Below are 185,446 nucleotides of genomic sequence, written 5' to 3'. Positions count from 1 at the left end.
TAATCCAATAACGTCATTTTTATTAAGGTGTTTTACGGATCTAAATATCAAAACCGTTTTGGCAAGGATGTTTGACCATGTTAACAACGCGTCCCCAAGCAAGTTGATAACGTACAGCAACAAACATTCTAATAATAAGCGCAAAATATCTTGCATCCTTGCCGCTTTATCGCTCTACCGTTAGTAGTCAAGAAGACAGCTAACATAACAGTTCAGGCGTTATTGGGTCCCCAGACTCTATAATCCAATAACGTCATTTTTATTCCAGCCTCTGGCTGACAAGCTCAAAACAATAATAATCACGAGCTTGATAACACTCTGGAGCATCAATGGGTACAGGTTGATAGCATTGGAGTGTTGGATACCCTAGTGGCATAAATATAACCACAGACAATGCAAACAAAAGCCCCAACGCAAAGGATGCAATGGGGCTTTTTCATTTCTATTAACTCAAAAACAGCTTAAGCTTAACTGAATAAGCCACCGCTTATTCATCGACGGAATTTACACCTTTAACACATTTACTGCTCTGCGATATGAAGGCTTCAAAATCAGTGCTATTGAGTGGGCGACTAAACAAATAACCTTGACCCATAAAACATCCTAATTCAACTAATGCGTGGCTTTGCGCTTCAGTTTCAACACCTTCGGCAATTAGCACTAACCCCATCGACTTACCCAACGAAATAATCGTCTTCACAATTTCATAATCATGTTTATTGTTGAGCATATCTTTCACAAACGACATATCAATTTTCATTACATCAACATTAAACTTTTTCAAATAGGCCAAGCTGGAATAACCAGTACCAAAATCGTCAATAGCAATCTTAATCCCTAATGATATTAACTCACTCAACTTGTTTTGCATGTCCGCTGCATCAATCATCAATGCAGTTTCGGTAATTTCCAATTCAAGTAAATGTGCCGGTAAATTATGCTCCAATAGTGCTTTCTTGATCATATCGGCTAAGTCGGGATCAGCAAACTGTGCCGCGGCCACATTTACCGAAATAGGAATCGTATAGCCCATTTCTAACCAACGTTTAGCTTCAGCACAGGCCTTATTAAGCACTTGTTTACCTAGCATAATAATTAAACCGGACTCTTCCGCTAATGGAATAAACTCTGCGGGAGAGATAAGCTCACCCTCATCATTGGCCAGTCTAACGAGAGCCTCAGCACCAATAATAATGTTTGTCTGTAAATCAATTTTAGGTTGATAATGCACAAAAAGTTCATCATTAATTAATGCTTTTCTTAAACGAGTCTCTAAATGATGGCGCTCCATAAGCGAACTTTCTAAATCATGCGAGAAAAAGCAGAAGCGATTTCGGCCTTCCTGTTTGGCACGGTACATTGCCACGTCCGCATGCCTCATTAACTCCTCGGCATCTAAAGCATCATTTGGGAACACACTAACACCAATACTTATCGACACATTAAACTTCTGATTATCAAGAATAAAAGGTTCATGCATCGCTTCAACTAATGTAGATGCTAATTGCGAAGAGGCCTCAACAGAGCGAGTCTCGCTCATTAAAATCACAAATTCGTCACCACCTAATCTCGCTAATGTATACGATGCAGGTATTAACGAGCGTATTCGTCTTGCCATCATACAAATGAGCTCATCACCATATTGGTGGCCTAAGGAATCATTAAGGTATTTAAAATGATCAATATCGATTAATAGTGCAGCTGCTTTGGTGCCATAAGATCTTGCTGTAGAACACGCCACGCTCAGTCTGTCCTGGAGTAATATCCTGTTTGGTAAATCAGTTAACTGATCATGGTTGGCTAAATGGCTCATTTTCATCGCCATCGCCATCGCTTCACTCACATCATGAAACACCATAATGGCGCCAATCATTTCACCATTCTCATTACGGATTGGCGCGGCTGAATCCTCCACATAAAAAACATGCCCTCCACGTGACGTAAGTAGGCTGTTTAGCGCCATTGCCACAATGCGCTGCTCGCGAAGAGCTAAATATAACGGGTTCAATAATGGCTGCTGAGTATCAGAATCTTTCAAATGCATCACATTTTCAATTTTTTGATGTAATGCCTCTTTTAACCGCCAACCCGTCATGCGCTCCGCAATTGGGTTCATAAAAGTAATAAGCCCTCTTGTGTCGGTCGCAATAACAGCATCACCAATAGAATTGAGTGTTACTCGAAGACGCTCCTTTTCAGAGTACAGCGCTTGCTTAGCATGCTTTACTTCAGAGACGTCAACAACAGTAACCAAGTAGCCATCGACTCCAGCACTTGATTTCATTTTGGACTGAAAGACTTCATAAAAGCTCATACCGTCACGGTTAGGGACTGTGACAATGTACTTTAATGCATCTGAGGTAATATGACGGTGATGATTTAAAATTGCATTACTGAGCGCTTCAGGAAAAATAGTCGAAATATGCTTGTTTTTAACATCACCGACCAAGCTATCAAACCACAAACCAGTGTTGTCATTACTAAATAAATTCTGACCTAAATCATCCCAATAGGTAATAAGCATTGGGACTTGATTAACTAATTGTTGTAGCTCTTCTTTAGCTTTAATAATTAATTGGTTTTGCTGCCTAAATTTAAGTTGTGTATGGACTCGTAAACAACAAATAGAAGCGTTAAAAGGTTTAGTAATAAAATCGACCCCACCACTTTCTAGCGCCAATCTTTCAAATTCAGGCTCAGTGTGGCCGGTAATAAAAATAATTGGAATATCGCTAAATAATGGATTAGCTTTGAGTGCACGACACACTTCCCATCCATCCATGTCAGGCATCTCAATATCGAGTAAAATGACATCAGGCTTAATTTTATCCACTAACGCGAGTGCATTAGTGCCAGACTCTGAAAAAAAGATATTACCAAGAGGCGACAAAATATCTTCCAGCATAAATATATTTTGAATATTATCGTCAATAATCAAAATTTTATAAACAGTATTGGATAAACCCGATAACAACATAGAAAAATAACTCCCTTATTTTCAGCTAGATAACATCCATTTAATCTTAAGGTTATCTGTAACCAACATACATTTATAATAGCTTAATTTTTTTACGTCTATCAATAATAGGCAGCAACGTAACCCACTACCTTAATTTAATGAAAACAACACCTACATAATAAGTACATTATGTTAACTTAGTCGATACCAAATGTGCTTGATCATAAAAGATATGAATACGCGAAAACGACATAAACACAAAAATGGTACACAGTTTCGTTAAGTAATATATTTGCACAGCATGTATCCAACGTGCATCTTAATATCTGCCTACATACTAGCGCGACCATATTCAGATAGACAATTGAGTTATCGTTATTGAGAGGCTGTTGAAACACTCATAGGCAATACAGGTAGACTAATTAGATGAGTTTGAAATGAACATGAGTAATACTGAACGACGTATCACGCTATTTTGTGCAGAACATCAGCTTGAATATCATCAGGCTGTTAATCGTTTTAGCGGCAATAAAGCCACCTATTTTAAGTCTGTTCAGCTGTTTATTAATGACTTAACCTTGTATATCCAACAAACAATGGCTTCACCGAACATTCCGGCAGACTTTGCACCTATGCTGCATACACTAAAAAGTTCTGCTGCTACTTTAGGTTTCACCGAATTAGCCTGCTACGCACGAAACCATGAAATTAAACTAGCACACTACTCTCCTACTGAATTTAGCCAGTTTCATAAGATATTATTGGCAAAATTAACCACGAATAAAGATCTAGCGATAATGCTAGCCTCCTTGCTAGAAATGGAATTACAAGCATCAAATAGCCAAGAGAACATACCGATATTAGCAGTGAACAGCGAATTTATTATGATATATGACACGCTAATGGAAGAAGTTAATCACTATAATATGAATGCCATTAATACATTTGCCAAAATAGCCAATACACTTAACCTCATTGCACCACAACATATTGAATTATTAACACAATCAATTAACCAATTAAAGTTTCAACAAGCAGAAAATATATTAGCTGAGATATATCCCCGCATATTGAATATTCAACAGTGACACAGACTCATCAGGAAAATCATAATGCATTGAAATTAATAAACAAATAAAATATAATCTTGCTTTCCCTATTGCTCACTATAAATAAATTAATGTCATCACTCATACCTTAGTACTAACGCTATTGATTGATATTATTAAAAAATCTTTTGTTTGCAAAAATTTAACATCAAAAAAAAATACATTCGCTACACTTAACCTTATTCACTCCTTATTGAAGTATCTTTATGATCAAAGTGTTGAACATGTTTATCTTAACTTTCATATTAATCGGCATTGTCAGTTGTGACCTTGGCACAAGCAAATCACTTACCGCTTCCGCCCTAAAAGACCCCATTAAAATTGCGGTATCTGGCACACCTCTTTCTGCACCTTTTTTTATTGCACAACAACAAGGTTACTTTAGAGCGAATGGGCTTAATGTTGAGCTAGTGAGATTCGACAGCGGAGTGAAATGCTTTGACGCCCTTAAGAATAAACAAGTTGACCTCGCCACGGCCTCAGAAACTGTGGTCATGTTTAATAGCTTTAAACAAACAAACTTTTCTGTATTAGCCAGTTTTGTCGAATCAGATAATGATCTAAAATTACTGAGTTTAACACCGCAAAAATATCAACAACTGGATAATTTAGCCCACGCACGCATAGGGATAGTAAAAAGCAGTGCCAGTGAGTTTTTTTTCGATAGTTTATTGATTATGTATAACAAAACTCAGCAGCCAATCGAGCGAGTATATTTACCTGCGGAGCAGCTTATTCCGGCGTTATTAAATAATGAGGTTGATATTATTTCAGCTTGGGAGCCCTTAAGTTATTTGTTAACACAACAAGTCCCCTCAAATACCAACGTCATCAGCAGTCGCGGCCTATACCACTTATCGTTCAACTTAATCGAGCTTAAAGAGACAAGGCTATCAACTACAGAAAAGTTAGCGCTACTCAAATCAATTAACGACGCAACCGATTATATTCATACACACCCAGATCTTGCTCAGACGAAAATTAGCCGTGTATTAGATATCGATCAATCCCAACTTAGTTATTCCTGGAATGACTATACTTTTCGGTTATCACTCAGTAATGCACTCTTTTCTAACATCCAAACTCAAAGCCAATGGGCAATTGATAATAAATTAGTCTCTGAAGAGAATAGTGTTGATTTTAGGCAGATTCTTGACCGAAAATTGTTTGAAAAGTTCACCAGTTTAGAGGCGGGATGGTAATTTATGATGTTATCTAAACGTCTAAAACTGACCGCAACACTCTGTTCACTGCTTACATTGATTGTCGGCTTGTCATTGATACAAGTTCACTATTATCAACAACAAATATACCGCCAACTCAATTACTCAATGAAGTTACAAATCAACATTGATAGTTTGCGTAGTCAACTGTGGCTTTACCAAGAGTATACAGATGACCAAGGGTTATCAGAGTTAAATATACGCCAAGCTGAACTGGCCAAAAACCTCTCAGAAGACATTCAATGGGGTACGCAACAAAAACTCATTATTGGAAACCTGAATAGACTGAATACCAATATTAGAGCACTTATTAATACTCAAAATAGCTTTCATAGTAAACAAGTCGATGTGTCATCCACCCTCACAGCAGAACGGTTATTTAAAGCAAAATACAGCATGGTTATTGAAGAGATGACTGAAGAAATGTTTAATCTTCATCAATTATCGATTAAACAAGCGAGCCAAAAACAACAAACGTTATTATTCCTTGTCGGAATGGTGCTATTGATATTAGCGATTCTGGTCACCGTATGGTCATTTATGACACTCATTCGATTTAAGAAAGGGTTAGCCTCACTCAACCAAGGGATGGAAGCACTTGCGGCTGGAGACCTAAAGAGTCAAATTAATTTCAGTGATACCGATGAGTTATCTGCACTCGCCCATAACTTCAATAGAATGAAGCTTTCACTTGCTCAAATCACCATTAAAAAGGATGAATTAAAGCAAGAAGTAGACAGCCAAACCCGTAAATTAATTGAACAACAAGACCAACTCATTTTCTTAGCTGAACATGATGAACTAACCGGTATTTATAACCGTCGCGCATTCATAAAACAAATTGATACTGCTATAGCAAGGGATTTACGCGGAGAAAATCAAGCGGCACTATTATTTATTGACCTTAATAAATTTAAAAATATTAACGACACCCTGGGCCATAGTATTGGTGATGAAGTGATCATGACCATTGCAAAACGTTTGGTTAATAGTCTACGCGCTACCGATATAGTGGGCAGACTCGGCGGCGATGAATTTATCGTTTGGCTTGATATGCTTCCTGAACCAATTGATATTGAACATAAAATAAACCAGCTATTAGCCAGTATTAAGCAACCGATTATTATTGGGAAGCATACCTTAGAAGTTGGCGCCAGTATCGGAATTAGTGTACTGCCAGAACATGGTTTAAATAGCCGAGAACTCATCACTGCAGCCGATACAGCGATGTACCAGGCTAAAGCAGACCATAGCATTGAGTATTGTTTCTATGCAGGCAGCTATGGAGCCTCTACTTTGGCTACCTCATAGGTTTGAGTGTTCCAGTCAAAATAATATTCAACGCCTTGCCATTCATAAACGGTACCGTTCGCGCGCTGAATCACTTTGGCATTTTCAGGTAAACGACTTAACCCAGAAGCATATTGAACTTGAGTAGTCGTTCGCTGCGGCGCAGATATCACTGCAGGTTCAACGACTTGGTAGCTTTGGCGAGGTGCAATATTAACCGTTCGATAAGGGTAATAATTATCGTTGTTGCGACGATATTCGTCTATACCCCAGCGATTGTCATATCGACTGCCATAGCCATTATATCGACTAAGCCCAATCGTCGGCCCCCAAACACTATTCCAACCAAATCCCCAGCGCCATGGGTCACGATAATGCGAAGAATGACGTCGACCTTGATGTTGATAACCTACCGAATGTGACACTCTATCGCCTAGAGCAATATCCAATGGCACTTTCGCCTGCACAGACAGAGTCAAGCTGCATAGTAAACAAACTCCACTCCCAAAAGACCATAGCAACACAGGGAATCTATTAATCGGCATACATCACCTCCAGCACATTATCGACACCCACCAGTTTACGCTAAGTCGAGTTAAAGTCGATATCCGTTATGGCTCTGAAATGATAGGTCTACTCAATTATTATTCACACCTATAACCATCATTCACTCCAATAGCATAATCAAACGACTTAGAGAATTTCATTCACTCGATAAACTCTCAATTGATGCCTCCTCAATTGATGTGATTATATTATTGGTATTAACGCTTATAGCCTTTCAAAATGATTAGTTAATAATCAATAACAGTTAATGGTGTGGCACAATAGCCTTAGATAGCTGACTACCTGATGAACTGATTAAATGACATTCAGATATTTACTCTCAAACGAAAAGAACTAATATCCAATCTAACCAGTATTGAACCCCGCAGAGCAATACCAATTTATATGGATTGGTATTAACCCTATATTAGAAAAATGCTATAGTGCGCGCCATATTGGTTTGGATTTCATTTACAGGCGGTAAACATGAGTTTTAAAGATTTACGCAGCTTTATCGATCATTTGGAAAAAAATGGCGAGTTAAAGCGCATTAGCTACCCTGTTGACCCTCATTTAGAAATGACAGAGATCGCCGATCGTGTTTTACGATCTGGAGGCCCCGCACTGTTATTTGAGAATCCGACCAACCATACCATGCCAGTACTGGTTAACTTATTTGGCACGCCTAAACGTGTTGCTATGGCATTGGGTAAAGACGACCCTTTGGCTTTGCGTGAAGTCGGTGAATTATTAGCATTCTTAAAAGAACCTGAGCCACCAAGTGGCTTTAAAGATGCCATCGCCAAAATACCTATGTATAAACAGGCATTAAATATGCCGCCTAAAACAGTGCGTAATCCGCCTTGTCAGCAAGTGGTTAAAACCGGTGATGAAGTTGACCTAACATCGTTGCCAATCCAACATTGCTGGCCTGGAGATGTCGCCCCATTAGTGACTTGGGGACTCACCATCACCAAAGGACCGCGTCAAAAAAGACAAAACCTAGGTATTTATCGTCAACAGTTATTAAGTAAAAACAAGCTGATTATGCGCTGGCTTGATCACCGTGGCGGAGCCTTAGATTTTAAAGACTTTAAACAGCTTCATCCGGGAGAGCGTTATCCTGTCGTAGTGGCATTAGGTAGCGATCCGGTGACCATTTTAGGGGCTGTCACTCCTGTGCCAGACTCCATGAGTGAATATGCTTTTGCAGGTTTACTGCGCGGCGAAAGAACTGAAGTCTGTAAAGCCATTAGCTGCGATCTTGAGGTGCCAGCCACCAGCGAGATTATTCTTGAAGGTTATATTGACCCAGATGAGACAGCAGTAGAAGGTCCATATGGAGATCACACTGGCTACTATAACGAAACTGACTCATTCCCAGTATTTACCGTAACTCACATTACTCATCGTAAAGACGCCATTTATCATAGTACCTATACCGGTCGTCCACCTGATGAGCCGGCCATGTTAGGCGTGGCGTTGAACGAAGTATTTGTCCCCATTTTACGTAAGCAGTATCCAGAAATTATTGATTTTTATCTGCCGCCTGAAGGTTGTTCATATCGTATGGCTGTGATTTCAATCCGTAAGCAATATCCTGGTCATGCTAAGCGTGTCATGATGGGGGCCTGGTCATTCTTGCGCCAGTTTATGTATACCAAATTTATCGTTGTTGTTGATGACGATGTCAATTGCCGTGATTGGCAAGATGTTATTTGGGCCATTACTACACGAATGGATCCTATTCGCGATACCATGATGGTAGATAATACTCCAATAGATTATCTTGATTTTGCCTCACCCGTTGCTGGTTTAGGATCTAAGATGGGTTTAGATGCCACTAACAAATGGCCTGGTGAAACCACGCGAGAATGGGGAACCCCTATCGTGATGGATGAAAAGACAAAACAGAGAATTGACCAAATTTGGGATGATCTCGGCATACAAGATATGCCAACATTGTAACTACAGCGATCCGATCCGGGCGTAAATAGCTATAATTAACTCGTTGATAAAAAATTATAAAAGGGTTTAAAGGACGTTAGATGAAAACCATTCGTTGTCAGATAGAAAAAGTCACCCCGTTTAATGACGCTGTATACCAAGTGTTCCTTAAACCCGAAGCAGCCTTTGACTTTAAGGCTGGCCAATACCTAACTGTGGTCATGGGTGAAAAAGACAAACGTCCTTTTTCTATTGCTTCCGCGCCTAATGCAGCGTTAATTGAGTTGCACATTGGTGCCGCGGTTAGCGAAAGTTATCCAATGCAAGTTGTTGAACGCTTACAAACAGCGACACATATTGATATTGAAGCACCTGCTGGCGAAGCTTTTTTACGAAGTGAGAGCCATCGACCACGCATCTTAATTGCGGGCGGCACGGGTTTCTCATACATCAAAAGTATCGTTGAAGCACAGATTGCTAACGGCGAAACCATTAATACTAAACTGTATTGGGGTTGTCGTAACGAAGAAGCTATGTACTATCAAGACATCGCTCGTCAATGGCATGCCGATCATTCTTGGTTAGAGTTTATTCCAGTAGTAGAACTTGCTGACGGTAATTGGGAAGGTAAAAAAGCTAATCTACTCGAGCAGATTAAGCAGGATTTTGTCAGTTTGAATGGCTACGATATCTACATTGCTGGCCGTTTTGATATGGTTGGCACTGCACGAGAATTGTTCCGTGAGCTTGGCATTGAAGAAGCCCATTTGTATGGTGATGCTTTTGCATTTATCAAATAGGCTTTCCCAATAAAACCATTAAAACCGGCTATCTTGCCGGTTTTTTTATCGGTAAATCGACTGATTGCCTTTGTATTCCATGGCTCATTTATTTAAAATTAGCGCACATTTATTAATAAGGTACTCCAATGAAACTCAGTCAACTCACTCAGCCTATCTATGACCATTTATATCGCGATATTTTTGAGTTTCGCAGTACTTTTGATTTACCGGTTAACGACAGTGCTAGCCTAGACGACAAAGCTGATACCTTACACACCTCATTAATTATTGAAGAAATGACCGAGCTTGCAGAAGCAGACTCTCGCATGGAACAAGCTGATGCGATTGTTGACTCTGTCTATGTGTTAATGGGTCGTTTAGTGCACATAGGTGCGTCTCAGGTAAGCGATCGTCTAGAGATCAGCTATCTTATCGATTTATTGCTTAACGTGGCTAAAAACCGTGAAATAGACTTTATCCAATGCTGGGATGAAGTGCACTCAAGCAACATGAGCAAAGTATGCCGTAACCAGCAAGAATTGGATGAAACCATCGCCTTTTACGCCAAGCAAGGTGTTGAGATAGTCGGTAGCACTAAAGGTGAGTTTATTATTGCTAAGTGCGCTAAAGATGTCGATATGGCGGGTAAAGTGGTTCGCCAAGGCAAAGTATTAAAATCAGTTTATTATCGCCCTGCAGACTTAACTAAGTTAGTACGAGACTAGGTTAGTGCAAGATTAAGTTAGTACGAGACTAAGTTAGTGCGAGACTAATCAGCCAATCAACTACAGGGCTTTCACTTGCGAGTACTGATTTACCCATAAAAAAATGCGCTTTTATCAGCGCATTTTTTATGACGTTTCCGGTTACACAGCCACCGAGATTTTAGCATTATTAAGCGCCTGAATGAATCGCTGCGGCTCATCCACACTCAAATGCACCGTTTTCATCGGTTCGGGTAACTGACCCATACCACCATGATAAATGACCGGACGGTTGAAGGTAATAGTGACATTACTCTGCCCACGGCCAATCATAATGGTTTCTGGCTCATCTTTATTTAATTCAGTTGATTGTTGATCAGCGGCACTAGCAATATCGGCAATGTTCACTACCATAAATCCCCACAATGAATTATTGATCACTAAGTTATCCCTGATTAAATACAAAGAGTAATAACGTGATAATCGATGGTTAGCCACGATAGACATTAAGGTATAGGCAATAATGCTCGAGACAATAATCGCCACCCACTCACTCCACGATGCCAGTAATACGTAACTCAGACTCGACGCACCAACACAACCAATTAGCATTAACCACACATGCCAGCGTGTCGCGCTAACAAGATTGATATTGGCAATTACTGGTGGATGATGACGTGAGAACCATGGGATAGAATAAAACCAGTTAGTGGCTTCACTGGCGAGAATAAGCGCAATAGTTAAGCTTTTATCATCGCCATCCCGATACGTTTCTACCGCCCCAACTCTAGGATCGCCCTTAAGCTTTCGTACCTTAATCAAGCCACGAACAACACTCACCACCAAATACAACTCAATGACCAACAGCACCGCAATAATCGGATAGCGTAACCATGCAATAAACTCAAAATAATGCGCGACTTCAGCAGGAAAACTTAACCGAGCAACCAAGCTGCTCAAACTGAAAATAACAATCAATTTCCACAGTTTCTGGCCACCCATTTTAATAATGCAATACCAGTAGCTCAGTGGCAGTAACACAAAATACAATCCGCAAATAAGATATAACGACCACTTGTCAGCGTCACTTGTTAACGACTCTGGTGTCCACTGAACGCCTATCACAAAGCTCAACACCATTAAGACTAAAAAGACTAACCGATACTTAACCGTGGCTCTCATTGAATACTTATCCCTGTATATGTTACTGACCCACGCCATATCATTATTCTTAATATAAACGTGAAGATACAAGTTGTTAACATATCAGCAAACATTAGTTTCACCGCTATTGATTGGCACAAAAATTGTTACTAAAAATTGCCGTGAACGGGTATCAAGATAAGTTGCGCTTGAACAGCCAAGTTAAACCATGAATCGCGGTGGTAGGAAAAGCCATCGAATGATCGGCCTCGGGGATGACTAGCAGCTTGAGTGCTAAGTCACCAGATTGCGCCGATGGATGGGATTGGAGTCGTTTAAATAAAGCCTGCGCATCTGCAACCATCTGATGACCATTATCGGTATAAGGTGGTTTTTCTAATTCGCCAATGCCAATAAACACCTTGGCAGATATTGCTGATGTTTGACTAAAACGCTGAGCAAACTGCTGCAATAATTGTTTATTGTCAAACCACAGAGATGGACTGCCCAATACGTAATAATTAAATAACTTTGGCTGTTCTAATAAAATATAAGCACCCATTAACCCGCCTAGCGAATTACCCACAAAGGTGTTTTGTTGGCTGTCGACCCGATAGTTTTTTTCAACGAAAGGCATAACAACCTGGCTGATAAAAGCAACGTGTCGCTTGGCCTCGCCAGTGGGTAGTTTCCAACTCGCATCGTGACTTGGGGTATAGTCGCGGATCCGACTCGCCGAACCTTTGCTTGGCCTCTGATAGCCTATAGCGACTAAAATAGCTTGCTGCATCATGTTACTGTTCATTGGAAATCGCGTCGCACCAGACACCACTTGCAAGCTATACATGGAGTCAGTCATGTATATCACTGGATATTGATGTGAACTATTTTGCTGGTATTTTTTGGGGAGCTTTATCATCACTTGATAGTCACGATCGCCATCTTTAAGCACAAATTGGCGGGTACGAGGAATATTGACTACTGCAGCTGTGGAATGCACATCGACAGCGTTGCTTGTTAAGCCTGGCAGTACAGCATCATTGTTAGCTGACGCACTGGCTAGAGATAGCCCACAACACATTATCGCGCCGATTAACCCATAAATTGTTTTCATGCATCCCTGCCCTATGGTAATAAACCACAAACGTTAAATCATATAATCCAACGCAAGTGCGATAAACAATACCATTCCGGCCCAGTTATTATTTAAAAAGGCTTTAAAACATGGTGCACGTTCACGACCAAAAATTAATCGTTGCTGATACACGGCAAAACCAATAAAGCTGATAATACCTAAGCCGTAAATAATCCCACGGTCGGCCACCAGCCCAGCCATCACAAAACACCCTAGTGCAGCAAGTTGAAACAAACCGATAATCTGTCGATCAAAGCGACCGAATAAAATAGCCGTTGATTTAATGCCTACTTTTAAGTCATCGTCACGATCGACGATGGCATACATGGTGTCGTACGCTACCGTCCAACACCAATTGGCCATAAATAACCACCACGCTTCAACTGGCACTTCACCAAGTTGAGCGGCATAGGCCATCGGAATTGACCAACTCCACACAATGCCCAAAAACATTTGTGGCATGTTGGTCACCCGTTTCATAAACGGGTACATCACCGTTAAAATAATCCCCACCACAGATAACTGCACTACCAGTGGATTAAGCCATAATACTAAGCAAAACGCAGCCAAACCTAAGAGGGTAAATAGAGTCAGTGCCTCTTTAACAGACACTTCCCCCGACACCAACGGTCGCATACTCGTACGCTCAACATGAGCATCTAGTTTACGATCGGCAAAGTCATTAATAATGCAGCCATTGGCGCGCATAATCACCACGCCAACAATAAAGATTAACAACACCTTAATGTCTGGCAGCCCTTGAGCCGCTAACACCAGTGCCATTAAACACGGCCATAGCAGAAGCAAGGTACCAATAGGCCTATCTATCCGCATTAATCGTGCATAAGCACGAAGCTTATCTTGCAATGTCATTGGCGTCATCTCTCCATGATTTAGCAAGCGAAACACGTTAACAACGCTCTAGTTTTGCTAACGACACCAACAGCCATTTACTGCCAAAATCGACAAACTCAACCTGCACACGTCCTTTTTCACCAGAACCTTCAAAGCTAGTCACGACCCCTTCACCAAACTTAAAGTGCTTCACTTTAGAACCCACTTTATGACCGGTGTCGTTAAAACCATGAGGTTTTTTAGTGGCAACCGTAGCCTTAGCAGGAAAACGCTGACTAACTGACGGCTTAACCTGAGCACGTATACGGATTTGCTCAACAAACTTTTCGGGAATTTCGTTAATAAACCGTGATGGGCTAGCATAATCTTCACGGCCATAAATACGACGAGACTCAGCATAACTGATGTACAGTTTTTGCATAGCACGGGTCATACCGACATAACACAAACGGCGCTCTTCATCTAAACGATCGCCTTCATCCAGTGCCATCTTGCTCGGGAATAATCCTTCTTCAACGCCCGCCATAAACACCATTGGGAACTCAAGCCCTTTGGCTGAATGCAATGTCATCAACTGCACGGCATCGGTAAAGGCATCAGCCTGACCTTCGCCAGCTTCTAATGCTGCATGAGACAAAAAGGCATTAAGTTCGCCCATGTCTTCAAGCTCTTCAGGCATTTCAAAACTGCGCGCAGCAGTAACCAACTCGTTTAAGTTTTCAATTCGAGCTTGGGCTTTCTCGCCTTTTTCGGCCTCGTACATGGTACGCAAGCCTGAACGGTCAATCACATCATCAGCCATCCGGTACAGCAACATATCTGCCGTATCCGTTCGCATCGCAATAATCAGTTCCATAAAGCCATTGATGGCATTAGCCGCACGCCCGGCAAGGACTTTCTCTTCGATTAAACTCACGCAAGCTTGCCACAGCGTCAGTTCATGCTGTCTAGCGGTTGAGCGGATGATATCCAAAGTACGATCGCCGATACCACGAGCTGGCGTATTCACCACACGCTCGAATGCCGCATCATCATTTTGGTTATTAATCAGACGCATATAGCCCATAGCATCTTTAATTTCTTGTCGCTCGAAGAAGCGCAGACCACCGTAAATACGATACGCTAACCCTTTGTGTAAAAAGGCTTCTTCTAATACTCGCGATTGCGCATTTGAACGATATAAAATGGCGCACTCGCTCAAACTGCCGCCCTTTTCATGCCAGTCGCTAATGCGTCCAACAATAAATTTGGCTTCATCCATTTCATTAAAGGCGCAATAGACCGAAATGGGCTCGCCATCTTTATCTTCGGTCCATAACTCTTTGCCCAAACGATCTGGGTTATTGGCAATCACAGCGTTAGAGGCATTCAAAATATTCGCTGTTGAACGATAATTTTGTTCTAAACGAATGGTTGTTGCACCTGAGAAGTCTTTTAAGAAACGATGTAAGTTTTCAATTTGCGCACCACGCCAACCGTAAATAGATTGATCGTCATCACCGACAATCATCACATTGGCTGTGTTACCGGCTAACACACGGATCCACGCATATTGAATCGCGTTGGTATCTTGAAACTCATCGACTAAAATATGACGGAAGCGTTCTTGGTAATGTGCCAGTAAATGCGGTTTATTGAGCCATAATTCATGAGCTCGTAGTAAGATTTCGGCAAAGTCGACCAAACCTGCGCGATCGCAAGACTCTTGGTAAACCTTATAAATATTCAGTAAATTTTGTTCAATCGGAAAACCGCCCGCATCGATATGCTTAGGACGTAATCCTTGGTCTTTTTTGCCGTTAATATAGCCTTGGGCCTGACGAGGAGGATATTGCTTCTCGTCTAAATTAAGGCTTTTAAGAATGCGTTTCAGTAAACGTAACTGATCGTCAGAATCGATAATCTGGAAACTTTGCGGTAAATTGGCATCTTGATAATGGGTTCGCAATAACCGATGCGCTAAACCATGGAAGGTACCGATCCACATCCGCCCCATGTTAGTGCCCACGACCTTTTCCACCCGTTCACGCATTTCTGCCGCGGCTTTGTTGGTAAAGGTGACTGCCAAAATAGAATATGGACTTTGTTGTTCAACTTGCATTAACCACGCAATACGATGGGTTAATACACGGGTTTTACCACTGCCGGCACCCGCTAACACCAACATATTTGAAAGTGGCGCGCCGACTGCCTCACGCTGTTTATCGTTTAGGCCGTCTAATAATGATGATACGTCCATTTTTCCTCCCAGAAATCTGCGAGGCATTATATCTTAAATAGCGAGATAATGGCGTGCAATACTTCAGCTATTTTATGCCCACTATCACCTTAGGTAGCAGAGTGAACCTTTAGACGACATTAATATCAAAGTCACTAAAATCACTCACTTGTGATGTTCTAACCGCGAAAATCACACCTAAATTGACAAAGCTGTAAGCGAAAATTACTATATAAAATAAACAATTAATTAATGTTAGCGTTAAGTAATTGGCCTAATAGGCTATTAAACACTCACATTCACGACTAAAGAAACTAGATTAAGTTTGCTTTTTATGGCGAGTAAATCTGGTGACATGTCGGTTTATGATCGATATGTTCAATGCCATTAATACTAAAAAGTCCATTAAAATGGATTTATTGTCCACAGCTTCAGCTGTATAGGTTGCCATATTGAATATCAAAGATTTAGAGCTATTCATTGCTGTAGCAAAGTTAGGCAGTTTTTCAAAAGCGGCAAAATCTTTTGATACTCGCAGAGCATTAGTCAGCCGCCGGATTGGAGAAATAGAAAAACAGCTCGGGGCACCGTTATTTACTCGCACAACAAGAGTCATGGCCTTAACCTCTGCAGGTCGACAATATCTTGCTCAAATCGAACCTTTAGTGAATCAATTAAATCATGCCGGATATGTGTTTAAACATCGTCATGATGAAGTACAAGGTAATTTACGCATTGGTTTATTGCCTTTCGTCGACAAGTTGATGGATGAATATATCGCTCACTTCATTCATGCGTATCCGCAAGTCCAATTAGAGGTGTTAATTGTGTCTGGTGGCAGTAAAGAGCTCAATCGTTTAGGGCTCGACTTGATTATTGATGTCGGTCAAGTAAACGGTGCCAACATTGCTGTACATAAATTGACGACTTTTGAGCGTAAAATTTATGCTAGCCCAAGTTATTTAGAAAAATCATCACTGATCGAAAATACCGATGACTTACAATACCATTCATTACTAGGCTTTAGAGATGCACATGGGCAACTAGAGCAGACTTGGCATTTTCAGCATGCAAATGTACCAACTCATTATAAAGTTATCTGCAGCGACTTTAACTCGTTATATCACTTATGTTTAGCCGGGGCGGGTATCGCTTTATTACCTCATGTTATTGCTCACGAGGCGGTAAATCAGGGACGATTAATCAATGTTCTGCCGCAACACAGCATTGGCTTTGCCGACATCAGCTTGGCCTATTCGACCAAAAGTCCTCAATCGCCTGTGGCAAAAGCCTTTTGCGAACATTTACTTCGAGAGATGGTTCCCAGTTAAAGCGGTAAAAGCGGTAAAAGCGGTAAAAGCATAATTAAAACAGACTGCAGCGGTATAGGTATAATTTAAATAGACTGCGGCGGTAAAAACAATAAAAAAGGTTAGCGAAATCGCTAACCTTTTTTATGTAATGTTCGTCACGCGGTGGCGTGACATAGCAGTAATAACGATTATTTTTTATCGTCTTTTAAGCCAATACTTTGCATCCAGTATTCAAAATTAACTAGATTACCCGGTAACACAATACGGCTATCAGGTTTGCTTAAACCATCTAGCTGCTTCATATACTGTTCACCAAGTTGCATACGCAATGCACTTTGTCCGCCTTCAGATGAAATAACCACCGCTAATCGTTCTATCGACTCAGCAGTTGCTTTAGCTAAAGTGAGAATTTCTTGCGCTTTACCTTCGGCCTCATTAATGCGGCGTTGCATCTCACCTTCAGAACGGTTAATGGTTTCTGCCATCACACCTTCTGAACGATTAATCTTACTTTGCTTGTCACCTTCACTTTTAGCTAATAATGCCCGACGTTCCCGCTCGGCATTCACCTGCATTTCCATGGCGTTTTTAACTGTTTCTGGTGGGGTGATATTTTTAATCTCGTAACGATGCACTCGAATGCCCCACATAGAGCCAGCTTCATCGAGAACTTCAACCACTTTGGCTGATATCACATCACGCTCTTCAAAAGTACGATCTAAATCTAAGGTACCAATCACAGAACGCGTAGTTGTTTGAGCAAGTTGAATGGCGGCATAGCGGTAGTCGGTAATACCATAACTGGCTTTAACGGGATCTGTAACCGAAATATAAATCACTCCATCCACTTCAACATTAACTTCATCACTGGAGAAACATTCTTGTGGCGGTACATCAATCGTTTCTTCCTTTAAGTCGTGGATATAAGCCACTTTATCAACGAAAGGGATCAGTGCATGGAAGCCTGCATCTAAGGTATTGTGATATTTACCTAAACGTTCAACAATATAAGCCGACTTGGTCGGTACAAGACAGATAGACTGGAATAGTTTTAGCACAAAAATAGCAAAAATTACGCCCCAGATAGCCATCACAATAAAATCAGTATCAATTCCGTTAATCAACATTAGCGGGCTCCTTTTGCTGATGAGTTTGATACGGCATGAGTTACTTGCTCCATACCTTCAAAAAAGCCTTCTAGCTTGGCCATTTCAGCAGGCACAACAGAGACTTGAGCTTCAGATAAAATCTTGCCCACTTGACCAATAAACTGCTCTTTAAGCAACATATTCATGGCGTCATTGCCGCCATTTACCGTTAAGGCTTTGCAGATCATTTCCATGCCTTCTGCCTTTGCAGTGGCAATAATAGAAATTTCTTGCCCTGTACCTAAAGCCTCATTAATGCGCTTTTGTTTTTGACCTTCGGACAAATTAATCGCCTCTTGACGTTCACCTTGCGACATATTGATCATTGCTGCTTTTTCAGCATTGGCCAAAGTGATCTCGGCACGCTTGCGACGCTCTGCTTCCATTTGTTTTTCAAGGGTGTGAATAACTTTCATTGAAGGGGAGATATTTTTAATCTCGTAACGTAATACTTTTATCCCCCAAGGATCTGAAGCCTTATCAATTTCGCGCACAATGGATTCATTCAAGCTGTCACGTTCAGAAAACGTTTGCGACAAGGTCAGCTTACCTATTTCTGAACGCATGGTTGTTTGCGCTAAGTTAACCGCTGCACGGCGATAGTTTTCAATACCATAGCTGGCCAGCTTGCCGTCCATCACTTTAAGGTAGACTAAACCGTCAACTTCCAACTGGGTGTTGTCTTTTGAAATACAACTCTGCGGCGGCACATCTAATACTTCTTCACGAGTGTCGTGGCGATAAGCAACCCGATCGACAAAAGGAACAAGAAAATGAAACCCTGGCTCGAGCACGGTACGAAACTTACCCAAACGCTCAATAACATGCACTTCACGCATTGGCACAATTAACATTAGTTTGAACAAAATGAACATTACAAATAAAAAAACGATTGTTAACACAAACATATCTACTCCCTTTTAATCTGACTTTCCTAGATAACACTTAACGGCAATCACAACACGACGATTTCGAAACAATACTTAATTTACGAAACAATATTCATGACACTAAATTTACGAAACAATAATGACAAAACAATATTCATATCACAATAATCTGAATTTTTTACAGTTAAGTACTCAATAACCTCAACTCCCGTAACAACTCGCGGTAACAACTCGCAGTAATAACTCGCGGCAACAAAAGGTTATCAACTAAATCGCTATACAGAATCGATGATAGGTTCAACAACAAAAGCAATATTATCCCGACAAATGATCCTGACTTTGGTACCTTTTTTTATCACGGTACCATCACCTAAAGCAGTCCAATCAGTACCCAAACAGCTAATTCGACCGGTCTTTTGACCAGGGCCGATGGCTTGCTTAACGATAGCGACTTGATTATAAAGATCCGCCTCTTCATCGGTATTATCGACATGTGAATCGCCGCCCACTAAACGCTGGGTCACATGACGAAAACTCAGTAATAACACCATTGAAGCCATAAACCATAATGTCAGACTTTGTACCAAGCCATCGATAATGCCAACAGCTTGTGCTGCTGCGACGATAACGCAAGCCGCACCTAATAAAATAACGATACCACCCGGAATGATAATCTCCGAGATCATCAATAACAGCCCAAGCACTAGCCAGACTGCGATCGGATTTGCAAGCTCCATATTCTCCCCCATAAATGAGAATGTCCGTAAATTCACTATAACAGCTTTATTTATTAATGCGACATATTATGTCAAAGCGTTGTTGCGAACAGTAAACGGGACAAACGATTCATCAACTTACCATTACCACACGAATACGTATCGCTAGTAATGAGTAACTGTAATAATAAGTCCCCCTATACAAATCAGTATTACTGCAAAGTGACATTTTATTTGTCACCATGGTGGTATTCGTTTTAAGTAAGATAACAGCGCCAATCAAACACCTTTATGCGTTACATCGCATTGACAGTGCTAATACCTGTCATAAGATTATATTGATGATGAAAACAATGAAATCTGTACATTCTGGTCGGTTTTAATTGTGCTCTTTCAAAATATTGAATATATTGCGCCCCATTGTGCACGATTGGGAATAATAGGTCACAAATTTAACCTCGATCGCTATAAAACTTACCTTTAAACTGTCAAAATTGACGTCTCTGATCATTTTACTAACCGGAAGAAAAATGAAAAAAATCTACCTTTTAGCCACATTAGTACTCTCACAAAATGTTTTTGCTGACGATTTAGTTCAATGGTGGGATGTTAGCGCTACTGTCTTGCATGGCGAAAACTATGACTTAGCGCCATCAGAAAGACAAACAACCATTACCCTAGAAACAGCCGGTGCTTGGAAGTATGGCGATTGGTTTGCATTCCAAGATTTTATTAATTTTAATGGTAATAATAACGGTGTTGATAGTTCGACTTATGGCGAAATATCTCCGCGCTTCAGTGCTAGCAAAATATTGGGTCAGCCAGTGAGCTTTGGTGCGATAAAAGATGTCTCTTTAGCATTAACTTACGAAGAAGGTGAAGGCCCAGTTCACAGCATGCTTTATGGTATTGGTGTAGACCTTGACGTGCCATTTTTTAGCTATTTACAACTGAACACTTACCGCCGAGATGCAATAAGCAGTGGTAATATTAGTGATGGTTGGCAGTTTACGCCGGTATTTAGAATCGATATGCCAGTGGGCAATGCCAACATTATTATAGATGGCTTCATTGATTGGGTATTTTCTGCCGACAACAACGGCTACGACGAAAACCTGCACATCAACCCACAAATAAAGTATGACTTAGGTAAAACACTGTTCGGTGATCACAAGCAAAACAAACTGTTGGTAGGTTTTGAATATGATTACTGGCAAAGCAAATACGGTGTTGCGGGTATCGACCAAAATACCTACTCAATTATTGCGCAATATCATTTCTAATTGATGCCGCTATTGATATAAATTAGATAACAAAAAAGGTGCCTAGGCACCTTTTTTAATGATTACATTTCAACACTCATTGATTTGAGACAATTTGTTTTGCGTAATCCGTTTTAACGTCATCAGCCTTAACACAATCTGTTTTTACACAATATCTTGTTATAACGTGATGGTTAAAACGTTAGCTTAAGCTAATAATTTTTTCGCTGCTGCTACAACAATAGACACGGCACTTACTTCAGTCTTCTTCATTGTCGCTTCGTCAGGGATCTCTTGCTGTGTGCGGTTTACAATAACACCGGCAACACATGCTGCACGCCAACCTTGAGTTGCACACATTGTAAATAGCGTAGCTGATTCCATTTCATAGTTCAGCACACCCATTGACTGCCACTCTTTCATAGAGCCAACATAACGCTGCGTAATGCGACCAGAAACAGTATCGTAACGCTCTTGACCTGGATAGAAAGTATCAGAAGAAGCAGTAATACCAATGTGCGGCTCTAGACCAGCGTCACGACATGCTGCAACCATAGCAGTTGTACATTCAAAGTCTGCTGCTGCTGGGAACTCAAGCGGTGCAAAGTGTAAGCTTGCGCCATCTAAACGCACAGAAGCTTGAGTCACAATCACATCACCCACGTTTACGTGCGGCTGAATTGCTCCAGTTGTACCTACGCGTAAGAAAGTTCTCACACCTAATTGTGCTAATTCTTCAACCGCAATAGAAGTTGATGGGCCACCGATACCGGTTGAACACACAACCACGGCTTTGCCATCGATATAAGCTAAGTAGCTTGTGTATTCACGATGGCTCGCTAAGAACGTTGCGTTGTCCATTAACTCAGCAATACGCTTAACACGTTCTGGATCACCAGGAACGATTGCTAAGGTAGCGCCATCTAACATTTTTTTAGTTAATCCTAAGTGAAATACATCGGACATTGTGAAAACCCCTTTCAGTTTTGAATATTAAATTCTTATAACCCAGACTTTAACCTAGTCTTTAGGGGGATAAGGTTAACTTGATCACATATAAATTCATAATAGTTAATATTCATTCGTTAAATTATTACTAATATATGTCCAAATCCCACCAAATACACCCGTTTCAGCATAGTTGAAGGTCGATAGAAACAACAAATATCTTATCTCGCTTAACAATCATTAACGTGATTTACATCAAGTTAACCTCGCTAAAATGGTTTTAGGCTGAAGGTAAGCATAACCACTGAGCATAAAGTTAATCAATATTAGATTCAACACATCTCATTTCCAAATTGTGTTGCTGCTAAAGCAAGCATCATTGTTATTGGCATAACATCTGATGAATGCAAATTGAAATGAACCCGAAATCCGCTGACTCAGCTTAAAGGAGTAACTTATGTTTCCAGAGTACCGAGACTTAATATCTAAACTTAAAGTCACAGATAAGCACTTTATCAAAAAGTTTAATGACCACAATCAACTCGATGAGCAAATTACCGCACTAGAAAAGCACAGTAGTAGTGATGCAACAGCTGAATTAAAACTAATGAAAAGCACGAGATTGCACCTTAAAGAACAAATATTAGATATTTTAAAAAATCATCAACAAGAGGTTTAGGCGCACATAAAAATAAAGGACGCTAGTGCGTCCTTTAGGATGTCGTCAAACTACACCATCAATTAAAGATAATAATCTTTAAGTGGTGGGAAGCCGTTAAAACATACTGCTGAATAGGTCGTAGTGTAAGCACCAGCGGTTAACCAGTACATACGGTCACCAATGGCTAAATCAACCGGTAAACCATAGCTATAGTGCTCATACATAATATCGGCACTGTCACAGGTTGGGCCGGCAATAACGCACTTATCTAACTCGCCTTTACGCTCAGTATAGATTGGGAATTTAATCGCTTCGTCCATGGTTTCAATTAAACCAGAGAACTTACCCACATCTGTAAATACCCAGCGCTCTAATGCAGTGTTTGATTTACGCGAAATCAATACCACTTCAGATACCAATACACCAGCATTTGAAAGCAATGAACGGCCAGGCTCTAGAATAATCTCGGGTAATTCGTCACCAAAATCTTCTTCTAGGAAATGCTTAATCTGCTGAGCATAAACACCTAGTTCATTCGTTTTATCCATATAGTTGGCAGGAAAACCACCCCCTAAATTGATCATCTTTAACACAATGCCATGTTCTTCTTTTAAACGGTCGTAAATGCTTTTCACTTTACCGATAGCAGAATCCCACGCACCGATATCACGTTGTTGTGAACCAACGTGGAAAGAAATGCCATGCGGTTGTAAGCCTAACTCTTTTGCCAATACTAATAAGTCGTACGCCATTTCATTTTGGCAACCAAACTTACGTGATAAAGGCCAGTCGGCTGTGTGTGTACCTTCAGTTAAAATACGCAAGTACACTTTTGAACCAGGAGCTTCTTCCGCAATCATGCGTAAATCGGCTTCAGAATCTGAAGCAAACATACGTACGCCTTGTTCAAAGAATGATCGTACATCAACGCGTTTCTTAATGGTGTTACCGTAGCTAATACGATCAGCAGAAACACCTATCGACGTGACCATTTCAAGTTCATAAATGGACGCGATATCAAAGTTTGAACCTTTGTCTCGTAACAAGGTTAAAATTTCTTTGGCCGGATTTGCCTTAACCGCATAATAGATATTAGCGAAAGGAAAATTATTAACCATATCATCATATTGTTTCGCAACGATTTGGGTGTCAATAACTACAAATGGCGTTGGCTTATCTTTAGCAAATGCCTCTATGCGGTCAAACGTGTCCTTGTCATAATAATCTGCAACATCAATCGATTGAAATTGGCTCATTAGGCCAGTGCCTCCTGTAAGTAGGGCGATAAAAGTGTCATTACGAATCTGTAAAAACATGCGCAGTAAACGATATTTTTAATCAATACGCAACGAATTTTTATGCAAAAAGTATACTTTTTTATTCTTCGAGAAATATCAATAACACGCAACGCCTTACTAGCTTAATACACTGCGTTATTGATTAGTTTCTGCGTCTAGAAAGTATAGACATTTGTCAGAAAAATGCTCATAAAGTCGTTGAAAATATTTTCGCCGTGATGGCATTTAACACTCATCACAGACTTACACCTTAGAGTAAAAAGTTGTTATCATCCAATTTGATAACAACTTAACGTGCTTCAATAAGGAACATAGAATGAACGAACCCAGTTTAGATCAAGAGCTCCAACAACTGCAAAATGTCTATAGCGTCATCACTGAGTTTGTTGTTGCGTACAGCTTCCAAATTGCGGGTGCGATTATTATTTTCTTATTGGGGCTTTGGGTGGCAAACAAAGCCGCCAACGTTGTCGCCGCTCAACTGAAAAAACATAATATTGATATCACCCTCAGTAACTTTGCTTCCAACTTAGTTAAAATCATTATTATTGTGATGGTTGCTGTTATCTGTTTAGGCAAACTAGGGATTAGCGTAACGCCAATGGTGGCTGCTATTGGTGCCGCTTCACTCGGAGCAGGCTTGGCATTACAAGGAATGTTATCTAATTATGCTGCCGGCATTACCATTATTGTCACCCGCCCTTTTGTGGTTGGCAATACCATTGAAATTAAAGGTGTCAGCGGTGTGGTTGAAATCATTAAACTAGGCCAAACCATATTAACCAACGAAGAAGGCGAACAAATCAGTATTCCCAACAAGCACATTGTCGGTGAAATTCTACATAATTCATTCGCTTATAAATTGGTTGAAAACAAAATTAACATTGATTACCAAGCTGATGCGGATCATGTTATCCAATTAATTAATGGCGTGCTTGCCGCTGCTCCGGCAATTTATCAAGACAAGAAACCATTAGTCGGCATCAATGGATTTAATACTGTGGGGATAGAAGTTGGTGTACGTTATTGGGTACCGACAACACGCTATTTCGAAGAGAAGTACCACACTAACCTAGCCATAATCAAAGCACTCAATCAAGCCAAAATTAAGATACCTTGCCCGGTAAAGGAAATACATTTACAGCACTAGTTTTAATAGCACTAGTATTCACAGTTCTGTATTCGCAAGGCTGAAGGTTCTCTTCACCGCATAAAGTCTCACTATTGAAAGGGCTGCATATAAGGCTGAGTGGAAGCAGTTGCACTTTTTAGTCCATTCAATCTAACTGGCCCTAACAAACTGAATTGGGGCCAACAGACTATTGCCACCAATGGAGATTCCCGCGAGACTATATTGAATAAAGCAATTCATCACGCAGTAGTGGGCTGATCCACAAAGAATGCAATGAGAATAGCAGTACAGACGCTACAATAAATAATCATAACAATCAACTACTTACTACAGGCGAGCAAACTCGATCACTATATATTTACTCTCAAAAACCACTGTGAATAGAATGAATAATATAATATATGCAGTAAACCCCGTCTTCCTTACTAAGTACATTTAATGAAACTCACTTCACTAAGCGCAATAAATTAAGCTGATTTGACTAAACTCATTTAAGCAGGCTCATTGAAATAAATGCGACCAAATCATTCTCCCCCCCAAACAACCAATAGCAAACGAACCAACTGGTTCACTTTGCATGTTAAGCTCTGGTCTTTATCACAATTTATTTTCTGCTGAAGCACTATATTCCATTATGAAAAAACTAAGTCGAAATGAAAGACTGGCTGTTATTCTCAAGTTACTCAGTATGCATAAAAAACTGTCTAACCAAAAAATATCCACATTACTGGCAGTAACCGCTAAAACGGTTCGTTGTGATCTCGTGCAGCTGGAAAAAGACGGTCTAGTAAAACGAATTCATGGCGGAGTCTGTCAGTCTGAAGGCGCGAATATCAAAAAGTATAGCTTGGACGCTATGTTGGCAGAATTACTCGACCGCAGCATACTGAATGACAGCAATGAACTCGACTCAAACCAAGGTAGATTAATCAAAATGAAACATAATGTATTTGTACTTGGCTCATTCAATGTCGATATTGTGGCAAAATTAGCACGCTTTCCCCAACCGGGTGAAACCTTGCATTCAAGTAGCAGTAGTATTGGCGCTGGCGGCAAAGGGGCAAACCAAGCTTATGCTGCGGCTAAAAATGGTGCCCATATTACCTTTATGACTAAAATTGGTACTGATCAATTTAGTCAATTTGCGCGCCAACACCTCAACAGTACCGGCATAGACAACACGATTATCCTCGAGTCATCAACTAGCCCGACAGGTACCGCGATGATTTACGTTAGTGAACAAGCTGGCGAGAATATGATTGCGGTCAACGAAGGCGCAAACATGACGCTGACCGATGATGAAATACACTCAGCCAAACACCATATTGTTAGTGCACAATTATTTTTAACCCAGCTTGAAACCAATTTTGATGCTATCAAGCTCGCGATGAGCATTGCCAAAGACAATGGCGCAAAAGTGATCCTCAATCCGGCGCCGTATCATCAGAGAACTCTCGAGTTATTACCTTTGGTTGATATGATCACCCCTAATGAAACAGAAGCTTCGTTAATGACAGGAATCGAAGTAACCAATCTAGACAGTGCTAAGCAGGCCGCGATTGCAATACATGCCTTAGGCGTAACATCGGTAGTCATCACTCTCGGATCTGATGGGGTATTACTTTATGAAAATGATCACTTCACCCTGCTAGATGCACTAAAAAGCGCGGTTGTTGATACCACTGGTGCAGGCGATGCTTTTAATGGCGCTTTAGTCGCTGAGCTTGCTAGAGGCAGTACACTGCATCAGGCCGCTAAATATGCCAACGCTTATGCGTCACTCGCTGTTGAGCGCCTCGGCGCAGCAAATATGCCAGACGGCTCACTTGTCGCAGCAAGACTTAATGCTTAATAGCGAGTGCAGAGTTCTAATGTAAAGCGCTAATGTAAAACACTAGAGTCGAACTCCCATGAAAAAAGCGCAGTGATTACTGCGCTAGTGTTAGGTAAGCGGTATTAGTCCGCCAGATGCCGACAGTGCTATTTCAATCTTGCGGCATAATTGATAATACTGTCGCGATATAGCTCCAATAGTTCGGCATCTTTGACCGCGACTGCAACCTGTTGCGGCGCCTGATTCATCCATTTATCATGCGGGTAAACACGGTCATCAATCTTCTGAATGGTCATTCCTTCGGCAACACCATCGACAACCACTCTTATTGGCCCTTCTCTAAGTGTGAACAACTCTGGATTAATCACATAGGCAATGGCAGAGGGGTCATGCACATGGCAAGCTTCTAAGCCCACTTTTTCACTATAAAACCTCAAATAGAACCGGCTAACATCCCAAATAAATTGGCCAACGTCGCCTGCATTGTCACGTAATTGGTCAAGATAATCACGAGTAAAAAAGCTTTGTTCAGTCACGTCTAAGCCAATCACAACCACAGGCCATGAGGCCGTCAACACTATATCAGCAGCATGAGGGTCATCGTGTACATTAGCTTCGGCAAAAGGGGTCACATTGCCACGATGACCGTTCTCACCAAAAGCGCCACCCATAATGACCACCTTGTTAACTAAGTCGACAATGCTTGGGTCAGCCTGAAGCGCTAGCGCAAGGTTAGTTAACGGACCGATGGCCACTAAAGTAATCTCACCAGGCTCCGCCTTTACAGCGTCAATGATGTATTGATACGCAGGCCGCGGATCAGCTTGACCTTCTACTTCGGCTGGGACATTCACATCACCAAAGCCACCTTCTCCGTGAACAACGACCGTTGGGCCAACTGGAGGACGTACGATAGGTTTACTCGCGCCAGTGACAATATCGGCTTGCAACTGAAATTTTTGTTTAAGATAAAGCGCGTTACGGGTCGCATTCTCAATGGTTACATTGCCATAAATAGTAGTAATGGCCTTAAGTTCGATATCGGGATGTGCTTCGGCAAAGAGAATAGCAAATACATCATCAATACCGGGATCTGTGTCTAATATTATTTTAGTTTTCATGGGGATCACTGTCCTACTTTATTAAGTGAATCGATACACTATAAGGTTTTACTGAATATCCTGCGATGAGACTCACAGGCCCTTCAATGCATACCAACAAGATATTCGAAGATGATTAACGACTGCGACAAACGAACGGTTACAGGGTCCTGAGGCTCATTAAATCCCTTGGCACTATACAAAAATAGTGCCGACAGAAGTGTGATTGTTCGTCAAACTTTAATCTGTAAGTGAACATAATGGTTCACTTACACGTGTGCAACTGGCTATAACAAGTTTGATATGAAATAGGCCGAATATTATATTTTGCCTTACATATCCCACCTTTTAACCCGAGTTGAGGTTAATTTACAACACCTCGAAAAAGTAAAGTTTACTTGACAAGCATTAATAGATTGCGATAACTTAAAGTCAAGCTTAGTTGACATAATGACAACTAAACACGACCAAGGGAATGTTGATAATGTCGCCACTAACACACAATCAAGACTGGAAAAATACCAACAAACATAATACAGCTCGTTTAGCAAAATGGACTTTAGCGTGGGTGATAAGTATGGCCGTCGCCAACTTTGGTCCACAATTTATTTGGCAACAAGATGTCATCACCATAATGGCCATTGGCATTAATTTCATGATGGGTATCGGGATGATTTTAGCCAATAGACGCCAACTACTTGGCTTAGATGAATTGCAGCAAAAAATTCAATTAAATGCGATGGGCCTCAGTCTGGGGGTGGGGCTAATTGTTGGCTTGAGCTACTCAAATTTAGACACAACAAACTTAATAGCTGGTCACGCGGAAATTTCTCACTTGGTGATCATTATGGGACTCACCTATTTAGTCGGTATTATTTTAGGCCATAGGAAGTACCAATGAAAAATCGCCTAAAAGTACTCAGGGCAGAGCAAGACCTGACCCAAGCACAACTAGCAGACTTACTTAATGTTTCCAGGCAGACGATCAATGCGATCGAAACTGGTAAGTTTGATCCTAGTTTGCCATTAGCCTTTAAAGCGGCACGTTTATTCAAGCTACCTATTGAAAGTATCTTTGAAGACGAAGTGTAGCTAATAGTATTTATAATCAATGTTATAAATACTATGTTATAAAAACAATGCTATAAAAAATGTTAAACGCTATGGCGGTCGATTCAGCTCAAGCATTGGCTAAATTTACAGTCTTAACGCTAACAGCCCTATGGATTGATAAGAGATTAATATCCTTTACGCCAAAGCTGGTTTAGTTTTCGGTTTGAGAAGACCAATACCAAAGGCGGCCATTGCCACTGCTATGATAGCATTAAGGTAGTTGAAAAAAGCATAGGGCGCGTAGTCAAGTACGTCTACCCCTAGAGTGGCGGTATAAAAGGCACCAGCTGTGGTCCACGGAATAAGGCCTGTAGTCATAGTGGCACCTTCTTCAACTGAGCGCGAAAGAATGGCGGCCTCTAAATTTTGTTGCTCATATTTGGGCTTAAACAGTTGGCAACTGAGAATAATCGAAATATAAGCCTCTCCCATAGCAATGTTACCTAAAAAACCGGACATAATCGTCGTCGCAATAAGGGTGGCGGTGCGCTGCACTCTTTTTATGATGCCGGCTAATAGTGCGGTGAGAAATCCCGCGCCGTGTAAAATGCCGCCTAGCGCGATAGCCATTAACGCCAGCAGCAAGGTCCAGCTCATACTGCTAATGCCGCCGCGACCAAGCAAAGCATCTAAACTGGCGATACCCGTTGATTCGGGCGTATTTTCCCACAGTGCATTAAGCACGGAGATAGCACTTTCTTGCTGATAAAAAATCGCGATTAGCACGGCGAGTATTATGCTGCATGACATCGTCACTTCTGCGGGCACTTTTCTAATGCTCAGTACCGCGAGTAAAATCAGTGGTAATAACGTAATCAGCGGCGTAAGGCTGTAATTGTTGGCAAGTGCGGTTTGAATTGAGGTAACTTCTGCCAAGTCTAGATTTTGCTCACCATAGTTAAATCCGATCGCTAAAAATATTAAAAAAGTGAGGATAAAAGTCGGCGTAGTAGTGAACAGCATGGCATAAATGTGTCGATAAAGATCGGTGCCAGCACTCATAGCAGCAAGGTTTGTGGTATCTGAAATCGGCGACATTTTATCACCGAAGGTTGCACCGCAGACAATCATACCGGCAACCAAAGGTAGGGGGATATTCATGGCAGAGCCGATACCAATAAAAACCACACCTAAAGTGCCGACGGTACCCCAAGATGTTCCAGTTGCTAGCGACATCAAGGCGCACAGTAATAAACCAACGGCCAAAAACAAACTCGGACTCAACCAGCTAAGGCCATAATAAATAAGTGTGGCGATGGTGCCACTGTGCATAAAACTAGCAATCACCATGCCGATCAATATAAATATATAGATGGCAGGCATGGCTCTGGTGAGGGCGTTAGTCATCAACTCACGTATCTGTATATAGCCGTAACCAAGACTAAAAGCGTTGAGTCCTACCCACAACAGGCACAGAAACATTAGTGTATGCAGGCTGATCCCTAGACCAAAAAGTCCACCCGCTATGGTGATGATAATCACGCTAAAACAGATAAGAGACTGCAAAAAACTAGGGCTACGGGGTAAGTTAGGAGTGATTACAGACATTGGCACACATTATGGTAACAATTGGGATGAAGCTGAGTATATCAGCACAAGTAATTGGGTAAACTACAAACAAGCAGGATATTAAAAATAAACATTTTATCTATTATAAACAGCATGTTAAATGCCAAGTAAAAGCCAACTCAAAAGATATATCATCACAGAGTGCTGCACATGATTATTTATACATTCATTTACAAGCTCATTTACAGGCACAATGGGTTACATCCTCGATATCCTCTTCGTCCTCCCTATACTCAAAAAGCTGTTGCGCTTGTCGGGTTGAAGATTTTGGTTGCGAAATAAATTTAGCCTATTGCCTTAAAAAAACGTCTAGTTTTGTATAAATAACGTATCTAGTATGACCACATACGTTTTTAATCAATATTCACATGGTAAAAATTATCCATTAGTTATCGATTCACAACCTATTGTTGCGGAGTCTATTGTTGCTGTATCTAATGCAGATACGTATTCTTTTTTACCATGTGAAAGAGGCATTATCATGAATCACAACCCTTCTCAGCCACTTCGCGTTACCTGGGCACTTAAAACAAGCTTTATTGCTGATGCTTTGGCCATGCCAGTGCATTGGTATTATCAACCGATGGAAATCGAGCGTGCCTTTACTGGTGGTATTCAGCGCTTTGAGGCCGCACCTGAGTTTCACCCTTCATCTATTATGTCCTTGCACTCCAAACATAAAGGGGGGCGACAGTCCAATGATCGGTCGTCTAAGGGGCATTCAGCTAACGATCAGTCGCCGCAAGTGGTAGGCGATATTATTTTAAAAGATAAGGCGCAGTTTTGGGACAAACCGAATGTACATTATCATCAAGGCATGCTGGCGGGTGAAAACACCCTCAACGCCCATTGCGCTCGAGTAGTGATGCGCACCCTGGCGAGTTCGCCACACCCCTATGACCGACAAGCATTTGTTAATGCCTACATTGACTTTATGACAATAACTCCCGCCGCTCATCCCGATACTTATGCAGAGTCCTACCATAGAGGATTTTTTGCTAACTTGGCGCAGGGACGCAAGCTTGAAAACTGTGGCATGATAACTCACGACACTGCATCTATTGGTGCATTGGTGACCATAGCACCTTTGGTTTTTTCAGAACGACTTAAGGGCATCAGCGAAGCCGAAATAAAGATTACCTGCCGAGCGCATCTGGCCTTAACCCATCCTGATGAATCTTTAATGCAGGTATGTGATAGCTACGTGCAACTGTTGTGCGCTCTGATGGATGGGCCGGATGAAGCAGGCGTTAAGGCTCTTTTACTTGAAGCAAGCATAGGCCTAACCAGTACTAATTTAGCCGGTCTGTTAAAACGTAATGTGCCCGACAATCAGGTCGTCGGCCAAATATTTTCAAGGGCATGTTATATTTCAGATTCTTGGCCTGTCGTCTTGTACCTGGCCTGTAAATACCAACATGATCCTTGGCAAGCACTGCGAGTGAATACTAACTTAGGCGGTGACAACGTACATCGAGGAATAGTGCTGGGAACCTTACTGGGATTGCAAAGCGATGCTGTGGCCACCAGCTGGTTTGAACAACTGGCAGACCACAAATTGATTGCTCAAGAAATTGAGGCACTTATCAGCGTGGCAAGCGCTCCCAAACCGTAAGTTCAGACAAAGTATGCTGAAACTTGTGCTGAGTTTCGCGGATCACAAACGGGACTTTGCGCGGCTCACCAACCAACTTAAAATGGCTTGATAGTTGATCTTTCAAGCCATCTAACGTGCTGTAGTTTTCACCATCTTTTTTGAAACCCCCTATCCACTCTTCCTTAGGTGTATGTTCTTCCAACCACGTGTAAGGCGATGCAATAATAAGCAAGCCGCCATCATTGATGCGCTGTGCCATATCCGCCAGAAAACGACTCGGCTGGTAAAGCCTATCAATCAAATTAGCTGCTAAAACTAAATCATAAGCCGTGAATTGGGGTTTGAGGTTACAGGCGTCGCCTTGATGAAATGCGACACGGTTTGCATAAGTGTCCAACCCTAATTCTTGCAGGGTACGAGTATGATAGCTCACTAATTCGCCTTCTTCGGCACGGGCGTAACGCACTGCGCCTTGCTGCGCCATTTTAGCTGCTAGGCGAGTAAAGTTTGCTGAAAAATCAATACCGTCTACTTCATCGAACTGGCGGGCCAACTCAAAACTTGCTCGGCCACAGGCACAACCTAAGTCAAGTGCTTTACCGGTGGGTTTACCCTTCATTGCCTCAAGTGCAATATCAGCTAAAGCTTTAGGAAAATTCTCTACGCCATACCAGGTGTCACCAAAGTGAAACTCTGCATATTCTGACAATAATTGGTCACTTTCGTAGTAAGCCTTAGGAGACGTTGCATCAACTTCAGAGGCAATATAACGAAATCCGGCGTGCTGCGTAAAGTGACGCCTAAATGCATAACGTGCACTAAGACGCGCTTCGTTTCCACTTGAAATCCATGAACCACCTTTGATCAAGTTGTGTTTACCATCAAAAGTTGGCGTGGTGAAATCGTCATACAGTGGATGTACTTTAAAGTTATCGAAGGGGTAAATAGGCGTTTCAGTCCATTGCCATACGTTGCCCACCACATCAAACCAATTGCCATGTTGATAGCGTGTTACCGGGCAGCATGATGCAAAATGGTCGAGATGCAAGTTTGCATTGGCCGCGCTGTTACCCAGCTCTTCTACGCCCGCTTGTGCACACAATCGATACCATTCATCTTCAGTTGGCATGCGAATTTTCTGTCCAGTTTCTTCAGTCTTCCATTCACAAAACGCTTTCGCTTCATGATAGTTAACTTCGGCAGGCCAGTCCCAAGCCATATCAATTTCTTCCGTCATTAAGCGCAAGCGCCAGCCATTGTGCCAACGCCAAAATGCTGGGTGTTTTGCCTCAGTAAATTGCCGCCAAGCCAGACCTTCATCACTCCAAAAACGATTATGCTCATAACCACCGTCCTCAACAAACTCGAGGAACTCCTGATTGCTGACTAAATATTGGCTGGCTTTAAACTCAGCTACCTCAGCCTGATGTTGGCCATATTCATTGTCCCAGCCATAAAATGCACTATCAAATGATTGTCCAAGATTAACTGAGCCAGCGGCGACGCTTATTAGTTTATTTTTTGGCGCCTGGCCAGCATCTTTACAAGCTGGCCATTGAGGTAATGGCTGGACTTTAGCCAACTCATGTTGGCGAATGAGTACCGACGATGTCTCAAGGTGAATACGCTCGTGCTCAATACCCATGACGATGGGCCACCAGGTATTTTCCCAATCAATGGGTAGGGCAAGGTCCAAGGTATCAATTAATGTTAATACTGTGGCGCGCACTTTTGCACGGTAGTCTTTTACCGCAGCAACACTGGGCCAGTCATAACTGTCTTCAGACAAATCATCCCAGCTCATTTCATCAACGCCCACAGCAAAAATAGATTCCATATGAGGATTAATCCGATCGGATATCAGTTTTGCCAATAGTAGCTTGTTGATGAAAAAAGTGGCCGTATGCCCAAGATAAAAAATAAGCGGGTGGCGCAAAGGTATAGGTTTTTGATAGAAACCAGTATCGTCGCGCAAACAATCAAACAGTTGCGTATAGGTATCAAAGGTGTTGGTGAAGTAAAGCGCTATTTCTTGGCGCTTATCATCCACGGTGCCACTGTCCAGTGTAGGGGTTCGGCGCAATGATCCAGAGTCAACAAATGTTGCGGATCGTTTAGCCATTCCTTGAGCGTTTTGTATAGGTAATGTCATCGTGAAACACGTTCCTTTAATTCTTATTCTATATTCATACGATTAACTACTGGATAAAGGGTCAATTTTTTTACTTTATATTGATATTACCCGTAAAAAAAAGTTTTGCCGGTGGTTAAACGTCTCTGCCCTGCAGTTTTTTAATTGCTTCGACTAAGTAATCTCGTGAACAGCCGAAGTTCAAGCGAAAACAGTCTTTATCACCAAAGTCTCTGCCCGCTGATGGGCCGACACCTTTGGCTTCACACCAGGCTTGCGTATCGGGGACTTGTAAACCGCTGGCATCAACCCACAGTAAAAAAGTCGCCGCGGGTGAGATAGCTTTTAAACCGTCGATTTTGTTGATTTCAGTCACTAGATAATCACGATTTTCAGTTAAATACGCCACTTGTTGTTGATGCCACTCATCGCAATGCCTGAAGGCTGCATTAGTGGCGGTAAGACCTATGACTGTTACCGATGGTAACCTGCCGCGGGCTGCATGGTTGAATGCTACTCTTAATTTTTCGTTTGGAATAATAGCGAAAGACGTACCTAATCCCGCGATATTGAAGGTTTTACTGGCGGCCATTAATGTCACTGAATGCTCAGCCAATTCTGGGTGCGCACTGGCGGGTAAATGTGGCACGTCATCTAAAATTAAATCACAGTGTATTTCATCCGAGCACAGCATGACGCCATGTTTTCTGCATATTGCTGCAATTGTGTCGAGTTCTGCTTGGTTTAAGACGGTTCCAAGCGGATTCATTGGATTACACATAATAAATAAGCTGGCTTTAGGATCCGCAGCAGCCTCTTCCAAGGCATCAAAATCGAGTGTCCAGCGACCCTCCACTTCTATCGAGCCGATACAAGTTCGCTTGAGATTATTAATTGCCGGTGCAGCCAATATAGGAGGATAATTTGGTGTTTGTACGATAACCGTATCACCTGCTTGGCAATAAGCTTGAATAGCCACATTAAATGCAGGCACCACACCCGGAGTCCACACTAGCCAACTAGGATCAATCTTCCAGTTATATTGACGTTGACACCACGCCACAACGGCCTCACTGGCATCGGTATCGTGAGCAGGTAAGGTATAACCGAACAGGCCATCATCAATGCGCTGATGTAAGGCAGACAAAATAGGCTCAGCACAGCGAAACTCAGTATCAGCAATCCACATAGGCAATATATCTGTACCTTTGTATTTTTCCCATTTATGGGCTTTTGACGATGTGCGGTCAGGTTTATCACTGAAGTTCATTGCGGATCCTTTGATTATTCATTTGCTAGTCTACAGAAAACAGCCGACTTAGCCTGTTATAAAAAAACCTACCGATGTTATAGGTAGGTTTTAGGGTCTGTTTATGATTTTCGGGTCAACTTATAAACAGCTTCATTAAGCCAAGGCACGTGTTTATTCATAAACCTCGGATTGTCAGCCAGTACATCAACACACTCCAATAATTCAACATCAAAATATGGCGTTAAATAGCTTTTAACCCAATCTGGACTAACTGCAAATGGCGGCCCTTTTAGAGTATCTTGTAGGTAATCTAGGGTAATTAATAAGCCACTTACATTCGCCGGTATAAGCGCAGCGAGTGCTTTAACATACTGTTGGCGCATTTCTTCTGGCCACGCAATCAGGGCAGCACGATCGTAAAAACCACTAATCGACGCTGTTGCACTTTTGGGTAGAGTAAAAATATCCCCTTGATATAAGGTGACTTGATCGGCAGAAAAGACTACATGTTCGTCGGTAGGATTAACTTGATAAGTAAGATCATTGTCGGTAAAAAATTGTTCAACTGCGAGGGTATTGAGTTCACATCCCAGCACAGTATGGCGCTGCTCGGCCAAATAAAACATATCCAATGATTTACCACATAGAGGAACGAATACCTCAGTGTTTTCATTCAAACCAATATGCGACCAATATTTTACTAAAAAAGGGTTCACTTGGTTTTGGTGAAAACCAATTTGTTGTAACTGCCATTTTTCATGCCAAAAGCTGGGTTCCATGATGCTATTCTTCAGTCAAGTTGCTAATGAGATGCTGGCTACTTTAAAGACTAAAAAAAAAGGATGCAACCTCCCTTAATGATTTGGCATTCAACTGCCTAAGCTTTACCGTCTAGTGTCATTTGTACTTGCCTTAACCAACGACAGTTTTCACATTGGCACTTTCTGCGCGACATGTGGTGTGGGCTTAAATTTGAGTCAATGTAATCGACCGCTATTAATAATTGTTGCTTTAATTGGTCAACCGACTTCATCTCAAGCGCAACCATTTCATCGTTATGATTAATCCATAAACACTCCTCCCCCTGATGACAGGTTATGCATTGCTCATCACTTTGATTAAAAAACACTGCATGGGGACAATGGGTGACTTCCATTGATTGTAAAATTCGCTGCCGAGGAAAATTAAATAGCTGAATTAAATCAGCTTTATTTATATTATGCATATAACCTCTCACAAAAACGTTGATTAACTAGTACAGCCATAGTACCGAGTGTTGATTGATTTTGATTTGATATAGGTCAAGGTTTACTTATCATAATTTTTTAGATAGGAAGCGGCCGTTTACAATTAAAAATCCTTGCTCACAGAAAATACTGTGCGGTATTGAGTCAAAGAAACGCCATGTTTAAATAGACTGCGTGGATGTTTGGATACAATCTGTTGTTTTCAATAAGAAGCACTTGCCGCAGTAAGGTTAATCAAGGTTTAATGGACTTAAAAAGGAGGCTTACCTTTGCAAACACCGCAACTGCAACACTTTTATATCAATGAAGAGCAGTCCATCTATCTGCTCAGCGCCAATGATGCACGCAAGCATAAGGCCTGGATCCGCTTGTGTAAGCAACAGCTGAGTAAATTGGGATATCAGCAAATTGAATTTATTGGTAAGGGAGCCTATGGCTTTGTATTTGCGGGTATCAATGAGTTTAGCCAATCACATGTGTTTAAATTCTCAAGGGTAAACTTACCCCAAAGCGTCCAAGATAGGCTTGAAGAAGAAGCCTATATGCTTAGCCAAGTAAAACACCCCAATATACCTGGGGCGATAAAATTCGAGCGGGTCGGTAAGCAAGGCATTTTAGTAATGGAACGGGCTCAAGGAGAAGATCTCGACAAAATTTGCCAGCGATTAGGGGCTTTACCGCCGGTAATTATCGTCAGTATTGCGAGACAATTAGCCAATATTTTATATTATCTGCGTAAGGGTAAGCCTTTAGTGCATGGCGATATTAAGCCATCTAACTTGGTTTATGATATTGAAACCGACAAATTGTCCTTAATCGATTGGGGATCTGCGGTATTTGCTCAGCGAGATGAACACGGCCGCGCGGTCGATGACAATGTCATGTCCTTACTATCAAGCGACCAACAGCACACTAACGCGCGCATGGGCGATGTGTATTTTATTGGTGACGAACAACTGAGCGGTGCGTTATCTACGCCTCGATTCGACGAGCAAGGCGCTGCTGCAACCTTATATGCGCTCGCATCAGGACAAATTAGCCGTTTCGGCACAAAAATCATTCCAGCCACCAGCATAGGATTACCTATCGAACTGGCAAAAACACTCGATGCAATGCTCAGTGATGATGTTGAACGGCGCAATCTTGCGGGTGACTACTTTCTCAAAAGCCTGCGCCACAGCCATCGAATGCATTTGCCGATATTATCGACACCTCCGCTAGCACCCGACATTCCGGTGTGGGCTCAACCGCGATCTAAAGCCGTCGAAACCGTAAGTTACAGCTCGCGTAAATCGTTTTTGAAAGAGCACAATACTCTAGATCCCATTGCCAAAATGGATGATGTGCAATTAGAAAAATACTATCGCAATTTTATGGTGGGTATGGCCGATACCGAAAAAGGCTTTATTGCCGCAGTAGGCCGTTTAGCACAGTATCCAATCGTCGGCGGTTTGGTGATCCATTGGCAAGAGTCTGGGGTGTTTATCGACTCCAATTTAGCTATTTACGATCCCGACAGTAAAGCGCCGTTAGTGTTAGCAGTAAATAATATGGTCACCATGGCGCGAGGAATTAAGCGTATTGGGGTGTTCAAGGCTTGCTTCTTTAATGCCAAAGACACCTTACACCTTGAGCGAAAAAGTACCGAGCACCAATATAAAATAACCGGTGAACTGCAAATGCCGTTTGAGGTCGGTGATGTGCCCACCTTAGAAGATAAATCTCGGTTGCACTCATACTTTGAAGACGGTAAAGATCCGGAAGAAAACTTGGAACTGCCAGCAGAAATCATGACCGAACTGGGGTGGTTAAATCAAATCCACCATACTGGCTGTATTATTTTTGAAGCACTACCAAACCATTTAAAAATCCACAGTTACTTACGTTTATTAAATCCACGAAAACAGGCGGCATTTCGAGCCTGTTTGGATAGAATTATGACTCACGCAAATAAAATTCAAGGTCATGGTATTTCAGGTTTTATGAAACTGCCCTATAAAAACACTCGCCAATTTAGCCATATCGATCGTAAAGCAGATGATTTCTACCCTAGAAACCCTAAAGTCATCGTTGCAGAAGCCACTTTACCGCAAACAAAATAGCCATACTCCAAACACTATCATCATGCTGTTGCGGTGATACAAAGCAATACGCGACCCCAATAGAGGTCGCGTATTATCCGCTATACATCACTCAACACTCTCACTCAACACTCTCACCAAACACTCTCACCAAACACTATCAGCCAACACTTAAATTGGCGAGCCAGGAGGCAGGTCCACCGGCTTGGTGATTAATCGATAAGTAGGATCGGTCATGCCTTTAGTGATACCTTGAAACAGCCAATCGTAATGCGCCGATTGATAATCGCTGCCACGGTTACTGCGGCGTTTAAGTTGCTTAATAATATAGTCAACTCTTGCGGCTAACTGTGCTTTGACTTCGGGCGCTGTTTTAGGGCTATGGTACGTTGCTAACAAACTATCAATCACCACTGTATTGACGCGCATTTGCATCGCTAGGCCCTGTCCACTCGGTAAGTCTTGATACAAACTGGCACCCGCAAGCTTATCGATTAATTGAACCACCGACAGTTGCTGACTGTCTTCCATATAGGCCTGACTGACACGGTTTAAACGTTCAGGGGTTAATAATTGCGCCACAATATGACGGCTCAACACTTCTGCCATCGCCACAGGATCAGTTATCACGCCTAAGTTTGATCCAAAGCTTTCACGAGTTTTTCGATAATTACCGGCTTTTGGCACTAACGCTTGCAACACATTACTTGGTACTAACAAGCTCTCTGTTTGCAAACTCGCCAATAATGCATCGAGCGCAGCAAGTTGCATTATTGGCCGAATATAATTCCAACGTACGCCAGAACCTACTTGCTGATAACTGTAATCCGTCCCGCCAATCCACTTTGCGGCGGCTTCTATTTGATAACGCGTGAGCAAATATATGGGCACAAATACATCGGCTAATTCGCCATGAGGTTCACCGGCTAATAAAGCATCTGAGTTAAAGTCATCCATCGCTTTACGACGCACTGTTTCTAAACGTACTAACTCTGCTACCGCATCGTTACCACGATCCCATAAACTGGCGTATGCATTACTGGCGCTGGCACTACGAGAGTCTGCTTCCCCAATATATCGAAAGCCTTTAGTTAGGGTAGACGTTAACAAAGACTCGGTCTGCGTAAGGCCTCCATAACCATAAGCGATGGTGTATTTGTCCCACTCACCAATTCCTTCGGTGTAAGGTGTGGCAATATCAATTTTATCGCCTTGAATACTCACGTACGGATGCGGATAATCCATTACTGAAGCATTATCGTTTGTTGATGCGGCAAAGTTATGGTCAAGCCCTAGGGTATGGCCCACTTCATGCGCTGCTAACTGGCGAATACGGGCAAGCGACAATGCCATGGCGGCATCAGCAGCGGCTTTACGATCAGGCCAACCAGCCGTTAGCCCTCGAGCAATAAGATGATCTTGACGTACTCTTAAGCTGCCAAGCGTGACATTACCTTTAATGATTTCACCGCTACGAGGGTCGGTTACTGCTGCGCCATATGACCAACCTCTTGTGGCGCGATGCACCCATTGAATCATGTTATAGCGTACGTCTTGAGGGTCTGCACCTTCTGGCAACAATTCAACTTTAAAGCCGTCAATGAAACCGGCATCAGTAAATGCACTTTCCCACCAACGTGCACCTTCCAATAACGCACTGCGAATAGGCTCAGGTACACCTGGGTCGAGGTAATAAATAATAGGTTTAACCACTTTACTGGGAGCATCACCCGGAGTAACTTTTTCTAATCTGTGGCGCAGTAAATGGCGTTGAGTCAGTGGTTGATCAACTGCGGTAGAATAATCGGCATATTCATCAGATAAATAACCGCTCATGGGATGATAACGACGAGGTTGATAACCCACATCAGGGAGTTGCACAAAGGAATAGCGCACTTGAACAGACAACAATTTACCGTCTGGAGTCACTTGCTCAACTTGCTTGCCTGCTTTGCTGGCTTTAAAGGTTAAATTAACATCAATATCAGCATTACGTTCAAACGATTTAATCTTTTGCGGCAATATCACTGAGCGGCTGCTGTCTAAGCTGTACAAACCTTGCTTAGTTGCCGTTAATACATCCGACACCCCATGCAAATCATTAATCACTAGGTCATTAATCGCGACTAATGCCGTTTTACCTTCTACTAATTTACCGCGCCATAAAATCGATTCAGCAAAAGCTTGTGTGACCGCTTGACGCTCAGCAACGTTATCACTGGAGGCGCGAAAATAGGTATTAAGCTGCTTGAGCACAACATAAGGACCATGCTGTTCAAATTGTACCATTCGGGTTTGGCCTAGCTGGCCACGGTCTAAACCGATATCATTTGAACCAACACCATGAGGTAAACTGGTCAGCAATAGAAAGGGTTGATTGAGCTTATTCGCTTGTAAATAAAGCTGTGCGGATTTGGCATCATAAAATAGATTGATAAAGCCTTTTGCCACTTCAGCATTATTAATTATTTTTTGGGCTGAGTCGCTGGCAGCCATTGCTGCGTTAGAAAGTAATGTTGCTGGTGTGATTGCCAGCAACAGCGCCAATGAAATACTTCGGCGGACCATAATTAATCTCCCTGTCGTTTATATCCTATCTTCAAAAATACTAATCGTCTTTATGATTATGTTTATATGTAATCCAATGAGATAAGGTTTCAAATAATTCAGTAAGCACAATCGGCTTAGTGATATGCGCATTCATGCCTGCTGCTAAACTTTTTTCTTTATCACCCGACATTGCGTGCGCAGTCATGGCAATAATGGGCATTTGTTGTTTGCTATAACGTTTGCGTAATTCGGCGGTGGCAGTTAATCCATCCATTACCGGCATTTGAATATCCATTAACACTGCATCAAATGGTTTAGAATCAATCACATCTAATGCCACTTGGCCATTGTCGGCTATCACAACTTCATAACCAGCACTTTTGAGTAATTCAGATGCCACTTGTTGGTTAATAAAGTTATCCTCAACCAACAATACTAAGCCAGAGGCTTTAGCGGGTTCTGCTTCAATAATAACCGGCATTGCATTTAGCTTGGGTTCTTTGGCAAAGGCATTAATAATTTCATCAAATAACGCCGAGGCCTTAAACGGTTTTTGTAACACTGCATAAACAGAATTTTTTTGCAGCTCATGGTCTAACGGTTCAGCAGCATAAGCGGTCATTAAGATAATAATAGGACGCTTTGCTAAGCTACCATCTGCGACCATTTCATCTATCGCCTTAATAACATCACAGCCGTTCATTTCAGGCATCATCCAATCCAACAACAATAAATCGACTGGTTTTTTACGCAATATATCCAGTGCTTTTTGACCACTGTCAGCCGTGTTTACACCAAAGCTAAAGTCGGTCATCAATGTCGAATAAATTTGTAATGCACTTGGGTTGTCGTCAACCACCAGCGTTGTCAGGTTATTTAACTGTTCTGGCACCACCAGCGGCTCGATCACTTGTTCTTCGGCAATTTCAAAGCTAATGGTAAAACTAAAAGTACTGCCGGCGCCCAGTTCGGACTCAACTTGCATGGTACCACCCATCATCGACACTAAATGTTTACTGATAGATAACCCTAAGCCTGTGCCACCATATTTACGTGTGGTTGAACCATCGGCTTGTGAGAATGCATCAAACAGCATTGCTTGTTGATCTTTACTAATCCCAATACCGCTATCGCGTACCCAGAACTTCATGGTAATACGGTCGTCACGCTCACCCACATCTTCACAACCCAGCTCAACTTCACCGGTTTGGGTAAATTTGACCGCATTAGACAATAAATTAACGATGACCTGACCTAAACGCAGTGGATCGCCATACAAAATAAGCCCTGCGGTAACAGGCGCATATAGCAGTAATTCAACGCCTTTTTCTTGCGCTTTAAGCGCATTAATATCAATAACATGATCAAGCACTTTATCCAGCGGAAACGCGACTCTTTCTAATTCTAATTTGCCTGCTTCAATTTTAGAAAAATCTAAAATGTCATTAATAATTCGCAGTAACGATTGGGCAGAAAAACCGGCTTTATTAAGATAATCTTGTTGCTGCACGGTCAAGCTAGTGCGTTGTGCTAACTGCAACATCCCAATAATCGCGTTCATAGGTGTCCGAATTTCGTGACTCATGTTGGCCAAAAATTCGCTCTTGTACATGTTGGCTAACTCGGCGTCTTGTTTTGCTTCAAGCAAGGCGACTTCGTTACTCTTCTGGCGGGTAATGTCTTTATGAGTACCTAGCATCCGCTTACTACAACCATCCTCGGAAAACTCAACCGCTCGACCACGGGATAACACCCAGTAATACTGGTCATTTTTACCGCGCATTCTAAATTCGATTTCATAAGTGCCAACCGGATCGCGCACATATTGAGAGCGGTACTCTTGGACCCGTTCTCGATCGTCAGGATGATACAACTCATCGATTGATTCGAGTAACGGTGGAAACTCATTAGCTTGATAACCCAACATAGAATAAAAAGCCGGATTACAAATAATCTGTTCAGAATCAATGTACCAATCCCACAGGCCATCTTCTACCGCATCCATAGCAAGATGATAACGTTGCTCAGACATACGTAACTGTTCAGCAGCTTCATATTCACGGGTAATATCGCGCCAAACAGAAATCAAACCTAATAGATCGCCACGGCGATTGTAAAACGGTAATTTAAAGGTATCGAGTAATACCGGTTTACCTTCAATATTCACTCGTTCTTGGTAACGCAAGGAATGTTGCTGGGTCAGCACTTTGTTGTCTTCTTCACCAATGCGCAAGCCTTGCTCTGGGCTCACCACTTCTGATGACGTTAAGCCTATAATCTCATTTTCGGTATAACCCAGCATTCTTTCAGCTGACTTATTACAGCCTAAGTATTTGCCTTCTTTGTCTTTAAACACGATCGCTTCAGGGATCGAATCGATCAATGATCGTAACAGTGCAAACTCGCGCTCACGGCGCTCAGTTGTTTCACGTAAACGCTGAGTGCGCCTAGCAACTAAGTTATCAAGACGTTTATTTTGTTCGGCGAGATGATGAGTATACTGACGGTTTTCTTCAAAAATACGACTCACTAGCGCAAACCACGGTTCCCAACCACGGGTAATTTTCTCTGGCGGACGGATAGGCGTTTGTGAACATGCTTCTAGATGGGTTAATAAGCGTGAAGCAGGGCTAACGAATGCTCGGCGAGTTTGCCAATGCACTATGGTAACCAGCAGCGACAAAGCCAATACCACTAACAGAAAACTCAGTTGCAGCTTGTCCCAAGAATCTTTAAATAAATCATCTTCATCTTGCAAATACAGTAATCGCCATGGCGCGTTATGCAGTGCCACACTATGAATATAATAACCGTTTCGCAATATGCCTTCGTGGGCATCAAATAGCTCAGATTCCGATAATGAATGTAACTCTGCCGGAATTCGCTGGCTTATGTGATAAACCTTATTCATTTCACTGGAGTCAAAATCACTGTGAGATAAAATATTATTTTGCTGATCAAGCAGAATCACCGTGCCTGGCATTTTAAAATAGGTGCGAATTTGTTTATCTAACGATGATAACGTCATGTCGAGGTTAATCGAACCAATAAACTCATCTTCAAGGTACACGGGTAACCCAAGCGTAGTAATTAAGCCCTGATTCGTCGAGTCGATGTATGCCTCACTCCAAAACACACTCCGTTGTGGGTTCATTGAAGGTGTCGCTAATTGAAATTGTTTCTTATTGAGCAGCTCATCCCTAAAGCGTAAGTCATTATTTTCCCATGGATAAAATGACATCATCCGACGCTTAGAAATATAATAAATCGACGAAGCTTTAGGCGCTGCTTCTTTCGCGACTGGGAAGGATAACGACAGTTCAAACAGCATTTCAAGCTCTTGATAAAAGCTCTCGCTACGGTCATTTAATGAACCCGCACCCGTAATGCGTCCCATATTGGTAAACGGCACGCCGCTGTTGGCATAATTAGGTTCTAAGGTGAAATACTGGCCATCTTCGTTAAATTTTTCATACTCTGGTAAGCGCTCTTTACGAACAAACTCCCCCAAACGTAAATGGTCCACCGCCACATCACGCAAACTTTTCACCGCACGAATGCTCGACTCAAGCAATAAGTCGATTTGCATAACATGACGAGCAACTTGTTCTTCTCGTTGTTGAATTTGCTGCTCTTTTTGACGTTCAAACATAATGCCAGCGGTCAGCAAAGCCATCACAATTACCCCGATATAGGTGTAGAACACCGCTCGGTTATAATTACGTTGAATAGGAGATTTTAGTTGTAAATCTGGCTCAGTCGGTTTCATTAACCACCCTTGATACAGCGTAAAAAAAAGACCCGCTGTCGAACGAATAACACCAAAAACGGCAATTATAACAGTAATGATTATGATATCAGGAAGATAAGCTCAAGCACATGTATTAATGGCTCCAGAGATACTTGTCCAACCTGCAAGTAATACAGACTACAAATATTAAGGCATATTGTAGGCGATTGAAAATACATAAGGTTATCTTGTGTAACCTTATGTATATAGACAGGATATAACCATGATTAATAAAGTGATTTCCTTAGCAAGTTAAGCCGTTACAAATGCTCCTCTGCAAACTCCGCTAAACGAGACCGTACGACACCATTAAGATAAATATTGGCGCTGCCTTCAAAGTCTTTAAAACGTTCGACTATGTAAGTTAATCCTGATGTAACCGGTGTTAAATACGTCGAGTCAATTTGGGCTAAATTACCACTACAAATCAGTTTAGTGCCTTCGCCCATACGAGTGATCATGGTTTTAATTTGTGACGCGGTTAGGTTTTGACATTCATCTAAAATAACCACCGAGTTTTGAATAGAGCGGCCACGCATAAAGTTAATCGACTTAAACTGAATATTGGCTTTTTCCATTATGTAATTAACACTACCTGCTGGGTTTACATCATTTTTATGTAACACTTCTAGCGTATCGGTTATCGCAGCCAACCAAGGGGTCATTTTCTCTTCTTCGCTACCCGGAAGAAAACCTATCGACTCAGCAATTTCGGGGGTATTACGGGTGACGATAATTTTGTCATATAACTTACGTTCGACGACCAATTCTAATGCCGCCGCCATTGCCAATAGCGTCTTACCGCAACCCGCTGGCCCCGTCAGAATAATCAGTTCAATATCAGGATCTAGCAAAGCATCTAGCGCCATACCTTGGTAAATATTTTTAGGATTAATTCCCCATGCTTCATGATGTAATAAGCGATCACGGCCGCGATCGATCATCTGTAAATGTTTATCGGTTTTACTGATTACTCGACCACAAAAATCCGAGCTTTCATCGATTAAATACTGGTTAAGATAAAAGTTTTCATTACCAAGATGTTCCAATGGTACTTGGTGAACCGTATGCAACCCTCTACGTTCGGTGGAGACTTTATCGACATTTTGCCAAAAATCCCCAGAGAATTGATAAAAGCCTTTGGCGAGAAAGCGCACATCATCAATCAACTGATCGCTGCGGTAATCTTCTACGCGCTCAATACCTGCACCTTTGGCTTTTAAGCGCATGTTAATGTCTTTAGTGACTAACACGACAGTGCGGGGAAAATGGATTTTTTGTAAATGCAGGGCGGTGTTGATAATGCGGTTATCGTTATTGTCTCCAGGCAGCGAGCCGATAATAAACTCGACTTGATGATCTGGGAAAATCGATAAATGACCAGAAACTTGAGAATGTTCTTCGCGAGTAGGCAATGCAACGCCTTTTAAAATTTGCTCTGGGGTCGTGGGACCACCAAGAATATCTTCTAATGCACGTATAGCCACTCGTGCATCACGACTCACATCTCGTTTACGGTCCTTTATACTGTCGAGCTCTTCTAACACTGTCATGGGAATAACTACGTCATGTTCCTTAAACGAATATATCGCTAAAGGTTCATGCAGTAACACGTTGGTATCCAGTACAAACAACTTTTTGTCGTTTCGTTGCATGGTGCCTCCAGAGTGCTCTCAATGAATAGATATCAGTATCACTTAACTTAACTAAACATATAACATTAAAGGGATAATTAAAGTCTCTATTGAAAACAGGTCATTGCCATTAGCAATGCTGCCTTAATAAAATATGTCACTTGTCGGGTAAAAACTCAATGTCATCATCATCGCCTTTGCTTCACACTATGACGTCAATGTGACGCTAACATGTCAAGATGGTGTAAAAATGAACATCTAAACGATAAATCAATGCTAAAATTTCAATCTGGATGGGTTTGGTTTAACATACGCCCCCTTTTTTGTTTCACGCAATAAATGAGAGTAAAAGATGCCGTTTGCCTTAGGTCAACGCTGGATAAGTGATACCGAGTCAGAACTCGGATTAGGAACAGTCGTTCAAGTTGAAGGCCGCATGGTTACGCTGCTATTCCCTGCCACTGGAGAAAACCGGATGTTTTCTCGCAGTGAAGCTCCCTTAACCCGAGTTATTTTTAACCCAGGTGACACTGTCGAAAGCGGTGAAGGTTGGAGTATCACCATTGAAGAGCTTGAAGAAAAAAACCAATTGGTGATTTATCATGGTATTCATAGCGAGACTCAAGAAAAAGTCAGTCTTCGAGAGACCATGCTAAGCCATAATATTCGCTTTAATAAACCACAAGATCGTTTATTCGCCGGACAAATTGACCGCCTAGAACGTTTTGGGGTGCGTTATCAATGTCAGTTATTGCGCCACAAATTAGCCAGCTCAGATTTACTCGGTCAACAAGGCCCACGCGTAGGCTTAATTGCACATCAGCAGTGGATTGCTCATGAAGTGGGTAGCCGTTACGCTCCACGCGTATTACTGGCCGATGAAGTCGGTTTAGGTAAAACCATTGAAGCTGGCTTAATTATTCATCAGCAATTACTCACTGCTCGTGCTGAACGTATTTTAGTCATAGTGCCGGACACACTTCGTCACCAGTGGTTAGTTGAAATGCTGCGCCGCTTTAATTTACGCTTTTCAGTATTTGATGAAGATCGATGCGTAGAAGCTTATGCCGATAATGACAATCCGTTTTATACCGAGCAGTTAATTATTTGTTCACTTGATTTACTGCGCAAGAAAAAGCGTCTTGAACAAGCTGTAGACGCTGATTGGGACTTAATGGTTGTGGATGAAGCTCACCATTTAGAATGGTCAGAAGATGCCCCTAGTCGCGCTTATAAAATCGTCGAAGCATTAAGTGAAGTGGTCCCTGGTGTATTACTCCTTACCGCGACCCCTGATCAACTCGGTCATCAAAGCCACTTTGCTCGTTTACGTTTGCTAGATCCAGATCGTTTTTATGATTACGATGCTTTCTTAGCTGAAGAAGCAAGCTACAAAGATGTGGCAGAAGCAGCTGAAGCATTAAGTCAGGATAAAAAATTACCCGACAGTGCCATTAACAGCTTAACTGAGTTGCTTAGCGAGAAAGACATCGAGCCAAGCATTCGTTTGATCCAGTCAAAAGATGTTGATGCAGAATCACAGCAAGCAGCACGTCAAGAATTGCTCCAAGAATTGCTCGACCGCCATGGCACTGGCCGCGTACTTTATCGTAACAGTCGCGCATCAGTAAAAGGCTTTCCAAAGCGTATATTTAATGCTTATCCATATGAGATGCCTGCGCAGTACGTGACCGCTGAACGCGTTAACGCCATGATGGGCAGTGCCAAGCAGCCACTGGCTAAAGCAGCACAAGCATTAAGCCCTGAGAAGCTTTACCAGGCCTTTGAAAATGACAGTGCCAGCTGGTGGAAGTTTGATCCACGGGTAGACTGGTTAATTGAGTTCCTAAAATCGCATCGCAGTAAAAAAGTACTGATTATTGCTAGCCAGGCTGAAACTGCATTAAGCCTTGAAGAAGCGCTGCGAACCCGCGAAGGTATTCAAGCTACGGTATTCCATGAAGATATGTCGATTATCGAACGCGATAAAGCCGGCGCTTACTTTGCTCAAGAAGACGGCGGCGCCCAAGCATTAATTTGTTCTGAAATAGGCTCCGAAGGGCGTAACTTCCAGTTTGCTAGCCATTTGATTTTGTTTGATTTGCCGCTCAATCCTGATTTGTTAGAGCAACGTATTGGCCGCTTAGATCGTATTGGGCAACAAAACGATATCCAAATTCATTTGCCTTACTTGCGCGATACCGCTCAAGAAAGATTGATGCGTTGGTATCATCAAGGATTAAATGCATTCGAACTCACCTGCCCGAGCGGTCATGTGTTGTTTAACGAATTTGCCGATGAACTGATTAACGTACTTTGCGACGATGATGAAGATCAGATGACTCAATTACTGAATCACACCCAGCATCGTTATAAAGAGCTTAAACAGGCAATGGAGCAAGGCCGCGATAAACTGCTAGAGATAAACTCTCACGGTGGCGAGCGTGCCAATGCATTAATTAAGCGTTTATCAGACAGCGATAACGATACTCATCTCATCGGTTCGGTCATTCGTTTATGGGATATTATTGGTGTCGATCAAGAAGATCGCGGTGAAAACTCAATCATTTTACGCCCTAGTGAGCACATGATGTTCCCTACTTATCCTGGGCTGAATGAAGACGGTATTACGGTGACGTTTGATCGTGAAACCGCTTTGTCTCGTGATGACATTGCATTTATCACCCAAGAGCATCCTTTAGTACAAACCGGCTTAGATTTAATCACTGGCTCAGAAACGGGCACCACCAGTGTGGCAATTCTAAAGAATAAAGCGCTTCCCGCGGGGACGCTATTTTTAGAATTAATTTACATGGCTGATGCCTCTGCCCCAAAATCGACTCAGTTATACCGTTATTTACCACCGACACCTATCCGGGTGTTATTGGATAAAAATGGTCTTAATATGGCAGATAAAGTGGACTACGCCAGTTTTGACAAACAGCTAAGTGCGGTAAACCGTCACATCGCTAGCAAGCTTGTTAATGCCTCACAGCCTATTTTACATCCGTTATTGGCCAAAGGTGAAGAGTATGCAAAAGAGTCGCTTAAGCAGCTAGTAGTGAATGCTCGCGCTAAAATGACTCAACAACTCACAGGCGAGCTGGAAAGACTTGAAGCCCTAAAAGCCGTAAATCCGAACATTCGTGAAGACGAGCTAGAATATATTCGTAATCAAATGACCGAGATAACGGGCTACATGGATAACAGTCAATTACAGCTTGATGCAATACGTATGGTACTTGTCAGCCACGTATAACGGCTAACTAGCATTAAATAATGTTGTATTAATCATGTCGTGTAACCAATGCCCTGTATATCAGGGCATTGTTTTTATTCGCGGTTATACATTAAGCTAACCGCATTATGGTGTTATTCGCTCGAGGTTATGGTGCAACTAGGACAATTTAGTCGGTTATTAATCGTAACGATAAGCATATTACTGGCAGCGCCTGGCGCAAAGGCACAGCAACCTTACGGCTACTTACCTACCGATGAAATCAAATTTATCACTATTGACGGTAAACAAACTGAAGTGCTTGTAAGGTCTTGGCAGAGTAAAAAACACTTTGGTTCAGCGATGATTATTGCTGCGTCGGACACCGATGCTGATGCTGCCGGCTTAGCCAGCTACTTACGAACCAATATTAATGCCCGCGGTTGGGCAAGTATTAGTTTAACGCCAGCAAAAGGGCTATATCGGCCTAACTATGCAACAAAACCAGAAGAAATCACTAAAGCAGGCACCGAACAACTGCAATTAACCAGCAATAAAAGTATCCCAAAGTATGAGTCGTCTCAATTGCTTGAATTACGTAACTTTCAGCAAAGTAATCTCAATGAAGCCCTGAACCAATTAACCTCAACCACCAGTTTATTTCCTGGCGGCAAGATTCTAATTGTTATTGATGACACGGCCGGCATGGTCACGAATCTGCTTTATGACAAAAAAATTCCCACCCCTGATGTGCTAGTCATCGTCAACGCTTATCGCGAATTTGAGTATTTAATTGATCCGCAAAGTCAGCGTAAATCAATCGCCGAACAATTAGTCAGCATGTCGATCCCGATCCTTGATATTCAATCCGCCGATGCACATCCGAATTCAATTGAACAAGCACCTACCCGCCTCAACTACAATCAAGTGAAACCTGCTAAGTATTATCGCCAATACCAAATGAGCTTGGACTTAAGCAGCCCGAGTGGCTGGGAAGAAGCCCTCGATCAAATAGAAGGCTTTTCCAGAACCGTTATCGGAAGATAGTAAATTCAGCGTAGCCATGACTAAAAATAGAGCATTAGCGAAAACAGATTATTACCACCAAGATTGACGAGAACGATAGGCTTTATCAGGATTTTTAGTTTGTCTAATCGCAGCAATCACGCGGTTTTTACCCAGCAACAACCTTATTTGGCTTAGTGATTCTCGGGCTAATAGGCTGCGCACTGAAGCGGTCCAACTTTGATTGATGCTGCGTTTAATCGCAGCATTAGCATCCGGGGAAGTGCGGATGATTTTTTGGGCTAATAACGTGGCACACTCATAAGCGTTATCACTTATTTGAGTCACCAAGCCTAGCTCAAGCGCTTGCTCGGCAGTTAAAATATCCGCGGTATAGGTCAACATCAACGCTTTGTCTTTGGGCATAATTTGCCTTAATGCCACCAAACCAGCCATATCTGGCACAAGCCCCCACTTTGCTTCCATTATCGACAACTTACAGTTTGGCGTCGCAATACGAATATCTGCCCCTAGCGCAATTTGAGTCCCACCGCCGTAGCAACAACCTTCTAGAACCGCAATAACAGGAACAGGCAAACGCTGCCATCCCAACGACACACGTTGGGCTAAATTTGCATTACCAGGCAACCACTTGAATAAAAGCTTTAATGCACTTGTAGGTGAACTCGCGACACTCTTCACATCTAAGCCTGAACAAAAGTTACCTTCAGCACCCGATAAAATAACCGCATTAACTCGTTTATCGCCACGGAGTTGCTTAATTACGTTATCAATCGCAGTAAACATTTCAACATTAAGCGCATTAATTTTACTGGGTCTATTTAAGCAAACATGGGCAATGCCATTATCTACCGTCAACTTAATCAACTCTCTTTCCATGAAACACCCTGTTACTGGTCAGTCCAGTTTTTAGACTAACATATCTGGACTATCTGGCGAATAGTAATAACATGACAAATAATCGGCACTGGTCAAAATATTGCCACACGTTATTTTGAACAAAATTTCATTGAGTGTTAGCCTGATATATTATCAATATAAGCATAACCATCTAATCTTCATGTTTTTACATAACATGTAACACCTGATTGATATGACATTGATGACTTTGTGGCAACGGCCACATAAATGTTACAAAATTAATTAAATGTTAAAACTAAGTTATCAATATTGTAAGCAAATAAGTATAATGATCTAACGAACAAAAAATCGCTGTAAATAGTCTTATAATAATAACTATCCGCCTCGCACCACTCGCAGTTGCATTAACGAGTTTTTATCCCCTAAAGGCGAAATAAGGAAGACCAGCAACAATGACCATTCCAATATTAATATGCGACGATTCTGCGCTCGCCAGAAAACAAATGGCAAGAACTCTCCCCAAAGATTGGGACGTTGAAATTAGCTACGCCACCAATGGCGCTGAAGGCCTTGAAGTTATTCGCGCAGGTAAAGGTGAGATTGTGTTTCTCGATCTCAACATGCCAGTCATGGATGGTTACGAAGTACTTCAAGCGGTACAACAACAAGATTTACCGGCACTGATTATTGTGGTGTCAGGTGATATTCAAATTAAGGCTCATGAACGAGTCAAAGCATTAGGTGCCCTCGACTTTATTCAAAAACCCGTTAGTGCAGAGGCTATTAGCCATATTCTGCAAGAGTACGGTATTTTGACTCTTACCCAGGGTAATAAAGCTGAAGAAACGCCAATGATGAAAGTTGACATGCGTGATGCATGTCAAGAAATAGCCAACGTCGCCATGGGCAGAGCCGCTGACTTGCTCGCTAAGCTTCTGGATGTATTTGTACTTCTGCCTATTCCTAACGTTAATGTGCTTGAAGTCAGCGAATTAACGATGGCCTTAAAAGCCACCGAACGAAACTCAACAGTCTCTGGGCTTTGCCAAGGATTTATTGGTGCAGGTATCGCAGGTGAAGCGTTATTACTGTTCCATGATTCTAGTTTTGAAGATATGGCCAAGTTAATGGGATTAGAAAATCCAAATGATATTGGTACTGAAATAGAAGTAATGATGGACACTGGTAATGTGCTCATTGGCGCTTTTTTAAATGGTATTTCTGAACAACTCGACATGAAATTCAGTCAGACCCATCCAGTAGTGCTTGGCAGACACTGCAGTGTCAACGAGCTCATTCACGACAACTCTGACAAATGGCAGCGCACTCTCGCGATGGAAATTAACTATCGAATAGAAGATTACAATATTGAATGTGATCTTCTGCTGCTATTTACTGAAGACTCAATTCCTACGCTGAACTACAAACTTGGCTATTTACTCGACTAATGTTGGATACTTTTTATGTCAAATGATCAAAGTGCGATGAACGAACTCCACTGGCTAATCGATATGGTGCAAACCATTGAGGTTGGTTTAGTTGTGCTCGATCGCGACTATAACATCCAACTTTGGAACGGTTTTATGGAAAACCACAGCGGTGTCTCACCCAATTCCATTAAAGGTAGTAATCTATTTGAAAAGTTTCCCGACTTACCCGCCACGTGGCTAAAACATAAAATGGAGTCGGTTTTTTTACTTAAAAATCGCACCTTTATTAGTTGGGAACAGCGTCCATACGTATTTCAGTTTAAAAACTATCGCCCGGTGACTGGCCGAGCCGATTTTATGTACCAAAATATTACCTTACTGCCATTAGCTTCGTTAACAGGGCAAATCACTCATATCAGCATTATTATCTATGATGTGACCGATATTGCGGTTAATAAACTGCAACTTAAAGCCGCTAATGAGCAACTTGAACAACTCAGTCAAACCGATGGTTTAACCCTTTTGCATAACCGTCGCCATTGGCAAAGTTGCATGGAAAAAGAATTCGATCGTTATTCACGCTATGGCGATGCGGCATCATTGGTGATGATTGATATTGATAATTTCAAGCGCATTAACGATGAATATGGTCACCCTGCCGGTGATAAAGTGATCCAACATATTGCCTATTTGTTAAAGCAAGCATTGCGTGACACTGACTGTGCAGGCCGATATGGCGGAGAAGAGTTTGGAGTGGTGCTATCTAAGACAACCGCAGAAGAAGCTCTCAACTTTACCGAACGATTAAGAAAGCGTATTGAAGCATCAGAAGTCGCATTCGAAAACCGCCTCATTAGAGTCACGGTGAGTCTGGGCATTAACGATTTAGATTCTGAAATAGATAATAGCTCAACCTGGTTATCGGGTGCAGATAAAGCCTTATATGTCGCTAAGCAAGAAGGCCGTAACAAAAGCATCATCCATAAATAAGCGCCTAGCAAACTTTTTGGTTATCCATAAAAAAACGCCCATCTTTGATGAGCGTTTTTTTATGGAATTAGACCATCGATTTATTAGTGAAATGTACCATCTTCATCTTCATAGTCTTCTTCATCGTCTTCGTCTTCTTCATCGCCTTCAACTTCATCACCGACAAAAAAAGTACCCCAACCGTCGTAGTCTACTTTTTGCTTGCCCGCAACGAGAATCAACTGTTCACATGCTTTATCCAGCAAAGGCACTTCTAGCTTATGCTTGGCAATAGCGTCAAAACAGAAAATAATCGAGCCATCTTCAAGTTCCATTTCTTCGGCATCATTCACTTCAAAACCAAGCTTAAATGCATCAACAGCGGCTTTTTCTAAACGATCAAAATTAGTCGCCGAAAAATGATGTTCAATTGTATATTCCGCATCAGGCTCTGAACCATCAGCAAGTAAGGCATCAACAATTTCAAGATTCTCAGCAAATTGCTCTTTTAACTGACGCTCAACAGACATGGATTACTCCGTAAATAGGACTCGTAAAAATGTTAATCAATTATACCCAAACTGACACAAGTTGCGAGCTTATGACGGATGTTTGACGACCAATAACATGGTTAAGCTTTGGCTTGCTGCATTAATGCTTCTGCTTCTTTGTTTAATTCAACTAAACGCGCCGACATAACTTGATGCACCTTAGCGTTTAACGCTTTAACATCATTCTTATCTAAGCCCGCCGTTGCTATCGGCTCCTGCATTTCTACAATCACCACACCGTTGTTCCAACGATTAAGGTTAATATGATTCTGACAAGAAGCTAATACTGGCACTATTGGCGCTTGAGCAGCGACTGCAGTATGGAATGCACCCACTTTAAAAGGTAATAATCCACGACCGCGTGAACGAGTCCCTTCAGGGAATATCCACACTGATAATAGTTTATTTTTCATTTTATCTACCGTTTTAGCCATAGTATCGAATGCACTATGACGATTGTTACGATCGATAAGGATATTGCCTGATAGCCAATAAATTTGCCCAAATAAGGGTACCCACACCAAGCTCTTTTTACCTAAGCTGACAGTCCCTTTAGGCACAACTGACGTATGAGTAAATAAATCAAAATTATTTTGATGATTGGCTAAATAAATACACGGTTGCGATGTTGCACTGACTGGATGAGCACGTCTAATGACCTTAATGCCTAATACCGGTGCAACCGAACCAAAAAAACGGGCAACCAAATGTACATTGTCGCGATGCATTGGCCGCACAAGGCAAATAACAACTGAAAATATAAAGGCTAAAAATAACAGCACAACGAGAATGATTGAACGAGCGATAAGCAGCACAGCATACTCCTGCAATAAAATTGGCGTCAGTATAACGATGCTAGTCTAGGGACTCAACGTTTTGTTTACATATGTACGCTGAAATACTCTGCCCCTGTGATCTGGGGCAGAGTAACTTAGCTTATATGACAGAAGCTTATATGGCAGCTAGATGGCAGATAATTATTTAGCAGGTTGATGCACTGATGTTGGTGAACGTAGTTTAAGTAACATTCTAAACAACAATGCACTTAATGCTAATGTCGCAACAATAGCGGCACCACTGGGTAAGTCATAGCGAGCAGACAACAGTAGCCCAGCAATATAACCCACTATGCCTACGCCATAAGCCCACACTAACTTGGTTTTACCTTGATACTTATTTAATGCCAAAGCCGGTAAAATAAGCGTGCTAAACACTAAATACACGCCTACTAACTCCACCGACAAAGTAATCACTAATGCAAATAAAAAGTAAAAACCTGCACCATCTAATATCCGTGGTTTAGCGATGATCACCCCAAGAATACCTGCAGAGACCACTGCAGGTAATGCTAACTGAGACCAACTCACCCACAATATTTGACCCGACATTAACTGTTTTAATAATTCAGCTCCATGAGGGTCATTGGCTAACAATAACATTGCCGCCACCGCACTGAGCACATAAAAACAACCAATAAAAGCCTCGAGTTCACCGACTAAGTGTTTTGCCATCCAAGCGATAACTCCAGCACCGGCTAATGCAAACAACGCTGGCATCCAAACATGAGCAAACGGTAACGCTTCTACTCGATGATCTATGTGCGATACGATTGCCCCCAATGCAGCGACCTGAGCGATAGCCAAATCAATGAAGATAATGCCACGCTTAAGCACTTGTTGACCTAACAACACATGAGTAGATAACACTAATAGCCCTGCCACTAACGCAGGCAACAAAATAGACAGTAGCTCGACATCAAACATAGTGTTATTTCACTCCATTTAATAACGTCAGCAAACTATCATATAGACTGATTAAGTCTTTGCTTTGATCGTTACCACCTACCGACATCGGTAACACCAATACCGGCAGATTTGCGCGTTCACCTAACCATTTAGCTCCACGTTCATCTTGATATGAAGCGACGATTACCGCCATTACATCGCCTTTTTCAGCACGAGTAAGTAATGAGGCTAAATGGCTGCTGGTGGGTGCTAAGCCGGGTTTAGGCTCAAGATCTGCCACTTGCTCTATTCCAGTCCAATTAAATAAATAACGGAAGCTCGAATGATAAGCGATGACCTTTTTACCGGCTAAGTTTTTAGCTTGCTCTTGCCACTGCGGTATTTTAGCCTGCCAACGTTGACTAAAGTCGCTCAATGACTGGGCATACTGACTGGCATTTTCTGGATCAACTTCAGTAAGCTTAGCGCTCAAAGCCTGCGCAACGGTCAACATCCGCAAGGGATCTAAATGCAAATGAGGATTTCCCTTTGCATGCACATCACCCATTGAACGATCTACTTGAGTTAACTTATCCAAGGTATCAATTTGGTCTGCCGCAAAAAACAAGCCTTTATCTGTTGAGTTAACCTGAGGATTAGCAGACTTCATTTGTAACATTGGCAACCAACCAATTTCTAAATCGGCCCCAGCACACACAACTAAATCAGCTTGGCGCATTTTAGCAATCAAGCTTGGTCTTGCTTGTACTTGATGTGGATCTTGCATCGCTGTGGTGGCCGAATACACCCTCGCATCGGGCGCTAAAGTTTGCGCTAATGCGGCATATTCAGGTTCACATGCAAACACGTTCAGTTCCGCTTTAGCTGTCGCGGTAAACAGCAGCGACATTGAAGCCACTGCTAAAAGCAATTTAGAATTGATGTGCACCGTGAGCTCCTAATGACATGACATATTGTAAAGTAAGGATATTATCATCTTCGAAACCATCGAAATTAGTTCCAGTCTGATGAGTGTATTGCAAACGCACGGTCGAAAAATGACTGCTATGCCAAGCAAGACTGACTTCAGACTCTTTTAATTTCTGTGGGTCGAGGTGATCTTCATGGATTTCATTAGTATCAATTTGACCGTAACGAATCCCAGCAGACCAACTTGGTGAAAATTGATACACACTACTCACGTACCAACCTTGATGATAGTCATCAGTACTAACGTCCTCATGATCTGCCTCAAGAATATGTCCAGGCTCCATACCAAAAATGTCAGTGACTCTAAAATATTCGCCACTCACGGTTAAGTTTTGATATTTGTAATTACCATTAGGTGCCCACTTATAAACAAAGTCAGCTATGTAGGTATTTTCGCCAGTATAAGATGCACTATGGCTGTGTTCAGTGTGTCCTTCCTCATCAACCACTTCATCTTCATGCTCCTCTTCGGCATAAGCTTGGCCATTCTGATTACGCAAATAGCTCAATCCTAGTTGCCAAGAACTCTCGATACCAATGTCACCACCGATTTTGGTTAATGCGGTATACACGCCAACATCATCAAAATCACGCTCTCCATGCTCATCTGCAGCGCGTAAACTTTCACCTTTAAACGCTTCAACGCCCATGGTCCAGTAGAGATCTGTTGGGGCCACATAATTTAAACGAATACCATCATCAAAATAATGACCACCTAAAAATGCACGATAGGCCGCTGGACGTTCTGAAAATGCATCGGTATGTAAATGTTGATTATTTAAATAACCAATATCCGATAAAAATCGACCCGCACGAACCGATAAACCGTAAGGCATCGCTAACGTTTGGATAAAGGCTTCTTCTAAATTAAGCTCTGTTTCACCGTCATGAGACTCAACAACTGCGGTCACTTTACCGTAAAACATTTCATCAATATTGGCACTTAATGCCAACTCAGTTTCGCCTAAACCAAAACCTTCAGCACGCTCAGCTAATGGCCGGTCGCCCGTTTGGTAATAACCATCGAGCACCGCACTAATACTAGGATTAGTTAAACTAGAATCTTCTGCCATTGCAGAATACGAACTCACAGCACAAGCCAGTGCCAATAACGAAACACGTGTGTTTAACGCAGACATAATATCTCCAAAATACAACAAGTAGCCGCCTATCTGGGTTTAGAGTAAACCGACAGATAACGGAAAATAAATCATTACAATGTTGGACTAACGAGATACAGGTGGGGCACGACTTTGATAGTAGGCTTGGAATACGCTAAGTAAAAAAGGCAGCGTATAGTGTTGGCGTTCGAACGTTTGCTTAGAAACAGCAAAAACTAAATTGGAAGAGTGAAGCGTTTTATTAAGCTGATGCTGATGGAAACACAAGGTACAATGATTTTGTACGCCGTCATCAAGATGTTTAACTGAGTGTGCAGACGCAGCAACAGACAACACAATCAAAATGGCACTGAGCCAGATTGCGATAGTTTGTCTTATTTTGATGCGGGAACTCACCAGCACAACTCCATCAGGTTAATAAAAGTGAGCGTTAGTGTAAAAGACCGTAGCTGAAAAGCAACCCTTAGATTGTGACAATTCATGACAACCCATTCACAACGACGCTCATTAGCAACTAATATTAACCACTACCAATAACAACTACCAATAACAACTAATAGGTGACTAAGTCGTTATTTTTAAGATAGCCTTAAGCTATGACCCATACCATAACGAATGTGTAAAACATCATCATTACAGGACAAACACCATGGCACAATTTATTAAAGAAAACATTGGCATCATTTTAGTCATGATCATTGTTGGGGTTGTCGTGTTAGGCGGGATTTACTATGTTGAAGCATCACTAGAAAGCCAAGTTATTGAAGTTAATTAACAAGCTTATTTCGCACTAGTCTCTGCACTAGGATCATTTTCAGGTGCTTCAATCAGCTGTAAATGGTCCATAATATGCGACAAACCAACCATAATAACGGCCAAAATAATCAATGGGGTAGTAATAACGGTTACACCCTCAACAAAATAACCTACTGCAGCAGCAACAACCCCACCATAGAAACCTACTATTTTAACAACTGACAAATATTTATTATGCCCAAGCCATGCTGCACAATGAGGGCATTGAACTTCTACGGACAAACCTTTCCCGCGACTGTCTTTCACCTTCGCAATTGAAAAAGATTTATAGCAATGAGCACATTGCAGCGACATGATAATTTCCTCAGTTCAATAATGGCGGCAGTGTAACAAATTAACCAACCAATTACTGTACTTGGCTCCTATAGGATTTTTCCACTATCATAGCCGCAACTCAGAGCCAAAGGACCACTTTCCATGCTACGGATTTTACTTACGTTATTATTATTCACCTCGGCAGTGTTTATGACGCCATCTCTTCGTGCAGAACAAGATGCAGTGGTACCGATTGTTGCCACTAGCCAGCTAACCGATACCCAGACTCAAATAAGTCGCTTACAACAAACGATCGAGCAAGATACCAAGTTACTATTTAAAGCAAAAGGTGAACTACGTGCATTTACTGAATATCGCATTAAAAACAAATCGTCTGAATTACGCGACATAATTGGTCAACTCATTGCAACACCCGACGCTGACCAGCAATATCTAGTCACTTTAGTGCAAAGCCAAATGGCCTTTTTAGAGAATGTCAGCACATACTTAAACGACCACATTATGACCATGCGTCTTGGATTAAGCCAAGATGATGACAATAAGAGCATCTTAGCCATTTCACAACGCGAATTTGAACGCGACCATTATCTCAAGGCACAATTAACCACTCTGCAGTGGGCAGAAAAACTGAATATAGATGTGAGTATCCAAAAGCAAAAATTGACAGAATTCATGCTCAATCGAGCCGATCAGTTCGATAGTTTAGTGCATTACACTCAAGATGAATTACAAAAAGCCGTTGCAGAAGCCGCAGATGCTGGAGCTGATATTACCAGCGAACAAAAAGCTGACGTGGTGGCACTAAAAGAACGCTTGGAGCAAAGTAGCGCTAGCTTAGCGGTTTCAGCGGGCATACTCGAAACATTGGGCCAGAACGTGGCACCATTTAAACAAACATTGTTTAGTGTGTCTGGTGATATCACCCAAGATGTGCTGAACTTTAGCGTTGCATCTAACCTGCTAAAGGGTTGGGGTAAAGTCATTAAAGATCAGACGATTAATAATGGGCCCAGTTTAACCTTTAAAATTGTAGTGTTTCTATTCATATTATTTGCCGCAAGTTTAGTCGCCAAAATTGTCACTCAAATTATCTCTAAAACGGTACGAGCATCAAAATTACAATTTAGCCAATTACTGCAAGACTTCTTTATATCTTTGTCCAGTAAACTAGTGTTTGCCCTAGGATTATTGATAGCCTTATCACAGCTCGGATTTGAGCTTGGGCCGTTACTCGCAGGTTTTGGTATTGCGGGAGTCATTATTGGTTTTGCACTGCAAGATACCCTGTCTAACTTCGCCTCTGGCATGATGATCTTAATCTACCGCCCATTTGATGTCGGCGACTTAATCAATGCCGCTAATGTTACCGGTCGCGTCAGCCACATGAGCCTAGTATCAACAACAATCAAAACGCTAGATAACCAACGTCTTATTGTTCCAAACAATAAAATCTGGGGCGATACCATTAACAACATCACCGCAGAGCATCAGCGCCGAGTAGACATGACCTTTGGCATTAGCTACAGCGACAATGTTGAACATGCAGAAACCATATTAAAAAGTATTGTAGAACAACATCCTAAGGTGCAAGCGCATCCAGAACCGATAGTCAAACTCCACACATTGGGCGAATCGTCAGTCGACTTTATTGTAAGGCCTTGGGTTAAACCCGATGATTACTGGGAAGTATACTGGGACATTACTCGCGCAGTGAAAATACGCTTTGATGCGGAAGGCATTAGTATTCCGTTCCCGCAACGCGATGTACACATATATCAAAAGTAAGCTTTGCAGTTAGCAATAAAAAGGCTCAAGTCATCGACTTGAGCCTTTTTATTAATAGATAAAGTTAGCTAACCAAAGGGCTTATAAATAAGTGATGCTGCCCTGTAAATGCGGTCGGCGGCCTTTAACATCACGCATTTCAAAACGTTTACCATTTTCAATACTTTCAAACGCAAACGTCACTTCAGACGGCATAAATACTGGCAGTTTAAATTCAACATCAACTTGAAATGGTCGATCGCCAACAAACGTCATTAACTGAGACAACACCCGCGCTTTAGACCACATTCCATGCGCTAACACTCGCTCAAAACCAAAGCGTTTTGACAACAATGGATGTAAATGGATCAAGTTATAATCGCCAGAAGCTTTAGCATAGCGACGGCCTAAATCATCGGTTAAGCGCCATTGTTGAACGTTTTCCCATACCATACCTGATGCTTTAGGTGGACGAGCACGACGACCTGCAGACTCTATACGATATAAGTAAGTTGATAGCGCTTGCCAAACTAACTCTTCACCGACAAACACTTTAGACACCAAATCAAACTCAAGCCCAGCATCGGTCGTGCGACTTGTGGCTAACTCACACTGTACGATTAAGGTTTCATCTGCTCGCACTGGGCGTAATACACTAATACTATTTTTTAAATGGAGCATGCCAAGTAACGGAAATGTCACCGCTTTATGCGTAAAAATCATCGCATGTAAACGAAACGCCCAAACATACAAATACGTTGGCGGTAACGTCATACCGTCATATTCAAAACTGCACACAGCAGCATATTGGCTAATTTTATCTTGCGACAACACCACATTCGACGCTTGTACATAAATATTCGGAAGCGGTTGTTGGTTCCATCCCGGTTTACGTCCAAACAGGATTTTGCGATACAAAGACAAAAGCGAAGGCATCGCTTTTAATTCGATAGCGTAGTCGTGACTCAAAATGTTGTACCCTAGGTAGGCAGCAAAAAGCATGTGCTGCAAAACGGTTAATAGATGATTATACCTTAGACTCCTGCCGTTGCTAAACCGCTAATTACTTTTTGCGTTTAAAACAGTATGTCGCGACAACATATATTGATGCCATCAACTCACAAACTCTCGACACAATGGTTGTGACTACTCGCTTACTACAACTAATTTACCTTTACCTTTTTCAATCCAAAATGAGATAATTATCCGACTTAACTGACCTAACGCAGCCGATACAGTGCAAGACAAAAACTTTGATAAACTCAGCCAAAAATTTGCCCAAAATATTTACGGTACCACTAAAGGTGAAATCCGTGCTGCAGTATTATGGCGCGACTTAGTTCCGGCTTTAGCCAGCCTTGGCAAACCAAGATTACGTATTTTAGATGCCGGTGGCGGTTTTGGTTATTTGAGTCAAAAACTGGCAGCTTTAGGCCATGATGTCGTGCTATGTGATATTTCTGAGCAAATGCTTGCCCTAGCACAGCAACAGATTGAAGCGGCAAATACTGCATTATCGATACAGTTAATCCACAGCCCAATACAAGCATTAACCGTTGAAGAGTATGGTCAATTTGATGTCATTCTCTGCCATGCGGTAGCAGAATGGTTAATTGATGCCCGCAGCACCTTGCAAGGTTTACTGGCATTATTAAAGCCTAATGGTTTATTTTCTCTGATGTTTTTTAATAAAGAAGCTTTACGGTTTCATAGCTTAATATCAGGTAATTTTGACTATGTTAACCGTGATTTCAACGTCAAAAAGAAGGTCGGATTAACCCCGACCCACCCGCTGTATATTGAAGATGTCCGCACTTGGTTTAGCCAATGGCAACTGTCGATGGTGAGTCAATCGGGCGTAAGAGTTATCAATGACTACTTGAAACATAATCTGCCACCTGGCTTTGATAAACATCAACTGATTGAGATGGAGTTGGCTTATTCTCAACAAGAACCTTATTTGTCGCTTGGGCGCTACATTCACTTTGTAGGCCAATCGACTTAACAATAAACTCAGGCTTTAGTATCTTATTTTCAACAACTTATTTTCAATAACTTACTTTCAATAACTTACCTTTCGAATAACTGGCACCACATCGACATTAACACTGTAAAAAGCTACAGCGAGTAATTGTTGCTCCTTGCTGTTTTAGTAGGTCAGGAATAGCTTGCTGTCCGACAATATGGCCAGCGCCCACCACAATAAATAATTGTTTGTGGGTTTTACTTTGTAACAACTGGATGATTTTTTGCGCCATCGTGTGATTACGTTGCCACAACAGCTTTTCGAGTAATTCGTCAGCATCGCCCGCTTGCGATTCCATAATTTTTGCTAGAGCATTACTATCGCCTTGGCGCCAAGCGTAGATTAAATCAAGCATTTCAGCATCGCTAGCGTTAATCGAATCATCCAGCATTTGCAGCTGAGTCGCAGTTGAAAATGATGAAATTAATTCGAATTGAAACTGAATGCTTTCCAGCTCAACCAAAGCTTTACCACTGCGATTTGCCATAAAATAAGCGTCGACACCCTGTTCTGCGCTGTAACCTAATTGCCCAAAACGCCCCATGCTAATTTGCGCTGACTGCAACCAAGGTGCATACGGAGCCAGTGCTTGGCATAAGGTTTGATGACTTTGACAATACTCTTGCCGAGTCGCATTAACGTCTGCGGCAATATCTGCCGACAAACCACCATATTGTTGCAATAACGCCCCAGTATCGCCTTGGCTAATATCAGCTTCAACGACCAACGCATCCGATTGTTTAAATGCTGATTCTATATGTTGTGCTAATGGGTAAAAGTCTTGCCGACCAATATGAATGGAGCCCAATAAATACGCTTGCTGTTGCTGATACTCTATTTTATAGAATACCGGTGAATCCAACGCAGCTGCCGATGTCGATGTAAAACACAGCAGTAATGCAACTAAACCGTAGCAATTTCGTTGTAAGCGACCATAAATCAAATTGATATTGAAAATAAGCCGACTTTCTCTTGTTGCCTGCATACCAGCTCCTTATAATTAACGTTATTCTTTGCACATGCACTATGAGGCAATTATGCCGTACACCAATGTTTTTCTACAAATAAAAGAAAACCTGCAAGTCGCCTATAGACAAGCCATTGATTCAGATGCTCGCCTCGATGAGTTACGTAAAGAAGGCCACGGTAAGTTTGTGGCGATTTTTACGGAAGATCAAGGTTTTACAACTAGTAGTAATCGTTTCTTACCTTATGTACAAGAAATGGTTGCAGAATTTGATGCGATGCAGAACAGCACTCATGTTGCACCAGAGACACTTGAAGCCTTTGTCAAAAAGCTTGCGGCCTTACTACAAACACTACAAGTATTTAAACTCGCCAAGTAATCGCTATGATCGTAGGGTCTGTTGATCTTTCAAAGTGGTTTTTGCAGCGAATTGTTAGTCATTTATATAAGGCAGAGGCTTTGTAGTGTAGTTATGCTACACAAAGAGCCGACAACGCAGTAGAAATGACTAACAAACGCTGCCAGAAGGATTCGGCTAAAAACGTTTTACACTTTGTTGAGTGCATCTTCTCGAAGAGATAGTTGCTTAGATTGCGAGGCACCAATCGCCTCGATTAACACATTTTTATCTCGAACAAAATTTAACTAACAAAGATTAACAGGCCCTAATACTTTCTTATTAGGAGCTTTCCATCATATGACATAATCTTGTCATATTTTCGCAATAGACTTGTCTCTCATTGGTAACAATACCGAACGCGATGCCATTAGGTAATTAATTGAATGAGACCTACAGATGACGGCTTTACAGCTCGTAAGTGAACTTGACAACATCATCGAACAGCAATCTATCGATGCTGTATTTCAGCCGATTTTCAATGTTTCAACAAATCAATTGCACGGTTATGAAGCGCTCAGTCGTGGCCCTAAAAGTAGCCCGTTACACACCCCTTTCGCCTTATTTACTACCGCCGAAAAACAAAACTTATTAAGCGAACTTGAAACCTTATGTCGCAGTATTTCAATTAATGCATTTCACTCGCGCCAGCTTAATGGCAAGCTATTTATTAATATTTCACCAAAAGCATTACTCGATCCCAATCATCCAAAAGGCATGACATTACAGCTTATTAAACAATTGGGGATCAACCCGGCGGATGTGGTTATTGAATTGTCCGAACAATATCCTGCCGACGATATCGACTTGCTAAAATCCTGCTTAAACCATTATCGAAATCAAGGTTTTTTAACCGCTATTGATGATTTAGGCGCCGGTTATTCTGGGTTACGCTTGTGGTCTGAATTAGCACCAGACTATGTCAAAATTGACCGCCATTTTATTCATCAAATAGACACCACCGCAGTAAAACAAGAGTTTGTCCGCTCTATTGTCGATTTATGCCAAAACTTAACCTGTAAAGTGATCGCAGAAGGCATTGAAACCAATGAAGAGCTCACCACCCTAAAACAGTTAGGGGTAACCTATTGCCAAGGCTACTTTCTCGGACGACCAGCGCTCCATCCAAACCAGCAATTTAGCAGTGAACTGAGCACTCCCATGGCTCAACCCAATTCCCGTTATTGTGAAACGGCTGAAAGTTTATGCACTAACGCCATAAAAGCATCTCCCAGCACACAACTAAAAAAAATCAGTCAAACTTTTTCTGAACAACCAGCATTACAAGCCATTGTGGTAACCGAAAATAACAAGCCATTAGGTATCGTCAATCGCAGCACATTACTCGAGCTATTCAGCACACCTTATGGCCGTGCATTACACGAAAACCGGCCTGCGAAAATGGCAATGGACACCAAGGTATTACACATTGATGCCAACGAACCGCTTACCCATGTCAGCAAATTACTCACCTCTGACTCAGTCAACACGGTAGCGCAACAGTTCATTATTTTGCGTAATCAGCAGTTGATTGGCATTGGCCATACTAAAGATTTATTACAACGTATTACTGAACATAGAATAAAAATGGCGCGACACGCAAACCCTCTCACCAATTTGCCGGGGAACGTGCCAATACAAGAAGAGCTAAAACGCTTAAGGCTACAAAAAAAATCTTACTATCTTGCCTATTTAGATTTAAGTCACTTTAAGCCCTACAACGATATTTATGGTTTTTGGCGTGGGGATGAAGTCATTCAGTTAGTCGCAAACTTGTTGCTGCCTTATCAAAATGAACATTGTTTTGTTGGCCATATTGGTGGAGACGATTTTGTTATGATAAGCATGCAAGACGACACGCTAGCCAACTGCCAAACAATTATTGAACGGTTTGAGCAACAGAAAATGAGTTTTTATAATAGCGATCACTGGCAAGCACAATCAATGCAAGCCCAAGACAGACAGGGGCTGCAATTCCAATACCCTTTGGTTTCATTATCCATTGGGGTTTTACCACCATTGGTGACCCAACAAGCAACAGAGTATCAAATATCAACGTTAAGCGCCCAAGCCAAAAAGCAGGCAAAAATCGCTTCAAATGGATTTTACCTGCATGAAAAACAATCAACAAGGCTTAGCTTATAATTTGGGAGCTACCGTTTTTTGTAACCAATCATCAAATAAGTTGGTTTCATATTGAAACGGTCTGTTATTGAAATTACGCGTATTGTTCATAAAACTCATGTCGATAATTTTTTCATCTCCAGCAATAATGACTTTGTCACCTTCATTTACACTGTAGCTAAACGTCGCTCTGGGTGGATATAAATCTTTTACAATACGTAAATCACCTGGCGTAGCCCCAAATGTTGGTCGCATGTCTCCAGCTAAATCAAAGTTAGTCACTTGCATTTGCAAAGTCTGCCCTGGCTTAAGGATTTTTTCAGCCTGTTTATTGATGTTTTTGGTTAAGGTTTCAAATAAACGGTTTTCAAAGCGCGACTGAAGTTCATTTGAGGTTTTAATATCACGAAAATCTTTTGGATTTTGCCACTCAATTTTAACCAGCCCCACTTCGGTAACAGGGTTCGCTTCTGGCGCATCTTCGGCCATGGCAACTTGGCATACCAATACCGGAGCAAGTAGTAAATATTTTACGTTCATAATAGACCTCCAAAGGGGTTAAGACGCTTACAACACAACCGCTTCATACTGTAAGTTAAACAATCAATCCAGCACGTCATGTTTAACGTTTGTCTAAACTGTTGTGGTCATATTGCAATGCGGATAATCGTCATTAAATTGAATGTTAGCCATCTAGCCAGCATCATATGTAATAACTATAGACCTGTTAAGCTGAACCAACGCTTAACAGTTTCATCCCACTAAAAAGGAAATCGTGCGCTCAATAAAGGATAGGTTTGACGCATCACTTTTGGCTTGGTGCTGAATTTTTTACCCACTGGTGTATTCTGGCCTGATGGCATAAACGGCAACTCATCCCCATTACGGTCTTCGTAAATTTTACCTGCAATTAAATCGTAGTCTTCCACAAACGGGTAAGCATAATCATCCACTAACGGCCATTGTGCTAACTCACCCAAGCAGTCAGGATTAGCAATAACCTTGTCATACCATTGCTGACCTAACGACAGTAAAAAACATCTAAACTCAGCAAAGGCATAGTCAGAATCGCAACCGGTAATGATGTATGCAGCGCCCCAAACTGACCATAAATAACTACGGCGTAATTGCTGGCCTAACATTTTATCAAATGTCTTTAGCGCTTCATCATCCAAGAGTTGCAATTGTTCGCGTAAACGCAATTCAAGATCAGCAGAAGACTGCTCTGGTTGATCTCGTGTTACCAGCGCCCAAAAATGTGTTTCTGTCATCAAAATGTATCCATCGCTCTATTTTGTGAGATATTCTACCTCAAATTTTCCAGCTAGATGATCAATATGAACCAAAACACAGCCCCCCGAATGCCAATTAGAGTCATGCTTCTTATCTCACTGTATGTTGTACTCACTATTATTGCTATTTGGCGCGCAACAACATATCAAGCATATGATTTATTAACACTGGGAGTGATACCGGTATTCATTGGTTTAATCAGACGTGCTGCATGGACAAAAGTACTGTTGATTAGCTACGTAGGCTTACAAACTCTCGGACTTACAGCTATCACCACAACAGCAATCATTGCCTATCAAATCACCCCTGATGACGTAAAACTTGTGTTTCAAGGTTATGACATACCACTGATCCCACTGTGGTTGTTACTGTTGAGCGTGGTGGTATTTCAATGGTGGGTTGGATTGTCTAACGTGACGAGAGACTATCTCGTTAAAAAGTAAGCATAAGACACTATTACTCTGGTTTGACTGCCATCCTTAGGGCATTTTTAGTGTACAATTCGCTCATACGCGCAACATTAAAACAACAAAATAATAATAAATATATCTGTGGAACGTGAATTATGACTAGTTTATCCCCAAGTGAATTATCCATCCTATTACTTGAGCCGTCAGAGACTCAACGTAAAATTATCATTACGCGTCTTCAGCAAGAAGGGGTGAGCAGCATTCAAACTGCCGCAACGATTGCGGAAGCCAAAACGATTATTCAACGCCATAAACCCGACTTAATCGCCAGTGCACTGCATTTTGTCGATGGTGAAGCCACAGAGCTACTGCAATACATCAAAAGCACTCCAGCGTTAAATGATATTCAATTTATGCTGGTGTCCAGTGAGTGTCGCCGTGAACAGCTCGAAATCTTTAGGCAATCAGGTGTTGTCGCCATTTTGCCTAAGCCATTTAATGCTGAGCACTTAGCGACGGCACTTAATTCGACCATTGATTTACTCAGCCACGACGAGTTGGATTTAAGCCACTTTGACGTGCATAACATCAGGGTATTAGTGGTTGATGATAGCCGAATGGCGCGTAATGTGATTAAACGCACTATTGGTAACTTAGGGATGCAACTGATTACTGAAGCTGTTGACGGTGAGCAGGCTATCAACCTAATGAAAGAAAACATGTATGACTTAGTGATAACAGACTACAACATGCCTTCGGTGGATGGTCTTGCATTAACGCAATATATCCGTAATCACAGTCAACAATCACATATCCCCATTCTAATGGTATCGTCAGAGGCCAATGACACCCACCTAAGTAATGTATTTAGTGCTGGAGTTAACGCCTTATGTGATAAGCCTTTCGAACCACAGTTAGTAAAGAAAATTCTTTACCAACTGCTAGAAGAATAACCACAGAGCCAAAAAAGACATTATTTGTACTGATTTTGCTCTAAAACCATTACAGATACTGAATTTATGGGATAAAGTGCTTTTAAACCAGCATGGCTTGTGGCATGTTATTCATGTTTTAAAAAACACTTCTATGGAAAGCAGAGAATATCAATATGAACAAAAGTGAATTAATTGCAAAAATCGCTGAGAATGCGGAACTAACTAAAGCTGAAGCTGGCCGCGCACTAAAATCTTTCGAAGAAGCGGTAACTGAAGCCATGAAAAATGGTGATAAAATTTCTATTGTTGGTTTTGGTTCTTTTGAAACCACTCAACGTGCTGCTCGTACAGGCCGTAACCCACAAACTGGCAAAGAAATTCAAATCGCTGCAGCTACTGTGCCTAAGTTTAAAGCTGGTAAAACACTAAAAGATAGCGTTAATTAATTATTACGCTCAGTCTTTTTTTGATAGAAACCTCCTCTGTGGAGGTTTTTTATTGGTTATTTTTCAGCTTTGCTTATTCTGTTATCCAGATGCCTGAGTTACATGAACAATATAGATCACTTCAGAATCCCTTCTTTCGCACAGCAAAACGCTAAACGCTAATCGACTCAATATAAGCAAATACCTAAGCCCAAAGTATCATTGCACAATAAAAGTGCATTAGTGCATCATTTAGCGGCAACAAAGATGCAACAAAATGATCCAGTATTATATAACCCACTAATTTAAATAATAAAAAAATATTGGCATGCGATTCGCTAATTGATCTTCAGACAAACCAACATTGAGCTCATTTAATGACACATAAATGCCTCAGTGATAATAAAACTTTAAGGGATGAAGATGAAAAAATCACTATATCAAGCTATTGCATTATCAACAGGCTTATTACTAAGCGGCTCTGCCCTTGCTGAAGTCACTGGCAATATTGGCGCAACATCGAACTACTTATGGCGTGGCACCACGCAAACCAATAATGAAGCGGCCGTTCAAGGCGGCATTGACTATGCTCATGACTCTGGATTTTATGCTGGTACTTGGGTATCGAATGTCGATTTCGGTGATGAAACCAGCTACGAATTAGATCTTTATGGTGGTTATGGCGGTAACTTTACTGAAGACCTAACTTACGACATCAGTTATCTTTATTATGCTTACCCAGATGCTGGTGGAAGTATTGATTTTGGTGAAGTAGCCTTAGTACTTGGATGGAAATGGTTAGATGTGGGTTATTCTCAAGTGATCAACGCTGATTCTGATGTGTCAGGTGCAAGTGACGAAACAGATTGGAACTATATCCAAGCCAATGCCAGTTTCCCGTTAACAGAAAAGCTCAGCATTGCGTTCCACTACGGTTACTCACAAGGCGATGTCGTTGAAGATTTATTCGGCGACACCTATGCAGACTACAACGTCACATTAAGCGCTGAAACAGACCTAGGAACTGTCTCATTTATGGCCTCTGACACGGACTTACCGGACAATGATGCTAAAGTCGTTTTAGGCTACTCATATGGCTTTAGCCTATAACGAGTCAACCTATCGCATATGCGCTTTGCTGTATTTTTCATATCGACGCCACCTAGTTAAAGGTGGCGTTTTTTTATCTGTATTGAAAGCGGAGCATTATCTACGATCAGCACATCAGCACATCAGCACATCAGCACATCAGCACATCAGCACATCAGCACATCCAGAATAGTTGATCACAAGCATACTCTTCGCACAAGCTAATTTGTTTTACTAGCAAGAAAAACATTTACTGCTAAGCTCAAAGAGAAAGGTAAAAATAGCTGTCCAACTGAGGAAAAATATTTTACTTCCCTATTTAGGTTTTTTTAGTTAGAAAATGCTCATTGAATTAATACCACGCTTTTATTCAACATGAGGGTTTTGTTATGGCTAATCTTAGTGAAAGAGTGCCTGATGACACAGAAATGGACGCGATGACAACGCCTAGAAACGTTAAATCCGCAGAAACATTACAACATAAACGCCAAGTAAAACGCAGGTTAGAAGATTTCCTCGAACAAGCTCAATTACGTAAAGCGATTGGTGACGACGACTTTTTCTAAAAAATAGGGATAAACGCTAATGTCGTTTATCCCTGTCTATTTTAAGCGAGCGAACTTAAACACTATTAAGCGCTAATTAATCGCCTATTCACTCTTAGTTTGTACGCGCCTAGTGTGCTTACCGGCTTGTGTTTGTGTGAGTAGCAGCTCAGCTTTGGCCCCTAAGTACACATATATCCCTAACCCAACCAATAGCCCAACGACCGCCAACATCATCAGAATGGCTGGTTCAATATATTGCTTTTCTCCCAGCGACGCTTTAAACATGGTCAGCAAAGCTTCAATTGAAATCGCGATCAAAATGGTCGAAATAAACCGCGTAATCGTTCTTCGGGTCGAACTGTGGCGGAAGATATCTTTATGCATAAGCACTTCTTCTTCCAAAATGGTTTTACCCAAATCAAAAATAGCTAATGCCAATGTAAGAAAAATGATAATACCAAAGGGCTGTAGCGGATCATGGGTCGCAGATATTTGGCTAAATAAGGTATAAATATCGCGGATCACGGTCCACATAAGTACACTCACCAACACAAACAGACACAGTACAATTGCAGCATAAATGCTTTTAAAAAACGGTGACATTTTACGCCGAGCACTGTCGCCCATCATAAACTCGATCAATCGTGTTAGGTTGACATCAATAACCACAATAACCACTTGCCCAGAGGCCGATTTAATCATTTGTGATGCCGACAAACACAGCCCACCACCGGAGTTAGATAAATAAGGTCGAGTGATATGAACGGTGTCGATGGCAGTCAATTGAGTAAAATAAGGTCGCTGACTTCGGTCAGCATGATGACCGCAAGCCATTAGCTTAACTTGCTGATTAATGACACTGATATTAGGGCAAATCTGCATCCCTTGCTGATCAAGTAAATAAATGAGTTCCACAAAGGGATAACTAATCGCCATATCTTCAAAAATTTTAGCTGAAATAGGCTGTTCGAATAGATTAATGTCTCCCACACCGATCAAAATCGATTCTAATAATTCGTGTACCAAGTGTTCATATTCATGGTAACGCTCAATCACACTTAAATAGCTCATCGCTGCCATAGGTTTTCCTTTTAATCAAGACTACTTTAGCTAAAGCAGTTTTAATGCCAAATAAATAATCTATAATTTTTATAGACTTAAATAATATGACTAAAAGGGGTTGCGATATAAACTGATTTGTCGCACCAAAACAGTGCTACATTTGAGGTATTTTTTCATTGCCGTTTTGCGATCAACATCTGCTAATATAAGTGCTAATACTGCTTACAACATTCTCAAGATTAGGAAAAGACAATGTCTGACTCTTTATTGCGTTATCAACAAGATATTCGTCGTTTTTCTGATGAATTAATTCGCATCCAAGCACCGATTAAAATTTTGGATTCGATAAAATGGCCAAGACAAGTTGAAGATGACTTTTTAGCCAAACAAAGCAAAGAATTACCCAACGTCAGTAATGATTTCTATCAATCGATTCCTTTATCATTTAACGCAGATCAGACCCAGACCGACCTTCAAGGGTTAAAAAATGCCGTTGAGCGAGGTTTAGGCAAACGCGATAAGCTAGGTAAAATTTTACTGGCTAACATTGACCAATATCGAATAGTAATAGACATGCTGCATAACCGCGGCAAGCCAATGTTTGGTAAACTCAGCCAAGAGCTATACGGCAGTGCGAGCGACAAATTACATGGCGATCGTCATACGGTACGCCAACTGGGCGATCGCTTAAGCCATATATTTTCGCTGCCAGCAGCGCGTCACATGAGTAGCCGTCATCCTAAAATTGTGACCGCCCCTGAAGCGGTAACTATTCTTAGCGAACGCTTAGTGAAGTATTTTCATAACGATGAAATTCACGTTAAATTGAGCGATGGTATTGTCTCTGATGCGGCAGTAGGTGGCGATACCGTTAAGCTCAATACCCGCGCCATGTTCAGCGAATCGGATCTCAATGTATATGAAGTGCACGAAGGCTGGGTGCATGTGGGCACCACACTTAATGGTCGGGCGCAACCACATGCAACTTGGCTCAGTGTTGGTTCACCACGAGTGACAGCGTCGCAGGAAGGCTTAGCAGTGTTGATGGAAATGCTGACATTAAGCTCAAATCCAGGCCGTGCTCGTCGAATTAGCGATCGAGTATCTGCTGTCGACATGGCAGAACAAGGTGCCGACTTTATTGAAGTCTATCGATACTTTAGAAACCTCAACCTGAGTTCAAAAGACAGTTATCGTGTTACTCAACGGGTGTTTCGTGGTGGCATGGTTGGTGGTGGCAGCTTTTTCACTAAAGATATATCCTACGTACGCGGTTATGTTGAAAACATTAACTTTATTCGTAGCGCCATCAGCACAGGTTTACCAGAACTAATCCCAATGCTGTTTTTGGGTAAATTAGCCATCGAAGACATTCCTGTTCTGTATCAAGCTTACCAAGAAGGCATTATTGCCCACCCTAAATATTTACCTCCGATGTTTGAAGACATTAGCGGTCTGTATGCTTGGTTTGGTTTTGCGTCTGGTATCGGCAATATCGACTTAAAAGGGGTGCAACGTCATTTTGCACGCCAATTCAAAAATGTTGTCCCGACTTCTGCTGTCGACTTATTTGAAGATTCAGAATTTGATAACAACTTCGAATAAAGAGTAAACAAAGGAAACTCGCTAAGTGTGGCATAGGTCACACTTAGCTGGCTTTACAAGTGCAATCATCAAATAAGCTAATGCATTGTTACACGACAAGTTTGCTATAGTGTAATGACCACGATGGTTGAGACTTACTATGAAACACATTCTATTTTCAGCGTTATTTTCAACGTTATTCTCCAGCTTGATATTAATAAGTGGCTGCACCCCAGCCACCCCTTCACAAGCATTAGGTACCTTAGAGCGCGATCGAGTCATTCTTCGTTCAACCGCCGCAGAAATCATTACTGCACAACCCATTAAAAAAGGCATGCAAGTCAACGCCGGTGATTTATTAGTCCAATTTGATACCCAAAAACAAGCCGCGCGCTTAGCGGTAATGCAAGCCGAAGTGGTCAAAGCCCAAGCCTACTTACTAAAACTCACCAATGGCGAGCGCCCTGAAGATATCGCCAGTGCCAATTCGGCATTAAAAAGTGCTAACGCCGCCAAAATAGAAGCACAAAAGTCTTATCAACGCAGCGCGAGTTTATTATTAAAAAATCTAGTCAGTGAAGCAGAACGCGATCGTGCTTTAGCGCTTCGCGATCAAGCCAATGCAGAATATGACGCCGCCAACGATCGGCTAACTATATTAATCAAAGGTGTTCGCCAAGAAGATATTTTTCAAGCACAAGCGGCACTCGATGCTGCCAATGCCAACCTACGTTACGAGCAGCAGGTTTACAGCGACTTAAGCATTCGTGCAACTCGCAGCGGTAAGCTAGATAACTTACCTTACAATGTAGGCGAACGCGTCCAACTGAGTGCAATCGTTGCAGTTATTCAAGCTGATGCAGCGCCCTACGCCAGAGTGTATATACCTGAACCCTATGCTGCCAAACTTCACATTGGCCAAACGTTGTCGGTCAGTGTAGATGGTATCGACGGCACATTTAACGGCACACTGCGTTGGATAAGTACTGAACCAGCATTTACCCCCTACTACGCGCTGAATCAATCAGATCGGTCACGATTAGCTTTTCTAGCTGAAGTCAATTTAGACAGTTCGGCCAGCGAGCTACCTACGGGCATACCAGCCCAAGTTATATTGCCGACACAAAAATGACACCATCCGTAGACCCACAATGGGTAATTCAAGCTCATGGCCTCACCAAAAAATTTGGCGACTTTGCTGCGGTCGAGCAATTAGATTTATTGGTGCCGAAAGGCAACATTTATGGGTTTTTAGGCCCAAATGGCTGTGGTAAATCAACCACCATTAGAATGTTAACCGGTTTACTCACTCCCACCGAAGGCACCATCAATGTCATGGGGTTAGCCATCCCGGAGCAGGCTGAAGCATTACGCCATAACATTGGTTATATGACCCAAAAGTTTTCTCTCTACGATGACTTAACGGTTACAGAGAACCTGCAATTTATTGGCCGAATCTATGGTATCGACAGTAGCACCTGCAAAAAACGCATTGATCAACTGCAAAGCACTTACAAGCTAAGCCAGTATCAACATCAACTGGCTGGCACCCTCAGCGGTGGACAAAGACAACGATTGGCCCTTGCATGCGCCTGTTTAAATCAACCTAAGTTACTGTTTTTAGATGAACCCACCTCAGCCGTTGATCCACAAAACAGGCGTGACTTTTGGGAGCAACTGTTCGATTTATCTGAACAAGGCACCAGTATTTTAGTGACTACCCATTATATGGATGAGGCCGAACGCTGCCATAAAATTGCCATTATGGAAAAAGGCAGGATCAGAGCAGATGACACGCCAAAAGCATTAATGGATAACATCAATGCCCATGTGGTTGAAATCAACACCACTGATTTAAGGCCCTTAAAACAAGCATTAATCAGTCACGTTGAAGTGACCTCTGCGGCGCAGTTAGGCCATAGATTACGGGTCTTGGTCAGCAAACAAGTGGCAGATCCTATCTCTTGGCTACTGCATCAGTGCCAACAGCATAATCGCCCCGTTAACCTGCAAGATATTCACTTGGTTAGCGCTAATCTTGAAGACGTGTTTGTCAGTCATACTGGACAGCGTGTTCCAGCCTCCCATGAAGCAACATAAGGGCTAACAACATGCTGAACAGTATTCGCCATAGCTACATGCGCATTCACGCCATTACCGCTAAAGAAGTTAAGCAGCTTATGCGCGATCGAATTACCTTTGCTATGGTGATAATGATCCCGCTGATCCAGCTGTTGTTATTCGGCTATGCCATCAATACTGATGTACGGGCAATACCAGTCGCTATTGTTGATCAAAGTGACTCAGCAGCAGGGCGCTGGATAGTCGAGGCGGTAAAAGTCACCCAGGTAGTGGAAGTCACATCCTATCTCACCACAGCCGAGCAAGCTCAGGCTGCTATTCGCCGTGGCGACATTAAAGCGGCATTAATTTTACCGCCTACGTTGAACGAAAAAATCGCTCGCAATGAACCGATTGGCCAATGGATAGTCGATGGTTCAGACACCATGATTGCTGGCGCGATAAAGCAACTGCGAAACCTATCGCTCAACGATATTGTACCGGAGCAAACCAGCAGCCAATCTCGGTTTGAAGTTAGCTTGTTTTATAATCCGGAGCAGCGATCAGCGGTAAATATTGTTCCAGGTTTAATCGCCGTCATTCTGACCATGACCATGGTACTGTTTACTTCATCAGCCATCGTTCGTGAGCGTGAACGCGGTAATCTTGAATTATTAATCACCACTCCGATTAAACCAATAGAACTAATGATTGGAAAAATATTGCCCTACATTGTCATCGGCTTAGTGCAAATGACCATTATTTTGGGCTTGGGCAATATTATTTTTGCAGTGCCCATCAATGGCGCTATCAGTCATTTATTATTAGGCACTTTACTGTTTATTACCGCGAGTCTGACATTAGGGTTAATCATTTCCACTATTGCAAAAACCCAGCTACAAGCCATGCAAATGACCATTTTTGTATTATTACCGACCATATTACTCTCTGGATTTATCACCCCATTAGAAGCCATGCCGACGGCAGCCAAATGGATTGCCGAAGCACTACCAGGGACCCATTTTATGCGGGTGATCCGAGCGATTGTGTTAAAAGGGGCGACGTTGGGTGAGTTAATTAGCGATGTGTTATGGCTAGTGGGTTTTACAGTCATTGGATTATGGATTGCAGCAATGCGATTCAGTAAACGATTAGATTAGCGCCTATTGCATGACTCCAATAGGCGCTAGAAAAATGGGTCTAGTTATAAGCTACGGTCGATGACATATGCCTCGCCGTTACACTCTAAATAAACAGCACAAGACGGGTAATTAACTTTGCCACATTGCTTCAACACAATGGCATTACCGCCTCGTTGAGTCACTTGTAATTTGAGTGACTTAGTCATTGAAGACAAACTTGGAAGATCATCTAACTTTTCAGGATCCGATGAATTTTCACAATATGACGTGGTCACATCGCCAAGAAACTGTGCTTTGAACCTAGACATTTCTGCTGAGGTGTAGGTATCAACTCCAGCTATTGTGGCATTGCCTAGCGCAATTGTACCCGCATTGGTTCGCAGTGACAGGTTAGAGCAACCCGACACAAATACCATACTCAAGATGGCGGCAACAGAGGCAGTAAAAAAAACGTGCTTCATAAAAAATCCTTTTAAAAAAGCATGTTTGTCAATGTACTGATAAACATGCTTAGCTATTATTATTGTTGAATTATATTGCTCGGTGCCATTATCCGGCGATTGCTGAATGATTTAGCCAAGCGATTCAGCCAAACAAATTATCCGAACAAATTATCCGAACAATGCACCTGCACTATTTACCCACACTATTTTACCCACACGATTTACTCACACTATGCTTTGGCTTTTAGTGCGCGTTGCTTGATAAAGTATTCACGGGTTAAGCCAAATACCACAGGGCTTAATAGCACTAACGCAATTAAGTTTGGAATCGCCATCATCGCATTCAACGTGTCGGCTAATAACCAAATAAACTCTAATGAGCTTACAGCACCCAAAGGCACAACCAAGGTCCAGATTAGACGAAATGGTTTTACGGCTTTATCGCCTAATAAGTATTGAATACATTTTTCACTGTAAAAACTCCAACCCAAAATAGTGGTAAAGGCAAACACAGCCAATGCGATGGCCACAATATAATTACCCATGGGCAAAGCATGTGAAAATGCAAGAGAGGTTAATGCAGCGCCGTTTTCGCCAGATGTCCACGCACCAGAAACCACAATCGCCAAGCCCGTTATTGAACATACAATGAGCGTGTCAATGAACGTCCCTAACATGGCCACTAAACCTTGTTTCACTGGGTTATTCGTTTGCGCCGCCGCATGGGCAATTGGCGCACTCCCTAACCCCGCTTCATTTGAAAATACACCACGTGCCACACCAAAACGAATCGCAGCCCATACCGCTGCACCCGCAAAACCACCTTGAGCTGCTACTGGGTTAAAGGCACTTTCAATAATCAACATAAAAGCAGCAGGTACTTCGTCTGCATATACAATCAATACCGCTAAACCTGCGGTAATATAAAATACCGTCATCAATGGCACTAACTTACCCGCCACTTCAGCAATACGTTTAATACCGCCCATGAGTACCGCACCCACTAGCACCATTAACACCACACCAGTAACCCAATTAGGTACACCAAAGTTACTGCTCATTGCATCAGCGACTGAGTTAGCTTGTACAGTATTACCAATACCAAAACCGGCAATAGATCCAAACAGAGCAAATGCAGTGCCTAACCAGGCCCATTTACTGCCTAAACCATTTTTGATGTAATACATCGGGCCGCCAACATGGTTACCGTTAGCATCTGTCTCACGATATTTTACCGCCAGCACAGCTTCCGAAAACTTAGTCGCCATACCCACGAGCGCCGTACACCACATCCAAAATAATGCCCCGGGTCCGCCAATAAAAATCGCCGTAGCCACACCAGCGATGTTACCCGTACCAATGGTGGCCGATAATGAAGTCATGAGAGCATTAAACGGACTGACATCACCTTTTTCACTTTCATCAGTAACCTGACGACCCGACCATAATAATTTAAAACCTCGATTCAGCTTTAAAATAGGCATAAATTTTAAGCCTATCGACAGAAACAGCCCTACTCCTAAAATCAAAATCAGCATGGGAACGCCCCATACTATACTGTTAATCATACTGACAAATTGCGTGACTGCTTCCATGTAAAAAACCTCATAATGAGTAATGACTTATGTCGAATATTATAATTATTAGATGTTTGGTTATTTTTATTATGGTTACGGTGGCCCAACTCCACTGCAACGATTGCATTTTTTAGATTACCCCGATTAAGTTAACCATGGCAAGCCACTGCATGAGCTAATGAATCATCTTCAAGATGATTCATTAGCTCATGCACATACAAATTATTTTTCGAGTACCACTTTCAATGACTCTAGACCTTGCTGTAAATCAGCACCTATCATGGTTTCAAAATCGATAAACAAAAACATTAAGTTAGTTGGATAAGCAAAATGGCCACTAAAACCCCAATCAACTTTAGTTTGATTAGCATTAACGGCTGTAGTGCTCATATAGGCAGGCTCGGTCGCTTCAAAGGGTGAAATAAACCGTAATTCAAAATCGATACGTTTACCTTCATCTATGGCAATAATTTCTTGCTCGCCAACACCTACATCTGGGTTTTCACTTGCCCAAGCAGACACAAAGCCTACTGTCGCATCGGTACCGCGGTAGGCTTTCACCATCTCGAGATCCATTTGCGCCCACTTACTAAAATTATCTTGGTTTTTTAGATGTTTAACGTAATCAAAAACCTCGGAGATCGGTTTATCTATGGTGATAGTACGAGTGACTGAATAGTCTTTTTGAACAAATAGGGCGACAACAAAAGGGATCGCTATAATAGTCGCGACAGCAACGAGAATTTTTCTAAGCATTATTATTATCCTCTAGTATACATAGCGTTATATGTCAGACTTTTTGGCTTAAGGGCCAACACGCAATCTCCTCAGTATACCGACTAACAGCAGGCTAACAATAAAAATTAACATTGGGTTAACAATGGCTTCTCATTAAACATCGTGTTGACGTCACACCAGCGGCTATTGCATGAAATGCGATCGCATGAGCAGAGGTCTGTCATAAATGACCAGAAAGGGTCTGCTTTATATCCACTGATCATTTAACGCAGTTCGATCGCTATCTATCTCACCCGTATTGACGACACCTCGAGGTTCGATAATCATGATCTTGCATTCTTTTTTCGCCATGGGTTTATGCTCAACCCCCTTAGGAATAACAAACATTTCCCCTGCCTGAAGCGTAATGTCCTGATCGCGAAAAGCGATCTGCAACGTTCCTTCCATTACAATAAACACTTCGTCAGTATCGGCATGTTCATGCCAAACAAACTCACCCTCGACTTTAACCAATTTAAATTGATAGTCATTCATTTCTGCAATTACACGAGGAGACCAATGCTGGTCGAACAAAGAGAACTTGTCATTGAAATTGATCACTTTCGTTGGCATAGAAACGCCCCTAATGAATGGTAATTATGATTATGGTTATAGTTATGGCTATAGTTATGGTTTGAGTTCTGGTTCTGGTGAATAAGTTTCAACGGGGTCTATGTTGAATTGTTGCACCAATTTAGTCATACATGACTGACAAACACATTGGCCATTAGGTAAATCAACCAAAGTAGATGCGGCTTTGTACTGCTCAATAATCAATGGCATGTCTAACGTTTGCTTAGCACACCAGCATGCATCAATGGCTAATCCTTGCTCCATCGCACAACCGTTAGCTTGCTGGCAAAGTGGGCACGATTGTGCTGCTGAAGTAAATAATGTCATTGCCCAGCCTATATGGTGATGATGATGACTGAATATACTGACATTTATCATCATGCTCAATAAGCGCTCTGCGTATTACATTTCTGAAAATGAATTAACAACCAATAAAAATACCCATTAAGCGTTAACTTAATGGGTATAACTGACAAAGATTAATGGTTTAGACTAAGCAAATATAATTACTTTATATTATTTTTAAGCGGGAAAACCGGATACGAAGCAGTGCCCAAAACAGGCTTGCCGGCAACGGATTGGCCATAATATCCTTGGTGCTTATGATAGATGGCTTGAGTCTTACTCACATCACCGTTAAAACGAGGATCTTGTGGCCGATCAAACGAATTAAGGTAAGCCGCTACATCCCAAGCTTGCTGAACCGTTAATTGCACGCTTTTGCCTAACGGCATATTTTCATAAATAAAGTCAGCAGCTGTATTTACCCTATGCATGCCTGCACCCCAATTATAGCTTTGAGCTCCCCATAATGGTGGTAATGCAGTAACACCAGCAATCACTTGTCCTTGGCCATCTTCACTATGACAAACTTGGCAATGTGCTTGATAAACTAGCTGACCACGTTCAGGAGAATAAGCCAGTTCAGGTTGAGGTGTTTTCGGATAGCCGCGCCCAGGAAGCTGGCTTAACACTGCAGTATCCAAATGTTTAGCAATAGCTGCTGGCATTGGGAAATCATCCCGTTTACCGCCTTTAACCAACTCCACATCAGACAACTCAGGCACTGGGCCTGCAACCTTGTATTGATCCATTAATCCGCTCATGCCCAACCAGTAAGAATAGGCCGATATTGCCACAAGTTCAGGAGAGTTTGCCGCCGGAGCTTTACCGTTCATTGAATAGGTAAAACAACCTTGTATACGCTCTTGAAAAGAGTTTACTTTATCGTTTTTCTTACGATAAGCAGGGTAAGCAAAGTATGCCGCCCATAAAGGCGACGAATTAGCTTGTCGTCCTGAATTCATATGGCAGTTAACACAATTGAGCTCATTGCCAACGTACTTGTCTCGTAGCTGTTGGGTGTTAACAAACAATTGATAACCTAACCGAACCTTGTCACCAAAATCCCCCTCGGGAATAGCAGTTAATGGTGCGGGTTGAAGATAAACAGCATCAACTTTTTTCTCCAGCGCAGGTAATGCAGCTTGGCGATCGGGTAGTGTCGTCGAAGACTCTGACGATTTTACCGCAGTAGGCTTAGCCGGAACTTCGGTCAATAATTCATCGGCCTGTAAAGGCAAGCTAAACAGAGCGCCAATGGTCAATAGCGATAATAATTTCATGGCCATGTCCTTATTTTATATTGGCAAAAAACTGAGATAACCCATCGATTTCGGCAGCCGTTAATTTCAGCGCAATATTGCCCATCATGTTATCAGCATCGCCTGTACGAGAGCCCTCTTGCCAGGCTAATAATTGGGTTTTAAGGTAACTGGCTTGCTGCCCCGCTAAACGAGGAAACTGCCCGCCACCCACGGCAGATGGACCATGGCAACTAACACATGCTGGAATGGTACGTGACCAGTCACCTTGAAAGGCTAATTTTTCGAACGGATCGCTAATACCAACCTTGTCACCGCGAAATTGGAGCGGAATGTCAGCAACAGGTTGCTGACTAAAATATTGCGCTACCACAGCAATATTGTCACCTTGCACCGTTGCAGCCATTGCTAACATGGTTGGATTTTGACGTTTACCTGCATGAAATAACGCAAGTTGATTGCTGATGTAATCGGCAGATAAGCCTGCTAAACGAGGGCCAATAATGTCGATACCTTGACCTTGTGCACCGTGGCAAGAAGTACATAGCTGAGCCGCAGCAGGAACCGGCAGTTGTGGGGAAGTTGTTTCTGCAGCTTCTGCGGTCATAACAGTTAGCATCGTTATGCCAGCCAATGCAGCGAGCTTGTAAAAGGATGTTTTCATCATCACACCTCTTTAGTCATTCGTTATTGGTTATTGGTTATTGTCTTACCACCATAGGCTAAATATATTCAAAAAAGAATACGGCAAACGTCGAATATTTAAACAAAAACCCCGTTAATGGAACCATTAACGGGGTTTTAATTGAGTGAATTTTACACTGTACTACTTTGGACGCACGCCTAATGTATGGCAAATGGCATACGTTAATTCTGCACGATTAAGGGTATAAAAATGGAAATCTTTAACACCTTCACGGGACAATACTTTCACCATATCAATAGCAACGTTGGCACCCACTAATTGACGTGTTGCAGGGTCGTCATCTAAACCTTCAAATTGACGATGTAACCAATGTGGAATGGCGACATTGGTCATGCCAGCAAAACGCTTAGTTTGTTTAAAGTTAGTCACAGGTAATATCCCTGGAATAATCTCAACATCTATACCAGCTGTAACGCAACGGTCGCGAAAACGTAAGTAGGATTCAACATCAAAGAAAAATTGAGTAATGGCGCGGTTAGCACCTGCATCAATCTTTTTCTTTAAGTTAATTAAATCGGCCTGCGCATTACGCGCATCAGGATGCACTTCAGGATACGCTGCTACCGAAATATCAAAGTCGGCCACTGAGCGCAGTAAACGCACTAAGTCATTGGCAAAGCGAGTTGGTTTTGGGCTACCGTCAGGTAAATCACCGCGCAATGCCACAATGTCTCTAATACCAGAATTCCAATAATGCTTTGCCAGCTCAACCAATTCTTCATCACTAGCATCAACCAAGGTTAAATGCGGCGCAGCGAGTAGATTGGTTTCTTTCTGGATACGTTCAATCACGCTATGAGTACGATCACGTACACCTGAATTGGCACCGTATGTTACTGATACAAATTTAGGGTTCAATGGTTCTAAACGACGAATAGAATTCCACAAAATATCTTCCATTGCTGGCGTTGATGGCGGAAAAAACTCAAAAGACACATTAATATCATTCAGCTCAGACAAGCTCTGATTTAACGACTGGGCATGTTGTGCATGATGAAAAGCCATAATGTATTCCTTTAACTTCTGTAACACTTAGGAGTCTATACCAATCAGCTTAAATGATTAACTTAACCTAAATCATTTGGCCGTTTGGACGTCTATATGTCCATATACTAGTTTAACTGCATACTAAGTCAAGCTAAAAAACCATCAATAAGCAATTTGTAATAATCACATTAACGCTAGGCCTAAATCATAGACAATATAAAACGGCTGAAAACAGCCGTTTGTTCATCTATCTGCAGGCTTTTTGTTCATCAGCCTGCAAACAGTGTCATTTGATAATGTTCAAATTATTTTTTAAAAAGTGCGCTAACACTTAGGTTCTAACAAAGTTAATAGCATTAGTGACTATATCTGGTGTTAATGTGCGGTAGACATGATGACTCTCTCACAATTATCGAGTGCATAACGTTTGGTTTTATTAGCAGTTGCTTTTATTTGCGAACTGGATCGACTTTTGTAAAACCTAACTGCCTAAATTTAGTTTATTGTGCTAAATTTAGAACTCACCGTTCTAATTTTAATCTTTTGTGAGGCAACCATGGCGCATCGTTGGCAAATTGCAATTTCTGCTGGTTTATTAGCAGCTGTTTGGGCTGGTCTTGCTGATGTATTTCATCTCGTGACATGGGTCGGCTTTCTGGGCTGCAGTACCTTTTTCGCTCAAACGGAAACTGGCGCTAAAGGCATGATGATGGCGATGATGACCAATCTTTCCGGTGTATTCTGGGGCTGGTTAATTATTGCAGGCAGCGGTGTTCTAGGTTCGCCAATGATCAGCTATGCATTAACAGGCATTGTCACCGCATTTATGTGCTTACAAGCCAGTAATAAAAACTTCGCCTTTATTCCCGGCACCTTTATCGGTTGTTGCATCACTTTTGCCTTAAATGCTGATCTAGCCGCTATCATTCCACCACTTATTATCGGCGCCGTACTCGGTTACAGCATGAGCCTACTCACAGGCCTATTAATAACGTTAACCGATAAAACAGCTGAATCATTAAAAGATGACGCAGTAGAAGAAGCCTAAGCACAGGCGACTTAGATTGTGTCGCCTTAAGAGTATTCGTTACCTGAGAATAAATAAAGATAACTAAAGACTGGGCCAATCTTTAAAGACTCGCAAAAATAGTATCCATAAACATCACTTCAAATTGGTCGAACTCTCGATCGGATATTCATATAATAAAAAGTTTAAGCCCTTCTATTATTGAGCTTTTTCAGCACTTAGAATAAGGACGCAGCTTTATGCTACCTATTCATTTTTATTATCTATTGTTCGTTTATGTCGAGGAGATGATTAAGCTTACATGGAACAGTCTCATTAGATTACTGATACCAAATGGTAATATTTAACGTCGCTGGCATAAATGACCCACCGCTTTGAGTTTGTTTAATTTCGGTGATTTCTATAGATGTTTGTGTGGATAACCATAAATTAATTTCGTCTTGTAAACCACAATCAGCTTGTTCTATCGGTTTCATCCAAAAGCTTAGTTTAGGTTTTAACACTTTAGTAAATACTTTGATTTTCATAATTATTTTGAACTCCATTTCAAGATGTGAACACTTGTCATCTAACATTTTAGTATTTATGCGTTGAGCGGTTTGCGGCAAATAAAGAAAAGAGCTGAATTTCAGCTCTCAAACATTCCCGAGATGACATAAAAAAAGACCATTAATAATGGTCTTTTTTAACAAAACTACTCTTGCAACAAGTCTTTGCAAATATGCACCAAATCCGACTGCACAGCCGCAGCAGTCACCTCACGCCCAGCCCCTGGACCGCGAATAATCAATGGATTACCTTGATAAAACGCACTGCGAATAACAAACACATTATCCCCTGGGGTTAAATTCGCATAAGGATGATTATTATCAACCCACTGCAAACCCACTTCAGCCTGTAACTTACCTTCGACTTTATCCAGCGAAGCCACATAACGTAGCACCTTGTTCTGTTCAGCTGCAGCGACATACTGCTGCAACAAATCATCGTCTAACTCACTGATGCGCGCTAAAAAATCTTCTAGTGACAACTCTGCTAAAGCTTGAGGCACTAATGAGTTAAGACTAATATCGTCTAGCTCTACCGCTAAACCTATCTCGCGAGCCAAGATTAACAACTTACGTTGCATATCGCGGCCAGATAAGTCATCGCGTGGATCCGGTTCAGTAATACCTAAACTGCGAGCATGCAGTACTAATTCTGAGAACGGCTTACTGCCATCATAATTTTCGAACAACCAACATAACGTGCCCGAGAAAATACCACCCACGGCTTCAATAGTGTCACCACTATTACGTAAGTCATTTAACGCATGTTGAATAGGTAAACCTGCGCCACAGCTGGCGTTATAGCGCCAAAATAAGCGGCGATTACTCAGCTGCTGCTTTAATTCACGATAAAATGGCAATGGCCCTGAGCCGGCTAATTTATTGGCACTTACCACATGAATACCACGGGCAAATAGCTCGGGATATTGTAAGGTTAAGGCGGCACTCGCACTGATATCTAAGGCGACAATTTCATCGCATGATAACTGCGCTAATTGATCAAACAGTTGATCATAATCCCATTCAATACCTTGCTGTTGATAATCTTGTTGCCATTGTTCAAGGTTAATTCCGTCGTTAGAAATTAACGCTTTTTTCGAACCAACTAAACCAACTAACTCAACAGAGGCTTCGAGTTCATGATCTAATGCTGGACTGGCGCGTTTAAACAAATCAATCCACGCCTCACCAATGTTACCCACTCCCAGCAATAACACTCCAATACGCATTCTTGGTCCAGCACAACGACGATGTACTTTTTGGGTCAATAAACTCACTTGAGCTTGCGGGACTAAAGTGACCAAACTTAATGCATCTTGATAAATCGGTTTGGCATCACGACTGAGTAGTCGGGCAAAACTGCGTCTAAAGTGATGAGCATCGGCACTGACTAATGCCACTAGGCCTAAGTCAGTTTGGGCACTCAATTCTTCAATCAAAAATTCACTGCTGTATTGAGTGAGCAAAGCTTGCACTTGTTTTTGGCTTTCAAGCGTTAACGCCAACTCAAACTTATGTTGTGCTAGCGACCAATAAGCTAACGGTGTGATACCTGCTTTTTCTAAAATAGCCAACAATGGTTCAATATCTGCGTTCATTTTAAAACTAAACAACACCACTTCATTTAAGTTAGTGACCACAGGCGCACTCGCTGATGAACTCAGTGGCGCGATTAAAGTAAAGTCAGTGTGTGAAGCATAGCTTGAGCGTACCGCTAAACTCACTTCAGTATTAAACAGTGGCTGTAAGGTACGAGAATGCAGTACAGGAGAGCCCAGGCGCGCTAGGCGATCGGCTTCTGCGAGTGACATACTCTTGAGTAATTTAGCATCATTAATTTTATTCGGGTCGGCGTTAAATACCCCTTCAACGTCGGTCCAAATGGTCACACGTTCAATGTCAGCTAAGCTGGCAATTAAGGTGGCACTAAAATCAGAACCATTGCGACCCAGCAATAAGGTATCGCCGTGGCGGTTAGCGCATATAAAGCCGGTGATCACTAAACGCTCTTGCGGGTGCAAGGCTAATAAGGCTTGTACCTTGTCACGAGACTCAGCCACTAAAATATTGGGTACGGCACCTTCATCGGCTACCAAAATAGAGCACGCATCGACATGAGTCGCAGCTACGCCCATTTCTCTTAACAAAGCGGCCATTAAGCGCGCCGACCAACGTTCACCAAAACTCACCACTTGGTTTAATTGGTAATCGTTACGTTGCTCTAAAGATAATAAGCTGACTAACTGAGATTTGTCGGTAGACAAACGTTCGCGTAAATCACGCGCTTGCTCGTTTGATAATAATTGTTCAATTAACGTCTGCTGGTAACTGATCAGAATTTGCAGCTCTTCTTGCCACAACTGACCGCTGTCACGCAGGCTCAATAATTTGTATAAGAAGTTAGTCGTTTTTCCGGCGGCGGATACCACAACTAAATCATCACTCTGACCATGCGTAAGTAGAATATGTGCAACACGGCGATAGCAATCTGCATCCGCTAAACTTGAACCACCAAACTTATGTAAATGACTTCGCGTCATTACTGACTCCTTAAACAACTACGACTTTTGTTGCGACTGCTAGACTTCTATTTTGAAACCAATAGTGTTGCAAGTGCATGTTTTGCTATTTTACCCAATTTGGTCGAAACCACAGCTAACTTAAACTCGAATTAAGCTGATTTTATCGCGGCAACAGCTGCTAGGCCTGCTTGAATATCGGCCAAGAGGTCATCTGCATCTTCAATACCGACAGATAGTCTCAATAAAGTCTCTTTAATACCAGCCTCTTGCCTTGCTTGTGGGTCCATTGCTCGATGGGTCATAGTGGCCGGAACGGCGACTAAACTTTCCACCCCGCCTAAACTTTCGGCAACACTAAACAACGACAGCGCCTTTAAAAATGCCACTACTTCCGCTTCGCCGCCGATTAACTCAAAACTTAACATAGCACCAAAGCCTTGTTGTTGTTTTGCCGCAATTTCGTGACCTGGATGGTCTTTTAAACCCGGATAATACACCTTGGCCACCACATCACTGGCGCTGAGTAACTCAACAATCTTTTGTGCATTACGTTGATGCTCACGAATTCGTACCGCTAAAGTACGTAAGCCTCGCAAGGTTAAATAACTGTCAAATGCTGAACCCGTAAGCCCAAGAGTATTTGACCACCAATGTAACAACTCACCCACTTGAGGATCTTTAGCCACTACAGCCCCACCGACCACATCGCTATGACCATTGATGTATTTGGTGGTTGAGTGAATCACAATGTCTGCACCTAATAATAATGGCTGCTGTAATATTGGTGATAAAAAGGTGTTATCGACTGTCACTAGCGCGCCAACGTCATGGCAAGCGATACTAATGGCATTAATGTCTACCACCCGCAATAAAGGATTCGATGGCGTTTCTAACCACACCATTTTCGGTTTTTGAGCTATCGCTTTGCTCAGCGCTTGCGCATCAGTTTGATCAACAACCAATAACTTAAATTGGCCTTTTTTGGCCAAATTAGTAAATAAGCGGTAACTGCCACCATAACAATCGTGCGGCACAACCAATAAATCCTCTGGGCCAAGTAAGCTAGTCACCAATGTAATCGCCGCCATGCCGGTACATGTCACCACGCCGGTAGCACCTTGCTCGAGTTTGGCGAGTGCGTCACCTAAAATACATCGAGTAGGATTACCCGAACGACTGTAATCAAACTCGCGCGGATTATTGTGGCCATCGAATGAATAATTGGTCGATAAATAAATCGGTGGCACGATAGCACCATGTTGTGTGTCTGTTTCAATACCTTGGCGAACGGCCAATGTGGCGTTTTGATGCTTAGTCATGGTAACTCCTAAAATTTCACAAACACACAAAGAGATGTCTAGACGTCCAAATTTACCTAAGAGATCCCCATCCGTCAACTTAAATAGACGTTTAGACGTCTAAACATCAAGAAATCTATTTGCAATCGGGATTAAATAGTAGCAATAATTTGACTAGAGATTGTAACGGTTTAAAATCTGCAGCGTATTTATCGTTAAGGGTAAGTTAATGACTGAGTGGAATGGCGAATATATCAGCCCATATGCCGAGCACGGCAAAAAAAATGAACAAGTAAAAAAAATTACGGTTTCTATCCCTTTAAAAGTATTAAAAGTACTGACGGATGAGCGGACGCGTCGCCAGATAAATAATCTGCGCCATGCAACTAACAGTGAACTGCTATGCGAAGCATTTTTGCATGCGTACACAGGTCAACCATTACCTTATGACGGTGATCTATCAAAAGATCAGCCTGATAGCATTCCAAGTGAAGCGAAAAAGTTAATGGATGATATGGGTATCGAGTGGGAAGAGCTCGAATAATTCACTGATTAGTCAATACCTCACAGACTTTGAAACGACCCTAATAAGAAGTCGTCATGTTTTTAAAGAGAACTTATGATGTCATTTATCGATCCAACGACCTTGATACTGGCATCGATTATCGTGTTTTTTGGCGCGCTAACCCAAAGCTTAATTGGCTTTGGGTTAGCCGTTGTTGCAAGCCCGCTGCTGTATATTGTTAATCCTCAATTAGTTCCTGTTCCTATTATTGTTATGGGCTTTGCCATTTCTGCAATGACCTTATTTAGAGAACGCGGTCATCTACAATTTAATGGTTTGCAATATGCCTTACTCGGGCGGATCCCTGGGGGGTTTTTAGGCGCTGGATTATTGCTGTTTGCCCCACAAGCCATACTAGGCTTAGTGATTGCAGGCATTGTGTTTATTGCTGTTATTCTTAGCATCTTTCGCTTTACCGCCCCTATTAATCGCCTCAGTTTATTTATCGCTGGGGTATTTTCAGGCATATTTGGCAATATCGCTGCTATCGGTGGTCCACCAATGGCCATTTTGCTTGCAGGCCAAGACCCAGGTCAGTTTAGAGCGGCATTATCTGCCTTTTTCGTGTTTAGCTCATTAATTGCCTTAGCTATTCTAACCATCGTCGGCTTAGTTGAAGTGAAGCATTTATGGCTATCACTGCTATTATTGCCTTCAGTCGTTGCTGGTTATCTTGTCTCAGGTAGATTAATTGGCCGCGTTGATAAAGATAAAACCCGCATAGTCACCTTAGTGTTATGTAGTATTAGTGCCACTGTGTTAGTGATTATGTCGACCAACACGTTAATGAGCTAATCAGCTAATCAGCTATTCTGTACCTGTAAACAAAACCAGCCATCAATGGGCTTGTTCGCTAATAATGATTAAAATCTTCCCCTTCTATTTATCAAGCAGTCTATTTCTCACCTAAAAACGCCATCAATAAGTATCAAAAAAACCACTTTTATCTCCTCTAGCAAAATCCTCATCTTGGCGCAATAGATCCACATCACACTAGTTCATTAGATTTCTTTCAATTAACTTTTTTTCAATTAGATTTTTCTCATGGATATGATCTACTTCAAATTAACACTACTCACTTTTAGGTAACATTGTTTACAGCAAATAAATAATTAAATGCTGTTAATGCACAACCCTAATAAGCCCGACAGAGGACAAAATGATGAACACTTACATTAAAGTTGGTATCGCAGTTGCTATGGCATTATCACTTGGCACCCAAGTGATGGCCGCAGATGGTGGTAATCCTAAAAAAGGTAAGCACCTGTACAAAAAAGAATGTAAAGCCTGCCACAGCGCTAACAGTGAAGGTCCTGAATTAACCCCAATGACCAAAACCATGAGCCAATGGGATCGTTTCTTTACTCGTGATAAGCACAAAGCTAAACCTGCCGTTTTTGAAGCCTTATCAGAAAAAGACATAAAAGATATTCAACAGTTTTTATATGACCACGCCGCCGATTCAGACCAACCAGCTACTTGCGGCTAAATCATCAATGCTGAGTATCTTTTCGTTCTAAACGAAACATCAGCCAATAAACCAAACGAAAAAACTGTGAGGCTTAGCCTCAGGGATCCTGACACAAAAAATTTGCCAAATTGACCTTGTTATTTGGCAAATAAAGGGGAGAAAGACCATGAGAACTCTCATCTCAATATTAGTGGCTAACGCGCTCTTTATGAGCGGCGCAAGCCTAGCAGCAGATACCGATGCACAAAAGATTGCCGATCTTAAACAACAACTGGCTACTATTAATGAAGATCTTGATTACTTAAATTCACGAGTTGACAAAACCGAGCGTCACACAGCCTTAGACAGAATAGCCATTACGGGTGATTTTAGAACCAAAGCACATTCATTACATTATCAAAACGTCACTTGGAACCCAGCCATGAACGTTAACTTTTCTGACTTTGGCGCTAAAGCCATGTCAGGAGTATTTGGCGATCCAAACAGTGCTACCTCACCGTTAGGCCAAATGATGATGGCAAACCCTGATTTAGCCAGCGCGTTTCAAAGCGGTATGCTGCAAGGCGTTATGCCAATGCTGTTGGGCCAAAAAACCCAACAGGACATTGATAACGATATATTTTACACCACGCGCTTACGCCTAAACATTGACGCTAAAGTGTGGGATAACGTCAGCTTTGCAGGACGTTTAACCATGTTTAAGAGCTGGGGAGACTCTGCTGGAGTTAAAGTATTCGACTCATGGAACTCATTCACCATGGACGGCACCAGTAGCGGTAGCACCAGTGGTGATGAGTTAAAAGTAGAGCGCGCCTATTTTAATTGGAAAGACATTAATGGTAGTGGCACTTACCTTTCTATTGGACGTCGCCCTTCAACGTACGGTCCACCAAATCATTATCGTGAAAATGAACTCAGAGGCGGCACGCCATCAGGTCACTTAGTCAATTTCAACTTCGATGGTCTTACCTTAGGTTACAACTTGGGTGATATCACCGGTATTGAAGGTCAAACAGTGCGTTTTTGCTATGGCCAAGGCTTTGAATCACAGTACGGCAATGGCGAATTGTTTGGTGACATCATCACTAAAGATACCCACCTCGGCGGGTTTAATATCGACGTGATTAATGACGGTAACCATTTCTTACAGTTCACTTTATTCGGTGCTAAAGATGTCAATGATGGCTTTACGGGCACCATGGCATTCCCTACTCAACTGGCGGGTATCTTTGCCCCAACCATGTATCAAGACATGCAAAAATTCGACAACTTTAACTTCGTCACCCGCGTACAACCAAGCGGTGTCATTGGTGATATGTACTTAGGTGGCCTAGGTTATGCCTATGAAACCGATGACGACCTGAAAATGTTTGCCTCATTAGGATGGACTCGTGCTGAACCCAACGGCAATGCTGGTTTGTTCGGTGGCATGTTAAGCGATGCAGTATTTGAAGCAGAGTTGAACAGCACTGGTACTGAAATCATTATGGTGCCAAAAGAAACCGTTGATAGCGACACCAAAGATGGTTACGGCATTTATGTGGGCATGCAAATTCCTGCACCATACGGCAAATTCGGTTTGGAATATAACTACGGTTCTAAATACTGGAGTCCCTTCACCCAAGCACAAGACGACCCAATCGGCAGTAAGTTAGCCACTCGTGGCCACGTTGCCGAAGCTTATTATATCTTTGATATTAATCCAAAAATGTTTATCAAGTTAGCCGGTTTGTATTACGACTATGAATATACCGGAAGTGGCTCACCAGTAGGTGCACCGATGAAGGTTGACGATGTGATTGCCGGTAGCGCGTACTCAATGTTGCCCGTTGTTGACACCGCCTATGACGTCAATGCCTCACTGACCGTTAACTTCTAACGCTAACTTAACCTTCTAACTTGGCCCCCCTGAGCACAAGCTCAGGGGTAAGGACAAATATCATGAAACTATTATCAGCACTGGCTGTATTACTGTTATTAAGCAGTAGCGCACAGGCTGCCTTTAACCATAAAGAGGCGCTGAAAGGGCCTTTTGCTAATGGCCCTGAAGTGACGACACAATGCTTAACCTGCCATAAAGAACATGCTGAAGAGTTTATGAAATCTTCACATTGGACTTGGGAGTTAGAGCAAAAACTACCTGACCGCACAGTGATGCGTGGTAAAAAAAACAGTATTAACAACTTTTGTGTATCGATATCGGGTAACGAACCGCGTTGTACCAGTTGTCATGCAGGTTATGGTTGGAAAGATTCTACATTCGACTTTAAAGACATGACCAAAGTCGATTGCTTAGTCTGTCACGACACCACGGGAACTTACATTAAAGATCCTGCGGGCGCAGGCGAGGCCTTAGCAAGAGTCAATTTAGCCAATGTTGCCCAAAATGTAGGTGCACCCGTGCGTGACAATTGCGGCAGTTGCCACTTTTACGGTGGCGGTGGTGATGCGGTTAAACACGGCGATTTAGACTCATCAATGTCTTATCCAGATAAAGCGACCGATGTCCACATGGATACCGATGGCAATGACTTCCAGTGTCAAACTTGTCACGTTACTGAAAATCATCAAATTACCGGTAACTCGATGGGCGTATCACCTGGTGGGGAAAACAAAATTGGTTGTGTAAATTGCCATGATGCTGCGCCTCATAAAAATGCAAAGCTTAATACCCACTCGGAAACGGTAGCATGTCAAACTTGTCATATACCATCATTTGCTAAAAATGAACCCACCAAAATGCGTTGGGATTGGTCACAGGCAGGTCAAGATCTTCCTGAAACAACAGACCAATACGGCAAGCACACCTTTATGAAAAAGAAAGGCAGCTTTATTTGGCAAAAAGACGTTAAACCACAATATGCCTGGTTTAATGGCCGCGCCGATGCGTATATGGCTGGCGATAAAATGGACCCCACTAAAACGGTTAAATTAGCTTATCCATTAGGTGATATTCGCGACCCTAAAGCTAAAATCTACCCATTTAAAGTGCACACGGGTAAGCAAATCTATGATGCTAAACTTAATATTCTGATAACCCCTAAAACGTACGGTGAAGGTGGCTACTGGGATAAGTTTGATTGGGACTTAGCAGCCAAATTAGGCATGGAAGCTAACCCAACCATGATAGAGAAAGGACTCAAATACAGTGGCCAGCATGGTTTTGTTGAAACTGAGATGTGGTGGCGCATCAACCACATGGTGTCACCAAAAGACAAGGCACTACAGTGTAATGACTGCCACAACAAAGGCGAGCGTTTGGATTGGAAAGCCCTTGGTTATGATGGCGACCCAATGAAAAATCGTAAAGGTATTAAACATACTAAAGCTGACTAATACTCAGATAAGCTCACTGCAACAGCAATAAGCTGATACAAAAAAACCGCTATCGATTTTATGATGGCGGTTTTTTTATTCGCTAAATAACCAACTAAAAATCCAAACCTTGGCACTGAAAATCTTGTTCAATAGCACTGATTGGATCGGTAAAGCGCAACCGTTTAGCCAATAATTGCAATGGTTTATCAAAGTTGTCCGGCCCTTTAGGTTGTAGCACTGGATAAAAGCGGTCATGTAAAATCGGCATGCCTAAACTTTGCATGTGTACACGTAATTGATGAGTTTTACCGGTAATCGGACTTAACTCAAACAAGCCAAAACCATCTTTTACCGCCACTAAACTGATTTCAGAATGACTATTCGCCTCGCCTTCAACCACCTGCATGGTAAAGCTTGGATTTGCCGCCACAATACGATTTTTAACCGTCCAATGAATAGGAAGCGTACAAGTATTATCGGCTAATTCACTCACCAACCTAGGTGTTAATTTAGCGATGGCCTGATAATCTTTAGTGATCTTGTCATCTAAGAATAGCTGATGATATGCATGGCGTGTTTGCGGATTGAGCGTCATTAACATCACCCCAGCCGTGTCTTTATCGAGCCTATGTGCTGGGGCGACCGTATCAATTTGAGTCGCGATACGTAATCGATGCACTAAACATTCATTGACGTAATTTCCGCCTGGGGTAACAGGTAAAAAATGCGGTTTATAAACCACAATGGTATCAAGATCTTGATACAACACCAGCTCAGCAAAAGGCACTTTCGTTTCGGCCAGCACTTCGCGGTAATAATACACTTTGGCAGTGGCTTGATAGACACTGTCTGCGGTAATTAACTCACCATTTTGCCAATGAACTTTGCCATCTTTGATCCGTTGCTGCCACACACTGGCATCGATTTGCTTAAAATGATCGACCAAAAACTCAACTACTGTGTGGTATTGCTTACCTGCTAATTCATTAGCACGCGGCAACACAATATACGAAGGTTGAGCGGCAATGGCAGCGCTTGGTGTTTGGGAAGAGGATTGAGGATGATCCGCAGTGTAGTTTGATGAATTAGGCATAAACAACTTGGCTATATAAAGATGAAGGTAAGGTTCAAACGAGAAGGTATCTTATCAGGCTAGGTTTAAAATGTATCTTGATTACTTGATACCGATAACACAATATTGCGCTTATACATCCACGTGAGATTTTAGTAATTGCAGCACAAAATCCATGGTTTTATGGCAATTAGGTTGTTCAACTAAAATCAGCTTATCACGGTTATACATAGGTAAAACCTCTAACCAACGCTGACTCACCCAAGCGGCATCTTCTAAATGTGTTTGTGAATACAATTCCAGTAAATCTGGATTCACTTGATAAAATTGTTCAAGTGCGGCGCTGATAATTTCAAACTCACCCGCAATGGGCTCATGGCACCAATTAGCGCAAGGGAGCGCACGAGCAATCCAACAACCATCTCGTTTTTGCGCCGCAGATAAAATTTTAAGACGCTGTGTTCCCTCAACAACGATGCTTAAAGAATCATCATCTAACTGGTTGAAATCAATAATATTGCATTGGGTTGCTGCAATATAACAAGGCAGTTCGCTATTCACTTTCAATGGCGCAAATGCTAAACCATAGTGACCTTTTAATACATCGGCAACCATGGCTAAATCACTCGGTGCCACAACTCGAATTTCAAGTCGTCCACCGGGTAATAGCACTGCATCTTGAATCAGTAATGCTACTTCTTTTGTTTGCATAACAGCCTCCTACACCATAGGTGAAGTTACTGAACCAAAGTCAAATCAATGAAACAAGTGTAGCAGTGGTTAATTATTCAACAACTTAAGCAGCATAATATAATGCTTACTACCGACATAACCACCCGTTTTCGCTACGCCCTACTCCAATAGACCTTAATCAATACGACTATCTTTCAAAAAAAGTACAAAAAACATTCAATTTATTGGATCTTATAAACGCTCAATACGATCCATAATAGTGCCGGAAGCGACAATCTCAGCAAACTCGTCAGCTAATACCTGGCTTTGTTGCACGCTTTGCTGCCAATAAGCAATTCGACTTTCAGTATCTAAATTTTTAAAGTCTTCACGGTCAGGAATTTTACTAAACGGTAAGCTTGCAATAAATTGCTTACTCGGTGCTAAAATTAATCCATTGTGATAATTCGCTTTCGCTTTACGCCACAACAAGGATTTATCAAACCAACCAGGGCTCATGTACGGATAAAAGTGCGGATACAAACTTAACCCTGTCGCTGCTGGTAATGGCATATCAAAATGATAATCGGTTATGCCTCCATCGTAATAATGGCCTTTTGGCGAGCCTTGCAGATCTTTTACCGGATCGAGCAATAGCGGGATAGATCCTGTCGCTAGTAATCCATGACGGATATTGTCTTGAGTTAACTCGACATGTTTGGTGGGCAAATCTTTCAAACGTCTAAAAGGTGATGCGGCGTCTTTATGACTTAAAATAACCCGCTCGAAGTGCCAGCCTAAGCTTTTTCGATTGATGACATTACTTACCGCTGCCATCGATAATCCCATCATTAAGCCAAATTTGGCATGAATGCGGTTTAAATGACGGGCACGGCAGGCCACCATATGATGACGAATTAACGGATTAGCAATAATATCAGCGCCTTGCTGTTCACCTAAAATGCCATCAACAATTTGCAATACTTGGGCACTGACTTGTTCACGCGTTGGCTTTTTTTCGTAATTCTGATGAATATAAAAATGTTCTAAACGTTCATAAGCCGCTAATGGATCTTGTTGCGCCATACAAGCTAAACGCCACGCACCCGACGATGCGCCCATAGTATAAAGAGGATCTTGGCGCCCCTGAAAAAACTCACTAAATAAATATTTATCTAAGCCTGCTATCGCCAGCCACTTAGGCCCGCCTGATGCAGCAAAGAGCTGAGTAAACAATGATTGATCTAAGCCATTCGCTTCTAGTTGTTCGTAAGCCGTTGGTCCAGCAAGTAAACGTAATGCAGGCAATGTACAATCCTTCTTATATTTGTAATGCTGTTATCTTTGTAAAACTGTATGCTTTAGCGCTAACACGCTAGCATATTTTTATGGTTCTTATCTTACGGAATTTTTATGATTGTTGATACTTTAGCAAATCGCCACCTATACACTCAACTTAGCCCGAGATTAGCCAAAGCATTAGCTCATCTCGCGGACACCGACTTTAGTCAGCTTGAAGTGGGCAACTATCCGCTTGAAGGCAAAGACATTTTCGTTATCGTCAATGACTATGAAACTAAGCCTAAAGAGATCGAACCCTTTGAAGTTCATCAACAGTATATTGATGTGCAGTATGTGGTTAGCGGTGAAGAAGAATTTGGCTATTTACCGTTAGCCAATCAAACGCCTTCTAAGCCTTATTTTGACAAGCATGACTATGCTGAATACGACTATGAATCTAACAAAGATGATGCGGCGTTTATTCCGCTAAAAGCCGGCATGTTTGCATTGTTTTTTCCTGGTGACATCCATATGCCGGGCACCAGCCCTACACCACAAAAAGTCCGCAAAGTGGTGATAAAGGTACGGGTATAACCTTAAAACATGACCAACGCTCAGTCCTACTACTGAGTTATGAGTAAGACATCGCTATTTGATAGAAGTCTGCTAAAGTTAATTCGAGCACAAGAAGCTCCTCGACAGAGCACTTGAGATAGTCTCAATAGAATACTGAAAAGATACTTCAATAGCGTTGTTATACCTAAGCTAAAGACAAATATGCACTTACCCTGTGTAAAATAGAAAAAGCCCCGAGACTCTCCGCTCGGGGCCTTTTTTTGTCAATTAAACACGCATATCATCATGGATAACACTCATGTGGTAAGTTGAACCGTTGAAGTGGTATTTTTTAATGCGATGAAGATCAATTCTTGTTAAAATCAGGGCAACTTTATAGGAGAGTCTTTCAATGGCAATGTATGTAGTGGGTCACAAGATCCCTGATTCAGATTCAATTTGTGGTGCTATAGCATTAGCATATTTAAAAAACCAAATCGATGAACCGGCAATTGCAGCCCGTTTAGGCGAGCTATCACCAGAAACCGCATTTATTTTAGAAAAATTTGGTTTTGAAGCACCAGAATATAAAACCAGTTACGCTGGTGAAGAAGTCTATATTGTTGACCATTCAGAAATTACTCAAGCGCCAGATGATATCGCTCAAGCGACTATCGTCGGTATTGTCGACCACCACAAATTAGGCGACTTAACCACTTCTACTCCGCTAGAATGTTGGATCCGTCCAGTAGGTTGCAGCAACACCGTCATTAAAATGATGTTCGATTTCTACCAGGTAGACATTCCAGCAAACATCGCTGGTATCATGATGTGCGCCATCTTAAGTGACACAGTTATTTTCAAATCTCCAACCTGTACCACTGCCGATATCCGTTGCGTTGAAGCGTTAGCTAAAATCGCCGGTGTAGAAGACTTTAAAGAACTCGGCATGGACATGTTTAAAGTAAAATCAGCAGTAGAAGGTACGCCAGCGCGTGACCTTGTTATGCGTGACTTTAAAGACTTCAACATGAACGGTAACCTAGTGGGTATTGGCCAATTAGAAGTTATCGATTTGTCTGTATTTGACGACATCAAAGCTGACCTAGAAGCAGATATTGCTAAATTGAAAATTGAAGGCAATCGTCACAGCGTATTATTGCTGCTAACCGATATCATGAAAGAAGGTTCAGAAATGTTAGTTGTTTCTGATTCAGCAGACTTAACTGAGCGCGCTTACGGTAAACCTACCGTTGATGGTCGCGTGTGGTTAGACGGCGTATTAAGCCGTAAAAAACAAGTTGTACCTGCACTGCAAGATGCCTTTGCAAAGTAACTCGTTGTAAACATCTCAAATAAAGAAAAAGCTGAATCAATTGATTCAGCTTTTTTTATGTCTAAATACATCTTATTGGCATGATTAACACACCAAACTCATACTGGTATATCACAACCCCATAGCTCAATGGAGGGCTGCTCAGTGGTAGGCTCACCCACCCAATAACTCATAGAATGGCATTGTTGCCCAGCCTGAGTCGATGACACACATAGCTGATAATCGCCTGCTTCTGGCGTGCGGCCCAACTTTAGCATTGGCAAAATAGGTAAATGCGGTTTGTAGTGCCAACTGCCATCTTTTAACACCGCATCGGCAGGGATTTCCATTCCTGCGCCACTGCCTTTTACCCTTGCTTGTTCTAAAATAAAACCTTCATTAGTTAATCGATAATCTTCGGCCCAACGAATTTTCTCAATTGTGTGAGTCCAAGACAATGTCATCTGTTCAGCAGGCACTTGAGCCCAAATCGTGCCTGCTAAACCCAAACATAGCCCTAGCATTATTCGCCCTGCGCTAAACGTTTTAGCTTACGTGCACGCCATACGTGGTGCAAAATAAACGCCAGTGCCAAACCAAAACCTAACTCATCACTCAGCGGTGTCGCCATAATCAAACAGCCACCAGCAATAAAGCCTAAAACACGTTCCCACCAATATAGGTTTTGTAATAAGTAGCCGGTAAATATCACGCCCCAAATACCAATAGCCACCGTCGCTTTAAGGACCACATAAACCGTTTCTAGCACACCACCACTTTGGAGCATTAACGCAGGGTCGTACACCGCCATAAACGGAATAATAAACCCAGCAATGGCAATGCGAATGGCCCATAAACTGATTTTTAAGCCTTTCTCTTTAGCGATTGGCGCCGCGGCGAAACACGCTAGGGCAACTGGCGGTGTAAGGTCTGCCATAATGCCAAAATAAAACACAAACATGTGCGACACAATTAACGGCACACCTAAATCCAGTAACGCTGGCGCGGCAATTGAGCTGGTAATAATGTAGTTAGGAATGGTCGGGATCCCCATACCTAATACCAAACACGTCACCATCGTCAGCACTAAAGACAAAAATAAGTTATCTTGGCCGACAGCCAGAATATAGCCGGCAAACGTTGAAGCAATACCGGTTAGTGACACAACACCAATAATCACGCCCACTAGCGCACAAGCAATACCTACAGGTACAGCATGGCGTGCACCTTCAACTAATGCATGCAAACATAATGTGAGAGTTTCTTTACCACCTTTAACAAACCAACAAACCACCACCAGCATGGCAATAACGCCAAACATAACCCCAATACCTAACTGGAAAAAGCCTGCGCATATCACCCCTAATGCTATCCAAAAAGCAAACCGCATAGCAGCTGATGATAGATTGAGAATTATGGCCGAACCTAAAATCACAATCGCAGTCAGTGCTAAGCCAACCATGCCGGAAAACAGCGGTGTACGACCGGAAAACAACAAACCAATCAAAATAAATAGTGGAATTAATAAGTACCAACGCAACTTAATTGCTGCCCACGGATCTGGACATTGGTCTTTAGGTAAACCAGATAAATTGGCGCGTTTAGCTTCTAAATGCACCATCCAGAACACCGAACAAAAATACAATACCGCGGGGATCATTGCCGCTTTAGCTATTTCAATAAATTGCACATTAATGGTTTCAGCCATAATAAAGGCTACGGCGCCCATAATCGGCGGCATAATTTGGCTGCCCATACTGGATGTGGCTTCTACACCCCCCGCAAAAGCAGACCGATAACCAAAACGCTTCATTAGCGGAATAGTAAATTGGCCAGTGGTGACCACATTGGCAACCCCCGAACCGGTAATGGTGCCCATGAGTGCTGAAGACACCACCGACACTTTTGCAGGCCCACCCACTTTATGGCCAAATAAGCCCATAGCAAAGTCGGTAAATAAGCGGATCATTCCAGCTTGCTCTAAAAAGGCCCCAAACAGAATAAACAAGAAAATATAGGTCGCTGATACATAAGTTGGCGTGCCATATAAGCCTTCGGTACCAAAGGCCAACTGGTTAACTATTTGGTCGAAACCATAACCTCGATGCATCAACTCACCGGGTAAATACTCGCCAAATAAACCATAGGCCAGAAACATACCGCAAATAATCGGCAGGGCTATTCCCATCACTCGTCTGGCGGCTTCAAACACTAAAGCCACTAACACTACACCAATAATCATGTCATTTTGGGTTAAATCACCAGAACGTTGAATTAAGTCTGCTTCAAACACCCATTGATAAACCGCGGTTGCCATACCCGCTAAACCGAGTATCCATGCCAAAGGTTGCCATGGCTGACTCTTGCCTATACCTGGGTAGCTAATAAACACCACTAATAATAAAAAACCCACGTGTACGGCGCGCAATACTTGTGTCGAAACTGGATGAAATGCCGCGGTGGTAATTTGGAAAATAGAAAAAATTAATGCTACTGCAAACAAGGCTTTCGGCCAGTTGCGAGTATCGGCACTTAAGCCCTGCTCTGGTTCGGTAATTTGGGTTGGATCGCTCATGGTATGCCTCGACACTTACTACAACTAAATAACCTCAGCTCAGAAAAATGAGTGGACTAAAAATGACGTTGACTCAATTAGTCACTCTTGATCTAAAACAGAAGTTAGCAAATATGGTTGAAAGACAGAAATAAACAAGCGCTTGCTGGGTTTACCAAACAAGCGCTGTTAACTTAAGACTATTACTTATAGCGCATTCACTTCTTTGTAATAGCGTTCTGCACCTGGGTGTAGTGGAATAGGCAGATCTTTTGCCGCTGTGGCTAAACTGATCGCCTTAGCAGCTGAGTGAGCAGTACCTAAACGGTCTAGGTTTTCAAACATCAGCTTAGTCATTTGATAAGCAATCTCATCAGACACCTTACTGTGACTTACCAATAAGTTTTGTATCGCAACCGTACTCACATCTTCTGTTTGGCCTTCGTAAGTATTGGCCGTAATCACCCCAACTTGATAAGCAGGATTATTAATTTTAGCGACAACATCCGCAGGGATAGCCACAAAGTTGATATCCATTGTTGCGGCTAAATCACGAATCGCTGCCATACCTAAACCAGACGATTGTAAAGTCGCATCCAATTGGCGGTTTTTAATCAGCTCAACAGATTCGGCATAAGGCAAAAACTCCACTTTACCCATGTCGTCGTAACTGAGTCCTGCAGCAGCAAAAATAGCGCGAGCGTTTAGCTCAGTACCTGATTTTGGCGCCCCGACAGAAATACGTTTGCCTTTTAAATCTGCAAGACTATTAATACCGGCATCTTTATTGGCGACAATTTGGATGTAGTTAGAATAAGTTGCCGCAATAACGCGTAATTTTTTAAGCGGTGCTTTAAAACCGGCTTCCTGATCACCTTCCCACGCTGCCGATACCGAATCACCTAGTGCAAGCGCTAATTCACCACGCCCAGCTTGTAATAAATTGAGGTTTTCAACCGACGCTTTAGTCGCTTGTACTGAGGTTTTAGAGCCCTCAATGCCATTGCTGTAAAGTTGAGATAAAGCCACACCGATAGGATAGTAAACACCACTAGTTCCGCCGGTGAGAATATTGATAAATGTCGGCGCGGCCATAACAGCCGTACTAATAGATAGCGCTGCAGCTGCGCCAATCATGCAAAAACGTTTGGTTAATTTCATCCTGCAATATCCTTATTTTTTATATTGTTATGAGTATTATTATGTAGTTACACTACCACTGACATCCTGTGCAATCTATATAGACTAAAGGCTAATAACATCATTATAAATCGCCTTTATTCCGCGATTTCAGTTACTTCGATACGACACCAATAGCAACATTAACATTTTTCATCACCAACTTGCTTTAGGGCTGTCTGGGCAGCGAGCAATAAATACTCTGCCATCCACGAGTATAGTTAATTGAAATAAAAAGGTGCCAACAATGTCGGCACCTTTTTAGTCTATGGTGTAAGCCCTAATGAAATGAAAGGCTGGAATGTTATTAAGCCTTACATATTCATACAGTTAGCATAATATGTCACTGTGGCAGGCCAGTCAGAAAACACCCCTATTACCCCGACATCTTTTGCCAGTACATCTAACAGCTCAAAAGTATCACCTTCGTTATCAATCACGTCAGCAATACTCTGATAATACCAACCACCGCCGCCTTGACTCAGTGGCCCCGAACGCTCTAATGACCAAGCAATAATCTTCAAGCCAGCGGCACTTGCTGCTTTGGCATATTCAGATGGCACTATCGCGTTATTGTCTCCTACGGTAACCAGCATCCATAAAGGTGGTGCAATAATCTTGACTCCGTCTGCCGCTAAGGTGTCCATACTCGGTGACCATGTGGCACTGTTTTGCGGATCAAATCCAGCTTGCTCGTCACGGCCATCAAGGTATACCGCTTGATCGGCAAATTCAGGTGCGTTGGCTATCCAATATTTTACATCGTCTAAATTAAACGATTGTGGAAACACTTGCGATGCATCAACGCCTGCTGCGGCATATTCATCTAGCATTTTTTGGGCGTAATCTTGTTGGGTAAATCCATCATACGGCATGCTGACACTGGCCGACTTAAGCTCGGGAGTCATCTTTACTCCAGCAGCTTTAAACAAGGCAATACTTTCAGCATGAGTCATTAAGGTGCCATTACCGGCATATAAGTCGGTGCGCCAATTTGGCGTGCCATCCATAAACTCTTCTACTGTGGTGGCATTAGGGTTAAAGCCGTCCATTTTGCCTTGCAAGGTTGTAAACTCTGCAAGACTGATATCGCTGGTACAACAGGTAGCCGTTGCACTCACGCCATTGACAGCATCGGCTGGTGAAAATGGCACTGAACATTTATTGGCTAGGGCCGGGATAGCAAGAATATTAGTGGTAGTGGCTAAATCACACTGCGAGTGACGGCAAACTAACTCTTTATCTGCGGTAAATGTCACGTCACATTCCACAATACCTGCGCCAGAATCGATAGCTGCTTGATAAGCTTCTTTGGTATGCTCAGGAAATTGCATTGATGCGCCGCGATGACCAATAGAAAAGTCAGTACGGTAAAATGAATTTGAAGCACATTGCGCTAATTGATCTTTTAACTCACTGTCTTGCATTTGACCGACTAAAAATAGCGGCCTAGGACCTACTTGAGCGCTAACACTTTTATCCACTTCTGCAGTGGTGTCATTATTATCGTTACTGTTACACCCCGAAATCCATAACGTACTGGTTAAAACTGAAATGATACCCAGTGTTACACTTTTTTTCCTTGTCATCTTATTGCTCCATGTTGTAATGCGGTAATGTCAGTTGTAATAGTTTGCTGAAAAATTCATCATCAGGAACAGCTTACGCATTGAATATGACTGAATTATCGAATTAATATGACAACCTTAGTTTCTACTGTTTTACCGACCGATTGAATAATATAAAACATGACCCTAACTGCGGTAACGGTAAATAGACAAGCAAATAAACGATAGTGAGTAAACAGCTAACAATGAGGTCCACAATGGCAAACACAACACTTTATTATGTTCACGATCCAATGTGCAGTTGGTGTTGGGGATATCGCCCCACATGGGACGCCCTGCAAGCTCAACTACTACAGCAGTTTGGTCAGCAATTGAGTCTACACTATCTAGTAGGTGGTTTAGCGCCCGACTCCGACCAACCCATGCCGCAACCCATGCAGCAAATGTTACAACAAACCTGGCATAAGATTAACCAACAATTAGGTACAGAATTTAATCACGACTTTTGGCAGCATTGCCAACCAAGGCGTTCAACGTATCCAGCATGCAGAGCTAGCATCATTGCTCGCCAATATGGGCTAGAGCAACAAATGATCAACGCCATTCAACAGGCTTATTACCTTAATGCGCGTAATCCATCTGATGTTGATACTTTGGTATCGATTGCGACTCAATTAGGGATCCCCGCAGACTTGTTCACAGAGCAATTAAGCGCTGATGAAACAGAAGATAAATTACTCAGCGAAATCAATTTTGCTCGCCAACTTCCCATTCAAGGATTTCCCTCATTAGTGCTGATGGTCGATAACAACGCCTATCCTATTCGGCTTGATTATCATCAATGGCAAACAAGCTTGGCAGACATACAGACTATCTTGTTAACAACCCAACCGAGTTAATTAGCCCATAAGGACATTAGGACCGCATGACTTAATGACTCTACGCACCGTCACGAAGTAAACGTCAGTTAAGATATAAAGTTTGCACGACGTTGATTAGCCTTTGGCCTTAATGCCCAATATCCTATACTCTGCACGTCGAAAACGACAACGCCCCACACAGGCTCGTTAAACATAACATGAGGCAGTGAATGACAGATCGTAAACGAGGTTTTTTCGGTTGGACATGGTTTGTCATGTGGCGATTTTTGCTATTACTGGCGCTATTGTTACTGCTGCTTAGATTTGTGCCACCACCGACGACGTCATTTATACTGCAAAGCGATTATCCCGTTAGTCAGCACTGGGTAAGCATTGATGAACTGCCAGCGCACATGCCTTTAGCCGTAGTGGCCGCAGAAGATCAACTGTTTCCAGAGCACTTCGGGGTCGATATCAACTCCATCACTAAAGCCCTTAACCAGTACGACGGTGGAGAAGGCCTGCGTGGTGCCAGTACCATCACCCAACAAACCGCAAAAAATCTATTACTTTGGCCGGGTAGAAGCTTTGTTCGCAAAGGGATAGAAGCCATATTGGCCGTGAGCCTTGAAGCGTTTTGGGGCAAAAAGCGTATCTTAGAGGTGTACTTAAACGTAGCCGAATTTGGTAAAGGTATTTATGGCGTAGAAGCGGCTAGCCAGCACTATTTTAATAAATCGGCCCGCTATTTATCCAACAACGAAGCGGCGCGCCTAGCAGTGTTGTTGCCGAGTCCGCGTAACCGAAACCCTAACAATTTAACCCCATACCTGCGCCAAAGAGTCGCTTGGGGTGAAAAACAAATGCGCCAACTTGGCTCTGGCTATTTAAAGCCTATTCTTACCAATTAACCGTCATCAGTTGCCCGTTGTTATTGCTCTTTGTTAAGAGCAATAACAACTCGAACTGCCCTTTATATTTAAAAGATCAAAATATTGATCATTGATAAGCCATTAGCCTTTAATATCATTCAAAAAATACTATTCTCTTCCAATCGTCATCATGTGGCGAAAACATGATGCCTACTAGCAAGCCAGATGAAAGCCGGAATTAACAGGATTTGAACTATTTTTACTGTTAGAATGCGAGCTCATTTTTATCGGCTTTTACGATCAAGGCAGGCTATGACCGTTCTTCTAATGACTCCACCGATGACCCAGCTGAATACACCGTATCCAGCAACAGCGTATTTAACCGGTTTTTTACGCTCACGAGGCTATGAGGCGGTTCAGCGAGATCCTGCGATTGAGCTTTTCCTTGAGATGATGACAGCGCCTGCGCTGGAGATTATTCGTCAGCACGTAGAAGAAAACTTCGAACACTTTGAAGACGACGAACTGCCAGATGTCATCTTTAATTTTTTGGCTGAATTTGAGCGTTATCACCTCACCGTAGAACCTGCCATTCGCTTTTTACAAGGCAAAGATCCCAGCCTTGCTATGCGCATTAACACCCGCCGTTTTTTACCCGAAGGCCCAGCGTTTGATGCAATTGCTGAGATGGAAGCGGTATCTGGCGACGTGTTGCAAGCCGCCTTTGGTAATTTAGGCGTACAAGATAAAGCCAAGTATTTGGCCACTCTGTTTATTAATGATCTGTCGAACGTTATTACTCAGGGCGTTGATCCCTACTTTGAAGTCAGCCGTTATGGCGAGAAATTAGCTGCGGCTAACCCAAGTTTTGACAACCTCTATGACACCCTCATGGGTGAACCGAGTTTCAGCTCTGAAATTTTGGAGCAGCTGGTCGAGATGTATCTGGAAGACACGCAACCAAGTGTTGTCGCATTAACCGTGCCGTTTCCCGGCAATATGCTGGGCGCGTTACGTATTGCGCAAACCTGTAAAGCCATTAATCCAGACATTCCTATCGTCATCGGCGGCGGGTTTGTTAATACCGAGCTGCGCGCACTAAAAGATCCTCGTGTATTTGAGTTTATTGACTTTATCTGTCTGGACGACGGCGAACGCCCGCTTATCACTCTGCTGGAATACTTTGAAGGTAAGCGTGAGATAGACGATTTAGTGCGAACTTATTTTCTCGCAGAAGATGAAAATGGCCAGCCCTATGTCCATTTCAATGAAAACACACAGCTGCACGATATTCCACAAAGCGAAGTTGGCGCCCCAATTTACGATGGCCTGCCACTAGGTGACTACCTGTCTTTATGTGAAATGCTTAATCCAATGCACCGTATATGGAGTGATGGACGTTGGAACAAACTGACCATAGCCCATGGTTGTTACTGGCGTAAATGCAGCTTCTGCGACGTGAGTTTGGACTATATTGACCGCTACGATACCGCTGGCGCCGATGTGCTGGTTGACCGAATCGTAGAGCTTGTCGAAGAAACCGGACAAACTGGTTTCCATTTTGTCGATGAAGCCTTACCACCAAAAACCTTATTTGCGTTTGCAAAACGTCTCATTGAACGCGGCGTAGTGATCAGTTGGTGGGGCAATATCCGTTTTGAGCGGACTTTTAGCCCAGATCGTTGTCAATTACTGGCAGATTCAGGTTGTATCGCCGTCAGCGGCGGCCTTGAAGTAGCGTCAGATCGTCTACTTAAACTGATGAAAAAAGGCGTGAGCGTTGAGCGCGTAGCCCATGTAACCAAAGCATTCAGTGATGCCGGTATTATGGTTCACGCTTACTTAATGTATGGTTTCCCAACACAAACCGAGCAAGAAACCATAGACTCGCTAGAAATGGTGCGTCAGATGATGGAACTAGGTTGTTTCCAGTCAGCCTATTGGCACCGTTTTGTCGCCACCATCCACAGCCCGATAGGCATGAACCCAGAGCAATTTGGTATCACCCTTGCTGAACGCCCAGAGATCTTATTTGCTGAAAACGATGTCGATTTCACCGACCCGACCGGAACGGATCATGACATGCTGGGCGAAGGACTGCGTAAAGCAATCTACAACTACATGCACGGTATCGGCTTCGACCAACCAATGAGTTTCTGGTTCAACGAACCCGTTTCCCGCACTTCAATGAAGAAAGACCTGATATCAAAAGCGATTAATAACTTTATTCTGAGTCATGAAGAGTAGGTAATGAAGAGTAGATTCGGGCTATTTTATTAGAATAAGTAAACGCGAGCTAAATAATTGGCAGTCTAATTCTGCTATACAGACGCACCATAACCCTACTTAATATAAGAAAGAGAAAGAGTAAGTGGGTCCAAGGTTAGAATATTGAAAGTTGATTTATCACTGTTCTGCATAGAGAATAGCACCCAAATACATTGATATATAAAGCATAGGAATGGCAATAAGATGATGACAAAATGGGCAATACGCTTTTTACAAATGGCCGAGCTCGTAGCATCTTGGAGTAAAGACCCTTCCACCCGAGTTGGCGCGGTGATCACTGAAAACAATCGTATCGTCTCGCTAGGTTTTAATGGTTATCCTCACGGAATATCAGATAGCGCTGAAACCGATAACCGTGAAATGAAACTGCTTAAAACGCTCCATGCAGAAGAAAACGCCATTCTGCATGCCAAACGAGATCTCAGTAGCTGTGAGATTTGGGTAACCCACTTTCCTTGCCCAAACTGCGCCGCCAAGATTATCCAAACAGGATTGCGCGCTGTGCATAGCCCACAACCCAACGAAGATTTCCTGTCACGCTGGGGAGATAAGATTAAAGTCAGCGAAGAGATGTTTGAGCAAGCTGGCGTTCAAGTCGATTGGATGCAAGTAGATTAACCCTACTTTTTCACCGTCGTTCGGGCAATGCGGTTGAGCCGGAATCCAGTTGTTTACTCTTTGCATTTATGGCCTGCGTGGCACTTCATCATAGTAAAGGGTGAACAGTCTAGCTTCACTTTACTAGCTGGCTTTAAAAGGCTAGGTAAAAATTTAACAATGGAAAATTTACCAATGGATGCCATGATTAATTCGTGTCGTTTACAAGCTTTCTAAGAATATTTGCCAAGTAAAAAATAACAACCACAGAAGGCCAAGCATAAAAGCGACATCTTCTTTAATCGATGAGCCAAACTCTGAGCTATTATCACCAAAAAAGTAACCTACTGGTTTGGAATATATTACTGCCGCTAAGCATAAACCTGGCAAAAGATAATACAGCACCCAATCTTCTAAATACGTGCTTGTTTCATCGACACCCATTACAACGTAACTGTGCCCATACATCAGTAAATAGACTACGTATACAAGTACAAGAATAACGGCAAAATACTTACCCCATTTCCATTTTTTTAAGTTATCCGAAAGCGATAAATCGAATTCATGATTTGAATAAATGCCAAAAAAGATCAATGGCAGCATCAGTAAACAAATGCCTAGAAAAGTACTCAAAATACAGCTCGCTCCAGAAATTTAACAATGGGAATTTAATAATGGGTGGCATGGTTAACGCCCAAAGTTTACCCTGCCCCCACTAAATTCACCTTTAAATTCACTTTTATAAGCGATTAAAAGAAGTAGTGGATGATCAAAAAAACAACTATTTATTGTCCTACTTTAATGACTTCTTGTACAAAAAATTATTCTTTCTTTGTTAGATAATTAACATAGTTAATTTCACTTGTATGATTTGACTCGAAAGCATAGCCTTCATAGGTAATTGATAAGTTATTTGATAAATACAAAAGGTTATTATAAATTTCTACGTTTACAGTCATTTCCCATAGAGGCTCTTGAAAAACTTCGACAACAATAAATTTATCATTTGTATCACGATTCGATTCGGGATAGCTGTAGGGATTAATTGTTTGTGAAATAGATTCTACAGGGGTTCCTGCACAATCAGAGGTATCATATTTATGTTGAATTATTTCTAAATTGACACTAGTTATGACTAATTCATTTGTATAATATGCCAAATTTTTCCTTTCGCCACAATTTGATAACCATGAACCAGTTAGATCGAATGTTTCATCAATAGGCACAGAAACAATGGGAGGAGCTATACTTTCGTCTTCCACTTCAGAAGTGCCGCCACAACCGTACAATGTTACGAAGGCAATGCAAATGATGAACCTAATGAGAAAATAGTTAGTGAAGTTTATTTTAATATTAGAATACACAGAAAATTCCTTTTATATATGTGAAGTAGATAGCACCCGCCTAACACTCAATGTGTAGACGTGGCTTTTAGCATTGTTTGCTAAAACTATAACCAACAAAACCATGCCACCCATAATTTGCATAAGTAACATATCTTGTTTTCATTGCTTTGGCGAGAGTTCAGCTCAATGCACTCAACTCATCAACTTCAATCAATATGTCTAAATCATTAGCGTTATATGAGTGGTTTATTCGTCATCAGCAGAATTCAGCACACCTGAAAAACTTGATGTTAATCAAGTTCAAGGTGAATTGTAATTTGGGGTGGAAGTTAAGACTTAAGCGCACAGCCAGCGCTGGCAATTTGCAGCACCTTGTCGTCGTTTTCGGTCTAAATGCTCACAATATTCAGTTAATGCGGGTAATGCACCAACAGCTAACGCACTAATGGATTGTGGGTGGCAGAAATTTATCGGTGGGCGGCATGGTTAATGGGTTAACACTTGGGATATGGACGACGTTTCGCGCAGACTATCCTTATTATACTTCTCTGGCACAAAACGATAATGGCCAGTTATTTTATAATCAAAAATCATATCATCAACTTCAGGGCCACGGCCAATATTATGGACAATCATAGGGTTACCTGATATTGGATTAATTTGATCTATGACTATCCCAATATGAGGTAAGTTACCTGGGAGCATCCATGTAACAATGTCTCCAACAGAGTAGTCTGTTTTATTATCACTAACGTTTAAATTTACACCATGTCTTTTAAAGAAGGTTTGTAAGTTAGGAACTCGGCGGTGATCTATGTTTTTGTCTGTTGAATTTAATCCCCATATCTTTTTCGAAGGATAAAGTGAAAAATTAGATTTCATATCTTCATGAACGAGTTTTTGTAGATCAGTACCTAATTTACGATAAACTCTAATTATAACGTCCGTGCAGACTCCTTTGTCTTTCGGTACATCTCCATTAGGGTATGGAATTGAAAAATAAGAACCGTCATAAGTCACATGATGAGTCGTTCTTTCAATTAAGCTTGAAACGATATCTTTATTAAATTCGGCGGCATTAACGGCTGAGCTTAAAAAGAAAAGAAGAAATGCAAATTTACTCATAACAATCCTTAGAATATACGCCTAATTGAGCGGAGAGAGATTGTTGGTTAAAATGTTTAACGCCAGCCAAAACCGTGTTTTTTCGACGCTTTGTTAAATTCTGTTTCACTACAACACCTATTTAGATGAATCTTTTACTATTTCAAGCCAATGTTCAAAAGAATCAGCAGGCCAATTGTTATCAATTTTTAGCCGGTCTATTGGCGAGGCTTCATATCTGTCGCCTCATGAACCCAAATTCGACATTTGTCCTCAAACTTCTTAAGGTAAGCTTCTTGAACACTATGTTGCTTCAAATGAAAATCCTATTCCTAACGCATTGCTAATGGGCTGCCGTAGCGCAGCGTAGGCAGTCCCGTGGAGGCCACGCTTTTTGTGGCCGGAACGAAATTGAGCAACTTGTTATGTGTAAATTTTTAACTGAACTTTACCGTTTATAACTTCTAAGTTACCAAACTCACCAACAACCTTAAAGCCTTGATTTGTTATAATTAACGAATCTATATTGCCATAATCAATTGAACCATTTATATCTATGCTTGGGTTAACGCTACTTTGTTCAGAAAGCCCTGAATATGAAGTAAAATCCGTAAATTGAATTTCACATTTACGGTAGCAAGTATATTCATCAGGTTTTGGATTTAGATAATGAGGTGAATCAGGCCAAATGCTAGCCTCAATTTTGAATGTGATTTCAGTTGCATTTGAACTCCAACCGAGAACAAACGAGTCATTGAAATCTATACCTTTGAAAATATCCATATACTCGACGATATCCGTTTACACATAACGTTTTAGTATTTATGTGTTGCGCTGTTTGCAAAGCATAAATCGCTTGTTGAACTTGGCCGATGCCACATCCATATTAATCGGTAACTATTAACATAACATGCTATCGGAATTTTCTTTTTTGCGGTAGTGATTTTTTGTACAATATTTCTGCTAATCGATTGTTCTAATTACACCTTTTAAGATGTATTTTTTAGTCATTCAGCCGATTTTTACCATTCATCACAGAATCTCATTATGATGCTTGGTTTAACATTTTCAGGGTTCCATGAATTGAGGTCGTTGAAGAAAATGACGTGAGTCCAGACATGGATGTCTGGCTAGCTTTCGCGGTACAGGATGTACCATCGGAAGCGATAGCATTTTCGAATAAGGCTGAAGCAGACACAAATGCAGGTCAAAGTTAAACTTGACCCCATGGCGACCTTTTCGCTGTTTGAAAATGTTGCGGGGCGGCTGGGTGATCCAAGAGGGAACAGCCGTTGGTTTCCTCTTGGTCTGGTGTGGGCGAAGCGCCACGACCTTAGTGGCCGCAGGCCATAAATACAAAAAATAGAGCTGGATCCCCGATAAAAGCACTCGAGGATGACGGCTTAGCGCTAAATTCCAGATCAACAACATTACCGGAACAACTGTGGGTTTGGCCTTTGCAAGGTGTCACTTTAGACCTGTAATTTTTATATGAAAACTTAACAATGGTATGGTTAACTTGAGCTTAACAATACCAACCACGTATTAAATTAACCCAAGGGAACCACATGAATATACTGCAACGTTATAACCTACTGTCCACCAGCATATTAATGTGTTGTTTCTTTTTTAGTGCGGGAGTATTTAGTTCGGGTGTGAATAGCTCGGAAGTGAATAGTGTCGATATGAACCGCGCAAGCAGCATGGCCAACATTGATACCAGCAAGCTTGGCGACATAAAAGCGATTAAATTTAATAACCAGCAAGTGATTACCGCAGGTTTACCCACAGAGCCGCAATTTGCACAACTTGCTCAAGCGGGTATCAAAACCGTGATTAATCTTATTCCTAATGACAATCCGCATGCATTACAAAATGAGCAGCAGATCGTCACGCAACTGGGCATGAACTATCACAATATTAGTGTGGACTGGCAAAACCCTACCCAAGAGAATCTACAGCAATTTTTTAGCCTGATGGAGCAAAATGGCGACGCACCCGTGCTAGTACATTGCGCGGCTAATTATCGTGCATCAGCCTTTTATTATTTATACCAAACCCGCCAAAAAAAAGCACCGACGATGGCCGAAGCACTCACCCCTTGGGGCGACTTACAACAAAGCTTTGCTGAATATCCTCAGTGGAAAAAACTGATTGAAGACGTACAAGCTCAATAAACAGATTAGTATATATATCGATAATATTGTGATGGTACGATAAAGTAATTTAAGGCTCGTCATGTACCTACAGTTTGTTTTAAGGAAAAAACAACTATGTTGAAATCGATTATCGCCTTTGTTTGTGTTTTATTTTTTACTTATTTTTGCTACTCATATTTTAATCAACAAGCTACTGAACCTATTATTCTGCCTGATATCGCACCGACAATGAATTCTGAACTGCAAACTTCATCAGATAATCACATACCGAATACAGATAAAGAGATAATCGCAGAAGTAACCAATAATATTGAATTCACAAAAAAATTAGTCGATGAGGATAATGAAGATTTCTTCAACCAATTTACCCATTTGAATAAAAGTCATTTTCAGAGTTCTGAACAGTTAACATCAGGCTTCATAAATAAAGATGGAGCTGTATCTCAAATTGCTTTAGAAGAAACATTCCGCGTGAATGACTTTGAAAACTTTATTGAACGTATTAATTCAATTGAAAAGTCTGAAGATGCAGCAATGCGGGAAAGCCTTTTATCCGAGAGTTTGTATAAATTAGAGGGAATTCACGTTTATTCGGAAAGTTACTCTTGCGCTGGAAAAATTTGTTTAGTGTCTTTTAACTTTGATGGTAATGACGAAAGTGCCAGTGAATTGTCTAAATTTATTGATAACTATTCCTTTACCAATATCATTGAAGGTGAAAATGGTTCTAAACAATTTAGAGCAGTTTACATTGAATCAGATGATCCATCTACACTCAGCCTAAGTTACTAATAGTCATAGATTAAGCCACCAGCAGTTCCTCTAGAACTTCACCCGACGACACCATTGGGCATGTCGGAGGCTATAAGTACAAAACATAAAAGAATAGAGCTGGATTGCGGCTCAAAAGCATTACCGGAATAACGGTGGTTTTGGCCCGTGCAGGGTGGAACCTTGCTATCTTAATTCAAACGGAGTTTGAAAAGTCAGGTGTAAGCGAAGCGCCACGACCTTAGTGGCCGTAGGCCATATCTAAAAAATAAAGAAAATCACCTACTGTTGAGTCTGAAAACCTTTCAAATCCATCTTATACAAGGGTGCTGGGATCATCTCTGAGGTGATAAAAACACTGTTACCATCTTGGCTGAAACCCACGGCTTCAGCTTGTTTTATCGCTGGCAGAGAAATCACTTGTGGTGGCGTAGAAAACAGCGTCAACCAATCACCTGGCTCAGTTTGAGTAAAATAGAACGCGTGAGTGTAGGTTAATACCACCGCCGATAAACCATCAGCTGATATATCCATGGCTGTGGGTTTCCCGGCAAAACCAATCCAGGTATAGATACTGGCGTAATCGAGCATGGCTGTTGGTAATGGCGCGATTTCGCCTAGCCTTTTGGCTTGTTTGTTAACAATTTGAACCGATGAATTGCTTGAAGCGCTTTGCCCTAAAACCGGAGCGATTAAAGGCAGCTCGAATAATATTGGCAGTTTATCGCGTTTGCTCAATAACAGTATTTTTTGCTTGGCGACATCAACGGCCACAGATTCACAATCGTGTGCACCATCTGGGTAGGTAAATGTAATGCTCCAAACGGGTTTAGCCGCCAGTGTTTTTTGTCCATTAAGCTGGCTTAAATCTGGCTCTTTGATCAGATGTAACTGATATTGCGATCGTTTAGCTTGGTTATCACCCACATCGGCGATCAATAAATACGACTCACCTTGATAAACGAACGAGGCGATGTCTTCCCAATCGGTATTCCTAACACCTGTAATGTTGACTGTGGCCAACTGATGGCCTTGGGTATCGATGGCAAAAATTCTTGCTGTGTCGCCACTGTCGTTATGTACCCACAATATATTGTCGTTGAGCCGCGATACTGCCAAACCACTGGCTTCGTCAATGGTCGGGGCGGTAATGCTACCCGCTTGGGTCATGCCTATCGGCATAGCACATGCACTGGTTGATAAAGCTAAGATTAAATACAAAAACACAGAAATACGATTAAACATAATGATGAGTTACTCGAGCAGCCGCAGGCAAAAGTTGGTGTATTCTAACAACAATATCCGAGATGGTTACTAAAAAGATAAAAAACGAATAACTCATATTCATCGAAATTTTAAAGATTACTGATTTGTTATAACCATGCTCGTTCAAATGCATTTGTCATATCAAATGGTTGATTAATACCTTTCACTAACTGCAGTTTACTTCGGTATCTCGCAAGTAATGAATCAAACTTTTTTTGCGCTCTCAATTCTGAAACAGAAAATATTAACAATTTTATTTTGTCTATTTCTTGACCGACAAAAGTATTTTGTTTTTTCTTATTTTCATATTCTAAGTCTAAAAGCACTTGGAGTAACTCAGTGTATTCATCTCCAACACAAAGTCTCATCGCTTTAAGATGCAAATAACCTAAAGCCTCCCCAGCTGAAATGGGTAACTGCTTCAGAATGTCTATACTGTTCTCAGATAATTGATTCATTTTTGACATACTTAAACATTTATCATGTTTGATTTCAAAGGCAGTAAATTTATCACCCAATAAATTCATACCAAAATCTAAGTACTCATCCGCTAAAACTTGTGAAGATGAGGTAGTTAAGATAAATAATAAAAACGATAATATCTTCATTTTACTTTGCAACCATAGTGGACTGATTTCCAAAACAATCTCTCCTTTGATGAGATTTCAGATCTTAACATTTGCATACCTGAAATTGTTTCAATTTGATTAAACACCGCCACCTTTATTATCGAATGAAATACATTCTCTATTGTCTAGCGCAAGCTCATAGTTGTCTTGATTTTTATAGCGATAATAATGTCACGACGGTTATTATCTAATTCCCCACGATACTCATATTTTTGATACTCGCTGACTTATCTGCACCTGAGATTTTGTCTCTTCGATTTAGCTTCATTTATAGAAAATTGTAAAAGCAAAAATATTGAAATAAATCCATAGGTGAGTAGTTTTAGTTTTTTACATGACCCATATGAATTGAGGACATCGAGAAAATTCCGTGAGTTTGGCATGTATGCTGCGCTAGCTTTCATTAGGCCAAGGGCGGCCCGTCGGAACCATGAGGTACTGTTGTATTAGACGACAATGGCAGGAGCTGACTACAGATACGCTTTAAAGCGGGATAGTTCCCCATCGAAAATATGCGCTTTTCAGCATTTTTAGTCTGGGGTGCAGAGGATTTTAAAAGGGATAAAAACGCTTTGCCCCTTTGATCTGGTGTAGCCTCAACGCCACGACTCACGTCAGCCGTTGAGGCCGCAGAGCACTCGGCCACTAATCTATTCACTGAGAATTTCATCGTCAATCTAGGTTTAAGATACCAGCTCAATAGCTTGTTTTGCGGTTGTATATAGTGTTTTTATCATCAAGCCTAAAACCCAGCGAATAAACTTCACACTCATTTCTTTAACCGTTTGTATTCTATTTCCAGCAAAAACTAGCATGTGACCTAATAAACCTCTTAACTCCTCAGCTATTTCATCAGTTGACTTAACAACGATACCATGCAGGCAGCGAGCTAATATGTCATAAAACTGCAAACCATGACTTAAAGAGGCTTGGGCGACAATTAATGCATACTGACCTGTTTTTTTCAAAAGAGTGATTAAAGCATCGGTAATGATTTGCTGCCAGCGTTGAGAGAATGATGCATTATGACGTTGATCATATTTTAGTACCGTATGCTTATGGTTAAGCGTTTTAAGAGCTCTATTCATCGCGCTATAGCTCTTATATGATGCAACGGTATTGACATAACCAGGTGTGGCTTTTTCCATAGAATGCGCACCAATCGAGAAAAAAGATCCACTGTTCATTGCTGTTTGGTACTCACCGACAGTATGACTAAAGGGCCATACCGGAACTGCTGGTACAGGGTCCGCACCATGCGTAACACGATAATGCTCGATATTAGTAGATGCTTGGTGAACAAATCTCTCAGTAACAACCCTTGGCGCACCAAAGGTATATAACTTGGTGTCAATCCCTTTCTCACTTGCCCAAAGCGCTGTTAATTGCGCAATAGCCCCACCCAAACTATGACCCACAACATGTAAACAATGAGGTTTATGCAGTGCTACATAATCATTAAATTCAGACTGCATACTGCTAAAAGCTTTTTCAAATCCTGAGTGTACTTCAAGACTTTTAGGCCCAACTGTTATAGCAATATTGCCATTAGTTAACCAGTCAGCAAATGACGTAAAAACAGTGCCACGAACACTAATAATATGATGCTGTTTAAATTGTGGCGAGATCCCTTGTGCCGTTAATGCAAAGCCAGTACTGCGATTCAATAGTTGGTTAACTAAGCCACCACTAACGCCTTGGATCTGACTATTAGTTATTTTAAAATTTTTAATAAAATCAAGATGAAAGTCACTCTGAAAACTTTTATTTTTCCTAGTATCATATACTCTTGAGGCTATACTAGCTGCTGTGCTAGGTGAAATTGTGTTACTCATAATTCGACTTCCTTGCCGGTAAAACGATCCGTTAGTTTATTAAAATCACCATCTTCAACAATATATTCCTTGTCACCATCATAAACTAATACGGGAGTATAATCCTCACCCCAGCGGCAGATGCTTGAAGCCATATGATCAAGATGTTCGTTATTGGTATTGTTAAATTGAAAACTCACACGCTTATCGGTCAATTCACAATTCATAAAAGATAGCTTTTTAGAAAACTCTGGCACTTCCTCAATACCAATATGGTTAGCAGACCATATTGCTAGCAGCTCATTATCGTAAACTACAGTAATCTGTTGTGACACTCTGTCTTCAGAGAAAAGTCTATTAGGAATAGATGAACGAATGCTTTTTTGAGGAAAATGGAAATAACCCTTACTATCGGTAATAGCCACATCAAGATGATCTTTTTCATCAATATACATTAATGAACGCGTCACCTCTAAATTAGCCACTGGATTACCATTTTTGGTAATAACACCATTAACTTCTGAGCTTAAAAAGACTTCCTTTTTTTTAAACCAACCAAACATATCAACTCCATGACTTAGAATAGGGTAAGCAAGCGCTAAAAAAACCAGTAATATGACACGACGGGGCCACTGTAAACGATTGTTCATTCGCTATCCCTGCTAAATAGTAATTTCGATTTTACTTAAAAATACTCACTGTTTATTTTACCCATTCGATTGCAAATTACTATTATCCAATAGAATGGGTTTTATCAATTAGTGACTCTTTTGGGCTGGGCGAGATTACGAACGTTTTACGAACAGACTCAGTATATTTTTCAAACTACATTTGCTCATAACTTTTTCTCTTTATGAATGATTGGAAGTGATTCTATATTTAAATCATTCATTGTGAGTAAAAAGCGCACACTCATGCTGTTGACCTGCTCTTTTGGATGTATATAAGCGCATTACCGGTATAAATTTCATAATATGCTTAAACAAAAAAGGCCACTTTCTTTGTTCCGAAGAAAGTGGCCGTGCACATTTTTAGCGATTGAAATGATGAGTAAAAACCGCTAAAAACAAGTACTCTTTTAAACGTGACTCTTGAACGTGACGATTACATATGGCTATTAAACGTATTAATACTCATAGCTAAACTGCAAGGTGAACTCTGTGCCAGGGTCTTTGGCGTACACTTGCAGATCTTGCTGTTCGTATTCAGTAGTTTCACCTAAGATATTTTTCGCTTTTACTTTTACCGTAAAACTATCTGTCGGGAAGAAACTATACGTAAAATCAAGGCTATGGAATGGCTTTTCAAATACATCGTCTAAACCTCCACGGCCACCATAAGCAATACGTTCACCAAACACGTTATACACTAATGTGGCACTGTGATAACTGTCTGACGAGTCGTAACTTAACTGTAAGTTAGCCACCCATTGTGAATGTCCGGTCATGCGGCGGGTTTTATTAGTTGGGTCAATTTCGCCGTTAGCAGCGATATCGATTTCTGAGTCGCCAAGGGTTAAGTTACCCGCAACAAAGAAGTCTTCCCAAATGCTGCCATCGCGACCCAAAAATTCAAGCTCTTGTAAGAACTCGGTTTCAAGGCCGTACACATAGCCCGACTGCGCGTTATAAAACTTGAGCTGACGCCCAGCTTCTGAAATACGTTGAATAGGTTCAATCGGTGCGTCTACATCTTTATAGAATGCGCCCATGCTGAAATTATTGCCTGAATCAGAATAGTATTCCCAACGTAAATCTAAGTTAAGAATGTCTGAACTCTTTAACTCTGGGTTACCGAAGAAGTCAAAACCAGTAACCGGGTCTTGGAATCGAACCGGTGATACCTCACGTAGATCTGGTCGTACAATGGTTTTACTCGCGCCAAAACGCCATTGAGTAGTATCGGTTTGTTTCCAGGTTAATGACAACGATGGGAACCAACCGTCTTCTGCTATCACGTAGTCAGATAACTGATAACGACCACCTTCATCTGATATTTCACCATTTGGGTCGATAGGCAAAGTGACGCGACGAAAATCTTCATAACGAATACCAGCATAGACGCGCCAAACATCGTCAAAGTCGATGTCCATGCTCACAAATGCAGCGTCGTTTTTCTCGGCGGCAATATAGTCTTCGGTGTCAGTTGATGCGTCTTTTAGCTCTAGCCCTAAGGTATTGTCGGTAATGTTTTTATCAGAGAAAATCTCATCAAAATCACCCGCTAAAATAGCGCCATTGGCATCAGTTGGGCTTAAATCGACATCAAAACCTAAGCGAGTTGCATAGCTTTCGCGAGTACGCTCAAAGTATTCATAGCCGGTAGTCAGTTTAACCACTGCACCGTCTAGATTAATGGGGTACATAAAGTCCCAACCATAGTTTTGGCTGTCATCTTCTAGGCGACTATAAACATACTTGGGTGCATCTTGAGTATTGAGGTTACGTGATAATAATTGATTGCTCTCATCTAAAATCACGTTGTAGGTATACGACACTTCATTCGGGGCATAACGCTCAGAACGTGCATCGGAGAACTTCCAATTAAATTCAGAGTCATTCAAATATTCAATAAAATGATGACCTTTAATTTGGTTACTGATAAGCGAACGTTCTTCGTAATCAATGGCGTAAACTTGCAGTGCATTTGGTTCGCCCAAGGTATCGATGGTTTCTTCAATCCCCATAGACACGTCATCGGAAGTGTCTTGCAGATAAGTGGTGAAGGTTTCTATTTTATGGTTGTAGCCAATCTCCAAGCCTAAGTTAAGCATGCCAGACACTTGGACTATAGAGTCGGTACCGACGATGTCTTTCTGGTTTTCAACTTGTACTTGGCTGCTATCACCATCAAGCTCAACTTCACGTTTAGTGTAGTTTTCAGCTTGTTTCTTGTAAGACACGGCTGACAATGCACCAAAGATAATGTCGTCGGTAATGTCCCAACGATCACCAATGGCGATATCGCCGCGCATTGCAGGGTCTGTACTTTGGCTGCGCACCGTCATATCGCGGTACATGTCTAGCGCTAATTCGCGGTTAACTTGTTGTGCTGCCGGGTAATTTATAGCGCCATTAGAATTACTCACGATATCAATTGGGCTAATTCCACCATATTGATTAATGGTGTTATTAATGTTGCTTGGCATGCTGCGAGTGCCATCGTCTTGGCCGGTCCAATCATCGCCACCCCCGTTGTAGGTGTAGCTGTCGTTTGAGTCATTGGTGTTATAACGGCCGCCAACGCTTGCTTTAAAGAAGAAATCGGCCGGAATTGATTTAGTGCGAATATCAACATGCCCACCACCAAATGCGGCAGGTGAATTGGCAGAGGCAGACTTTTGCACCGATAACGATTCAATGATCGATGCAGGGAACATATCTAAAGGCACTACGTTACGGGTTGGATCCGGTGACGGCACTGTCGCGCCATTCAGTGAGGTGCTTGAATAACGCTCACCTAAGCCACGAACATAAATGAATTTGCCATCTTTTAAGGTTAAACCTGTCACACGACGAAGCGCTGCGGCGGCATCACCGTCACCGGTTCTTGAAATTTGTTCTGAGCCCATAATATCGGCTACAGCAATTTGTTCACGGCGTTCTTCAGTTGCTTCTGATGCAGAGCTACGTAGACGCCCAGTAACTGAAATCACTTCTATCGGTTCAATTGGAATCACTTCACCAGGATCACGAACAGGCGCTGGTTCTTGCGAGTATACGGGGGTAGCTGTTAATAGTGTCGCCGCAGAAATCACAGAGATAATGGCAAGGCTTAACTTATTAACGGTAAAACTCGGCTTGGTTTTCATACTTAACTATCCTGTATGCGGTTCAGAGATAACCGCCCTTGCGGGCGGCTATTAATAGGTCACAGATTAATGTTATCGAGGTGATTACTGTGGAAAGTAAGCCCAACCTTGACGCCAGTCATTCTGGCCATCGAATGCACCAATAAAGTTGGTTGATTCGAAGAAGCTATCATCTGTGCTTAAGTCTTTACCTTTGCCAAGTAGCGTTGTATCTGTAGCTGCTGGCATACCGTCAGTGATAGTCACTGCAGCTGTTGAGTTACCTTCTTGGCCCATGAACCAGGTTTCAACATTCACAGCGTCTGCTGTTGCGGCATTATCAGAGCTGTACTTAAATGGCTCGTTACAGTCGATAATTGAATGAGACATAGTCAAAGTGCTGTTGTTTACGTTGTCGACTAAACCAGCGTAAGAGCCATCTAACTCTAAACATTCGCCAGACTCAGTTTCAGCAGTAGTGCCTTTACGACCTTGTACTAGCACGTTGTATAACTCACCGGCTGTAGCTACACGTAACAAGATACCTTCACCTTTATCGCCACTTGCGTTAGCAATATCTGTACCCGGTAAAATAGTGAAGTTAGCTAATTTTGGCGCCGACACTGGGGTATCAGTAGCACCTTTATGGCTATCACCTTCGATACCACGGTTAGCATTACCGTCTTCGTGAGTGATATACACAAACTGCGCTTTACCCGTCCAACCGTTAGTCCAATCTAAGCTGTCATCGAAGTTGGCTGTTAAGTACACATATTTCAAGTTAACTGCACCACCCCAAAACTCAACACCGTCGTCGCCGTTAGCGTGAATTTGAATATGGTCTACTTGAGTTCCGCTGCCCACTGCCGCAAATGAGATACCGTTCATTTCTTGAGTATCATTCACTTTAAAGCCAGCATACTTAATCACTACGTAGCTGATTTGACCGCTGTTATCAGCATTGTTGTTACCACCGTACGGGAAGTCACCGACTTCAAACGACGCTGAACAAGCATTATGATCAGGACATGTGTTGGTTAAACCATTACCTAGAATAACCAAACCACCCCATTGACCACGTTCGCCACTTGCACCCGCAATAACATCTTCTTCAGAGGTCATTTCAATTGGGTGAGTTGCACTACCTTGAGCCATAATTTTTGAGCCACGACTCACCGCGATAAAACTGTTAGATGTCGCGAATAGCTTAGTACCCGCTTGAATGGCTAATGTTGCAGGTGTTGTGTTATCACCACCTACTACTACTGCACCGCCATCAATTTTGTACATTACGTTTTGGCCAGCGAGAAGCGTCGTGTTGCTTAAGACATTGCCTTCAAGGGTACAAATTAACGTGATTGATGCATCTTTATATAACCCTGTTGCCGCTGCTGAAGCTGTTGTGCCTACAGGACAAGAAGTTAATACTGGCAATTCAGTTGGCGTTGGCGTCACATCGTCATGAATAGCTGTAGTCCAGCCTTTAGTCCAGTCGTTAGTGCCATCAAATGCACCAATATAGTTGGCATTAACCAAACGCGCATCAAGGTTAGCCAAATCAGCCTTACCAGCCGTTAATGCAACAGATGATGAATTAGGCATGTAATCAGTTAAATCAGAAGCGGCAACTAAGTTACCGTCTTGACCGTTGTACCAAGCTTCTACATCTAGCGCTAAAGCACGGCCTTCTGCAGCATCTGCCTTGGCACTTTTAAACGGTTCAACACAGTCAATTAAGCTGTTTTGCATCGTCAATTCAGCGGTGTTGGCGTTGTTAACGGTATTGTCGTCGTTAACCTCTAAACATTCGCCAGAATCAACGTCACCTTTAACAAGAATGTTATAAGTATTCACGCCAGTGCCTTTACGGAATAAAATACCTTCCGCATCGTCACCACCACTGTTGGTGCCATTAGCAACCTGAATAGTAAAGTTGGCTAACACTGGTTTTGACATAGGTACAGCACTTGCGTCACTGTTACTGTCAGCTTCAATACCACGGTTAGAAGCATTGTCCGCTTGACGAATATAAACGTGCTGCGCGCTACCTTGCCAACCGTTTGTCCAATCTAACGAGTCATCAAAGTTTTCTGTCAGTACGATATTTGTTACTGAAACATTACCGCCCCAGAATTCAAAACCATCATCGTTATTCATGTGAACTTGTACGTGGTCAATTTCAGTACCCGCACCCACACCGGCAAAACTAATACCGTTCATTTCTTGGGTGTCATTGATTTTGAAACCACCAAACTCAACGCGTACATACTTGATTGAACCTGAATTGTCTTCGGTATCATTACCACCGTAGCTGTGGTTACCCACTTCAAAAGACGCTGAACAATTGGTTAAATCTGGGCAGGTGTTTACTGGCGCATTACCCAATAACACTAAACCACCCCACTGACCCGCTTTACCTTCTTGGCCTAAAGCCGTTTCAACAGACGTAAATACGATTGGCGCTGTTGCCGTACCGTCAGCCATGATTTTTGAACCGCGGCTAACCACTAAATAAGAATCACTGCCACCTAAGATTTTGGTGCCAGGTAATATTGATAACTCAACCGCGTTAGCATTATCGCCACCGGCAATCACTGCGCCATCAAGCTGCCATACAACGTCATTACCTAACACTATTTTGTCGCCATCTTGGCCACCCGTGGTAATCGTTGATGCTGCAGTAGAAGGAGCTAACGTACCTTTTAATACCCAAACTTCTTTACCATCAACGGCTGTCATTGTGGTGCTTTTAGTTGCAAAGCCACTGTATGATTTTTCTTGAACTGTCTGAGTGGGTGTAGTTGGAGTTGTTGGCGTAGTCGGTGTAACAGTATCGCTACCCGCATTGATATTAATATCACCACCACAACCAGCGAGCCCTAATGTTGCAGCAAGGGCTGTAGAAAGTGCAGTAAGTTTAAAAATGTTTTTCAGTTCCATTGTCATCTCCGAAGACGGATTTAAGCGTGTGAGTTAGTTGGCTGGATGACAAGCTAACCTGCAAAAATGACAAAAAGACTGCGTAAACATGACAGTCACATTTCATTAACATGACAGAAATGTGCAAATCCAATGGCTATGCACCTTAGGAGGAGATTTGAATGGCATAAATTTTTAACAAAAAAAGCGAAAATATAACGTTTTAGACCTAATCAACTTAATAATAGCTAACATAAACGGTCCACAAACCAAAAATGATGGCACAAAATCCCGCGGGTCTAAATGCTTTGACACAATAGGAGGCAGACCATAAGGCAAACTGTTTGTGATGTTTTTCGGTCATAAAAACAAGAATAATTGCAATAATAAACAATAAATTACCTATCACTTCGAACACTAATGGTGATGAAGTGTTATGCGCATCGAGCAGTAAGACCGCCCCAATAACTAACCGAGATATAATTTCAATGTAATGGAAATAGCGTTGATGGCTAAAACGAACAATTTGGTCTGCAAAATGCGCTGGAGCCAGCATCATGAACAGGCCAAAACTGAATGTGATTACGCCCCACAAGCTAATGAATATGGCCATGTTAACTCCGAGTGATGCTGCTTACGCTAATATTAACACCTCACTAATGAGGTAATTTGTTAACTAAAAATGTCGCATCCACTATCAACAAGATGATTAAGCAAGATGTGTTAACAAAAAAGGTTAATGCGAGTGGCTATTTATTACACTTGTATAGTCTAATAAACACACGATAATGACATTAATCAAATTGATTATAAGAATATAAAAAAATATTAATAAATGCTCATAAAGTAAGTTTAGGCGATTTTAATGCTAAAATAGCCATTTGATACAATCTTCATCACACAAGGAGTGCCCATATGCCATCAGATATTATTATTTTAGGGATCTCCATACTTATTGCTATTGGCATTTTACTCCATCACCCTTCTAAAACATTAGGCTTACCGTCGTTATTAATCTTTATGGGTGTCGGCTTGGCATTTGGCAATGGTGAATTTGGTTTTGTATACGACGACCTGCAACTGACGTCAGTTATCGGCACCTTAGCATTAAACACCATAGTATTTGTCGGTGGCCTAAATACGCCAATGAAACACATTAAGTTTTCTTGGAAAGAAGGTGGCATGTTATCCACTGCTGGGGTGATATTCACTACCATTATTTTTGGCTTTATCCTTAATGCGTTACTCGACTTTAACCTTATTACTTGCATGTTGTTCGCCGCGGTAGTGTCGTCTACTGATGCTGCGGCCGTATTCTCTATTTTAGAGTCGAAAAAACTTAAATTAAAACACGGTACGGGCACCATTTTAGAATTCGAATCAGCTACCAACGACCCTGTAGCCTTGTTAATGGTGGTGATGTTAACCGACTTTATTATCAATAGTGCCAACGGCGCACCCACAGCACTTTCAGTGATATCGAGTCTCGGCCAGCAAATTGGTGTTGGGGCTGTCGTTGGGTTAATAATGGGTAAATTAGCCGTTTGGGCACTTAATAACATTAAACTGCCTGAATTCGGACTTATTCCTGTTTTTATTTTGGCCAGCTTTGCCATTACAGTATCAAGTACTGAAATCTTAGGTGGTAACGAACTTATTGCGGTTTATATTGCTGGGGTGATCATCGGCAACTATTTAAAGAAGGGCGCTGAAGTCAGTAAGCATTTCTTTAATGGTATATCGTGGTTAGCGCAGTCATTAATGTTCATCATTTTAGGCTTACAGATATTCCCGCAGCAATTAATGCCGGTGTTCATGGCATCATTGCTCCCGGCCATATTACTTATTGTCGTGGCGCGCCCATTGGCTGTACAGCTGTGCTACTTGCCATTTAAACAAGCTAATTGGCGCAAACGTTTGTTTGTTTCTATGATCGGATTAAAAGGTGCTACGCCAATTGTCTTTGCGCTTATTCCCGCTGCGGCAGGAGTAGAGGGGTCGCGTGAAATGATCCACATGGTGTTTTTCATTGTACTGATTTCGGTCATTGTTCAAGGCGCCGCAATTGAACCGCTAGCCAATAAACTAGGCCTAAAACTGCAGCCCAAAAATCCTGATCTATAAAAATGATTCAATGCCCCATAACAATGAGGCATTGAATCATTTTCAGTATCTTTGATATAGGTTATTTTACAGTGATTCTCTCAACTGATTTATCAGGTTGATGGATCACATAGTCTAACTGTACTTGTAGGTCTTTAAACCCAGTTGCAGAGGGTTGATACTTCCATTGTTCAAGCGCCGCAACCGCCGATGCATCAAACACTTGTTTCGGCGACGACTTGGTCACTCTCACATTGTTCACACTGCCATTTTGACTGATATCAAATGACATTTGCACATAGCCATTAAGCCCTTCTTTAGCGGCATCAATTGGATAGCTAGGCTCAATTCTTATCACAGGCATTGCCATAGAGTCGGTTTTGTTTTCAACGCTGAGATTATTGCCTGCAAATACCTGCTGATTAAACATAAAGGCACTAACACCAATAGCCAATGTCATTCCAATTAATGCTAAGGTGCTTTTTCCATGTTGCTTTTTCATCTGTAAGATCCTCTCTTTTAAGATGGTTTTATCCCCATAATGGGTGTGTAACATGCTCAACGGCGCATGCTGTGAATAGGCCAATAGTGTTCTGCTATAGGCAATTTTAGCTTGGGCTTTCATATCGGCAGTGACTTGTGCATCACATGACAATTCTTGATCTTGTCTAAATCGGCGGTAACTCAACCACATCAACGGATTGAACCAAAACAATACGGTTAATCCATAAGCCAGGGCATTTGACCATAAATCACCACGTTGATAGTGATACACCTCATGCTGAATAATGGCTTGCTGCTGGCTTTCATCGAGTAACATAAAACTATTAGGGACTAAAATACTGGGGGTAATAAACCCTGCGAGCATAGGTGATTCAATATCTGGATGGACTAATACGTTAAGCTTTACAGAAGGAATATTTAGCTGACGTCCATGCTGGATTAACCGTTGCAGATAGCCATATTCCATCACGATATTAGCGACCAATAACGTGATAACTGCACCGTAGAGGTAAGGCAGGTATAACAGGTCAAGTAAGCCTGCCGACAACGCAGCGGTATCGCTAGCAAACACATAATATTGCTGGATGATTGAGGCAGTATTATTACTGCCAAACCAGTTAACGGTGTGCGGTAATATTATTTGCAGTAAATCGGCAATGATTAATAGTGGCACTGATATCCACATAAAATAGGTATAGTGCGCCCCAAATCTAGACAATATAAACCGGTGCAATACCAGTAAAGCCAAACACACCACGCTCAATGAGATGGTTTGTTCCATAAACCAATTAATCATCACTTTTGTTCCTTTTGCCAATCATCAAGTAAGGTTTGCAGTTCGGCGACATCTTCTGCCGACAGCTTGTTCTTTTGTGCAAAACCTGCAACCAATGGGGTTAACTTGCCAGCAAACATGCGGTCCACAAACGAAAGCGATTCTTTAACGGTATAGTCCTGCTCAGCAATTAAAGGTGAGTAATGGTAAACCCGACCTTGTTTTTCAAAACTGACGGCTTGTTTTTTGACTAAACGATTAAGCAAGGTTTTAACCGTTTTTTCATGCATGTCATGGCTTTGCTCTAATGCATCAACCACTTCACTCGAGGTTAATGGCGACTGCTGCCAAAGCTGCTGCAATACGACTAATTCACTATTGCTGATTTCTTTCATGCGATATCGCTCATTTGTTGTTAGTACTTGTTAGGCTAAAAATGGATTACAGGTGTAATCCATTTATTTAAATTACAACTGTAATCATAAATAAGCAAGGTTTATTTTCGAGCAATTTACGAATAAAAATGAAAAAGCCTAATCAGATAATTAGGCTTAAAATTGAAATGTTATTTAGCTAATTGGCTTTATCTCGATGATAACTTATCTCGATACAACCACTGATAAACCGTCGGCAACACCAGTAAAGTCAAAGCCGTTGAGCTAAACAAGCCGCCAATGATCACCACCGCTAATGGTTGTTGAATTTCACTGCCCACACCAGATGATAACAAGATAGGGATCAGCCCCAATGCAGAGGTGAGTGCCGTCATTAACACCGGACGTAACCGCCCTACCGTGCCTTGATAAACACTGTCGTACAGGCTTTCATCTGCTGATTGTCTGCGCTGGTTAATCGAGTCCACCAGCACCACACCATTCAACACCGCAACACCAAACAAGGTGATAAAGCCGATTGAACTGGGCACCGACAAATAGGTGCCAGTGGCATATAAAGCCACTACGCCGCCGATTAATGCCAATGGCACGTTAGCCATAATCAATGCCACTTGTTTGAGTGACCCAAACGAGAAATACAGCAATAAGCCAATAAGTGCGATAGAAATGGGCACCACCAACATTAGCTTTTGTTGCGCCCGTTGCTGGTTTTCATATTGGCCGCCCACCACAACAGTATAGCCCGCAGGTAACTCCGCTTGCGGCACAATGGCATAAATATCGTTGACCACCGAACCCATGTCAAGCCCCGATACGTTGGCTTGCACCACCACTCGGCGCTGTACATCGTCACGACGAATATTCGGCGGCGCCATTTCAATCACCACATCAGCGAGATCGCCCAAGCGTACAATCGCGCCATTAGCACCACTGAGTAGCAAGTCTTCAATCGCATCTGGCGCATTACGATATTGCGCAGCTAATCGCAGGTTAATGTCATAACGGGCATTACCATCAATCACTTGGCCAGCACTGGCACCACCAATACCTTGAGTGACTAAACTCATGACTTCATCGACGCTAATACCATAGCGAGCAAGGACTTCACGTTTAGGTCGAACCACTAACTGAGCTTCGCCGCTGACTTGTTCTAGCGACACATCAACCGCCCCAGGAATGGCAGCGACTAAATCGGTTAACACCTGACCTTTTTCCGACAAGATGCTCAAATCGGGGCCAAATATCTTAATCGCTAACTGCGCTTTAACACCCGATAACAACTCATCGACTCGGGTCGCTATCGGTTGTGAGAAGGTTAACAATAATCCTGGGAATATCGCTAGCCGTTTCTCCATCAAGCGCTGTAGCTCAAAGCGATTGCTTGCCGATGTCCATTGCTCTATCGGTTTAAGACCAATATATATTTCAATATTACTCACAGGCTCAGGGTCGCCGCCAAGTTCGGGAGCCCCGATTCGACTTAACGCATATTCCACCTCAGGAAACTCCAGCAGCATGGCTTCAATTTTAGGCGCAACGTTAATCGAAGTAGCCAAACTGGCTGTAGGCGCCAGTGTCACCCGTAAGTTGATGGTGCCCTCTTCTAATTCAGGCACAAATTCAGTGCCTAGCTTTGGCAATAACTGCATGCTTGCAGCAAACAAAACAACTGCCGCTAACATCACCGATTTAGGGCTTGATAACACTAGCGTGAGTACTCGTCGATAGACTGCGTCAATGGGGGCCAACACCTTGCTTTGACGCACCACAATACCGCGTTTAAATAGAAACACCGCCAATGCAGGCACCGCAAATAACGCCACCACTAATGCCGCCATCATGGCGAGAATAATGCTCACGGCCATAGGTTGAAATAATTTACCCTCTACACCTTCTAGGGCAAATAACGGCATAAATACTACGATGATAATCGCTGTTGCAAAGAAGATAGGACTGCACACTTCTTTTGCCGCCAACATGATCCTAATCGCCATACTTTGGGTTTGTACATCAGATTCGCTATCAACATCACTATCAACATCACTATCAACATGAGCTTCAGCAGATTGGTTGACGCCAGTTTCGCCGCTAACATGTTTAAAGATGTTTTCGACCATCACCACTGAACCATCAACTAGCATACCAATCGCAACAGCAAGGCCACCTAAAGACATTAAATTGGCTGACATGCCGTAGTAAGACATGATCAGTAATGCGATCCCGATCGACACTGGGATCGATAATAATACCAACAATGTCGCCCGTATATTGACCAGAAATAACGCCAAAATAATCACGATAAATCCAAACGCCATCAATAGCGCTTCAACCACAGTCGTGACCGCTTTATCGACTAAATCCGCTTGGTCGTAAAACACCTCAAATGACACTCCTTTTGGCAAGGATTGCTCAATTAAACTAATACGTGAATTGATGTCATCAATGGTGGCTTTGGTATTGGCGCCCATGCGTTTAAGCACAACGCCTGCAACCACTTCACCTAGCGCTTGTACATCGGACGACGAGCCATTAGCCGCTGCTTGCCTACGCGACATGGTCACTGCACCGACTCTTATTTCGCTACCAAAAGCCACATTAGCAATGTCGGCCACTCGTATTGGCGTGCCATTGATTTCGGTTAACGGAATGTCGGCAATGGCCTGTAAACCTGCGTCGCCAGCGGGCAACAAACCATAACCACGAACCACTAATTGCTCCTGGCCTTGGTCCATAAACCAACCACCAGCATTACGGTTATTACTTTCCAATGCTTGGCTAACTTGGGTCATCGACAAGCCATAACTGCGCAGTTTATTAGGATCAACTTGCACTTGGTATTGCAACACCTCGCCGCCAAACGACAGCACTTCAGTCACACCACTCACAGGCATTAATATCAGCTTCACTAAATAGTCATTTAAGCTCCGCAGCTCAGATGCGCTGATATGGGTTTCGGGCTCGGCCCGTAAAATGTATTGATAAATTTGCCCTAAACCTGAAGTGTTTGGGCCAATTTCAGGAGTGCCAACACCCGCAGGAATCGACTCTTTTGCAGCTTGCAGTTGTTCAAACACTTGCTGACGAGCAAAATAAATATCAGTACCTTCGGCAAACACCACGGTCACTAACGACAAACCTGTACGTGATAATGAACGCACCTCGGTCACCGCCGGTAATGCATACATTGCCGATTCGACAGGATAGCTAATCAGCTTCTCGACCTCTTCTGCCGCCAAACCTTCCGCTTCAGTATTAATGGTCACCTGCACATTGGTGACATCCGGAAACGCATCTAAATTTAGTTTTGGCAGCATGAATACCGATGCCACCACCGTCGCCAGTAATCCAAGTAACACCAATAACCGCTTTTCAACGGCAATCTCAATTAATTTATATAACATTATGATGCCTTAGCGCTTAGTGGTTATGGATATCAAAGCCAGATTTGGCTTGCTCAGATGCTAAGAAAAACGCACCAGATACAACAACGCGAGTTTGTGGTGCCAAACCACGAATAAAACTCAGTCCGCGTTGACGCTCCACCACAGAAACCTCTACTGCACTAAATCCACCGTCTTGCTCTATAAACACCTGCCAGTCACCGTCACCACTGCGTGTTAACGCCGCATCTGGCACAATAAATCCAAGCGGCTCAGCCCCTTGATTTGCTGCTAGGTATAATTCGGCAAACTCGCCAGCATGTAAGTCATGACCAGGGTTTGCCATCCGCACCAACACTTGCTCAGTGCGGGTTTGCGAGTTAATTTCATGCGAACGCCCAATAATAACACCCTCTCGAGTACGGCTTCCCACTCGTACTAAAACATCGGTGCCCATATTGACTTGATCTGCCTGTAATGGCGTCAGTTCAGCCTCTACCCACAAATACGATTCATCGGTTAGTTGCATCAAAGGTGTGCCCGCGGTTAGCACTTGTCCTACTGTGGCAACATCTTGCTGAACACGGCCATTTATAGGAGCCAACAACTGAAATTGACCAATTGAACTTGGCGACGTTGCTAGCTCGGCTATCTGTTGTTTGGACATCATTACCGACTGTAAAATGGCACGTTTAAGCTCTGCATTGACCTCAGTTTGCATCCGCTGACTAGCACTAATCGTTCCTTTGCTCATGCGCTTTATGCGATCCCACTCCGTTGCTGCATTAACGTAATCGGCTTGCGCCGCAGCAATATCCGCACCACCGATAGTCAATAATGGTTGGCCTTTTTGCACCTGTTGTCCTGGCACCACATGGCGCTTAAGCACCTGCATATCTAATTGCGGCGCTATGGTAATGGTTTTGTCTTTATCAACAACCAGCTGAGCGGTGGCTACAGCCTGTAAATTAAACGCGGTCGCACTTAACTGTGCCACTTCCACTCCCGCCAGTTGGCGCTGCTCAGCACTTAAGGTTAACAACGACTCTTGATGAGCCGCCTCTGTTGATTCACTGCTGGCTTGCACAGGCGAACTAGACAGTGCAAATAATGATAGCAATAGCGCTACACTGAACAATAATGCTCGCGAAACGCTGGAGTTCATGCGGTAAGATTTTCGAATGCTTGGCAGAGAGATGGAGCGAGTGCCTGGCAGAATATTTAACTGAGCATGATTCACAAAACGATTCACAAAATGATTCACTGAATGACTCAACATAGCGTTGGCATTCAACGCTGCCAATAAAGGGGGTACTTGGACTGATTTGGTTTTCATGGTTAATCCTAAAAACAATCTAGACCGTCAACAATGAATATCAACGGAAATAGGCTTAGCCACCGTCATTACAAGCGAGATATCACGCCATAATGGAATGCAAAAAAGCATTCATTAGCGCAATGAAAGCGAATATAGAGGTGAAGCTAAACAGTAAAAACGTGCTTTAAAGGGATTAAACGATAGGAGGACGATAAGTAGGGAAAGACTCAGGAGGTAAATAGTTCAGTTTGGTATCGGCAAAAAGGTCATGAAAATGTTCACTAACAACATTATCGTTAAGCTTAGCAAGTGCCACATGACCACCATGACACTGACAATCTAAACACACATCAACTTTCTCAAAATCAGTAATAGTATCAAAATGTTGATGATCATCATTAACCGAATGCAGTGATGAACCATCGAGTGCACAAGCGCAATCGGCACATTCAGCAAGGCTGATCACTTCGGTAGTAAATTGAAGATGTGGATGGTTATTTTGCTCTTCGTTGCTGTTGCCCACATGTAATTGATGCGCACCTAAATTGGCGCCCACAAATTGCAGTAGCACTAAAGCAATCAATAATTTGGCTATGTTAGCCATAAAAGGCAAAACGGTATGACTCAACCACCCACTCCTAAACGATATTATTTAAATACGCAGTGCTTGGCGTAATCGGCTGCTTCATTGGCAGTCCAATCACCACTTTCTTTTTCTTTCATTTGCTTACACCAAGCTTCACTACCCACTTCAGGAGCACATGCCGATAAGCTAAGAGTTAACAATAACGCACTTGATACGGCAAACAACTTTGACAATGACATAAGCTATCCTTTTCTAAAATAATAAAATCAGTACTAGGTCCTGTTGACCTTTGTAGATGAATTTTGCAGTAATTTGTGACAATTAGCTACTGGGAAGAACTTATCATCTGTCGTTGTTCGACATAAATAAGCGATAACCGAGTAAAAAGGTGCCACAAAATTATTTACAGGCCACTCTAGCGCAGAGATCGCTTAGCAATCCAAGTAATGGCTTCTTGTTTACGCTCTAATGGAAACCATGCAACTTCGCCCTGCATAAAGGGTCCCATCAGCCTAACAGAATTACCCACCCAATCTGGGCCGCCTACAAACACTAACGCATCAAACGCGGGTAACTGAACTTCTCCGCTACCGGTTAATGAGCCAAACTCCCAGCCTTCCAACAACACATCGGCTTCAATATAAAGACACACTTGATTCCAGTCTTTACGATAACTCTTAATGGCGGGCTGTAAACGGGTACGGTAATCTTGTGCCGATAAACGGCCACTGACAAATAAGCTAATAACACCTTTAGTGATATCGGGGATTTGACATAACATAACGGCAACTCCGGCCCTCTAACTAGGCCATAGAACAGACTTTATACGGTGATGTTATCGTGTAAAGCGACAATGGCGATCATGATAACAAAACTATTCTGGTTATTTCATTAAATATGTCATAACTCTGAGGCCAGTCAGGCTTTTTAATTCAATCCCCACGCTAAGGTCAATTCACTTATCCCAATCCATGCCACAGCAGACAACCCTGAAAAGTTTCCCAGACTGCGGTAGAATGAAGCCACAGCACATAAACATGCCGCTTAAAAAACAGTAAGCAGCGTTATAGGTTTATGACCGTTAATTAAGGGGAACACTACAACCGAATGATACAAATAACTCAGCGCGTCATATTGCAAGATAACGAAATTGAATGGCAGTTTGTCCGTTCAAGTGGTGCGGGTGGCCAGCATATCAATAAAGTATCAACCGCAGCGCAACTCAGCTTTGATATTGCCTCATCTTCTTTACCCGAGTTCTACCAACAAAAGCTGCTTGAAAAAGCCGATCACCGTATTACCAAAAGTGGCAAAGTAATTATAAAATGCCAATTTCCCAGATACATGCAAAATGAAGTAAAAGTTGTCAATCTATCAACATTGCTCTAGCTTTTCCGCATTCGATACGTAACATACTATCCAATGTCTTCATTCTAGTTTTAATATTGAAAATCTTAAATTAACCCTCTTTCTCAATATTTTTATTCAAAGACTATTACTATAAATGGTATTTATTAGTTTTAAAAAGAGAGGATACAATAATTTAGTATTTATCGATTTTTTGTTAATTCTCAATACTAAGACTTCACTTCTGTAATTTTTTAGCTTCTTGACCTACTAGAAATCTACTTTTTTCCTCATTACCTTAGATGCTCCTCGTTTCGTTTTGCTATCCATTCGGCGTAACTGTGAGCCAAATGTTGGTTTTGATGCTCTTCGAGATTTTTTAATAATCATTGCGGATAAAATTAGTTCTTTTAGACGCTCTAGTGCGGCTTCTTTGTTTTGTAACTGAGTTCTGAACTGTTGTGATTTGATAATGATTACACCATCTGAGGAAATGCGACTATCAGATAGCTTAAGAATTTTTTCTTTATAAATCGCTGGTAAAGATGAACGATTAATATCAAATCTCAGGTGGATAGCTGTTGCTACTTTATTAACATTTTGCCCTCCATTTCCAGCTGATCTTATTGCGTTAAGTTCAACTTCCCAATCGCCTATGATTACGTTACTCGAGATTTCTAGCATGGTACACCTACTGATTCTGAAATATTACAGATCATGCTATCGGTTGTGGTATTACTTAACAATACGATACTCAAATGAATACTGCCACTTTAGCAATCAAACACCAGCATTTTTTCCTAACAAATGCTTCTCAATTTAATTTTGAATACAAATTAGCTTTATGTTCAATCTTTCAGATAATAACCAATAGAAAGAGAGGTCGGCCAATTTTAAGGAGGCTCATAGGAAGATTTTAGCAATTTAGGCGACAACTGTCTTGAAAAACACCGACCTAGCAATCAGAGGAGATGTCACGTAAACGACCGATTTAGTGACAAAGCATAAACGACGATTTTGACGTTAAAAACTGTCACATGACCCGTAATTTATTCAATATCATACAAATCAGATGGTCATTAGCTTTAGTGACGGAATTTTCTGGGGTTCCGGTGTAGAACCCCTGATTTAAGCGGGGAGTTTGATCAGCCGATTTATATCATGGCACCAATAGGCTGATCTGCTATCAGTGACAATTGCATAGTTCAGCCTTGATATACCGTCAGCGGAAGTCGTATCAAACGGAGAATCTTCTGGCAGCAAGACAATACTTGGGTTGATAGGTACAAAATGAAAGGCCGGTACATCTGGAAGTTACCTCAACTCGATAGCCAATAAAACTTTTCGAAGTGTCTTCCACTACTATCTCACGCACTCAGTCTTCGAGAAATACCACTCATCATTGGTATTCTTCGAAGAGAGCAACTCATGATTTTTAGTATTAAGGCCTAGGTAGCTGGCTGCGTTTAACAGGTTAAGTCATGCAGTTTTAGAGCTTATGATCAAAATAGTTTGATTGATCATTCACTTTTGGGCTTGATCATTTAAAGCAAGCTGTCGATCTTTAAATTTAATCATTTTTAGTCGCCATATCTTCTTTCATGAAACCGTTACATATAACGATTTTAGCTTCAGCCAACAATCAACAGCGCAAAAATTAAGAATATTATCCTGCCACTTAACTAAAATTTTTAGCACTTAATATTAGGTAAACAGCCCCAACTAGTCGTGTACTGAGGGGTAGGGGAATCACGGAGCATGGCCCAATTATGCTCAACTCCTTGTGCTGCTAAAAATAAGGTATCACGGCCATAACGTTGATTAATGTTGTCTAAGGAAAGCATCCGTAGAGGATTTGCAGTAGGAGGGTTAAATAAATCGAGCTGGTTGCGCTTATCACTGACTAAATCGATAACTCCAATACCGATTAGATAATAACGCACACCGTCACGTAATAACTGAACTGCGGCACCACTCATTCCTTTAGTGAGATCGACAGTACAACTCGTCGGGCTGGGGAAATGCACTACAACTTTATAGCTGACAGGACGCTCATAATGCTGTGAGTTACTGGCAAAAACCAGCATGGTTTTGAAGTTTGAGACTTGTTTGCGTGCTGTTAGCTGCTGCAATACAGACATGTTTACCCAATGCTTGTAATAGCGATTCATAATCAGTTATGTGCTCTCCAACGCTTCTGGTTGAGAAGATCTGCTTTTTATCTGCCCTTTCTTCATCCAATACTTTACACGCTTGTCCGTTGAGCTCACGAACCGTACGTTCAATCTCAATATTAAACTGCTTTCTTGCCAAAATAGGCGGCATAGAGGCTAATTGAAATGCCGAATGAATATTCATTAGCTCTAGTTTCTTGCTAATACGCCGTCCAGTCCCCCAAACATCACTGACACTTAGTTGTTTTAAGATTGCTATACGCTCCTGCTTCATTACTAATGAAGCAGACACCGTTCAATTTTCTCGTTCAGCAATTGTTTTACCAACTAAGTCTTTAGATAACTGAGCATCGAACAGATGCTTGAGCCGTTTCAACTCAATGTACGGGAGATTTTTAATGTTATATTGAACGGTAGTGACGACGAGGTTATCCATATTCCAAAACCAGAATTTGAAATGGTTCAACAAGAATGCTTTAAAATAATCTGATATTAAACTCATTATCTGCCAGACACTTAACCATATAAATTCAGACACAATTCTTGTACATAAATATTCTTACCTTCAAAATGCTTAGACGTTTGATGTAAAAACCTGAAAGTCAGGTGTCCCACTAGTTTTAAATTGAATAAATACCATCAAAAACATAGGCTTACTTAGGATTTTATTTAACCATTAAGGGCATAACTGATGACTTATATACAAGCTTCTTATGAACAACTAAAAGAGAATCTAGAGTGTTTTTTTACAATTGAAGAACAAGCTTATCTCTTCCCTGTATTGCTCAGTTGGGCAGAGGAGCCTGACAAGGTCATATTTTGGTTTAACAATAAACCAATACCCGCATTCGGTAATATCACAGCCCTATCTGTTTGCGAAGGTGGGCATGCAAAGGCGTTTATCGAGTACATAAAAGGGACTGAATTGGGTGGGAATGCTTAAGTTAGAGCGAATGTAAATTCCAATATTTATTAAGAGTTAATAGTTATTCTATAAGTTGCGAAATAATTCGAGATTAGATCCATGTGAAAACGAAAAACATAGCGTAAGTCATTGATTTATTCTTTTTGAATACATGTTTTTCGTTTTTCATGGATTTAATAATCAATAATTTTCTTTGGTCATTAAGTTGTAGACGTCATTGGTGAAGTCTACATTTAGACTCATTTGACTTCCTATAGAGACAGGAAAGAACTCTAGTGGTCAGTGAAAAACACTCTCAACTTTATAGCTTGGCAAACTCACTTTTGGACAGGACAGAACCGTGCCGGTGATACTCTAATTTAGTTATTGTTAAATTACTTTTTGTATGGCACAACCCCTTAAACAGATAGCCCAACGGGAGGACAAGAAAACCAGACGTTAGGAGCCACTCTTAATTGCATATTCCGCCCACAATGGGCCACTGCTTCGCAACTCGTGGACCAGTATTCAGAATTGCTTGTAGATCCTAATTTGTTATCAAAACCTTATTTTATTGCAGAAGACTATTCCTCTTTGAACCTCAGACAAGTCGGTCTCAAATTCGGTGTTGTTGACTGCTTTCAGTCTCAAATGTGTATGGGTTACAAAAAAGATCAACAAAATCAGTAAATTATAAAGATTTAAGGGTGGTAGGATAGGCCTAACCTATTCATCCTAAATGGAATTTTGGGGTTTTCGATGTGCATGTAAGTCTTGATGGGCGAACCACTATTCCAAGGTGGGAAGCGATAGTGAGAATATCATTTGTCACCTTCGCCTTCAGACAATAATTAATTGAACAGGAATAAACACGTAAATCAAATTACACATATTTACCTGTCTTGCGTATAATTATACATGAGTTAGATAATTGCGTGTAATTAGAGGTAACAATGAGTGATTGGAATTTTTCTAGACCAGAATTAGCAGAGCATTACCTTATGCGGTTAACGGCGTTTTTCAAGACAGTTGTCGCCTAAATTGTTAAGCAGCTTCTTTATGTTGCTCTGGATTTAACGCCACAGCGTTTATTGGCTGCCAGTTTTGCTCTTCTTTTGACCATAGCTCTAGATGTTAATTTCTTTTTGTCTGATACAACGCTTTTCGCTTCGCCAGTATTCCAACATCAAGACCATCATGTCTCGGCCACGCTAACTTGAAAATGGACAAAAGCGAGCTAGATTCCTAACTCTAACTGGTGAGTTTCGGATTAAAATTTCTATGGATTAACGCCGAGCTAAGCGGCAACTTATAAACTGTCCAGCCACGAAGTGGCGGTGCTTGAGCGATTTGTTAGGTTGCTTTGTTTTCCCACCGCCGTTTCCAATGTTTCCAGCTGTAATCATCACTATAACCTATAAGCGATGACACCATATCTTCTACCATTTTCTCTACATCAGATGAGACGGAGCCACCACATATAGTTCCTATTATAGTTCCGCCAGTGCCTGGGCCGGCAGGTTCTGAATGACTGCGATGCCAGCGGAAGCGTGAAGATATAATTTCTGAAAAAAACTCGTGCGGTTCCTGATCGTCAAATGCTTTTGTAGAGTAGAACTTTGACAGCCCAACTAACACCCCTTGCAGCCCATCAATGTAGTCATATGATGCCTGGTTCATTGTCGCAGTTACACCAGAGTCCCATTCTGGTTGAGCTTTGGCGAGCAGCTCAGTTTTTATATCGGGTATTGAGTCTAGATATGAATACAAGCTACTAATTGGAGGAATTAAATTTTCTTTAGAGGTATTCAATATAATTGCTCCTGCCATTTTACTTACAGCAAAAGTATCTGCTTCATCTCGTCGTTGTTTCACACGCAAAAGCCACTCATCACGATACTTCGTTACCAATGGGGCGGTTAAGTGCTTTCCAAACCCACCTCTTATCTGGGTTTCATCATGACAATCAAAGCACAGTACCGACAAATTGCTGATAGTGTTATTGCTTGGATTTTCATCTATATGATGTATCTGAACTCGCTTCCCCCTTTCTCGGCAAACACAACACGTCCGGTCTGACGTGAAAAGAATTTCAGCTGAAACATCAGGCGTGATTGCTTTTCTATTTTTTGGCACTATATCTCCCTCGAACCTAACGCTGCAAACACCGGCGCAGCTCCGCTGCATCCGAGTGCTTTGACTTGTTAGACTATCCCCTAAACTTCAGTTGCATCCGGGACATCATAGATATTATCTGTAATTTCACTCATTAAGCGATGATCTAAAAGGACTTGAAGGATAGTCCTTGCAGTTTCAGAACAAGGAACAATAGTATTGCTTGTGGAATCAAAATTAATACCCCAGCTTCTAGATGTGTTAACACGCATTAGGTTAGGTATAAAATTCGGATTATTGTAAATCCCTTTCTCTTCAATCACGCCCATTCGTCGTAGCTGTATTGAATTAGAACCTACATATTCAATAATTACCGAAATGTCGGTGAACAATCCACTAAATGAAGGTGAGGCTTGTAACTGGGTAAATGCTTCAACATATGCTTCGCGATGCTGCATTGATGATTCAAATCCACGTTTGTTTGCTATAAATATGGTGTTGTTAATTACATAGAAATCAAAATTTTTCTCAATTGAAAAACTATTATCTTCAACTCCAGCGAGCTCCCCATTAGAAAACACCATATTTATATATTTTTTGGGGTACGAAGTTTTCCATGTTGAAGTGGATCTCTTTACAGCATAAACAGTAATGCCATTTGAAATAAATTTTACAACATAACCTTTGGCACCTTTGAGATCTTTACTATCATCAATTCTATGCTCAGATTCCAAACGATCTATAAGTGTTTTCAACTTATTAAAATCAGTCGTATTTTGTTCGATAGTGAGGCAGCTACTTTCATTTGTCTGTGCAATATATGAATAAGGTGCATGCTCCGTAATTCTTGCAATCTCTATTTCAACAAACCCTTTTATTTGACTGTTTAATTCATTTTCAGTTTGAACATAAAAAGTTCTGAATCTTGCCGCTGAAGCGCTATCCTTAAAAACCCATAAATGTGGTATTGAACTAGAAAAATCAAATGATTTTAGTTGTTGAAAGTCAGATGTCATTGGCAGCCCCTTGTAATATAGAAATCTTGAATAGATTGGAATTGGTAGTATCCTGGAGTCAATACGCCTTTTTTCAATACTCTGACATCGCGTTCCTGTCCGTTTATTTGAATTTTTGCTTCGTACAACTTCCAGCCAAACATTAACAAAAGAGGGTTCATTATTATTTGCCCTGACTTGTAAGTAATGGCAAACATCCAAAATAGAAACACAGAAAAACCTAGTAGCTTTTCTGGAGCGTCATAACTTATTCCCATAAATGAAACGACATAGGGAAATACGTAATTAATAATATCGTTTGGAATTGTTTTCGAGCTTTTCACTTCACCTTCAAATGGGAAAGATATTTTCTTTAAAGAAAAGTTTGAAATGATAACTGAAACACACGTAACTAAAATGAAGGCCAAAGAAAGATATGGGTTGCTAAAGGGATTAAATGAACAGCTCCCTATGTCTGAAAGATCGCAAAATGACCTACTCCACCATGAAATAGGTATATCTTGCACAGCAAGAATCAGGGCCAACGGTAAATACGAGCCAATAAATATGATGAAACCTGACAGCAATCTAAATTGCATGATTATTAACCACTTGTGTATTCTCCGCGATATAGCTGGTCTGAACGCCTAACGTTTTAGTATTTGTGCGTTGCGCTGGTTGCATGGCACAAACCGCTTTTTGGACTTAGCCGATGTCGAGTCCAGGTTAATTGGTACGCTTTATGTTATAGAAATTTGCTTTTTTTGATGCTAGCTCTGAGCTGCAGAGCAGTTTTGAACTGAATATATGGTTTGATTTGCACGTGTTTCATTGAAATTCCCTTGTCATTATTGTGTTCCATCACATCTTTTTTAAGTCTAACTGATTCAATGAGGTAAATACACTCGGTTGAGCCAGAACTTGGCTCCGCGCAGCGGCTTAGTTCAACATTTGTATAGTGCGATCCATAGTCAGGAATTATTAAACCGTCGGTTTGATGCTAGCAGAGCGTTACGCCTGAAAACGGTCACGTTTTATGTGACTGCAGATCACCATCCTGCTATACATCTGTTGTCTTACTTTCTGGTTTTGAACATCTTAGTGGCTGAGGTATTTGTAGCTTTAATTGCGCTTTTGAAAGTCTTTAAAGTCTTATTAGAGTCATTCAATTCGTTGTTAAGCACCTCTATTACGTCAGCCCTTAAATCATTGAAACTACATAGGTAATCAATTGGTATTATATTTTCTGTTGGGTTGTAGTGATAATCTATTCCTTCCCACAATTTTTCAATAAGCTGAAAATATAGCTTTTCTAATCGAGCACTATTCGAGTCTGAGCTTATTACATAAAATTTATCCGTTGCTAGAACTAATTTTTTGTAATTTCAAGCATTTCCCTTCTGACGTGCAGTGCGTATTCTTCATTATATTCTTGTGATTTTATAAGCACTTTCTCTACTACATACATGCGTAAGTTGGCTATTTCACTTGTAATCTCAAGAATTACATCTCTTTTTTTATCCAATAGGTGTGTTCTTTTGCTACTCGAAGTTGCAACTAAAGCAGCAATAAATGCTGATAACACAATCGCTACTGGTGCTAGGTATGAAGTGAGAATGGCAGCACCAGAATTCTCTGTCTCGATGAATATCTGACAAACATCTAAGGTTTCTTTTACGCTCAATTGATTGTTCCTTTGTTATGCTAGCCACGTGATTTCAAGCCTCGAATGATATCTGAACGCCAATCCTTCTCATAGTTAAATTAACCGTGCCATATATGGACGTCTACCCCGTCATATGATCAGGCATGGATTCTTGCCTGATTTATTATTTCAGGTATGGAAAAATTCGATGAGTAATATATGAAGGGGTTACTGCTCTGACACGGAAAGGGGCAAAAACAAGTTTGAGTTACAAACGTAATTTAACCTCTACAGTAGTCTTATAAAGTAGCAGCCGATATTTCTTAGCCACTACTGCTAGTGATGTAAAAAAATTGTAAAATATCCGTCGGTTTGTGATTTAATTTACTTAGTTCTAAAATACACTCTATTGGAGGTTGTTTGTAAAAGTAGATATTGAGACAATTATCAACTGACATGTTTTTGATCAACTTTAATCATCTAGAGGTATTTTATCATGTAAAATTATAAACCCAAGCAGTTTAAGACGGCCTGGATTTACAATTAAAATAACATTGATAGGGAATTAACCTTTATCAAAAATAAAGTTCGCAATAAATTATAACCGCTAAAAGCTATAAGAGAATTTTGTCCTTAAATCAGTAGCATCTTTTTGATTATTTTCATAATCCAAGATTGAAAAATCAACTGATATACCGCAATTAGCTAGTTTACCATCAAATTGATATGCAAGATTAACCGTCCATTCATTTAAATCTTTTCCAACTATGGGATTGTCAAAAGATGTATAAAATAATTTACCTTTAACATTAGAGATAGTAGAACCTAACCCCAGTTGATACGAATTTGTGCCCGCTTCAAATGCAGCAACCCCCGCAGTTTTAGTAGTTGCAGTAAACTGATAATAAGCTCCTTGACCTATGCCTCTAAAAACTCTATTTTCTCCTTCATTTCCTCCAGCTAATGTATAACCAGCGAAAAAATCTACTCCCCCCTGGCTGAAACCTACTTTAAAGCCCAAAAGATCATTATCAACTAGTTCATTTTTATCCCACTTAGTTTTGTAGTACTGCACCGCAATATAACTGTTAAAGTTAGTTGGCAATGTATATTCTACATCCGCATAGAGTGCTTGGACTTCATTTATTACATTTGCGTACTGTGAGTTAATTTTAACTTTTTTAGCTATCCGTTTATTAACTTGTGCGTAAAAGACGCCATCATTGCCTATCTTATAAAAGTCGCCAGGGGAACCAGAACCATTATAATCAAAATCAACAAATTCATTATCAACATAAAATGATTTATCTGTTCGAGTCTGATATTTAGTCACATAACCAATCGAAATATCAGTATCCTCAAAATGACTTGAAGATACCTGATACATTTCAAAAGACTCTTTTATCAATCTTGAACCTGAGTTAGCGATCAAGGGTGATGAAAAGTGTTGTCTACCTCCAGAAAACACCGTACCACCAAACTGATATTTCAAAAAGGCTTCTGATAATACAAGACCTTGTGCGTTTATACTGCCCGCAGTTCTATCATCATCATCATTGATGTTACTAACGTATGATCCCTGTACTTCTCCTCCCAATTTAAACCCATTAAACTCTGATGTATTAAAAGTAACATTACCACCATTCACCCAAATCGAGCTATTCTCTGCATTTGAATCGTCAAAATCTTGTTCGAAATAGTACGATTTCGCTGTACCTCCAACATTACCATTGTGTATCCATTCAGAAAAATTTTCAATATCACCATTAGAGAATGCATTATTACTCATTGCTAATAGCACCAAAAAATATTTATTATATTTAAACATATAAACCTTATTAACGTTAAGTTACAAACAAGAAACTATATTGAGTAAAATAAAAACCGAAGATAAACAAATAAATTACAAATCCAATCAATAATACAAATAAAAAAATTTTTAACAGTGATCTATTTCACAACAAAAAATATTAAACCCACAAAAATAACAAATTAAAATAAGACATAGGTTTAAAACCAAAGTTAAAAACCTAGGTGGAAAAAATATAAAAAAGCACTTAAAGCAAAGATTTAAAATAACAAAAAATATTAAATTAATATCAATAACGTTAATTCGATCAATATAAAATAAACTACAAACATTACAATAAAAATAGATAAACACATTTAAACAAAATATATTATCTCACAAAAAAACAACATAGGAAGATTCATATCATGATTAAAAAAAATATTCTATTAGGACTTATAATTGCATTTTCAAGTCAATCATATGCCACAACAATAAATTCAGAAACGTTTAAAAACTTAGACTATAAGAGTGCTGTTACAACAGCACATACACTATACAAAAATAATGAAGGGATAATGATAAAAGTTTTACCCAATAGAATAGTTGCAACTTTCTCAGATGGTAAAAGTAGTTCTGTAGCAATACCAAAAGATCAATTCTTTCTTTCAATAGCTCCGTACATTAATAGCTCTCATCCATGTACTAATCATGTTTTAACAGGTTGTACCGGTGAGATAAAAAATCAAGTAATGAAAGTTGTCATGATTGATACTGATACAGGTGAAACATTAATAGACAAAAAAGTGACGACACAACGTGATGGATTTATAGACTTTTGGGTTCCAAAAAATAAAAATTTAGCATTCAATATTTATCTTAAAGCAAAAGACGGAAGCGAAAGAGTGGCGAGAGAGGTACTGTCTACTTTTAATAACGATAGAACTTGTATTACTACTATGCGACTTATTGAAAGTTAATATTTGAATGCAAAATCAAAATAAGACTGGAGTTATTCCGGTCTTTTTTTATATAAAAAAATGGAAATCCTTTTCCATAAAATATCATGCATTAACATGATCCGAGTCTTTGTGGTTTTCTTGGGAGCACCTACAAAGAAGCTCAAGATAATCCCTTATCTGGTTGATGAAACTTTTATTAGTTACGACCAGTGCACGTGGGTTATTTTCCAATGACCATCCGCTTGTTTAATTAACACAAGCGTTTCCATGGTCATTGAGTCAATACTTTTACCTTTATATTCACCTTGGGCGTGACTTATTGACGTTGAAATAGCAATGTCACCTGTAATCGTTATTTGGTGTTCTTTTGGCGTTATGGTTAACCCTTTTAAGTAGGCCATATCTGCAAGCATGTGATGATTGGCATAATCCGTAAGTGAACGTTCTACTTTTCCACCTTCATAAATTTGCACATTGGCTGCTAATGACTGCCTGACAATAGCCTCATTGCCCGTTTGTAATGCAGCATGAAATTGTTTGACAACATTACCCGCGGCGGAATCAACACCGATAAACGCTTTTTGTTCTATAGGGTGAGTTTCATCACCATGGGCGAAGCTCAATGAGCTTTGTCCTGCGGACATCAGTAATATCCCGGTGGTTATGAGTATTGCTAAAGGGCTATTATTCATTTTTATCTCTCTGTTAATTTATAGTGATTATCCAAGGCTCATAGGACCTAGCACGCTCGAAAGTACCGCTGTTGTCGCTAATATCAGTACTGCTATTAATGCTTCTAATCCAATCGATTTTTGTAGTTTTTGTTTTGCGAGTGATGGGTTCGCAATCGTTAATTTCGGTACTAAAACCAATTTATGCCATGCTGCTATAAGTAAAATGATAGCCACCAAACAGAGCTTGATGGTGACCGCAATACCATAATTGGAACTGAATAATTCTGTGGGACTATCAAACAACATCCACACCATTCCCATGCCTGAAAGCAACACTAGAATGACAATCACTATGCCTAAACGACCAAATGTATCCATGACATTTTTTATGACGATGTTGTCATCACTGTGGTCATCGGTGCTGCATAATTTCCATAATGGATAAAAAGCGCCTATCCAACTGCCAATGATCAACACGTGTATCAATATTAAGCCTTGAGCAAGCAATCCCAGTTCAGTGCTGTGGCCAATAAAAGTAAACGTGACAGCAATTAACAGACAGCTGAGAATCGCTAATATCGCAGAAAACGTTTTGATATAGCGGTTCTTATGTAACAGTAAACCACTAGCCACTAGCATTAACCCAAAGCCGATTAAGCGCCAAAGCACCGTTTGTCCTACCTGGGTTGGCCACAGAAAAGCATGCATCTGCGCATCGAATATTCCCATCAAGCCGTTTTCAGCAAAAGCCCCTACTTGAGCAAAATAATTGATACTAACGGCAATCAATCCCAACACGGCACCTAGGCCGATATATTTTGCAACGCTAATACCAAGGTTCGGTTGACCCTTAATGAGATATTGCATCAATGTGCCGCCAATAACGGCGGCAACGCTTAGATAGATAACCCATTTAGATATCAACACCGATATTTCAAATACGGTTAATATCATGTTTACTCATCCACTTATTGATGTGCAGTGTGCTCGCTAGTCTCATGCTCCATTGTCATAGGCGGTGCACTGCGAGTGTTCATGCCAGAGTCGTGAAGCATAAAGCTCATGTTGCCTTTCATCTTATGACCGTCATCACCCATGATCATCCAGTTAACCGTGTAATTAGCTGCGCTTAATGCTGGTAGAGCGAATGAAAATGCTGCTTGGCTGGTCGCACTTGAAGGTAATGTTAGCGGTACGCTTTGCTGCTTCTCATCTTGCATTGTTAATTTGACCAAACGTACCGGAGCCGTAAAGGTCAGTTCAAGCGTTGTTGGGGCTTGACTTAGCATGGCACCGTTAGCGGGCATAGAGCTGCCCAGTCCGACATGAGCAAATGCTGAAGCACTCAGGAATAGACTTGTTACGACTAAAACGTTGTTAAATAATTTCATGATATTTCCTTTTATATTGTTTTTAACGATCGAAAAACGGTTTACATAAATGATTAAATATTGGCTTAGCTAACATCTTGGCGCCAAGCTTATAACTCAGTGTACGAACGAGATCTTAGAACCACGCGCTAAAACCAATAACAAACTGGGTTTCTTGTGTATCTTCCCCTTCACTTCGGGCGTAATCGGCGGTATTACCGAGCTTCTGACGCCAATCCACACCGATATAGGGTGCGAACTCTCGAACAATCTCGTATCTCAATCGCAGCCCAGCACTCACGTCAGATAAGCCTGAGCCTATTCCAAGTTCAGCATCGTCCTTACCAAATAAATTAACTTCTACTTCAGGTGTTAATATCCACTTTTGAGTGATTAACAGTTCATATTCTGCACTCAAACGCATAGCCGTACGGCCTTGTTCACCGATGAATAAAGCCGCGTCAATATCAAAAAAATATGGCGCTAACCCTTGAACCCCAATCACAGCCCAATTACGGTTCGGAGTCGGTTTGATATCGGTTTTAATACCGAATTGTACATCCCAGTATGGTGCGATGGGCTTACTGTAAAGAGCCTGAATTTCAAGATCTTGCTTATCACTATTTGAATATTCACCTTCAGTTTTAAGCCACAACTTATTCAAATCGTAACCTAACCAGGCTTGTGCACTAAACTGGGTAGGATCTTGCGGATCCACGCCTTTTTCAAATTGATCCAGCATGACTTTTGTTAATAGAGGGTCATCATTACCGCCGGCAAACACAGCTGAGCTAGTCAATGTGGCGCTCAGACTCAACAGTCCCAAGGCCATTAAATTCGTTTTATTCATCTGTATTCCCCTTATTTCACCACGACTTTTCTGAACATGCCTGGCATGTGGAATAACAAGTGGCAATGATATGCCCATTGCCCTTTTGCATCGGCGGTGACTAAGTAACTGATCTTAGAGCCCGGCTGAACTAATACCGTGTGCTTACGGGGAATAAAATCAGCATCGCCTGTCTCTAACTCACTCCACATACCATGCAAATGCATAGGGTGAGTCATCATCGTGTCGTTCACCAAGGTGATCCGCAGTCTTTCTCCGTATTCAAACTCTAATGGCGCGGCGTCCATAAATTTCACCCCATTCACAGACCACATATATCGGTTCATATTGCCGGTTAAATGCAGTTGAATTTCGCGGCTAGGTTGGCGTGTGTCATAGGTAGGATGTAAGCCTTTAATATCACCATAGGTTAATACTTTGCGATTGAATTGCTGTTGATGGTCACGCAGCCCAATCCCGGGATCGTGTAAACCACTTTTTGGCGCATCGGCACGCATATCCACTTGTGGGCCGAACTCGGTGTCAATGTGCTTAATTTCATTGTTACTGCCAAAGCCTGCAAGCCCTAGTCCTGAGACTGTCGCTTTCGTAGCGTCCATGGTCATCTTGCTGTGATCCATGCCAGGCATATCACCGCCGTCCATGGCCATTTTGCTGTGATCCATGCCAGGCATATCACCGCCACCCATAGCCATCTTGCTGTGATCCATGCCAGGCATATCACCGCCGTCCATAGCCATCTTGCTGTGGTCCATGCCAGGCATATCACCGCCACTCATAGCCATTTTGCCATGATCCATGCTTGACATATCACCGCCGCCCATAGCCATCTTGCTATGATCCATGCCTGACATATCACCGCCACCCATGTCCATTTTGCTATGATCCATACCGCTCATATCCATGTCACTCATATCCATGCCCATATCACTGTGGCCAAGGACAGGCCTTGGATCCATTGGGGGAATAGGAGCATGTAAACTGGCATCTGAGGTAAGGTTACCTACCGTAAAGCCGGTGCGGTCGATACTCTGAGCAAAAATACAGTAGGCATTATCAACCTCTGGCTCAATAACCACATCATAGGTTTCAGCAACACCTATTCGAAATTCATCCACAGATACAGGTTGAATGTTCTGACCATCACTGGCAACAACACTCATTTTGAGACCCGGTATACGCACATCAAATATGGTCATAGCAGAACTATTTATAAAGCGTAAACGCACCTTCTCACCTTGTTCAAACAATCCTTGCCAGCCCTGTTGCGGAGGATTGCCATTCATTAAATAGGTGTAAGTTGAACCCGTAACATCAGATATGTCTCTGTCACTCATGCGCGCGTTATTCCACATCGAACGAGCGTTCCACGTATTGGCTAAGCCATTTTTATTCACGTCAGAGAAAAAATCCATTACCGTACGCTCACGGTAATTATAGTAGTCAGCTTGTTTCTTTAATTTGGCATAAATGTTTTCAGGGGCTTCGTCAGACCAATCAGACAGCATGATCACATAGTCACGGTCATATATGACCGGATCGGGAGTCGCAGGATCAATCACAATAGCACCGAATAAACCGGTTTGTTCTTGATAGCCTGAATGACTGTGATACCAATATGTGCCACTTTGCTGGACGGTAAATTGATACTCAAATGTTTCACCGGGTTTAATACCATCAAAGCTAAAGCCAGGCACACCGTCCATTTCGGTGGGTAAAATAATACCGTGCCAGTGAATAGAACTATCATGGTCGAGATTATTTTTTACTCTTAAGGTAACTGTTTCACCTTCTTTCCAACGTAATAACGGCGCGGGCAGTAATTGGTTGACCACAGTCGCTCGAGCAGATTTCCCGGTAAAATTAACCATTTTATAGTCAATTGATAAGTCGAACACTTTGCCAGAAAGCTGGCTCAACGATTGGCTTAACGCATTGGCAAAGGCATTTTTAGGGAAAGGGATCGACATCAATGCCAACATGGCGGATGCACCAAACACAAACCGGCGTCGGCTGTTGTTGAGTTCACTGTTTGTCGTTTGAATCATGGGTTTTATCATGTATTGAGATTTCATTGCACAGACTCCTCAAGCGAGTTCACTTGGGCGTAAACCTGGCTACTGCCATCATTATTCAACAGTAAGACTTGGTATGGCATAAATTTATCTTGGTACTCCATACCAGGGCTGCCCACAGGCATAGCGGGTACGGTTAGGCCGATAGCATCTTTAGGGGGGGTGGCTAAAAAACGACTAATGAATTTTGCAGGGATATGCCCTTCAAACACATAACCTTGAGATGACACTGCGGTATGGCAAGATTGCATTGAAGCAGGAATACCCTTTGACTGTTTAAACTCATAAAGGTTGTTAATATTGTGGGCATCAACATTAAATCCACGCTCACTAATATGAGTAAGCCATTTCTCACAACAGCCACAATTGGCATCTTTATAAACAGTGAGTAATGGCGCCGTAGTGCCGGGATCCGCTGCATGGGCAGGTAACATCCCTCCCATAATTTGCAGAATAAAAATAGTACCTATGACACGAAAAAAACGAATAGAATTGCGATATAGAGCAGACATAATATTGCCTCCAAATCAAATTTCGTCACATTAAACAACGCGGTTTAATGTCAGTTTATTAACCGAAAAAGTTAAAAAATTGAAACTACATGATTGGCTAGGACAGTTAGCAAAAAAAAGGCGTAACTGTGCCTATGTTAGGCAAATATTGGAGGACGGTATAAAGATGAAAAATACTGAGGCATTAGTGCTGAGGTAAACATTGTTGCAGAATTAACTAAGCTGACTTCTGATTTAAGCGTTGGCATTGCCATCGTTAAAGCGACGGATAAACATGAGCCGACAGGACAATGGCACGCTTGGGCGCAGCAACTATCATCCGCACCATCGTTCATATCCATGTTCATATTCATTTGCATGCTAGCGTCATGACATGCTTTGCCATTTTCAGCAGGCATATTTGAAGTCGTCATTGAACTCATTGGCATAGTACCAGGCATAATCACAGACGCAAAAGTTTGACCGACAAACGTCAGTAAAACAAACATCATGATTAAATGGACTCTACGCAAAATATATCTCCAATGATTACAAATTAATGATAATAAGAAAAGCTTAGTTTAGCAATGAATATTTTATTAAACATATTACATTAGATAGTTATTAGATCGTCATTCAAATAACTATAATTAAAATTAATTAAATATAAAAATATAACGATGCAGATAGTTTTATCTGCATCGTTTTTTTAATCAACTCAACACTATCGTTCCTCATGTCTCAATTGAGTACGACGCCATAAAAAGAACACAACAGGAACAATTAATAGTGTCAGTATTATTGCACTGACCATTCCGCCTACCATTGGCGCAGCAATTCGACTCATCACCTCGGAACCTGTTCCAGTACCATAAAGGATAGGTAATAATCCAGCTATGATTGCTGCTGCGGTCATCATTACAGGACGTACGCGCATACCTGCACCTTGAATAACAGATTGAGTCAACTTTAGTTCATCAAATTTTTCTAGCTGCTGTGAACTATGATCAATCGCTTCTCTATAGGCTTGGTTTAAATAGACAAGCATAATGACGCCAATTTCGACAGCGACACCCGCCAATGCTATAAAACCTACCCCTACAGCAACTGAAAAATTGAAACCTTGTATATACATTAACCAGATACTACCCACCATGGCAAAAGGCAATGTACCCACAATAATTCCTACTTCAACAACATTGCGGAAATTCATGAACAATAAAATAATGATAATAAATAAAGTAAATGGTACTACGTAAGTAAGCTTCGCTTTAGCTCTTTCCATATACTCATATTGACCAGCCCAGGTAATAGAGTAACCGGCAGGTAATACCAATTTATCATTCACAACTTTTTGGGCTATTTCAACATAACTACCGATATCGACATCTTCAATATCGATATAAGCCCAACCATTAAGGCGAGCATTTTCACTTTTAATGCCTGGTGGTCCATTTTCGATAACGATATCCGCTACATCCCCTAAAGAAATCCTCAAACCTTGCGGAGTGACGATAGGCAATAAAGCTAATGCTTCAGGAGAATTTCGATAATCCTGAGGATAGCGTAAATTAATTGGATATCGTTCTAAGCCTTCAACTGTTTGTGAAATATTCATACCACCGATCGCTGTAGCCACAACTTGTTGAACATCCGCTATATTTAAACCATACCGGGCTGCATTTTCCCTTTGGATATCAACTTTGATATATCGACCACCTGCAACCCTCTCAGCATAAACTGACGCAGTCCCTTCAACATTTTTTAGGATTTCCTCTAATTGTTTACCTATTTGCTCAATTTCATTGAGACTAGGGCCAGCAATTTTAATGCCTACAGGCGTTTTGATCCCTGTCGCTAACATGTCAATTCGGGTTTTAATTGGCATTACCCATGCGTTCGTCACACCGGGTAACTTTACTAATGAGTCTAATTCTTGTTTTAAACTCTCAGTCGTCAGGCCTTCTCTCCACTCACTTTTGGGCTTAAGCTGAATAAACGTTTCCACCATTGTTAGAGGTGCAGGATCCGTTGCAGAGTCTGCTCGGCCAACCTTGCCAAATACGGTTTTAACCTCGGGTACTGTGTAAATTAACTTATCCATTTGTTGCACTAATTGGCGAGCTTTACCAATAGAAATACCAGGGTAAGTGGTCGGCATATACATTAGATCGCCTTCATCTAATGGAGGCATAAACTCACTACCAATTTTATTTAGCGGCCACACACCAATTGCCAACACAAATAACGCAAATAGGAGGGTTATCTTCGGGAAAGCCAGTACTTTTTTCAACACTGGCATATATACAGCAGTTAACAATCGATTAACGGGGTTTTTGTGTTCAGGAAGCACTTTTCCCCGAATAAAGTATCCCATTAGCACTGGTACTAAGGTAATAGCTAACGCTGCCGATGCAGCCATTGCGTAAGTTTTAGTAAATGCAAGTGGTGAAAACATCCTTCCCTCCTGTGCTTCGAGGGTAAATACCGGTAAAAAACTAACAGTAATAATCAGTAGACTAAAAAATAATGCAGGGCCAACTTCGCTGGCAGATCGCGCAACGATCTGCCAACGGTTTTCAGGCGTCAATGGCGTTCGTTCCATATGTTTATGCATATTTTCAATCATGACGATGGCACCATCGACCATGGCACCAATTGCAATAGCAATACCACCTAAAGACATGATATTGGCATTTAAACCCTGCAAGTGCATGATAGTAAAAGCGCTTAGAATCCCTACAGGCAAACTAACGATCGCCACAAGCGAAGATCTTACATGCGCCAAAAAGACCATACAGACTAAAGCAACGACTAAAAATTCCTCTAACAGTTTAAACCCTAAGTTTGATACGGCTCTCTCAATCAAACCACTGCGATCGTAAACGGTCACCACTTCCACGCCCTCAGGAAGGCCTTTCTTCAATGTCTCTAATTTAGCTTTAACGCCATCAATAGTCTTTTGTGCATTTTCACCAAATCGCATCACAATAATGCCGCCAACCGTCTCACCTTCACCATTGAGATCGACTACACCTCGGCGCATTTGCGGTCCAGTCCCTATATCCGCAACATCTTTTAACAGTAATGGGGTGCCATTATTGTTAACGCCTAAAGGGATATTGCCTATATCTTCCTTATTCTCAAGATACCCTGTTGTGCGAACCATATATTCTGCTTCAGCGATTTCGACAACTGAGGCACCAATCTCTTGATTACCGCGGTTAATCGCCATTTGAATAGCCGTTAAAGGTATTCCAAAGGCACGCAATTTATCAGGGTCTACCTTAATCTGATACTGTTTGACCATCCCACCTAGAGCACTCACTTCAGACACGCCTGGGACAGTTTGTAATTCATACTTTAAAAACCAGTCCTGTAGACTGCGTAACTCACTAATATCGTGCTTACCTGTTCTATCGACGAGTGCATATAAATATACCCAGCCCACTCCTGTTGCATCAGGGCCTAATTGAGGTTTTGCATTATCCGGTAACGTTGAAACGACTTGACTGAGGTACTCCAACACACGACTACGAGCCCAATATAAATCGGTTTCTTCATCGAAGATGACATAGACATATGAATCACCAAAAAATGAGAAGCCCCTGACCGTTACTGCTCCTGGCACAGACAGCATAGCCGTCGTCAATGGATAAGTGACTTGATCTTCAACCACTTGAGGGGCTTGACCTGGATAACTTGTTTTAATGATTACCTGAACGTCAGATAAATCAGGCAAAGCATCAATAGGGGTATTTTTAAGAGAAAATAAACCCGCGCCGACGAGAATGGCACTGGCAAGCAAGACAAAAAATCTGTTCGCAACAGACCAACGTATAATTGATTCAATCATGACTATTCTCCCAACTCCATTCCTGAATGATCAGCTTGATGTGTTGTGTTAGAAACATCATCCGTGGTTTTGGGATTGTGTATATTTACCACTTTGACCGCGCCATCTGATGTTTTTTCTAATTCAATATGAAGCACAGCACCAACGGTAAATACAGAGAAATCCACACTGTCATCAACAGTAAAGTCCATGGTCATTTGTGGCCATTCCCATTCACTGACAGCTTGATGGTCCACATTAATCATTCGATGTGCAGCCATTAAACTATTTACTTTTGCTTCTACCCAAGCGGTTTCTGATGTGATGGCTTGAATATTTTCTTGCTCATCTTCTGGTGCTGTCATACGTTTAAGATCAGAGGTTTTATTTGATTCAGAATCCAATAAAAATTGTGCAGACGAGACTACAATATCTCCCTCGTACAGCCCTGATTCTATTTGAATGCTGTCACCATCTAATCGCCCTAACGTTACCGCTACAGATTTATATTTACCTTCACCGAGGGCAAGTACAACTCGATCAGAGTTTCCTGTTCTAATAACTGCCTCCCTTGGTAACAGTAATACGTCCTCTTCACTTCGTGTTTTTATCGACACTTGTGCAAACATATTTGGCTTTAATGCCGCATTGGTATTATCGAAACGCAATCTCACTTTTAGCGTTCTTGTTTTACTGTCTAATGTCGGATAGACGTAATCTACTTTGCCCTGCCAAAATTGACCAGGCAGGTAATCTAATTTCATTTCAACAGCTTGGCCAACTTTAACCATATTAGCTTGGCGTTCAAAAACCTCGGCTTCGACCCATACTTGTGATAATGAAGCAATTGAAAACATTGTCATACCCGGTTTAACAAACGATCCTTCCCGTATATTCAAATTATCAATAACACCACTTTGAGGGGCATAAAATGTAATATTTTGTTTGACCGTTCTATTCTTACGTAGCGCTTTAATCTCCGCGTTTGGTATTAATAGCGCTTTCAATCGTTCTTCAGATGCAGTAATCAAACGCTGATCTTTTCGATTTAAAGCTAATAACATTTCCTCTTGTGCATTAACTAAAGCTGGAGAGTAAATTGAATATATTGGTTGCCCTTTAACGACCGGATCACCAGAAGCTTTGACATAAAGTTCTTCAATCCATCCTTCAACTCTTGGATTAATATGAATAAGGTGGTCTTGATCATACTGGACATAACCCACTGTTTTAATATTATTTTGTAGTGTTCCTAAAGTGACTTGAGTTGTGCGAACACCCAGTTTATTAATCACAGCGGGTGAAATTGAAATTGCACCCGGTCCAAAATCTGTCGAGCCAGCTGCATCTTCGTACACTGGTATCATGTCCATACCCATGGGTGATTTCCCGGGTTTATCGCTACGAAAATTAGGATTCATAGGTGCGACCCAATATGATGGCTTAGCTTTTGCTTTGTCCTCTGAAACTACTTGATTCTGTGGTGTATATAGGATTGATGCACTAATACCAGTAAGAATACCGATAACTAATATGCTGATCATTTTCAAATTGCTGTTCATTTTACTTCTCCATCAACATAAGATTTATGTGAGATGCTAACTGGGCCCACTTTAGGGGTAAAAAAATAGTTCAATTGAACTTTAACTTTCTGTAAATCAACGTTAATGGCCAAAGCATCTAATTGAGTATTTAATTGAGCAATGAGGGAACGTACGACTTCAGCGAAATCACCCTTATCATTTGTGTAAGCCGTTAGCGACGCATCTGCTTGATCTTGCATTTGAGGTAATAAAAAATCGTTATAGAGTGTCTGACGTTGTTCCAATTTAAGAAGTTGCGCTTTCGCAGTACCGTATGACGCCATCATGTTTCGAAGCAGTAACCACTTTTCCGTTTTAATTGATTCCGATTGATAAATAGCGGCTTGAACTTGCTTGTCTTGTTTTGACGAAGTAAATATTGGTAAATCAAAACTCACACCAATTGATAGCAAATCATCGCGAGAATTACCCATAGGATCATTGCCTCGATAACTGTATCCAGCATTTACACCCCATTCTGGCTTATACAATTGCTTTTTTAACTCGACACCTTTTCGGCTTGACTCAATTCTTTGCTCCAATGCTGAAATGAGTGGATGAACAGAGAACGCTTCATACAGAGACTGTTGGTAATGTTGGCTTTTTTCCTCATCGAAATAAAGATTAGGATTCGTTAGTTTAATTTGAGGAAGTATATTAGGGACGGTAAACGTCGAAAATAACAGCTCATAATCTTGTTCATGACCTATTCGATATTCATCAACAAATGCCTTACCAACCCATTCAGATAATTTCTGTTTAAACATATCTTCTTGCTGGGCCAAAACGGTCAGCTTATCTTCAAGACGGGTCACCTCTAACTGAGCACGAATAATATCCTGCTGATTAGATTTAACTAAAGCAGATGAATACCCAGCTTTAACAACATCTGATAGTTGTTCAAATAAGTTCCGATTGCGCTCAATCAGTGCAATGCTCTCTTGCGCTTTATATACATCAAACCAAATTTGAGCTGTGGTGACACTTAACTTTGCTCGTCTATCTTGTCTTAAGAAAGGATATTGTTCAGCCGTTAACTCAAGTTGTTGTTGGCGTAAACTTAAGCTATCCCCACGGGGAAACATTTGAGTGACACCAATTTTCATTTGAGTCATTGCTTCTTGTCCAAAATCAAAAGTGTTTATGGACAAATTAGCTAAACCAACACTGATTTTTGGATCTGGTAAAGTTCCTGCCGCGATACTCTCAGATTTAATAGCATCTTGTTGAAATTGATTACTGACTAACCAGGGATCGTTTGATTGAGAGAGATAAACTGCTTCTTCCAGTGATAATGTCTGTACTGGTTCTGCCGCATATACCGCAGCGCTAATACCAATAAAGGACATCACTACTATTAGAATATATTGAGTGTAAATTTCACCCAATTTCTTGTAAATTAAAGACATAAAGCCTCCAAATTAATCACCAATGCTCGAATTGAATTCGAACAAAGGTAATATCTTGTTAATTTATTTTAAAAAAGATAAATGAACAGGAAGACGATCAAAAATTGATCAAGCCTTTCCTATCTAACAAGAAAATATTGGAGGACGATATAAAGAAGAGTTATATTGCGGAGTCGTATTTTGAGTCAAACCAGATATAAAACTACTCAAACTTGAGATGGTTACTGATTGGACAATTTTCATTTCAAGGGCAATTGAAAAACAAGTACCTATCGGACAATCACATTGATTATCACAACAATCAGGAATGTCAGCGGTAGATGTTTTAACGGCATCAGCATCTGATGTTAATTGGTGATGGCAAGCGTTAGTCGCAGCGGTATTCACTGGATTTGATTTACTTAACATTGAATTCATATCAGAGGGGCATGGCAAAATCACAGACGCAAAAGCTTGACTGACAAATGTCATCAAGATAAGCATCACTGTGATAATTCGCATACGACTCAAGATAAAACTCCAATATAATTAGTGCTATTAATGTTAACTCAACTTGACTAAATCATCCTAGTTAACTGTAGTGTTTTTTTACTTTAAACTACTGATACTTGACATAGATCACACTTCGAATGCTCTTACTAAAAGATAGTCAGTATCGATAAAAATTAACATCTAATTGTCTTAACTTATCTTGGATCCTGGTGGGGGTTTGTGGCAACTATGTGGTTGATGATTTGCATTATCTTTGATGTTTTGATCCACAAATTGGTAGTAACTTTCCTTCACATGAGTCCACCAATCGTTATGAATATTAGCACCATGCTTTCTGATAACCGCTTCAATACCTTCTAAATTGATATGGCTGGCATCATAGGTTAGATAAATAGATCCCGATTTGTCATTATAAATCACTTCTTCTATGCCAAACAGTTTGTCTATCTCAGTCTTTAATGCTTCTAAATTTTGATTATCTACTCCAGTTAATCTTAGGTTTCTGACAACTAAAGTGGCTTCTTTAACGCCCGGTCTATGTTCAAAATCACTCATAATGTCTCTCTTAATCATTAACTCATCATTTTTCTGATGATTTAGGTAAAAAGTAATTAACAAAAAATGGCCAATTTTCTAACCTAGACCGTAAACAGCTTAGGTTAGAATTAAGATATTGATTACAAAGTTCAAAAAGGCTCATTTTAATACTGCTATTATCTTCATCATTGATACCAACATATTGAAAAATACGCATGGATATCTAGTGTTTACTCAACAATCAATACACCTTTATACATTTGCATCTGACAATGAAATGGATACTCCCCCTTTTCCAGAGCCGGTAATGATATCGTCGTGGGCTTATCCAGCGCTAAATCCTGGCTAATCTCCAAGTCGGGTAGCAGGACTGTGGCTGAACATCCGGATTTATCTTGGCGTAAAAAAGTTATCTCTGTTGGTGTATTAGCCGAAATTTTAATTCGTGCAGGCGTATACACACCGTCTTTAACCAGTATCAATGTACTAGCGTCAACACTAGAATCTTTTGTCGGTTTATATAGCCAAAACCACCAAATGATAAAACCGATTAATGCGATACACAGTAAATTAATTAACATATTGAAGCTCCTAGTGTTCTTTGGCTTTAAACAAACGTAAACGGTTAGCGTTACTCACTACGGTAAGTGATGAAAAGGCCATCGCAGCCCCGGCAATCACTGGATTTAGCAAAATACCAAAAACAGGGAAAAGCACACCTGCTGCTAAGGGAATACCCGCGACGTTGTAAATAAACGCGCCAAACAAGTTTTGTTTAATGTTGCGCAGCGTTGCTTTACTAATGGCTATCGCATCGGCTAAGCCATGAAGTGATCCGCGCATTAAGGTAATATCAGCGCTTTCTATCGCCACATCAGTGCCTGTTCCAATAGCAAAGCCAACATCGGCTAACGCTAATGCGGGGGCGTCATTAATCCCATCGCCGGTCATACCAACCACTTCATTTTGTTGCTGAAGTTCAGCCACTTTATTGGCTTTATCTTCTGGCATGACTTCTGCGAAAAAATCATCAATACCGACTTTTTTAGCCACTGCGGCGGCGGTCGCTTTATTGTCCCCGGTTAACATTATCACTTTGATGCCACTGCGTTTCAGTCTCGCAATCGCTTCGATTGAATCAGGCTTTATCGGATCTGATACCGCAATAATGGCCAGTAATTGCCCTGCAAGCGCTAAATACATTGGTGTTTTAGCATTTTCAGCTAACACTTGGGCCTTAGCTTCATTGAATCCAATATCAATATTTTTGTCTTGCATTAATTTTAGATTACCAAATAATAATATCTGGCCATCCACTTCAGCTTCTACACCTTTACCTGAAATGGCATTGAAGTGCTCAGTGTTAATGGCTTCAATACCTCTATCATTCGCACTTTCAACAATCGCTTGCGCGAGTGGATGTTCGGAGTGACTTTCAATTCCAGCAGACAAGGCAAGTACCTGCTCTTCACTGTCTGCATTAACCAAAATAATATCGGTAACTTGCGGTTTACCTTCGGTAATAGTGCCGGTTTTATCTAATACCATGGCGGTTATTTTAGACGCGGTTTGCAATGCTTCACCGTTCCGAATAAGCACTCCCGATTCAGCCGCCTTACCAACGCCGACCATCACTGACATTGGCGTTGCGAGTCCTAACGCACAAGGACAAGCAATAATTAATACTGTTGTTGCAGACACGATGGCAAATACACTCGACGGCTCGGGGCCAAAGTTAAACCACACCATGGCACTGACTATAGCGATGATCATAATGGCGGGCACAAAGTAAGCGGCTATAACATCAGCTAAACGTCCAATCGGCGGCTTAGAGTTTTGCGCCCGTTTGACCATACTAATAATGCGCGCCAGTGCAGTATCTTTACCTACACGAGTTGCTTTAAATATGATTGAGCCTGATTTATTCAAGGTGCCAGTGACCACATCGTCACCGATCACTTTTTCAACAGGCATTGGCTCACCAGTCAACATTGATTCATCAATGGTGCTGTTACCTTCAATAACCACCCCATCAACTGGGATTTTTTCGCCAGGGCGAACTTTAACGTGATCATTAAGTAATACATGAGCAATATCGATGTCGAGGTCTTTTCCATCACGGATTACCCGAGCAGTTTTAGCTTGCAAACCAATAAGACGCTTAATCGCTTCAGAGGTTTTACCGCGCGCTTTAACTTCGAGTGCTAAACCAAGATTAATTAAACCAATAATCATTGCGGTCGCTTCAAAGTAAACATGCCTTGCCATCTCGGGAAATAATTGTGGAAATGCAACTATCAACATAGAGTAAACCCAAGCAGTACCGGTACCTAAGGCAATGAGGGTATCCATATTGGCGTTATGGTTTAAAAATGATTTCCATGCACCGATATAAAAATGCCTACCTGATATCAGCATAATCGCAAGAGTCACCACACCAACCAGTCCCCACACCACTTGTTCGAATAGGGTTGATACCGTCATTTCGCCAATAAACAGTCCATAAATCATCAACGGAATACCGACGGACAAAGCGATAATGGTATGGCGTAATAAACTTTTATAATGTTGTAAATCAGCCTGTTCTTTCTCGTTCATGGCATCTTCTGCCGACTCCGCCTGTATTTGAGTAGCATTATAACCAGCGCTTTCAACCGCTTTTATAATCAACTCGGCAGATGCTTTACCGTTAACCAGTACCGTTCTGTCCGCAAAATTCATCTCGGCCGAATCAACGCCTTCTACGCTGTTAATCGCTTTTTCAATTTTGCCAACACAACTCGCGCAGCCTGCGCCGAGGATATTGAGTTGCATAAGTGAGTTTTTTGTTTGATTCATTACTTAACCTCCGTTGACGCTAATATAATGTGGTCAAGCTGAGTAACTGTTGTTGTCTGAATATCAGCTTGATGTGTACTGTCAATCAAATGGCAAACCATATTTCCTGTAGGCAAGTTATCTGGCATAGTTGACCATTGTTCAACGGCCTGAAAAAGTCTTGCTCTTAATTTCATTGTTTTATTAAATTGTTCTTCAGTTTCATCTAACTTTTGTTTTACTAATTCACGTACAAGGTGGCATGCACTTTCACCATGGTCAGTGTTAGAAAAAATCAACTTAATTTCTTCAACCGAAAAATCAAGCTGACGAGAACTTATGATAAATTGCATACGGCTCAAATCTTTCTCGCCATAATATTTATATCCATTATCAGGTGACTTACAGGGAGAGAGTAGACCTATACGAGTATAAAATCTAACAGTGTCACTGGTTACATTGAGTTTTTTAGCTAATTGATTAACCTTCATAAAACCTCTGAAAACACTAAATTTATTTTCAGACACCAATTTGCGGTTCGATGACTCGTCCACTTTTTAGTAGTCTATTTATAAATTGAGGGTGCAGATTAATAGCACCCTCACAGTGGTGCTAATGACTCATCATTTTTCTATGTTGCTTCATGATAATAGCCATCAATTCTTCGTGATTTACTAAGGTGACAGTTTCATTACTCATACTTGCACTATTAAGAGTTATGACTGGAGATGAAATGAAGCTTTTTGCATTTTTCGCAGATAAAATATCCTTTGTACTAACCTGAATATCTTCATCATTTGTTAAATTTAAACTCCAATATAATGAGTCTGACTTAACAAAGTTAGTATCATCTGCTCCCGCAGTGAATACTTCAAAAAAACGTAATTCGACTAAATGCTGTCCTTGTTTGATATCAATTGTGCTCGACCGTTCAGTTGGCTGCCCATCAATGGATGTAAATACTAAATAGTCCGGCAATGAAATAGTGGCGGCCATAGACATAGAACTAACAGCAGATAAAAGTGTAATTGCGATAAATTTTTTCATGAGAAACTCCAGATGCTTTATGATGCTCATAAGTAAACGAGCAACGAAAATCTTTATAAATTAATATAGGTGGTTAATTAAAATAAAGAATTAAGCAATTGGAGGGGGATTTTGACTTCCAAGCGAAGCCGGAGTTGATATCCATAAAGTCGAGTTAACTTTAGAACTTGTGAATAGATCATTAACTAAATTTGAATCTGATAACAAAACAAATGCATTAGCGACTGCATGGCAATGGCTAATACAGTGGCTTGAATCTTCGGGACAACAGTTATCGGTATCATCACAATCATTGTCCATCATAACTGAATGTGACATAGAGCTAGTTTGCATACTTGATTCGGACATTTCGCTAGACATAGCATTATTTGGCATTAATAACTGTGTTATTAATGTCAATATAACTGCTAAATTTAACAAAATCTTAGTCATGCAATTGTATCCAGTTGAATTATGTGATTAACCTTAGCAAATTTTAGAATCTAATTCCATGACATAAGTCACAATCCTAGGTCTATTAAAAGAGTCAACTTACTATCTATTTCCAGTAGTAAATTATGCGTTCTCTGAATGATTTAATTTCATAACATGGTTAACCCCCCCTAACCCCATGTCTTTGAATACTGTATTTTGTCTAAAACCGCACATACCCCAAAATACGAAAAGCATTCTGAAAAACTCACAGTCAAGATTTTTTGAACAATAGAACACGTTGTATGCAACAACCAATAATAAGTTTAAGTATCTGATTAGCAAATACTTAAATTGGAAACTTTTACTATTAATATGACATTTTGAACTTTTAAAACATAGACAATTTGTAGTTGAATGAAAATATTACGTTTTCCATTAATTAACAGTACTAGCTTAATTCTATACATTGTTCTAAGTCACATTTATATTCAAGAAATTACCAGAGCTACCCCTTAATAGGTATCATTAGATAAATTTCATATACTCAGGGCGGCTTTATGACGATTTGTAGAACAATGTTTTTATCCTCTATTTTTTTACTTAGCGCATGTGGGAGTGATTCAGATAGTGCTGTGACGGTAGCAGAACAAGTATTACCTCAGGGACAATTCTCTTTAGCTATTTCTGATTCACCTATGGATGGAGTTTCCCATGTTGGTATGGTCATGGGAGAACTGGTCATGACTGATGCTGAGGGGGTAATCCATAGACATGATTTACAGGATATGGCATTTAACCTGCTCGATTTTCAGGGATTGGATAGCCATCTTGTAGTCGATAATATCGACTTACCTCTGGGTCAGTACCATGATGCCTATGTCACCATCCAACAGGGCGATGGCAATGACGGCTGCTATGTTGAAGATGGCCAGGGTCGACATGGTTTGTATGTTGACAATGGGCAGCTTCCTGTTTCAGATTTTGAAATAGTAGCTGACCAGCATATTTCCATCACGATGGAAATTGACTTATATCGTGGCCTATCATATCAACAAGGAGAATACCATTTAGATCATCAAGCTATGTGGTCCGTCGATAATCGGTATATGGGCCACTTGTTGGGTGAAGTAGATCCTCAATGGATCGCCGATTGCGAGACAACTTACTCCGACCGGACTCCGATTGGGGGACAATTTAGTCACATGGCCTATCTGTATCCTGAAGAGATAACTAATATTGATCAAATGACAGATATGAGAACCAATCCTCCTGAGGCGGTAACTCTACCGACTGCGGTAAGTCCTATGATGCAGGATATTGACGGCAACTGGCACTTTGCCATGGGTTATTTGCCAGCTGGAAACTATCGGGTCGGCTACAGCTGCTTAGGTCATTTAGATGACCCTGTCACCGATGATATGACTAGTGGTCAATTTGTCATGTTCAAAGATTCTGGTTCAATTACTATAGAAACAGGAACACAGGGAGGCCAGCAGACAGTGCATGAGTGCGGTAACGGCAATGGTGGTCATCACGGACACCATGGCGGCTAGCCAAATGAGTCAGGCTCCCATTCACTTGGGAGCCTCCACGACCAAAAAGATAGTAAGCCATGTTAATGATGATTATCATTAAATCGAAATATGAGCAGATGCCCTGATCCATTATGGTTAATTGGCAGCCCTGCATATAAAGTGACAAAAACCAAAAGAGGTCAATCATCAGCCACAACTAAAGAGTCTTTATGATTTTGTTACTTTTCTTGTTGGAAAATAGCTCTTAGTCTTCTCTTATATAGCTTACTTTCCGGACCCATACTGACTTCTTCAATAGCGTCAATAAAACCTAGTATTAAATTCATAGTCAGTTGAAGGAAGTATGTGCCATCACATTCATTATCAAAATCTAAACGTAATAGAGAGTAAATAATTTATGTGTCTAGGCTCATTTCAGGACAACTGTGAGTTACATTGGGAAGTGTTCATTTTCATATGATTCAACTAATGAAATCCATTTTTCAAGCTCAGAACCTTCAGCAGTATTAGGTATTGCATCAAACAATCCTTCAATTTTCTTTAAAGCTGCACGATACTCATCATCAGAACTCAGAGGCATCTCTTCGCAATAAGTAATAATCTCATTTCCGCCAGAAGGAGAATCAAGCCATGCAGCTAAATCATCAGCTATTGGTGCCGTTGCGTCACATTTTGAGAGCAATATATTGAGTTTAGTATTCTTCATTATCAATTCTTATCTTTCAATCATCACCGTTACAGTAGCCACTCTATAGTATGACTAAAATTGGGTCTAATCTATCCTGACACACTTTGGGGCGTGCGACGTGAGGTCGTATGAAGCGCTGTTCACCGCTTTTGAGTGAACCATCTGTATCACCAGATGAACCTAGGAGCCTGAATAAAGTAGCGGCTCTGACAATGTAATGAAGATTGGTTATAGACCAATCGGGATCTAAATCGTGAGAGAACGATCCTCCTGATAACCACAAATTGGGTGAGTGCTAGGTAGTCAGTATGATGAACATAAGTGAATCCGCGCAAGGTGCGTTATGTGATGAAACAGCGGAAGTGGTTAATACGCTGTAGCCAAAAGGCATGAGAGTTGGAAAGAGATTGCCCCATGCTCTTTCGTGATCGTTAAGCTCTTCGCACTATAGCGGGCATCTAACCTGACATTGCGCGACATACGGAACACGGTAAGCCTATATCGCTCCCTTTGGGAAGGCTGATTTGGCCGATAGCGATGTGGGTATAGGAGGTTGGAAAAAGCAAAGGCTGCATTGTAACGATGCAGATACAGACTTGTGTCTGGTCACGAAAGTGAGCCCACTTCCGACTGGTCTCCCGTTGCAAGATAATTTGAAGAACTTTATTCAAGGAGAAACGCAAATGATGATTTCAACAGAAATTAGTGCCTCTCCTGACAGCGCTCAATGGCAGTCAATAGACTGGAAATCCGTTGAACCGCCTGTATTAAAGCTTCAGATGCGTATTGCAAAGGCAACACGAGAAGGGAAACACGGTAAAGCGAAAGCGTTGCAGTGGATACTGACTCACTCGCGTTCAGCAAAACTTCTTGCTGTTAAGCGTGTATCACAAAATAAAGGCAGTAAAACGCCTGGAATAGACGGTGTTATCTGGAATACAGATACCCGCCGCATGAAAGCAGTAAATCAATTGAGCAGGAAGGCATATCAAGCCAAACCACTCAAGCGTATCTATATCCCCAAAAAGAATGGCAAACTTAGACCTCTTGGTATCCCATGCATGATAGACAGAGCACAACAAGCGCTCCACCTTCTTGCATTAGAGCCTATATCGGAGACGCTTGCCGACCCTAACAGCTATGGATTTAGACCCAATCGTAGCACTGCTGACGCAGTCGATCAGTGCTTCAAATGCTTGGTTCAAAAGAAATCAGCGCAATGGGTTCTTGAGGGAGACATCAAATCCTGCTTCGACAAAATCGGGCATCAATGGCTAATTGATAACATCGCCATCGATAAACGTATGTTGGAACAATGGTTAAAGTCTGGTTTTATGGACAAAGGGCTGTTTTATCGTACTGATGAGGGCACGCCACAAGGAGGAGTTATATCCCCCACCTTGATGCTAATGACTCTTGCTGGACTTGAGCAGCGCATAAAGTCTACAGCACTCAAAAAGGGTGCCAGAGCCAACTTTATTGGATACGCCGACGATTTCGTCGTCACCTGCGCTTCAAAGGAAGTGCTCGAGAACGATATCAAACCGTTGATCGCTGATTTCTTAGCGGAAAGAGGCTTAACACTCTCCGAAGAGAAAACGCATATTACCCACATCAGCAATGGTTTTGACTTCTTAGGGTTCAATCATAGGAAGTACAAAGGAAAATTACTCATTAAACCGAGTAAATCCAACACGCTGTTGTTCTTGAGTAACCTGCGCGAACTCATCAAAAAGCACGCAACCATCCCTGTTAACGACCTTATCAAACTGATAAATCCGAAACTAAGGGGGTGGGCGAATTATTATCGTCATTGTGTTGCTAAACAAGTATTCGGGTATGTTGGGCACAAACTATTCTATTCGTTATGGCACTGGGCAGTAAGGCGTCACCCAACAAAGTCTAAGACTTGGGTAGCCCTTAAATACTTCATCAACCGAAAAGGCCAATGGCAATTTCACGGTTGGCAGAAGGTCAAGGATATGGATTGCCAATTCAATCTATTCCAAATAGCCAAAGTGCCTATTGAGAGACATGTGAAAATTCGAAGTGCGGCTATACCATTCGATCCTCAATACCAAGAATACTTGGCTAGGAGAAAATCGAAAAGGCAAACTCGTAACGCTTGGAATGAACCTGCTCTCACTGCTTTATAAGTTGCTGGGTATCAAACGATACTTTTGTGGAGGCTTGAGCCTAGTGCAGTGAAAGTTGCACGCTGGGTTCTTAGGGGGGCGGCACTTGGCAACAAGTGTCGTCTACCCGACATAAATAATCCCCCCCCTAGGCTCATTTCTGGACAGAAACGATTTAGAGTCATCAACCTAATTTAGACTCAAAAGATTAGAAAATGTATCACTAGCTTCTAAAGTGGTGGCCAATATTTCTTAACCACTACAGAGTGATTCAACAACACAATTTGTCTGCTAATTTTGTTTGTAGATCACTTTAAGCCTTTTATAAAGTTCATCACTTAAATTATTTAGTCCTTCTTCATTGGGGTAATATGTTAAAGCTCTGTGATGCCCTAAATCAGATGGTATGTCATGCAAAGATTGCGTTATTGGGATGACCGTTTTACCTAGGGTATGCGCAATGCCCGTTTCATACATGACATTTGGATTTTTGCCAGTAAAGTCTACTACCACTACTTTCGAGCAAAATATCAAATCAAAAATATCTTGGATGAATGTAGAGTTATCCCATATGTCATCGGCACGTAAACATTCAAGACTCATATATTGTGCTACACGAGTAATTGCTGAATATGTACCATTGAATCCAGGATTGAATGGCATCATTACGGAAATCAAATTTTCATTTAATTTCTTTTCTGGAACTTGAAAGACGCTAGGCTTAAAAGTAATAATCCGTTCACTTGGAAGCTCGTCATAAGATGTAGAAATGAACTCCCCGTTAAGAGGAGATACTTTGACTGTGCCATTTGGTTGAATGGATAAGGCTAGCTCATTTGTCTTTAAAACAGCCGTTATAGCTTCTAAGGATTTAGCCCTATCTACGTGTTCATTGAATAAGAAATGATCAGGGTGAACCAAATACTCTATGACTTTAACTAAGTCCTTAGATGGCATGTTTTCAGTAGATTGACGATTGTTTAGTTCACCTAAAACTTCTCTCACCCAAACCCTTCTTGTCGACCCATTGTGCGAATAATCAAGATCTAAATCTACAAAGAATCTTGTTAAATATGAAGAGCTTCTATATGGGAAAAATGAGAACGGTTCGTCACCACAAATCATTTCGGCTAGTTTAGTCATTGCCGCTGCTCCTATCTTCATTTTTTAAATTCCTTGTCTGGTAATGCTGTAACTAAACATTTGTATAGTGTTCATGGGCACAGATTTATTTATAAAAGCTCTACAACATATGCATAAAAATTCGGGAATCTCCCCAAGAAACGAACACCTTATGACAGGCTTCAGTGCGTGAATCACTCTGCGGTAGAGTGATTCACTGGCACGATTTAAAGCTAAACGAATATTAGGAAATCTATGGTTAAATCCGCATTCAGCAGTTTCTTGCAGCAATACGGCCTTAAATGACTTATCTAAGATGGTCTAAATATGGGCTGCATAACTTGATAAACGTAGACTTCCAATCATTCGGAAGTCCATCAAAATTATTGGGCCAATTATTTTGAATGTGAAGATGTGCCTTATATGGTTTTTCACTGTTTGGGGCGGTATAACCTAATAAATCTTCAATACATTCCTCAATCATTATCCTTCGTTCTTCACCAGTTTGGGCTAATATTGGCGCATTCATAACTTCTGCGCCCACCGTACCAGAGTCACGGTCATGCATGACCATATAATTCACATCTAATGCATTAAGATATTTTGCGATAGATATTAGAACTGACTTCCCCCTCGCTCGCAAGAATTCACAGTTACCGACTACTTTTGCCTTATCTTCAGTTGAGAGTCTTCTAATTGTTTCACGTATAACAACTTCTTCAGTATCCCCCTCAACAAAGATGCACTTTTTAGTAAAGAACATTCTAGAGATATAATCATCTACTTTTAACAACATTTTCAAGTTTTGTTTTTCGTCGTCTTGCAAAGTTAAAAACGCATTCTCAAAATTAAATGAATTGGTCGTTGATGAATTGCATGCTGTGAAGTTAAATTTTGTGAGGCTTACACTTTTTTCAGAACCAAGATTAACCATATAAGGTGAATGTGTTGTTGCTACAATTTGACAATTAGGTCCAGCCAAGTCATACAATGAATCCCTCATTTGATTAGCTGCTGCTGGGTGCAAATATATTTCAGGTTCCTCGAAGCAAAATATTGTGGCGCGGGGCTCATCCGCATTTTTATTTATAAAGTCTTGTACAAACCTCAAAAGCTGAAATGCAGTTGCCCTGATCATCCCATGCCCTTGATAATTTACAGCAGTTTTTACATTGCTCTCCATTTCAACATTAAACTGTGGTTTGATGGATTTATAAGGAACATCTAGGGTTGCACTCACATGAACGGAGGAATCAGGAAATAAGTTGCCGACCATCCCGTTAAGGTCTCTGATTAACATGCCAAAATCTGTCGTCCTATCATTTGGATCTAATTCTGCTGCAAGGTTGTTTAGAAACTCCTGAGCTTGTGTATAATTCTGAGATCTACTGCGAACTTGCTCAAATAGATCGCTAAGTAATGAAAATAATGCGCCTCCTGAACTCGTTAGTTCAGCAATGCAAGACTCTGCAGGGATAACAACAATCCGAGGAAGCTTAGACTGCACGTTACCGGGTATTCCTCCTGGATTTTCAACCCAAATAGCTTCTTCATGTTCTTGAATATCCCAACATGCAGGTAAATCTAAGAGCTTTAGTTTGTTAATAGCTATAGTAAGACTTTTATCAAAGTTGACATCGCCAAAGTGTTCTTTAAGGAAAATTTCAGAATAATCTTCGCCGACTAAATCAGATACTTTTGCACATGCGGCATAAAAAGGACTTCTTGTCCTGGGATATTCTTTCATAAATATCTTTGGTTTGCTTTGATTCAAAGACCAAACTTTTTTATAAACAATAGAATTACCTGTTTCGCTAGCTAATTTCTCTAGCGATGAAACTACTCTACCCTTAAATCCCACCCATCCATGTGCAGCATCTGGAACGTTATGATACTCTGCGATAACTTCAACTTCATCCTTGTAAATATAAATTTCCTCTTCCGAGTTATACTCTTTTAAATAATCTTCTCTATCCAAATTTGTGCTTTTATGCAAATGATTTAATGCTGAGAACACACTTGATTTGCCCGCGTTATTGGGGCCAATTAGAAATGTAGTATCTCGGAATTTAATGTGACAATCTTTGAGCTTTCTAAAGTTCTTTATATGTAGTTCGTGCAATCTCATTTGACATCCTTTTGAACAGAGTAATATCCATTTAAATTTTAATATCTATGCGCTGCCATATTTTCAGAGCATAAATTACTTATAACGATCAATTCAAAGTTAACATACATAATCAACATGTCATCCTGAAAAATCTATAATTGAGGCATACCAACAAATCAGGGCGAGAGCATAAATATATTATTTGTTAAAAAAACAATATCAGCAGGCGTGAAACAGCCCATTGTAGTCAAAAATCTCATCGTATCCCCTTAGTGATGTGTACGAATAACCAACACTAAATGCTGTTAAAGCCGAGTTATTTATAAGTCAGCATTGTGAAATTAAGAGTTCAATAACTCATATTCTCGCCTTGGCCAACAAATAACTCACAGAGTTGAGCAATGTTTAACCAAGGATAAGTAAGGCAACGAGGGCGACATCTAACTTATGGTAAATGAACTGTTAAGCGCGGTTTAGCACTTCAATCTCTGCAAGCCAGAAGCCGGTAAGAATGAACTGTCAGCCCGTGAACCAGACTGGGTCAGAGTGATTCACTAGCTCATTTTTGGACATTTCCGAGTTAGATTTTTAACTCTAATCCATGAGTTTCGGATTAATATTTTTATGAGTTAACATCGCCGCCTTTAAAGGCTCTTATTCCTTTGCTCATAATTTATGGCATTTAATGCTTGTACATGGGCAAGCGAAGCTAGTCTATATTGAACAGCCACGATACTTATGCGGCTGATTATATTGTTTATTTTTTATTACCTTCTATAGAGGTTCACTTTTATTTCGTTAGTGTACAAACTAACAGTTGATGACGAAATAATGCTTTTTGAATCAAGCCATTTGACCAAATACTGATTTTCGGGAGTGTTTTTCAATCTCGGCGAATTGTACCCTGTTTTTATTTCTGAAAATGGTTTAGGTAGATTGCTCAAAACAAGGCGAACTTCGTCATTTGTCATAAGAGAATGGTATTTGTTGAAGAGTGAGATTTGCGTCGCTATGGGCGAAGAATGTTTTATCAGAGATTGCGCAATACTCCGACTAATACTGGATATATTGGCGTCAGTGTTGATAATAATTGGGCCGATAATAGCTGACCGCTTAGGAAGATCCACAAGCAATTCTAGGTCCATCAATTCAATTATCCCAAGCTTGGCTGTATTATCAATTTCAGCTCGAAGAAGCTCCTCTAGAAAGTCATCGTCGAGTGCAAAGCTGTCAGAGTCCGCAAGATATGAATCGATGTTGACCGCGACGAATAAAACCTGCAAATCACAGTGATCAGCGAATGCATCGAGACTTTCCTTAGTGAATGTGATTTTTCCTTCATTAATCAGGATTTGAAGCTTGTTTGGTTCGATTTCTTTTGGTGGGTTCTTGAACGAATTCGGCAGGGCGTGAGCATATTCTCTATAGGCTGCATCAGACAGCGAGCCCGCACTGAGGAGGAACTGACGCAGCTTCAGCGAAGCAGAATCACTAGGCATAGAGTGTTCCAAGATAACTTCACGAACAACATCTCGATCAAGATATCCAATCAGGCTATCTGCCTCGAACACGTTATCTTCCATGAAAGCAAGACAGTTTGCCCAAGTTGGTTCAATCTTACCTAACTGAAACAGCATCGGGTGCAATTTCTCAGGCACACCCTCTAGACTTGGCAACAGTATCATCTGCCGTTCAAGGAACTCCCGAAGATCATCTTGCTCAAGCGTATCTTGGCAAACAACAGCTAAAATAGCGGGGATATCTTCCTCAGAATTTCCTTCAAGCTCTAAAAGGATCTCACACAGGTAGCGCTCGAAATCGCGTTCTACCCTCTCCAATAAGGCAAGATTATTCATCGATAGTATAGTCGTGTAGTTCCTCGTCCGTAGTGGTTCGAGATCGTTCTCTCCTAAAATCATTTGGTAAACGTATTCCAAGTTTGCGATCGTAAGTGCGAAAAGTCCCTTCTCGAACATGAAACGTACAATTTCAGTGTGTTCTTTGATTGCAGCCAGATCTTTGACTTCAAAGTCTAGGCATGCAAGGCGTTCCGATGCTAGTTCAGGTAAACTAACCAGAATCTCTGGAAGGTTCGCCGAAACAAATTCTGGTAGCTCGTCAAAATCCCTTGCGAACATTTTGAGCGATTTTTCAGGCAGGCTTGCGACCAATTGAGTGACGTGGGAGATATTGTTAGGGCTGGTTACAACTGCAGGGATAAGTTCATCCCATGCATTGGCTAGTCCTGAAAGAAGTCCGGCAACATTGCTGCCACTGGTGTAATAGGCATCGAAAAATCCCTCGCAGCTTTCAAATTCGGATGAGATATACTCGAAAAGCTTCTTCGTTTGGTCAAGGTAACGGCTTTGGTCCCTCAGAAGGTTATCGACAAGCTTGATGTTCAAGACATAGCTTTGTCGGAAGTCCTCATCTCGCATAGCAGCAACAACTTCTTGTGGATTATCGATCGGGAAACCTGGATCTGGTGTGACAAATGCCCGTATCTGGATCAGAAATTTATTGTCATTTGGCGACAAACGGCCCGAGTGAAAAAGTGAGGTGTATTGATAGTAAGTATCATCAATATGGCCTTCTAGGAGCAGAAAACGGGCAAGTTCTCCGTTTTCCCCGAAGGTTTCGAAATGATCTTGCAGGCCATTGGGGGCCAAACGCAACAGCTCGTTGAGCTTAGTCGTGCGTAGCGTTGCAATCTTTAACTTGAGCTCACTTATTCTACGCAAGCTTTTGTTCTTATTATCAGCCGCCTTATTTTCTATCTCCACTTTGCGTTGCAGGTAAGATCTCTGCGTATCTACTTCTCTTTGTAATTTAGAAGCATCGATATGTCCTTGGTTACCATAGTTGTTGTAGTAGAACAGACGTGAAGTCTCAATCAGTTTCTCGAATGCATCGTGGCTGGCCAGTTGAGGAAGTGAACACAATGTCTGCTGATCATGACTAACGTTGTAAGTATTCGCAGGAAGCTTCTCAACCAGAGCCATAGCGTAGATTTGCCGCAACTCTCTAAGGTCCGAAGGAGTCTGCCGTTCCGCGATTTCAAGACGCTCTTCAAGCCCCAGGATCTCGGCCCTATTCGTCGCCTCACCATGCCTAATGAGTTCGTCTTTGAGGTTCAATATTTTGGCGAGATTACCCGCGCCGCAGTGCAGTTGCTCAAAGTCACTTGGATAAACGTTTTTATAGATCAGGATCGCAAGAAGCTTGTTGGCATCAAGTAGACTCTCTCCAGTTATTTCCAATTGAGCCGCATAAATAGCGTATTCATTAAAGATGTTTCGAATCAATCTCAGGTCGTTCAGGTAACGTGAGACCTCTCTCAGAAACTGCCGTTCAAGGTATCCATCGAGCTCAAGTCTACTTCCCTGCTCCAATACCATGTCGATCGAATTCGATGTGTTGATGATAGGTATGACGGGAATAATGAATTCAAAGAACTTGGTTCGCTCGGTGTTGACAAACATATCGTCACGCATGGCGTAGAGGAACCTGATAGTACGTTTCACACCTGCGTTCTCGTTCACGAGACTATTAATTTCGCGGAGTGAGACGAAAATATCCGCATTATTAAATCGGTCTAAATCCTCAATGATTACAAGATCGTATTTGGTTGATTGGAAGAAGTAAACTATTTCGTCTAGATGGCGGTTTAATATGGACGCCTGATCATCAGATGCAGGTTTAATCTCAACGTCCTTCAACGAAATGCTTTTGAGTGACAGACCGAAACTCGCCACATAAAAGTGATGCAGGACTGTCCAGAGGAATACTGCTGCGAAAAAGAAAACTACTATATTGAACCAATTGCTGAGTTCAAACGGAACCAAAAATTCACCTTTGATTATATCTTCTCGTAAATGTAATACATACCAAAGCGCAATAGCACCAAACATGATGTAGAGAGATTTAAGAAACGACCAAACTCCTGGTGACTGAATTCTTTTGAAGCGCGAAAGAGGAAGTTTGTTTGCGTCAGCACCGTACAATATTTGCTGTAGGATGCTTCTTTCAATCTCTTGGCGACTCACCTTATTCTCCCCTACATCACCCTCGGGAATGAAGGAGGCTAGAGAGATTTGAAGCGCAGGTCGTCTATACTTCTTCAAGAAGGATTGGATGATGCTGCTCTTTCCCGAACCATAGGGACCAGTTAGAGCAATGTTGAATACCTTGGTATTATTCGTAGCAAACAAAATCGCTTTGGTATATATACCTTCCTTGTCAGCCTCATCAGTTGGTGCGAGATCCACGAATTTAGATTGTTCTATATCCGAATGGTTAGACCTTTCAAGCCATGAAACAATATTATTGAGCAAACTTAAAAGCAAATATCTAAAGGACGTGATTTTTTTCATAAGAGATTGAACTATCTAAACCTAAAAGCGACTTTTATTCTAAGGACACTTTGTAATATTCCTGCATCCAGGTCAATAGTTAAACAACTGAATCAATTTTAGTTTCTTATTTTTGTGGAACATAACTAAAAGTAGGCCAACCGACAAACGTATGGGCTGATATTATGTTGCTCGAAACAAACTTCGGGCATAAACGAGTCTGCTGCATTTTACTGTCACGTACCTGGACAGAAACGAGCTAGATTCCTAAATCTAATTCGTGAGTTTCGGATTAAAATTTCTGTGGATTAACGCCCGCAGCACAGCGACGGCTTTTGCTATGTGCTGACAAGCTATTTCCCTAGTACCTGTATCATTTTGTCATGATGCTCAATATAGCCGGTTACTTCGAAAACGAGCTTTAAACCTTCTCGAAAAGACTCATAGTCAAACTCTTTGTAATCGAAAATATTCTGCCCAAGCGAATGAGACTCCCGATTGATGTACCTGCAAAATGCCTGGTGCTTATTCCCCTGTAATTCTGGCATTTGGATTACGTTGCTCAAGTCTTGTTTTTGAACAAAGTTGAAAAAATACTCTACGATATTTCTCATGCAATTAGCTATGAGAGCGGGAGGCTGCGCCGAATCAGTGACTACAGACCAGTATGAGTGGTAATCGTTCTGAACTTCTTCGTAGCTCATCTTAAGTATCTGGCTACCTTCATCATTTTTGAATAACCGAAATAGTTTCTGGTGTTCATTTCTTTTTTTGTGGTTTGAGTCTGCTAATTCGTAGAAAAAGTACAAACTATGCGTAAGCACAAAAACTTGCTCAAAATAGACTGAATCAAAGAATTCGCTTTTAATTAGCCGGCCAATATTGAAAACAAATATGTGAGACAAGCTCGATATTGGGTCATCAATGACCACCACTTTCTTTCCTGGGACTTCTGTAGCGTTTCGCTTACCTTTGCATAACTCGCAGAAGTATAGAAAACTGATGATCATCTTCTCACCTTCGCTGAGAGACGAAAAATCGGCCGTAGAATTTCCAATGCGTACGATTTTGTAAAGTGTGTCATTGTGTTTTGCTATTGAAAAATCGGATATGCCGATCTGAACCAAACCTAAATTTATGTTGTCTATTGCTTCTTCAATGTTAACGGTAGATTTTTGTAGCATTGAAATTTCGTTTTTCTTTGATGCGATAATGCCTAAAGCGACTTTTTCTCGCTCCTTTGATTCAGCCAGTTTCTGATTAGAAGTTGCTACCTGAGCATCTAAAGCCGAGATAGTTTGGTCGTAATCCCAACGCATCAAACCCCAAAACTCTCCCTTCAACTTGTTTAGTTCGGCACCAATATTCTCAAGTTTTTCGTTGTGTTTTGAAATTTTTGCATTTATTGCTTCTAACAACTCGTTAAAGTTCGCAACTTCGGTGAGAGTGCTTTCAAGAGATACTCTCATACTTGGTGAATTTTTCTTGGCTGTTATTAGTCTTGCATTCTGCTCCAATTTATTTGCTAATTTCCCATGCTGTTCTGTCAGTGCAGATAGTTCTTCAATTGAAAATGGGTTTGACTTGTAGGTGTCAAGCGAAGTGAGGTGTTCGAGTGCAGTGGAATAACGGGATAAAAGACTCTCAATTTTATCAATTGAACTGCTATAAGACTCATCGAAATAGTTCTCGATTTGCTGGGCGAGTTCTTGAGATATCGTATTTTCTTGACAAAACGGACAAGCGCTAGCCTCGTTTTCAGATGGAGGCTCTAAGTAAACTAATCCCTTTTTTACCCAATCTGAATTTTTCATTTTTTCGATTAGCGCCGATACAGAACTGTTGGTATTACCAACTATTGCCTCCTCAAAGATAGGATCAAGTTCGACTACGTGTTCATCAAACTCCAAAAGATTCAGAGTAGAATACTGTTGAGCGGCATCTCCCTTTAAAGCCTCGACACCAGCCTTTAGTTTAGATATATCCGTATTCGGCTTCTCAGCAGGTTTAGTTAAGGACGATAAATGAGTATATAGGGTTTCTTTGTTGCCCTTGAGGCCATCCAGAAAGCCTTCTAGAACTCGGTCTCCACCTGTAAATTCCTGCTTAATGTTCCAAGTAACATCAAATGCCCTTGATCGATTAGCTGAAAGTACAGCCTTTTCATCACTAGCAACTTGTTGCTCTTTCTCTTCCACAAGAACCTGTGTGTTTAGTTCAGCTTGAGCTTCATTGATTGCTTTCTCAATATCTTTGTTTTCTTTTGAGAGACTGAATATCCCTTTTAGATTGTCGGCCTCGTAAAAGTTTTCTTCGATGAATCTCTGATTGTAGACATAGAGCGATGTATCTTTAGCCATATCAACAGAGCAACCGTGATATTCGGGGGCTTCTGGTTGGTACAAATAGTTAGAAAGTGTGCTCTTGCCTGAACCGTTTAGTCCGTAAACAACATTCACTTTTTTGTCAGTGGCCAAAATGGTTGCAGTTTTGTAGCTAGCAATATTCTGAATACTTATCTTGGAAATCATCTAGGAGCTTCCGTGCTTTTTGGTGTATTGTGAGCAACGCGAATACCAAAAAACGCGTTGCAATTTGTGTCGGATGGCTACACTTGTTAGGCCAACCCACTATCTAGCCGCTCTGCAAAATAATGTATTACTAGCAATACCAAGTGAAGCCGAAATGTTGAGTCAGCTTGCTCAGAAAGACCTGGATGCGACCCTTGGGGATGTAGACGTTTCCAAAACCCCTCTACAAACCCTGTACCGTTGTATAGGAACTCATTATAGTGAGCATCAAAGAAGCCGCTTTTTGCGAGCTCTATTTTTCGTTGTTGGGTATCTGTTGCTGACCCTGCATTAATTAATGTGTGTACGCGATTAAAAAACTCTTCAACAAATGATCTAAATTGGGCATTGGCTGCGGCCCATTCACCTCTTCCATGCGCAGCTATAGCTTGTTCATAGTGGCCTAAAGCTATGTTGAAATTCCTTTTTTTCAGAATTCTAACAAGATTGTCTTCACTTTCTGCCAGAGGGATTTGTGAGGGCAATGATTTTCTTACAGAAGTTTCTGTGAGTTCGAAACCGTCCTTTTCAAGTGCATTAACGAGACCAGTATGTTCATAGCCAGAATAAGGCGTGATTTTTAATAGGTATTCCACAACGTCTATCATCAGATCTGAACCTGATGGACCTTTTACTCCAGCGCTTGCAACCAAGTATTTTGATATGGAGGTCTCTTTTTGTTTTATGTACTCACCCTTTACCACTCCATCCATCTCAAGCTCGAAAACGAAACGCTCAACCTCATCGTGCGTTCTAAAATTTAACGCCTTAATCAATTCAAGTATTGTTGTTCTTGAAAACATTCGGACTCTCTCGATTTCGCCTAACGTCTTAGTATTTGTGGGTTGCGCGTTTACCTCATGAGACCAGTGAAAACGCGCACCGTTAACTATCTGTATGAAAAGAACTTATCAGCTTTTCATCAAATACACCATCCGGAAAAACCCGCATGCGCATTTTCCAAACCTATTAACTAACTTGGGTGGAATATATTCACATGATTTTAAAGGTTTTGATAATTTTAGGCTGGAAAAACGCGCAAACTAATTAGTTTAAAAACACTCAAAAGCATCTAAATTTATATACGACTGTATACCCATGCATTGTTAGTCGCTTTACGGTAGAGCCAAACATTAGGCAAATAGATGAGATTTTGTAGGGCAACTCGTTCGTCAGTTTTCGATTCACTAAACAAGTGCTAGCAAACTCTGGGGCATAAATAATTTACGTGTCTAGGCTCATTTCTGTACATGTATATGATTCAGTGAATATTTTTTATGGTTCATAAGAGAACTAGCTTCACACGCGGAGCTTTTTTCTCGGTCAACATCACCTTTAATGGCATCAATAGCTTTCAGTATGAAAAAATAACAAAAATCTTATTCTCAATAGCACTCTACTTCTTTAAAAAAGAGTCCTGAAATATTATTTTTTTTAACTATTGAATATAAGCTATTTTCGGCATCAGTAGTGTAATAAAAAAGACCCGTTTCGCGTACTCTAAATAGATTGGGGTTAGTTATACCACTCTTGTTAAATACCATGCGCTTAAACTTGCGAATCCTATCAGGTCGACCGTTACGCATATTTCTTTCACTAAGTTCTTCATTCAAGGCGTTATCAAACCCTAATACATTAAATGCAAACCATTTAGCGCCGTCATTATTACATTCTAGAAGCTCAATGTTCTCTCCAAAATCATTAAGGAATAACTGCGAATACATTGGAGAAACAACAAAGGTAGAGGCACCTAAGCCAGCTATGTCTGGTACTTTAAGTTTCAGCTTGTTCGAAGGTTCAACTTGCCAAACAACATTGAGTACCCCCCAAAATTCTTTCATTGGAGTATTACCGTTAAATGAAAGCAACCTATTTTCAGTCAATTGCAAAACATGCTCAAATGCGGATTCACTCAGAAGCATAAATTCATCAGGGTCAAGATATACGCTAAATACCTTATTAAACTTTGAAGTCATTAGTTATTATTACCCTGCTGCAGTTAAAGATGAATTAATCGGAAATACACCAATCTTGAGGTCTTCTGCTACATCACGTAACGTTTCAATAATCCCACGATGGCCTAAACCTTCGGCTATAGTATCTTCAAGTAGGTATTCAACATTCAGATAGTATTTACCGGAGTGTATCTTTGAGTGAGGATAAGCATCAGGCATTGAGTCCATTGGGACATGCTTTTGAAATCTAGGAAGGTAAACACCATTGGCTTCGTGATCTATATCTATACCAAAAGCTGCTAATCTTAATCTAGACCTAGCGGCACGCATATCACTCCAGGATACAATATGATGAGCTGCAGTATTATCAGGCTTCTTTCCACGATTAGCTGCATACATATTCTCGGCTAATTTAGTAGAGTGCATCTTCATGTGTTCCCAACGCACTCTTCGGGATAAAAGCAAGTCTGCTTGTGGAATTATGCCTTCTTTATACTTTACCGAGTCAATAATTTCACCTCGATAATAAATACTAAGAGATTCAGCATGAGCTTTTGCGAGGGTACGGTCACCTGTTATTCGAGTTAAATCATCCTCAATATCAGTGACCGATACTTCATATATTTTTTGTTGATTATTCATTTATCTAAGTTCCTTTTAGATTTTAGAAAGTTATTATCACAAATGGTAAGATTATATTCAAGTTTCATATGGATATGGATAAGTTATTACAACATTTATAAGTAAGGCAATAGGTGTTATTTACTTATATTTTGTTCACTAACTTATTTTTGGACATGTGTGAGTCCGTCTATGATCTAATTTAGATTTTCACGGATTAGCATAGATATCGAAAACTAGGTTGATGCAGTGCTCCGGCTGGCTCGGAACAATTTATCTACTCAAGTTTGGCTACTACACGTTTTTTGCGAGGTTTAATTGATGCGCTAGATTGCCTTGCTAAATCTTCAAGTGTTAATCCTTGTGCTAACAATAAATCTTGAATTTCTTTAATCTTAGATGCTTTAGCTGCATTTTCAGCCTGCTCAGTATCCTTTAGTTTTTTGAGTGCGTTATAAACTGTATTAACTCGGTTTACTAGTTTGGTAACATCTTCATAATGAAGCTCCGAAAACAGACCTTTAATACTGTTTCTGTTGCTTAGAATTTCTAGTGCGATAGCACGTTTTTCAGTGATAGTGTTAGCTTGGCTCATTTGTATCTCCTACAATTTAAATAAATTCGTATCACAATATATTACCTCAATGAAAAAGTTCTAGAAGTTAAAGACATGGGTTTATCAATGAAAAGTGTCATGACAAAGGGATGCAGGCTCGTTGATTTTTACTACATTTGGCTCAGCAATATAGTAGCTTTTAAGATACTTTGTGTCGAATTTCGTATCTTTATCAGTCAACTGCTTAAGCAGTTTATAAAGGCTTAAATTCGATGATTCGTTCGAAGGATCAAATAGCCAAGAATGAACATCAACGATTAAAGATGAATACAAAGTATCTTGCAACGTAAGAATACTTCTCCGAATAGGAGAAGATAGGGAACTTGGGAGTTGCTCAGATTTATTGATACAGACAGGAGTTCTTTGCGTTCCAAAAGATTTAAGTAGCCAATGGTCGCTGAATAAATTTTCTTCTGAAACCTAGGTAATTGCTGTTTTCTCATTGATTATCTCTAAACACATATCAGAAGCACTACTTAAAGCTAATAACAGGATTGAAAAATGATTTTTTATACGGTTTACACCTGCACTCTGTTTGAAAGGCTAAATATGTTTCCGTTGTTATTGGCAACTTTTCATTCATCTTTCCTGAACAAAAAAAACAATGCTTGTGTCCACAGTCCTGCGCACTTATCAATGTGGCTTCTTTTACCAAACCCGTATTATACATTTTAAGGTAAGCGTCATCCCATGCTTTATCACAAGTAGCTTTATAATATATTTTACTAATTTGAGAAAAGATGGATTTAGCTTCATCCATACCGACACTAAACTCTGTGCATATTTTTTCTAGATCTAGCTTTTCTTCATGCTTCAAGTGACGCAGGATCAGGTATTCATGTTCAAGTAAACTGAATGAAGACTCCGTAAGCTCACGCATAAAGTATTCATCAAGAGATCTAAACTTGATTAGCTCTTTCTTTTTTATGAAAAACCTTTTTAACTTTGAAAACATTGTCTTAGTCCATATATATAAATATAAGTAGTTATAGGTTTTTAAATTTGTCGAAGTTATTTAAGCAAGTATCATAATAGAATTCAGTGAACCCACTTGTAGAACCTAATTTAGCAGTTCTATATGCATGAGCCATTACTATTTTAATAAAGTTAACCGCCTTTCTCTCCTTTTCAGATGATGCTTCAAATCTACTCAATTTGGTTTCCATCTCTTCTTTCGGAATATTATCAACGGTAGCGGCAGCTAGCATGCTGCTCGCAATTAATGCAACCTCCTCACATTTATTTATTTTAATTTGAGCTTCTTCATAGGTTAGACGTTCTACTGATACAACTGAAAATGAGCATATTGCTAGTGATATTGCTAGTAACCTATTCATAAGCTTATCCCTTGATGATGTCAATTAAGAGTAATGAGTTGCTATCCAAACCTCTGAACATTTAACCATTAACGCTTAAACTTATTAATGATTTTGCAGTCTCTAATATTTTTAAGCTTTGATACTCTCCTGAGCTTTCATAGCTTGCATTTGTAATTTCTATTAGCATTAGCAGAGTATTGAAATTAGGTATTAGTGGGCTCAATTCACCTTTTTCTAGAAAATAGCTATCGACTAAGGCTTGTACAGCTGCTCTAGCCGCTTACTTTCCTGAGTTTATGAATAATGCTGATATGCTGTTCATATACCTTTCAAAATTTCCTTCAAACTCATTAATATAATGCTTGCTCTCATGCTCATTCATTATCAACTCCTTTATGAGTATAAATTTTGATTTTCTAGTGACTAAAATACTCCATAAAAGTGTTAAAAACAACCACTGAAATATTGTAAGTTATTGAACAGTAACACGATATCGCTATAGTGAATTTGAGGTGTAGGTTCGCGATGCCTAAGACTAATACAATTTCATGCTCAAAAAGCAGTAGCTAAGTATTGTTGTTATTGACATTAGTTAAAGTAGGGCTTAATTAGTTTAAGTAGTTGTTGCCAAGCATATGTTCAAAAATGATAGTGGGGCATAAGTGAGTCAGCGAAGATGTCGCTGACCCAAAAATGGACAAAAGTGAGTTAGATTTTATACTCTAAAATATATGGTTTGCATTATAATAAGTATAGCAAAGCTCGATATACAGGTGTTTTTAGTGATTAGTTTCAATCAATAAATTCTTTACATATATATGACCCAAAGATATTATAAGTCATTGATTAATAGTCAGAATACCACGAAAAATAGCCTTAGGTTCTGGGGGCATACCGTATTAACAATCAGTAGATTCTGAAAGTGTAAGAGCATCCTCCAATTCAACACCAAGATAACGAATTGTGTTGTCTACTCTAGTATGTCCGAGTAAAAGTTGGACGGCTCGAATATCCTTAGTTTTTGCATAGACTAATGTTGCTTTGGTTCGTCTCATTGAGTGAGTCCCATACAAGTTAGGATCTAGACCAATATTTGATGCCCACGACCTGACAAGAGAACGATAATACGAATAGCTAATCGGTTGCTCATTTCGTCTTAAGCTTGGAAATAAATAATCACTTGTCTTTAGAGCTGCGACAAAAATCCATTTCATCAGACTTTGTTGAGTTCTAGCAGTGACTTCAAACTGGACTTCAACATCCGTTTTCTGCTGAATAAGCTTAACTCTTGCAAACATTCGTTCTTGTGACGATATATCACAAACCCTCAGAGGAAGTAGGTCACTTGCTCTGAGTTTACTATCGATTGCCAAATTGAGTAACGCTAGTTGCATAAGGCTATTTTCTATTTCTAGCCTAGTTCGAATACGCCAAATCTCTTCGAGCCGAAAAGGCTTTTTGACTCCGCTATGATTTTTTTTGTTTGATGAGACCATGGTGACCTCCTACTTTATCGATTGGTCATCATAAGTGTAGCTAATAGTACTTTCGCTAATGAGGATGTATTGTAAGTCAGGATAATCGCGTTTGAGTTTTGGCTATGTGCAGATGTTATTACACTCAACGAATGAACACTGGGACACCATTACCCAAGCGATTCACATGATTATGCGACCATTTCAAGTTAACTAACTCAGACTCTCATAATGTGTAATAGTAAACAATTAGGATGATGGTGCAATTGCCATGACCCTGTAACAGATTCTGTGTAACTACCTAATTTATATATAATCTGAAATTCGTTCTTCAAATTCAATAATAAAG

The 185,446-nt window shown here is 41.2% G+C and carries 155 protein-coding genes and 4 pseudogenes; 53 read left to right on the top strand and 106 right to left on the bottom strand.

Translation table 11 applies throughout. The features are described 5' to 3' along the window. Positions 1-487 precede the first annotated feature (487 nt). Positions 488-2,977, bottom strand: coding sequence for an EAL domain-containing protein (locus AAEY94_RS12175; RefSeq protein ID WP_335691147.1), 2,490 nt, complete (start codon positions 2,975-2,977; stop codon positions 488-490). A gap of 419 nt (positions 2,978-3,396) precedes the next feature. On the opposite strand from AAEY94_RS12175, the gene AAEY94_RS12170 reads away from it, so the two are divergent. From AAEY94_RS12170 to AAEY94_RS12160, 3 genes are all read left to right on the top strand, one after another. Then, positions 3,397-4,047, top strand: a complete 651-nt coding sequence (locus tag AAEY94_RS12170; RefSeq protein ID WP_350978964.1) for a hypothetical protein — start codon at positions 3,397-3,399, stop codon at positions 4,045-4,047. Positions 4,048-4,292: 245 nt separating this feature from the next. After that, positions 4,293-5,270 (top strand): ABC transporter substrate-binding protein, encoded by a 978-nt coding sequence (locus AAEY94_RS12165; protein WP_157822763.1) that lies wholly within the window; start codon positions 4,293-4,295, stop codon positions 5,268-5,270. Positions 5,271-5,273: 3 nt separating this feature from the next. Further along, a complete protein-coding gene (locus tag AAEY94_RS12160; RefSeq protein WP_101085175.1) occupies positions 5,274-6,602 on the top strand; it encodes a diguanylate cyclase domain-containing protein in 1,329 nt (442 codons plus the stop codon). Here the strand turns inward: AAEY94_RS12160 and AAEY94_RS12155 are convergent. Beyond that, positions 6,572-7,126 (bottom strand): hypothetical protein, encoded by a 555-nt coding sequence (locus AAEY94_RS12155; protein ID WP_197708403.1) that lies wholly within the window; start codon positions 7,124-7,126, stop codon positions 6,572-6,574. The genes AAEY94_RS12160 and AAEY94_RS12155 overlap by 31 nt on opposite strands. A gap of 487 nt (positions 7,127-7,613) precedes the next feature. Here AAEY94_RS12155 and ubiD point away from each other — a divergent pair, with 487 nt between their 5' ends. The 3 genes from ubiD to AAEY94_RS12140 all read left to right on the top strand — a co-directional run bounded on the left by ubiD (position 7,614) and on the right by AAEY94_RS12140 (position 10,581). Then, positions 7,614-9,095 carry a 4-hydroxy-3-polyprenylbenzoate decarboxylase gene (gene ubiD / locus AAEY94_RS12150; RefSeq protein ID WP_101085174.1) on the top strand — a complete coding sequence of 494 codons (1,482 nt, stop codon included), beginning with the start codon at positions 7,614-7,616 and terminating at the stop codon, positions 9,093-9,095. 80 nt (positions 9,096-9,175) lie between these two features. Next, entirely contained in the window at positions 9,176-9,874 is a 699-nt protein-coding gene (gene fre, locus AAEY94_RS12145; RefSeq protein ID WP_101085173.1) for an NAD(P)H-flavin reductase, read from the top strand. 128 nt (positions 9,875-10,002) lie between these two features. Continuing rightward, the gene (locus tag AAEY94_RS12140) at positions 10,003-10,581 is read left to right on the top strand and encodes a nucleoside triphosphate pyrophosphohydrolase family protein (protein ID WP_101085172.1); all 579 of its coding nucleotides are present in this window, start codon (positions 10,003-10,005) and stop codon (positions 10,579-10,581) included. A 141-nt stretch (positions 10,582-10,722) separates the two neighbouring features. On the opposite strand, the gene AAEY94_RS12135 is transcribed toward AAEY94_RS12140, so the two are convergent. The 4 genes from AAEY94_RS12135 to uvrD all read right to left on the bottom strand — a co-directional run bounded on the left by AAEY94_RS12135 (position 10,723) and on the right by uvrD (position 15,932). Next, positions 10,723-11,742, bottom strand: a complete 1,020-nt coding sequence (locus AAEY94_RS12135) for a hypothetical protein (protein ID WP_350978963.1) — start codon at positions 11,740-11,742, stop codon at positions 10,723-10,725. A gap of 154 nt (positions 11,743-11,896) precedes the next feature. Beyond that, complete coding sequence (locus AAEY94_RS12130) at positions 11,897-12,817, bottom strand: alpha/beta hydrolase (RefSeq protein ID WP_350978962.1); 921 nt, start codon at positions 12,815-12,817, stop codon at positions 11,897-11,899. A gap of 33 nt (positions 12,818-12,850) precedes the next feature. After that, entirely contained in the window at positions 12,851-13,711 is an 861-nt protein-coding gene (gene ubiA / locus AAEY94_RS12125) for a 4-hydroxybenzoate octaprenyltransferase (protein WP_101085169.1), read from the bottom strand. A gap of 37 nt (positions 13,712-13,748) precedes the next feature. Beyond that, positions 13,749-15,932 carry a DNA helicase II gene (uvrD, locus tag AAEY94_RS12120; protein WP_011638834.1) on the bottom strand — a complete coding sequence of 728 codons (2,184 nt, stop codon included), beginning with the start codon at positions 15,930-15,932 and terminating at the stop codon, positions 13,749-13,751. 431 nt (positions 15,933-16,363) lie between these two features. Between uvrD and AAEY94_RS12115 the strand changes: the two genes are divergently transcribed. Further along, the gene (locus tag AAEY94_RS12115) at positions 16,364-17,242 is read left to right on the top strand and encodes a LysR family transcriptional regulator (protein ID WP_101085168.1); all 879 of its coding nucleotides are present in this window, start codon (positions 16,364-16,366) and stop codon (positions 17,240-17,242) included. A gap of 170 nt (positions 17,243-17,412) precedes the next feature. Here the strand turns inward: AAEY94_RS12115 and AAEY94_RS12110 are convergent, their stop codons facing one another. The 3 genes from AAEY94_RS12110 to AAEY94_RS12100 all read right to left on the bottom strand — a co-directional run bounded on the left by AAEY94_RS12110 (position 17,413) and on the right by AAEY94_RS12100 (position 19,999). After that, on the bottom strand, positions 17,413-18,351 hold the full coding sequence (locus AAEY94_RS12110; protein WP_101085167.1) for an SPFH domain-containing protein: 939 nt from the start codon (positions 18,349-18,351) through the stop codon (positions 17,413-17,415). Beyond that, positions 18,351-19,280 carry an SPFH domain-containing protein gene (locus tag AAEY94_RS12105; RefSeq protein ID WP_101085166.1) on the bottom strand — a complete coding sequence of 310 codons (930 nt, stop codon included), beginning with the start codon at positions 19,278-19,280 and terminating at the stop codon, positions 18,351-18,353. The genes AAEY94_RS12110 and AAEY94_RS12105 overlap by 1 nt, the downstream gene beginning before the upstream one ends. A gap of 257 nt (positions 19,281-19,537) precedes the next feature. Next, positions 19,538-19,999 (bottom strand): NfeD family protein, encoded by a 462-nt coding sequence (locus AAEY94_RS12100; protein ID WP_101085165.1) that lies wholly within the window; start codon positions 19,997-19,999, stop codon positions 19,538-19,540. Between the two features lie 509 nt (positions 20,000-20,508). Between AAEY94_RS12100 and AAEY94_RS12095 the strand changes: the two genes are divergently transcribed. Continuing rightward, positions 20,509-21,261 (top strand): outer membrane protein OmpK, encoded by a 753-nt coding sequence (locus AAEY94_RS12095; RefSeq protein WP_101085164.1) that lies wholly within the window; start codon positions 20,509-20,511, stop codon positions 21,259-21,261. A 186-nt stretch (positions 21,262-21,447) separates the two neighbouring features. Here the strand turns inward: AAEY94_RS12095 and udp are convergent, their stop codons facing one another. Beyond that, entirely contained in the window at positions 21,448-22,206 is a 759-nt protein-coding gene (udp, locus tag AAEY94_RS12090) for a uridine phosphorylase (protein WP_011638840.1), read from the bottom strand. 439 nt (positions 22,207-22,645) lie between these two features. Between udp and AAEY94_RS12085 the strand changes: the two genes are divergently transcribed. Next, the gene (locus tag AAEY94_RS12085) at positions 22,646-22,867 is read left to right on the top strand and encodes an HP1242/YdcH family protein (RefSeq protein WP_162023902.1); all 222 of its coding nucleotides are present in this window, start codon (positions 22,646-22,648) and stop codon (positions 22,865-22,867) included. Positions 22,868-22,929: 62 nt separating this feature from the next. Here AAEY94_RS12085 and AAEY94_RS12080 read toward each other — a convergent pair whose 3' ends face one another. Further along, the gene (locus AAEY94_RS12080) at positions 22,930-24,105 is read right to left on the bottom strand and encodes a type III PLP-dependent enzyme (RefSeq protein ID WP_011638842.1); all 1,176 of its coding nucleotides are present in this window, start codon (positions 24,103-24,105) and stop codon (positions 22,930-22,932) included. 358 nt (positions 24,106-24,463) lie between these two features. On the opposite strand from AAEY94_RS12080, the gene AAEY94_RS12075 reads away from it, so the two are divergent. Both AAEY94_RS12075 and rbsK read left to right on the top strand, forming a co-directional pair. Beyond that, positions 24,464-25,297 (top strand): mechanosensitive ion channel family protein, encoded by an 834-nt coding sequence (locus tag AAEY94_RS12075; RefSeq protein ID WP_101085162.1) that lies wholly within the window; start codon positions 24,464-24,466, stop codon positions 25,295-25,297. Positions 25,298-25,913: 616 nt separating this feature from the next. After that, the gene (gene rbsK, locus AAEY94_RS12070; protein WP_174839656.1) at positions 25,914-27,131 is read left to right on the top strand and encodes a ribokinase; all 1,218 of its coding nucleotides are present in this window, start codon (positions 25,914-25,916) and stop codon (positions 27,129-27,131) included. Between the two features lie 128 nt (positions 27,132-27,259). Here the strand turns inward: rbsK and AAEY94_RS12065 are convergent, their stop codons facing one another. After that, positions 27,260-28,234 (bottom strand): nucleoside hydrolase, encoded by a 975-nt coding sequence (locus tag AAEY94_RS12065; protein WP_350978956.1) that lies wholly within the window; start codon positions 28,232-28,234, stop codon positions 27,260-27,262. Positions 28,235-28,697: 463 nt separating this feature from the next. Between AAEY94_RS12065 and AAEY94_RS12060 the strand changes: the two genes are divergently transcribed. Further along, complete coding sequence (locus AAEY94_RS12060; RefSeq protein ID WP_101085159.1) at positions 28,698-29,114, top strand: hypothetical protein; 417 nt, start codon at positions 28,698-28,700, stop codon at positions 29,112-29,114. Beyond that, positions 29,111-29,305, top strand: coding sequence for a helix-turn-helix transcriptional regulator (locus tag AAEY94_RS12055; protein ID WP_162023905.1), 195 nt, complete (start codon positions 29,111-29,113; stop codon positions 29,303-29,305). Before AAEY94_RS12060 ends, AAEY94_RS12055 begins: the two co-directional genes overlap by 4 nt. Before the next feature lie 156 nt (positions 29,306-29,461). Here the strand turns inward: AAEY94_RS12055 and nhaC are convergent, their stop codons facing one another. Next, positions 29,462-30,874 (bottom strand): Na+/H+ antiporter NhaC, encoded by a 1,413-nt coding sequence (gene nhaC / locus AAEY94_RS12050; RefSeq protein ID WP_350978954.1) that lies wholly within the window; start codon positions 30,872-30,874, stop codon positions 29,462-29,464. Positions 30,875-31,376: 502 nt separating this feature from the next. On the opposite strand from nhaC, the gene AAEY94_RS12045 reads away from it, so the two are divergent. After that, positions 31,377-32,510, top strand: a complete 1,134-nt coding sequence (locus AAEY94_RS12045; RefSeq protein ID WP_350978965.1) for an ADP-ribosylglycohydrolase family protein — start codon at positions 31,377-31,379, stop codon at positions 32,508-32,510. On the opposite strand, the gene ovoA is transcribed toward AAEY94_RS12045, so the two are convergent. The 4 genes from ovoA to AAEY94_RS12025 all read right to left on the bottom strand — a co-directional run bounded on the left by ovoA (position 32,482) and on the right by AAEY94_RS12025 (position 37,100). Next, positions 32,482-34,644 (bottom strand): 5-histidylcysteine sulfoxide synthase, encoded by a 2,163-nt coding sequence (gene ovoA, locus AAEY94_RS12040; RefSeq protein ID WP_350978952.1) that lies wholly within the window; start codon positions 34,642-34,644, stop codon positions 32,482-32,484. The two genes, AAEY94_RS12045 and ovoA, sit on opposite strands and share 29 nt — an antisense overlap. 115 nt (positions 34,645-34,759) lie before the next feature. Continuing rightward, positions 34,760-35,893, bottom strand: coding sequence for a MalY/PatB family protein (locus AAEY94_RS12035; protein ID WP_350978951.1), 1,134 nt, complete (start codon positions 35,891-35,893; stop codon positions 34,760-34,762). Positions 35,894-35,994: 101 nt separating this feature from the next. Beyond that, entirely contained in the window at positions 35,995-36,654 is a 660-nt protein-coding gene (locus AAEY94_RS12030; RefSeq protein ID WP_182743103.1) for a thiopurine S-methyltransferase, read from the bottom strand. 98 nt (positions 36,655-36,752) lie between these two features. After that, positions 36,753-37,100, bottom strand: coding sequence for a hypothetical protein (locus AAEY94_RS12025; RefSeq protein WP_101085154.1), 348 nt, complete (start codon positions 37,098-37,100; stop codon positions 36,753-36,755). Between the two features lie 291 nt (positions 37,101-37,391). Between AAEY94_RS12025 and AAEY94_RS12020 the strand changes: the two genes are divergently transcribed. Continuing rightward, positions 37,392-39,224, top strand: a complete 1,833-nt coding sequence (locus tag AAEY94_RS12020) for a protein kinase domain-containing protein (protein ID WP_350978948.1) — start codon at positions 37,392-37,394, stop codon at positions 39,222-39,224. A gap of 150 nt (positions 39,225-39,374) precedes the next feature. On the opposite strand, the gene AAEY94_RS12015 is transcribed toward AAEY94_RS12020, so the two are convergent. From AAEY94_RS12015 to AAEY94_RS12005, 3 genes are all read right to left on the bottom strand, one after another. Next, a complete protein-coding gene (locus AAEY94_RS12015; RefSeq protein ID WP_350978946.1) occupies positions 39,375-41,771 on the bottom strand; it encodes a zinc-dependent metalloprotease in 2,397 nt (798 codons plus the stop codon). Between the two features lie 40 nt (positions 41,772-41,811). Further along, positions 41,812-45,522, bottom strand: coding sequence for a response regulator (locus tag AAEY94_RS12010; protein WP_192114159.1), 3,711 nt, complete (start codon positions 45,520-45,522; stop codon positions 41,812-41,814). Positions 45,523-45,803: 281 nt separating this feature from the next. Continuing rightward, complete coding sequence (locus AAEY94_RS12005) at positions 45,804-47,198, bottom strand: PhoH family protein (protein WP_162023913.1); 1,395 nt, start codon at positions 47,196-47,198, stop codon at positions 45,804-45,806. Between the two features lie 331 nt (positions 47,199-47,529). Here AAEY94_RS12005 and rapA point away from each other — a divergent pair, with 331 nt between their 5' ends. Beyond that, on the top strand, positions 47,530-50,436 hold the full coding sequence (rapA, locus tag AAEY94_RS12000; protein ID WP_350978944.1) for an RNA polymerase-associated protein RapA: 2,907 nt from the start codon (positions 47,530-47,532) through the stop codon (positions 50,434-50,436). Positions 50,437-50,565: 129 nt separating this feature from the next. Then, positions 50,566-51,441, top strand: a complete 876-nt coding sequence (locus AAEY94_RS11995) for an alpha/beta hydrolase family protein (RefSeq protein WP_335691186.1) — start codon at positions 50,566-50,568, stop codon at positions 51,439-51,441. 51 nt (positions 51,442-51,492) lie between these two features. Here AAEY94_RS11995 and AAEY94_RS11990 read toward each other — a convergent pair whose 3' ends face one another. Beyond that, entirely contained in the window at positions 51,493-52,299 is an 807-nt protein-coding gene (locus AAEY94_RS11990; RefSeq protein ID WP_350978942.1) for a crotonase/enoyl-CoA hydratase family protein, read from the bottom strand. A 434-nt stretch (positions 52,300-52,733) separates the two neighbouring features. On the opposite strand from AAEY94_RS11990, the gene AAEY94_RS11985 reads away from it, so the two are divergent. Continuing rightward, on the top strand, positions 52,734-53,729 hold the full coding sequence (locus AAEY94_RS11985; protein ID WP_101085144.1) for a response regulator: 996 nt from the start codon (positions 52,734-52,736) through the stop codon (positions 53,727-53,729). A gap of 15 nt (positions 53,730-53,744) precedes the next feature. Continuing rightward, positions 53,745-54,701, top strand: a complete 957-nt coding sequence (locus AAEY94_RS11980; RefSeq protein WP_162023916.1) for a GGDEF domain-containing protein — start codon at positions 53,745-53,747, stop codon at positions 54,699-54,701. Between the two features lie 83 nt (positions 54,702-54,784). Here AAEY94_RS11980 and rraB read toward each other — a convergent pair whose 3' ends face one another. From rraB to AAEY94_RS11950, 6 genes are all read right to left on the bottom strand, one after another. Next, the gene (rraB, locus tag AAEY94_RS11975) at positions 54,785-55,210 is read right to left on the bottom strand and encodes a ribonuclease E inhibitor RraB (protein ID WP_162023917.1); all 426 of its coding nucleotides are present in this window, start codon (positions 55,208-55,210) and stop codon (positions 54,785-54,787) included. Positions 55,211-55,311: 101 nt separating this feature from the next. Beyond that, positions 55,312-56,046 carry a 1-acylglycerol-3-phosphate O-acyltransferase gene (locus AAEY94_RS11970; RefSeq protein ID WP_101085141.1) on the bottom strand — a complete coding sequence of 245 codons (735 nt, stop codon included), beginning with the start codon at positions 56,044-56,046 and terminating at the stop codon, positions 55,312-55,314. Between the two features lie 162 nt (positions 56,047-56,208). Continuing rightward, a complete protein-coding gene (locus tag AAEY94_RS11965; RefSeq protein ID WP_162023918.1) occupies positions 56,209-56,994 on the bottom strand; it encodes a metal ABC transporter permease in 786 nt (261 codons plus the stop codon). Between the two features lie 4 nt (positions 56,995-56,998). Beyond that, entirely contained in the window at positions 56,999-57,904 is a 906-nt protein-coding gene (locus AAEY94_RS11960; protein ID WP_350978938.1) for a metal ABC transporter solute-binding protein, Zn/Mn family, read from the bottom strand. Continuing rightward, entirely contained in the window at positions 57,888-59,084 is a 1,197-nt protein-coding gene (locus AAEY94_RS11955) for a hypothetical protein (RefSeq protein ID WP_101085139.1), read from the bottom strand. Before AAEY94_RS11955 ends, AAEY94_RS11960 begins: the two co-directional genes overlap by 17 nt. Positions 59,085-59,171: 87 nt before the next feature. After that, entirely contained in the window at positions 59,172-59,462 is a 291-nt protein-coding gene (locus tag AAEY94_RS11950; RefSeq protein ID WP_101085138.1) for an ABC-type zinc uptake system zinc chaperone, read from the bottom strand. Between the two features lie 253 nt (positions 59,463-59,715). Here AAEY94_RS11950 and AAEY94_RS11945 point away from each other — a divergent pair, with 253 nt between their 5' ends. Beyond that, complete coding sequence (locus AAEY94_RS11945; protein ID WP_259395501.1) at positions 59,716-59,841, top strand: hypothetical protein; 126 nt, start codon at positions 59,716-59,718, stop codon at positions 59,839-59,841. 5 nt (positions 59,842-59,846) lie between these two features. Here the strand turns inward: AAEY94_RS11945 and AAEY94_RS11940 are convergent, their stop codons facing one another. After that, a complete protein-coding gene (locus AAEY94_RS11940) occupies positions 59,847-60,176 on the bottom strand; it encodes a hypothetical protein (RefSeq protein WP_101085137.1) in 330 nt (109 codons plus the stop codon). A gap of 123 nt (positions 60,177-60,299) precedes the next feature. Between AAEY94_RS11940 and AAEY94_RS11935 the strand changes: the two genes are divergently transcribed. Then, positions 60,300-61,943 carry a mechanosensitive ion channel domain-containing protein gene (locus AAEY94_RS11935; RefSeq protein WP_350978935.1) on the top strand — a complete coding sequence of 548 codons (1,644 nt, stop codon included), beginning with the start codon at positions 60,300-60,302 and terminating at the stop codon, positions 61,941-61,943. An 81-nt stretch (positions 61,944-62,024) separates the two neighbouring features. Here the strand turns inward: AAEY94_RS11935 and AAEY94_RS11930 are convergent, their stop codons facing one another. Next, on the bottom strand, positions 62,025-62,891 hold the full coding sequence (locus AAEY94_RS11930) for a MaoC family dehydratase (RefSeq protein ID WP_101085361.1): 867 nt from the start codon (positions 62,889-62,891) through the stop codon (positions 62,025-62,027). A gap of 268 nt (positions 62,892-63,159) precedes the next feature. Between AAEY94_RS11930 and AAEY94_RS11925 the strand changes: the two genes are divergently transcribed. After that, the gene (locus tag AAEY94_RS11925; RefSeq protein ID WP_101085135.1) at positions 63,160-63,927 is read left to right on the top strand and encodes a methyltransferase domain-containing protein; all 768 of its coding nucleotides are present in this window, start codon (positions 63,160-63,162) and stop codon (positions 63,925-63,927) included. A gap of 97 nt (positions 63,928-64,024) precedes the next feature. On the opposite strand, the gene AAEY94_RS11920 is transcribed toward AAEY94_RS11925, so the two are convergent. Continuing rightward, positions 64,025-64,933, bottom strand: a complete 909-nt coding sequence (locus AAEY94_RS11920; RefSeq protein WP_101085134.1) for a TraB/GumN family protein — start codon at positions 64,931-64,933, stop codon at positions 64,025-64,027. Positions 64,934-64,985: 52 nt separating this feature from the next. On the opposite strand from AAEY94_RS11920, the gene AAEY94_RS11915 reads away from it, so the two are divergent. Both AAEY94_RS11915 and AAEY94_RS11910 read left to right on the top strand, forming a co-directional pair. Next, entirely contained in the window at positions 64,986-65,294 is a 309-nt protein-coding gene (locus AAEY94_RS11915; protein WP_101085133.1) for a prephenate dehydrogenase, read from the top strand. A gap of 417 nt (positions 65,295-65,711) precedes the next feature. Further along, on the top strand, positions 65,712-67,457 hold the full coding sequence (locus tag AAEY94_RS11910) for a GGDEF domain-containing protein (RefSeq protein ID WP_350978932.1): 1,746 nt from the start codon (positions 65,712-65,714) through the stop codon (positions 67,455-67,457). Here AAEY94_RS11910 and AAEY94_RS11905 read toward each other — a convergent pair. Together AAEY94_RS11905 and AAEY94_RS11900 are read right to left on the bottom strand one after the other, a co-directional pair. Then, entirely contained in the window at positions 67,452-67,976 is a 525-nt protein-coding gene (locus AAEY94_RS11905; protein ID WP_101085131.1) for a DUF3016 domain-containing protein, read from the bottom strand. The two genes, AAEY94_RS11910 and AAEY94_RS11905, sit on opposite strands and share 6 nt — an antisense overlap. Positions 67,977-68,197: 221 nt before the next feature. After that, the gene (locus AAEY94_RS11900) at positions 68,198-68,707 is read right to left on the bottom strand and encodes a DUF4240 domain-containing protein (RefSeq protein ID WP_101085130.1); all 510 of its coding nucleotides are present in this window, start codon (positions 68,705-68,707) and stop codon (positions 68,198-68,200) included. Between the two features lie 66 nt (positions 68,708-68,773). On the opposite strand from AAEY94_RS11900, the gene AAEY94_RS11895 reads away from it, so the two are divergent. The 5 genes from AAEY94_RS11895 (at position 68,774) to AAEY94_RS11875 (ending at position 72,154) form a co-directional block, all read left to right on the top strand. Further along, positions 68,774-69,172: a hypothetical protein gene (locus tag AAEY94_RS11895; RefSeq protein ID WP_242445080.1), complete on the top strand. Its 399-nt coding sequence runs from the start codon at positions 68,774-68,776 to the stop codon at positions 69,170-69,172. 122 nt (positions 69,173-69,294) lie between these two features. Continuing rightward, positions 69,295-70,092: a response regulator gene (locus AAEY94_RS11890; RefSeq protein ID WP_011638949.1), complete on the top strand. Its 798-nt coding sequence runs from the start codon at positions 69,295-69,297 to the stop codon at positions 70,090-70,092. A 155-nt stretch (positions 70,093-70,247) separates the two neighbouring features. Beyond that, entirely contained in the window at positions 70,248-70,520 is a 273-nt protein-coding gene (gene hbs / locus AAEY94_RS11885; protein WP_011638950.1) for a non-specific DNA-binding protein Hbs, read from the top strand. 402 nt (positions 70,521-70,922) lie between these two features. Further along, positions 70,923-71,609: a TorF family putative porin gene (locus AAEY94_RS11880; RefSeq protein WP_059745699.1), complete on the top strand. Its 687-nt coding sequence runs from the start codon at positions 70,923-70,925 to the stop codon at positions 71,607-71,609. 368 nt (positions 71,610-71,977) lie between these two features. Next, positions 71,978-72,154, top strand: coding sequence for a PA3496 family putative envelope integrity protein (locus tag AAEY94_RS11875; protein ID WP_011638952.1), 177 nt, complete (start codon positions 71,978-71,980; stop codon positions 72,152-72,154). Positions 72,155-72,238: 84 nt separating this feature from the next. On the opposite strand, the gene AAEY94_RS11870 is transcribed toward AAEY94_RS11875, so the two are convergent. Beyond that, positions 72,239-73,216 (bottom strand): PDC sensor domain-containing protein, encoded by a 978-nt coding sequence (locus AAEY94_RS11870; RefSeq protein WP_101085127.1) that lies wholly within the window; start codon positions 73,214-73,216, stop codon positions 72,239-72,241. 234 nt (positions 73,217-73,450) lie between these two features. Here AAEY94_RS11870 and AAEY94_RS11865 point away from each other — a divergent pair, with 234 nt between their 5' ends. The 4 genes from AAEY94_RS11865 to AAEY94_RS11850 all read left to right on the top strand — a co-directional run bounded on the left by AAEY94_RS11865 (position 73,451) and on the right by AAEY94_RS11850 (position 78,003). After that, positions 73,451-74,803, top strand: coding sequence for a flavohemoglobin expression-modulating QEGLA motif protein (locus AAEY94_RS11865; protein WP_192114152.1), 1,353 nt, complete (start codon positions 73,451-73,453; stop codon positions 74,801-74,803). Between the two features lie 139 nt (positions 74,804-74,942). After that, positions 74,943-75,914 (top strand): HlyD family secretion protein, encoded by a 972-nt coding sequence (locus AAEY94_RS11860; protein WP_101085125.1) that lies wholly within the window; start codon positions 74,943-74,945, stop codon positions 75,912-75,914. Then, positions 75,911-76,882 carry an ABC transporter ATP-binding protein gene (locus AAEY94_RS11855; protein ID WP_101085124.1) on the top strand — a complete coding sequence of 324 codons (972 nt, stop codon included), beginning with the start codon at positions 75,911-75,913 and terminating at the stop codon, positions 76,880-76,882. Before AAEY94_RS11860 ends, AAEY94_RS11855 begins: the two co-directional genes overlap by 4 nt. Before the next feature lie 11 nt (positions 76,883-76,893). Continuing rightward, positions 76,894-78,003: an ABC transporter permease gene (locus AAEY94_RS11850; protein WP_101085123.1), complete on the top strand. Its 1,110-nt coding sequence runs from the start codon at positions 76,894-76,896 to the stop codon at positions 78,001-78,003. A gap of 44 nt (positions 78,004-78,047) precedes the next feature. Here the strand turns inward: AAEY94_RS11850 and AAEY94_RS11845 are convergent, their stop codons facing one another. From AAEY94_RS11845 to metF, 8 genes are all read right to left on the bottom strand, one after another. Further along, on the bottom strand, positions 78,048-78,446 hold the full coding sequence (locus AAEY94_RS11845) for a hypothetical protein (RefSeq protein ID WP_350978926.1): 399 nt from the start codon (positions 78,444-78,446) through the stop codon (positions 78,048-78,050). Between the two features lie 212 nt (positions 78,447-78,658). Next, positions 78,659-80,023, bottom strand: coding sequence for an alanine/glycine:cation symporter family protein (locus AAEY94_RS11840; RefSeq protein WP_182744787.1), 1,365 nt, complete (start codon positions 80,021-80,023; stop codon positions 78,659-78,661). 204 nt (positions 80,024-80,227) lie between these two features. Beyond that, positions 80,228-80,761, bottom strand: a complete 534-nt coding sequence (locus AAEY94_RS11835) for an SRPBCC family protein (RefSeq protein ID WP_182744788.1) — start codon at positions 80,759-80,761, stop codon at positions 80,228-80,230. A gap of 228 nt (positions 80,762-80,989) precedes the next feature. Next, positions 80,990-81,355, bottom strand: a complete 366-nt coding sequence (locus AAEY94_RS11830; RefSeq protein ID WP_101085119.1) for a cupin domain-containing protein — start codon at positions 81,353-81,355, stop codon at positions 80,990-80,992. 54 nt (positions 81,356-81,409) lie between these two features. Beyond that, the gene (locus AAEY94_RS11825) at positions 81,410-81,682 is read right to left on the bottom strand and encodes a cysteine-rich CWC family protein (RefSeq protein ID WP_350978923.1); all 273 of its coding nucleotides are present in this window, start codon (positions 81,680-81,682) and stop codon (positions 81,410-81,412) included. Positions 81,683-81,861: 179 nt separating this feature from the next. Further along, positions 81,862-82,980: a c-type cytochrome gene (locus tag AAEY94_RS11820; protein ID WP_350978921.1), complete on the bottom strand. Its 1,119-nt coding sequence runs from the start codon at positions 82,978-82,980 to the stop codon at positions 81,862-81,864. Between the two features lie 10 nt (positions 82,981-82,990). After that, entirely contained in the window at positions 82,991-83,578 is a 588-nt protein-coding gene (locus AAEY94_RS11815; RefSeq protein ID WP_243756329.1) for a c-type cytochrome, read from the bottom strand. Between the two features lie 207 nt (positions 83,579-83,785). Next, positions 83,786-84,670, bottom strand: a complete 885-nt coding sequence (metF, locus tag AAEY94_RS11810; RefSeq protein ID WP_350978919.1) for a methylenetetrahydrofolate reductase — start codon at positions 84,668-84,670, stop codon at positions 83,786-83,788. 538 nt (positions 84,671-85,208) lie between these two features. On the opposite strand from metF, the gene AAEY94_RS11805 reads away from it, so the two are divergent. Next, on the top strand, positions 85,209-85,700 hold the full coding sequence (locus AAEY94_RS11805; protein ID WP_162023932.1) for a DUF1097 domain-containing protein: 492 nt from the start codon (positions 85,209-85,211) through the stop codon (positions 85,698-85,700). A 299-nt stretch (positions 85,701-85,999) separates the two neighbouring features. Here AAEY94_RS11805 and AAEY94_RS11800 read toward each other — a convergent pair whose 3' ends face one another. The 3 genes from AAEY94_RS11800 to metB form a co-directional block, all read right to left on the bottom strand. After that, a complete protein-coding gene (locus AAEY94_RS11800; protein WP_162023933.1) occupies positions 86,000-86,206 on the bottom strand; it encodes a hypothetical protein in 207 nt (68 codons plus the stop codon). 167 nt (positions 86,207-86,373) lie between these two features. Continuing rightward, complete coding sequence (locus tag AAEY94_RS11795) at positions 86,374-88,767, bottom strand: bifunctional aspartate kinase/homoserine dehydrogenase II (RefSeq protein WP_350978916.1); 2,394 nt, start codon at positions 88,765-88,767, stop codon at positions 86,374-86,376. A gap of 131 nt (positions 88,768-88,898) precedes the next feature. Then, the gene (gene metB / locus AAEY94_RS11790) at positions 88,899-90,068 is read right to left on the bottom strand and encodes a cystathionine gamma-synthase (RefSeq protein WP_101085113.1); all 1,170 of its coding nucleotides are present in this window, start codon (positions 90,066-90,068) and stop codon (positions 88,899-88,901) included. A 208-nt stretch (positions 90,069-90,276) separates the two neighbouring features. On the opposite strand from metB, the gene metJ reads away from it, so the two are divergent. The 5 genes from metJ to AAEY94_RS11765 all read left to right on the top strand — a co-directional run bounded on the left by metJ (position 90,277) and on the right by AAEY94_RS11765 (position 95,419). Beyond that, positions 90,277-90,591, top strand: a complete 315-nt coding sequence (metJ, locus tag AAEY94_RS11785; protein ID WP_011638970.1) for a met regulon transcriptional regulator MetJ — start codon at positions 90,277-90,279, stop codon at positions 90,589-90,591. 75 nt (positions 90,592-90,666) lie between these two features. Further along, entirely contained in the window at positions 90,667-91,407 is a 741-nt protein-coding gene (locus AAEY94_RS11780) for a sulfite exporter TauE/SafE family protein (RefSeq protein ID WP_101085112.1), read from the top strand. A 364-nt stretch (positions 91,408-91,771) separates the two neighbouring features. Then, a complete protein-coding gene (locus tag AAEY94_RS11775) occupies positions 91,772-92,101 on the top strand; it encodes a c-type cytochrome (protein WP_101085111.1) in 330 nt (109 codons plus the stop codon). A 148-nt stretch (positions 92,102-92,249) separates the two neighbouring features. Further along, positions 92,250-93,962 carry a DUF3373 domain-containing protein gene (locus tag AAEY94_RS11770; protein ID WP_162023936.1) on the top strand — a complete coding sequence of 571 codons (1,713 nt, stop codon included), beginning with the start codon at positions 92,250-92,252 and terminating at the stop codon, positions 93,960-93,962. 62 nt (positions 93,963-94,024) lie between these two features. Continuing rightward, positions 94,025-95,419 carry a tetrathionate reductase family octaheme c-type cytochrome gene (locus tag AAEY94_RS11765; RefSeq protein WP_350978912.1) on the top strand — a complete coding sequence of 465 codons (1,395 nt, stop codon included), beginning with the start codon at positions 94,025-94,027 and terminating at the stop codon, positions 95,417-95,419. Between the two features lie 94 nt (positions 95,420-95,513). Here the strand turns inward: AAEY94_RS11765 and AAEY94_RS11760 are convergent, their stop codons facing one another. The 3 genes from AAEY94_RS11760 to AAEY94_RS11750 all read right to left on the bottom strand — a co-directional run bounded on the left by AAEY94_RS11760 (position 95,514) and on the right by AAEY94_RS11750 (position 98,453). Beyond that, positions 95,514-96,494, bottom strand: coding sequence for a pseudouridine synthase (locus tag AAEY94_RS11760; RefSeq protein WP_335691230.1), 981 nt, complete (start codon positions 96,492-96,494; stop codon positions 95,514-95,516). 111 nt (positions 96,495-96,605) lie between these two features. After that, on the bottom strand, positions 96,606-97,184 hold the full coding sequence (locus tag AAEY94_RS11755) for an LON peptidase substrate-binding domain-containing protein (protein ID WP_101085107.1): 579 nt from the start codon (positions 97,182-97,184) through the stop codon (positions 96,606-96,608). 213 nt (positions 97,185-97,397) lie between these two features. Continuing rightward, positions 97,398-98,453 carry an alpha/beta hydrolase gene (locus tag AAEY94_RS11750; protein ID WP_162023939.1) on the bottom strand — a complete coding sequence of 352 codons (1,056 nt, stop codon included), beginning with the start codon at positions 98,451-98,453 and terminating at the stop codon, positions 97,398-97,400. A gap of 105 nt (positions 98,454-98,558) precedes the next feature. On the opposite strand from AAEY94_RS11750, the gene AAEY94_RS11745 reads away from it, so the two are divergent. Together AAEY94_RS11745 and AAEY94_RS11740 are read left to right on the top strand one after the other, a co-directional pair. Continuing rightward, a complete protein-coding gene (locus tag AAEY94_RS11745) occupies positions 98,559-99,020 on the top strand; it encodes a NanQ anomerase/TabA/YiaL family protein (RefSeq protein WP_102036963.1) in 462 nt (153 codons plus the stop codon). A 373-nt stretch (positions 99,021-99,393) separates the two neighbouring features. Continuing rightward, positions 99,394-100,317: a manganese-dependent inorganic pyrophosphatase gene (locus tag AAEY94_RS11740; RefSeq protein WP_350978908.1), complete on the top strand. Its 924-nt coding sequence runs from the start codon at positions 99,394-99,396 to the stop codon at positions 100,315-100,317. 98 nt (positions 100,318-100,415) lie between these two features. On the opposite strand, the gene AAEY94_RS11735 is transcribed toward AAEY94_RS11740, so the two are convergent. From AAEY94_RS11735 to AAEY94_RS11720, 4 genes are all read right to left on the bottom strand, one after another. Then, complete coding sequence (locus AAEY94_RS11735; RefSeq protein ID WP_350978906.1) at positions 100,416-100,820, bottom strand: DUF1850 domain-containing protein; 405 nt, start codon at positions 100,818-100,820, stop codon at positions 100,416-100,418. Then, positions 100,820-102,853: a TRAP transporter permease gene (locus tag AAEY94_RS11730; protein ID WP_162024405.1), complete on the bottom strand. Its 2,034-nt coding sequence runs from the start codon at positions 102,851-102,853 to the stop codon at positions 100,820-100,822. The genes AAEY94_RS11735 and AAEY94_RS11730 overlap by 1 nt, the downstream gene beginning before the upstream one ends. Before the next feature lie 204 nt (positions 102,854-103,057). Then, positions 103,058-104,011, bottom strand: coding sequence for a TAXI family TRAP transporter solute-binding subunit (locus AAEY94_RS11725; protein ID WP_011638983.1), 954 nt, complete (start codon positions 104,009-104,011; stop codon positions 103,058-103,060). A 332-nt stretch (positions 104,012-104,343) separates the two neighbouring features. Then, a complete protein-coding gene (locus AAEY94_RS11720; protein ID WP_162023942.1) occupies positions 104,344-105,618 on the bottom strand; it encodes a glycerophosphodiester phosphodiesterase family protein in 1,275 nt (424 codons plus the stop codon). Between the two features lie 236 nt (positions 105,619-105,854). Between AAEY94_RS11720 and AAEY94_RS11715 the strand changes: the two genes are divergently transcribed. The 4 genes from AAEY94_RS11715 to AAEY94_RS11700 all read left to right on the top strand — a co-directional run bounded on the left by AAEY94_RS11715 (position 105,855) and on the right by AAEY94_RS11700 (position 110,236). Further along, the gene (locus AAEY94_RS11715) at positions 105,855-106,496 is read left to right on the top strand and encodes a DsbA family protein (RefSeq protein WP_350978903.1); all 642 of its coding nucleotides are present in this window, start codon (positions 105,855-105,857) and stop codon (positions 106,494-106,496) included. A gap of 191 nt (positions 106,497-106,687) precedes the next feature. After that, positions 106,688-107,368, top strand: coding sequence for a monofunctional biosynthetic peptidoglycan transglycosylase (mtgA, locus tag AAEY94_RS11710; protein ID WP_350978901.1), 681 nt, complete (start codon positions 106,688-106,690; stop codon positions 107,366-107,368). A gap of 273 nt (positions 107,369-107,641) precedes the next feature. After that, positions 107,642-109,576 (top strand): B12-binding domain-containing radical SAM protein, encoded by a 1,935-nt coding sequence (locus AAEY94_RS11705; protein ID WP_182744796.1) that lies wholly within the window; start codon positions 107,642-107,644, stop codon positions 109,574-109,576. Between the two features lie 225 nt (positions 109,577-109,801). Further along, the gene (locus tag AAEY94_RS11700; RefSeq protein ID WP_101085100.1) at positions 109,802-110,236 is read left to right on the top strand and encodes a dCMP deaminase family protein; all 435 of its coding nucleotides are present in this window, start codon (positions 109,802-109,804) and stop codon (positions 110,234-110,236) included. 201 nt (positions 110,237-110,437) lie between these two features. Here the strand turns inward: AAEY94_RS11700 and AAEY94_RS11695 are convergent, their stop codons facing one another. From AAEY94_RS11695 to AAEY94_RS11680, 5 genes and pseudogenes are all read right to left on the bottom strand, one after another. Beyond that, the gene (locus AAEY94_RS11695; RefSeq protein WP_350978899.1) at positions 110,438-110,848 is read right to left on the bottom strand and encodes a hypothetical protein; all 411 of its coding nucleotides are present in this window, start codon (positions 110,846-110,848) and stop codon (positions 110,438-110,440) included. 188 nt (positions 110,849-111,036) lie between these two features. Then, positions 111,037-111,579: a hypothetical protein gene (locus AAEY94_RS11690; protein WP_101085098.1), complete on the bottom strand. Its 543-nt coding sequence runs from the start codon at positions 111,577-111,579 to the stop codon at positions 111,037-111,039. A gap of 318 nt (positions 111,580-111,897) precedes the next feature. After that, positions 111,898-111,993: pseudogene (locus tag AAEY94_RS20885) on the bottom strand (transposase); the annotation flags it as partial. A 54-nt stretch (positions 111,994-112,047) separates the two neighbouring features. Continuing rightward, positions 112,048-112,686: a DUF1287 domain-containing protein gene (locus AAEY94_RS11685; protein ID WP_101085097.1), complete on the bottom strand. Its 639-nt coding sequence runs from the start codon at positions 112,684-112,686 to the stop codon at positions 112,048-112,050. Between the two features lie 402 nt (positions 112,687-113,088). Next, entirely contained in the window at positions 113,089-113,448 is a 360-nt protein-coding gene (locus AAEY94_RS11680) for a hypothetical protein (protein ID WP_101085096.1), read from the bottom strand. A 785-nt stretch (positions 113,449-114,233) separates the two neighbouring features. Here AAEY94_RS11680 and AAEY94_RS11675 point away from each other — a divergent pair. Beyond that, complete coding sequence (locus tag AAEY94_RS11675; protein ID WP_101085095.1) at positions 114,234-114,842, top strand: protein tyrosine phosphatase family protein; 609 nt, start codon at positions 114,234-114,236, stop codon at positions 114,840-114,842. A 96-nt stretch (positions 114,843-114,938) separates the two neighbouring features. Then, on the top strand, positions 114,939-115,616 hold the full coding sequence (locus AAEY94_RS11670) for a hypothetical protein (RefSeq protein ID WP_101085094.1): 678 nt from the start codon (positions 114,939-114,941) through the stop codon (positions 115,614-115,616). A gap of 261 nt (positions 115,617-115,877) precedes the next feature. Here the strand turns inward: AAEY94_RS11670 and AAEY94_RS11665 are convergent, their stop codons facing one another. The 7 genes from AAEY94_RS11665 to AAEY94_RS11635 form a co-directional block, all read right to left on the bottom strand. After that, positions 115,878-116,840: a hypothetical protein gene (locus AAEY94_RS11665; RefSeq protein WP_350978895.1), complete on the bottom strand. Its 963-nt coding sequence runs from the start codon at positions 116,838-116,840 to the stop codon at positions 115,878-115,880. A 128-nt stretch (positions 116,841-116,968) separates the two neighbouring features. Next, the gene (locus tag AAEY94_RS11660; RefSeq protein ID WP_101085092.1) at positions 116,969-117,502 is read right to left on the bottom strand and encodes a hypothetical protein; all 534 of its coding nucleotides are present in this window, start codon (positions 117,500-117,502) and stop codon (positions 116,969-116,971) included. Between the two features lie 671 nt (positions 117,503-118,173). Further along, positions 118,174-119,325 (bottom strand): lipase family protein, encoded by a 1,152-nt coding sequence (locus AAEY94_RS11655; protein WP_101085091.1) that lies wholly within the window; start codon positions 119,323-119,325, stop codon positions 118,174-118,176. Beyond that, on the bottom strand, positions 119,322-119,954 hold the full coding sequence (locus AAEY94_RS11650; RefSeq protein ID WP_101085090.1) for a DUF6795 domain-containing protein: 633 nt from the start codon (positions 119,952-119,954) through the stop codon (positions 119,322-119,324). Before AAEY94_RS11650 ends, AAEY94_RS11655 begins: the two co-directional genes overlap by 4 nt. Before the next feature lie 476 nt (positions 119,955-120,430). After that, a complete protein-coding gene (locus AAEY94_RS11645) occupies positions 120,431-123,115 on the bottom strand; it encodes a TonB-dependent receptor domain-containing protein (RefSeq protein WP_350978892.1) in 2,685 nt (894 codons plus the stop codon). An 84-nt stretch (positions 123,116-123,199) separates the two neighbouring features. Beyond that, positions 123,200-126,034: a beta-helix domain-containing protein gene (locus AAEY94_RS11640; RefSeq protein ID WP_182744977.1), complete on the bottom strand. Its 2,835-nt coding sequence runs from the start codon at positions 126,032-126,034 to the stop codon at positions 123,200-123,202. Between the two features lie 217 nt (positions 126,035-126,251). Further along, the gene (locus AAEY94_RS11635; protein WP_182744976.1) at positions 126,252-126,626 is read right to left on the bottom strand and encodes a hypothetical protein; all 375 of its coding nucleotides are present in this window, start codon (positions 126,624-126,626) and stop codon (positions 126,252-126,254) included. Positions 126,627-126,928: 302 nt separating this feature from the next. Here AAEY94_RS11635 and AAEY94_RS11630 point away from each other — a divergent pair, with 302 nt between their 5' ends. Continuing rightward, positions 126,929-128,137 carry a potassium/proton antiporter gene (locus AAEY94_RS11630; RefSeq protein WP_101085086.1) on the top strand — a complete coding sequence of 403 codons (1,209 nt, stop codon included), beginning with the start codon at positions 126,929-126,931 and terminating at the stop codon, positions 128,135-128,137. Between the two features lie 61 nt (positions 128,138-128,198). Here the strand turns inward: AAEY94_RS11630 and AAEY94_RS11625 are convergent, their stop codons facing one another. The 7 genes from AAEY94_RS11625 to AAEY94_RS11595 form a co-directional block, all read right to left on the bottom strand. Continuing rightward, the gene (locus AAEY94_RS11625; protein WP_162023956.1) at positions 128,199-129,416 is read right to left on the bottom strand and encodes a M56 family metallopeptidase; all 1,218 of its coding nucleotides are present in this window, start codon (positions 129,414-129,416) and stop codon (positions 128,199-128,201) included. Then, positions 129,416-129,790 (bottom strand): BlaI/MecI/CopY family transcriptional regulator, encoded by a 375-nt coding sequence (locus tag AAEY94_RS11620; protein ID WP_101085084.1) that lies wholly within the window; start codon positions 129,788-129,790, stop codon positions 129,416-129,418. Before AAEY94_RS11620 ends, AAEY94_RS11625 begins: the two co-directional genes overlap by 1 nt. A 188-nt stretch (positions 129,791-129,978) precedes the next feature. Next, positions 129,979-133,191 (bottom strand): efflux RND transporter permease subunit, encoded by a 3,213-nt coding sequence (locus tag AAEY94_RS11615; RefSeq protein ID WP_350978890.1) that lies wholly within the window; start codon positions 133,189-133,191, stop codon positions 129,979-129,981. A gap of 16 nt (positions 133,192-133,207) precedes the next feature. Further along, the gene (locus AAEY94_RS11610) at positions 133,208-134,506 is read right to left on the bottom strand and encodes an efflux RND transporter periplasmic adaptor subunit (RefSeq protein WP_350978888.1); all 1,299 of its coding nucleotides are present in this window, start codon (positions 134,504-134,506) and stop codon (positions 133,208-133,210) included. A 175-nt stretch (positions 134,507-134,681) separates the two neighbouring features. After that, on the bottom strand, positions 134,682-135,092 hold the full coding sequence (locus AAEY94_RS11605; RefSeq protein ID WP_162024407.1) for a hypothetical protein: 411 nt from the start codon (positions 135,090-135,092) through the stop codon (positions 134,682-134,684). Between the two features lie 44 nt (positions 135,093-135,136). After that, on the bottom strand, positions 135,137-135,313 hold the full coding sequence (locus AAEY94_RS11600; RefSeq protein WP_101085081.1) for a DUF3012 domain-containing protein: 177 nt from the start codon (positions 135,311-135,313) through the stop codon (positions 135,137-135,139). Positions 135,314-135,489: 176 nt separating this feature from the next. Next, positions 135,490-135,855 (bottom strand): SpoIIAA family protein, encoded by a 366-nt coding sequence (locus AAEY94_RS11595; protein WP_101085080.1) that lies wholly within the window; start codon positions 135,853-135,855, stop codon positions 135,490-135,492. A gap of 326 nt (positions 135,856-136,181) precedes the next feature. Between AAEY94_RS11595 and arfB (AAEY94_RS11590) the strand changes: the two are divergent. Beyond that, a pseudogene (arfB, locus tag AAEY94_RS11590) lies at positions 136,182-136,415 on the top strand (alternative ribosome rescue aminoacyl-tRNA hydrolase ArfB); the annotation flags it as partial. Positions 136,416-136,691: 276 nt separating this feature from the next. Here arfB (AAEY94_RS11590) and arfB (AAEY94_RS11585) read toward each other — a convergent pair. Beyond that, complete coding sequence (gene arfB, locus AAEY94_RS11585) at positions 136,692-137,105, bottom strand: alternative ribosome rescue aminoacyl-tRNA hydrolase ArfB (RefSeq protein WP_123884033.1); 414 nt, start codon at positions 137,103-137,105, stop codon at positions 136,692-136,694. Between the two features lie 1,007 nt (positions 137,106-138,112). Next, positions 138,113-138,888, bottom strand: a pseudogene (locus tag AAEY94_RS11580) (DUF4113 domain-containing protein); the annotation flags it as partial. Between the two features lie 398 nt (positions 138,889-139,286). Between AAEY94_RS11580 and AAEY94_RS11575 the strand changes: the two are divergent. Beyond that, entirely contained in the window at positions 139,287-139,538 is a 252-nt protein-coding gene (locus AAEY94_RS11575; protein WP_102036839.1) for a hypothetical protein, read from the top strand. 1,005 nt (positions 139,539-140,543) lie between these two features. On the opposite strand, the pseudogene AAEY94_RS11570 reads toward AAEY94_RS11575, so the two are convergent. The 6 genes and pseudogenes from AAEY94_RS11570 to AAEY94_RS11545 form a co-directional block, all read right to left on the bottom strand. Then, positions 140,544-140,702, bottom strand: a pseudogene (locus tag AAEY94_RS11570) (IS3 family transposase); the annotation flags it as partial. 150 nt (positions 140,703-140,852) lie between these two features. After that, the gene (locus AAEY94_RS11565) at positions 140,853-141,635 is read right to left on the bottom strand and encodes an HNH endonuclease signature motif containing protein (protein ID WP_350978886.1); all 783 of its coding nucleotides are present in this window, start codon (positions 141,633-141,635) and stop codon (positions 140,853-140,855) included. Positions 141,636-141,715: 80 nt separating this feature from the next. Next, positions 141,716-142,630: a DUF4868 domain-containing protein gene (locus tag AAEY94_RS11560; protein WP_102036764.1), complete on the bottom strand. Its 915-nt coding sequence runs from the start codon at positions 142,628-142,630 to the stop codon at positions 141,716-141,718. Beyond that, positions 142,627-143,208 carry a KwaA family protein gene (locus AAEY94_RS11555; protein ID WP_102036765.1) on the bottom strand — a complete coding sequence of 194 codons (582 nt, stop codon included), beginning with the start codon at positions 143,206-143,208 and terminating at the stop codon, positions 142,627-142,629. Before AAEY94_RS11555 ends, AAEY94_RS11560 begins: the two co-directional genes overlap by 4 nt. Positions 143,209-143,978: 770 nt before the next feature. Next, positions 143,979-144,293, bottom strand: a complete 315-nt coding sequence (locus tag AAEY94_RS11550) for a hypothetical protein (RefSeq protein ID WP_102036766.1) — start codon at positions 144,291-144,293, stop codon at positions 143,979-143,981. A gap of 568 nt (positions 144,294-144,861) precedes the next feature. Further along, positions 144,862-146,043: an OprD family outer membrane porin gene (locus AAEY94_RS11545; protein WP_102036767.1), complete on the bottom strand. Its 1,182-nt coding sequence runs from the start codon at positions 146,041-146,043 to the stop codon at positions 144,862-144,864. 428 nt (positions 146,044-146,471) lie between these two features. Between AAEY94_RS11545 and AAEY94_RS11540 the strand changes: the two genes are divergently transcribed. Then, on the top strand, positions 146,472-147,023 hold the full coding sequence (locus tag AAEY94_RS11540; RefSeq protein ID WP_182723855.1) for a CueP family metal-binding protein: 552 nt from the start codon (positions 146,472-146,474) through the stop codon (positions 147,021-147,023). A gap of 182 nt (positions 147,024-147,205) precedes the next feature. Here the strand turns inward: AAEY94_RS11540 and AAEY94_RS11535 are convergent, their stop codons facing one another. From AAEY94_RS11535 to AAEY94_RS11460, 16 genes are all read right to left on the bottom strand, one after another. Continuing rightward, positions 147,206-147,649, bottom strand: coding sequence for a YybH family protein (locus AAEY94_RS11535; RefSeq protein ID WP_124018413.1), 444 nt, complete (start codon positions 147,647-147,649; stop codon positions 147,206-147,208). Positions 147,650-147,724: 75 nt separating this feature from the next. Then, on the bottom strand, positions 147,725-148,633 hold the full coding sequence (locus AAEY94_RS11530; protein ID WP_182723856.1) for a CopD family protein: 909 nt from the start codon (positions 148,631-148,633) through the stop codon (positions 147,725-147,727). A 14-nt stretch (positions 148,634-148,647) separates the two neighbouring features. Next, the gene (locus AAEY94_RS11525) at positions 148,648-149,070 is read right to left on the bottom strand and encodes a copper resistance CopC family protein (RefSeq protein ID WP_124018400.1); all 423 of its coding nucleotides are present in this window, start codon (positions 149,068-149,070) and stop codon (positions 148,648-148,650) included. A 115-nt stretch (positions 149,071-149,185) separates the two neighbouring features. Further along, positions 149,186-149,899 (bottom strand): copper resistance protein B, encoded by a 714-nt coding sequence (locus AAEY94_RS11520; protein WP_102036661.1) that lies wholly within the window; start codon positions 149,897-149,899, stop codon positions 149,186-149,188. Positions 149,900-149,910: 11 nt separating this feature from the next. Continuing rightward, positions 149,911-151,974, bottom strand: a complete 2,064-nt coding sequence (locus AAEY94_RS11515) for a copper resistance system multicopper oxidase (RefSeq protein ID WP_182723857.1) — start codon at positions 151,972-151,974, stop codon at positions 149,911-149,913. After that, positions 151,971-152,486 (bottom strand): DUF411 domain-containing protein, encoded by a 516-nt coding sequence (locus AAEY94_RS11510; protein WP_182723858.1) that lies wholly within the window; start codon positions 152,484-152,486, stop codon positions 151,971-151,973. Before AAEY94_RS11510 ends, AAEY94_RS11515 begins: the two co-directional genes overlap by 4 nt. Before the next feature lie 137 nt (positions 152,487-152,623). Continuing rightward, entirely contained in the window at positions 152,624-152,998 is a 375-nt protein-coding gene (locus AAEY94_RS11505) for a hypothetical protein (protein ID WP_220492622.1), read from the bottom strand. 191 nt (positions 152,999-153,189) lie between these two features. After that, positions 153,190-156,321, bottom strand: a complete 3,132-nt coding sequence (locus AAEY94_RS11500; RefSeq protein ID WP_123884666.1) for an efflux RND transporter permease subunit — start codon at positions 156,319-156,321, stop codon at positions 153,190-153,192. 2 nt (positions 156,322-156,323) lie between these two features. Then, entirely contained in the window at positions 156,324-157,862 is a 1,539-nt protein-coding gene (locus tag AAEY94_RS11495) for an efflux RND transporter periplasmic adaptor subunit (RefSeq protein ID WP_102036990.1), read from the bottom strand. Continuing rightward, on the bottom strand, positions 157,859-159,292 hold the full coding sequence (locus AAEY94_RS11490) for a TolC family protein (protein WP_123884664.1): 1,434 nt from the start codon (positions 159,290-159,292) through the stop codon (positions 157,859-157,861). Before AAEY94_RS11490 ends, AAEY94_RS11495 begins: the two co-directional genes overlap by 4 nt. A gap of 123 nt (positions 159,293-159,415) precedes the next feature. After that, entirely contained in the window at positions 159,416-159,802 is a 387-nt protein-coding gene (locus tag AAEY94_RS11485; protein ID WP_182723859.1) for a hypothetical protein, read from the bottom strand. Positions 159,803-159,973: 171 nt separating this feature from the next. Beyond that, positions 159,974-160,339: a cation transporter gene (locus AAEY94_RS11480; protein ID WP_123884662.1), complete on the bottom strand. Its 366-nt coding sequence runs from the start codon at positions 160,337-160,339 to the stop codon at positions 159,974-159,976. A gap of 212 nt (positions 160,340-160,551) precedes the next feature. Beyond that, positions 160,552-160,902, bottom strand: coding sequence for a cupredoxin domain-containing protein (locus AAEY94_RS11475; protein ID WP_037425971.1), 351 nt, complete (start codon positions 160,900-160,902; stop codon positions 160,552-160,554). A gap of 10 nt (positions 160,903-160,912) precedes the next feature. Next, on the bottom strand, positions 160,913-163,159 hold the full coding sequence (locus AAEY94_RS11470) for a heavy metal translocating P-type ATPase (RefSeq protein WP_182723860.1): 2,247 nt from the start codon (positions 163,157-163,159) through the stop codon (positions 160,913-160,915). Continuing rightward, entirely contained in the window at positions 163,159-163,629 is a 471-nt protein-coding gene (locus AAEY94_RS11465; protein ID WP_182723861.1) for a MerR family transcriptional regulator, read from the bottom strand. The genes AAEY94_RS11470 and AAEY94_RS11465 overlap by 1 nt, the downstream gene beginning before the upstream one ends. Before the next feature lie 121 nt (positions 163,630-163,750). Next, entirely contained in the window at positions 163,751-164,185 is a 435-nt protein-coding gene (locus AAEY94_RS11460) for a DUF2057 family protein (RefSeq protein WP_102035780.1), read from the bottom strand. A 971-nt stretch (positions 164,186-165,156) separates the two neighbouring features. Here AAEY94_RS11460 and AAEY94_RS11455 point away from each other — a divergent pair. After that, positions 165,157-166,152, top strand: a complete 996-nt coding sequence (locus AAEY94_RS11455; protein ID WP_102036182.1) for a DUF4382 domain-containing protein — start codon at positions 165,157-165,159, stop codon at positions 166,150-166,152. Between the two features lie 412 nt (positions 166,153-166,564). Here AAEY94_RS11455 and AAEY94_RS11450 read toward each other — a convergent pair whose 3' ends face one another. Further along, on the bottom strand, positions 166,565-166,840 hold the full coding sequence (locus AAEY94_RS11450; RefSeq protein ID WP_102036181.1) for a transcriptional regulator: 276 nt from the start codon (positions 166,838-166,840) through the stop codon (positions 166,565-166,567). A gap of 665 nt (positions 166,841-167,505) precedes the next feature. On the opposite strand from AAEY94_RS11450, the gene ltrA reads away from it, so the two are divergent. Beyond that, positions 167,506-168,978 (top strand): group II intron reverse transcriptase/maturase, encoded by a 1,473-nt coding sequence (gene ltrA / locus AAEY94_RS11445; RefSeq protein WP_102036180.1) that lies wholly within the window; start codon positions 167,506-167,508, stop codon positions 168,976-168,978. Between the two features lie 270 nt (positions 168,979-169,248). On the opposite strand, the gene AAEY94_RS11440 is transcribed toward ltrA, so the two are convergent. The 11 genes from AAEY94_RS11440 to AAEY94_RS11390 all read right to left on the bottom strand — a co-directional run bounded on the left by AAEY94_RS11440 (position 169,249) and on the right by AAEY94_RS11390 (position 185,118). After that, complete coding sequence (locus AAEY94_RS11440; RefSeq protein WP_102036179.1) at positions 169,249-170,121, bottom strand: hypothetical protein; 873 nt, start codon at positions 170,119-170,121, stop codon at positions 169,249-169,251. A 265-nt stretch (positions 170,122-170,386) separates the two neighbouring features. Further along, positions 170,387-172,207 (bottom strand): ATP-dependent nuclease, encoded by a 1,821-nt coding sequence (locus AAEY94_RS11435; protein WP_350978877.1) that lies wholly within the window; start codon positions 172,205-172,207, stop codon positions 170,387-170,389. Positions 172,208-172,956: 749 nt separating this feature from the next. Further along, positions 172,957-176,562, bottom strand: coding sequence for a YobI family P-loop NTPase (locus tag AAEY94_RS11430; RefSeq protein WP_350978875.1), 3,606 nt, complete (start codon positions 176,560-176,562; stop codon positions 172,957-172,959). A 332-nt stretch (positions 176,563-176,894) separates the two neighbouring features. Then, positions 176,895-179,072: an AAA family ATPase gene (locus AAEY94_RS11425; RefSeq protein WP_102036569.1), complete on the bottom strand. Its 2,178-nt coding sequence runs from the start codon at positions 179,070-179,072 to the stop codon at positions 176,895-176,897. A gap of 86 nt (positions 179,073-179,158) precedes the next feature. Further along, positions 179,159-179,914, bottom strand: a complete 756-nt coding sequence (locus tag AAEY94_RS11420) for a hypothetical protein (RefSeq protein WP_102036570.1) — start codon at positions 179,912-179,914, stop codon at positions 179,159-179,161. A 582-nt stretch (positions 179,915-180,496) separates the two neighbouring features. Continuing rightward, positions 180,497-181,087, bottom strand: a complete 591-nt coding sequence (locus AAEY94_RS11415) for a hypothetical protein (RefSeq protein WP_102036571.1) — start codon at positions 181,085-181,087, stop codon at positions 180,497-180,499. A 9-nt stretch (positions 181,088-181,096) separates the two neighbouring features. Further along, the gene (locus AAEY94_RS11410; protein WP_102036572.1) at positions 181,097-181,708 is read right to left on the bottom strand and encodes an AHH domain-containing protein; all 612 of its coding nucleotides are present in this window, start codon (positions 181,706-181,708) and stop codon (positions 181,097-181,099) included. Positions 181,709-181,964: 256 nt separating this feature from the next. After that, on the bottom strand, positions 181,965-182,282 hold the full coding sequence (locus tag AAEY94_RS11405) for an H-NS family histone-like protein (RefSeq protein WP_102036573.1): 318 nt from the start codon (positions 182,280-182,282) through the stop codon (positions 181,965-181,967). Between the two features lie 493 nt (positions 182,283-182,775). Then, on the bottom strand, positions 182,776-183,258 hold the full coding sequence (locus AAEY94_RS11400) for a hypothetical protein (protein WP_350978873.1): 483 nt from the start codon (positions 183,256-183,258) through the stop codon (positions 182,776-182,778). Between the two features lie 31 nt (positions 183,259-183,289). Further along, entirely contained in the window at positions 183,290-183,640 is a 351-nt protein-coding gene (locus AAEY94_RS11395) for a hypothetical protein (protein WP_182745248.1), read from the bottom strand. A gap of 881 nt (positions 183,641-184,521) precedes the next feature. Continuing rightward, a complete protein-coding gene (locus AAEY94_RS11390; protein WP_182722421.1) occupies positions 184,522-185,118 on the bottom strand; it encodes a tyrosine-type recombinase/integrase in 597 nt (198 codons plus the stop codon). Between the last annotated feature and the right edge of the window lie 328 nt (positions 185,119-185,446).

Source organism: Shewanella sp. AC34-MNA-CIBAN-0136, from assembly GCF_040309945.1.
In the GTDB taxonomy this organism is placed as follows: domain Bacteria; phylum Pseudomonadota; class Gammaproteobacteria; order Enterobacterales; family Shewanellaceae; genus Shewanella.
Note: the sequence above shows the minus strand (reverse complement) of the source record. Positions and strands in the feature narration are given on the sequence as shown.

What these genes read in the sequence shown, in the direction of transcription:
- AAEY94_RS12175 (WP_335691147.1), bottom strand. Translation starts at nt 2,977, where the DNA reads ATGTTGTTATCGGGTTTATCCAATACTGTTTATAAAATTTTGATTATT.
- AAEY94_RS12170 (WP_350978964.1), top strand. Translation starts at nt 3,397, where the DNA reads ATGAACATGAGTAATACTGAACGACGTATCACGCTATTTTGTGCAGAA.
- AAEY94_RS12165 (WP_157822763.1), top strand. Translation starts at nt 4,293, where the DNA reads ATGTTTATCTTAACTTTCATATTAATCGGCATTGTCAGTTGTGACCTT.
- AAEY94_RS12160 (WP_101085175.1), top strand. Translation starts at nt 5,274, where the DNA reads ATGATGTTATCTAAACGTCTAAAACTGACCGCAACACTCTGTTCACTG.
- AAEY94_RS12155 (WP_197708403.1), bottom strand. Translation starts at nt 7,126, where the DNA reads ATGCCGATTAATAGATTCCCTGTGTTGCTATGGTCTTTTGGGAGTGGA.
- ubiD (WP_101085174.1), top strand. Translation starts at nt 7,614, where the DNA reads ATGAGTTTTAAAGATTTACGCAGCTTTATCGATCATTTGGAAAAAAAT.
- fre (WP_101085173.1), top strand. Translation starts at nt 9,176, where the DNA reads ATGAAAACCATTCGTTGTCAGATAGAAAAAGTCACCCCGTTTAATGAC.
- AAEY94_RS12140 (WP_101085172.1), top strand. Translation starts at nt 10,003, where the DNA reads ATGAAACTCAGTCAACTCACTCAGCCTATCTATGACCATTTATATCGC.
- AAEY94_RS12135 (WP_350978963.1), bottom strand. Translation starts at nt 11,742, where the DNA reads ATGAGAGCCACGGTTAAGTATCGGTTAGTCTTTTTAGTCTTAATGGTG.
- AAEY94_RS12130 (WP_350978962.1), bottom strand. Translation starts at nt 12,817, where the DNA reads ATGAAAACAATTTATGGGTTAATCGGCGCGATAATGTGTTGTGGGCTA.
- ubiA (WP_101085169.1), bottom strand. Translation starts at nt 13,711, where the DNA reads ATGACATTGCAAGATAAGCTTCGTGCTTATGCACGATTAATGCGGATA.
- uvrD (WP_011638834.1), bottom strand. Translation starts at nt 15,932, where the DNA reads ATGGACGTATCATCATTATTAGACGGCCTAAACGATAAACAGCGTGAG.
- AAEY94_RS12110 (WP_101085167.1), bottom strand. Translation starts at nt 18,351, where the DNA reads ATGTTGATTAACGGAATTGATACTGATTTTATTGTGATGGCTATCTGG.
- AAEY94_RS12105 (WP_101085166.1), bottom strand. Translation starts at nt 19,280, where the DNA reads ATGTTTGTGTTAACAATCGTTTTTTTATTTGTAATGTTCATTTTGTTC.
- AAEY94_RS12100 (WP_101085165.1), bottom strand. Translation starts at nt 19,999, where the DNA reads ATGGAGCTTGCAAATCCGATCGCAGTCTGGCTAGTGCTTGGGCTGTTA.
- AAEY94_RS12095 (WP_101085164.1), top strand. Translation starts at nt 20,509, where the DNA reads ATGAAAAAAATCTACCTTTTAGCCACATTAGTACTCTCACAAAATGTT.
- udp (WP_011638840.1), bottom strand. Translation starts at nt 22,206, where the DNA reads ATGTCCGATGTATTTCACTTAGGATTAACTAAAAAAATGTTAGATGGC.
- AAEY94_RS12085 (WP_162023902.1), top strand. Translation starts at nt 22,646, where the DNA reads ATGTTTCCAGAGTACCGAGACTTAATATCTAAACTTAAAGTCACAGAT.
- AAEY94_RS12080 (WP_011638842.1), bottom strand. Translation starts at nt 24,105, where the DNA reads ATGAGCCAATTTCAATCGATTGATGTTGCAGATTATTATGACAAGGAC.
- AAEY94_RS12075 (WP_101085162.1), top strand. Translation starts at nt 24,464, where the DNA reads ATGAACGAACCCAGTTTAGATCAAGAGCTCCAACAACTGCAAAATGTC.
- rbsK (WP_174839656.1), top strand. Translation starts at nt 25,914, where the DNA reads ATGAAAAAACTAAGTCGAAATGAAAGACTGGCTGTTATTCTCAAGTTA.
- AAEY94_RS12065 (WP_350978956.1), bottom strand. Translation starts at nt 28,234, where the DNA reads ATGAAAACTAAAATAATATTAGACACAGATCCCGGTATTGATGATGTA.
- AAEY94_RS12060 (WP_101085159.1), top strand. Translation starts at nt 28,698, where the DNA reads ATGTCGCCACTAACACACAATCAAGACTGGAAAAATACCAACAAACAT.
- AAEY94_RS12055 (WP_162023905.1), top strand. Translation starts at nt 29,111, where the DNA reads ATGAAAAATCGCCTAAAAGTACTCAGGGCAGAGCAAGACCTGACCCAA.
- nhaC (WP_350978954.1), bottom strand. Translation starts at nt 30,874, where the DNA reads ATGTCTGTAATCACTCCTAACTTACCCCGTAGCCCTAGTTTTTTGCAG.
- AAEY94_RS12045 (WP_350978965.1), top strand. Translation starts at nt 31,377, where the DNA reads ATGAATCACAACCCTTCTCAGCCACTTCGCGTTACCTGGGCACTTAAA.
- ovoA (WP_350978952.1), bottom strand. Translation starts at nt 34,644, where the DNA reads ATGACATTACCTATACAAAACGCTCAAGGAATGGCTAAACGATCCGCA.
- AAEY94_RS12035 (WP_350978951.1), bottom strand. Translation starts at nt 35,893, where the DNA reads ATGAACTTCAGTGATAAACCTGACCGCACATCGTCAAAAGCCCATAAA.
- AAEY94_RS12030 (WP_182743103.1), bottom strand. Translation starts at nt 36,654, where the DNA reads ATGGAACCCAGCTTTTGGCATGAAAAATGGCAGTTACAACAAATTGGT.
- AAEY94_RS12025 (WP_101085154.1), bottom strand. Translation starts at nt 37,100, where the DNA reads ATGCATAATATAAATAAAGCTGATTTAATTCAGCTATTTAATTTTCCT.
- AAEY94_RS12015 (WP_350978946.1), bottom strand. Translation starts at nt 41,771, where the DNA reads ATGGTCCGCCGAAGTATTTCATTGGCGCTGTTGCTGGCAATCACACCA.
- AAEY94_RS12010 (WP_192114159.1), bottom strand. Translation starts at nt 45,522, where the DNA reads ATGAAACCGACTGAGCCAGATTTACAACTAAAATCTCCTATTCAACGT.
- AAEY94_RS12005 (WP_162023913.1), bottom strand. Translation starts at nt 47,198, where the DNA reads ATGCAACGAAACGACAAAAAGTTGTTTGTACTGGATACCAACGTGTTA.
- rapA (WP_350978944.1), top strand. Translation starts at nt 47,530, where the DNA reads ATGCCGTTTGCCTTAGGTCAACGCTGGATAAGTGATACCGAGTCAGAA.
- AAEY94_RS11995 (WP_335691186.1), top strand. Translation starts at nt 50,566, where the DNA reads ATGGTGCAACTAGGACAATTTAGTCGGTTATTAATCGTAACGATAAGC.
- AAEY94_RS11990 (WP_350978942.1), bottom strand. Translation starts at nt 52,299, where the DNA reads ATGGAAAGAGAGTTGATTAAGTTGACGGTAGATAATGGCATTGCCCAT.
- AAEY94_RS11985 (WP_101085144.1), top strand. Translation starts at nt 52,734, where the DNA reads ATGACCATTCCAATATTAATATGCGACGATTCTGCGCTCGCCAGAAAA.
- AAEY94_RS11980 (WP_162023916.1), top strand. Translation starts at nt 53,745, where the DNA reads ATGTCAAATGATCAAAGTGCGATGAACGAACTCCACTGGCTAATCGAT.
- rraB (WP_162023917.1), bottom strand. Translation starts at nt 55,210, where the DNA reads ATGTCTGTTGAGCGTCAGTTAAAAGAGCAATTTGCTGAGAATCTTGAA.
- AAEY94_RS11965 (WP_162023918.1), bottom strand. Translation starts at nt 56,994, where the DNA reads ATGTTTGATGTCGAGCTACTGTCTATTTTGTTGCCTGCGTTAGTGGCA.
- AAEY94_RS11955 (WP_101085139.1), bottom strand. Translation starts at nt 59,084, where the DNA reads ATGTCTGCGTTAAACACACGTGTTTCGTTATTGGCACTGGCTTGTGCT.
- AAEY94_RS11945 (WP_259395501.1), top strand. Translation starts at nt 59,716, where the DNA reads ATGGCACAATTTATTAAAGAAAACATTGGCATCATTTTAGTCATGATC.
- AAEY94_RS11940 (WP_101085137.1), bottom strand. Translation starts at nt 60,176, where the DNA reads ATGTCGCTGCAATGTGCTCATTGCTATAAATCTTTTTCAATTGCGAAG.
- AAEY94_RS11935 (WP_350978935.1), top strand. Translation starts at nt 60,300, where the DNA reads ATGCTACGGATTTTACTTACGTTATTATTATTCACCTCGGCAGTGTTT.
- AAEY94_RS11920 (WP_101085134.1), bottom strand. Translation starts at nt 64,933, where the DNA reads ATGCAGGCAACAAGAGAAAGTCGGCTTATTTTCAATATCAATTTGATT.
- AAEY94_RS11915 (WP_101085133.1), top strand. Translation starts at nt 64,986, where the DNA reads ATGCCGTACACCAATGTTTTTCTACAAATAAAAGAAAACCTGCAAGTC.
- AAEY94_RS11910 (WP_350978932.1), top strand. Translation starts at nt 65,712, where the DNA reads ATGACGGCTTTACAGCTCGTAAGTGAACTTGACAACATCATCGAACAG.
- AAEY94_RS11905 (WP_101085131.1), bottom strand. Translation starts at nt 67,976, where the DNA reads ATGAACGTAAAATATTTACTACTTGCTCCGGTATTGGTATGCCAAGTT.
- AAEY94_RS11900 (WP_101085130.1), bottom strand. Translation starts at nt 68,707, where the DNA reads ATGACAGAAACACATTTTTGGGCGCTGGTAACACGAGATCAACCAGAG.
- AAEY94_RS11895 (WP_242445080.1), top strand. Translation starts at nt 68,774, where the DNA reads ATGAACCAAAACACAGCCCCCCGAATGCCAATTAGAGTCATGCTTCTT.
- AAEY94_RS11890 (WP_011638949.1), top strand. Translation starts at nt 69,295, where the DNA reads ATGACTAGTTTATCCCCAAGTGAATTATCCATCCTATTACTTGAGCCG.
- hbs (WP_011638950.1), top strand. Translation starts at nt 70,248, where the DNA reads ATGAACAAAAGTGAATTAATTGCAAAAATCGCTGAGAATGCGGAACTA.
- AAEY94_RS11880 (WP_059745699.1), top strand. Translation starts at nt 70,923, where the DNA reads ATGAAAAAATCACTATATCAAGCTATTGCATTATCAACAGGCTTATTA.
- AAEY94_RS11875 (WP_011638952.1), top strand. Translation starts at nt 71,978, where the DNA reads ATGGCTAATCTTAGTGAAAGAGTGCCTGATGACACAGAAATGGACGCG.
- AAEY94_RS11870 (WP_101085127.1), bottom strand. Translation starts at nt 73,216, where the DNA reads ATGGCAGCGATGAGCTATTTAAGTGTGATTGAGCGTTACCATGAATAT.
- AAEY94_RS11865 (WP_192114152.1), top strand. Translation starts at nt 73,451, where the DNA reads ATGTCTGACTCTTTATTGCGTTATCAACAAGATATTCGTCGTTTTTCT.
- AAEY94_RS11860 (WP_101085125.1), top strand. Translation starts at nt 74,943, where the DNA reads ATGAAACACATTCTATTTTCAGCGTTATTTTCAACGTTATTCTCCAGC.
- AAEY94_RS11855 (WP_101085124.1), top strand. Translation starts at nt 75,911, where the DNA reads ATGACACCATCCGTAGACCCACAATGGGTAATTCAAGCTCATGGCCTC.
- AAEY94_RS11850 (WP_101085123.1), top strand. Translation starts at nt 76,894, where the DNA reads ATGCTGAACAGTATTCGCCATAGCTACATGCGCATTCACGCCATTACC.
- AAEY94_RS11845 (WP_350978926.1), bottom strand. Translation starts at nt 78,446, where the DNA reads ATGAAGCACGTTTTTTTTACTGCCTCTGTTGCCGCCATCTTGAGTATG.
- AAEY94_RS11840 (WP_182744787.1), bottom strand. Translation starts at nt 80,023, where the DNA reads ATGGAAGCAGTCACGCAATTTGTCAGTATGATTAACAGTATAGTATGG.
- AAEY94_RS11835 (WP_182744788.1), bottom strand. Translation starts at nt 80,761, where the DNA reads ATGCTTAGAAAAATTCTCGTTGCTGTCGCGACTATTATAGCGATCCCT.
- AAEY94_RS11830 (WP_101085119.1), bottom strand. Translation starts at nt 81,355, where the DNA reads ATGCCAACGAAAGTGATCAATTTCAATGACAAGTTCTCTTTGTTCGAC.
- AAEY94_RS11825 (WP_350978923.1), bottom strand. Translation starts at nt 81,682, where the DNA reads ATGACATTATTTACTTCAGCAGCACAATCGTGCCCACTTTGCCAGCAA.
- AAEY94_RS11820 (WP_350978921.1), bottom strand. Translation starts at nt 82,980, where the DNA reads ATGAAATTATTATCGCTATTGACCATTGGCGCTCTGTTTAGCTTGCCT.
- AAEY94_RS11815 (WP_243756329.1), bottom strand. Translation starts at nt 83,578, where the DNA reads ATGCTAACTGTTATGACCGCAGAAGCTGCAGAAACAACTTCCCCACAA.
- metF (WP_350978919.1), bottom strand. Translation starts at nt 84,670, where the DNA reads ATGGCTTTTCATCATGCACAACATGCCCAGTCGTTAAATCAGAGCTTG.
- AAEY94_RS11805 (WP_162023932.1), top strand. Translation starts at nt 85,209, where the DNA reads ATGGCGCATCGTTGGCAAATTGCAATTTCTGCTGGTTTATTAGCAGCT.
- AAEY94_RS11800 (WP_162023933.1), bottom strand. Translation starts at nt 86,206, where the DNA reads ATGAAAATCAAAGTATTTACTAAAGTGTTAAAACCTAAACTAAGCTTT.
- AAEY94_RS11795 (WP_350978916.1), bottom strand. Translation starts at nt 88,767, where the DNA reads ATGACGCGAAGTCATTTACATAAGTTTGGTGGTTCAAGTTTAGCGGAT.
- metB (WP_101085113.1), bottom strand. Translation starts at nt 90,068, where the DNA reads ATGACTAAGCATCAAAACGCCACATTGGCCGTTCGCCAAGGTATTGAA.
- metJ (WP_011638970.1), top strand. Translation starts at nt 90,277, where the DNA reads ATGACTGAGTGGAATGGCGAATATATCAGCCCATATGCCGAGCACGGC.
- AAEY94_RS11780 (WP_101085112.1), top strand. Translation starts at nt 90,667, where the DNA reads ATGATGTCATTTATCGATCCAACGACCTTGATACTGGCATCGATTATC.
- AAEY94_RS11775 (WP_101085111.1), top strand. Translation starts at nt 91,772, where the DNA reads ATGATGAACACTTACATTAAAGTTGGTATCGCAGTTGCTATGGCATTA.
- AAEY94_RS11770 (WP_162023936.1), top strand. Translation starts at nt 92,250, where the DNA reads ATGAGAACTCTCATCTCAATATTAGTGGCTAACGCGCTCTTTATGAGC.
- AAEY94_RS11765 (WP_350978912.1), top strand. Translation starts at nt 94,025, where the DNA reads ATGAAACTATTATCAGCACTGGCTGTATTACTGTTATTAAGCAGTAGC.
- AAEY94_RS11760 (WP_335691230.1), bottom strand. Translation starts at nt 96,494, where the DNA reads ATGCCTAATTCATCAAACTACACTGCGGATCATCCTCAATCCTCTTCC.
- AAEY94_RS11755 (WP_101085107.1), bottom strand. Translation starts at nt 97,184, where the DNA reads ATGCAAACAAAAGAAGTAGCATTACTGATTCAAGATGCAGTGCTATTA.
- AAEY94_RS11745 (WP_102036963.1), top strand. Translation starts at nt 98,559, where the DNA reads ATGATTGTTGATACTTTAGCAAATCGCCACCTATACACTCAACTTAGC.
- AAEY94_RS11740 (WP_350978908.1), top strand. Translation starts at nt 99,394, where the DNA reads ATGGCAATGTATGTAGTGGGTCACAAGATCCCTGATTCAGATTCAATT.
- AAEY94_RS11735 (WP_350978906.1), bottom strand. Translation starts at nt 100,820, where the DNA reads ATGCTAGGGCTATGTTTGGGTTTAGCAGGCACGATTTGGGCTCAAGTG.
- AAEY94_RS11725 (WP_011638983.1), bottom strand. Translation starts at nt 104,011, where the DNA reads ATGAAATTAACCAAACGTTTTTGCATGATTGGCGCAGCTGCAGCGCTA.
- AAEY94_RS11720 (WP_162023942.1), bottom strand. Translation starts at nt 105,618, where the DNA reads ATGACAAGGAAAAAAAGTGTAACACTGGGTATCATTTCAGTTTTAACC.
- AAEY94_RS11715 (WP_350978903.1), top strand. Translation starts at nt 105,855, where the DNA reads ATGGCAAACACAACACTTTATTATGTTCACGATCCAATGTGCAGTTGG.
- mtgA (WP_350978901.1), top strand. Translation starts at nt 106,688, where the DNA reads ATGACAGATCGTAAACGAGGTTTTTTCGGTTGGACATGGTTTGTCATG.
- AAEY94_RS11705 (WP_182744796.1), top strand. Translation starts at nt 107,642, where the DNA reads ATGACCGTTCTTCTAATGACTCCACCGATGACCCAGCTGAATACACCG.
- AAEY94_RS11700 (WP_101085100.1), top strand. Translation starts at nt 109,802, where the DNA reads ATGATGACAAAATGGGCAATACGCTTTTTACAAATGGCCGAGCTCGTA.
- AAEY94_RS11685 (WP_101085097.1), bottom strand. Translation starts at nt 112,686, where the DNA reads ATGAGTAAATTTGCATTTCTTCTTTTCTTTTTAAGCTCAGCCGTTAAT.
- AAEY94_RS11680 (WP_101085096.1), bottom strand. Translation starts at nt 113,448, where the DNA reads ATGGATATTTTCAAAGGTATAGATTTCAATGACTCGTTTGTTCTCGGT.
- AAEY94_RS11675 (WP_101085095.1), top strand. Translation starts at nt 114,234, where the DNA reads ATGAATATACTGCAACGTTATAACCTACTGTCCACCAGCATATTAATG.
- AAEY94_RS11670 (WP_101085094.1), top strand. Translation starts at nt 114,939, where the DNA reads ATGTTGAAATCGATTATCGCCTTTGTTTGTGTTTTATTTTTTACTTAT.
- AAEY94_RS11665 (WP_350978895.1), bottom strand. Translation starts at nt 116,840, where the DNA reads ATGTTTAATCGTATTTCTGTGTTTTTGTATTTAATCTTAGCTTTATCA.
- AAEY94_RS11655 (WP_101085091.1), bottom strand. Translation starts at nt 119,325, where the DNA reads ATGAGTAACACAATTTCACCTAGCACAGCAGCTAGTATAGCCTCAAGA.
- AAEY94_RS11650 (WP_101085090.1), bottom strand. Translation starts at nt 119,954, where the DNA reads ATGAACAATCGTTTACAGTGGCCCCGTCGTGTCATATTACTGGTTTTT.
- AAEY94_RS11645 (WP_350978892.1), bottom strand. Translation starts at nt 123,115, where the DNA reads ATGAAAACCAAGCCGAGTTTTACCGTTAATAAGTTAAGCCTTGCCATT.
- AAEY94_RS11640 (WP_182744977.1), bottom strand. Translation starts at nt 126,034, where the DNA reads ATGGAACTGAAAAACATTTTTAAACTTACTGCACTTTCTACAGCCCTT.
- AAEY94_RS11635 (WP_182744976.1), bottom strand. Translation starts at nt 126,626, where the DNA reads ATGGCCATATTCATTAGCTTGTGGGGCGTAATCACATTCAGTTTTGGC.
- AAEY94_RS11630 (WP_101085086.1), top strand. Translation starts at nt 126,929, where the DNA reads ATGCCATCAGATATTATTATTTTAGGGATCTCCATACTTATTGCTATT.
- AAEY94_RS11625 (WP_162023956.1), bottom strand. Translation starts at nt 129,416, where the DNA reads ATGATTAATTGGTTTATGGAACAAACCATCTCATTGAGCGTGGTGTGT.
- AAEY94_RS11620 (WP_101085084.1), bottom strand. Translation starts at nt 129,790, where the DNA reads ATGAAAGAAATCAGCAATAGTGAATTAGTCGTATTGCAGCAGCTTTGG.
- AAEY94_RS11615 (WP_350978890.1), bottom strand. Translation starts at nt 133,191, where the DNA reads ATGTTATATAAATTAATTGAGATTGCCGTTGAAAAGCGGTTATTGGTG.
- AAEY94_RS11610 (WP_350978888.1), bottom strand. Translation starts at nt 134,506, where the DNA reads ATGAAAACCAAATCAGTCCAAGTACCCCCTTTATTGGCAGCGTTGAAT.
- AAEY94_RS11605 (WP_162024407.1), bottom strand. Translation starts at nt 135,092, where the DNA reads ATGGCTAACATAGCCAAATTATTGATTGCTTTAGTGCTACTGCAATTT.
- AAEY94_RS11600 (WP_101085081.1), bottom strand. Translation starts at nt 135,313, where the DNA reads ATGTCATTGTCAAAGTTGTTTGCCGTATCAAGTGCGTTATTGTTAACT.
- AAEY94_RS11595 (WP_101085080.1), bottom strand. Translation starts at nt 135,855, where the DNA reads ATGTTATGTCAAATCCCCGATATCACTAAAGGTGTTATTAGCTTATTT.
- arfB (WP_123884033.1), bottom strand. Translation starts at nt 137,105, where the DNA reads ATGCTAGAAATCTCGAGTAACGTAATCATAGGCGATTGGGAAGTTGAA.
- AAEY94_RS11575 (WP_102036839.1), top strand. Translation starts at nt 139,287, where the DNA reads ATGACTTATATACAAGCTTCTTATGAACAACTAAAAGAGAATCTAGAG.
- AAEY94_RS11560 (WP_102036764.1), bottom strand. Translation starts at nt 142,630, where the DNA reads ATGACATCTGACTTTCAACAACTAAAATCATTTGATTTTTCTAGTTCA.
- AAEY94_RS11555 (WP_102036765.1), bottom strand. Translation starts at nt 143,208, where the DNA reads ATGCAATTTAGATTGCTGTCAGGTTTCATCATATTTATTGGCTCGTAT.
- AAEY94_RS11545 (WP_102036767.1), bottom strand. Translation starts at nt 146,043, where the DNA reads ATGAGTAATAATGCATTCTCTAATGGTGATATTGAAAATTTTTCTGAA.
- AAEY94_RS11540 (WP_182723855.1), top strand. Translation starts at nt 146,472, where the DNA reads ATGATTAAAAAAAATATTCTATTAGGACTTATAATTGCATTTTCAAGT.
- AAEY94_RS11535 (WP_124018413.1), bottom strand. Translation starts at nt 147,649, where the DNA reads ATGTCCGCAGGACAAAGCTCATTGAGCTTCGCCCATGGTGATGAAACT.
- AAEY94_RS11530 (WP_182723856.1), bottom strand. Translation starts at nt 148,633, where the DNA reads ATGATATTAACCGTATTTGAAATATCGGTGTTGATATCTAAATGGGTT.
- AAEY94_RS11525 (WP_124018400.1), bottom strand. Translation starts at nt 149,070, where the DNA reads ATGAAATTATTTAACAACGTTTTAGTCGTAACAAGTCTATTCCTGAGT.
- AAEY94_RS11520 (WP_102036661.1), bottom strand. Translation starts at nt 149,899, where the DNA reads ATGAATAAAACGAATTTAATGGCCTTGGGACTGTTGAGTCTGAGCGCC.
- AAEY94_RS11515 (WP_182723857.1), bottom strand. Translation starts at nt 151,974, where the DNA reads ATGAAATCTCAATACATGATAAAACCCATGATTCAAACGACAAACAGT.
- AAEY94_RS11510 (WP_182723858.1), bottom strand. Translation starts at nt 152,486, where the DNA reads ATGTCTGCTCTATATCGCAATTCTATTCGTTTTTTTCGTGTCATAGGT.
- AAEY94_RS11500 (WP_123884666.1), bottom strand. Translation starts at nt 156,321, where the DNA reads ATGATTGAATCAATTATACGTTGGTCTGTTGCGAACAGATTTTTTGTC.
- AAEY94_RS11495 (WP_102036990.1), bottom strand. Translation starts at nt 157,862, where the DNA reads ATGAACAGCAATTTGAAAATGATCAGCATATTAGTTATCGGTATTCTT.
- AAEY94_RS11490 (WP_123884664.1), bottom strand. Translation starts at nt 159,292, where the DNA reads ATGTCTTTAATTTACAAGAAATTGGGTGAAATTTACACTCAATATATT.
- AAEY94_RS11480 (WP_123884662.1), bottom strand. Translation starts at nt 160,339, where the DNA reads ATGAGTGATTTTGAACATAGACCGGGCGTTAAAGAAGCCACTTTAGTT.
- AAEY94_RS11475 (WP_037425971.1), bottom strand. Translation starts at nt 160,902, where the DNA reads ATGTTAATTAATTTACTGTGTATCGCATTAATCGGTTTTATCATTTGG.
- AAEY94_RS11470 (WP_182723860.1), bottom strand. Translation starts at nt 163,159, where the DNA reads ATGAATCAAACAAAAAACTCACTTATGCAACTCAATATCCTCGGCGCA.
- AAEY94_RS11465 (WP_182723861.1), bottom strand. Translation starts at nt 163,629, where the DNA reads ATGAAGGTTAATCAATTAGCTAAAAAACTCAATGTAACCAGTGACACT.
- AAEY94_RS11460 (WP_102035780.1), bottom strand. Translation starts at nt 164,185, where the DNA reads ATGAAAAAATTTATCGCAATTACACTTTTATCTGCTGTTAGTTCTATG.
- AAEY94_RS11455 (WP_102036182.1), top strand. Translation starts at nt 165,157, where the DNA reads ATGACGATTTGTAGAACAATGTTTTTATCCTCTATTTTTTTACTTAGC.
- AAEY94_RS11450 (WP_102036181.1), bottom strand. Translation starts at nt 166,840, where the DNA reads ATGAAGAATACTAAACTCAATATATTGCTCTCAAAATGTGACGCAACG.
- ltrA (WP_102036180.1), top strand. Translation starts at nt 167,506, where the DNA reads ATGATGATTTCAACAGAAATTAGTGCCTCTCCTGACAGCGCTCAATGG.
- AAEY94_RS11440 (WP_102036179.1), bottom strand. Translation starts at nt 170,121, where the DNA reads ATGAAGATAGGAGCAGCGGCAATGACTAAACTAGCCGAAATGATTTGT.
- AAEY94_RS11435 (WP_350978877.1), bottom strand. Translation starts at nt 172,207, where the DNA reads ATGAGATTGCACGAACTACATATAAAGAACTTTAGAAAGCTCAAAGAT.
- AAEY94_RS11430 (WP_350978875.1), bottom strand. Translation starts at nt 176,562, where the DNA reads ATGAAAAAAATCACGTCCTTTAGATATTTGCTTTTAAGTTTGCTCAAT.
- AAEY94_RS11425 (WP_102036569.1), bottom strand. Translation starts at nt 179,072, where the DNA reads ATGATTTCCAAGATAAGTATTCAGAATATTGCTAGCTACAAAACTGCA.
- AAEY94_RS11420 (WP_102036570.1), bottom strand. Translation starts at nt 179,914, where the DNA reads ATGTTTTCAAGAACAACAATACTTGAATTGATTAAGGCGTTAAATTTT.
- AAEY94_RS11415 (WP_102036571.1), bottom strand. Translation starts at nt 181,087, where the DNA reads ATGACTTCAAAGTTTAATAAGGTATTTAGCGTATATCTTGACCCTGAT.
- AAEY94_RS11410 (WP_102036572.1), bottom strand. Translation starts at nt 181,708, where the DNA reads ATGAATAATCAACAAAAAATATATGAAGTATCGGTCACTGATATTGAG.
- AAEY94_RS11405 (WP_102036573.1), bottom strand. Translation starts at nt 182,282, where the DNA reads ATGAGCCAAGCTAACACTATCACTGAAAAACGTGCTATCGCACTAGAA.
- AAEY94_RS11400 (WP_350978873.1), bottom strand. Translation starts at nt 183,258, where the DNA reads ATGTTTTCAAAGTTAAAAAGGTTTTTCATAAAAAAGAAAGAGCTAATC.
- AAEY94_RS11395 (WP_182745248.1), bottom strand. Translation starts at nt 183,640, where the DNA reads ATGAATAGGTTACTAGCAATATCACTAGCAATATGCTCATTTTCAGTT.
- AAEY94_RS11390 (WP_182722421.1), bottom strand. Translation starts at nt 185,118, where the DNA reads ATGGTCTCATCAAACAAAAAAAATCATAGCGGAGTCAAAAAGCCTTTT.